At 69.6% G+C, this 226,291-nt stretch carries 217 protein-coding genes, 5 tRNA genes, 1 other RNA gene and 2 riboswitches (2 of these 225 cut by a window edge); of the genes, 83 read left to right on the forward strand and 140 right to left on the reverse strand.

Annotation, left to right across the window (positions count from 1 at the left end; all coding sequences use genetic code 11):
- Nucleotides 1-38: the final stretch of an AI-2E family transporter gene (locus tag FBY40_RS11215; protein ID WP_141938729.1), read on the forward strand. It extends 1,036 nt beyond the left edge of the window; only the last 38 of its 1,074 coding nucleotides appear in the window; its start codon lies beyond the left edge, outside the window; its stop codon occupies nt 36-38.
- Between the two features lie 12 nt (nt 39-50).
- Here the strand turns inward: FBY40_RS11215 and FBY40_RS11220 are convergent, their stop codons facing one another.
- The 9 genes from FBY40_RS11220 to rpsB all read right to left on the reverse strand — a co-directional run bounded on the left by FBY40_RS11220 (nt 51) and on the right by rpsB (nt 6,890).
- Nucleotides 51-779 (reverse strand): alpha/beta hydrolase, encoded by a 729-nt coding sequence (locus FBY40_RS11220; RefSeq protein ID WP_141938731.1) that lies wholly within the window; start codon nt 777-779, stop codon nt 51-53.
- A complete protein-coding gene (locus tag FBY40_RS11225; protein WP_141938733.1) occupies nt 779-1,063 on the reverse strand; it encodes a hypothetical protein in 285 nt (94 codons plus the stop codon). Before FBY40_RS11225 ends, FBY40_RS11220 begins: the two co-directional genes overlap by 1 nt.
- A gap of 4 nt (nt 1,064-1,067) precedes the next feature.
- Nucleotides 1,068-1,880 (reverse strand): lytic transglycosylase domain-containing protein, encoded by an 813-nt coding sequence (locus tag FBY40_RS11230; protein WP_442922864.1) that lies wholly within the window; start codon nt 1,878-1,880, stop codon nt 1,068-1,070.
- Nucleotides 1,881-1,937: 57 nt separating this feature from the next.
- Complete coding sequence (locus FBY40_RS11235; RefSeq protein ID WP_141938735.1) at nt 1,938-2,531, reverse strand: DivIVA domain-containing protein; 594 nt, start codon at nt 2,529-2,531, stop codon at nt 1,938-1,940.
- Nucleotides 2,528-3,577 (reverse strand): phosphatidate cytidylyltransferase, encoded by a 1,050-nt coding sequence (locus FBY40_RS11240; RefSeq protein WP_141938737.1) that lies wholly within the window; start codon nt 3,575-3,577, stop codon nt 2,528-2,530. Before FBY40_RS11240 ends, FBY40_RS11235 begins: the two co-directional genes overlap by 4 nt.
- A gap of 7 nt (nt 3,578-3,584) precedes the next feature.
- On the reverse strand, nt 3,585-4,139 hold the full coding sequence (frr, locus tag FBY40_RS11245) for a ribosome recycling factor (protein ID WP_141940146.1): 555 nt from the start codon (nt 4,137-4,139) through the stop codon (nt 3,585-3,587).
- A 91-nt stretch (nt 4,140-4,230) separates the two neighbouring features.
- The gene (pyrH, locus tag FBY40_RS11250) at nt 4,231-4,950 is read right to left on the reverse strand and encodes a UMP kinase (protein WP_141938739.1); all 720 of its coding nucleotides are present in this window, start codon (nt 4,948-4,950) and stop codon (nt 4,231-4,233) included.
- 86 nt (nt 4,951-5,036) lie between these two features.
- Nucleotides 5,037-5,864 (reverse strand): translation elongation factor Ts, encoded by an 828-nt coding sequence (gene tsf, locus FBY40_RS11255; protein ID WP_141938741.1) that lies wholly within the window; start codon nt 5,862-5,864, stop codon nt 5,037-5,039.
- A 90-nt stretch (nt 5,865-5,954) separates the two neighbouring features.
- Nucleotides 5,955-6,890 (reverse strand): 30S ribosomal protein S2, encoded by a 936-nt coding sequence (rpsB, locus tag FBY40_RS11260; protein WP_141938742.1) that lies wholly within the window; start codon nt 6,888-6,890, stop codon nt 5,955-5,957.
- Between the two features lie 327 nt (nt 6,891-7,217).
- Between rpsB and FBY40_RS11265 the strand changes: the two genes are divergently transcribed.
- Nucleotides 7,218-7,784: a M23 family metallopeptidase gene (locus FBY40_RS11265; protein ID WP_200829979.1), complete on the forward strand. Its 567-nt coding sequence runs from the start codon at nt 7,218-7,220 to the stop codon at nt 7,782-7,784.
- Nucleotides 7,785-7,796: 12 nt separating this feature from the next.
- On the opposite strand, the gene FBY40_RS11270 is transcribed toward FBY40_RS11265, so the two are convergent.
- From FBY40_RS11270 to FBY40_RS11310, 9 genes are all read right to left on the reverse strand, one after another.
- The gene (locus tag FBY40_RS11270) at nt 7,797-8,708 is read right to left on the reverse strand and encodes a tyrosine recombinase XerC (protein ID WP_141938744.1); all 912 of its coding nucleotides are present in this window, start codon (nt 8,706-8,708) and stop codon (nt 7,797-7,799) included.
- A 54-nt stretch (nt 8,709-8,762) separates the two neighbouring features.
- Nucleotides 8,763-9,947 (reverse strand): DNA-processing protein DprA, encoded by a 1,185-nt coding sequence (dprA, locus tag FBY40_RS11275; RefSeq protein ID WP_141940148.1) that lies wholly within the window; start codon nt 9,945-9,947, stop codon nt 8,763-8,765.
- A gap of 2 nt (nt 9,948-9,949) precedes the next feature.
- Nucleotides 9,950-11,476 carry a YifB family Mg chelatase-like AAA ATPase gene (locus tag FBY40_RS11280; RefSeq protein ID WP_141938747.1) on the reverse strand — a complete coding sequence of 509 codons (1,527 nt, stop codon included), beginning with the start codon at nt 11,474-11,476 and terminating at the stop codon, nt 9,950-9,952.
- Nucleotides 11,473-11,835, reverse strand: a complete 363-nt coding sequence (locus FBY40_RS11285; protein WP_141938749.1) for a YraN family protein — start codon at nt 11,833-11,835, stop codon at nt 11,473-11,475. The genes FBY40_RS11280 and FBY40_RS11285 overlap by 4 nt, the downstream gene beginning before the upstream one ends.
- A 102-nt stretch (nt 11,836-11,937) precedes the next feature.
- Entirely contained in the window at nt 11,938-12,261 is a 324-nt protein-coding gene (locus FBY40_RS11290) for a DUF2469 family protein (protein WP_124293411.1), read from the reverse strand.
- A 61-nt stretch (nt 12,262-12,322) separates the two neighbouring features.
- Nucleotides 12,323-12,982: a ribonuclease HII gene (locus FBY40_RS11295; RefSeq protein ID WP_141938752.1), complete on the reverse strand. Its 660-nt coding sequence runs from the start codon at nt 12,980-12,982 to the stop codon at nt 12,323-12,325.
- Nucleotides 12,979-13,740 carry a signal peptidase I gene (lepB, locus tag FBY40_RS11300; RefSeq protein WP_141938754.1) on the reverse strand — a complete coding sequence of 254 codons (762 nt, stop codon included), beginning with the start codon at nt 13,738-13,740 and terminating at the stop codon, nt 12,979-12,981. The genes FBY40_RS11295 and lepB overlap by 4 nt, the downstream gene beginning before the upstream one ends.
- A 150-nt stretch (nt 13,741-13,890) precedes the next feature.
- A complete protein-coding gene (gene rplS / locus FBY40_RS11305) occupies nt 13,891-14,238 on the reverse strand; it encodes a 50S ribosomal protein L19 (RefSeq protein WP_124293414.1) in 348 nt (115 codons plus the stop codon).
- A 176-nt stretch (nt 14,239-14,414) separates the two neighbouring features.
- On the reverse strand, nt 14,415-14,903 hold the full coding sequence (locus tag FBY40_RS11310) for an MFS transporter permease (RefSeq protein ID WP_141938756.1): 489 nt from the start codon (nt 14,901-14,903) through the stop codon (nt 14,415-14,417).
- A gap of 108 nt (nt 14,904-15,011) precedes the next feature.
- Here FBY40_RS11310 and map point away from each other — a divergent pair, with 108 nt between their 5' ends.
- Nucleotides 15,012-15,794, forward strand: a complete 783-nt coding sequence (gene map, locus FBY40_RS11315) for a type I methionyl aminopeptidase (RefSeq protein WP_141938758.1) — start codon at nt 15,012-15,014, stop codon at nt 15,792-15,794.
- Nucleotides 15,795-15,800: 6 nt separating this feature from the next.
- Here map and treZ read toward each other — a convergent pair whose 3' ends face one another.
- The 7 genes from treZ to rpsP all read right to left on the reverse strand — a co-directional run bounded on the left by treZ (nt 15,801) and on the right by rpsP (nt 24,304).
- Nucleotides 15,801-17,528, reverse strand: coding sequence for a malto-oligosyltrehalose trehalohydrolase (gene treZ / locus FBY40_RS11320; RefSeq protein ID WP_141938760.1), 1,728 nt, complete (start codon nt 17,526-17,528; stop codon nt 15,801-15,803).
- Nucleotides 17,525-19,963: a malto-oligosyltrehalose synthase gene (gene treY, locus FBY40_RS11325; protein ID WP_141938763.1), complete on the reverse strand. Its 2,439-nt coding sequence runs from the start codon at nt 19,961-19,963 to the stop codon at nt 17,525-17,527. Before treY ends, treZ begins: the two co-directional genes overlap by 4 nt.
- Complete coding sequence (gene glgX / locus FBY40_RS11330) at nt 19,960-22,164, reverse strand: glycogen debranching protein GlgX (protein ID WP_141940149.1); 2,205 nt, start codon at nt 22,162-22,164, stop codon at nt 19,960-19,962. The genes treY and glgX overlap by 4 nt, the downstream gene beginning before the upstream one ends.
- A 140-nt stretch (nt 22,165-22,304) precedes the next feature.
- Complete coding sequence (gene trmD / locus FBY40_RS11335) at nt 22,305-22,982, reverse strand: tRNA (guanosine(37)-N1)-methyltransferase TrmD (protein WP_141938765.1); 678 nt, start codon at nt 22,980-22,982, stop codon at nt 22,305-22,307.
- Between the two features lies 1 nt (nt 22,983).
- Nucleotides 22,984-23,637, reverse strand: coding sequence for a ribosome maturation factor RimM (gene rimM / locus FBY40_RS11340; protein WP_141938767.1), 654 nt, complete (start codon nt 23,635-23,637; stop codon nt 22,984-22,986).
- A gap of 1 nt (nt 23,638) precedes the next feature.
- A complete protein-coding gene (locus tag FBY40_RS11345) occupies nt 23,639-23,869 on the reverse strand; it encodes an RNA-binding protein (protein WP_124293421.1) in 231 nt (76 codons plus the stop codon).
- Between the two features lie 12 nt (nt 23,870-23,881).
- Entirely contained in the window at nt 23,882-24,304 is a 423-nt protein-coding gene (gene rpsP / locus FBY40_RS11350; protein WP_124293422.1) for a 30S ribosomal protein S16, read from the reverse strand.
- Between the two features lie 189 nt (nt 24,305-24,493).
- On the opposite strand from rpsP, the gene FBY40_RS11355 reads away from it, so the two are divergent.
- Nucleotides 24,494-25,663 (forward strand): glutamate--cysteine ligase, encoded by a 1,170-nt coding sequence (locus FBY40_RS11355; RefSeq protein ID WP_141938769.1) that lies wholly within the window; start codon nt 24,494-24,496, stop codon nt 25,661-25,663.
- A 28-nt stretch (nt 25,664-25,691) separates the two neighbouring features.
- Here FBY40_RS11355 and ffh read toward each other — a convergent pair whose 3' ends face one another.
- Nucleotides 25,692-27,269, reverse strand: a complete 1,578-nt coding sequence (gene ffh, locus FBY40_RS11360) for a signal recognition particle protein (RefSeq protein ID WP_141938771.1) — start codon at nt 27,267-27,269, stop codon at nt 25,692-25,694.
- A 61-nt stretch (nt 27,270-27,330) separates the two neighbouring features.
- Nucleotides 27,331-28,302 carry a TetR family transcriptional regulator gene (locus FBY40_RS11365; RefSeq protein WP_141938773.1) on the reverse strand — a complete coding sequence of 324 codons (972 nt, stop codon included), beginning with the start codon at nt 28,300-28,302 and terminating at the stop codon, nt 27,331-27,333.
- A gap of 89 nt (nt 28,303-28,391) precedes the next feature.
- Here FBY40_RS11365 and lipB point away from each other — a divergent pair, with 89 nt between their 5' ends.
- Nucleotides 28,392-29,018 (forward strand): lipoyl(octanoyl) transferase LipB, encoded by a 627-nt coding sequence (gene lipB, locus FBY40_RS11370; protein WP_235014823.1) that lies wholly within the window; start codon nt 28,392-28,394, stop codon nt 29,016-29,018.
- The gene (gene lipA / locus FBY40_RS11375) at nt 29,015-30,016 is read left to right on the forward strand and encodes a lipoyl synthase (RefSeq protein ID WP_141938777.1); all 1,002 of its coding nucleotides are present in this window, start codon (nt 29,015-29,017) and stop codon (nt 30,014-30,016) included. The genes lipB and lipA overlap by 4 nt, the downstream gene beginning before the upstream one ends.
- A gap of 18 nt (nt 30,017-30,034) precedes the next feature.
- On the opposite strand, the gene FBY40_RS11380 is transcribed toward lipA, so the two are convergent.
- From FBY40_RS11380 to smc, 3 genes are all read right to left on the reverse strand, one after another.
- Nucleotides 30,035-30,535 (reverse strand): DUF2004 domain-containing protein, encoded by a 501-nt coding sequence (locus FBY40_RS11380; protein WP_141938779.1) that lies wholly within the window; start codon nt 30,533-30,535, stop codon nt 30,035-30,037.
- Between the two features lie 76 nt (nt 30,536-30,611).
- Nucleotides 30,612-31,484, reverse strand: coding sequence for a signal recognition particle-docking protein FtsY (gene ftsY, locus FBY40_RS11385; RefSeq protein ID WP_141938781.1), 873 nt, complete (start codon nt 31,482-31,484; stop codon nt 30,612-30,614).
- Nucleotides 31,485-31,521: 37 nt separating this feature from the next.
- Nucleotides 31,522-35,049, reverse strand: coding sequence for a chromosome segregation protein SMC (gene smc / locus FBY40_RS11390; protein ID WP_141938783.1), 3,528 nt, complete (start codon nt 35,047-35,049; stop codon nt 31,522-31,524).
- Nucleotides 35,050-35,536: 487 nt separating this feature from the next.
- Here smc and FBY40_RS11395 point away from each other — a divergent pair, with 487 nt between their 5' ends.
- A complete protein-coding gene (locus FBY40_RS11395) occupies nt 35,537-35,809 on the forward strand; it encodes a hypothetical protein (protein ID WP_141938785.1) in 273 nt (90 codons plus the stop codon).
- Between the two features lie 56 nt (nt 35,810-35,865).
- Nucleotides 35,866-36,960, forward strand: a complete 1,095-nt coding sequence (locus FBY40_RS11400; protein WP_141938787.1) for a GNAT family N-acetyltransferase — start codon at nt 35,866-35,868, stop codon at nt 36,958-36,960.
- Here the strand turns inward: FBY40_RS11400 and mutM are convergent.
- The 7 genes from mutM to FBY40_RS11435 all read right to left on the reverse strand — a co-directional run bounded on the left by mutM (nt 36,918) and on the right by FBY40_RS11435 (nt 42,830).
- The gene (gene mutM, locus FBY40_RS11405) at nt 36,918-37,838 is read right to left on the reverse strand and encodes a bifunctional DNA-formamidopyrimidine glycosylase/DNA-(apurinic or apyrimidinic site) lyase (protein ID WP_141938789.1); all 921 of its coding nucleotides are present in this window, start codon (nt 37,836-37,838) and stop codon (nt 36,918-36,920) included. The genes FBY40_RS11400 and mutM overlap by 43 nt on opposite strands.
- Nucleotides 37,831-38,562, reverse strand: a complete 732-nt coding sequence (gene rnc / locus FBY40_RS11410; protein WP_141938791.1) for a ribonuclease III — start codon at nt 38,560-38,562, stop codon at nt 37,831-37,833. Before rnc ends, mutM begins: the two co-directional genes overlap by 8 nt.
- A gap of 19 nt (nt 38,563-38,581) precedes the next feature.
- Nucleotides 38,582-38,791, reverse strand: a complete 210-nt coding sequence (gene rpmF / locus FBY40_RS11415; RefSeq protein ID WP_127818873.1) for a 50S ribosomal protein L32 — start codon at nt 38,789-38,791, stop codon at nt 38,582-38,584.
- Between the two features lie 2 nt (nt 38,792-38,793).
- A complete protein-coding gene (locus FBY40_RS11420) occupies nt 38,794-39,372 on the reverse strand; it encodes a YceD family protein (RefSeq protein WP_141940150.1) in 579 nt (192 codons plus the stop codon).
- 47 nt (nt 39,373-39,419) lie between these two features.
- Nucleotides 39,420-39,917 carry a pantetheine-phosphate adenylyltransferase gene (gene coaD, locus FBY40_RS11425; protein ID WP_141938793.1) on the reverse strand — a complete coding sequence of 166 codons (498 nt, stop codon included), beginning with the start codon at nt 39,915-39,917 and terminating at the stop codon, nt 39,420-39,422.
- A 76-nt stretch (nt 39,918-39,993) separates the two neighbouring features.
- Nucleotides 39,994-42,192, reverse strand: coding sequence for an ATP-dependent DNA helicase RecG (locus FBY40_RS11430; RefSeq protein ID WP_141938796.1), 2,199 nt, complete (start codon nt 42,190-42,192; stop codon nt 39,994-39,996).
- A gap of 50 nt (nt 42,193-42,242) precedes the next feature.
- Nucleotides 42,243-42,830, reverse strand: coding sequence for a hypothetical protein (locus tag FBY40_RS11435; protein ID WP_141938798.1), 588 nt, complete (start codon nt 42,828-42,830; stop codon nt 42,243-42,245).
- Between the two features lie 124 nt (nt 42,831-42,954).
- Between FBY40_RS11435 and rsmD the strand changes: the two genes are divergently transcribed.
- Nucleotides 42,955-43,557: a 16S rRNA (guanine(966)-N(2))-methyltransferase RsmD gene (rsmD, locus tag FBY40_RS11440; RefSeq protein WP_141938800.1), complete on the forward strand. Its 603-nt coding sequence runs from the start codon at nt 42,955-42,957 to the stop codon at nt 43,555-43,557.
- Here the strand turns inward: rsmD and thiL are convergent.
- Nucleotides 43,527-44,507, reverse strand: a complete 981-nt coding sequence (gene thiL / locus FBY40_RS11445) for a thiamine-phosphate kinase (protein ID WP_141938802.1) — start codon at nt 44,505-44,507, stop codon at nt 43,527-43,529. The genes rsmD and thiL overlap by 31 nt on opposite strands.
- A gap of 41 nt (nt 44,508-44,548) precedes the next feature.
- Between thiL and FBY40_RS11450 the strand changes: the two genes are divergently transcribed.
- Entirely contained in the window at nt 44,549-45,025 is a 477-nt protein-coding gene (locus FBY40_RS11450; RefSeq protein ID WP_235014824.1) for a DUF3515 family protein, read from the forward strand.
- A gap of 40 nt (nt 45,026-45,065) precedes the next feature.
- On the opposite strand, the gene FBY40_RS11455 is transcribed toward FBY40_RS11450, so the two are convergent.
- The 7 genes from FBY40_RS11455 to FBY40_RS11485 all read right to left on the reverse strand — a co-directional run bounded on the left by FBY40_RS11455 (nt 45,066) and on the right by FBY40_RS11485 (nt 52,834).
- Nucleotides 45,066-46,154 carry a D-alanine--D-alanine ligase family protein gene (locus tag FBY40_RS11455; RefSeq protein WP_141938805.1) on the reverse strand — a complete coding sequence of 363 codons (1,089 nt, stop codon included), beginning with the start codon at nt 46,152-46,154 and terminating at the stop codon, nt 45,066-45,068.
- Nucleotides 46,054-47,193 (reverse strand): NAD(P)H-dependent glycerol-3-phosphate dehydrogenase, encoded by a 1,140-nt coding sequence (locus FBY40_RS11460; protein ID WP_141938807.1) that lies wholly within the window; start codon nt 47,191-47,193, stop codon nt 46,054-46,056. The genes FBY40_RS11455 and FBY40_RS11460 overlap by 101 nt, the downstream gene beginning before the upstream one ends.
- Nucleotides 47,183-47,959: a lysophospholipid acyltransferase family protein gene (locus tag FBY40_RS11465; protein WP_235014826.1), complete on the reverse strand. Its 777-nt coding sequence runs from the start codon at nt 47,957-47,959 to the stop codon at nt 47,183-47,185. Before FBY40_RS11465 ends, FBY40_RS11460 begins: the two co-directional genes overlap by 11 nt.
- Nucleotides 47,960-47,963: 4 nt before the next feature.
- Nucleotides 47,964-49,346 (reverse strand): UDP-N-acetylglucosamine 1-carboxyvinyltransferase, encoded by a 1,383-nt coding sequence (gene murA, locus FBY40_RS11470; protein ID WP_141938810.1) that lies wholly within the window; start codon nt 49,344-49,346, stop codon nt 47,964-47,966.
- A 72-nt stretch (nt 49,347-49,418) separates the two neighbouring features.
- Nucleotides 49,419-50,039 carry a 3-isopropylmalate dehydratase small subunit gene (leuD, locus tag FBY40_RS11475; RefSeq protein WP_141938812.1) on the reverse strand — a complete coding sequence of 207 codons (621 nt, stop codon included), beginning with the start codon at nt 50,037-50,039 and terminating at the stop codon, nt 49,419-49,421.
- 1 nt (nt 50,040) lies between these two features.
- Nucleotides 50,041-51,555, reverse strand: coding sequence for a 3-isopropylmalate dehydratase large subunit (leuC, locus tag FBY40_RS11480; RefSeq protein WP_141938814.1), 1,515 nt, complete (start codon nt 51,553-51,555; stop codon nt 50,041-50,043).
- 142 nt (nt 51,556-51,697) lie between these two features.
- A complete protein-coding gene (locus FBY40_RS11485; RefSeq protein WP_141938817.1) occupies nt 51,698-52,834 on the reverse strand; it encodes a TerC/Alx family metal homeostasis membrane protein in 1,137 nt (378 codons plus the stop codon).
- Nucleotides 52,835-52,968: 134 nt separating this feature from the next.
- Between FBY40_RS11485 and FBY40_RS11490 the strand changes: the two genes are divergently transcribed.
- Nucleotides 52,969-53,520 (forward strand): RNA polymerase sigma factor, encoded by a 552-nt coding sequence (locus FBY40_RS11490; protein ID WP_141938818.1) that lies wholly within the window; start codon nt 52,969-52,971, stop codon nt 53,518-53,520.
- Nucleotides 53,517-54,626, forward strand: a complete 1,110-nt coding sequence (locus FBY40_RS11495; protein WP_141938820.1) for a DUF4349 domain-containing protein — start codon at nt 53,517-53,519, stop codon at nt 54,624-54,626. The genes FBY40_RS11490 and FBY40_RS11495 overlap by 4 nt, the downstream gene beginning before the upstream one ends.
- Nucleotides 54,627-54,707: 81 nt before the next feature.
- Here the strand turns inward: FBY40_RS11495 and FBY40_RS11500 are convergent, their stop codons facing one another.
- The 3 genes from FBY40_RS11500 to FBY40_RS11510 are packed head-to-tail and all read right to left on the reverse strand — an operon-like array spanning nt 54,708 to nt 58,539.
- The gene (locus FBY40_RS11500; protein WP_141940153.1) at nt 54,708-56,741 is read right to left on the reverse strand and encodes a PTS fructose transporter subunit IIABC; all 2,034 of its coding nucleotides are present in this window, start codon (nt 56,739-56,741) and stop codon (nt 54,708-54,710) included.
- A gap of 23 nt (nt 56,742-56,764) precedes the next feature.
- On the reverse strand, nt 56,765-57,757 hold the full coding sequence (locus FBY40_RS11505) for a 1-phosphofructokinase family hexose kinase (protein ID WP_141938822.1): 993 nt from the start codon (nt 57,755-57,757) through the stop codon (nt 56,765-56,767).
- Nucleotides 57,754-58,539: a DeoR/GlpR family DNA-binding transcription regulator gene (locus FBY40_RS11510; RefSeq protein WP_141938824.1), complete on the reverse strand. Its 786-nt coding sequence runs from the start codon at nt 58,537-58,539 to the stop codon at nt 57,754-57,756. Before FBY40_RS11510 ends, FBY40_RS11505 begins: the two co-directional genes overlap by 4 nt.
- Nucleotides 58,540-58,709: 170 nt before the next feature.
- On the opposite strand from FBY40_RS11510, the gene FBY40_RS11515 reads away from it, so the two are divergent.
- Complete coding sequence (locus tag FBY40_RS11515) at nt 58,710-60,011, forward strand: serine/threonine-protein kinase (protein ID WP_235014828.1); 1,302 nt, start codon at nt 58,710-58,712, stop codon at nt 60,009-60,011.
- Between the two features lie 54 nt (nt 60,012-60,065).
- On the opposite strand, the gene FBY40_RS11520 is transcribed toward FBY40_RS11515, so the two are convergent.
- Nucleotides 60,066-60,141, reverse strand: a tRNA-Glu gene (locus FBY40_RS11520).
- Between the two features lie 107 nt (nt 60,142-60,248).
- Between FBY40_RS11520 and FBY40_RS11525 the strand changes: the two genes are divergently transcribed.
- The gene (locus FBY40_RS11525) at nt 60,249-60,887 is read left to right on the forward strand and encodes an MBL fold metallo-hydrolase (RefSeq protein ID WP_141938826.1); all 639 of its coding nucleotides are present in this window, start codon (nt 60,249-60,251) and stop codon (nt 60,885-60,887) included.
- A gap of 53 nt (nt 60,888-60,940) precedes the next feature.
- Here the strand turns inward: FBY40_RS11525 and FBY40_RS11530 are convergent.
- The 7 genes from FBY40_RS11530 to FBY40_RS11560 all read right to left on the reverse strand — a co-directional run bounded on the left by FBY40_RS11530 (nt 60,941) and on the right by FBY40_RS11560 (nt 68,503).
- Nucleotides 60,941-61,012: transfer RNA gene (locus tag FBY40_RS11530), tRNA-Gln, on the reverse strand.
- An 81-nt stretch (nt 61,013-61,093) separates the two neighbouring features.
- Nucleotides 61,094-62,608, reverse strand: coding sequence for a glutamate--tRNA ligase (gltX, locus tag FBY40_RS11535; protein ID WP_141938828.1), 1,515 nt, complete (start codon nt 62,606-62,608; stop codon nt 61,094-61,096).
- 10 nt (nt 62,609-62,618) lie between these two features.
- On the reverse strand, nt 62,619-63,911 hold the full coding sequence (locus tag FBY40_RS11540) for an MFS transporter (protein WP_141938830.1): 1,293 nt from the start codon (nt 63,909-63,911) through the stop codon (nt 62,619-62,621).
- On the reverse strand, nt 63,911-64,687 hold the full coding sequence (locus tag FBY40_RS11545; RefSeq protein WP_141938833.1) for a fumarylacetoacetate hydrolase family protein: 777 nt from the start codon (nt 64,685-64,687) through the stop codon (nt 63,911-63,913). The genes FBY40_RS11540 and FBY40_RS11545 overlap by 1 nt, the downstream gene beginning before the upstream one ends.
- 36 nt (nt 64,688-64,723) lie before the next feature.
- A complete protein-coding gene (locus FBY40_RS11550) occupies nt 64,724-65,830 on the reverse strand; it encodes a branched-chain amino acid aminotransferase (RefSeq protein WP_141938835.1) in 1,107 nt (368 codons plus the stop codon).
- 38 nt (nt 65,831-65,868) lie between these two features.
- Nucleotides 65,869-66,921, reverse strand: a complete 1,053-nt coding sequence (locus tag FBY40_RS11555) for a 3-isopropylmalate dehydrogenase (RefSeq protein ID WP_141940155.1) — start codon at nt 66,919-66,921, stop codon at nt 65,869-65,871.
- A gap of 43 nt (nt 66,922-66,964) precedes the next feature.
- A complete protein-coding gene (locus FBY40_RS11560; RefSeq protein WP_200829980.1) occupies nt 66,965-68,503 on the reverse strand; it encodes an MFS transporter in 1,539 nt (512 codons plus the stop codon).
- Nucleotides 68,504-68,566: 63 nt separating this feature from the next.
- Here FBY40_RS11560 and FBY40_RS11565 point away from each other — a divergent pair, with 63 nt between their 5' ends.
- Nucleotides 68,567-69,112 (forward strand): TetR/AcrR family transcriptional regulator, encoded by a 546-nt coding sequence (locus FBY40_RS11565; protein WP_141938837.1) that lies wholly within the window; start codon nt 68,567-68,569, stop codon nt 69,110-69,112.
- 10 nt (nt 69,113-69,122) lie between these two features.
- Here the strand turns inward: FBY40_RS11565 and serA are convergent, their stop codons facing one another.
- The 9 genes from serA to FBY40_RS11610 all read right to left on the reverse strand — a co-directional run bounded on the left by serA (nt 69,123) and on the right by FBY40_RS11610 (nt 79,319).
- Nucleotides 69,123-70,727, reverse strand: coding sequence for a phosphoglycerate dehydrogenase (gene serA / locus FBY40_RS11570; RefSeq protein ID WP_141938839.1), 1,605 nt, complete (start codon nt 70,725-70,727; stop codon nt 69,123-69,125).
- Nucleotides 70,728-70,857: 130 nt separating this feature from the next.
- Nucleotides 70,858-71,205, reverse strand: a complete 348-nt coding sequence (locus FBY40_RS11575) for a bacitracin resistance protein (RefSeq protein ID WP_141938841.1) — start codon at nt 71,203-71,205, stop codon at nt 70,858-70,860.
- Nucleotides 71,202-71,792 (reverse strand): DNA polymerase III subunit gamma/tau, encoded by a 591-nt coding sequence (locus tag FBY40_RS11580; RefSeq protein WP_141938843.1) that lies wholly within the window; start codon nt 71,790-71,792, stop codon nt 71,202-71,204. The genes FBY40_RS11575 and FBY40_RS11580 overlap by 4 nt, the downstream gene beginning before the upstream one ends.
- A gap of 108 nt (nt 71,793-71,900) precedes the next feature.
- A complete protein-coding gene (gene ilvC, locus FBY40_RS11585; RefSeq protein WP_124293463.1) occupies nt 71,901-72,929 on the reverse strand; it encodes a ketol-acid reductoisomerase in 1,029 nt (342 codons plus the stop codon).
- Between the two features lie 90 nt (nt 72,930-73,019).
- The gene (ilvN, locus tag FBY40_RS11590; RefSeq protein ID WP_124293464.1) at nt 73,020-73,529 is read right to left on the reverse strand and encodes an acetolactate synthase small subunit; all 510 of its coding nucleotides are present in this window, start codon (nt 73,527-73,529) and stop codon (nt 73,020-73,022) included.
- A 1-nt stretch (nt 73,530) separates the two neighbouring features.
- A complete protein-coding gene (locus FBY40_RS11595) occupies nt 73,531-75,339 on the reverse strand; it encodes an acetolactate synthase large subunit (protein WP_141938845.1) in 1,809 nt (602 codons plus the stop codon).
- Nucleotides 75,340-75,384: 45 nt separating this feature from the next.
- Nucleotides 75,385-77,103: a dihydroxy-acid dehydratase gene (ilvD, locus tag FBY40_RS11600; protein WP_200829981.1), complete on the reverse strand. Its 1,719-nt coding sequence runs from the start codon at nt 77,101-77,103 to the stop codon at nt 75,385-75,387.
- A gap of 9 nt (nt 77,104-77,112) precedes the next feature.
- Nucleotides 77,113-77,913, reverse strand: coding sequence for a trehalose-phosphatase (gene otsB / locus FBY40_RS11605; RefSeq protein WP_141938847.1), 801 nt, complete (start codon nt 77,911-77,913; stop codon nt 77,113-77,115).
- Nucleotides 77,910-79,319, reverse strand: coding sequence for an alpha,alpha-trehalose-phosphate synthase (UDP-forming) (locus FBY40_RS11610; RefSeq protein WP_141938849.1), 1,410 nt, complete (start codon nt 79,317-79,319; stop codon nt 77,910-77,912). Before FBY40_RS11610 ends, otsB begins: the two co-directional genes overlap by 4 nt.
- 125 nt (nt 79,320-79,444) lie before the next feature.
- On the opposite strand from FBY40_RS11610, the gene FBY40_RS11615 reads away from it, so the two are divergent.
- Nucleotides 79,445-79,705: a hypothetical protein gene (locus tag FBY40_RS11615; RefSeq protein WP_141938851.1), complete on the forward strand. Its 261-nt coding sequence runs from the start codon at nt 79,445-79,447 to the stop codon at nt 79,703-79,705.
- Nucleotides 79,706-79,727: 22 nt separating this feature from the next.
- On the opposite strand, the gene FBY40_RS11620 is transcribed toward FBY40_RS11615, so the two are convergent.
- Genes FBY40_RS11620 through FBY40_RS11630 form a run of 3 tightly spaced genes read right to left on the reverse strand, consistent with a single transcriptional unit; the run spans nt 79,728 to nt 82,349 of the window.
- Nucleotides 79,728-80,912, reverse strand: a complete 1,185-nt coding sequence (locus tag FBY40_RS11620; protein WP_141938853.1) for an acetyl-CoA C-acetyltransferase — start codon at nt 80,910-80,912, stop codon at nt 79,728-79,730.
- A complete protein-coding gene (locus tag FBY40_RS11625) occupies nt 80,909-81,562 on the reverse strand; it encodes a CoA transferase subunit B (protein ID WP_200829982.1) in 654 nt (217 codons plus the stop codon). The genes FBY40_RS11620 and FBY40_RS11625 overlap by 4 nt, the downstream gene beginning before the upstream one ends.
- A gap of 1 nt (nt 81,563) precedes the next feature.
- Nucleotides 81,564-82,349 (reverse strand): CoA transferase subunit A, encoded by a 786-nt coding sequence (locus FBY40_RS11630; RefSeq protein ID WP_141938855.1) that lies wholly within the window; start codon nt 82,347-82,349, stop codon nt 81,564-81,566.
- Nucleotides 82,350-82,458: 109 nt separating this feature from the next.
- Here FBY40_RS11630 and FBY40_RS11635 point away from each other — a divergent pair, with 109 nt between their 5' ends.
- Both FBY40_RS11635 and aroQ read left to right on the forward strand, forming a co-directional pair.
- On the forward strand, nt 82,459-83,250 hold the full coding sequence (locus FBY40_RS11635) for an IclR family transcriptional regulator (protein ID WP_141938857.1): 792 nt from the start codon (nt 82,459-82,461) through the stop codon (nt 83,248-83,250).
- 43 nt (nt 83,251-83,293) lie between these two features.
- Nucleotides 83,294-83,920: a gamma subclass chorismate mutase AroQ gene (gene aroQ, locus FBY40_RS11640; protein ID WP_141938859.1), complete on the forward strand. Its 627-nt coding sequence runs from the start codon at nt 83,294-83,296 to the stop codon at nt 83,918-83,920.
- Between the two features lie 14 nt (nt 83,921-83,934).
- On the opposite strand, the gene FBY40_RS11645 is transcribed toward aroQ, so the two are convergent.
- From FBY40_RS11645 to FBY40_RS11655, 3 genes are all read right to left on the reverse strand, one after another.
- The gene (locus FBY40_RS11645) at nt 83,935-84,837 is read right to left on the reverse strand and encodes an alpha/beta hydrolase (RefSeq protein WP_141938861.1); all 903 of its coding nucleotides are present in this window, start codon (nt 84,835-84,837) and stop codon (nt 83,935-83,937) included.
- Complete coding sequence (locus FBY40_RS11650) at nt 84,834-85,586, reverse strand: 3-hydroxybutyrate dehydrogenase (protein ID WP_141938864.1); 753 nt, start codon at nt 85,584-85,586, stop codon at nt 84,834-84,836. Before FBY40_RS11650 ends, FBY40_RS11645 begins: the two co-directional genes overlap by 4 nt.
- Before the next feature lie 111 nt (nt 85,587-85,697).
- Nucleotides 85,698-85,773: transfer RNA gene (locus FBY40_RS11655), tRNA-Lys, on the reverse strand.
- A 104-nt stretch (nt 85,774-85,877) separates the two neighbouring features.
- On the opposite strand from FBY40_RS11655, the gene FBY40_RS11660 reads away from it, so the two are divergent.
- The 3 genes from FBY40_RS11660 to budA are packed head-to-tail and all read left to right on the forward strand — an operon-like array spanning nt 85,878 to nt 88,044.
- Nucleotides 85,878-86,723 (forward strand): inositol monophosphatase family protein, encoded by an 846-nt coding sequence (locus tag FBY40_RS11660; protein ID WP_141938866.1) that lies wholly within the window; start codon nt 85,878-85,880, stop codon nt 86,721-86,723.
- Nucleotides 86,720-87,295 (forward strand): hypothetical protein, encoded by a 576-nt coding sequence (locus FBY40_RS11665; RefSeq protein ID WP_141938868.1) that lies wholly within the window; start codon nt 86,720-86,722, stop codon nt 87,293-87,295. Before FBY40_RS11660 ends, FBY40_RS11665 begins: the two co-directional genes overlap by 4 nt.
- The gene (budA, locus tag FBY40_RS11670; protein WP_141938870.1) at nt 87,292-88,044 is read left to right on the forward strand and encodes an acetolactate decarboxylase; all 753 of its coding nucleotides are present in this window, start codon (nt 87,292-87,294) and stop codon (nt 88,042-88,044) included. The genes FBY40_RS11665 and budA overlap by 4 nt, the downstream gene beginning before the upstream one ends.
- Here budA and FBY40_RS11675 read toward each other — a convergent pair.
- Together FBY40_RS11675 and FBY40_RS11680 are read right to left on the reverse strand one after the other, a co-directional pair.
- Nucleotides 88,035-88,316 carry a hypothetical protein gene (locus tag FBY40_RS11675; RefSeq protein ID WP_141938872.1) on the reverse strand — a complete coding sequence of 94 codons (282 nt, stop codon included), beginning with the start codon at nt 88,314-88,316 and terminating at the stop codon, nt 88,035-88,037. The genes budA and FBY40_RS11675 overlap by 10 nt on opposite strands.
- Before the next feature lie 48 nt (nt 88,317-88,364).
- Entirely contained in the window at nt 88,365-89,126 is a 762-nt protein-coding gene (locus FBY40_RS11680) for a DUF429 domain-containing protein (protein ID WP_141938874.1), read from the reverse strand.
- Between the two features lie 107 nt (nt 89,127-89,233).
- Here FBY40_RS11680 and FBY40_RS11685 point away from each other — a divergent pair, with 107 nt between their 5' ends.
- Together FBY40_RS11685 and FBY40_RS11690 are read left to right on the forward strand one after the other, a co-directional pair.
- Complete coding sequence (locus FBY40_RS11685) at nt 89,234-90,604, forward strand: FAD-dependent oxidoreductase (RefSeq protein ID WP_160141391.1); 1,371 nt, start codon at nt 89,234-89,236, stop codon at nt 90,602-90,604.
- A gap of 41 nt (nt 90,605-90,645) precedes the next feature.
- Entirely contained in the window at nt 90,646-91,974 is a 1,329-nt protein-coding gene (locus tag FBY40_RS11690) for a flavin monoamine oxidase family protein (RefSeq protein ID WP_124293480.1), read from the forward strand.
- Between the two features lie 18 nt (nt 91,975-91,992).
- On the opposite strand, the gene FBY40_RS11695 is transcribed toward FBY40_RS11690, so the two are convergent.
- Complete coding sequence (locus FBY40_RS11695; RefSeq protein ID WP_235014831.1) at nt 91,993-93,153, reverse strand: ROK family protein; 1,161 nt, start codon at nt 93,151-93,153, stop codon at nt 91,993-91,995.
- A 165-nt stretch (nt 93,154-93,318) separates the two neighbouring features.
- Here FBY40_RS11695 and FBY40_RS11700 point away from each other — a divergent pair, with 165 nt between their 5' ends.
- The 4 genes from FBY40_RS11700 to FBY40_RS11715 are packed head-to-tail and all read left to right on the forward strand — an operon-like array spanning nt 93,319 to nt 98,219.
- Nucleotides 93,319-94,629, forward strand: coding sequence for an ABC transporter substrate-binding protein (locus tag FBY40_RS11700; protein WP_141938880.1), 1,311 nt, complete (start codon nt 93,319-93,321; stop codon nt 94,627-94,629).
- A complete protein-coding gene (locus FBY40_RS11705) occupies nt 94,626-95,537 on the forward strand; it encodes a carbohydrate ABC transporter permease (protein WP_124293483.1) in 912 nt (303 codons plus the stop codon). Before FBY40_RS11700 ends, FBY40_RS11705 begins: the two co-directional genes overlap by 4 nt.
- Complete coding sequence (locus FBY40_RS11710) at nt 95,534-96,478, forward strand: carbohydrate ABC transporter permease (RefSeq protein ID WP_124293484.1); 945 nt, start codon at nt 95,534-95,536, stop codon at nt 96,476-96,478. Before FBY40_RS11705 ends, FBY40_RS11710 begins: the two co-directional genes overlap by 4 nt.
- Before the next feature lie 46 nt (nt 96,479-96,524).
- The gene (locus FBY40_RS11715) at nt 96,525-98,219 is read left to right on the forward strand and encodes a glycoside hydrolase family 13 protein (protein ID WP_141938883.1); all 1,695 of its coding nucleotides are present in this window, start codon (nt 96,525-96,527) and stop codon (nt 98,217-98,219) included.
- A gap of 22 nt (nt 98,220-98,241) precedes the next feature.
- On the opposite strand, the gene FBY40_RS11720 is transcribed toward FBY40_RS11715, so the two are convergent.
- Nucleotides 98,242-100,752 carry a glycoside hydrolase family 65 protein gene (locus FBY40_RS11720; protein ID WP_141938885.1) on the reverse strand — a complete coding sequence of 837 codons (2,511 nt, stop codon included), beginning with the start codon at nt 100,750-100,752 and terminating at the stop codon, nt 98,242-98,244.
- Nucleotides 100,753-100,861: 109 nt separating this feature from the next.
- Between FBY40_RS11720 and FBY40_RS11725 the strand changes: the two genes are divergently transcribed.
- Nucleotides 100,862-101,077 carry a dodecin family protein gene (locus FBY40_RS11725; protein WP_141938888.1) on the forward strand — a complete coding sequence of 72 codons (216 nt, stop codon included), beginning with the start codon at nt 100,862-100,864 and terminating at the stop codon, nt 101,075-101,077.
- A gap of 23 nt (nt 101,078-101,100) precedes the next feature.
- Here the strand turns inward: FBY40_RS11725 and FBY40_RS11730 are convergent, their stop codons facing one another.
- Together FBY40_RS11730 and FBY40_RS11735 are read right to left on the reverse strand one after the other, a co-directional pair.
- The gene (locus FBY40_RS11730) at nt 101,101-102,228 is read right to left on the reverse strand and encodes an AI-2E family transporter (RefSeq protein WP_141938891.1); all 1,128 of its coding nucleotides are present in this window, start codon (nt 102,226-102,228) and stop codon (nt 101,101-101,103) included.
- 34 nt (nt 102,229-102,262) lie between these two features.
- Entirely contained in the window at nt 102,263-104,857 is a 2,595-nt protein-coding gene (locus FBY40_RS11735; RefSeq protein ID WP_141938893.1) for a LuxR C-terminal-related transcriptional regulator, read from the reverse strand.
- Between the two features lie 150 nt (nt 104,858-105,007).
- Here FBY40_RS11735 and FBY40_RS11740 point away from each other — a divergent pair, with 150 nt between their 5' ends.
- From FBY40_RS11740 to FBY40_RS11750, 3 genes are all read left to right on the forward strand, one after another.
- Nucleotides 105,008-105,247 (forward strand): hypothetical protein, encoded by a 240-nt coding sequence (locus FBY40_RS11740; RefSeq protein ID WP_141938895.1) that lies wholly within the window; start codon nt 105,008-105,010, stop codon nt 105,245-105,247.
- A gap of 66 nt (nt 105,248-105,313) precedes the next feature.
- The gene (locus FBY40_RS11745) at nt 105,314-105,712 is read left to right on the forward strand and encodes an SHOCT domain-containing protein (RefSeq protein WP_141938898.1); all 399 of its coding nucleotides are present in this window, start codon (nt 105,314-105,316) and stop codon (nt 105,710-105,712) included.
- Nucleotides 105,713-105,819: 107 nt separating this feature from the next.
- Nucleotides 105,820-107,172 (forward strand): hypothetical protein, encoded by a 1,353-nt coding sequence (locus FBY40_RS11750; RefSeq protein ID WP_141938900.1) that lies wholly within the window; start codon nt 105,820-105,822, stop codon nt 107,170-107,172.
- 110 nt (nt 107,173-107,282) lie between these two features.
- Here FBY40_RS11750 and ssrA read toward each other — a convergent pair.
- From ssrA to FBY40_RS11775, 5 genes are all read right to left on the reverse strand, one after another.
- Nucleotides 107,283-107,651: a transfer-messenger RNA gene (gene ssrA / locus FBY40_RS11755) on the reverse strand.
- Nucleotides 107,652-107,807: 156 nt separating this feature from the next.
- Nucleotides 107,808-108,614, reverse strand: a complete 807-nt coding sequence (locus tag FBY40_RS11760) for an anti-sigma factor (protein ID WP_141938902.1) — start codon at nt 108,612-108,614, stop codon at nt 107,808-107,810.
- On the reverse strand, nt 108,601-109,179 hold the full coding sequence (locus FBY40_RS11765; RefSeq protein ID WP_141938905.1) for an RNA polymerase sigma factor: 579 nt from the start codon (nt 109,177-109,179) through the stop codon (nt 108,601-108,603). Before FBY40_RS11765 ends, FBY40_RS11760 begins: the two co-directional genes overlap by 14 nt.
- 8 nt (nt 109,180-109,187) lie before the next feature.
- Nucleotides 109,188-109,799 carry a sortase domain-containing protein gene (locus tag FBY40_RS11770; RefSeq protein WP_235014833.1) on the reverse strand — a complete coding sequence of 204 codons (612 nt, stop codon included), beginning with the start codon at nt 109,797-109,799 and terminating at the stop codon, nt 109,188-109,190.
- A 47-nt stretch (nt 109,800-109,846) separates the two neighbouring features.
- Nucleotides 109,847-110,671, reverse strand: coding sequence for a DUF4397 domain-containing protein (locus tag FBY40_RS11775; protein ID WP_141938907.1), 825 nt, complete (start codon nt 110,669-110,671; stop codon nt 109,847-109,849).
- A 123-nt stretch (nt 110,672-110,794) separates the two neighbouring features.
- On the opposite strand from FBY40_RS11775, the gene FBY40_RS11780 reads away from it, so the two are divergent.
- On the forward strand, nt 110,795-111,463 hold the full coding sequence (locus tag FBY40_RS11780) for an SIMPL domain-containing protein (RefSeq protein WP_141938910.1): 669 nt from the start codon (nt 110,795-110,797) through the stop codon (nt 111,461-111,463).
- Between the two features lie 25 nt (nt 111,464-111,488).
- On the opposite strand, the gene smpB is transcribed toward FBY40_RS11780, so the two are convergent.
- The 4 genes from smpB to prfB all read right to left on the reverse strand — a co-directional run bounded on the left by smpB (nt 111,489) and on the right by prfB (nt 115,190).
- On the reverse strand, nt 111,489-111,965 hold the full coding sequence (smpB, locus tag FBY40_RS11785; protein ID WP_141938912.1) for an SsrA-binding protein SmpB: 477 nt from the start codon (nt 111,963-111,965) through the stop codon (nt 111,489-111,491).
- An 80-nt stretch (nt 111,966-112,045) separates the two neighbouring features.
- A complete protein-coding gene (gene ftsX, locus FBY40_RS11790; protein ID WP_141938914.1) occupies nt 112,046-112,960 on the reverse strand; it encodes a permease-like cell division protein FtsX in 915 nt (304 codons plus the stop codon).
- Nucleotides 112,957-114,012: a cell division ATP-binding protein FtsE gene (gene ftsE, locus FBY40_RS11795; protein ID WP_141938916.1), complete on the reverse strand. Its 1,056-nt coding sequence runs from the start codon at nt 114,010-114,012 to the stop codon at nt 112,957-112,959. The genes ftsX and ftsE overlap by 4 nt, the downstream gene beginning before the upstream one ends.
- 65 nt (nt 114,013-114,077) lie before the next feature.
- Entirely contained in the window at nt 114,078-115,190 is a 1,113-nt protein-coding gene (prfB, locus tag FBY40_RS11800) for a peptide chain release factor 2 (RefSeq protein WP_141938918.1), read from the reverse strand.
- Nucleotides 115,191-115,210: 20 nt separating this feature from the next.
- On the opposite strand from prfB, the gene FBY40_RS11805 reads away from it, so the two are divergent.
- Together FBY40_RS11805 and FBY40_RS11810 are read left to right on the forward strand one after the other, a co-directional pair.
- Complete coding sequence (locus FBY40_RS11805) at nt 115,211-116,542, forward strand: MFS transporter (protein WP_235014835.1); 1,332 nt, start codon at nt 115,211-115,213, stop codon at nt 116,540-116,542.
- Nucleotides 116,543-116,572: 30 nt separating this feature from the next.
- Nucleotides 116,573-116,962, forward strand: coding sequence for a DUF1304 domain-containing protein (locus FBY40_RS11810; protein ID WP_141938921.1), 390 nt, complete (start codon nt 116,573-116,575; stop codon nt 116,960-116,962).
- 19 nt (nt 116,963-116,981) lie between these two features.
- Here the strand turns inward: FBY40_RS11810 and FBY40_RS11815 are convergent, their stop codons facing one another.
- The 7 genes from FBY40_RS11815 to FBY40_RS11845 all read right to left on the reverse strand — a co-directional run bounded on the left by FBY40_RS11815 (nt 116,982) and on the right by FBY40_RS11845 (nt 121,521).
- Nucleotides 116,982-117,416, reverse strand: a complete 435-nt coding sequence (locus FBY40_RS11815) for a pilus assembly protein TadG-related protein (RefSeq protein ID WP_141938923.1) — start codon at nt 117,414-117,416, stop codon at nt 116,982-116,984.
- Complete coding sequence (locus FBY40_RS11820; RefSeq protein ID WP_141938925.1) at nt 117,413-117,901, reverse strand: TadE family protein; 489 nt, start codon at nt 117,899-117,901, stop codon at nt 117,413-117,415. The genes FBY40_RS11815 and FBY40_RS11820 overlap by 4 nt, the downstream gene beginning before the upstream one ends.
- Nucleotides 117,876-118,307, reverse strand: coding sequence for a TadE/TadG family type IV pilus assembly protein (locus FBY40_RS11825; protein WP_235014838.1), 432 nt, complete (start codon nt 118,305-118,307; stop codon nt 117,876-117,878). Before FBY40_RS11825 ends, FBY40_RS11820 begins: the two co-directional genes overlap by 26 nt.
- Nucleotide 118,308: 1 nt before the next feature.
- The gene (locus tag FBY40_RS11830) at nt 118,309-118,509 is read right to left on the reverse strand and encodes a hypothetical protein (protein ID WP_141938927.1); all 201 of its coding nucleotides are present in this window, start codon (nt 118,507-118,509) and stop codon (nt 118,309-118,311) included.
- 62 nt (nt 118,510-118,571) lie between these two features.
- A complete protein-coding gene (locus tag FBY40_RS11835; RefSeq protein WP_141938930.1) occupies nt 118,572-119,504 on the reverse strand; it encodes a type II secretion system F family protein in 933 nt (310 codons plus the stop codon).
- Nucleotides 119,501-120,367 carry a type II secretion system F family protein gene (locus FBY40_RS11840; RefSeq protein WP_141938932.1) on the reverse strand — a complete coding sequence of 289 codons (867 nt, stop codon included), beginning with the start codon at nt 120,365-120,367 and terminating at the stop codon, nt 119,501-119,503. The genes FBY40_RS11835 and FBY40_RS11840 overlap by 4 nt, the downstream gene beginning before the upstream one ends.
- Nucleotides 120,364-121,521: a CpaF family protein gene (locus FBY40_RS11845; RefSeq protein ID WP_235014840.1), complete on the reverse strand. Its 1,158-nt coding sequence runs from the start codon at nt 121,519-121,521 to the stop codon at nt 120,364-120,366. Before FBY40_RS11845 ends, FBY40_RS11840 begins: the two co-directional genes overlap by 4 nt.
- A 117-nt stretch (nt 121,522-121,638) precedes the next feature.
- Here FBY40_RS11845 and FBY40_RS11850 point away from each other — a divergent pair, with 117 nt between their 5' ends.
- The 5 genes from FBY40_RS11850 (at nt 121,639) to FBY40_RS11870 (ending at nt 124,050) form a co-directional block, all read left to right on the forward strand.
- A complete protein-coding gene (locus tag FBY40_RS11850) occupies nt 121,639-122,121 on the forward strand; it encodes a universal stress protein (protein ID WP_141938934.1) in 483 nt (160 codons plus the stop codon).
- A gap of 43 nt (nt 122,122-122,164) precedes the next feature.
- Nucleotides 122,165-122,767 (forward strand): pyridoxamine 5'-phosphate oxidase family protein, encoded by a 603-nt coding sequence (locus tag FBY40_RS11855; protein ID WP_141938935.1) that lies wholly within the window; start codon nt 122,165-122,167, stop codon nt 122,765-122,767.
- A gap of 48 nt (nt 122,768-122,815) precedes the next feature.
- Nucleotides 122,816-123,049: a PLDc N-terminal domain-containing protein gene (locus FBY40_RS11860; protein ID WP_235014842.1), complete on the forward strand. Its 234-nt coding sequence runs from the start codon at nt 122,816-122,818 to the stop codon at nt 123,047-123,049.
- Nucleotides 123,050-123,119: 70 nt separating this feature from the next.
- A tRNA-Leu gene (locus FBY40_RS11865) sits at nt 123,120-123,201 on the forward strand.
- Between the two features lie 63 nt (nt 123,202-123,264).
- Nucleotides 123,265-124,050 carry a DedA family protein gene (locus FBY40_RS11870; RefSeq protein ID WP_235014844.1) on the forward strand — a complete coding sequence of 262 codons (786 nt, stop codon included), beginning with the start codon at nt 123,265-123,267 and terminating at the stop codon, nt 124,048-124,050.
- A gap of 20 nt (nt 124,051-124,070) precedes the next feature.
- On the opposite strand, the gene FBY40_RS17335 is transcribed toward FBY40_RS11870, so the two are convergent.
- Both FBY40_RS17335 and ku read right to left on the reverse strand, forming a co-directional pair.
- Nucleotides 124,071-124,676 carry a hypothetical protein gene (locus tag FBY40_RS17335; protein ID WP_160141392.1) on the reverse strand — a complete coding sequence of 202 codons (606 nt, stop codon included), beginning with the start codon at nt 124,674-124,676 and terminating at the stop codon, nt 124,071-124,073.
- Nucleotides 124,677-124,701: 25 nt separating this feature from the next.
- A complete protein-coding gene (gene ku, locus FBY40_RS11880) occupies nt 124,702-125,601 on the reverse strand; it encodes a non-homologous end joining protein Ku (protein WP_141938938.1) in 900 nt (299 codons plus the stop codon).
- Between the two features lie 46 nt (nt 125,602-125,647).
- Between ku and FBY40_RS11885 the strand changes: the two genes are divergently transcribed.
- Nucleotides 125,648-128,176: an ATP-dependent DNA ligase gene (locus tag FBY40_RS11885; protein ID WP_141938940.1), complete on the forward strand. Its 2,529-nt coding sequence runs from the start codon at nt 125,648-125,650 to the stop codon at nt 128,174-128,176.
- On the opposite strand, the gene FBY40_RS11890 is transcribed toward FBY40_RS11885, so the two are convergent.
- The 4 genes from FBY40_RS11890 to murI form a co-directional block, all read right to left on the reverse strand.
- Nucleotides 128,177-129,094, reverse strand: coding sequence for a cation diffusion facilitator family transporter (locus FBY40_RS11890; protein ID WP_141938941.1), 918 nt, complete (start codon nt 129,092-129,094; stop codon nt 128,177-128,179).
- Between the two features lie 98 nt (nt 129,095-129,192).
- Nucleotides 129,193-129,792, reverse strand: a complete 600-nt coding sequence (gene rdgB / locus FBY40_RS11895) for an RdgB/HAM1 family non-canonical purine NTP pyrophosphatase (protein WP_141938943.1) — start codon at nt 129,790-129,792, stop codon at nt 129,193-129,195.
- A gap of 2 nt (nt 129,793-129,794) precedes the next feature.
- Nucleotides 129,795-130,538, reverse strand: coding sequence for a ribonuclease PH (gene rph, locus FBY40_RS11900; RefSeq protein WP_141938944.1), 744 nt, complete (start codon nt 130,536-130,538; stop codon nt 129,795-129,797).
- A 9-nt stretch (nt 130,539-130,547) separates the two neighbouring features.
- Nucleotides 130,548-131,375, reverse strand: coding sequence for a glutamate racemase (gene murI, locus FBY40_RS11905; protein WP_141938946.1), 828 nt, complete (start codon nt 131,373-131,375; stop codon nt 130,548-130,550).
- A 58-nt stretch (nt 131,376-131,433) separates the two neighbouring features.
- On the opposite strand from murI, the gene FBY40_RS11910 reads away from it, so the two are divergent.
- On the forward strand, nt 131,434-132,771 hold the full coding sequence (locus tag FBY40_RS11910) for a nicotinate phosphoribosyltransferase (protein WP_141938948.1): 1,338 nt from the start codon (nt 131,434-131,436) through the stop codon (nt 132,769-132,771).
- Nucleotides 132,772-132,775: 4 nt separating this feature from the next.
- Here FBY40_RS11910 and FBY40_RS11915 read toward each other — a convergent pair whose 3' ends face one another.
- Genes FBY40_RS11915 through FBY40_RS17670 form a run of 3 tightly spaced genes read right to left on the reverse strand, consistent with a single transcriptional unit; the run spans nt 132,776 to nt 136,131 of the window.
- A complete protein-coding gene (locus tag FBY40_RS11915; RefSeq protein ID WP_124293512.1) occupies nt 132,776-133,039 on the reverse strand; it encodes a DUF3039 domain-containing protein in 264 nt (87 codons plus the stop codon).
- 48 nt (nt 133,040-133,087) lie between these two features.
- On the reverse strand, nt 133,088-134,656 hold the full coding sequence (locus tag FBY40_RS11920) for a hypothetical protein (RefSeq protein WP_141938949.1): 1,569 nt from the start codon (nt 134,654-134,656) through the stop codon (nt 133,088-133,090).
- Entirely contained in the window at nt 134,632-136,131 is a 1,500-nt protein-coding gene (locus FBY40_RS17670) for an ATP-binding cassette domain-containing protein (RefSeq protein WP_327437041.1), read from the reverse strand. Before FBY40_RS17670 ends, FBY40_RS11920 begins: the two co-directional genes overlap by 25 nt.
- A gap of 193 nt (nt 136,132-136,324) precedes the next feature.
- Between FBY40_RS17670 and FBY40_RS11935 the strand changes: the two genes are divergently transcribed.
- The 3 genes from FBY40_RS11935 (at nt 136,325) to FBY40_RS11945 (ending at nt 139,552) form a co-directional block, all read left to right on the forward strand.
- Entirely contained in the window at nt 136,325-137,017 is a 693-nt protein-coding gene (locus FBY40_RS11935; protein WP_141938954.1) for a phosphocholine cytidylyltransferase family protein, read from the forward strand.
- A 77-nt stretch (nt 137,018-137,094) separates the two neighbouring features.
- A complete protein-coding gene (locus FBY40_RS11940; RefSeq protein WP_141938955.1) occupies nt 137,095-138,027 on the forward strand; it encodes a hypothetical protein in 933 nt (310 codons plus the stop codon).
- 130 nt (nt 138,028-138,157) lie between these two features.
- A complete protein-coding gene (locus FBY40_RS11945; protein WP_141938957.1) occupies nt 138,158-139,552 on the forward strand; it encodes a DUF222 domain-containing protein in 1,395 nt (464 codons plus the stop codon).
- Nucleotides 139,553-139,580: 28 nt separating this feature from the next.
- Here the strand turns inward: FBY40_RS11945 and FBY40_RS11950 are convergent, their stop codons facing one another.
- Nucleotides 139,581-140,873, reverse strand: coding sequence for a hypothetical protein (locus FBY40_RS11950; protein WP_141938958.1), 1,293 nt, complete (start codon nt 140,871-140,873; stop codon nt 139,581-139,583).
- 109 nt (nt 140,874-140,982) lie between these two features.
- Here FBY40_RS11950 and FBY40_RS11955 point away from each other — a divergent pair, with 109 nt between their 5' ends.
- A complete protein-coding gene (locus FBY40_RS11955) occupies nt 140,983-142,008 on the forward strand; it encodes a glycosyltransferase (RefSeq protein ID WP_141938960.1) in 1,026 nt (341 codons plus the stop codon).
- A gap of 21 nt (nt 142,009-142,029) precedes the next feature.
- Here the strand turns inward: FBY40_RS11955 and FBY40_RS11960 are convergent, their stop codons facing one another.
- From FBY40_RS11960 to FBY40_RS11970, 3 genes are read right to left on the reverse strand one after another with little or no spacing between them, the layout of a single operon-like run.
- Entirely contained in the window at nt 142,030-143,478 is a 1,449-nt protein-coding gene (locus FBY40_RS11960) for a CDP-glycerol glycerophosphotransferase family protein (RefSeq protein ID WP_141938962.1), read from the reverse strand.
- Nucleotides 143,475-144,746 (reverse strand): CDP-glycerol glycerophosphotransferase family protein, encoded by a 1,272-nt coding sequence (locus tag FBY40_RS11965; RefSeq protein ID WP_141938964.1) that lies wholly within the window; start codon nt 144,744-144,746, stop codon nt 143,475-143,477. The genes FBY40_RS11960 and FBY40_RS11965 overlap by 4 nt, the downstream gene beginning before the upstream one ends.
- 42 nt (nt 144,747-144,788) lie before the next feature.
- Nucleotides 144,789-146,264, reverse strand: coding sequence for a S1C family serine protease (locus tag FBY40_RS11970; RefSeq protein WP_141938966.1), 1,476 nt, complete (start codon nt 146,262-146,264; stop codon nt 144,789-144,791).
- A gap of 156 nt (nt 146,265-146,420) precedes the next feature.
- On the opposite strand from FBY40_RS11970, the gene FBY40_RS11975 reads away from it, so the two are divergent.
- A complete protein-coding gene (locus FBY40_RS11975; RefSeq protein WP_141938968.1) occupies nt 146,421-147,653 on the forward strand; it encodes an aminotransferase class I/II-fold pyridoxal phosphate-dependent enzyme in 1,233 nt (410 codons plus the stop codon).
- Here FBY40_RS11975 and FBY40_RS11980 read toward each other — a convergent pair.
- Entirely contained in the window at nt 147,650-148,459 is an 810-nt protein-coding gene (locus tag FBY40_RS11980; RefSeq protein ID WP_141938970.1) for a carbon-nitrogen hydrolase family protein, read from the reverse strand. The two genes, FBY40_RS11975 and FBY40_RS11980, sit on opposite strands and share 4 nt — an antisense overlap.
- Nucleotides 148,456-148,989 carry a DUF6328 family protein gene (locus FBY40_RS11985; protein WP_141938972.1) on the reverse strand — a complete coding sequence of 178 codons (534 nt, stop codon included), beginning with the start codon at nt 148,987-148,989 and terminating at the stop codon, nt 148,456-148,458. The genes FBY40_RS11980 and FBY40_RS11985 overlap by 4 nt, the downstream gene beginning before the upstream one ends.
- Before the next feature lie 94 nt (nt 148,990-149,083).
- On the opposite strand from FBY40_RS11985, the gene FBY40_RS11990 reads away from it, so the two are divergent.
- From FBY40_RS11990 to FBY40_RS12025, 8 genes are all read left to right on the forward strand, one after another.
- Nucleotides 149,084-149,157: transfer RNA gene (locus FBY40_RS11990), tRNA-Met, on the forward strand.
- 200 nt (nt 149,158-149,357) lie between these two features.
- Nucleotides 149,358-149,909: an isopentenyl-diphosphate Delta-isomerase gene (gene idi, locus FBY40_RS11995; protein ID WP_124293524.1), complete on the forward strand. Its 552-nt coding sequence runs from the start codon at nt 149,358-149,360 to the stop codon at nt 149,907-149,909.
- On the forward strand, nt 149,906-150,961 hold the full coding sequence (locus tag FBY40_RS12000) for a polyprenyl synthetase family protein (protein WP_141938973.1): 1,056 nt from the start codon (nt 149,906-149,908) through the stop codon (nt 150,959-150,961). Before idi ends, FBY40_RS12000 begins: the two co-directional genes overlap by 4 nt.
- Nucleotides 150,958-151,839: a phytoene/squalene synthase family protein gene (locus FBY40_RS12005; RefSeq protein ID WP_124293526.1), complete on the forward strand. Its 882-nt coding sequence runs from the start codon at nt 150,958-150,960 to the stop codon at nt 151,837-151,839. Before FBY40_RS12000 ends, FBY40_RS12005 begins: the two co-directional genes overlap by 4 nt.
- Complete coding sequence (crtI, locus tag FBY40_RS12010) at nt 151,836-153,410, forward strand: phytoene desaturase family protein (protein WP_141938975.1); 1,575 nt, start codon at nt 151,836-151,838, stop codon at nt 153,408-153,410. The genes FBY40_RS12005 and crtI overlap by 4 nt, the downstream gene beginning before the upstream one ends.
- A gap of 1 nt (nt 153,411) precedes the next feature.
- Nucleotides 153,412-153,765 (forward strand): lycopene cyclase domain-containing protein, encoded by a 354-nt coding sequence (locus FBY40_RS12015; RefSeq protein WP_141938976.1) that lies wholly within the window; start codon nt 153,412-153,414, stop codon nt 153,763-153,765.
- Entirely contained in the window at nt 153,762-154,082 is a 321-nt protein-coding gene (locus tag FBY40_RS12020) for a lycopene cyclase domain-containing protein (protein ID WP_141938978.1), read from the forward strand. Before FBY40_RS12015 ends, FBY40_RS12020 begins: the two co-directional genes overlap by 4 nt.
- Nucleotides 154,079-154,978, forward strand: coding sequence for a prenyltransferase (locus FBY40_RS12025; protein WP_141938980.1), 900 nt, complete (start codon nt 154,079-154,081; stop codon nt 154,976-154,978). The genes FBY40_RS12020 and FBY40_RS12025 overlap by 4 nt, the downstream gene beginning before the upstream one ends.
- Nucleotides 154,979-155,083: 105 nt before the next feature.
- Here the strand turns inward: FBY40_RS12025 and FBY40_RS12030 are convergent, their stop codons facing one another.
- Both FBY40_RS12030 and FBY40_RS12035 read right to left on the reverse strand, forming a co-directional pair.
- Entirely contained in the window at nt 155,084-158,008 is a 2,925-nt protein-coding gene (locus FBY40_RS12030) for a UPF0182 family membrane protein (protein WP_141938982.1), read from the reverse strand.
- Nucleotides 158,009-158,087: 79 nt separating this feature from the next.
- Nucleotides 158,088-159,230, reverse strand: coding sequence for a YlbL family protein (locus FBY40_RS12035; protein WP_200829983.1), 1,143 nt, complete (start codon nt 159,228-159,230; stop codon nt 158,088-158,090).
- Between the two features lie 197 nt (nt 159,231-159,427).
- On the opposite strand from FBY40_RS12035, the gene FBY40_RS12040 reads away from it, so the two are divergent.
- Complete coding sequence (locus tag FBY40_RS12040) at nt 159,428-160,741, forward strand: zinc-dependent metalloprotease (protein ID WP_141940164.1); 1,314 nt, start codon at nt 159,428-159,430, stop codon at nt 160,739-160,741.
- 764 nt (nt 160,742-161,505) lie between these two features.
- On the opposite strand, the gene FBY40_RS12045 is transcribed toward FBY40_RS12040, so the two are convergent.
- Both FBY40_RS12045 and nudC read right to left on the reverse strand, forming a co-directional pair.
- Nucleotides 161,506-163,293: an ATP-dependent helicase gene (locus FBY40_RS12045; RefSeq protein WP_141938984.1), complete on the reverse strand. Its 1,788-nt coding sequence runs from the start codon at nt 163,291-163,293 to the stop codon at nt 161,506-161,508.
- Nucleotides 163,290-164,210 carry an NAD(+) diphosphatase gene (gene nudC / locus FBY40_RS12050; RefSeq protein WP_141938986.1) on the reverse strand — a complete coding sequence of 307 codons (921 nt, stop codon included), beginning with the start codon at nt 164,208-164,210 and terminating at the stop codon, nt 163,290-163,292. The genes FBY40_RS12045 and nudC overlap by 4 nt, the downstream gene beginning before the upstream one ends.
- A 77-nt stretch (nt 164,211-164,287) precedes the next feature.
- Here nudC and FBY40_RS12055 point away from each other — a divergent pair, with 77 nt between their 5' ends.
- Nucleotides 164,288-165,520 (forward strand): phosphotransferase, encoded by a 1,233-nt coding sequence (locus FBY40_RS12055; protein WP_141938988.1) that lies wholly within the window; start codon nt 164,288-164,290, stop codon nt 165,518-165,520.
- A gap of 12 nt (nt 165,521-165,532) precedes the next feature.
- On the opposite strand, the gene FBY40_RS12060 is transcribed toward FBY40_RS12055, so the two are convergent.
- Entirely contained in the window at nt 165,533-168,853 is a 3,321-nt protein-coding gene (locus tag FBY40_RS12060; protein ID WP_235014846.1) for an ATP-dependent DNA helicase, read from the reverse strand.
- Nucleotides 168,850-172,089: an ATP-dependent helicase gene (locus FBY40_RS12065; RefSeq protein ID WP_235014847.1), complete on the reverse strand. Its 3,240-nt coding sequence runs from the start codon at nt 172,087-172,089 to the stop codon at nt 168,850-168,852. The genes FBY40_RS12060 and FBY40_RS12065 overlap by 4 nt, the downstream gene beginning before the upstream one ends.
- 152 nt (nt 172,090-172,241) lie before the next feature.
- Here FBY40_RS12065 and FBY40_RS12070 point away from each other — a divergent pair, with 152 nt between their 5' ends.
- Nucleotides 172,242-172,466 (forward strand): DUF3107 domain-containing protein, encoded by a 225-nt coding sequence (locus FBY40_RS12070; RefSeq protein ID WP_124293535.1) that lies wholly within the window; start codon nt 172,242-172,244, stop codon nt 172,464-172,466.
- Nucleotides 172,467-172,476: 10 nt separating this feature from the next.
- Nucleotides 172,477-172,767 (forward strand): hypothetical protein, encoded by a 291-nt coding sequence (locus tag FBY40_RS12075; RefSeq protein WP_141938989.1) that lies wholly within the window; start codon nt 172,477-172,479, stop codon nt 172,765-172,767.
- A 36-nt stretch (nt 172,768-172,803) separates the two neighbouring features.
- On the opposite strand, the gene FBY40_RS12080 is transcribed toward FBY40_RS12075, so the two are convergent.
- Nucleotides 172,804-173,520, reverse strand: a complete 717-nt coding sequence (locus tag FBY40_RS12080) for a ferritin-like fold-containing protein (protein WP_141938991.1) — start codon at nt 173,518-173,520, stop codon at nt 172,804-172,806.
- A gap of 189 nt (nt 173,521-173,709) precedes the next feature.
- Here FBY40_RS12080 and FBY40_RS12085 point away from each other — a divergent pair, with 189 nt between their 5' ends.
- Together FBY40_RS12085 and FBY40_RS12090 are read left to right on the forward strand one after the other, a co-directional pair.
- Complete coding sequence (locus tag FBY40_RS12085; RefSeq protein ID WP_141938993.1) at nt 173,710-175,173, forward strand: DEAD/DEAH box helicase; 1,464 nt, start codon at nt 173,710-173,712, stop codon at nt 175,171-175,173.
- Nucleotides 175,174-175,280: 107 nt separating this feature from the next.
- A complete protein-coding gene (locus tag FBY40_RS12090; RefSeq protein ID WP_235015102.1) occupies nt 175,281-175,688 on the forward strand; it encodes an SHOCT domain-containing protein in 408 nt (135 codons plus the stop codon).
- Nucleotides 175,689-175,715: 27 nt separating this feature from the next.
- On the opposite strand, the gene FBY40_RS12095 is transcribed toward FBY40_RS12090, so the two are convergent.
- Nucleotides 175,716-176,576, reverse strand: coding sequence for a PHP domain-containing protein (locus tag FBY40_RS12095; protein ID WP_141938997.1), 861 nt, complete (start codon nt 176,574-176,576; stop codon nt 175,716-175,718).
- 96 nt (nt 176,577-176,672) lie between these two features.
- Here FBY40_RS12095 and FBY40_RS12100 point away from each other — a divergent pair, with 96 nt between their 5' ends.
- The 3 genes from FBY40_RS12100 to FBY40_RS12110 are packed head-to-tail and all read left to right on the forward strand — an operon-like array spanning nt 176,673 to nt 180,981.
- Nucleotides 176,673-177,695, forward strand: a complete 1,023-nt coding sequence (locus tag FBY40_RS12100) for an endonuclease/exonuclease/phosphatase family protein (RefSeq protein ID WP_141938999.1) — start codon at nt 176,673-176,675, stop codon at nt 177,693-177,695.
- A 56-nt stretch (nt 177,696-177,751) separates the two neighbouring features.
- Complete coding sequence (locus FBY40_RS12105; RefSeq protein WP_141939001.1) at nt 177,752-179,164, forward strand: aminopeptidase P family protein; 1,413 nt, start codon at nt 177,752-177,754, stop codon at nt 179,162-179,164.
- A complete protein-coding gene (locus tag FBY40_RS12110) occupies nt 179,161-180,981 on the forward strand; it encodes a gamma-glutamyltransferase family protein (RefSeq protein ID WP_141940167.1) in 1,821 nt (606 codons plus the stop codon). The genes FBY40_RS12105 and FBY40_RS12110 overlap by 4 nt, the downstream gene beginning before the upstream one ends.
- On the opposite strand, the gene FBY40_RS12115 is transcribed toward FBY40_RS12110, so the two are convergent.
- A complete protein-coding gene (locus tag FBY40_RS12115) occupies nt 180,963-181,658 on the reverse strand; it encodes an alpha/beta hydrolase family protein (RefSeq protein WP_200829984.1) in 696 nt (231 codons plus the stop codon). The genes FBY40_RS12110 and FBY40_RS12115 overlap by 19 nt on opposite strands.
- The gene (locus FBY40_RS12120; protein ID WP_141939002.1) at nt 181,655-182,347 is read right to left on the reverse strand and encodes a general stress protein; all 693 of its coding nucleotides are present in this window, start codon (nt 182,345-182,347) and stop codon (nt 181,655-181,657) included. Before FBY40_RS12120 ends, FBY40_RS12115 begins: the two co-directional genes overlap by 4 nt.
- Nucleotides 182,348-182,382: 35 nt before the next feature.
- Between FBY40_RS12120 and FBY40_RS12125 the strand changes: the two genes are divergently transcribed.
- Genes FBY40_RS12125 through FBY40_RS12135 form a run of 3 tightly spaced genes read left to right on the forward strand, consistent with a single transcriptional unit; the run spans nt 182,383 to nt 185,356 of the window.
- Nucleotides 182,383-183,675, forward strand: a complete 1,293-nt coding sequence (locus tag FBY40_RS12125; protein WP_141939004.1) for a magnesium transporter MgtE N-terminal domain-containing protein — start codon at nt 182,383-182,385, stop codon at nt 183,673-183,675.
- Nucleotides 183,675-184,202 (forward strand): DUF1003 domain-containing protein, encoded by a 528-nt coding sequence (locus FBY40_RS12130; protein WP_141939006.1) that lies wholly within the window; start codon nt 183,675-183,677, stop codon nt 184,200-184,202. The genes FBY40_RS12125 and FBY40_RS12130 overlap by 1 nt, the downstream gene beginning before the upstream one ends.
- Nucleotides 184,199-185,356: an Mrp/NBP35 family ATP-binding protein gene (locus FBY40_RS12135; protein WP_235014849.1), complete on the forward strand. Its 1,158-nt coding sequence runs from the start codon at nt 184,199-184,201 to the stop codon at nt 185,354-185,356. Before FBY40_RS12130 ends, FBY40_RS12135 begins: the two co-directional genes overlap by 4 nt.
- A gap of 33 nt (nt 185,357-185,389) precedes the next feature.
- Here the strand turns inward: FBY40_RS12135 and FBY40_RS12140 are convergent, their stop codons facing one another.
- Nucleotides 185,390-185,770: a Sec-independent protein translocase TatB gene (locus tag FBY40_RS12140; RefSeq protein ID WP_141939008.1), complete on the reverse strand. Its 381-nt coding sequence runs from the start codon at nt 185,768-185,770 to the stop codon at nt 185,390-185,392.
- Nucleotides 185,771-185,855: 85 nt separating this feature from the next.
- On the opposite strand from FBY40_RS12140, the gene FBY40_RS12145 reads away from it, so the two are divergent.
- Nucleotides 185,856-186,494: an O-methyltransferase gene (locus tag FBY40_RS12145; RefSeq protein WP_141939010.1), complete on the forward strand. Its 639-nt coding sequence runs from the start codon at nt 185,856-185,858 to the stop codon at nt 186,492-186,494.
- An 80-nt stretch (nt 186,495-186,574) separates the two neighbouring features.
- Here FBY40_RS12145 and FBY40_RS12150 read toward each other — a convergent pair whose 3' ends face one another.
- From FBY40_RS12150 to dapE, 3 genes are all read right to left on the reverse strand, one after another.
- On the reverse strand, nt 186,575-186,745 hold the full coding sequence (locus FBY40_RS12150; RefSeq protein ID WP_124293549.1) for a DUF3117 domain-containing protein: 171 nt from the start codon (nt 186,743-186,745) through the stop codon (nt 186,575-186,577).
- 90 nt (nt 186,746-186,835) lie between these two features.
- On the reverse strand, nt 186,836-188,065 hold the full coding sequence (locus FBY40_RS12155) for a hypothetical protein (RefSeq protein ID WP_235014851.1): 1,230 nt from the start codon (nt 188,063-188,065) through the stop codon (nt 186,836-186,838).
- Nucleotides 188,050-189,123 carry a succinyl-diaminopimelate desuccinylase gene (gene dapE / locus FBY40_RS12160; protein ID WP_141939012.1) on the reverse strand — a complete coding sequence of 358 codons (1,074 nt, stop codon included), beginning with the start codon at nt 189,121-189,123 and terminating at the stop codon, nt 188,050-188,052. The genes FBY40_RS12155 and dapE overlap by 16 nt, the downstream gene beginning before the upstream one ends.
- Before the next feature lie 71 nt (nt 189,124-189,194).
- Here dapE and dapD point away from each other — a divergent pair, with 71 nt between their 5' ends.
- Both dapD and ppk2 read left to right on the forward strand, forming a co-directional pair.
- Nucleotides 189,195-190,151: a 2,3,4,5-tetrahydropyridine-2,6-dicarboxylate N-succinyltransferase gene (gene dapD, locus FBY40_RS12165; RefSeq protein WP_141939014.1), complete on the forward strand. Its 957-nt coding sequence runs from the start codon at nt 189,195-189,197 to the stop codon at nt 190,149-190,151.
- Nucleotides 190,152-190,161: 10 nt separating this feature from the next.
- Nucleotides 190,162-191,004, forward strand: a complete 843-nt coding sequence (ppk2, locus tag FBY40_RS12170) for a polyphosphate kinase 2 (RefSeq protein WP_141939016.1) — start codon at nt 190,162-190,164, stop codon at nt 191,002-191,004.
- A gap of 25 nt (nt 191,005-191,029) precedes the next feature.
- On the opposite strand, the gene FBY40_RS12175 is transcribed toward ppk2, so the two are convergent.
- The 6 genes from FBY40_RS12175 to FBY40_RS12200 form a co-directional block, all read right to left on the reverse strand.
- Nucleotides 191,030-192,325, reverse strand: a complete 1,296-nt coding sequence (locus FBY40_RS12175) for a citrate synthase (RefSeq protein ID WP_141939018.1) — start codon at nt 192,323-192,325, stop codon at nt 191,030-191,032.
- 172 nt (nt 192,326-192,497) lie between these two features.
- Nucleotides 192,498-193,613, reverse strand: coding sequence for a succinyldiaminopimelate transaminase (gene dapC, locus FBY40_RS12180; RefSeq protein WP_141939020.1), 1,116 nt, complete (start codon nt 193,611-193,613; stop codon nt 192,498-192,500).
- A gap of 2 nt (nt 193,614-193,615) precedes the next feature.
- Nucleotides 193,616-193,936 (reverse strand): ferredoxin, encoded by a 321-nt coding sequence (fdxA, locus tag FBY40_RS12185; protein WP_141939021.1) that lies wholly within the window; start codon nt 193,934-193,936, stop codon nt 193,616-193,618.
- Nucleotides 193,937-193,940: 4 nt separating this feature from the next.
- Nucleotides 193,941-194,333: a histidinol dehydrogenase gene (locus FBY40_RS12190; RefSeq protein WP_141939023.1), complete on the reverse strand. Its 393-nt coding sequence runs from the start codon at nt 194,331-194,333 to the stop codon at nt 193,941-193,943.
- Nucleotides 194,334-194,371: 38 nt separating this feature from the next.
- Entirely contained in the window at nt 194,372-194,686 is a 315-nt protein-coding gene (locus FBY40_RS12195; protein ID WP_141939031.1) for an AzlD domain-containing protein, read from the reverse strand.
- Entirely contained in the window at nt 194,683-195,399 is a 717-nt protein-coding gene (locus tag FBY40_RS12200; protein WP_141939037.1) for an AzlC family ABC transporter permease, read from the reverse strand. The genes FBY40_RS12195 and FBY40_RS12200 overlap by 4 nt, the downstream gene beginning before the upstream one ends.
- Before the next feature lie 105 nt (nt 195,400-195,504).
- On the opposite strand from FBY40_RS12200, the gene FBY40_RS12205 reads away from it, so the two are divergent.
- The gene (locus FBY40_RS12205; RefSeq protein ID WP_141939039.1) at nt 195,505-196,053 is read left to right on the forward strand and encodes a helix-turn-helix domain-containing protein; all 549 of its coding nucleotides are present in this window, start codon (nt 195,505-195,507) and stop codon (nt 196,051-196,053) included.
- 27 nt (nt 196,054-196,080) lie between these two features.
- Here the strand turns inward: FBY40_RS12205 and typA are convergent, their stop codons facing one another.
- Nucleotides 196,081-197,994 (reverse strand): translational GTPase TypA, encoded by a 1,914-nt coding sequence (gene typA / locus FBY40_RS12210; RefSeq protein ID WP_124293560.1) that lies wholly within the window; start codon nt 197,992-197,994, stop codon nt 196,081-196,083.
- A gap of 127 nt (nt 197,995-198,121) precedes the next feature.
- Complete coding sequence (locus FBY40_RS12215; RefSeq protein WP_141939041.1) at nt 198,122-199,891, reverse strand: dipeptide ABC transporter ATP-binding protein; 1,770 nt, start codon at nt 199,889-199,891, stop codon at nt 198,122-198,124.
- 32 nt (nt 199,892-199,923) lie between these two features.
- Here FBY40_RS12215 and FBY40_RS12220 point away from each other — a divergent pair, with 32 nt between their 5' ends.
- The gene (locus FBY40_RS12220) at nt 199,924-200,532 is read left to right on the forward strand and encodes a PH domain-containing protein (RefSeq protein WP_141939043.1); all 609 of its coding nucleotides are present in this window, start codon (nt 199,924-199,926) and stop codon (nt 200,530-200,532) included.
- A 10-nt stretch (nt 200,533-200,542) separates the two neighbouring features.
- Here FBY40_RS12220 and FBY40_RS12225 read toward each other — a convergent pair whose 3' ends face one another.
- From FBY40_RS12225 to FBY40_RS12235, 3 genes are all read right to left on the reverse strand, one after another.
- Entirely contained in the window at nt 200,543-201,745 is a 1,203-nt protein-coding gene (locus FBY40_RS12225) for an ABC transporter permease (protein WP_141939044.1), read from the reverse strand.
- Nucleotides 201,745-203,262, reverse strand: coding sequence for an ABC transporter permease (locus FBY40_RS12230; protein ID WP_141939047.1), 1,518 nt, complete (start codon nt 203,260-203,262; stop codon nt 201,745-201,747). Before FBY40_RS12230 ends, FBY40_RS12225 begins: the two co-directional genes overlap by 1 nt.
- Before the next feature lie 186 nt (nt 203,263-203,448).
- A complete protein-coding gene (locus FBY40_RS12235; protein ID WP_141939049.1) occupies nt 203,449-205,284 on the reverse strand; it encodes an ABC transporter family substrate-binding protein in 1,836 nt (611 codons plus the stop codon).
- A gap of 177 nt (nt 205,285-205,461) precedes the next feature.
- Between FBY40_RS12235 and FBY40_RS12240 the strand changes: the two genes are divergently transcribed.
- Together FBY40_RS12240 and FBY40_RS12245 are read left to right on the forward strand one after the other, a co-directional pair.
- Nucleotides 205,462-206,319, forward strand: a complete 858-nt coding sequence (locus tag FBY40_RS12240) for a CPBP family intramembrane glutamic endopeptidase (protein WP_141940171.1) — start codon at nt 205,462-205,464, stop codon at nt 206,317-206,319.
- Nucleotides 206,320-206,529: 210 nt separating this feature from the next.
- Complete coding sequence (locus FBY40_RS12245; protein WP_141939051.1) at nt 206,530-207,522, forward strand: type IV toxin-antitoxin system AbiEi family antitoxin domain-containing protein; 993 nt, start codon at nt 206,530-206,532, stop codon at nt 207,520-207,522.
- 61 nt (nt 207,523-207,583) lie between these two features.
- On the opposite strand, the gene gcvP is transcribed toward FBY40_RS12245, so the two are convergent.
- The 4 genes from gcvP to FBY40_RS12265 form a co-directional block, all read right to left on the reverse strand.
- Nucleotides 207,584-210,463, reverse strand: a complete 2,880-nt coding sequence (gene gcvP, locus FBY40_RS12250) for an aminomethyl-transferring glycine dehydrogenase (RefSeq protein ID WP_141939053.1) — start codon at nt 210,461-210,463, stop codon at nt 207,584-207,586.
- Complete coding sequence (gene gcvH / locus FBY40_RS12255; protein ID WP_141939055.1) at nt 210,463-210,843, reverse strand: glycine cleavage system protein GcvH; 381 nt, start codon at nt 210,841-210,843, stop codon at nt 210,463-210,465. The genes gcvP and gcvH overlap by 1 nt, the downstream gene beginning before the upstream one ends.
- Nucleotides 210,840-212,006 (reverse strand): glycine cleavage system aminomethyltransferase GcvT, encoded by a 1,167-nt coding sequence (locus tag FBY40_RS12260; protein ID WP_141939057.1) that lies wholly within the window; start codon nt 212,004-212,006, stop codon nt 210,840-210,842. Before FBY40_RS12260 ends, gcvH begins: the two co-directional genes overlap by 4 nt.
- A gap of 50 nt (nt 212,007-212,056) precedes the next feature.
- Nucleotides 212,057-212,156, reverse strand: a riboswitch (glycine riboswitch).
- Between the two features lies 1 nt (nt 212,157).
- Nucleotides 212,158-212,255: riboswitch (glycine riboswitch) on the reverse strand.
- Nucleotides 212,256-212,344: 89 nt separating this feature from the next.
- Complete coding sequence (locus tag FBY40_RS12265; RefSeq protein WP_327437067.1) at nt 212,345-213,526, reverse strand: MarP family serine protease; 1,182 nt, start codon at nt 213,524-213,526, stop codon at nt 212,345-212,347.
- Between the two features lie 135 nt (nt 213,527-213,661).
- Here FBY40_RS12265 and FBY40_RS12270 point away from each other — a divergent pair, with 135 nt between their 5' ends.
- Genes FBY40_RS12270 through FBY40_RS12295 form a run of 6 tightly spaced genes read left to right on the forward strand, consistent with a single transcriptional unit; the run spans nt 213,662 to nt 220,246 of the window.
- Nucleotides 213,662-214,354, forward strand: coding sequence for an NUDIX hydrolase (locus tag FBY40_RS12270; protein ID WP_141939061.1), 693 nt, complete (start codon nt 213,662-213,664; stop codon nt 214,352-214,354).
- The gene (nadA, locus tag FBY40_RS12275) at nt 214,351-215,697 is read left to right on the forward strand and encodes a quinolinate synthase NadA (RefSeq protein WP_141939064.1); all 1,347 of its coding nucleotides are present in this window, start codon (nt 214,351-214,353) and stop codon (nt 215,695-215,697) included. The genes FBY40_RS12270 and nadA overlap by 4 nt, the downstream gene beginning before the upstream one ends.
- Nucleotides 215,694-217,292 (forward strand): L-aspartate oxidase, encoded by a 1,599-nt coding sequence (gene nadB / locus FBY40_RS12280; RefSeq protein WP_141939066.1) that lies wholly within the window; start codon nt 215,694-215,696, stop codon nt 217,290-217,292. Before nadA ends, nadB begins: the two co-directional genes overlap by 4 nt.
- On the forward strand, nt 217,286-218,152 hold the full coding sequence (gene nadC, locus FBY40_RS12285; protein ID WP_141939068.1) for a carboxylating nicotinate-nucleotide diphosphorylase: 867 nt from the start codon (nt 217,286-217,288) through the stop codon (nt 218,150-218,152). Before nadB ends, nadC begins: the two co-directional genes overlap by 7 nt.
- A gap of 16 nt (nt 218,153-218,168) precedes the next feature.
- Nucleotides 218,169-219,308: a cysteine desulfurase family protein gene (locus tag FBY40_RS12290; protein WP_141940172.1), complete on the forward strand. Its 1,140-nt coding sequence runs from the start codon at nt 218,169-218,171 to the stop codon at nt 219,306-219,308.
- Complete coding sequence (locus tag FBY40_RS12295; RefSeq protein WP_141939071.1) at nt 219,305-220,246, forward strand: glycosyltransferase family 2 protein; 942 nt, start codon at nt 219,305-219,307, stop codon at nt 220,244-220,246. Before FBY40_RS12290 ends, FBY40_RS12295 begins: the two co-directional genes overlap by 4 nt.
- A gap of 21 nt (nt 220,247-220,267) precedes the next feature.
- Here FBY40_RS12295 and FBY40_RS12300 read toward each other — a convergent pair whose 3' ends face one another.
- Entirely contained in the window at nt 220,268-222,310 is a 2,043-nt protein-coding gene (locus FBY40_RS12300; RefSeq protein ID WP_141940173.1) for an ABC transporter ATP-binding protein, read from the reverse strand.
- Between the two features lie 57 nt (nt 222,311-222,367).
- Here FBY40_RS12300 and FBY40_RS12305 point away from each other — a divergent pair, with 57 nt between their 5' ends.
- From FBY40_RS12305 to FBY40_RS12315, 3 genes are all read left to right on the forward strand, one after another.
- Nucleotides 222,368-222,577: a hypothetical protein gene (locus FBY40_RS12305; protein WP_141939073.1), complete on the forward strand. Its 210-nt coding sequence runs from the start codon at nt 222,368-222,370 to the stop codon at nt 222,575-222,577.
- A 141-nt stretch (nt 222,578-222,718) separates the two neighbouring features.
- Entirely contained in the window at nt 222,719-224,236 is a 1,518-nt protein-coding gene (locus FBY40_RS12310; protein WP_442922865.1) for a DHA2 family efflux MFS transporter permease subunit, read from the forward strand.
- Nucleotides 224,237-224,324: 88 nt separating this feature from the next.
- On the forward strand, nt 224,325-224,873 hold the full coding sequence (locus FBY40_RS12315) for a type 1 glutamine amidotransferase domain-containing protein (RefSeq protein WP_141939075.1): 549 nt from the start codon (nt 224,325-224,327) through the stop codon (nt 224,871-224,873).
- A gap of 37 nt (nt 224,874-224,910) precedes the next feature.
- Here the strand turns inward: FBY40_RS12315 and FBY40_RS17340 are convergent, their stop codons facing one another.
- Entirely contained in the window at nt 224,911-225,054 is a 144-nt protein-coding gene (locus FBY40_RS17340; RefSeq protein WP_160141393.1) for a hypothetical protein, read from the reverse strand.
- Between the two features lie 42 nt (nt 225,055-225,096).
- A complete protein-coding gene (locus FBY40_RS12320) occupies nt 225,097-225,945 on the reverse strand; it encodes an Fpg/Nei family DNA glycosylase (RefSeq protein ID WP_141939077.1) in 849 nt (282 codons plus the stop codon).
- Nucleotides 225,946-226,002: 57 nt separating this feature from the next.
- On the opposite strand from FBY40_RS12320, the gene FBY40_RS12325 reads away from it, so the two are divergent.
- A protein-coding gene (locus FBY40_RS12325; protein ID WP_235014853.1) for a hypothetical protein crosses the window boundary here: on the forward strand, nt 226,003-226,291 show its 5' portion. Its footprint extends 74 nt past the window's final position; the window shows 289 of its 363 coding nt (coding positions 1-289); it begins with the start codon at nt 226,003-226,005; its stop codon lies off the right edge, out of view.

Raw genomic sequence — 226,291 nt, forward strand, 5'->3', positions numbered from 1 at the left:
ATCGACAGGTCATCATCCCCCGACAGAACGAGCTGTGACCGGCGTGCGGATCACTCGGGGTCTGCGAGAGGTCCGTCCCATTCCACGGGCAGCGGCAGCGCGTCGGGGTTGACCACGGCGACGATCTCGGTGAGCACGCGACGCGTCTGATTCTCACCGACCCACAGGTGCTTCCCCCCCTCCACGGCGATCAGAGTCGCGTGCGGAATCGCGGCGAACCGCTCCTGAGCGGCATCCGGACGCAGATAGTCGTCGAGCTCGGGGATGAGCGCGATGACCGGCCGGAGATCTCCGGCCCAGCCCGCGAGGTCTTCCTCGGTCGCGCGATGCAGGGGCGGCGAGAGAAGGATGATGCCCTCGATGTCGTGGTCGCGTCCGTATTTCAGAGCAAGTTCGGTGCCGAAGGACCAGCCCACCAGCCACGGCCGGGGCAGCCCGCGCTCCCAGACGAAGTCCATCGCTGCGGCGACGTCGAAAGCCTCGTTGCGACCGCCGTCGAAGCTCCCTTCGCTCGTACCCCGAGCCGAGGTGGTCCCCCGGGTGTTGAATCTCAGCACCGCCAGGTCGGCCAGCGCGGGCAGGCGGCCGGCAGCCTTCCGAAGGATATGCGAATCCATGAACCCACCCGCGGTCGGAAGCGGATGAAGCGTCACCAGAGTGGCCACCGGCGCCGCGTCGCGCGGAGCCGCGAGCTCACCCACCAGGGTCAGGCCGTCGACGGTGTGAAGCTCGATGTCCTCCCGGCGGGCCGGGAGAAGGACGGGCCCGCGAATCTCCATCATCCGATCCTCCAGCAGTGCGTGTGCCAATGGCGACGGTCGGCCAAGGCTGCCGCGTCACCGAGGATCCCGTCGGCGCGCCACACCACCACGTGAGCCGTCGCCGGGGGGATGTCCTGCGTGCACCCGGGGCACACATACGACTTCACAGCCTGTCCCGCGGACACCGGCTGGACCGTCCAGATCGTGCCGCGACGCTCCTCGGTGCGCTTCCAGCCGGCGAGCAGCCGTTCGAAGGAGTCGTCGCGCGCGGGATCCGGGCGACGACGGTGCGATCGCGGCATCAGGTCAATACCACCCGGTGCGGGTCGAGTGGTCCCACGCTCCGCACGGCGTGCCGTAGCGCCCGGCGATGTAGCCCAGACCCCAGGTGATCTGCGTTGCGGGGTTGGTCTCCCAGTCGGCGCCGGCCGAGGCCATCTTGTTGCCTGGGAGGGACTGGGGGATGCCGTACGCACCGCTGGATGCGTTGTACGCGTTCACCCGCCATCCGGATTCCTTATTCCACAGGGCCACCAGGCAGCTGAACTGGTCGTCGCCCCACCCACGCGCCATCACCATGTCGTAGGCGATCGCCTGCGCGCTTCCAGGATCGGGTGTGACGAAGGGCGGCACCCACCCTCCGGACCCCGAGGAGGACGACGACGCCGACCGCGTCGTCGTGGGCGTCGGTGTCGGGGTGGGTGTGGGCGTGGGAGTGACGTAGACGGTGTAGCCGCTGCGATCGAGCGACGGCGACGCGGTGGCGGTATCGGCGTCGGTTCCCACGGTCACCGCCTGCACGTCGCCGAGGGTGCTGGCGTACAGCGAGATCGGCGGCACCTCCTCGGCGTTCGCGCTGGACAGCGCCGCACCGGTGGGACCGATCCAGGCCGCCGCGAACGCAACCGCGGCGAACGCCGCGAATGTCGCCGAGGTGCTCCGCCGCCGAGACCAGCGAGCGGCGGGACGCCGCTCGATCCGTCGAGCCGTCGCGCGCCGGGTGATCGCCTGACCGCGAGCGGCGAGGTCACGCCTCCGGGTCGGAACGGCAGCGCGCGGCGCAGCGGCATCGTCATTCGGTGCCGGCAGATCGTGCGCAACGGGGCCGTCGGGAGTCACAGTGCCGCCGAGTCTACCGACCCGGTTCCCGTCCCGCCACGAGCGTCGGGCGAGGCGTCACGACACCGCGAGCATGACCTCGACGACGGCGTCGAGCACCGCGTCGACCTGCTGCTCACGGTATCCGCCGCGCTGCATGCGGAAGGCGACCGCGCGGACCTGTTCGACCGTTACGGTCTGACCGGACTCCAGGTAACGGCAGATGCGGTCGGCCACCAGGTCCACCTCATCCACGCGGTAGCCGAAACCGAGCACGCCGACACGGTCGAAGCGCCGGCCCTCCGGGCGCGACAGCCGATCCAGCACCTCCTGCGCAAGGTCGCGTGTCCGCCCCACCCATCCCGCGGCGCCGAGCCGTGCCACCTCGGCTTCGCGCTCACGCGCGGCGAAGGCGTCCTCGATCCGGCCGAGCGCCGAATCCACGGCGTCGATGACGTAACCGCCCCGAACCAGTGCGAACGCAGCGTGGCGGACGTCCCACGAGGTGACGGGGTCGGCCGTTCGTCCTTCGAAGGACTCACGGGCGCGCAGGAGGAAATCGTCGACAGCGCTACGGTCGTAGCCCTTCTCACGGCCGCGGGTGATCGGGAACGCCGCTCGGGCGTGCGCCTGGCCCGCGACGCCGGTGTCTGATGGTCGAAGGTCGGTCATGCGACTCCGAGGGGCGAGAGCAGGTAGTACAGAGCAAGCGCTGCGGTCGTGGAGGGCAGGATGGAGTCCAGGCGGTCGAGAACTCCTCCGTGGCCGGGCAGCCAGGAGCTCATGTCCTTGATCCCGAGATCGCGTTTGATCATCGATTCGCCGAGATCGCCGGCCGTGGCTGTGCCGAGGATCACCAACCCGATGATGACGCCCGTCCAGACCGGCAGACCGAGCATCAACGGCGCCAACAGGAGCCCTGCGATGACCGCGGCGACCGCGGCCCCCGCGAACCCCTCCCACGTCTTCTTCGGACTGATGCGCGGCGCCATCGGGTGACGGCCGCCTCGTCCGAGGGTGAGTCCTGATACGTAGGCGCCGGTGTCGGAGACCACGGCCACGATGATGAAGGCGAGCACCCACCATTGGCCGCCGTCCTGTGCGAGGAGGGCGACGCAGAGACTGGCGAGGAAGGGGACGTAGAGCTGAACGAGGGCGGCGATCAGGACGTCGCCGAGCACGAGTGCGTGCGGTCTGCCGTCGTCGGCGAAGAGCTGTGCGACCAGCCGCCACACCACCACCAGGGAGACCGCGGCGAACGCGCCGATCCAGTGCAACCAGGGCTGGAGGAAGAACCCGGCGAGGACCAGGAGTGTTCCGGCGATGAGCTGCGCGACGATGTCGACCCGGCGACCCGACGCGCGGAGAGCGCGGCTGAACTCGAATGTGCCGAGGGTGCTGGCGGCCAGCGCGAACAGCACGAAGAGCTGCTTGAAGAAGATCAGGGACGCCAGGACCACGACGCCGATCGCCAGGCCGATGAGGATCGCCAGGATGAGGTTGCGCCCGGTGCGCTGGGTGATCCTGGCGTTGGCCTCCTCGAACTCTGCGCGCGCATGCGCGAGTTGCGTCTCCAGTTCGCTCCGGGCAGCGCGCACGTGCGTCTGGAAACCGGGTTCTCCGGCGACGGGCGCCCGTCGGGCAGCGGCGGCCTCCCGACGGGTCGCGGGAACCGCAGGGGCGTCGCTGCCCCGCTCTCCACCCGCGGTGTCTGTCATGACCGGCTCACACTTCGAGCAGCTCAGCCTCTTTGCGCTTGAGCGCGTCATCGATGGCGTCGACGTGCGTGCGCGTCAGAGCGTCGAGCTCCTTCTCACCGCGGGAGATCTCATCCTCGCCGACCTCGCTCTTGAGCGAGTCGAGGTCGTCCTTGGCCTTGCGGCGGATCCCGCGGACGTGGACCTTGGCGTCCTCACCCTTGGCACGGACGATCTTGACGAATTCCTTGCGCCGCTCCTGAGTCAGCTCGGGCAGCGTGACACGCACGAGGTTGCCGTCGTTGGTGGGATTGGCGCCGAGGTTAGGCGTGTCGCGGATCGCCTGCTCGATGGCTTTCAGCGCCGACTTGTCGTAGGGCGTGACCACGAGGGTGCGAGCCTCAGGGTTGTTCAACGAGGCGAGCTGGGCAAGCGGCGTGGGCGAACCGTAATAGTCGACCATGATCTTCTGGAACAGCTGCGGGTTGGCGCGGCCGGTGCGCACGGTCGCGAAGTCCTCCTTCGCGGCCTCGACCGCACGGTCCATGCGGGAAGCGGCATCTGCCAGTACGTCGGCGATCACAGGAACTCCATTCTCCGAACTCATCAGAAGTCTAGTGCGCGACCCCGGGCAGCCCGGGGCAGCACACCGTGGTGGCGGGGAGGGGGCGTCGTCAGACGGTCACCAGGGTGCCGATGGACTCGCCCAGAAGGGCCCGGGTGACGTTGCCCTCCGGCTCCATGCCGAACACCCGCATGTCCATCCCGTTGTCCATGCACAGGCTGAAGGCGGTCGAGTCCACGACCTTCAGTCCGCGCTGCAGCGCATCGATGTAGGTGATGCGATCGATGCGTGTCGCGGTGGCGTCCTTCCGCGGGTCGGCGGTGTAGACGCCGTCGACGCCGTTCTTCGCGACCAGGACCTCCACCGCCCCGATCTCGAGGGCGCGCTGGGCTGCGACGGTGTCGGTAGAGAAGTAGGGCAGTCCCGCTCCGGCGCCGAAGATGACGACGCGGCCCTTCTCCATGTGACGCTCGGCACGGCGAGGGATGTACGGCTCGGCGACCTGCGTCATCGAGATCGCCGATTGGACACGCGTGGCGGCACCCGCCTGCTCCAGGAAATCCTGCAGGGCGAGAGCGTTCATCACGGTGCCGAGCATGCCCATGTAGTCAGCTCGACCCCGGTCCATCCCCCGCTGGCTCAATTCGGCCCCTCGGAAGAAGTTTCCGCCGCCGACCACGACGGCGATCTCCACGCGGTCGACCGCAGCGGCGATCTCGCGGGCGATCTGGCTGACGATGTCGGGATTGACCCCGAGCGCTCCTCCGCCGAACGCCTCCCCGGACAGCTTCAGCAGAACACGACGGCGGTGGCTCGTCTCATCGATCACGGATCATCCTCTCGTCCAACGCAGACTATCGAAGCGTGAGAAAGGGCCCGCACCGACGAGGGGTCGATGCGGGCCCTGCAGCGATCTCAGGCGCCGACCTTGAACCGAGCGAACCCGGTCAGGGTCAGACCTGCATCCTTGGCGACCTGGGCCACCGACAGCTTGTTGTCGCGGGCGTAGTCCTGGTCGAGGAGCGACACCTGCTTGAAGAAGGCGTTCACGCGTCCCTCGACGATCTTGGGCAGAGCCGCCTCCGGCTTTCCCTCGTTGCGCGAGATCTCCGTGACGATCTGGCGCTCCTTCTCCACGTCCTCCTCGGGAACCTCGTCACGGGAGAGGTACGAGGGGTTGGCGAAGGAGATGTGCTGCGCCAGGCTGCGGGCGGTCTCGGCGTCGTCACCCGAGTAGGCCAGGACGACTCCGACCTGCGGGGGCAGGTCCTTGTTGGTCTTGTGCAGGTAGACCTCGAAGTTGTCACCGGCGAGTGTCCGCACGCGACGCAGCTCGACCTTCTCGCCGATGATCGCGGCCTCGTCCGAGATGAGCTCGGCGACCGTCTGCGCGCCGGCGGGCGCCGCCAGCGCGGCGTCGACGGAGTCGGCGCCGGCGGTCGCGGCTGCCTCGACGACCTTCTCGGCCAGAGCGACGAAGCGGTCGTTCTTGGCGACGAAGTCGGTCTCGCAGGCGAGCTCGATCATGGTGACCTTGCCGTCCTGCTCACGGGCCGCGATGAGGCCCTCGCTCGTGGATCGGTCGGCACGCTTGGCGTTACCCTTCGCGCCCTTCAGGCGCAGGATCTCGACGGCCTTCTCGACATCGCCGTCGGCCTCCTCGAGGGCCTTCTTGGTGTCGACCATTCCGGTGCCGAGCTGCTCGCGGAGAGCCTTGATGTCAGCGATGGTGAAGTTTGCCATGGGTGGCGGCTCCTTATGTGACGGGTGCTGTCGTGTGCATGCGCATTCCTCGGGGCGGGGCATTACCACCCCGCCCCGAGGAGCAACGGCTTACTTCTCGGCGGCCTCTTCGGCGGTGGCCTCGGCGGCGTCGGACGCTTCCTGGGCGGCCTCGGGGGTCTCCGCTGTCTCGACGGCGGCGGCCTCCTCGGCTGCGGCGGCACCGGCCTCGTCGGCAGCGGTCTCGGTCGCGGCGACCGACACGTCGGCAGCGCCCGAGACCGTGGTGCCCTGCTCCAGGAGTTCACGCTCCCACTCGGCGAGCGGCTCGGCGGCCTCGTCGGCGTCTGCGGGCTGGTGACGCTGGATCAGGCCTTCGGCAGCGGCGTCGGCGATGATGCGCGTCAACAGCGACACCGAGCGGATGGCGTCGTCGTTGCCGGGGATCGGGTACTGGAACTCGTCCGGGTCGGCGTTGGTGTCGAGGATGCCGATGATCGGGATGCCGAGCTTGGTGGCCTCATCGACGGCGAGGTGCTCACGCTTGGCGTCCACGACCCAGATCGCGGAAGGCGTCTTGGACATGTTGCGGATGCCGCCGAGGGACTTGTGCAGCTTGTCGAGCTCGCGCTTCTTCAGCAGGAGCTCCTTCTTGGTGAAGCCGCTCTCCGCCGGGTTGTCGTAGTCGAGCTCCTCGAGCTCCTTCATGCGAGCCAGGCGCTTGGACACCGTCTGGAAGTTGGTGAGGAGTCCGCCCAGCCAGCGCTGGTTGACGTACGGCTGACCGACGCGGGTCGCCTGCTCGGCGATGACCTCCTGGGCCTGCTTCTTCGTTCCGACGAACAGGACGGTCCCGCCGTGTGCGACGGTCTCCTTGACGAACTCGTAGGCCTTGTCGATGTACGACAGCGACTGCTGCAGGTCGATGATGTGGATGCCGCTGCGCTCGGTGAGGATGAAGCGCTTGACCTTCGGATTCCACCGACGGGTCTGGTGTCCGAAGTGCACGCCGCTGTCGAGCAGCTGGCGAATGGTGACGACGGCCATGGCCGTTCTCCTTCTCTGGCGCGTTCACGCCGTTTCGGTTTTCCTCCCGGCCGATCGACCGGTGCTGCCTGGTACCCCACCGCCTTCCGCTCGCACGCGACGATGTCGGGTGGGAGACCGTGGGAAGGATGCCGCGCACCGCGAGACCGAAGTCGTCGCAGCGCGCTCTGGGCACGCGTAGTCACCCCGATGTCGGGGTGCGAAGAGAAGTCTATCAGCGTCATGGCTGCGACGTCCTCTCCTCCCCACCCGACGAGACGGGTCAGGACTCCACAGATCCAGACGGGCCCGACGCGACGCAGGCGCGAGTCGGCGAGCCTTGCGCTCATGTCCTCGCGTTCGCCGTCGCATCGGCCCCCGCAGGCGAGGCGGCAGGCGGCGTTCCTGCTGGCCGTCGTGCTCGGCTTCGCGTTCGCGATCGCAGGTCTCCCTCCCGTCGGCGCGACCACTCCGCACGACGATGTCTCCCTTCCGCTCGCAGGAACCTGGGGATGGCCCCTGGATCCGTTCCGGCTCGTCCGCCCGTACATCGCGCCCGCGCACGAGTACGCGCCAGGCCATCGGGGCATCGACATCGCCCCGGTCGGGTCATCGTCATCGGTGGAAGTCGTCGCGCCGGCGGACGGGGTGATCGCCTTCAGCGGGCAGGTGGCAGGGCGTCCGGTGGTCACGATCGACCACGGGGCGGGATTCGTCTCGACGCTGGAGCCCGCCGCCGGCGTTCTCCCACCGGGCACCGCGGTCGATCGCGGGGACGTCGTCGCCATGCTATCCGAGGGCGGACACAGCGCGCCCGGCACGCTCCACTTCGGCGTGCGTCGGAACGGCGCTTACATCAACCCGATGCTGCTTCTCGGAGGCGTGCCGCGCGCAGTCCTCCTCCCGTGCTGCTGAGCCGTTCGCGGCTCACGCTCGAGGATGCGCCAGACGGTAGGACGCGGTGAGGCGCTCGTGCGAGACGTGCGTGTAGATCTGCGTCGTGCCCAGGCTCTCGTGACCGAGGATCTCTTGAACACTGCGGAGGTCGGCCCCGCCGTCGAGGAGGTGGGTGGCGGCGCTGTGCCGCAAGGCATGCGGACCGACGGGTCGCCCGACGAGGGGGCCGACCGTGCGCGCCACGAGGTCGTACACGGTCCGCGGACCGAGCCGTGCCCCACGCGCGCCGAGGAAGAGCGCAGCATGCCCGCGGTCTCGATCAGCCTGCCGCGCGAGCAGCACGGGGCGCGCCCGAACGAACCATGCATCCAGCGCCGCGGATGCGGGCCCACCGAAGGGCACGACGCGCTCCTTGGCCCCTTTTCCCCAGACGCGCACGGTGCGCCGTTCGCGATCCACGTCATCGGTGTCGAGCCCGCACAGCTCCGAGACGCGGATGCCTGCCCCGTACAGCAGCTCAAGGATCGCGTGGTCGCGCAATGCGAGAGCATCGCCGGTCTCCGACGCTGCAGCCCCCAGATCGGCGAGCATCTCGGCGAGAGCCTCGGCGGGAGCCACGGTCGGCAGAGTTCGGCCGCGCTTCGGAGTGAGAAGGCGGGCAGCGGGGTCGGTCGACACGTCGCCGGCGGCCACCGCCCACGCGAAGAGTCCCCGCGCCGATGCCGCCCGTCGTGCGAGGGTCGCCCGGGAGGCCCCGCTCTGCTGAACGCGCCAGAGCCACTCGCGCAGATCCTCGCGGGTGATCTCGCCGATGTCGGGATCGTCGAGCGTGTCGGCGAGGTCACCCAGATCGGCGCGGTACGCGCGGACCGTCGCCGGCGACAGCCGCCGGACGTCGCGCAGGTGCGCCAGGTGGCGTTCGATGACCGCCGAGAGCCGCATCACCCCAGAATGCCCGATACGTCTGCGTCAGTGCGCCGCCGCGCGGCGGAGCGCTCATCTCGTCCAGGACGGCACCCGGCGCCAGCCGACCATGCCGCGCTCCACGCCTCCGGAGAGTGCGAGGATCCCGAGCTCCGCCTCGACCTCGGCAGGCGCGAGGCCGGCGGAACGCGCGATCTGGGCGAGATCCTTCTCCGTTCGCACGCTGAGCGCGTCGATGACGCGAGTGGTCCGATCGGTGCGGTCCCCGCTCACCGCCGCAAGCAGCGTCCCGTCCTCCCAGCCGAGGAGCTCGCGGACATCATCCGCGGAGGTGATGCAGCGCGCGTCGTACTCCCGCATGAGCCGATGACACCCCGCCGAGGCGGTGCTCGTGATCGGCCCGGGTACCGCGCCGAGCGGCCTTCCCAAGGATGCGGCATGACCGGCCGTGTTGAGCGAGCCGCTTCGCCATCCTGCCTCGACGACGACGGTCGCATCGGACATCGCCGCGATCAGCCGGTTTCTCTGGAGGAACCGCCACTTCGTCGGCGCCGCCCCGCATGGGGCTTCGCTGATGATCGCGCCCGAGCCGGCGATCCGATCGATCAGATGACTGTGCCCTGTCGGGTACGCGCGATCCGCGCCGCCGGCGAGGAATGCCACGGTGGCGCCGCCGACCGTGAGCGCGGCGCGGTGAGCGGCGCCGTCGATACCGTAGGCCGCCCCCGAGACCACCGTCGCCCCCGAAGCGGCGAGGTCGGCGGCGAGCTCTCCTGCGACATGCTCGCCGTACGCGGTCGCCGCCCGCGCGCCGACCAGCGCGACGGCGGCGCCCGCCGGCCGCAACAGCGCGACGCTTCCACGCACCCAGAGACACACGGGCCGGTGCGACCCGAGGTCGTCCACCGCCGTGGGCCAGGACGGATCGCCGGGGACGAGGAGTTGCACACCGGCGCGCGCCGCGGCCGCACACGCCTCGGCGATACCCTCCGGCCGCCACCGCGGCATCCAGCGCTCCCGGCCACGCTCCACATGCGCGGCGAGATGCGCGGGAGCGGGGCCTGCGCTCACGACCATTTCGAGCGCCCGGAGGGCGCCGTACTCCGCGATGAGGTGGCCGGCGGCGCCGTCACCGGGTTCGGTGAGAAGGTTCCAGGCCACCCGCGCCCAGACGTCGGCTTCGTCGGAGTCGGACCACGCCGCACCGCGGACATTCTGCAGCTCGCGCCTCGCGCTGTCGGAGGGCTCCGGCCGCATGCTCACGCGATCACCCCCTTCTTCAGGAACAGGGCACGCCCGATGTCTTCGACGCTCAGTTGCGGGCGACCGCCGAGATCTGCCAGTGTCCAGGCGACCCGGAGGACCCGGTCGTACCCGCGCAGAGTGAGCGCTCCGCGGTGGAGCGCGGCATCCAGGGGCCGGCGGATGATCGGCGACGGTGCCGCCGGCCCCCGACGGAGCCAGCTCCCCGACACGTCGGCATTCGTACGCCACGGGGTATCGCTGAGGCGGTGCGCGGCTCGTGCCCGCGCCTCGCGCACCTGCGCGTGCGCGTCGGCGGTGGTGGTGCCGCCGGCGTCGCCCTGTCCGGGCGCGACCGCCACGCGACGCATGGACAGCTCGATGTCGATGCGGTCGAGCAGAGGGCCCGACAGTCGGCCGAGGTAGCGGCGGATGGCGATCGGCGGACAGACGCACGCTCCGCCCGGCACGGCGAACTGTCCGCACGGGCAGGGGTTGGTGGCAGCCACGAGCTGGAATCGCGCCGGGAACTCGGCGACCGCCCCGGCCCGGTGAATGGTGATCCGGCCGCTCTCCAAGGGCTGGCGCAGCGCGTCCAAGGCGTGCGCAGGAAACTCCCCCGCCTCGTCGAGGAACAGGATGCCGGTCGCCGCGCGCGCGATCGCTCCCGGCCGGATGATCCGCGATCCTCCGCCGACGAGCGCAGCCACGCTCGCGCTGTGGTGAGGGGCTTCGAAGGGCGGAGTCCGATGAAGAGCCGAGACGGCCTGACCGCCGAGCGACCGGACGGAGGCCGCCAGGAGGGCAGCCTCCTCGTCGAGCGGGGGCAGGATGCCGGGGAGACGCCGCGCCAGCATCGTCTTGCCCGCCCCCGGAGGCCCGCTCATCAGGATGTGGTGGCCACCCGCGGCCGCGACGATGAGGGCTGTCACCGCTTCGGGCTGACCCACCACGTCCGCAAGCTCCAGCGCCTCCCCCGTCATCTCCTCAGGCCGCGCCGCCGGAACGGCAGACTGCTCGGGCACTTCGACGGATCCGCCGTGGAAGGCCACCACCTCGGCGATGTTGACGGCGCCGAGCACCTCCACGCCGGTCACCAGCTGAGCCTCCTCGCGGTTGGCATGCGGCACCACCGCGCGACGAATGCCCTTTCGGGCCGCGGCGAGCACGGCGGGAAGGACTCCGGGCACCGGGCGGAGCCGTCCGTCCAGACCGAGTTCGCCGATGTGGACCGTGGCGTCGAGCGACTCCCGCGCGAGAGGGAGCTCGGTGGCGATGGCTGCGACCGCGATCGCGACATCGAACCCGGATCCGTTCTTGGGCAGGCTCGCGGGCGACAGATTGACGGTGAGCCTGCGTCGCGGAAGCGTCAGCCCGTTGTTGGCGCAGGCGTTGTGGACCCGCTGGACGGCCTCTCCGAGCGCCTTGTCGGGCAAGCCGATGATCCGGAAATCGGGAGTCTGCTGCGAGAGGTCGGCTTCGACCTCGACGAGTGCTCCGTCCAAGCCCGTCAAGGCGACGGCCCGGGTGCGGACGACGGTCACCGCAGATCCCGCAGATGCTCGATCGACGCGGTCCGAGGATCGGGACCCAGGACCGACACCGCATCGAGCCTCAGTCGGCGCCCCTGGGCGGATTCCGGGTGAGCCGCGATCCACGCCATCGCCAGGCGCCACAGCCGCATGCGCTTGCGGGTGTCCACCGCTTCGAGGGGATGGCCGAAGTCCTCGCCGCGCCGGGTCTTGACCTCGACGACGACGAGGTCACTCCCGTCCTCGGCGACGAGGTCGATCTCGCCGCCGGTGCACCGCCAGTTGCGGGCGATCACCCGCCATCCCTGCTCCTGGAGATACGCCGCTGCGCGCTCTTCGCCGGCTCTGCCGACCTCGTCCTTGACTGCCATGGTCCGATCGTGATCGGTCGCGGCATCCCATGGCGGCCGCTTCCCCGCATCCGTGCACACAGCACGAAGTGGACCCGCTGTGCAGGAGAGGACGCGGGCGCGTCAGCTGTCGAGCGAGAGTTCCTCAGGAAGCTGGAAGTCGCGTCGGGAGAGCTCCTCGACGTTGACGTCCTTGAAGGTCAGCACCCGCACGGCCTTGACGAACCGATCGGCGCGGTAGATGTCCCACACCCAGACGTCGTTCATCGTGATCTCGAAGTAGAAGTCGTGCTCGGTGTCGCGGCGCACGACGTTGACCTCATTGGCGAGGTAGAACCGCCGTTCCGTCTCGATCACGTACGCGAACTGACCCACGACATCGCGGTACTCGCGGTACAGTGCCAGCTCGAGCTCGCGGTCGTAGTCTTCGAATACCTCGTCGTCCATGGTGAGTCCACTCTAGATCGCCCACGGCGCATCCACGCCCCGACGGTCGGCCGCGACGGCGTCAGAACAGCGTCGGTGCGTCGGCGATCGACCACGACGACCGGTGGTGCCTGCTCAGACCATGGGAGCGGATCGCCGCCCGATGCTCGGGACTGGCGTATCCCTTGTTGCGAGACCACTGATACGCGGGCGACTCGTCGTGCAACCCCGTCATCAGGGTGTCGCGCGCGACTTTCGCGATGACGGACGCCGCCGCGGCGCTGGCGCAGTCGCGATCGGCCTTGATCACCGGCCGTATCCGCAGATCCCTGGCACCGGCCGGGGTGATGTAGTCGTAGTTCCCGTCGAGGATCACGATCGCCTCCGAGGCGTCCACGCCGTGAGCGCGCAGATCCGCCAGCGCGCGGATCGTGGCAAGGCCCAGAGCGCGCATGATGCCGATCTCGTCGATCTCATCGGCCGAGGCCCATCCGACGGCGCTGGCGGCCACCCAGGAGGCCGCTCTCGCCGCAACGGCCGGTCGATGGTGCTCGGGCACGAGTTTGGAATCACGCAGGCCCTGCGGCACGCGCTTGCGCGATCGCGGCGCGTCGACGGCGACCGCTCCCACGGCCACCGGCCCCGCCAGAGCCCCGCGTCCGACCTCATCGCAGGCGATGACGACGGGATGCTCGCGGAGCAGTCGTCGTTCGAGGGTGAGGCGCGGTTCGATCACGGTCACGGCTGGTCGGCAGGCTCCGGAACCCCCGCGAAGACCTCGTGGTGGAAGTCCAGCAGCCCGAACCGGGACAACGGCCACGTGGTGAGGAACGCGCGGCCCACGACGTTCTCGAGCGGAACGAAGCCCTCGCCCGGCTGGTCTTGGTTGAAGCGGGAGTCCCGCGAGCTGTTGCGGTTGTCTCCGAGCACCCAGAGACGGTCCTCGGGCACGGTGACATCGAAGTCCTCGGCCGACGCCCTGCTGACCCCGCCGGGGAGCTTGAGGTAGTCCGTCTCATCGATGGGGACGTCGTTGATCGTGATCTGCCCGAGGGTGTTGCAGCACACCACGTGATCTCCCGGAAGTCCGATGATCCGCTTGACGAGGTGGTCGTCGCTGTCCGGTGCAGCGAGACCGATGAGGGACAACACCCACTCCACACCGTCGACGAACGGGCCACGGCTCGGTGTCTCCGAGGGAGGCAGCCACCCACCCGGATCGCGGAACACCACGATGTCGCCTCGTTCGTATCCCCCGAACCGCGGCGTCAGCTCGTCGACGAGGATGCGGTCATTGACGTTGAGGGTGTTCTCCATCGACCCCGACGGGATGTAGAACGACCGGACGACGAAGGTCTTGACGAGGAAGGACACCACGAGCGCGATCAGGACGATGATCAGGACGTCCCGGAGGAAGGTGCCCCACCCCCGCTTGCGACCCTCGGGCTGTGACCTGCGGGAGGGGAAGCGGTCGGCCGTCGCGTGTTGCTCGGTGGTCATCGGATCCTTCTCGGGGCCTCCCGCCCCGGTCGGTGCGGCGTCCTACCAGGGTGACATACTCGCGCGGAGTCGACGGTCTGCCGTCGCGGGGAATTCCCCCGGAACGACGAACGCCCCGGTGATCACCGGGGCGTTCGGGGTTCAGCGCGCTCAGCTGTCGCGCTTCTCCTTGATCTTGGCCTTCTTGCCACGGAGGGCGCGAAGGTAGTACAGCTTCGCGCGGCGCACGTCACCGCGGGTGACGACCTCGATGTGGTCGATCACCGGGCTGTGGACCGGGAACGTACGCTCCACACCGACCTGGAAGCTGATCTTCCGCACGGTGAAGGTCTCGCGGATGCCGTCGCCGGAGCGGCCGATGACGACGCCCTGGAAGATCTGGATGCGCGAGCGGTTGCCCTCGGTGATGTTGACGTGCACCTTGACGGTGTCACCGGGGCCGAAATCGGGGATGTCGGAGCGCAGCGATGCTGCGTCGACGGAATCGAGGATCTGCATGAGGGATCACTTCCTGCGGCCGCCACAGGTCGACCGCGTCACGATGACGGGATGGTGTGCCCGAACCGTCCGCGAACTGGAGCAGACGGCGTGCTCCCCTGAGGCAGAGCCGTGCAGGGCACAAACAGCCATTCTGCCATGGATCGCGACCCCGACAAAAACGGTGCTGGCCAGGGTCAACGCAGGTCGCTGCGCTCCTCGATGACGACGACGTCGGACGGTCGTGGCCGCGTCGACCTCGATCCTTCGCCGAGGTAGGCGGAGGACGACGTCCGGAATGCCACGAGCCCGGCGGGCCGGGCTTCGCGCCACAATTGCCACAGCTGCGCCCAGAACAACGCCAGAGCGACGGCGATGGTCACGCCGAACGCCCCACCCCACCACCAGGTGCCGAAGAACCCGAGCGACACCGTCAGCGCGTGCAGGATTGCGAAGCCTCCGACATCCAGCCACGACACCGCGCGTTCCGCGCGCACCGTGCCCCGGGCTCGGACGAGCAGCGTCAACACGATCTGCCCGATGAAGACCGACGGGATGCCCAGGAGCAGCACCCAGAGGAAGGCCCACCCTCCTGCGTTGAACACGCCCCAGCCGACGAGCAGCCAGAGCGGCAGGATGAACGCCGCCGGGAACAGCCACCGGTAGACCGCGCGTCGGAGAACCATGAACCGATGCTACGCCCGTCCCGAAGCGACGGGCAGGGTGTCCCGCACGCCGGACGGCCATCTCTCAGCGCGCACTCCGCGAGAATGGAGGATGACGGAAGGAAATGAATGATCGAGCTGCGCACCCCGGCCGAGATCGAGACGATGAGGCCTGCCGGCCGATTCGTGGCGGAGGTCCTTGCGACCCTCCGCGACGATGCGAGGGTGGGAACGAATCTCCTCGCGCTCGATCAGCGGGCGCACGAGATGATCCGTCGGGCGGGAGCGGAGTCCTGCTACATCGACTACCACCCGTCTTTCGGCGCCTCGCCCTTCGGGAAGGTGCTGTGCACCTCGATCAACGATGCCGTGCTCCACGGACTGCCTTTCGATTACGCGCTTCGTGACGGCGACCTGGTGTCGCTGGACTTCGCGGTCGCCGTGGACGGGTGGGTGGCCGACTCCGCGGTCTCGTTCGTCGTCGGCACGCCCCGCGACGAAGACCTCGCGCTCATCGACACGACCCAGCGCGCCCTGTCCGCCGCCATCGACGCGGCACAGACCGGCCAGCGCATCGGCGACATCTCCGCCGCGATCGCCGCGGTGGCTCGTGCGGACGGCTACCTCATCAACACCGATTTCGGTGGGCACGGAGTCGGCCGGACGATGCACGGCGACCCGCACGTGCCCAACGACGGCAAGGCGGGCCGCGGCTACCCGCTTCGTGCCGGCCTCGTCCTCGCCCTGGAACCCTGGTTCCTCGCCTCCACGGACAAGCTGATCACCGATCCCGACGGCTGGACCCTCCGCAGCGCCGACGGCTCACGTGGCGCGCACTCCGAGCACACCGTCGCCATCACCGAGGGCGGTCCGGTCGTCCTCACCGACCGGAGCTTCCTCGGGGTTGACTGAACGCCCTCAGAGCGTCGTCACCGCGGCACTTCGCCCGGGCAGGGTGATCCGCCCGTCATCCGCCGACACCGCGTCATCCGTCGTCAGCAGCACCCGCGACGCATCTCTCATCCGAAGCGTCGCCGCGTCGGTGCCGAAATTGACCAGCACGTCGACGTCACCGCGACGCAGCACGAACGTGCGGGCATCCTCATCGGCCTCGGCGGACAGTGCCGCGAAGTCGGGGTCGGTGAGGTCGGGAAGCTCTCGACGCAGCTGCGCGAGCCGCCGGTAGAGCTCCAAGGTGCGCCGGTGACGGGGATCGGCGGCGTCGGATGTCGCCTCGGACCAGTCGAGGTGCGACCTCTCGAAGGTGGCCGGATCCTGCGGATCGGGGACGACGGATTCGTCCCACCCCATGGCGGCGAACTCCGCCAGTCGACCGTCGGCAGTCGCCTTGGCCAGCTCGGGCTCGGGATGCGACGTGAAGAATTGCCACGGGGTGCTCGCCGCCCACTCCTCACCCATGAAGAGCATGGGGGTGAAGGGCGCGAGCAGCGTGAGCACCGCGCCGATGCGCAGGCCCCCGTCGTCCAGCGTCTGGGAGAGCCGGTCGCCGGCAGCGCGGTTGCCGATCTGATCGTGGTCCTGGCTGTAGGTCACCAGACGCCACGTCGGGATGCGCGGATCGATGGGCCGGCCGTGTTCCCGCCCGCGGAACGACGACCACGTCCCATCGTGGAAGAAGCCCCGGGTCGCGGCCTTCACCAGGGCGGAGAGAGGGGCGAAATCGGCGTAATACCCCACGGTCTCGCCGGTGAGGGCGACGTGCAGGGCATGGTGGTAGTCGTCGCTCCACTGCGCGGTGAGGCCATAGCCCCCGGCCTCGCGAGCGGAGATGAGAGTCGCATCATTCATGTCGGATTCGGCGATCAGGGTCAGGGGACGCCCCACGTGGGCGCTGAGCCGATCGGTCTCCTCGGCGATCTCCTGCAGGATGTGCCGATCGGTGCGGTCGAGCAGCGCGTGGACGGCGTCCAGACGCAGACCGTCGACGTGATAGTCCCGCATCCACATCAGCGCGTTCTCCACGATGAAGGCGCGCACGGCCGGCTCGTCGAGGTTCACCGACGAACCCCATGTGTTGCGTTCGGCGTCGCGGAGGTACGGGCCATATTCCGGCAGATAGTTCCCACTCGGGCCCAGATGGTTGTAGACGACATCCTGGATGACGGCGAGACCGCGTCCATGGCAGGCATCGACGAACCGCTGGTAGGCCGCGGGGCCGCCGTAGGCCTCGTGCACGGTGTACCACAGCACGCCGTCGTAGCCCCAGTTCCAGACGCCGTTGAACCCGTTCACCGGGAGGAGCTCGACGTGCGTGACGCCGAGATCGACCAGATGGTCGAGGCGCGAGGTGGCCGCCTCCAGACTCCCCTCGGGAGTGAAGGTTCCCACATGCAGTTCGTAGACGATGCCGCCTGCGAGCTGGCGTCCCGTCCACGCGTGGTCGCTCCACTCGTAGCCGTCGGCATCGAACCAGCAGGAGGTCTCATGCACGCCGTCGGGCTGTCGGCGTGAGCGGGGATCAGGACGCACGGTGTCGCCGTCATCGAGGACGAAGCCGTACCGGTCACCGTCGGCCAGGGTCACCTCGCCGCGCCACCAGCCGTCTGCCTCTTCCCGCATCTCGAGGTCTCCCCCGGCATGCCGCAGCCGGACACGGGTGGCCCGCGGGGCCCACAGTTCCATCATCGGAGTGTTCCTTCCTCGATCCGGTCGGCGTCGATCAGGAGCGCAACCGGATAGGTCTGCAGAATTCGTGACAGCGGAATCTCTCCGCCGCCGAACCGTCGTCCCGTCAGCGCGTCGACGACGTCCCGCGACGGAAGCAGGATGGCCGTCCCGCCCCAGCCGCCCCGACGGGCGAGCCCGGCCGGCAGCCGCGTGACGACGGTCGTCGCCCCGCCGCGGTCGAACGCGACGGCGTGTTCGGACGCCTCACCGATCACGGTGACCGGGCGATGGACGGTGAACAGGTCGGGTCGGTCGCGGCGGAGGCGCAGTGCGCGTGAGGTCACCAGCATCTTGGCCCGGGCCGTCGCGTCGACCGGCGGCAGATCCCCACGGGCGAACGCGGCGTCGAGATCCCTCAGCATCTGTCGGCGCAGGGCGAAGTCCACCGGGCGACGGTTGTCGGGATCGACCAGCGAGGTCTCCCACAGCTCGGACCCCTGGTAGACGTCGGGCGAACCCGGCGCGGTGAGCTGCACCAGCTTCGCACCGAGGGAATTGCTCCACCCGAACGCCGAGATCTCGGCGACGAAGTCCTCGATCAGCGGGCGCGCCTCTGCCGACGCGGCTTCGACGAGCGCATGCATCCCTTCCTCGAAATCCTCGTCGGGGTCCCACCACCCCGTCGACTCCGCCGCCTCACGGGCGGCCTTCTCGGCGTACGCGTGCAGACGATCCGGGGAGGCGGGCCACGCTCCGATGACCGCCTGCCAGAGAAGGGCATCGAACGGTCCGTGACCCGTGGTCGCCACCGCGCGAAGGCGCTCCAGCACCTCAGCCCAGCGCGCGGGGATCTCGGCGAGCACGTTCAGCCGGGCGCGGACGTCCTCGCCGCGCTTGGTGTCGTGGGTCGACAGCGCCGTCATCGCATGCGGCCAGGCAGCGAGACGTCGTTGCTGCGCCCGGTGGAACTCCGTCGGCGTCATCGAGAAGACCGCGGGGTCCCCGCCCACCTCGGTGAGGGAGCCCAGGCGTGTGAACCGGTAGAAGGCTGTGTCCTCGACGCCTTTCGCCATCACGGGGCCGGTCGTCTGCTGGAAACGACGGGAGACCTCCAGCGTCGGATCGCGCAGGATCACGCGCAGCGCCTCGAGGCTGGGTGAGAGGTCCGGGCGGCGCCGCGTGGCCTCAGCCGTCGCGCGGGTGAGGTGCTCCTCACCCGCCGGAAGGTACGACCGGTAGACGGGGAAGCAGGCGAGGAGTTCGGCGAACGCATCGGCGGCCTCCTCGACCGGCGCAGGCAGGCACCGTACCAGTCGCGCGATCTCGGCGCGCTGTATCGTGTCGCCGATCATCCGCTTGGTGGTGTGGATGAGATCGGTCCAGCCGCCTCCCGCCACGCCGGTCTCGGCCCGGAGCTCCGCGTCGAGGTCGTCGAGGGGGCCCTCGCCGTCGGGGTCGACGAAGAGCCGGTCGATCTCGCCCAGGGCGTCGTATCCCGTCGTGCCGGCGGTGCGCCACCACGGGGGAAGATCCTCGCCGTGCTCGAGGATCTTCTCCACGAGCACGTGCGTCGGCGCGCCGCGCGCTGCACGAGCCGCCTCGGCCAGCTGCTCCAGGTACGCCCCGGGGTCGAGCAGCCCATCCGGATGGTCGACGCGCAGACCGTCGGCGAGCCCCTCGCGCAGCCAGCGCAGGATCTCGGCGTGCGTGGCTTCGAAGATCTCCGGCACTTCGACGCGGACACCGGCGAGGGTGGTCACGGCGAAGAACCGGCGGTAGTTCAGATCATCCGCCTCCGTGCGCCAGAACGCCAAGCGGTAGTGCTGGCGGGACAGCACCTGGCGGACCACCGTCGGGTCCGACGACTCGGCATCGGGCGCCGAACCCTGCGCGAGGGGGAAGGCGTGCTCGAAGTACCGCAGCGCGCCGAAGGGGAACAGAGCCGGGTCGTCGCTCCCGGGAGACACGGTGATCTCGCCTTTCTCGACGACCTCGTCGACGTCGCCGCCGAGGATGGGGACGAGGACCCGGCCGCCACCGAAGTCCCAGTCGATGTCGAACGCGTCGGCGTGGACCGAGTCGCGGCCCCGCAGGAGCACGTCCCACCACCACCCGTTCTCGGCTGGCGCGGAGATCCCCATGTGGTTGGGGACGATGTCGACCAGGATGCCGAGGTCGGCATCCCGCGCGGCGGACGCGAACCTCGACAGCGCCTCCGGGCCGCCGCGCTCGGGGTCGACCCGGGACACATCGACCACGTCGTATCCGTGGTCCGACCCCGAGGTGGCCGCGAGAAGCGGCGACAGATAGGCCCACGACACCCCGAGGTCGCGCAGGTAGTCCACTACGCCTGCGGCGTCATCGAGATCGAAGGAACGCCGGATCTGCAGGCGATAGGTCGATTCGGGGTGCCGACGGTCCGGCGCAGCAGGAGGAACCGCCGCCGAGCTCACCGCCCCGCCTCGGCCTTCGGCGGCGTCTGCGGCACGTCGGAATCGGCCAGAAGGACCAGCGACGCCGCCACCGAGTGGTCGACCTCGGGCTCGGGGACCTCGTGTTCGCACAGCACCATCAGTGATTTCGCGGCAAGGGGCACCGACTCGCCCGGGACGAGAGGCGCGGAGTCGGCACGCTGTCCGGCTGTGTCGACCACGGTGTCCCACTTCGGGCTGAACTCGACAGCGGGCAGGTGGAAGTCCACCTCTTCGTCGCCGGCGTTGAACAGGATGATGAAGTGCTTGTCCGAGATGGGCTCTCCCCGCCGATCGCGCTCGCGGATCCCGTTGCCGTTGAGGAAGACGCCGATGGCGCGACCGAAACCGGAGTCCCAGTCCTCGGGCTGCATCTCCGAGCCGTCGGGGCGGAGCCACACGATGTCGGGGATGCGATTGCGCTCCTCGCGCCGCACCGGACGGCCGTTGAAGAACCGGCTCCGTCGGAACGTCGGGTGATCGCGCCGCAGTCGCGCGAGCGCCGCGGTGAACTCCAGCAGCGGCTGGTCGACCGTGTCCCAGTGCATCCAGGTCAGCTCGTTGTCCTGCGCGTATCCGTTGTTGTTCCCCTGCTGGGTCCGTCCGAGCTCGTCACCGTGCAGAAGCATCGGCACGCCCTGGCTGAGCATCAGCGTGGCGATGAAATTCCGCTGCTGGCGCGCCCGCAGCGTCAGAACCTCCGGGTCGTCGGTGGGACCCTCGACGCCGTGGTTGTACGAGCGGTTGTGCGATTCGCCGTCGTTGTTGTCCTCGCCGTTGGCGTCGTTGTGCTTCTCGTTGTACGACACCAGGTCGCGCAGCGTGAAGCCATCGTGAGCGGTGACGAAGTTGATCGAGGCGACCGGGCGCCGGCCTGAGTGCTCGTAGAGATCGGCGGAGCCGGTCAGGCGCGAGGCGAACTCCCCGAGCGCCTGCGGCTCGCCACGCCAGAAGTCCCGGACGGTGTCGCGATACTTCCCGTTCCACTCCGTCCACTGCGGCGGGAAGTTGCCCACCTGGTAGCCCCCGGGGCCGACGTCCCACGGCTCGGCGATGAGCTTGACCTGCGAGACCACCGGATCCTGCTGCACGAGCTCGAAGAAGGTCGCCAGGCGGTCGACGTCGTAGAACTCCCTCGCGAGGGTCGAGGCCAGATCGAACCGGAAGCCGTCCACATGCATGTCGAGGACCCAGTACCGCAGGGAGTCCATGATCAGCTGGAGCGCGTGGGGATTCCCCACGTTCAGGCTGTTCCCCGTGCCGGTGTAGTCGGTGTAGTAGCGCTTGTCGTCCTGCTCGAGGCGGTAGTACGCCTCATTGTCGATGCCGCGCATCGACAGGGTCGGGCCCATGTGATTGCCCTCGGCGGTGTGGTTGTACACCACGTCGAGGATCACCTCGATGCCCGCGGTGTGGAGGGCGCGCACCATGCCCTTGAACTCCTGCACCTGCTGACCCCGCTGACCTGTGGATGCGTAGGTGTTCTGCGGGGCGAGGAAGGCGATGGTGTTGTAGCCCCAGTAGTTCGCCAAGCCCTTGTCCTGGAGGGTCGAGTCGTTGACGAACTGATGCACCGGCATGAGTTCGAGCGCGGTGACACCCAGCTTGAGCAGGTGGTCGATGACCGCCGGGTGGGCGATGCCGCTGTAGGTGCCGCGCAGCTCCTCCGGGATCAGCTCGTTGAGCTTGGTCAGACCCTTGACGTGGGCCTCGTAGATGAGGGTCTCGGCGTACGGGGTCTTGGGCTGCCGGTCTCCGGTCCAGTCGAAGAACGGGTTGACCACGACCCCCTTCATCATCGCGTCGGCGGAGTCGTCGTCGTTGAAGGAGTCGGGGTCGCCGAAGGTGTACGAGAACACCGACTGACCCCAGGTGATCTCGCCGTCGACCGCCTTGGCGTACGGGTCCAGGAGGAGCTTGCTCGGATTGAACCGCTGACCGTTCGCCGGGTCGTAGGGGCCGTGGACGCGATACCCGTATCGCTGCCCCGGTCCGACGTTGGGAAGGTACACGTGCCACACGAACGCGTCCACGTCGCGCAGCTCCACCCTGGTCTCCGAGCCGTCGTCGTCGAAGAGGCAGAGTTCGACACGTTCCGCTCCCTCACTGAAGACGGCGAAATTGGTGCCGTTCCCGTCGAAGGTGGCGCCGAGGGGGTACGCCGACCCCGGCCAAGCCTGCAGCGTCATCGTGTCCTTTCACGGTCGCGCGCACGCCGCACGACCAGTTACGAAGGTCCTGAGCATATCGAGGCCGGATGACACGCCGGTGCCTCTTGACGCCGAGGCACCCCGAGGGGGTCTGCCGCGGCATCCGGTGCGGATCAGTCCAGCAGGTCGGGTCGGTGGGCGCGGGTGCGGGCCAGGCTCTGCTCGTGACGCCACTGCGCGATCGCACCGTGGTTGCCGCTCAGCAGCACCGGAGGAACCTCCCGCCCGCGCCACGAGGCGGGTTTGGTGTAGCTCGGGTACTCCAGAAGCCCGGCCTCGTGGGATTCCTCGACGAGACTCTCGGGGTTGCCGACGACGCCGGGAACCAGGCGCGACACGGCCTCTACGATCGCCATGGCGGCGACCTCGCCGCCGTTGAGCACGTAGTCGCCGAGGCTGATCAGCCGCACCCGGTGATTGGTCGAGTAGTGATCGACGACGCGCTGATCGATCCCCTCGTAACGGCCGCACGCGAAGACGATGTGGTCCTCATCGGCGAGAGCGCGTGCCAAGGGCTGGGTGAACCGCTCCCCTGCCGGCGAGGGGACGATGAGCAGGGCATCGGGCGTGAGCACCTCGTCGAGGGCCTCGCCCCACGGCTCGGGCTTCATCACCATGCCCGCGCCCCCGCCGTAGGGGGTGTCGTCGACGGTGCGGTGTCGATCGTGCGTCCACGCGCGCAGGTCATGGACGCCGATGTCGAGCAGGCCACGATCACGTGCCTTGCCGATCAGCGAGACGTCGAGCACGTCGAAGAACGCCGGGAAGATCGTGACGATGTCGACGCGCATCTCAGGACGCGTCCGGTCGGCCGTCCTCGGCTCCCGTGTCGGATGCTTCCGCGTCCTCCGGATCGCCGGGCAGGTCCTCGAACAGACCCGGAGGCGGGGTCACCGTGACGCGCCCCGCGGCGATGTCGACGTCGGGCACGATGGCCGAAACGAACGGGACGAGCAGTTCTCGGTCGCCCTCGCCGGTGGGGCGGACGATCAGCAGGTCCTGCGCGGGAAGATGATCGATGCGGATCACCCGCCCGACGATGTCTCCGTCGCGGACCACGTCGAGGCCGACGAGCTGGTGATCGTACCAGGCATCGGGTTCGCTCGTGGGGGCGGTCGCGTCCTCATCGATCCAGAGGATGGCGCGCACGAGGCCCTCCGCCGCGGTGCGGTCATCCACCCCCTCGAAGAAGGCGACCGGGTGGGAGTTCATCCATCGGAACTCGCGGACGGTGAGGGGCTTGCCGTGCCACGGAGAGGTCTCGGGCACCTGCAGGGTGAAGGTCGCACCCGGGACGAACCGGCCGTCCGGGTCGTCGGTGTACAGCTCGATCTTCAGCGCACCCTTCAGGCCGTGGGCCTTGACCAGGCGGCCGACGCGCAGCTGCGTCCGCTCGCCCGCCCGCGCGCGCGGAGCGGATGTCGCCGAGGAGTCTTCGGTCGGCACGTCAGTCGTCCGCGACGTCGACGCGCACACGGCGTCCGTCTGCGAGAGCGGCGACGAGGGTGCGAAGGGCTTTGGCCGTGCGACCGCCGCGCCCGATCACACGTCCGCGGTCCTCGGGATGCACGTGCACCTCGAGCAGGTCGCCGCGAGGCGACGTGGACGACTGGATGCGGACGTCGTCAGGGTGATCGACGATCCCCTTGACGATGTGTTCGAGCGCGGCGGCGAGCATGGTGCGGGACGCTTACTCGGCGGCGGCGTCGGCGGAAGCCTCGGCCTCGTCGGCGGGGGCCTCGGCGGGCTCCGCAGCCTTCTTCTCGGCCTTGGGCTTGACGACGGAGGACTTCGACGAGTCCAGCTCGAAAGCCGGCTTGTCCTCGCGCGTCTTCACCGTGGAGGTCGCGTCCTTGTCACCCTTGAAGGTGCCCCAGTCGCCGGTCAGCTTGAGGATGGCGCGCACCTGCTCGGTCGGCTGGGCGCCGACGCCGAGCCAGTACTGCGCACGCTCGGAGTCGACCTCGATGAACGAGGGCTCCTCGGTGGGGTGGTACTTGCCGATCTCCTCGATCACACGACCATCGCGCTTGGTGCGCGAGTCGGCGACGACGATGCGGTAGTAAGGCGCGCGGATCTTGCCCAGGCGCTTCAGACGGATCTTGACAGCCACGATTCTCCTGAATGTGTGGAAGGGATGAACTGGTCGACCGGGAGGTGGGGTGCAACACCCGGTGGAAGCTCTACGGAGGACGGCGGGCTGGATAGAGGGTCGAGTCCGGCGTCCGACCCTCTATTCTGCCAGACGACACGAACGGTAGCGAACCGTCGAGCAGCTGTGTTCGCGTGCCACACTGGGCGGATGACGGAGCCCTTCGCCCGGTCGGCACGCTCCACCGTGGGAATCGAATGGGAGCTGATGCTCGCCGACGGCGAGACCGGCGATCTGGTGCCGCGGGCACCCGAGGTGCTGGATGCGCTGGGCGAGGACGCCGCACTCGAGCGTTACACCATCACGCAAGAGCTCCTGACGAACACGATCGAGCTGACCAGCGGGATCGGCGACACCGTCGCCGCCGCCGTCGACGACATCGGCGACGCGATCGCCGCGGTGCGCACTGCCACCGAGCCACGCGGCATCGAGCTGCTGTGCGCAGGCAGTCACCCGTTCGCTCAGTGGTACGACCAGGAGGTCACGGACAAGACGCGCTATCACAGCCTCATCGAGCGCACCCAGTGGTGGGGCCGGAACATGATGATCTGGGGCATCCACGTGCATGTCGGCGTGGAGGACGTGACCAAGGTCTTCCCGATCATCAACGCACTGACGGTCTACCTTCCCCACCTGCAGGCGCTGTCGGCGTCCTCCCCCTTCTGGGCCGGAGAGCGCACCGGCTACGCCTCGAACCGGGCGCTGGTGTTCCAGCAGCTGCCGACGGCGGGGCTCCCCTGGCCTCTCCCCGACTGGGCTGCTTTCGAGCGCTACCTGGACGACATGATCGCCACCGGAGTGATGGAGGATGCCACGGAGGTGCGGTGGGACATCCGTCCCGCGCCGCGGTGGGGGACGATCGAGGTGCGGGCCTGCGACGGGATGTCGACGCTCCCCGAGCTCGCCGCGGTCGCCGCGTTCGTACAGGTCATGGTCGAGCACTTCTCCCGTCTGCTCGACGACGGCGTCGAACTCAGCGGCATCCAGCCGTGGTTCGTCCGCGAGAACAAGTGGCGCGCCGCGCGTTACGGATTGGACGCGCGGGTCATCGTCGATCGCGACGGCACCCAGGTGCCCGTCCGCGATCACCTGGCGGCCACGCTGGACGAGGTGGCCGGGATCGCCGTGGAGCTGAAGTGCGCACGAGAGTTTGCGGGGCTCGAGCGCATCCTCGCCGGCGGCGCCAGCTACGCGCGCCAACTCCTGGTCGCCGAAGCAGCCGACGGCGACCTGCGCGCCGTCGTGCACCACCTCATCCGGGAGTTCCGCGCGGGTCCGACGCTGCGCGACCACCTGGCCGCGGTGAGCGGCGGCGGTTGACCGGACGACGGACGGCGACCCGCGACGCTCAGCCGCGCCCGAGGAGCTTCTGGAGTTCGGCGAGATCCTCCGCGCTCGGCGCAGCCGGTGCGCCTCCCGCGCCGGCCGCGCCGCCGAGACCGAACCCGGTTCCCGCGGGCGCAGCGGGTGCCGACGCGGCGATCCCTGCGTTCTCGGCCGCGCGCTTCGCCGGGTTCCCCGACCGCGATCCCTTCTGCTTCTGCTGCTTGCCGCGTTTGGTCGATGCGCCGGGGCGACCCGCTCCCGGCACCGGTCCCATTCCCGGGATGTTTGGCACGCCGCCGCGGGCGACGGTCTTCATCATCTTCGCGGCCTGGTCGAACCGCTGGACCAGCTGATTGACGTCTGTCACCGTCATACCCGACCCTCGGGCGATGCGCAGGCGCCTGGATCCGTTCAGGATCTTCGGATTGCGTCGCTCCCCCGGTGTCATGGAACGGATGATGGCCTCGGTGCGGTCGATCTCGCGCTCGTCGAAGTCGTCGAGCTGCTGCTTCATACCGCCCATGCCCGGGAGCATCCCGAGCATCTTCTTCATCGAGCCCATCTTCTTCAGCTGCTGCATCTGCTGCAGGAAGTCCTCGAGGGTGAACTGCTCGGTCGCGATCTTCTCCGCGACCTTCCGCGCCTCCTCCTCGTCGAAGGCCTGCTGGGCCTGCTCGATGAGGGTGAGGATGTCGCCGAGGTCGAGGATGCGCGAGGCCATCCGATCGGGGTGGAACGCCTCGACGTCATCGAGCCCCTCGCCGGTGGAGGCGAAGATGATCGGCCGCCCCGTGACCGACGCCACGGACAGGGCCGCGCCGCCGCGGGCGTCGCCGTCGAGTTTGGACAGGACCACGCCGGTGAAGTCCACGCCGTCCTGGAAGGCCTTGGCGGTGTTCACCGCGTCCTGTCCGATCATTGCGTCGATGACGAACAGGACCTCGTCGGGGTCGGTGGCGCGACGGATGTTCGCCGCCTGCTTCATGAGCTCGGCGTCCACGCCGAGGCGGCCGGCGGTGTCGATGATGACGACGTCGTGCTGCTGGCGCCTGGCGACCTCGACCCCGTCCATCGCGACCCGCACGGGATCACCGACGCCATTGCCCGGCTCGGGGGCGTAGACCGCGGCGCCGGCCTGGCGGCCGACGACCTGGAGCTGGTTCACGGCGTTCGGTCGCTGCAGGTCGGCGGCGACGAGCAACGGCGTGTGCCCGTCCTTTTCGAGCATCTTCGCCAGCTTGCCGGCGAAAGTCGTCTTCCCCGAGCCCTGCAGACCCGCCAGCATGATGACCGTCGGCGGGTTCTTCGCGAACTGCAGTCGACGCTGCTGGCCGCCCAGGATGCCGACGAGCTCCTCGTTGACGATCTGCACCACCTGCTGGGCGGGGTTCAGCGCACGATTGACCTCGTCGCCCAGGGCGCGCTCGCGAATCTTGGCGGTGAACTCCTTGACCACCGGCAGCGCGACGTCGGCGTCCAGCAGCGCCCGGCGGATCTCTCGCACCGTCCCGTCGACGTCAGCGGGGGTGAGCTTCCCCTTCGTGCGCAGATTGCGGAAGGTCTCAGTGAGCCGGTCGGAGAGCGTGCCGAAGGTAGCCATGGTCCGGCAATTCTACGCCGTGGGGTCAGTGGCACCCTCGCGGCCCAGCGCTACGGCGGCGTCACTCGGGGTCGAGCTCCTGGAACACCGTGAGCTGCACGCCGTCGGGGCCCCGCAGCCGTGCGTTCCGCGAGCGCCACGGGGTCGGGGTGGGCGGGGCCTCCAGGCCCGCGCCGGCGTGCACCAGCACCTCCGACGCCGCCTCGACGTCGGTCACTTCGAGTGCCACCCGGATCCCGTCGCTCTCTCCGCCGTCGGTCTCGACCTCGTCGATGAAGCGCACCTGTGCGGCATTGGCCAGCTCCAAGGTCGCCCGCCCCGCCTCGAGGATCGCCACGCGCGCGCCGTCCGGGCCCTCGAACGCGTGCGCCTCGGTCATACCCAGGGTGTCGCGGTAGAACGCCAGCGCCTCGTCGAGGTCGGCGGAGCGGACGACCAGCCGCAGCTGACGCACGCGTCCCTGCGGTACGAGCAGAGGCGCGACGATCTCGATCGCGTCATCGAGGGTCCTCGAGAGCGAGGTCCGCCCGGGGCCCGCCGCCGCCCACGCCCGCACCGCGGCGAGCACCGCTCCTCCGACAGCGCTTCCGACGACGTCTGCGGCCAGCGGCTCGGCTCCGGTCCGCAGGGCAGCGGCGACCGATCGGCCGATACGCGTCGTGCGAACCGCGGATTCGCGATCGAGCTCCTCCTTCAGACCCATCGCCGCCGCGTTGGCCATCGCCAGCGCCAGGGTGCCGGGAGCGAATCCCGCCGCGAACGCGCGCAACGCCGTCCGCACATCCCGAGGGCCCGCCTTCCCGGCATCCAGGTGGGTGAGAAGTGTCGCCACCCGGGCATCGAAGCTCGACCAGAGGATGTCGGATTTGGACGAGAAGTAGTTGAAGAAGCTCGACCGTGAGACACCGGCACGCAGGGCGATGTCGGCAATGGATGTCGCGTCGTAGCCGCGCTCGAGAAACAGCTCGCACGCGGCCTCGGCGATGGTCTCGGGAGACGAGAGCTTCGGACGCCCGGCACGCTGCTCTGTCATGACTTCACCCTAGGACGCGCGAAGCCGCCGCATGGAGAGCGTATTGTTGGACGCGGTCCAAGAAGGAAGGCGCTTCTGTGCTCGAAACGATGACAGTGGGACTCGACCCCGACTTCGTCCCCTACGCCGACGCGTGGGACCTGCAGCGACGTGTCCATTCGGAGGTGGTGCACGGCGAGCGGGTCGACACTCTGCTGCTGCTCGAGCACGAGCCGGTCTTCACCGCCGGTAAGCGCACCGAGCCGCAGGAGCGCCCCACCGACGGCACGCCGGTCATCGACGTCGACCGCGGCGGGAAGATCACGTGGCACGGCCCCGGTCAGCTCGTCGGCTACCCCATCGTCCGCCTCCAGGAGCCCGTCGATGTCGTCGCGCATGTCCGACGCCTCGAGCGCCTTCTCATCGTGGCTCTCGCTCGCCTCGGCGTGGAGGGACTCCAGGTGGAAGGGCGAAGCGGAGTGTGGGTCCGACGACCCCTGTCGACCGACAAGGTCGCCGCCATCGGCGTGCGTGTCGAGCGGGGAGTGACCATGCACGGGTTCGCCGTCAACTGCGACAACTCCCTGGCACCCTTCCGTCAGATCATCCCCTGCGGCATCGCCGACGCCGGGGTCACGACCGTCAGCGAGGTCACGGGCAGGGAGATCTCACCCCGCGACATCGTTCCGACCATCGCCGAGGTCTTCCTCGCCGCCGAACAGGCGGTGGCGGCATGAGTGCGGCGGCCCCCGACGGCCGGCGCCTCCTGCGACTGGAGGTGCGGAACGCCCAGACGCCGATCGAACGCAAGCCCGAGTGGATTCGCACGAAGGCGAAGATGGGTCCGGAATACACCGCCCTGCAGGGCCTGGTGAAAGAAGAAGGCCTGCACACCGTCTGCCAGGAGGCGGGCTGCCCGAACATCTACGAGTGCTGGGAGGACCGCGAGGCGACCTTCCTCATCGGCGGTTCCCAGTGCACGCGCCGGTGCGACTTCTGCCAGATCGACACGGGGAAGCCCGCCGACTACGACACCGACGAGCCCCGGCGCGTCGCGGAGAGTGTGCAGCGGATGCAGCTGCGCTACGCCACGGTGACCGGGGTCGCCCGAGACGACCTCCCCGACGGCGGCGCCTGGCTCCACGCCGAGACCGTGCGCCGCATCCATGCCGACAACCCTGGAACGGGCGTCGAGATCCTCGCCACGGACTTCAACGGCGTGCCGAGCCTGCTCCAGGAGGTGTTCGACTCCCGCCCGGAGGTCTTCGCGCACAACGTCGAGACCGTGCCCCGCATCTTCAAGCGCATCCGCCCGGCGTTCCGTTACGACCGTTCCCTCGGCGTCCTGACCATGGCTCGTGAAGCAGGGCTGATCACGAAGTCGAACCTCATCCTGGGAATGGGCGAGAGCCCCGACGAGGTCATCGCGGCACTGCAGGATCTTCACGACGCCGGCACCGACATCATCACGATCACGCAGTATCTGCGCCCTTCGCCGCGACACCTGCCGGTGGACCGCTGGGTCAAGCCTGACGAGTTCGTCGCCTTCAAAGAGGCGGCGGAAGAGATCGGCTTCCTCGGCGTGCTGGCGGGACCCCTCGTGCGATCGTCCTACCGGGCGGGTCGTCTGTGGGCGCAGTCGATGGTCTCGAAGGGCCGCGAGATCCCCGCCGACCTCGCCCACCTCGCGCGCGATCTCGCCTCCGAGGGCACGTCGTTCGCACAGGCCGTGTGATCGGCTCCGACGCGGAGGTCAGTCTGCGCTGGTGACCGACAGGACGTCTCCGGCGGAGTCGAGGTTCACCAGCAGCACGTCGTCGGTGGCATCGGGATCGAGCGCGTACTCGAGCACGGCGAAGGGGTCGGAGCCGCCGTGCTCGTCGGCGAGGATCGTCATGCTCATCAGCTGCAGCGAGCGGATCACGTCGATCCGGATGTCGCCGGAGATGTCGACCAGCAGGTTCTCGATGTCCTCCCCCAGCGTCTCCTGCTGCTGGAGGATGTACTCCGTCACTTCGCTGGTGCGATCGTCGAGCTCGGAGACCATGCCGTTGCGCGCAGTCCGGTCGATCGCCTCGAGGGACGACACCAGGCTCGCCGCGATGTCGAGGGCGGCCTGGGAGACGTCGTCCTGATCCGGCGCCGTCAGATCCACGGTGACGGACTGGTCGCCGAGTTCGACGTTCTCCGACCAGAAGATCGAACCATCCGGACCCGACTCGAGGAGTCCGAAGAAGTCGTGCTCGATCGCCATACGCCCATGAAACCAGCCTCCCGGCCGGTGCGATAGACCTGGCCCGCGCGTCGGCCCGATCGGGTGCTCGCCGAGCTCAGTCGACGAGGGCGGCGGCGAAGACGTGGGGGGTGAAACCGGTGAGATCGCCGATTCCCTCGCCCTGGCCGAGAAGCTTCACCGGGATGCCGGTGCGCTCCTGCACCGCGAGCACGAAGCCGCCCTTGGCCGAACCGTCGAGCTTGGTCAGCACGAGTCCCGTCACGCCCGCATGCTGGAGGAACGCCTCGGCCTGCATGAGACCGTTCTGACCCGTCGTCGCATCCAGGACGAGCAGCACCTCGCTGATGGGCGCCTGCTTCTCGATGACGCGACGGATCTTGCCGAGCTCGTCCATCAGACCGCCCTTGGTGTGCAGCCGGCCCGCGGTGTCGACCAGCACGATCTCCGTCCCGGTGCGCTTGGCGTAGTCGATCGTCTGGAAGGCCACCGAGGCGGGGTCCTGTCCCTCCTGCTGTGGTCGCACGATCGCGGCTCCGCCGCGCTCGGCCCACGTCGCGAGCTGGTCGACCGCAGCGGCGCGGAACGTGTCGGCGGCGCCGACGACGACGGAACGTCCGTAGCGCTGAAGGAACTTCGCGAACTTGCCGATCGTCGTGGTCTTGCCGACGCCGTTGACCCCGACGACGAGGACGACCGCAGGGCGCTCGGTCAGTCGCAGGGTCGTGTCGAACCGGGCGAAGTGCTCCTCGAGGGTCTCCTTGAGCATCCGCTGCAGATCGCGCGGGTCGGTCGTGCGGTACCGCTCGACCTTCTCGCGGAGCTCGTCCACGATGCGCTCGGTGATGTCGGGGCCGAAGTCCGCCGTGAGCAGGGCCGTCTCGAGATCGTCCCACGTCTGCTCGTCGATCGTGGGCTTGACGAACATGCCGCGCAATGCGCGGCCCAACGACCAGGAGCTCTCCGCCATGACACCAGCCTACGGGCGCGGGCGTCCCGGCCCGGGCTCAGCTCGCCGCCCGCTCACCGTCCTCGACGGCCGCCGTCCGACCCAGTCGCTGCCCGACGACGGCCGACACGCCGTCCTGCCTCATCGAGACGCCGTACAGGGCGTCGGCGATCTCCATCGTCCGCTTCTGGTGGGTGATGACGATGAGCTGACTGCTTTCGCGCAACTGCTCGAACACCCCGAGGAGCCGTCCGAGATTGGCGTCGTCCAGGGCCGCCTCCACCTCGTCGAGGATGTAGAACGGGCTCGGGCGCGCTTTGAAGATCGCCACCAGGAGAGCCACGGCAGCCAACGAACGCTCGCCGCCCGACAGCAGCGACAGCCGCTCGATCTTCTTCCCGACGGGCCGCACCGTCACCTCGATGCCGGTCGTGAGGGCGTCATCGGGCTTCGTCAACTCGATGCTGCCCGAACCGCCCGGGAAGAGGACGGGGAAGACCTCGTCGAAGGCGCGCTGGGTGTCGGCGAACGCATCGAGGAAGATCGTCCGCATCCGATCGTCCAGCTCCTCGATGATCGTCAGGAGATCCTTTCGGGTCCGACTCAGGTCATCGAGCTGCTCCGTGAGGAAGGCGTGCCGCTGTTCCAGCGCGGAGAACTCCTCCAGCGCGAGCGGATTCACACGCCCCAGCTGGGCCAGCTTGCGTTCCGCGTCGGCGAGCCTCCGCTGCTGCGCGGCGCGGTCGAACGCCGTCCCCGCCGCCTCGGAGTCATGGGGATCGGGTATCGGCTGATCGGGTCCATATTCCGCGATGAGAATATCCTCGTCGAGCCCGAGTTCCGACACCGCGCGGTCGCGAAGCGAACCGGCCTGCAGCCGACGCTCGTGGATGCGCAGCTCCAGGCCATGCACGTCCTCGGTCACCGCAGACAGCCGTTCGCGCACTCGGGCGTCCTCCCGGCGCAGCTCCCCGAGCTCAGCGGTGACGGCCGTTCGCGCGGTCTCAGCGGCGACGAGTTCATTCCGGGCCGCGGCCAGGGATCGGTCGACGGCGTCGAGGACGGGCGGTATCCTCCCCGCCACGTCGGCGGCGGCGTCGCGCTGACTCTTCCGGATCACGGCCCGCCGGGCCGCCTCTACGGCGGCCGCCTGCTCGCGCTCCCGCTGCTTCTCGAGCTGCACGACACGCGACTCCTGAGCGCGGATGCGCTCCTTCAGCGTCTCCACGTCCAGACGAGCGCGCATCTCGCTCTCGCGCGCGGCGTCGAGGGCGGCGAGCAGCCCCTCGCGCGCCGAGGCGTCGAGAATGGGACGCGGCGACTCCAGAGCGGCCGTGAGCTGCTCCTCGGCGACGCGCGACGCATCGGACGCGTCATCGACGCCGGCTCGAGCCTGCGCCAGCGCCGACGCCAGGCGTTCGCACTCCGCAACCGCCGCCTCGTAGCGCACGGTCGCGCGGTTGACCCGCTCCGCTCGAGCCGACACGGCCGCGTCGTGGGCGCGCATCGCCTCCAGCGCCGATCGCACCCGGCGCCGCTTGTCGTCGAGGTCGGCGGCAGCATCCGATCGCGCCTCGCGCAGAGAATCGACGATCACGGTGAGTTCATCGCGCCGCGCCGCGGCGTCATCGCGCTCGGCCACGAGTTCGAGGCGGGAACGGGACGAACCGGATCCCGCCCGCAGACGGTTCACCCGGCAGACCTCCCCGGCCCGCGTGACGATCGTCGCGTCCGCGAGCGCCGGGTCGGCGAGAAGCCGCTCCGCCTCGTCAAGGTCGGCGGCGATGAGCACCCCCGACAGCAGTGCACGCACACCGTCGGGCGCCGTCACCACCGCGGCGGCGGTCTGTGCCGTTCCACCGTCCTTCGCGGACCCCGCCCCCCAGGGCGGATCGGCCACGACGATGTCCACCGCTCCGGCGTCGTCAGCGCGAACCGTCGAGGCCAGCTCGAATCCGGCCCCGAGGTCCTCGACGAGCACCGCTTCGGCGAGCGGACCGAGCGCGGCGGCGATCGCCGTCTCGTACCCCGCCTCCACACGGACGGCGTCGCCCACCAGCCCGCGGATTCCCGTGCCGCCACGTGCGACGATGTCCGCGGCAGTGGAGCGGATGTCGAGGGCCCGATCGATCGCGGTGGTCTGGGCCGTCAGGGCGTCGAGCTCGCGTTCGGCTGAATGCAGGCGGTCTCGAAGGCCGGCCAGCTCCTCGTCCGCGGCGCTCGCATCCCGCTGCGCCCGCTCGTACTCCGCCGCATGGTCGGCGACCGGCCCGTCCTCCTCCGGTTGCACGGAGGCCAGAGCCTGTTCGGCCTCGTCTCGTCGGCTGAGAGCCGCCTGCCAGGCGCGCTCTTGTCGATCAACAGCCGTGCGGACTGCCGCCAGGGTCGACGCGGCCGCTTCCGCGGCCCCTCGGAGCGCCGTGAGACGCATGTCGTGCTGCGAGACCAGCGCGCTCTGCTCGGCGATGTCGACGTCGAGAGCGTCGAGCTCGGCACGGGCACGGGTCACCTTCCGCGCCGCCGCGGCAGCGTCATCCTGCGCGCCGACCAGTCCCGCCGCGATCGCGTCGATCTCCTCGCGTGCGTGCGCGATCGCCTCGGGGGTGACCGTCACACCGCCCCGGTCGTCGTCGTGTTCAGCCGAGTCGGCCAGAAGCGACATGCGCTGCCCGGCGAGGGCATAGAGGGACCGGAGCCTCTCCTGCACGCGCTCCAGCCCGTGCACCACGCGGCGGGCTTCGTCGACCGCTTCAGAGCGCTGGTCGCTCTCGAGTCGTTCGATCCGGGCGCGGACGCTCTGCGCCTGATCCTGGAGCACCATCCGCTCGGCCAGACGCTCCTGCTCGGTGCGCGCATGTCCGGCCAGCTCCTGACGCAGACGGAGCAACTCGTCGGCGAGGAGGCGGGCTCGGGCGTCGCGCACGACCGCCGCGATCGTCGCGGCCTCGCGCGCCACCTCGGCCTGACGACCGAGCGGCTTGAGCTGGCGCCGCAACTCTCCGGCGAGGTCGCTCAGGCGGGTGAGATTGGCCTCCATCGCCTCGAGCTTGCGGAGAGTCTTCTCCTTGCGACGGCGGTGTTTCAAAATGCCCGCGGCCTCCTCGATGAAGCCCCGACGGTCCTCAGGCGTGGCCTGCAGAACGGTGTCGAGCCGCCCCTGACCGATGATGACGTGCATCTCACGACCGAGACCGGAGTCGCTCAAGAGCTCTTGGACGTCCAGCAACCGACAGGTCTCGCCGTTGATGGCGTACTCGCTGGCTCCGTTCCGGAAGAGCGTGCGGCTGATCGACACCTCGGCGTACTCGATCGGAAGGGCGCCGTCGCTGTTGTCGATGGTCAGCCGCACTTCGGCGCGTCCGAGGGGGCCACGGGTCGTCGTCCCCGCGAAGATGACGTCTTCCATCTTGCCGCCGCGGAGGGTCTTTGCGCCCTGCTCCCCCATCACCCACGCCAGAGCGTCGACGACGTTGGACTTCCCCGAGCCGTTAGGACCGACGATGCATGTCACCCCGGGTTCGAAGGCGAACGTGGTGGGCTGCGCGAAGGACTTGAACCCTTTGAGCGTCACGCTCTTCAGGTGCATCGTCTACCTCCGGCCCTGCGCGCCCGCGGCTCGGAGCGGCGCCGCTCAGGCTACCGAACTGCACCGCCGATACCGCTGAGGCGGGCGGGATCGGGGCCGATCTCACCGGCGACACGCCCGGATTCCGGGTATTTCTGATAATTCGCTTGACGCCCCCCGCGGAATCGCGCTAATGTCACTGCTCGCGTCCGATGTCGAAAGGAGGTCACCGATGATGCACATGATTGATCCGCGCCTCACCGCGCGTCGATTCTCACCGCTCACCCCGTCGGTGACCGGATTCGCCGGCGCCCTCACCCCCACCGCCGCCTGATCGGCGAAGGGGACAGGTGTGCCCATCGGGCACCCGTCCACTTCTGCTGACCGGATCGACGCTCCCTCGAGCGACTCGGCAGCGTGCGTCCCTCCGACGCCTCCCTTCGCGACGTCCACGTCCGCGACATCCCGCACTCTCGTGCCCACCGCCTGACGAAAGCGACCACCCACCATGTCCGTTCCCCTTGCCTCCGTCTTCGACCTCGATCATGACGAACGCCATCGGCTCCTCGCCGATGTCGCTCTCGCCCCGACCTCCCGAGCCCCCTCGCGCCTCCAGCGCTGGGAGCTGCGACTGGGTCTCTGGCTGCTGCTGCGCGCTGCGCGGCGCCAGTCGGCGGCCCGCGGTCGGTCGCCTCGGCGCACCTTCGCAGCCGAACTCGCCCGTACCCACCGTGAACACGCTGCCTGGCGCGCGCTCGCCCTCAGCACCGTTCGCCTCTGATCCACCTACGGTCCGGAGCCGTCCCGAACGGCTCCGGACCTTCCGAAAGGACCACCATGCACTCGCACGCACCGGCCGGAATCGACATACGGCCACTCACCATCCCGTCGCGGATCGACGCGGACGACGCCGAGGACTTCATCGAGATGACCCGGGTGAGGAATCAGGTGTACCGGGAGATCTCCGGCCATGACGATGAACGCATCAGCGCCGCGGAACTGCTCCCCCACTACCAGCCCGACGACTACGAGACCCGATTGATCTGGACCGTCCGCGACGGCGGGCGCATCGTGGGCCGCTGCGGCGTCGACCTCCCCCATGAGGAGGGGTCGACACTGGCCTTCTGGCAGGTCGAACTGCTCCGCGAGGTGTGGGATCGCGGGATCGGCTCAGCCGCCTACGACCTCGTCGAGGAGACAGCTCGGGCGCACGGCCGCACCGTACTGCAGTCTTGGGCGGAGCACCCCGAGGCTCCGGGGCCGCGCCTGGCGGCGCCGACCGGCTTCGGCGACATACCGGAAGACCACGCGGCGAGGTTCTACCTGCGGCACGGGTATGCGCTGCAGCAGGTCGAACGGGCCAGCGCCCTCGATCTGCGCGGTCCGTTCGATCGGATCGAGGAGCTCAACCGCGACGCGCAGCGCGCCGCGTCGGACTACCGTGTCGTGCAGTGGTTCGCGCCCACCCCTCCGGAGTGGGTGGACGGCTACGCGTGGATGAAGTCGCGCATGTCGACCGATGCTCCGGCTGCCGATCTCCAGTTCGACGAGGAGACGTGGGACGCGGCGCGGATCGCTCTGCACGACGCGCGATACACCGACAGCGGACGTCTTCTCCAGGTGACGGCAGCGCAGCACGTGGCCACCGGAGAGCTGTGCGCGTTCAACGAGTTGGTCATCGGCGCCGACCGCGCAGAGGCCTCGCACCAGGAGGACACGTTGGTTCTGAAGGCGCACCGGGGACACCGTCTGGGGATGCTCGTCAAGTGCGCCGGTCTTCTGTCGTGGCGCGAGGTCGCGCCGCAGTCGCCGCGCGTACTGACCTACAACGCCGAGGAGAACCGCCCGATGCTCGACATCAACGAGGCACTCGGGTTCCGCCCGATCGCCTACTCCGGCGCGTGGAAGAAGGTTCTCGACCTCGCCGGCTGACATCTCGGGCAGAAATGGCTCGACCGGTTGGTGAACGACACGCGCACGATCGGACGGCCGCATCGAGGGCAGGGCTCCCCGGTGCGGCCGTACGCGTTGAGAGAGTGCGCGAAGTAGCCCGCCTGACCGTTGACGTTGACGTACTGCGCGTCGAAGCTCGTGCCCCCCTCGGCCAGCGCCTTCTCCAGAACCGCTCGCACTTCGGCGAGCAACCGGTTCACGCGCCGCGTGGGCAGCGTGTCGGCCGGCACCTCGGGATGCAGGCGCGCCGCCCACAGCGCCTCGTCGGCGTAGATGTTGCCGATGCCGCTGACGACGGTCTGGTCGAGCATCACGCGCTTGATCGCGGACTTCTTCCGGCCCAGGATGTCGCGGAACCGCGCGTCCCGGAATGCGGGGTCGAGCGGGTCGCGCGCGATGTGCGCCACCTGCCGCGGGACGCTGGCGAGCTCGGAGCCCGCGCCCCCGGGAGCGCCGTCAGCGGTGGGAAGAAGGGGGTCGACCGCCAGCGAGCCGAATGTGCGCTGATCGGCGAAGACGACGGCGAGTTCACCGTGAACGGGGTGACGGAGTTCGAACCGCACCCGTTCGTGACGTTCGATCGGCGACCCCGGCGAACGCAGCAGCATCTGTCCGCTCATGCCCAGATGTCCGACGACCGCCCGGTCGCTGCCTTCGAGGGGGAACCAGAGGAACTTCCCGCGGCGCACGGTCGCCTCGACGCGCCGACCGGTGAGCTCGGCTTCGAAGTCGGCGGCGTCCCCGCCATGACGGGTCAGCGCGCGGACGTCCTGCACGATGACGCCGTCGATGAGCGATCCGCGCATGGCGGGGTCCAGCCCACGGCGGACGACCTCGACCTCGGGAAGCTCAGGCATCGACGCCGCGGGCGTCGATCGGGTCGGACAGCTCGCGCCACGCCAGGAGGGCGGCTGCCATCTCGGCGTGCTTCTTGCTCGTGCCCGTGCCCCGGGTCTCGGTCTGCCCGACCCGCACCCGCGCGGTGAAGACGCGATCGTGATCGGGGCCAGTTGCGGAGATCTCGTAGGCAGGCGGACCGAATCCGCGACGAGCGGCGAGCTCCTGCAGGCTCGTCTTCGGGTCGACGGCGGCGCCGTAGCGCTCGGGGTCGGCCAACAGCGGGTCGACGAGCCGCAGCACCAGGGCCGTGGCCGCATCGGGTCCGGCGGACAGGTAGGCGGCGCCGATGACCGCCTCCGTCGCGTCGGCGAGGATGGAGTCCTTCTTCCGTCCGCCGGTGAGTTCCTCACCGCGACCGAGCAGCACGTGCTCGCCCAGCCCGATGCGGCGTGCGACCTCGGCAAGGGCGACGGTCGAGACGACGCTCGCACGCCGCTTGGCCAGCTGCCCCTCTTCGAGGTCGGGATGCCGCGTGTACAGACGTACGGTCACCGCTTGCCCGAGGATGGCATCCCCGAGGAACTCGAGTCGCTCGTTATGGGGAACCCCGCCATGCTCGTAGGCCCAAGAACGATGGGTCAGTGCCAGCAGCAGAAGCTCGGGGTCGATCTCGACCCCGAGCTTCTGTGTGAGTGCGTCCAGCGGCGGGTGCGCCGGCGTGGCGTCGGTACGGTGGGTCACCGAGTGCGCAACGGGCCGATCAGACGTCGGCGACCTTGCGGCCCTTGTACTCCAGGAACAGCTCGGTGCCCTGCGAGTCGGTGACGACCTTCGCCTGGTGCGGACGGCTGTAGACGACCTTGCCGTTCTCGACGGTCTTGACCAGCGTGGGGGCCTCGGCCTTCCACTGCGCGCGGCGCGAACGGGTGTTCGAGCGGGAGACCTTCCGCTTCGGGGGGTTACCTGCCATGGCTAGCTCTTCTCTGTGTTCTCAGCGCGGGGCGCTGGGTTCTCGTCACGGTCCTGCGGCCCGGGGGCCGCGACCGCGTCGTGGTCGATGTAGTCCTGGAGCGCTGCCCACCGGGGATCGATCGGCTCAGCGTTCGGTTCGGCGTCTGATGCCCGCCGGACACCCGTGACCGGATCGAGGCCGGGGCAATCCGGCTCACACACCGGTTGGAAGGGAAGCGACAGGACGACCGCATCCCTGACCAGAGTTTCAAGATCCACGTGGTCGTCTTGAACCTCGAAGTCAGTTTCCTCCGACCCAGAATACGCGAAAAGCTCCTGGAACTCGACTTCGACGCCCTCGGCGATGTCTCGGAGGCATCGTCCGCACACCCCGGAGAAGGTCGTGTGCGCCTCGCCCGACACGAGGATGCCCTCGTGGACGGACTCGAGCCGCACATCCAGCTCCAGCGGCTCTGACGCCGGGACCGCGACGAGACCCTCGCCCCACTTCTCCGGGACGGTCAGATCGAGGCGGAACTCGCGCATCTCGCCCGGTCGGCGGACGATGTCGCGCACCGGAATGACGAAGGGTCCGTTCAGCCGTCTGGTCACGGGCGACCATGTTACCCGCCCAGCGAGCGTGCGGCTCAGCCCGACAGGTCGTGCGCGACCAGGAATCGCGCGACGGCGGGCGGAACGAAGGGCGACACGTCACCGCCGAGGGCGGCCACCTGGCGCACGAGCGAGCTCGAAACCATGGCGTGCGCCGGATCGGGAAGCAGGAAGACGGTTTCAACGTGGGCGAGGTGGCGGTTCACGATCGCCATCGGGGTCTCGTAGGCCACGTCGACCTGGGAGCGGATGCCCTTCACGAGCACACCGGCGTCGACGTCGGCGGCGTAGTCCACGAGCAGCCCCATGCTCCACGAGGCGATGATCACCTCGCTGTCGATGTCGCTCTCGGCGACCGACTGCTCGAGGAGCGACAGCCGCTGCGCGATCGGCAGCATCGCCTCCTTGTCGGGGTTGTGCACCACGAGGACGTGCAGCTGGTCGTACAGGCGCGCCGCGCGGCGGATGACATCGAGGTGACCGAGCGTCGGCGGGTCGAACGATCCGGGGACGACGGCGATCCTGCTGTTCATTGGACCACCCTATCGACGGGCCGCGCTGCCTCCCCGACACGGCGCATTCCGTCCGCGCGGCTGGCGAGGTCCGCGTTCAGGTCCGCGCGAGCGCGGCGCGCTCGACATTGCCGATCCGCCTTTCGATCGCCGCGGACACCGCCGGATGCCGCAGCAGCGCAGGATCGTCCGAGATCACCGTCTCCGCCGCGCGCCGAGCCGCCGAGATGAGGTCGGCGTCACGGGCCACCCGCAGCAGGCGGAGCGAGGAGCGCGCACCCGACTGGAGGTCGCCGAGCACGTCGCCTTCACCGCGGAGGTCGAGATCGACTTCGGCGAGCTCGAAGCCGTCGAGGGTGGCGGCGACCGCCTCGACGCGTTGACGTGCGAGCGAGCCATGCTCGGCCTCGGTGACCAGCAGACACAGCCCCGGGACGCCCCCACGCCCCACGCGTCCCCGCAGCTGGTGCAGCTGAGACACCCCGAAGCGATCGGCTTCGAGGATCACCATGGTCGACGCGTTCGCGACGTCGACTCCCACCTCGACGACCGTCGTGGCCACCAGGACATCGATCTCCCCGCGCGCGAACGACTGCATGATGTCGTCCTTCTGCTCCGACGGGAGCTTGCCGTGCACCATCGCCACCCGGATGTCGGCGAAGGCGGGATGGCGCGAGAGCAGCTCGACGACCTGCACGACACCCCAGTGGGTACGACCGGCGTCCGCGGTGCGGGGCGCACCCTTCTCCTGCACGGGAGGGACGTCTTCCGCTGCATCGGGGATCGGCGCCTCATCGTCGACGACGTCTGCGTCGGCGTCGATCGCGGCGGTCACCACGAACGCCTGCCGACCCTGGGCGACCTCTTCGGCGACGCGTTCCCAGACCCGTCCGAACCATGCGGGACGCTCGGCGAGCGGTGCGACGTGCGTGGTGATGCCCGCGCGGCCGGCCGGCATCGAGCGGATCGTCGACACATCCAGATCGCCGAACACCGTCATCGCCACGGTGCGCGGAATCGGTGTGGCGGTGAGGACCAGCACGTGAGGCGCGGTGCCCTTGGCGCGCAGCGCCTCGCGCTGCTCGACTCCGAAGCGATGCTGCTCGTCGATCACGACCAGTCCCAGGTCGGCGAACGTGGTCGAGTCGCTGAGCAGAGCATGCGTGCCGACGACGATGCGGGCTTGCCCCGACGCGGCGCGCAGGGCTGCCTTGCGCCGATCCGCGGCGGGAAGCTGTCCGGTCAGCAGAGTGGGCATGAGTTCGGGGGCGAGAACCGGTCCGAGCATGCGTGCGATCGACCGCACGTGCTGGGCGGCCAGGACTTCGGTCGGCGCGATGAGGGCCGACTGACCACCCGATTGCGCGACCTGCAGCATCGCCCGCAGTGCGACGAGGGTCTTACCCGAACCGACCTCGCCCTGGACGAGGCGATTCATCGGCCATCCGCCCACGAGGTCGCGCGCGATCTGCTCGCCCGCCGCCTCCTGATCACTGGTCAGGGCGAACGGCAGTCCCGCGTCGAAACGCTCGAGCAGGTCGCCGGGCACCCGCGCGGTCGCCGACATCGCGCGCACGAACTGCCGCTGCTGAAACAGCGCCGCCTGGAGAACGAACGCCTCCTGCATGCGGAGGGTCTCGCGCGCGGCGTCGACCTGTTCGAGGAAATCGGGCCGGTGGATGCGCTCCAGCGCGGTTCGTGCGTCCAGGAGCCCGTGTGCTCGTCGCAGCGGCTCGGGCACGGGGTCGTCGAAGGGGCCCAGCACGTCCAGAACGACACCGACGGTCTTCGCCACGAGGAAGCTCGGCACGGTCGCAGTGGCGGGATAGATCGGAATCGGGAGGTTCGCCGTCGCCTCTGCGGTCATCCGTGCGGTCTCCTCGTCGTCGAAGAGCTCGTACACCGGATGGGCGAGCTGGAAGTGGCCCCGGTACTCGCTGACCTTTCCGGCGAAGATGCCGCGACGGCCGGGCGTGAGGTCGCCGAGACGCCATTTCTGATTGAAGAAGGTCAGTGTCAGCGTGCCGTTCCCGTCGCTGATCTTGGCCTCGACCAGGGACCCGCGACGATTGCGCATCGGACGATCGGTGACGCTCTGGACCTCGGCGACGATCGTCACCGGTTCACCCAGGGGCAGGGAGGCGATCGGCGTCAGCTCGCCCCGCAGCGCGTATCGACGCGGATAGTGCGAGAGGAGATGCTCGATCGTACGCATTCCGAACGCGCGCTCGAACAGCTTGGCGGTCTTGCCGCCCACGACCGCGTCCAGACGCGACTCGAGTGCGATGGACGGCATATCTCGAGTGTAGGGAGCGCCGCCGACAACGACCCCTCGCGATCTCCGGCTCAGCTGAAGATCTGCGACGCGATGTCCGAGAGGAATGCGCGACCGTTGCGGTTGGCCGGCGCGTAGTAAATCCAGACGTCGTCACGTGCGACGACGAACTCCTCCGTATCCGGGCCCGCGCCGGGAAGCTCGCAGAACTGGGCGCCGAAGTCATCGGCGACCTGGCAGCTGTATCCCTCATCGGGAAGCGTCGCGACGGCGGCGGCGACCGCATCCGGGGTCGCGGTGCTGATCAGCACGAGCAGACCCGTGGCGTCACCGACGATCCAGTCGCAGCCGAGCACCAGCGTCGCTCCGTCCGGCGCCGGGCGGACGAAGCCCTGTCCGTCGCTCTGGAGCGTCATGTCGCCGACCATCTCCTGACGCGACGTCTCGCTGCCCAGCTCGTTGCAGTCCGTGGGGATCGTCACCGTCGCCGTCGGGGACTCGCTCGGCGACTCGCTCGGCGATTCGGTCGGCGACGCGCTGGGCTCGCTGGTCGGGGTGGACGTCGGCGTCGGGGCAGGCTCCGGCGCACATCCGGCCAGGAGAGCGAGAGCGAGAGCCGCTCCGGCGATCGCGGTGAGGGAACGGTGGCGCTGAGACATCGACGGCTCCTGCAGGCGTGGACGGGGTGCGGACGAATCCCGCCCGGCACGCGTCATCCTAGGGACAGCCGGGACGCCGCCGCCGCAGGCGGCGTGTCGTGTCGCGATCGGTATCGTGGAGCCCGTGACCCGCATCATCTCCGGACGGGCCGGCTCGCTCACCCTCGACGTCCCCGATGCCGGGACGCGGCCGACGAGCGATCGGGTCCGGGAGTCGCTCTTCAACGCCCTGAGCGCGTCAGACCTCCTCCGCGGCACTCGGGTGCTGGATCTCTACGCGGGTTCGGGCGCGCTCGGGCTCGAGGCCGCCAGTCGCGGGGCGAAGACGGTCGACCTCGTCGAGAAGGCCCCGCGCGCGGTGACGGTGATCCGCAGGAACGTCGCGCGCATACATACCGCGCTGCGCGGAGGGCCTGAAGCCGCCCGGATCGCCGTCCACCGCACCGCGGTCGACACGTACCTGCGCTCGGCGCCCGTCGGCGTCTTCGATCTGGTCTTCCTCGACCCTCCGTACGACCTCTCCGACGCCGAGCTGAGCACCGCCCTGGAACTCCTCGTCCCCGCCCTCTCGCCGGGGGCGACGGTGATCGTCGAACGCGCCGCGAGGTCGGCGCCCCCTGCCTGGCCCGCGGGCCTCGTGCCCGATCGCGATCGCCGCTACGGCGACACCGCGCTGTGGTGGGCCGTGCGCGGCGCTCAGCCCGCGACCGCGTCCCAGTCGCGGTAGGGGTCCCAGCCGCCCCGTCCGTCGTAGGGCGTGCCATCGACGAGGAGCGGATGGTCTCCGGCGACGCCGACGCGACCGATGACCCGGAATCCGGGCGCGGGCCCGAGCGCGGCGGGAAAGGTCGCCAGCAGCGCGTGGTCCTCCCCGCCGGCCAGCGCGACCCCCGGGTCGGGTCCAATCGCGTCGGTGTGCAGCTCGAGGGTGACGTCGGAAGCGCGGGCGAGGCGGCCGGCATCCAGGGCCAGTCCGTCCGAGACGTCCATCATCGCCGTCGCACCGTGCGACGCCGCGGCGACGCCTGCCGCGATCGGCGGACGCGGACGCAGCTGGGCGTCCACGAGCGCGGCGTCGGCCTCGGTCAGCGAGGTGATCGCGACCGGCCGTCCGTCCACGCGGAACCGGTCGAAGAGGATGGCCAGACCCCGCGCAGCCTTCCCCAGTTCCCCGCAGACGGCCACCACGTCGCCGGGGCGCGCACCGCGACGCGTGACCGGTGCGGATCCATCGAGCACCCCGAGGGCGGTCACCGCGATCGTCAAGGTGTCCGAGACGGTGAGGTCCCCTCCCTCGACCGCGGCGCCGGGCGCCAGTTGGTCGCACCCGGCGCGCAGACCGTCGGCGATCCCCTCCACGAAGGAGGCGGGCGTGTGATCGGGCATCGCCAGGGCGACGAGCAGCGCGGTGGGTCGCGCACCCATCGCCGCGATGTCGGCGAGGTTCACCGCGGCGGCCTTCCACCCGAGGTCCTCCGCCGACGACCACGCGAGGCGGAAGTCGGGGCCGTGGACGAGGGTGTCGACACTGGCGACGATGCGGCCGCCCGGTGCGGCGAGCACGGCCGCGTCGTCCCCCGGGCCGAGGAGCGCGCGCGAGGGAGCGAGACGACCCAGGATGCGGGTGAGGATCTCGCCCTCGGTCAGGTCGCCGACGACAGGGTCCGGAACACTCACCGTCTCACCGTACCCACCGAGGACGGGGTTAGCCTGGTCGGGTGCCCTTCCCCCGTCATCGTCTGCCGTTCGTCGCGCTCGCGATCGGCGCGGCCCTGATGCTGTCGTCGTGCGCGGGGACGGTGTCCGTTCCCGCTGCCGACGGCGCCGATGACCCGCTCTGCGCGGAGGTGACCGTCCGCCTGCCCGCCGAGGTCGACGGACAGGAGCGCCGGTGGACCGACGCGCAGGCGACCGGCGCGTGGGGCACGCCGACCTCCGTCATCCTCACCTGCGGCGTGGAACCCCCGGGACCGACCGAGGCGCGGTGCATCACGATCGGCGGAGTGGACTGGATCGTCGACGAGAGCGATCCGCCCCGCTATCTCATCCGCAGCTATGGACGCACACCCGCGGTCGAGGTCTACGCCGACAACAGCGTCGTCTCCCCCAACGAGGTGCTGTCCACCCTCGGACCGATCGTGTCGCAGCTCCCCCGCGAATCCGAGTGCACCTCGACCGAGACGCTGCTGGACTGACGCCGCTCGACGGCGATCGCCGAACGGGCGCGGATGCCGCTCAGCGGCGTTCCCGCGCGGTGTCGACGAGCTCGCCGATGAGCTCGGGGTAGCTCATTCCCGAGGCGATCCAGCACTTGGGGAACATCGAGATCGGGGTGAACCCCGGCATGGTGTTCAGCTCGTTGACATAGAGACCGTCGGCAGCGAGGAAGAAGTCCACGCGCGCGAGCCCGCGTCCGCCGACCGCCTCGAAGGCCCGCACCCCGAGTTCCTGGACGGCACGGATCTCGTCGTCCTCCAGCGCGGCGGGGCACACGACCTCGGCTCCGTCGCCGCCGAGGTACTTGCCCTCGAAGTCGTAGAACTCCCTCGTGGTCAAGACGATCTCGCCAGGCAGCGACGCCCGCGGCGCCGCGCCGCGACGCCCCTCGAGGATCGCCACCTCGATCTCCCGCCCCACGATGGCCACCTCGATGAGCACCTTGTCGTCCTCGGCGAAGGCCTTCTGCAGCGCGGACGCCAGCTCGGCGTCATCCGCGACCTTCGACACCCCGACGCTCGACCCCGCCCGTGCGGGCTTGACGAAGACGGGATAGCCCAGCGTCGCGGCCTCGGCGCGCACCGTCTGCTCCTCGCGTTCCCACCGTGCCGGGGTCACGGTCGCCCACGGCGCCACCGGGATGCCCGCGGCCTGCAGCACGATCTTCATGAAGTGCTTGTCCATGCACAGCGCCGAATCCAGCACCCCGCCGCCCGCGTAGGGGAGGTCGAGCGTGTCGAGGAAGCCCTGCACCGTGCCGTCCTCGCCGTGGACGCCGTGGAGGATCGGCAGGACGACGTCGACGCCACCGAGATCGTCGACGGTGTCGTCGGAGCGACGGACCCGAAGACGCCGCTCGCCGCCTGCCTCAGGCCACAGGACGCGCGTGCCGTTGTCGACGACCTCGGGAAGACGCTCGGCGTCCAGGGCGAAACGATCGGGATCATCCGTCTCGAGGACGAACGCCCCCGACCGGGTGATCCCGACGGGAATCACCCGGTAGCGGTCACGGTCGATCGCCCGCAGCACTCCCCCCGCCGTGGCGGAGCTGATCGAGTGCTCGCTGGATCGACCGCCAAACAGCACCACCACCGCGGGCTTGTCCATTCCTGGTCCTCTCCCCTTGGGGTTCGTCATCGTCATCGGTCGTCAGGTGCGGTGCGATCTCGCGGGGATCCATCGTGCCGTCCAGCACCCGCTTGACCTGTTCCACGATCGGCATGTCCACATCCGCCTCGCGGGCGAGCTGGAGGATCGGCGCGACCGAGGCCAGACCCTCCGCGGTCTGCTCCATCTGCTTCACCACGTCCTGGAAGCTGTACCCCTGACCCAGCAGCCGTCCGGCGGTGTTGTTCCGGCTGAGCGGCGACTGGCAGGTGGCGATGAGGTCGCCCAGGCCTGCCAGTCCCTGCAGCGTCTCGGGGTGCGCGCCCTGGGCAACGGCGAAGTCGGTCATCTCCACCAGGCCGCGCGTGATGATCGACGCCTTGGTGTTCTCGCCGTATCCGACGCCGTCCACGATCCCGATCGCGACGGCGATGAGGTTCTTCAGCACCCCGCCGAACTCCGTGCCGATGACGTCGGTGTTCACGAACGACCGGAAGTAGCCGTTGCGTGCCCGCCGGGCGACGGCGTCGGCGGTCTCCTGGCTGAGTGAGGAGATCACGGCGGCCGTCGGCTGCTCGCGGGCGATCTCGAGGGCCAGATTGGGTCCGGATGCCACGGCGATGCGGGCCGGGTCGCAGTGCAGCTCCTGCTGGATCACCTGGCTCATCCGCAGCCCGGTCCGCCGCTCGACGCCCTTCATGAGCGAGACCACGGGCGCGTCGCTGGACGAGACCAGCGGGCGCACCGCCTTGAGGTTCTCGCGCAGCGCCTGGCTCGGCACCGAGAGGAAGATCTGCTCGGCACCGTCCAGCGCCTCGGAGAGGTGCGGAGTGGCCATCATGGCGCGCGGCAGATTGATGCCGGGGAGGTACTGGCTGTTGCGCTTGGCCTCGTTGATCTCGTGGGCCAGCTCGGGTCGCCGGGCCCACATCATGACGTTCGCACCGCCGTCGGCGAGGATCTTCCCGAACGTGGTGCCCCAGCTCCCGGCACCCACGACCGCGACCCGCGGACGATCGGCGTCGTGCCTACGGCTCAAGACGCCCCGTCTCCTTCTGCCCGTGCGCGGACGGGTTCCATCTCTCCGCAGGCGCGGGCGCGCCCCGCAGGCCCGAGAGCAGTTCGGCGATCCGCCCCATCAGCACGTCGGTCGCCGCGACGAGGGTCGACGGCTGCATCTGGGTGGCGGAGGAGGCCGAGAGGTCCACCGGCGGGCCGAAGACGACGCGCACACGGCGCCGGAGCGGCCAGAGGCGGAGCTTGCCGTACCGCGGGAGGATCTCCTGCGCTCCCCAATGAGCCACCGGGATGAGCGGGATGCCGCCGGCCAGAGCCAGGCGCACAGCACCGGTCTTCCCCCGCATCGGCCACATGTCGGGGTCGCGGGTGAGGGAGCCCTCGGGGTAGACGATCACGCCTCGACCGTGCTCGACGAGCATGCGGGAGCTCTCGATGGTCTGACGCGCACCGCCGGCCGACGAGGAGCGGGCGACGGGGACCATTCCGGTCGCCCGGAGGACGGCACCGAACACCGGAACCCGGAACAGGCTCTCCTTCGCCATGAACCGGGGGGCCCGCCCCATCCGCCACACCGCGACCGCGACGACCAGCGGATCGATCTCGCTGCAGTGATTGGGGGCGAGCACGTACGCGCCCTCACGCGGAAGGTTCTCGCCGCCCTCGACCTCGATGCGGGCGAGCAGTCCCATCGCGGGGACGATGAGGGCGGCGAGCGGCCAGAAGACGCTCGGACGTCGCTTCTCGTCGGCGCCGGAGCCCGGGGCCTTCGGGTTCGGAGTGCTCACCGGGTCACCCGATGACGCGGAAGTCGGCGCCGAGGGCGTCGAGCTTGGCGAAGAACTTCTCGTAGCCCCGTCGGATGATTCCGACGTTGCGCACCGTCGATTCGCCCTCCGCCGCCAGGGCCGCGATCACGTAGCTGTATCCGCCGCGAAGGTCGGGCACCACGACGTCGGCGCCGTGCAGCGGAGTGGGACCGTTGATGACGGCGGCCTGCTCGAGGGCGCGACGCGGGACGCGTCGTCCCGGCATGTCCAGCCCCTGCGCGTGCACCTGGATGTCGGCGCCCATCTTGTTCAGCGCCGCGGTGAACCCCAGCCGGTTCTCGTACACCGTCTCGTGGACGACGGACTGCCCTTCGGCCTGCGTCAGGGCGACGATGAGGGGCTGCTGCCAATCCGTCATGAACCCCGGGTGGACATCCGTCTCGACCATGACCGGCCGGAGGGCTTCGCCACGGCGGAACCGGATGCCGTCCTCGCGGACGTCGAAGGATCCGCCCGCCTTGCGGAAGACGTTCAGGAACGTGAGCATCTCCTGCTGCCGGGCGCCGGAGACGAAGATGTCACCGTCCGTGGCCAGAGCCGCGCACGCCCACGACGCGGCCTCGTTGCGGTCGAAGATGCACCGGTGGTCGTAGCCGCTGAGGTTCGGGACCCCCTCGATGAGGATGACGCGGTTGGGCTCGTAGGAGATGATCGCGCCCATCTTCTGCAGCACGGCGATCAGATCCATGATCTCCGGCTCGATCGCGGCATTGCGCAACTCGGTGACGCCGCGAGCGCGGACCGCCGTGAGGAGCACCTGCTCCGTCGCTCCCACACTCGGATAGGGCAGCTCGATGTTGGCCCCGTGCAGTCCGTCGGGGGCTGACAGACGGATTCCGCTGGGCAGCTTCTCCACGACGGCGCCGAAATTGCGGAGCGCGTCGAGGTGGAAGTTGATAGGTCGATCTCCGATGCGGCAGCCGCCGAGGTCGGGGATGAACGCCTGTCCGAGCAGGTGCAGAAGCGGACCGCAGAAGAGGATCGGGATGCGGGACGCGCCGGCGTGGGCGTCGATCTCCTCCATGTGGGCGGACACCGCTTCACGGGGGTCGAAATGCAGGGTGCCGGGCTCCTCGCCGTCATCCACGCGCACGCCGTGCGCTTCGAGGAGGGACCGGACGACCTTCACGTCGCTGATGTCGGGCACATCGCGAAGGACGCTCACACTGTCACCGAGGAGAGCTGCGACCATCGCCTTGGTGGCGAGGTTCTTGGCCCCCTTCACGTCGACCCGTCCGCGCAGCGGCCGTCCGCCGCGGATGCTGAGGATCTCTCCGGTCGCTTCGGTCACGGCGATCTCCTGCTCCCCCGTGGGGGATCCCGCATCGCTGAGAAGGGTCTTCATCCGGTCGTCCTCACTTAGGTGTCATCGAGGGTGTGGCGAGGGCTGAACGGCGTCGTGAGCCGTCATCCCGGCTTACCGGACGGGAAGTGTCCGTGGGCGCCACGCCTCCCGGCGGGCCTCGAACTGCGCGATCTGATCTGCGCTGCGCAGCGTGAGCCCGATGTCATCGAGCCCCTCGAGAAGCCGCCACCTAGTGTAATCGTCGATCTCGAAAGGCACCTGGAGGGGCGCGGCGCCGCCCTCGGCGGGGTCGACGAGGATCGCGACGCGCTCGACGAGGTCGACGGTCATCGTCAGCCCCGGCCGCGCGTCGACGGCCTCCCAGATGCGGTGCAGGTCGTCCTCGGAGATCGCCGCCGTCAGCAGACCCTGCTTCCCCGCGTTGCCGCGGAAGATGTCGGCGAACTTCGGGCTGAGGATCACGGAGAACCCGAAGTCGCGCAGCGCCCAGACGGCGTGCTCACGGCTGGAGCCGGTGCCGAAGTCGGGTCCGGCCACCAGGATCGAGGCCCCCTGGAACGCCGGCTGATTCAGCACGAAGTCGGGGTCCTGCCGCCAGCTGGCGAAGAGCGCGTCTTCGAAGCCGGTCTTGGTGACGCGCTTGAGGTACACCGCGGGGATGATCTGGTCGGTGTCGACCGCAGAGCGCTTCAGCGGCGCGACGATGCCGGTGTGGGTCGTGAACTTCTCCATGTCAGGCCTCCGCCCCGGTCAGGGTGTCGAGGCTCGGCGAGTCGAGCCCGCCGTCCGCGTCGTCCAGGTCGCTCGGGCTGGAGAGGGTTCCGCGTACCGCGGTGGCGGCGGCCACCAGCGGTGAGACGAGGTGGGTTCGTCCCCCCTTCCCCTGCCGGCCCTCGAAATTGCGGTTCGAGGTCGAGGCGCAGCGTTCGCCGGGAGCGAGCTGGTCGGGGTTCATCCCGAGGCACATCGAACATCCCGCGAAGCGCCATTCCGCGCCGAACGCGGTGAAGATCTCGTGAAGCCCCTCGGCTTCGGCCTCCAGCCGCACGCGCGCCGAGCCCGGGACCACCATCACCCGGACCCCGTCGGCCTTCTTCCGACCCTTCACGATCGACGCGAAGGCGCGCAGGTCCTCGATGCGGCTGTTCGTGCACGATCCCATGAAGACCGCATCGACCGGCACGTCCTTGAGACGCGTGCCGGGCTCGAGCGCCATGTACTCCAGCGCGCGCTCGGCCGCGGCGCGCTCATTCGGATCGACGAAATCGTCGGGTGAGGGCACGACGTCCGACAGCGATACTCCCTGGCCGGGATTGGTGCCCCAGGTCACGAAGGGCTCGAGGGCATCCGCGTCGAGGAACACCTCGGCGTCGTAGACCGCGCCCTCGTCGCTGGGGAGCGTCCTCCAGTAGGCGACCGCGTCCTCCCAGTCACGGCCCTGCGGCGCGTGGGGCTTGTCTTTGACGTACGCGAAGGTCGTCTCGTCGGGCGCGACCATCCCCGCGCGAGCCCCCGCTTCGATGGACATGTTGCAGATCGTCATCCGCCCCTCCATCGACAGCGACCGGATCGCCGACCCGCGATACTCCAGCACGTATCCCTGGCCGCCGTTGGTGCCGATCTTGGCGATGACCGCGAGGATGATGTCCTTCGCGGTCACCCCGGGCTTGAGCTCGCCCTCGACGGTGATCGCCATCGTCTTGAAGGGCTTCAGCGGCAGGGTCTGCGTGGCCAGGACGTGCTCGACCTCGCTCGTGCCGATCCCGAAGGCCATCGCACCGAAGGCGCCGTGGGTGGAGGTGTGCGAATCTCCGCAGACGACCGTGATCCCGGGCATGGTGAGACCCAGCTGCGGACCCACGACGTGGACGATCCCCTGCTCCTTGTCGCCGAGGGAGTGGAGCCTGACCCCGAACTCCTCGGCGTTGCGACGCAGCGTGTCGATCTGGGTGCGGCTGGTGAGGTCGGCGATCGGCTTGTCGATGTCGAGGGTCGGGGTGTTGTGGTCCTCGGTGGCGATCGTGAGATCCCGTCGGCGGACGGGGCGCCCCTCGGCGCGGAGACCGTCGAACGCCTGCGGGCTGGTGACCTCGTGAACCAGGTGCAGATCGATGTAGATCAGATCCGGCTCGCCGTTCTGTCCCTTGACCACGACGTGGTCCTCCCACACCTTCTCGGCGAGGGTACGGGGGCGATCGGGGATCGTGACGCCATCGGCGGGCGACGTGTCGATATCGGACGTGCTCATTGCGTTCTCCTCGGGAAGGGGATCAAGCCCGCGACGAACTCCGCGACGAGAGAGGCCTGGTTACGAGGTCTCGCCGCGGCCGCTAAGGAGAAGGCGAGCGATCCGCACCGGGTCAGAGTACCACCGGGTGCCGCGCACGCGGTCAACGTCCGTCATCGCCCGTGGCTGAGCCGTCCCCTCCGGCGTGCGGTCCCCTCTCCTCGGCCACCGCCGCCGCCGCGGCTTCCGCCGGCGTCCGCCCCGAACCATCGGGGAGGTCGGCGGCGGGCCGGTCCGCGGCATCGGCGGTGGTGACCGGTACGCCCTCGCGACGGGCGGCGATGAGGCTCGCCACGGTCGCCACCGTCATCGCTGCGACGATCACGCCCAGCGACACCCACGTCGAGATGTCCGGTGCCCACTCGACGTGCTCGCCGCCGTTGATGAAAGGCAGCTCGTTCTCGTGCAGGGCGTGGAGGAAGAGCTTCACGCCGATGAAGGCGAGGATGAAGGCGATGCCGTAGTGCAGGTACTTCAGGCGGTCCAGAAGACCGCCGAGAAGGAAGTAGAGCTGGCGCAGCCCCATCAGCGCGAACAGGTTCGCGGTGAACACGATGAACGGGCTCTGGGTGATGCCGAAGATCGCCGGGATCGAGTCGATCGCGAACACCAGATCGGTGAAGCCGATCGCGACGAAGACGAGGATCATCGGGGTGAAGATCTTCTTGCCGTCGACGACGGTGCGCAGCTTCGAGCCGTCGTACCCGTCGCTGATGTCGATGAAGCGGCGCAGGAAGCGCACGATGCCCGTTTCGGCCTGCGCATCGTCGTCGTGCTTGCCCGGGAAGGCCTGCCGCCACGCGGTGTAGACCAGGAAGAGGCCGAAGACGTAGAAGATCCAGCTCAGATTCTCGATCAGCACGGCGCCGAGCATGATGAAGATCGCACGCAGGATCAGCGCGATGATGATGCCCACCATCAGGACCTCCTGCTGATATCGGCGGGGCACCGAGAATTGGCTCATCAGCAGGACGAAGACGAAGAGATTGTCGACCGAGAGGCTGTACTCCGTCAGCCACCCCGCGACGAACTCGCCCATCGCGTCCCCCGAGCCGGTGACCAGCAGCAGCACGACGGCGAACACCAGGGCGAGGGCGACATAGAACACCACCCACAGCGTCGCTTCCCTCATCGAGGGGATGTGAGGGCGCTTGAGGATGATGAGCAGATCCGCGAGGAGAATCAGCGACAGCACGATCAGCGCGGTGATCGCGAACCACGTCGGAATCTCATAGGTCATGGGCCTCCACGATACTCGCCGGGCCGGGGGCCTCCGAGCGGGTCGCGAGATCGCCGGTGAGACGATCGGGGCGGGCACGACACTCATCAGGTGAGAGACAATGCGGATGCCGCGCAGCGGCGGAATGGGGAACGGTGACCGAGCAGACGGATGCGGCGCTCGTCGCACGGGCCGCGGGCGGGAGTGAGCTCGCCTTCCGGTCGCTTTACCGCGCGTACGTGCGGCCGGTGTACTGGGTCGCCCACGGACTGCTCCACGACGTCTCGGATGCCGAGGACGTCACCCAGGAGACCTTCCTCGTGGCGTGGCGGAAGCTCCCGTCGCTGCAGCTCGCAGGCGAGTCCCTGCTCCCGTGGCTGGTGACCGTCTGCCGACTGCAGGCGGCGAACCGGATGCGGCGGCAGCGCCGTGACCGGACCCGAGAGGTGCACGGCGACCTGGACGAGACCCTGCCTTCGACGGTCGACGTCGAGCAGCAGATCGTCGATGCCGATCTGGTGGAGCGCATCCTCGCCGAGGTCGACACCTTGAGCGAGCTCGACCGGGAGATCTTCCGGCTGTGCGCGGCGGAGGGATACGGCTACCAGGCGGCCGCCGACCAGCTCGGCGTCGGCCACGGCGTCGTCCGCAATCGTCTCTCCCGCATCCGCACCCGCGTGCGGACCGCCCTGAAGGAGAGCACATGAACACCGTCCAGCGCACCCCGCTCCCCGACCTCGGCGAGGAACGGATCAACCGTATCGAGCGGGATCTGTTCACCGGGATCGACGCCGAGCGATCAGTCCGCCGGCGTCGCCGGCGCACCGGCTGGATCACCGCCGGCGCGGCGGCCGCCGTGATCGTCGTGGCCGCGGCGATCGCCCCGACTGTCGGAGGGCTCGTCTCCCCCACGGTGTCGAACGAATCCGCCGTCGCGCCCGCCGGCGGCGATGCGGCCACGCTGCCGCTCGACCAGGGCGCGCTCCAGGAGGAGAGCGGCGCAGCCGACGACCTCGGAGCCGCCGGAGGCGAGGCGGCGGCGCAGGCGCCGGCGGAACGCGACATCGTCACGACCGCTTCGGCGAGCATCGTCGTCGACGATGTCCCGGCGGCCGCGGAGGACATCGGAGCGGCAGCCATCGCGCTCGGCGGGTACGTGCAGTCGCAGTCGATCGGTCAGAGCGGCGCGCCGATCCCCATCGAACCGGGGATCGGCGGACCGGACGTGTCGTATCCGACCCCCTTCGATGTCCGGTCCGGGTGGGTCACCGTGCGCATCCCGGCCGACGATCTGTCGCCCTTCGTCTCGGGGCTCGCCGAGATCGGCGAGGTGACCCAGTCCTCGATCGACCGGCAGGACGTCACGGAGCAGACCGTCGATCTCCGTGCCCGCGTCGAGGCGACGCAGGCATCGGTCGACCGACTGGAAGAGCTCCTCGCACAGGCGGGCGACCTCGGTGACCTCATCGCGGCGGAAAGCGCGCTCGCCGAACGCCAGGCGACCCTGGAGTCGTATCAGCAGCAGCTGGAGTCGCTCGAGGGCCAGGTGGAGCTCTCGACGGTCTCGGTGTCGCTGTCGCCGCGCGTGGAGCAGGTCACCGCCGACCCGGCGGGTTTCACCGACGGTCTCCTCGCCGGGTGGAACGGTCTCATCGCCACGCTGAACGGCATCGTCATCGCGTTCGGGTTCCTCCTGCCCTGGCTCGCCGTGCTCGGCGCGGTGGCCTTCATCGTCTGGGTGATCGTGCGCGTGCGCCGGGCGCGCCGCACCGCCGCACCGGCACCGGACGGAGACGCTGACAGCGCCCGATAGCGCCTCGGCACCGCGAACAAGCCCTGGTGATGGGGGTCACCAGGGCTTGTTCGCGCCGACAGCGGTGGCGGCCGGAGCGTGTCAGGCTGCGACGGGGACCGCCGTGCTCACGGGAGCCACGACCGTCGTCTCCCGCTTGTGAACCCACTTCTTCAGCGCGATGACGGCGAAGGCCGACACCAGGACACCGGCGAGGATCGAGACGAGGAAGCCCCAGACGGGCTGGATCGCGAAGAAGACGAAGATGCCGCCGTGCGGGGCGAGCGAGGACACCCCGATCGCCATGCTCAGGCCGCCGGTCACCGCACCGCCCAGCATCGACGCCGGGATGACGCGGAAGAGGTCCGCTGCGGCGAAGGGGATCGCACCCTCGGAGATGAACGCGGCACCCAGCAGCCAGGCCGCCTTGCCGTTCTCCCGCTCGACGGGGGTGAAGAGGTTGCGCGCCAGCACCGTCGACGCGAGCGCCATCGCCAGCGGCGGCACCATCCCGGCCGCCATCACGGCCGCCATGATGAGGTAGGGCGAGGAGAACGGCTGCGACGCCGTGGCGGCTGCGAGGCCGGTGGTGGCGAAGGTGTAGGCGACCTTGTTGACGGGCCCTCCGAGGTCGAAGCACATCATCAGACCGAGGATGACCCCGAGGATGACCGCTGATGCGCCGTTGAGGCTGTTGAGCCAGTCGGTCAGCCAGGTCATCAGCTGCGCGATGGGCCGGCCGAGGAAGAGGATCATGAGTCCGGAGGCGACGACCGATCCGACGAGCGGGATGATGACCACCGGCATGAGCCCGCGCAGCCAGCGAGGGGCGGGCAGACGCCCGAGCCACCAGGCGATGAATCCGGCCAGCAGGCCGCCGATGAGCCCGCCGATGAACCCCGCGCTCATCAGGACGGCGACCGCGCCCGCCACGAAGCCGGGAGCGATGCCCGGCCGGTCGGCGATGGCGAAGGCGATGAACCCGGCCAGCACCGGGACGAGGAAGCCCATCGAGGTCGCTCCGATCATGAAGGCGACCGAGCCGAGGTACTGTCCGAGACCGCCGGCGGGCAGATCCCACAGGGAGTTCTGCACGATGACGTTCGCGGCATCGTCGGTCACCTGGTACCCGCCCAGGAGGAACCCCAGCGCGATCAGCAGACCGCCGCCCGCGACGAAGGGGATCATGTAGCTCACACCGGTGAGGAGCCAGCGCTTGATGCGGGCGCCGACCGATTCCTGGACAGCGGTGGAGTTCACCGCTGCTGCCGTTGCCGAGCCGCCGACCCTGTCGGCGCGCGGATCGGATGCCGCGGCGACCGCTTCGGCGATGAGCTTCTCCGGCTGCTCGATGCCGCGCTTGACGCTGGTGCGCACGACGGGCTTGCCTGCGAAACGCTGGGGCTCGCGGACGTCGACGTCGACGGCGAAGATGACGGCGTCGGCATCGCGGATGATCTCGGCGGCGAGCGCCCGATAGCCGCTCGAGCCCTGGGGTTCGACGACGAGGTCGACCCCCGCCTTCTCCCCCGCCGCCGTCAGGGCGTCTGCGGCCATGAAGGTGTGGGCGATCCCCGTCGCGCAGGCCGTCACGGCGACGATGCGGGGCCGGGTGCCGTCGGTCGCGGCGACCGGCGCAGGTGCCACGGCCGCGGACATCGAGGTCGCGCGCGTTTCGCCGATCGCCTCTCGGACGATCGCGACGACCTCGTCGTCGCTGCCGGCCGCGCGCAGTCCCGCAGTGAAGTCGTCGTCCATGAGGCTGCGGGCGAGCTTGGACAGCACGGCGAGGTGGTCCTCGGCGGCCTCGGCGGGCGCGGCGATGAGGAACACCAGATCGGCGGGTCCGTCATCGGCACCGAAGTCGACGCCGGGCCGCAGCCGGGCGAAGGCCAGCGATGGGCGGGTGACGGCGGCGCTCTTGGCATGCGGGATCGCGATGCCGCCGGGCAGGCCCGTCTCGTCCTTCTGCTCGCGAGCCCAGGCGTCCGAGAACAGCGCTTCCGCGTCGGTGGCCCGGCCCTCTGCGACGACACGGTCGGCGAGGGCACGGATGACCGCGGACTTGTCGGGTCCGAGCCCGACATCCAGGCTCACAAGGCCGGGGGTGATGGTGTGCGACGCCGGTGTAGACATCTTCGAGACCTCCTCTGGTCTGCTCACGGGGCGATGCCCGCAGGGATGGTGCGCTCGGCGACGAGCGCGACGGCTCGAACCTCCCCGGTGGGGAGGTCGGCGGGAGTGGGGATCTGGGTGCCGGGGAGTGACGCCGCGGCAGCGCCGTAGCGGACCGCGCGCTCGAGGCGTTCGGCGGGGCCGGCGCCGGCGACCGCCGCGATCACGTATCCGGCGAGGGAGCTGTCCCCCGCACCGACGGTGCTCACCGCCCGGATCGACGGGGGTGCGGCGTACCACGCGCCACCCTCGGTCAGAAGCACCGCGCCGAGGGATCCCAGCGTCACCAGCGCCGAGCCCACCGAGCCGGCAACGAGGCCGGCCCCGACGCGGACGACCTCGGCGACGAGCTCGGCGGCGTCGGGGGGCGAACCTCCGAGTGCGCCGCCGAGACCGGCCAGCTGCGCGAGTTCCTCGTCGTTGGGCTTGATGAGATCGGGGCGACTCCGCTCGACGACGACGGCGAGGGCTGCACCTGAGGTGTCGACCGCGATGCGCGGCGCGTCGGGAGCCTCGCGCACGGCGTCGATGACATCGGCGTAGAAGTCGTCGCCGACACCCGGTGGCACGGAGCCTGCCAACACCAGCCAGCGGGCACCTCGGCTGGCCGCGACGGTGTCGGCGATCACCGCGCGGCGGTCGGCGATGGTCAGACGAGCCCCCGGCAGATTGATCTTGGTCGTCGTCCCCGCGGGATCCGTCAGTGCGATGTTGGCGCGGACGCGACCGGCCACGGCGGTCGAGCGGGTGGGCACACCCGTCTCACGGAGCAGATCGGCGTACGGGTCGTGCGGATTCAAAGGCACGAGCGCCACGGTGGGCACTCCCGCGGCGACGATCGCGCGCGAGACGTTGACCCCCTTCCCCCCGGCGTCCTCGCGGACGGACACGGCCTGCTGCACCTCACCGGGCCGCAGGGTGGAGTCCAGCGCGACGGTGCGATCCAGCGACGGGTGCGCGGTGAGCGTGACGATCATGCGGTCCACACCTCCACGTCGGCGCTCTCGAGCGCATCGCCGAGATCTGCGGGTGGCCTGGTCTCGGTGACGAGGACGTCGATGTCCTCGAGCCCCGCGAACCGCACCAGGTACTCCGCGCCGACCTTGCTGGTGTCGGCGAGGACGATGACCCGCCGCGCAGCGGTCACGACGGCCCGCTTGACCGCCGCCTCCTCGGGGTCGGGCGTGCTGAGTCCGAAGGCGGCCGAGATCCCGTTCGTGCCGATGACCGCGACGTCGGGGCGAAGCTGAGCGATGGCCTCGACCGCTGCCGAGCCGACGGCGGCCGCCGTCAGACCCCGCACCCTCCCGCCGATGAGGGTGAGGGGCAGATCCGCGCGGGCTCCGAGCTCGAAGGCGATGGGAACGGCGTGGGTGACCAGCTCGAGCCGTGCGGCACCGTCGACGGGGGTGCGGACGGCGAGCTCCCGAGCGAACGCCGCCGTCGTCGTTCCCGCGTCGATGAAGATAGATCCGCCGAGGCCGGCCAGCGCTTCGGCTGCGCGAACGGCGATGCGCGCTTTCTCGTCGCCGTGCACCGCGCCTCGGTCGGCGACAGCGGTCTCGCTGGTTCCGCCGCGTGATGCGGCGACCGCGCCGCCGTGAACCCGACGCAGCGCGCCCGCGCGCTCCAGCGCGTCGAGGTCGCGTCGCACGGTTTCCGTGGTCACCCCGAAGTCACGCGCGAGGTCGACGACGGATACACGACCCGCCGTCAGCAGCTGCCGCTCGATCGCGTCCTGTCGCTCCGTCGCGTACATACATCCTCTTCCTCAAGGTTTCCCACAGATTACAACATGAAGCAACACGCAACAACAGCAATCGGGCAATATCCCACATCATCGACCTCCAGCCCCGGCAGGGTCGACGAGGACGCCCGAGTAGGGTCGTGAAGACCAACCGTCGGCAGACCCGCCACGAAGGAACCGCCGTGCCCTCCATCCCCTCCCCACCCGAGCCGCTCCTCGACGGTCGCTACCGCCTGGGAGACCTCGTCGGCGAGGGCGGGATGGCGCGGGTGTATCGCGCAGAGGACGTCCTCCTCGGGCGCACGGTGGCCGTCAAGGTCCTGCGCCCGGGGGTGGAGGGATCGGCTTCGCCCGAGCGCGCACGGGCCGAAGTCGCGGCTCTGGCCGCCCTGAACCATCCGGCCCTGGTGATGCTTCTGGACGCGAGCCTGGAACCGGGCAAGCCCGAATACCTCGTCATGGAGTTCGTGGAGGGGCAGACGCTCGCCCGGACGCTGTCGGCCGGCCCACTCCCCCCGACCGAAGTGGCGGCACTCGCCGCCGAACTCGCCGAGGCCCTGCACGTGGTCCACGGAGGCGGTGTCGTGCACCGCGATCTCAAACCCGCCAACATCCTGGTCACACCCTCTCCCCTGCCCCATCGCCGGTTCCGTGCCAAGCTGGCGGACTTCGGCATCGCCTACCTGCTCGACAGCGCGCGGATCACCACACCCGGCACCGTGATCGGCACCGCGTCCTACCTGGCCCCTGAGCAGGTGCGTGGTGCCGCCCCCGCCCCACCAGCCGACATCTACGCGCTGGGATTGGTGCTGCTCGAGGCGCTGACCGGCACGCGGGCATTCCCTGCCGCGTCCGCAGCCGAGGCGGCACTGGCACGCTTGGGGGCACCGCCTCTCATCCCTGCGGACGTGGGGCCGGGATGGCGGGCGCTCCTGGAGCGCATGACGGATCTCGATCCCGCCCGCAGGCCCGCAGCGCTGGAGGTCGCCGTGGCGACGGCGGGACTCACCGGCAGCACGCCGGTCGAGATGGCGACCGCCGTTCTCCCGGCAACCGGGCGCGGTGAGGAGCCGACGGCGGTCCTCGCTCCTGCTCCTCCCGCCGGCGCGGCCTCCTCCACCCGACGTCGCCGCGCCCCGGTCGTCTGGGGAGCCGTCGCGGCGGGCGCGGCACTGATCCTGGGACTGGGGACGTGGGCCGCCGTCAGCGCCAGCACCGCGGAGCCCGGACCGGCGGCGCCGGTGCCGGCGACGACCGACCCGAGTGAGAGCCCTGCCCCTGCGACGACGACCTCCGACCCCGGGGTGGACCCGGCGGTGGAGCAGCCCGCCGATCCCGCCCCGCCGGCCGACGAGCAGACACAGCGCGACGCGGAGAAGGCCCAGCGAGAGGCCGAGAAGGAAGCAGAGAAAGCACGCAGGGAGGCCGAGAAGGAAGCAGAACGCGCACGCGAGGATGCCGAGGAGGGCGACGGCGACGGCTGACGCGTGGCCCGGAACGCACGAAAGCCCCCGGCGAACCGGAGGCTTTCGTGCTGTTGGTGACCCCAGCGGGATTCGAACCCGCGTTACCGCCGTGAGAGGGCGGCGTACTAGGCCGCTATACGATGGGGCCGTCAGGCAACCGTTCGATTATGCCATGGCCTCGCGGTCGCGAACAAATCGGCCCGTGCTCGGCGAACGCCGCTTGCCGACGCCGCCGCGCACAGGTTGACTCGGGTCATGCGAGTCACCAAGCACGAACACGCCGCGCTCACCCTCGAAGACTCCGGCTCGACGCTGGTGATCGATCCCGGCGCCTTCACCGACCCCCTCTACGACCTGCGCGATGTCGCAGGGATCGTGCTGACGCACGAGCACCCTGACCACTGGACGGCCGATCATCTCGACCGCATCCTGAAGATGTCGCCGGGCACCCCCATCTACGGTCCGCCGGGCGTCGCCGCGGCGGCCGCGGGCTTCGACGTGATCGCGGTGAATCCCGGCGACAGACTGGAGCTCGGTCCGTTCCGCCTCCGGTTCTTCGGCGGCCAGCACGCGGTCATCCACTCCTCCCTCCCGGTCGTCGACAACGTCGGGGTCCTCGTCAACGACGTCTTCTACTACCCCGGCGACTCGTACACCGTTCCCGGGGGCGTGGACGTGCAGGTGCTGGCCGCACCCTTGGGTGCCCCCTGGCTGAAGATCGGCGAGGCGATCGACTTCGTGCTCGCGGTGAAACCTCGGCAGGCCTTCGGGACCCATGACATGACCCTGTCGATCCTCGGGCGGGACATGCACCGTGGGCGACTGCGCTGGGCGACCGAGCAGAACGGCGGCGAGTTCCTCGATCTCGACCCCGGGGAGTCGATCGAGGTCTGATCCGTTCGACCGGAAACGACGAAACCCCCGATTGATCGGGGGTTTTCGTCTTGCTGGGGTACCTGGACTCGAACCAAGAACAACTGAACCAGAATCAGCCGTGTTGCCAATTACACCATACCCCAATGGCCTCAGCCGAAGCCGTGCCGAGGGTCGAGTCTAGTAGACCTCGGACTGCTCGCCAAACCGAGAGTGGATGCCGCGGCTCATCGGCCGAGGTGGGCGACGAGCCGGCCCAGCCGACGCACCGATTCGGCCTTCCCGAGGAGCTCCATCGATTCGAACAGCGGCGGGGAGACGCGACGCCCGGTGATGGCGACGCGGGGCGGACCGTACGCCACTCGGGGCTTCAGCCCGAGCTCTTCGACGAGGGCGCGCGCGAGGGCGTCCTGCACGGCCGCCGCGGTCCACTCCCCCGCCGGCACGAGCTCGAGGGCACCGACGCTGGCGACGAGCACCTCGGTGGCATTCGCCGGGAGACCCGCCACCGCGTCGGCGTCGTAGTCCGGCTCGTCGACGAAAAGGAAGCCGAGCATGCCCGGGACATCGCCGAGCAGCTGCAGCCGCTCCTGCACCAGAGGAGCGGCCTCCCACAGCAGCGCCGCCTGATCGTCCGAGGGCGGGTCTGCGATGACGCCCGCAGCGGCGAGGTAGGGCACGATGCGACCGGCGAAGTCGCCGGGTTCCAGCATCCTGATGTGATCGCCGTTGATCGACTCCGCCTTCCTCTGATCGAAGCGCGCGGGGTTGGGATTGACGTCGGCGATGTCGAAGGCCGCGACCAGCTCGTCCAGACTGAACACGTCACGGTCGGGGGCGATCGACCAGCCGAGCAGGGCGAGGTAGTTCAGAAGCCCCTCGGGGATGAAGCCCTTCTCCCGCTGGAGGAAGAGATCGGCGCGAGGATCGCGCTTGGAGAGCTTCTTGGTCCCGTCGCCCAGCACGAGCGGCATGTGGCCGAAGCGCGGGATGAAGGTCGTCACCCCCGCATCCATGAGCGCGCGGTACAGAGCGAGCTGGCGGGCAGTGGACGGCATGAGGTCTTCGCCGCGGAGCACATGGGTGATCCCCATCAGCGCATCGTCGACGGGGTTGACGAAGGTGTAGAGCGGAACGCCGCCGGCACGCACGATGACGAAGTCGGGGAACGACCCCGCGGGGAAGGTCACCTCACCGCGGATGAGATCGATGTAGGTGAGGTCCTCGTCCGGCACTCGCAGGCGCCAGGCCGGCTCGCGGCCTTCGGCGCGGTAGGCGGCCTTCTGCTCCTCGGTGAGGTCACGGTCGAAATTGTCGTAACCGAGCTGCTTGGCGCGGCCTGACGCTTCGTTGCGGGCGTCGATCTCCTCGGCGGTGGAGAAGCTCTCGTACACCGCGCCGGACGCGATGAGCTTCTCCAGGACGCCGCGGTAGATCTCGTGCCGCTGCGACTGACGGTAGGGCGCGTGGGGGCCGCCCACCTCGACGCCCTCGTCCCAGTCGATCCGCAGCCACTGGAGCGCCTCGAGGAGCTGCAGATAGCTCTCCTCGCTGTCGCGCGCCGCGTCGGTGTCCTCGATGCGGAACACCATGGTGCCGCCGTGGTGTCGTGCGTAGGCCCAGTTGAACAGGGCGGTGCGCACGAGTCCGACGTGCGGCAGACCTGTCGGCGAGGGGCAGAACCGGACGCGGACGTCGGAACCGGTGGCGGTCGTGGTGCGGGGATCGGGCGTGGCAGGCATCCTTGCCAGTTTAGGCGCCCGCCCGCGCCCGTCCGCGAAGCGCGAGGGGGGCCAGCGCCGAGGTCGCGATCACAGCGATCGATACCGCCACCGCCAGCCCGCCGTACCCGATCCATCCGAGCACCACGCCCGCGAGGATGGCTCCCGCGGCCCCCACGAGACTCATCAGGAAATCGCTCGCGCCCTGGCGCCTCGTGCGGTGCGCCTCCGACGACGCCTCGGTGAGGAGCGCCGACCCCGCGACCGTCGACGCGCTCCATCCGAGGCCGAGGAGGATGAGCCCGACCGTGACCCAGAGGGTCGAATCCTGTCCGAAGGAGGCCGTGACGAGCGCTGCGGCGAGGATCGCCTGACCGACGAGGATGGTCGGGATGCGACCGACACGGTCGGCGAGCAGGCCGAACACCGGTGCGACGGCGTACATGCCGGCGATGTGGAGACTGATGGTGAAGCCGATGACCGTCAACGTCGCGCCCTGGTGCAGCAGGTGCACCGGCGTCATCGCCATGACGGACACCATCACCCCGTGCGCCGCGGCGATGGCGAAGATGGCGTACCGCGCGGGCCAGGGCCGGTCGGCTCGCGGCGCGATGGGCGACCCGCCCGCCGCCTCTCGGCTGATCACCAGCTGCTGCGCCGTGAGGAGCGGGTCGGGCCGGAGCGCCGTCAGGTACAGGATGATCGCAAGCGACTGTCCGAGGACGGTGAAGACGTACGGACCGGTCAGGGCGGGCAGGCCGAGGAGATCGCCGACGACCTCGCCGGGGCCGGTGAGATTCGGGCCGAGGACCGCGCCGATCGTCGTCGCCCAGACCACGATCGACAGATCGCGCCCTCGAGTGGCGTCGGTGGCGAGGTCGGCGGCCGCGAAGCGGGACTGCAGGTTCGCCGCCTGCCCCGCACCGACCAGCAGGAAGGCGACGAGCAGGAGCGGGAACGATGCCGTGGCCACGGCGGTGATCACGCCCGCGACGCCGACGAGCGCGATCGCCATCCCGGAGGCCAGTGACAGCCGCCGCCCGCGTCGTCTCGCCAGCGCGGCGAGAGGGACGGCGGTGACGGCCGTGCCCAGGGTGACGGCTGCGGCGGCGAGCCCTGACAGCGACTCGTCGCCCGAGACCTCGCCGGCGAGGATCGCACCGAGCGAGATCGTCGCACCGAAGGCGATGCCGCCGAGGACCTGCCCGGCCGAGAGCACCCGCACGGTCCGGCGCTGGATGAGCGCCGCCGCGGCGAGATCGTCGTCGAACCCGGTCACCGGTCGTGAGCGCGATGAGCCCGCGGCATCCGGACTCCCGGCCATCACCCCTCGCCGGCGGCGCGCGCGGTGTTGCGGAGGGTACCGAGCCCCTCGATCTCGACGTCGACCGTGTCGCCGGCGACGATCGGTCCTACTCCGGCCGGGGTCCCCGTGAGCACCACATCGCCGGGAAGCAGCGTGAACGCCGCCGAGGCGTAGGCGATGATGTCGGCGACGGAGAAGATCATGTCGGTCAGCGGTGCGCTCTGCACGGTCTCGCCGTTTCGCCGGGTCGTCAGACGCGCAGGCGCCGTGGGGTCGAATTCGGTCTCGATCGCCGGCCCGAGCGGGCAGAAGGTGTCGAACCCCTTCGCGCGCGACCACTGCCCGTCGCTGCGCTGCAGATCGCGGGCCGTGACATCGTTGCCGATCGTGTAGCCGAACACGTGATCCAGGGCGCGCTCGGCGGGGACGTTCTTGGTCACCCGGCCGATCACGGCGGCGAGCTCTCCTTCGAAGTCGACCCGCTCCGACTGCGGCGGAAGAACGATCGCATCGCCGGGGCCGATGACGGCGGTGTTGGGTTTGAAGAACAGCAGCGGCTCGGCCGGCACGTCGTTGCCGAGCTCGGCGGCGTGATCCTGATAGTTGCGACCGACGCAGACGATCTTCGAGCGCGGGATGACCGGCGCCAGCAGTGTCACCGCGCCGAGCGGCACCCGCTCCCCGGTCGGGTCGAAGCCGGCGAACATCGGGTCGCCGGCGAGGACGACGAGTTCGCCGTCGTCGACGATTCCGTAGCTGATCGTGTCGTTGTGGCTGAAGCGGGCGACTCTCACCCGCTCAGCCTAGCGATCACCTCCGCTGCAGGACGGTCAGCCGTCGAGCCGCAGCAGCCACCCGTGGCGGTCCTCGCGGCGTCCGTACTGGATGTCGGTGAGCTCTTCGCGCAGAGACAGCGCCAGCTCGCCCACCGGCTGCTCGTCGAGGAAGCCCTTGCCCTTCAGCACCCCGATCGGGGTGACCACGGCCGCGGTGCCGCAGGCGAACACCTCGACGATGTCACCGGAGGCGACACCCTCGCGCCATTCGTCGATCGAGACCGCCCGGCCCTCGACGTGGTGGCCGCGGTCGATGGCGAGCTGCAGAATCGAGTCGCGCGTGATCCCTTCGAGGATCGACTCCGACTGCGGGGTGACGATCCGCCCGTCCTTGAAGACGAAGATGATGTTCATCCCGCCGAGTTCCTCGACGTTGCGGTGCTCATCGAGGAACACCACCTGGTCGCACTCGTTCTCGTAGGCCTCGGATTGCGGCAGCAGACTCGCGGCATAGTTGCCCCCGGTCTTGGCCGCACCGGTGCCGCCCTTGCCCGCGCGCGAGTAGTCCTCGCTCAACCAGATCGACACCGGCTGCACGCCGCCCTTGAAGTAGGCACCGGCGGGGCTTGCGATGACGTAGTAGTTGACCTTGTGGGCGGGCCGCACGCCGAGGAAGGCCTCCTTGGCGAACATGAAGGGCCGCAGATACAGACTCTGGTCCGCGCCGCTGGGCACCCATGCGCCGTCCACGGCGATGATCTCGCGCAGCGATTGAATGAAGTAGCTCACCGGGAGCTCGGGGAGGGCGAGTCGCCGCGCCGAGCGCTGCAGGCGCCGGCCGTTCTGGTCGGGACGGAAGGTGTGGATGGAACCGTCGGCGTGCCGATAGGCCTTGATCCCCTCGAAGATCTCCTGGCCGTAGTGGAGGACGGCGGCGGCGGGGTCCATCGCGATCGGACCGTACGGCTGCACCCGCGGGCGGTGCCATCCGCCACCCACCGACCAGCAGATGTCGACCATGTGATCGGTGAAATGGGTGCCGAAGCCGGGGTTGGCGAGGATCGCGTCGCGCTCGGCCGGCGTCTTCGCCGCGAGATTCTTGGTGACGGCGAACTGCAGCGGCGCGAGGCCGGTGTCGGGATCTGAGTCGATGAGCGTCATGCGGGCATCCTGGGGTGTGTGGCGCGGAGGTGTCCAGGTTACGCCTGGAGGCGTGCGACGATGTCGTCGCCGATCTGCGAGGTCGTGCGCGGGGCGCCGCTGCGGGCGGCGATATCCTCCTCGACCGCGAGGGTCACGCGATCGGCTTGGGCGCCGAGACCCAGATGGTCCAGCATCAGTGCGACCGAGAGGATCGCCGCGGTCGGATCGGCCTTCTGCTGCCCGGCGATGTCGGGAGCCGAGCCGTGGACGGGTTCGAACATCGACGGGAACGCCCCCGCGGGGTTGATGTTCCCGGAGGCGGCGAGGCCGATGCCACCGGTGACGGCGCCGGCCAGGTCGGTCAGGATGTCGCCGAAGAGGTTGTCGGTGACGATGACGTCGAAACGACGGGGGTTCGTGACCAGGAAGATGGTGGCCGCGTCGACGTGGAGATAGTCTACGGCGACATCCGGATGCTCCGCCGCAACCTCGCGCACGATGCGCTGCCAGATCGCCCCGGCGTGGACGAGCACATTGGTCTTGTGCACCCAGGTCAGCCGACGCGAGCGGCGCTCGGCGAGATCGAAGGCATATCGGACGACGCGCTCGACACCGAAGGCGGTGTTGACGGATGTCTCGTTGGCGACCTCCTGCGGCGTTCCTCGGCGGATCGCACCGCCGTTGCCGACGTACGGGCCCTCGGTGCCCTCGCGCACCACGACGAAGTCGATGTCGCCGGGGTCCGCCAGCGGTGTGACCGAGCCGGGATACGTCTTCGACGGCCGGAGGTTCACATAGTGGTCGAGCTCGAAGCGGAGCCTCAGCAGCAGGCCGCGCTCGATGTTGGCGTCCTTCAGCCGCGGGTCGCCCGGCACGCCGCCGACGGCGCCGAGAAGGATGGCGTCGTGCCCCGCGATCGCGGCGAGATCGTCACCGGTGAGGGTGTCCCCGGTGTCGAGGTAGCGCCCGGCGCCGAGCGAGAACCGGGTCTTGTCGAAGGTGACACCACCGTCCGCCGTGACGGCATCCAGCACCTTCTCAGCCTCGGCCACGACCTCCGGGCCGATTCCGTCTCCGGGGATGACGGCCAGCTTCACCACACGCGACATCGCACTCCTGTTCATCGGACGCCTCGTCCGACGAACACGGCGGTCACGAGGCGCGGGATCCCTTCAGAGTAGTGGCCGCGACGGCCGCGGCGAGGACCACCAGTCCCGCCCCGATGAGCGCGGTGACGCTCACCCCGGCGGAGAACGCCTGCGCCGCCGCCGCCTGCACGGCCTGCCCCGCGACGCCTCCGAGATCCGCCGCCGCCTGCACGGCCCCGGCGAGGGTCTCCTGCGCCTCCGCGGCCACCGCGGCCGGGACATCCTCCGGGAGCACCAGGTTCGTCCGATACAGCGCGGTCAGAAGACCCCCGAGCACCGTCGTCCCGAGCACCGCACCGAGCTCGTACGCCGTCTCGGACACCGCACTTGCCGCGCCGGCCTTGGCGGGCGGCGCGCTGGCGAGGATCAGCTCGTTGGAGACGGTCTCCGCAGCGCCGATTCCCATCCCGAGCGCGACGAACGCGCCGATGAGGAGCCCCGGACCGGTGTCATCGCCCGCCGCCGCGATGAGGAGGTACCCGAGCACCGAGAACGCCAACGCCACCGGCACGACGATGCGGGGAGCGATGCGCTTGGCGATCGGCACGACCGTCAGACCCGCCGCGATCATCGCGGCCAGGCCCGGGACGAGCGCCAGGCCCGATTCCAGCGGCGTGAGCCCGAGGACGAGCTGGAGGTGCTGCGCGACGAAGAAGAGGAAGCCGACGAGCCCCACCACGCTGAGGAGGTTCACCACGAGCGCGCCGCTGAAGGTTCCCACGCGGAACAGGCGCATATCCAGCATCGGGTTCTGCACCCGCAACTGCCGGCGCACGAACAGGACGCCGAATCCCAGCCCCGCCAGGATCAGCAACGGGGCGGGCCCGGCCACCCCGTAGACCGCGAGTTCCTTGATGCCGTAGACGACGGGGACCATCGTCGCCAGGGAGAGCGCGATGCTCACGGGATCGAAGCGTCCCGGGTGCGGATCGCGGCTCTCGGGGACCAGGAGCGGGGCGAGGATCAGGAGGGGGATGAGGACGGGCACGGCCATGAGGAACACCGATCCCCAGGAGAAGTGCTCGAGGAGGATGCCGCCGACGATCGGTCCCAGCGCAGAACCCGCCGAGAACATCGAAGCCCACACCGCGATCGCGAAGCGACGCTGATCGCGATTGGTGAAGATGCTGCGCAGCAGCGACAGGGTCGACGGCATCAGCATCGCCCCGAAGACGCCCATCCCGGCGCGGGCGGCGATCAGCCACTCGGCGCTCGGGGCGAAGGCGGCCAGGGCCGAGACCGTCGCGAAGCCGGTCGCGCCCAGCAGCAGCATCCGTCTCCGACCGAACCGGTCGCCGAGCGTCCCCATCGTGACCAGCAGACCTGCGAGGACCAGCGGGTATGCGTCGATGATCCACAGCTGCTGCGTGCTGGAGGGGGCGAGATCGGCGGAGATCGCGGGCAACGCGAAGCTCAGCACCGTGTTGTCGACCGAGACCAACAGCACGGGGAGCATGAGGACGACGAGGGCCGCCCAGCCACGCCATCCCACCCGCCTGCCTGCGGCGTCGGCGAGTTCGATCTCCTGTGTCAGTGTCATCATTTCTATACCGTCCGGTCGGTATAGTATCAGAACGCCGTCCGTCACGTCGATACGATCGAGGCCATGAGCAGACCGCCCCTCGCCCGCGAGAAGGTCCTCGATGCATTCGAGGCGCTGCTCATCGACGAGGGCGAACGAGGGTCGACCCTCGACGCGACCGCGCGGGCCGCAGGGGTCTCCAAGGGCGGATTGCTCTACCACTACGCCTCGAAGGAGACGCTCGAGCAGGCACTGCTCGAGCGTCTGCACGCGCTCGTCGATGCGGACGTGGCCGCGACCGCTGCAGCGCCGGAGGGTCCGATCGCCTACTTCCTGCGCACGTCGGTGATGAACGACGACGCCCTGGATCGGGCACTGCTCGCGGTGGCGCGCCTGGCTCAGGGCGGCAACGCCGCGGCCAGCGAGGCGCTGCGCGACGTGCGGGCGAAGTGGGCCGACGTGCTGCGCCCGCACACCCGTGACGCCGCGGCGCTGGACCTGGTCATGCTCGTCAGCGACGGTCTCTACTTCAACAACGCCCTGGGCGGCGGGAACGTCCCCGGACCGACGCCGCGCGGAAGCGCGCTGGACGCGCTCGTGGGACTCGTGGAGCGCGCGGCGGGCACCTGAACCGCTCCGGTCAGGATTCGGTGATGTCGATCTGGCGGAAGAGGTCGGCTCCGGTCGCGCGTCTCATCTCGTCGAGGATCTCGTCGGGCACCGGCGAATCGACGGTGAGCACGCTCAGCGCACGCCCCGTGCTGTCGGGCTGCGCGACCTGCAGGGCCTCGATGTTGATGTCGGCGTCGCCGAGGTACTTGCCGTAGATCGCCACGATGCCGGGGCGGTCGGCGTAGCGCATGACGACGTGGTGTCGCGCGATGGCGACCTCGATGTCGTACCCGTTGATGCCCACGACCTTCGGAACCATCCGCGTGCCCGCCAGCGTCCCGGCCACCGTGAGCACCGTGCCGTCGGAGAGGGTGCCACGAAGGACCGTGATGTTCCGGTACAGGGGGCTCTCGGCCTCGACGATCAGGCGGGCCTCGATGCCGCGCTGTTCGGCGAACAGCGGCGCGTTGACGTACGAGACGTTCTCGCTGACGATGTTGGTGAAGATGCCCTTCAACGCAGCAAGGCGATACACGCTGACGTCGTAGGCGGCCAGCTCGCCGCGCACCTCGATGTCGAGGCTGGTCAGAGCGCCGTGCGCGAGGGCGGTGAAGAACTGGCCGAGCTGCTCGACGAGCGCGATCCCGGGCCGGACGAACGGGTCGATGACTCCCCCGGCCACGTTGACCGCGTCGGGGACGAGGTCGCCCTCGAGAGCGAGCTTGACCGAGCGCGCCACCGAGACGCCGGCCTTCTCTTGCGCCTCCTCGGTGCTCGCCCCGAGGTGCGGGGTGCCGACGACGTTGGGGAGAGACACCAGGCGCGCGGCCACCGAGTCGGCCGCGGGCGGCTCGGTGGTGAAGACATCCAGGCCTGCGCCCGCGATCACCCCGGTCGTCAGGGCGGTGTACAGGGCGTCTTCGTCGATGAGACCGCCGCGGGCGACGTTCACCACGTACGCGGCGGGCTTCATCAGCGCCAGCTGGTCGGCACCGATCATCCCCGTGGTCTCCGGGGTCTTGGGCATATGGACGGTGATCGCGTCGCTCTGGCGCAGCACGTCGTCGAACGGGAGCAGTTCGACCCCGAGCTGCTGTGCACGCGCGGGGGTGACATAGGGGTCGTAACCGACGACGCGGACACCGAAAGCACGCAGGCGTTCGGCGACGAGCGCGCCGATACGGCCCAGACCGAAGATGCCGACGGTCTTCTCGAACAGCTCCACGCCGGTGAAGGCGCTGCGCTTCCACTGTCCGCCGGCGAGGGACGCATGGGCGGCGGGGATGTGACGGGCCAGACTCAGGATGTGCCCCACGGTCAACTCGGCGGCCGAGATCACATTGGAGGTCGGCGCGTTCACGACCATGACGCCCCGCGCGGTCGCCGCCTTGATATCGACGTTGTCGAGGCCGACACCGGCGCGGGCGACCACCTTGAGGTCGGGGGCGGCGGCCAGCGCCTCGGCGTCGATGCGCGTGGCCGATCGGACGAGCACGGCGCGCGCGTCGGCGAGTGCGGCCAGGAGCGCGGGACGATCGGTGCCGTCGACGTGGCGGACGTCGAAATCGGGCCCGAGGGCGTCGATCGTGGCGGGCGAGAGCTGTTCGGCGATCAGGACGACGGGCTTCGACACAGGGGCAGACCTTCGGTGCGGGCGCGAGCGGCGACGAGCGGCTGAGGGATGTCCCGCCGCACAGGGGGCGGGCAGCTGTCAGCCTATCGCGCGGTCCCGGGGGCCTCGGACCGTGTGACGTCGGAGGACGTCACCCCAGAAGCTGGGCCCCGTAGGTGTAGGCGTAGGCCAGGACGTTCACCCACAGCACGGCGACGACGGCCAGGCCGACCAGCAGCACGAGGGCGAACTCGCCGAGCGGTCGGCGGTGGCCGACCGCGAACGCCACGCCGAAGGCGACGAGCGGGAAGACGATGGTGAACCCGAGGACCGCCCAGCCGAGCGCGTTCAGACCGAGCGGACCCGATGCCTGCGCGACGAGGAGGGTCACGGCGTTCCACACCACGTATGCGTAGAACAGCCCGAACGCACCGCTGACGGCGACGGTGGCCCAGACGGGTCGCCGACGGGTGGGCGCGGACATGGAGGGCGAGGTCATGATCCGAATGCTCCTACGACGATGAACGGCCACGGCACGAGCAGCACGACGCCTGCAGCCAGGAGCACCCAGCGAAGCCACGCGGCCGACCGACGGGTGAGCGTGTAGACCGCGGTGAACCACAGCGCAGGAGCCGCCACCGCGAGCCCGACAGCTGCGGCGTTGCCGGTGGTCCACACCGGCGGCGCGATGCCGTCGCCCGAAACGAGGAACGAGGCGATCCCGTGGACGCGGAGTCCGCCGATCAGCCACCCGATGGAGAACAGCAGGTAGATGCCGCCGAGGATCCCCAGGGCGATCAGGGAGGCGTTGCCCATCCCCGTGGATGCGTCGCGCTCGGGCGCCACGCTCGCCGACGCCCCACCGGCGTCTCCGTCGGAGTCGGAGTCTGAGTCGGACTCCCGCGTCGGCGCAGCCGCCGTGCGCGCCTCATCCGTCGTTCCCGGAAGCTCTTCACTGCCCCTCCCCACCGCGCGGTAGCCCGGCGGCAGCGTAGGGGGTGAACCCCGCCCCGCGGGCGGCGGGTCGACCGGAGCGGGGTCGTCGTCGCCTTCCCAGCGGAAGGCATCCTCGTCGCGCGACGTCACCGTTTCAGGCTACCGGGCCGGAGGTCTCGGCCACGCGGCCGCGCCGAACGAGACGACACCGGCGGGTCGCGATGTGCGCGCCCCGCCGGTGTCGTGGTCGTCCCGGCGTCAGCGCGCCGCGCTGCCCTCGGTGTAGTCGGCGTCGGTCTGCTTCCACGCGAAGAGCGAGCGCAGTCCCCGGCCGACCTCCTCGATCGGGTGCTGTGCCGCCTTCTCGCGGAGGGCGAGGAACTCCTGGCCGCCGTTGTCCTGGTCGTCGATGAAGCGCTTCGCGAAGGCTCCGGACTGGATGTCGGCGAGGACGCCCTGCATGTTCTCCTTCACGTGCGGGTCGATCACGCGGGGGCCCGAGACGTAGTCGCCGTACTCGGCGGTGTCCGAGACCGACCAGCGCTGCTTGGCGATGCCGCCCTCCCACATCAGATCGACGATCAGCTTCAGCTCGTGAAGCACCTCGAAGTACGCGATCTCGGGCTGGTATCCGGCCTCGCTGAGGGTCTCGAAACCGTACTGGATCAGCTGCGACACCCCGCCGCAGAGCACCGCCTGCTCACCGAAAAGATCGGTCTCGGTCTCTTCGGTGAAGGTGGTCTTGATGACACCCGCGCGGGTGCCGCCGATCGCCTTGGCGTACGACTTCGCCACGTCCCACGCCTGGCCGGAGGCGTCGTTCTCGACAGCGATGATGTCGGGGATGCCGCGACCGGCGACGAACTCACGGCGCACCGTGTGTCCGGGCGCCTTGGGCGCGACGAGGATCACGTCGACGCCCTCGGGGGCCTGGATGTAGCCGAAGCGGATGTTGAACCCGTGGGCGAAGGCGAGCGTCTTGCCGGGGGTCAGCTTGTCCTTGATGTGGTCGGTGAAGATCCCGCGCTGGTGCTGGTCGGGCGCGAGGATCATGATGAGGTCGGCCCATTCGGCCGCGTCCGCGACGTTCTTGACCTCGAAACCCTCCTCCTGAGCCTTCTCGGTCGACTTCGACCCGTCCTTCAGCGCGATGACCACCTCGACGCCCGAGTCGCGGAGATTCAGCGCGTGGGCGTGCCCCTGCGAGCCGTAGCCGACGATCGCGACCTTCTTGCCCTGGATGAGCGAGAGGTCGGCGTCGTCGTCGTAGAAGATCTCAGCTGTCATGACGGTCTTTCTCCTTGATGTGATTCCGGTCGTTGCGTTTCGTCTCGCTGGGCTCGCTCAACGACCGGGAGCGGCTTGCGAAGAAGGGGATCAGCCGCGCAGGACGCGCTCGGTGATGCTCTTGCCGCCGCGGCCGATGGCGAGCAGTCCCGATTGCGCGAGCTCCTTGATGCCGAACGGCTCGACCGCGCGCAGGAACGCCTCGATCTTGCCCTTGTCGCCGGTGATCTCGACCACGACGGCATCGGGGGCGTAGTCGACCACCGAGGCACGGAAGAGGTTCACCACCTCCAGCACGTTGGAGCGGTTGGCGTTGTCGGCACGGACCTTGACGAGCATGTGCTCCCGCTGGACGGATGCCGTGGCATCCAGTTCGACGATCTTGATGACGTTCACCAGCTTGTTCAGCTGCTTCGTCACCTGCTCGAGCGGGAGTTCGTCGACATCGACCACGACGGTGATGCGGGAGAGGCCGGGGACCTCGGTCACACCGACGGCGAGGGATTCGATGTTGAACCCGCGACGGGCGAACAGCCCCGCGACGCGGGTGAGGAGTCCGGGTTTGTCCTCCACCAGGAGGCTCAGCACGTGGCTCGACATGTCACATCTCCCGCTCGAAGGCCGGCGAGTGGTCGCGGGCGTACTGGATGTAGCTGTTGCTGACGCCCTGCGGCACCATCGGCCACACCATTGCGTCCGCGCTCACGACGAAGTCGATGACGACGGGACGGTCGTTGGTCTCGAGCGCCGTCTGGATCGCCGCGTCGACGTCCTCTGCCCGCTCCACCCGGATCGCCAGACACCCGTAGGCCTCGGCGAGCTTGACGAAATCGGGGATGCGGATGGTGTCGTGCCCGGTGTTCAGGTCGGTGTGCGAGTAGCGGCCGTCGTAGAACAGCGTCTGCCACTGGCGGACCATGCCGAGGGAGGAGTTGTTGATGATCGCGACCTTGATCGGGATCTTGTTGATGGCGCAGGTGGCGAGCTCCTGATTGGTCATCTGGAAGCACCCGTCACCGTCGATCGCCCACACCACGCGCTCGGGCTCGGCCACCTTCGCACCCATCGCCGCCGGCACCGAGTAGCCCATCGTGCCCGCCCCGCCGGAGTTCAGCCAGGCGTTCGGACGCTCGTACTTGATGAACTGCGCCGCCCACATCTGGTGCTGGCCCACGCCCGCGGCATAGATGCCCTCGGGTCCGGTCAGCTCTCCGATGCGCTGGATGACGTACTGCGGGGCCAGCAGCCCGTCGGTCGTCGGAGCGTACCCGAGCGGGAACTCGTCGCGCAGCCCGTCGAGGAACGACCACCACTGCGCGATATCCGGGGCCGCATCGGCGCTCGCCGCGCGGAAAGCCGCCTCAAGATCGGGCAGAACCTCCTTCAGGTCGCCCACGATCGGCACGTCGGCTGCCCGGATCTTGCCGATCTCGGCGGGGTCGATGTCGACGTGCACCACCTGGGCGTCGGGCGCGAAGAGCGCGGCTTTGCCCGTGACGCGGTCATCGAAACGCGAGCCCAGGGCGATGAGCAGGTCGGAGTCCTGCAGGGCCAGTACCGCCGGCACCGTCCCGTGCATACCCGGCATACCGAGGTGCTGGGGGTGGGAGTCGGGGAAGGCGCCGCGGGCCATCAGCGTCGTCACGACCGGCGCGCCGGTCGCCTCGGCCAGCGACCGCAGCTCTTCCGCGGCGCGAGCGCGGATCACGCCGCCACCGACGTAGAGAACGGGCTTCTTGGCCTGCGCGATCAGCTGCGCGGCGGCCTGGATCTGCTTTCCGTGAGCCCTGGTGACCGGTCGGTAGCCCGGGAGGTCGATCTTCGGCGGCCACTGGAACGGAGCTTCGGCCTGCTGGGCGTCCTTGGTGATGTCGACCAGCACCGGACCCGGTCGACCCGTCGCGGCGATCTCGAACGCAGCGGCGATGGCGCCCGGGATGTCCTCGGCGCGCTTGACCAGGAAGGAGTGCTTGGTGATCGGCATCGTGATGCCGACGATGTCGGCCTCCTGGAACGCGTCGGTCCCCATCAGATTGGAGAAGACCTGCCCGGTGATGGCGACCACGGGCACCGAATCCATGTAGGCGTCGGCGATGGCGGTGACGAGGTTCGTCGCGCCGGGACCCGATGTCGCGATGGCGACGCCGACCCGTCCGGATGCCGAGGCGTAGCCTTCGGCCGCGTGGCCGGCCCCCTGTTCGTGACGGACGAGGATGTGACGGATCTCGGAGGTGTCCATCAGCGGGTCGTAGACGGGGAGGATGGCGCCCCCGGGAAGACCGAAGACATCGGTGACGCCGAGCAGTTCGAGGGAGCGGACGACCGCCTGCGCGCCCGTGAGCACGGGCGCGGACGGGGCCGCGGTGCGAGCGGGAGGCCGGGGAATGGCCGTGGCGGATTCGGCGGGCATGGTGAGGGTCCTCACAGATGGGTGGAACGGATGCGGGAAGCGGGCCTAACCGGTGACCGCGCCCTCCGCTGCGGAGTGCACGAGTCGCGAGTACTTGGCCAGAACGCCACGGGTATAGCGCGGGGGAAGGGGCTCCCAGCCCTCACGGCGGGAGCTCAGCTCTGCGTCATCGACGAGTAGGTCGAGAGTGCGAGCCGCGATATCGACCCGTATCAGATCACCATCGCGCACGAAGGCGATGGGACCTGCGTCCACCGCTTCGGGTGCTATGTGGCCGATGCACAGGCCGGTTGTGCCGCCGGAGAATCGACCGTCCGTCAAGAGTAATACATCTTTCCCGAGGCCTGCGCCCTTGATGGCGGCGGTGATGGCGAGCATCTCCCGCATGCCCGGGCCCCCCTTGGGGCCCTCGTAGCGGATGACGACGACGTCGCCGGCGGAGATCTGCCCGGCCTCGAGGGCGTCCATCGCGGCGCGCTCGCGTTCGAAGACCCGCGCAGGCCCCTCGAACACGGCGGCGTCGAAACCGGCGGTCTTGACCACGGCGCCCTGCGGGGCGAAGGAGCCGTGGAGGATCGTGATGCCGCCGGTGGCGTGGATCGGGTCATCGAAGCGGTGGATGACATCGCCGTCGACGGGGTCGGGATCGAGGTCGCGGAGATTCTCGGCGAGGGTCTTCCCGGTCACGGTCAGGGCGTCGCCGTGAAGAAGGCCCTCATCGAGCATCGCCTTCATGACCACCGGGATGCCGCCGTGGCGGTCGACGTCGTTCATCACGTACTTCCCGAACGGCTTCATGTCCGCCACGTGAGGGACCTTGTCGCCGATGCGGTTGAAGTCGTGCAGACTCAGCTCGATCTCGGCCTCGTTGGCGATGGCGAGGAGGTGCAGCACGACGTTCGTGGATCCGCCGAGCGCCATGGCGAGGGCGATCGCGTTCTCGAAGGCCTCCTTGGTGAGGATGTCGCGCGTGGTGATTCCCTGCTTCAGAAGGTTCACCACGGCCTCGCCCGAGCGACGCGCGAAGTAGTCGCGTCGACGATCCGCCGAGGGCGGCGCGGCCGAGCCCGGCAGGCTGAGCCCCAGCGCCTCGGCCACCGAGGCCATGGTGTTGGCGGTGTACATCCCGCCACACGCTCCCTCGCCCGGGGCGAAGGCGCACTCGATGCGCTTGAGGTCGGCCTCCGACATCCGCCCCGCCAGGCACGCACCCACGCCCTCGAACGAGTCGATGATGGTGATCTCCTTCTCGGTGCCGTCCGAGAGTTTGACCCATCCGGGTGCGATCGAGCCGGCGTAGAGGAAGACGCTGGAGAGGTCGAGGCGGGCGGAGGCCATCAGCATGCCGGGGATGGACTTGTCGCACCCGGCGAGCAGCACCGAGCCGTCGAGGCGCTCGGCCATCATGACCGTCTCCACCGAGTCGGCGATCACCTCGCGCGAGACCAGGGAGAAGTGCATGCCCTCGTGACCCATCGAGATCCCGTCGGAGACGGAGATGGTTCCGAACTGCAACGGGTATCCGCCGCCGGCGTGGACGCCTTCCTTCGCACCCTGCGCCAGCCGGTCGAGGCTCAGGTTGCAGGGGGTGATCTCGTTCCAGCTCGACGCGATGCCGATCTGGGGCTTGTCCCAGTCCTCATCGCCCATTCCGACACCGCGGAGCATGCCGCGCGACGTGGTGGCCTCGATCCCGTCGGTGACGACGCGGCTGCGGGGCTTGATGTCGACGGCGGACGGATCGGGGATGTCGGAGCGCACCATGTTCGCAGTCTATTCCCGTCGCGTGACCCGCCGTTCCGCGAGACCGCGCAGGAGCCGGGCCAACGCGGCGATGTCGGGCACGCTGATCGTCGCGGCCGTCTCGCCGGTGCCGACGTGGACCCCGAGATCGTCCTCCCCGAGGCTCCGCAGCGCGTCTTCGTCGGTGACGTCGTCGCCCGCGAAGAGCACGGCGGTCGCCTCGACCCGGTCGCGGAGAGCGGCGACGGCGGTGTCCTTCCCCTCATGCCGGAAGGCGTACTCGACGATGTTGTGCCCGGTGCGGCGACGCCAGTGCGGGGCCTCTCGGACGACCATGTCGTCGATGGCGTCGCGCGCGCGGTCGGCGTCGTCGGGCGCCGCGAGTCGGCTGTGGACAGCGAAACCGAAGGTCTTGGGCTCGATCCACACGCCGTCGAAGACGGCGGTGGTCGCCTCGGCCTCGGCACGAAGTCGATCGCGGAGCGCCTTGTCGTCGGCGTCGTCGGGGGTCGGCGCGGCGCCGCCGTCCGGGATCCAGAACTCGGCGCCGTGGGACCCCGCGAGAAGGATCGGCGAGTCGTCCTCGTGCTCGCCGATGACCCGCAGATCGTGCAGGCTCCGGCCGGACACGAACGCGACGACCGTCTCGGGGGCGGCGACGAGCGCGAGGACGGCGACGCGCGCCTCGTCCGTCATCCGCGCGTCCATGGGCTCGTCCAGCAGAGGCGCCAGAGTGCCGTCGAAGTCGAGGGCCACGAGGAGCCGGGGCGTGGCTGCGAGACGGTCGAGCTCGTCGCCGATCCGGGCGTGGTCGACGTGCGGTGCCGTCATCGGTCGGCCCGCCGACGCGAGACGTCCGCGAGGGCGTCGAGGAACTCGCGAGACCAATCCTCGACATCGTGCTCCAGGACGCGCTTGCGCAGTGCCCGCATCCGTCGGCCCTGGTCGGCCCCGGGCATCTCGATCGCGCGGACGATGGCGTCCTTGAGCCCGTCGATGTCGTGAGGATTGATCCGGATGGCGCTGCCGAGCTCGTCGGCCGCGCCGGCGAACTCGCTGAGCACGAGTACGCCGCGGTTGTCGACGCGACTGGCGACGTACTCCTTGGCCACGAGGTTCATCCCGTCACGGAGGGCGGTCACGAGCATCACGTCGGATGCGAGATAGAGCGCGACCATCTCTTCGCGGGGATAGGACTGGTGCAGGTACCGGATCGCGGTGTGGTGCATGGTGTCGTGATCCCCGTTGATCCGCCCCACGGTGAGCTCGATCTCGTCGCGCAGCTGAACGTAGGCTTCCACCCTCTCGCGACTGGGGCTGGCGACCTGGACGAGCGTCACATCCTCGACGCTCACCCGTCCGTCCTCGAGCAGCTCGCCGAACGCCTTCAGCCGGTGACGGATGCCTTTGGTGTAGTCGAGCCGATCCACGCCGAGGAGGATCTTCTTCGGATTGCCCAGGCTCTCGCGGATCTCCGCGGCTCGCGCCTGGATGTCAGGGCGACGGGCCATCTCGATGTAGGAGTCCGCGTCGATCGAGATGGGGAACGCTCGCGCCAGCGCGATGCGCTCTCCCCCGTCGGGGAGCGGAACCGTGATTCCGCTCGCCTTGGTGTCCAAACGCAGCTGGCGGCGCACCGCGCGGGCGAAGTTGCCGGCATCCTGCACTCGCTGGAAGCCGATGACATCGGCGCCGAGAAGTCCCTCGAGCACCTGGCGACGCCACGGGAGCTGCGCGAACAACCCGTAGGCGGGAAAGGGGATGTGGTGGAAGTAGCCGATCGTGAGATCGGGGCGCTTCTGACGAAGAAGCTGCGGAACGAGCTGGAGTTGGTAGTCCTGCACCCAGACGGTCGCGTTCTGGGCAGCCACCTCCGCCGCGGCGTCGGCGAACCGCTCGTTCACCGAGACGTACGCATCCCACCACACCCGCCGATATCGCGGAGCGCTGATGACGTCGTGGTAGAGCGGCCAGATCGTGTCGTTCGAGAACCCTTCGTAGTAGTTCTCGACCTCGTCGGCGTCCAGGCGGACCGGGTGGAGGTGCGTGCCGTCGAAGTCGAACGGCTCGACGTCGAGTCCGGGCTTGCCGGCCCATCCGACCCACGCGCCGTGAGTGCGGCGCATGACCGGCTCGAGGGCGGTGACGAGGCCGCCGGGCGACCGGCGCCACCCCCCGTCGGGGTCTCGATCGACCGGAAGTCTGTTCGCGACGACGACGAGCGGGGCTTCAGACACACGGACTCCTCACGAGGCGGACGGCTTGTCCCCAGGCTATCGGTCGGCGTCTTCGGGCGCCGTGGGAGCGGTGGGGGTTGTGTCAAGGCCGGGACTGTGGCTAGCGGTCGCGATAGCGTGGCGCCATGCGCTCCTACCTCTTCGGTTCCGGCATCATCAGCGCCATCACCGGCGGCCTGGCACTCCTCCGCGGGCTCCGCAACGGTGAGTCCTTCACGTGGCGCATGGCCCTCGCATGGCTCAGCTGGGGCATCAGTCTCGCGCTGGCGATCGGAACGATCGTCGACACGCGGCGCGCGGCGCGCGGGAAGAACATCGATCTGGACTCCCCGGTGAGCGGGCGCGAGGACAAGCTCTTGAAGAAGCGCGCGCGTCGCGGACGCTGATCACCGGAAAGTCGCCGGGATCTCAGCGCGTGAGGATCAGGGCATCCCCCTGGCCACCGCCACCGCACAGCCCGACAGCGGCGGTGCCGCTCCCCCGGCGGACCAGCTCGTGCACCGCGTGGACGACGAGCCGGTTGCCCGAGGCGCCGATCGGGTGACCGATGGCGATGCCGCCGCCATGGGGGTTGATCACCTCATCGTCCAGGCCCAGCTCCTGCTGCGACCGCACCACGACGGCAGCAAACGCCTCGTTGATCTCGACCAGGTCGAGCTCGGCGGGCTCGATCCCCTGCCGGCGGCACGCCTGCGCGATCGCACGCGACGGCTGCGAGTGGAGAGAGTTGTCGGGGCCGGCGACCTGTCCTGCCGCGCCGACCACCGCCAGCACGGGCCATCCGTTCTCGTCGGCGTGCGATCGCGAGGTGAGGACGACCGCGGAGGCGCCGTCGGAGATCTGCGAGGAATTGCCCGCGGTGATCGTGCCGTCCTTCGCGAAAGCGGGACGCAGGCCGGCGAGGGTCTCGACGGTGGTGTCCGGTCTGATCCCCTCGTCCGTCGCCACCACGAGGGGCGCGCCCCGGCGCTGCGGCACCTCGACGGGCACGATCTCCGCGTCGAAGATCCCCTCGCGCTGGGCGGCCGCCGCGCGCTGATGAGAGCGGGCCGCGACGGCGTCCTGCGCCTCGCGCGTGATCCCCAGCGCTCCGTTGTGGCGCTCGGTGGAGGCGCCCATGCTCTCGGCGTCGTACGCGTCGGTCAGTCCGTCGAAGGCCATATGGTCGAGCACCTCGATCGACCCGTAGCTGTAGCCGTCGCGGGAGTTCATCAGCAGATGCGGAGCTCGTGTCATCGACTCCATTCCCGCGGCGACCACGACGCGCGCGTCGCCCAGGCGGATCATGCGCGCGGCATCGATCACGGCCGTCAGACCCGACAGGCAGACCTTGTTGACGCTCCCGGCGTGGACCCGCCAGGGAATCCCCGCCCCGACGGCCGCCTGCCGCGCGGGATTCTGGCCCGCTCCTGCGGCGAGCACCTGGCCCATCAGGACCGCGTCGACGGCATCGGGGGCGATCCCTCCCCGCGCGAGCGCACCGGCGATCGCCGCACTGCCGAGCTGCACCGCGGAGAGCGGTGAGAACTGGCCCTTGAGCCGTCCCTGCGCGGTGCGGGCTGCGGCGACGATGACGACGTCTTCGTGGTTCATGCGTGCTCCTCGAGATTCTTCGAAACGATGAGCGGCGGCTCGGTCTTGGAACGCACCTCGTCCACGCTCACCCCCGGTGCGAGCTCGGTCAGGACGAGCCCCTGGGACGTGACATCGATCACCGCGAGATCCGTGATGATGCGATCCACGACTGCGCGCCCGGTCAACGGCAGAGTGCATTCGAGCACGATCTTGGGTGAGCCGTCCTTGGCCACGTGCTCCATGAGGACGATCACCTTCGCGGCCCCATGGACGAGGTCCATGGCGCCTCCCGGGCCCTTCACCATCTTGCCGGGAATCATCCAGTTCGCCAGATCGCCCTGTCGCGAGACCTGCATCGCACCCAGGATCGCGGCATCGATCTTGCCGCCGCGGATCATCCCGAAACTGGTCGCGGAATCGAAGAACGCCGATCCGGGGAGAACCGTGACCGTCTCCTTGCCGGCATTGATCAGGTCGGGATCGACGTCCGCGTCGGCCGGATAGGGTCCCACGCCCAGAATCCCGTTCTCGGACTGCAGGACGACCTTCACCCCCGCCGGCAGGTGATTGGGAACAAGGGTCGGCAGGCCGATTCCGAGATTGACGTACGCGCCGTCCCGGAGCTCCTGCGCCGCGCGCGTCGCCATCTGGACCCTCGTCAGTGCCATGTCAGCGCCCTTCCTTCACGTCGGATGCCGCGACCGTGCGCTTCTCGATGCGCTTCTCGACGTCGGTGCCGACCTCGATGATGCGATGAACGAAGATCCCGGGGAGATGGATCTGATCGGGGTCGAGCTCCCCGGGCTCGACGAGCTCTTCGACCTGAGCGATGCAGACCCGGCCGGCCATCGCGGCGAGAGGATTGAAGTTGCGCGCGGACTTGTTGAACACGAGGTTGCCCGCGCGGTCGCCACGACGCGCGTGCACCAGGGCGAAGTCGGTGACGATGGCCTCTTCCAGCACGAACTCGCGAGGAGAGCCGTGGACGTCGAAGACCCGGACATCCTTCGGCGGCGAGGCCACCGCGATCGATCCGTCCGGGTGATAGCGGCGGGGCAGACCGCCCTCGGCCACCTGTGTCCCCACCCCGGTCTGGGTGAAGTTCGCCGCGATTCCCGAACCGCCCGCTCGCAGCTTCTCGGCGAGCGTCCCCTGCGGGGTGAGCTCGAGCTCGAGCTCACCGGAGAGGAACTGACGCTCGAACTCCTTGTTCTCCCCCACGTACGACGAGGTCATCTTGCGGATGCGGCGGGCCTGAAGGAGCACCCCGAGCCCCCAGTCGTCGACACCGCAGTTGTTGCTCACGACGCTGAGATCCGTCGTTCCCTGCGCGAGGATCGCTTCGATCAGGGCGATGGGGTTGCCCGAGAGGCCGAACCCGCCCACGGCGAGGCTCGCGCCATCGGGGATGTCGGCTACCGCAGCAGCTGCAGAAGCGAAGGTCTTGTCGATCACGCGCACTCCCCGGGGTTCGTCGGTCGGCTCCTTCCATCCTCGCCGCGAGAAGATCGCAGGACCACCCGGTGCTTGCGATGTGGATGATCCGGCGCGTACCGTCCACATCATGGACAGCGCCGAACGCCAGAGCGTTCCTGGCACGCAGGCGATCGGGCGCGCAGCCCGCCTGCTCCGGATCGTCACCGCCGCCGGGGGCGGGGGGGCCTCGATGAGAGACCTCGCCGCGGACGCCGGCCTGACCCGGCCGACCGCCCATCGCATCCTCCAGGCGCTGCGGCACGAGGGACTGGTGGACTTCGACGAGCGCCTCGGCAGATGGCTTCCCGGTCCGGAGCTCTATCTGATGGGAACGGTGGCCGCCGCTCGTTACGACATCACCGATCTCGCGAGGGACATCGTGCGCTCCCTGGCTGTCCGCACCGAGGAGAGTGCCTTCCTGTCCGTGCGACGCGGGGACGAGACGGTGTGTCTGCTCCGCGAGGAGGGGAGCTTCCCCATCCGTTCCTTCGTGCTGTCCGAGGGGGTACGCTTCCCGCTGGGAGTCGCATCGGCGGGCCTGGCCATCCTGTCGTTCCTTCCCAACCACGATGTGGACGCCTACCTCGAGCGTCATCCGGATCTCGCCGATCGCTGGGGGGCGTCCCACGCACCGGCGCGGCTTCGCACCCGTATCCGCGAGACGCAGGAGCGCGGCTACGCGGTCAATCCGGGCCTCATCGTGGAAGGAAGCTGGGGACTCGGCGCCGCCGTCTTCGCCCGCGACGGTCATCCGCAGTGGGCACTGAGCCTGACCGGGGTGCAGTTCCGCTTCTCGGCCGACCGGCTCGCCGATCTCGGCAAGACCCTCCTCGCCCACGCCCACCAACTGACCGCGCGCATCGCCGCGACCGGTCGATGAGCCGACCACCCCGATAGCATCCCCCGCGCCCTACCCTGTGCTCATGCCCTCCTCCCCTGTCGGCGCCCCGTGGCGCCGGTCCCTCGCTCTGGTCTGCGTCACCGCGGTGCTGTGGTGCGCCGGCTGCGCATCGCCGACACCCGAGGCCGCGACCAGCACGACGGCGTCGCCTGTCACAGACGAGGTCATCGCGGGCGAACTGCGAGAGGTCCTCTCTCTGATCGCAGAGCGACTCGCCACCGCACCGGCTGTGGCAGCCGCGAAGGAAGTCGGCGGCCAGCTCGTCACGGACAGGGATCGAGAGCAGAGCGTTCTCGAGGCTGCGCAGACCGAGGCCGAACGGCAGGACGTCGATACGTCTTGGGTCCGCGAGGTGTTCGCCGATCAGATCACGGCGAACAAGGACGTCCAGTTCGCGCTTCTCGACGACTGGCGCGTCGGCGTATCCCCCGCCCCGACCCAGGGACCCGACCTCGCCGCCGAGGTGCGACCGATCCTCGATCGCCTCACACCCGCGCTGATCGGCGCCCTCGCCGGGCTCGAGCCGTATCGAGGCGCACCCGGGTGCGCCTCCGTGCTCGCCGAGGTACGGGACGAACTCGACGGGCAGGTGGAGCCGGCCGTCGAGACCGCCCTCGTCCGCGCGACGGAGAACCTCTGCATGGCGTGATCGGCGCCTGCCCGTCACGGGGCCTGCAGAGCGCCGACGACCTCGTCCGCCACGACGGCACCACCCTCGGGGGTCAGCAGGATCGAGTAGTGGTTGAAGCCCGCGACACGCCGGTGGGAGATGGCGGGTCGTTCGCGAAGGAGCGCCGAGAGATGGTCGGGCGGGTAGAGCCCCGGCTCCTCGTCTCGAAGGCCTCGCGGGACGGTGAGCAGCCTGGTGGGGTGACCGAGCGCGTCCACCGCGACGCGCAGAGCCGATCCCGTCGTGAGATCGACGGTGTCCTCGATCGTGACGGCCTCGCTCGTGGCCGGTCGCAGCGCACCGTTATCGGCGTCGAGGAGGTCGTAGCGGAAGTAGTCCTCGAGCTCCGGCGTCCACGGCGGCGGAAAGGCCGGGTGCGCGCGCCAGAATCGCAGATAATCGGCCTCGTCGTCGAACCTCATGCGAAGCCGGGCGGCCGTGGGCCCGAGGATCGCGGCGACCGTCTCCTCCGGCGAGAGCCCCTCCGGCGCCCGCAGGGGCAGGCCGCCGTCGACGAGCAGCAGCCGATCGAGGAGATCCGGATGCCGGTGGGCCAGCACCACAGAGACGAACCCGCCCATCGAGTGACCGACGACGACGGACGCCCGTCCCGAGGTCTCGGCGAGGACGAGGGCGAGATCGTCGGCGTGGCGCGCCATGCCGGCGGGGCGGTTCGCGGTGCTGCGGCCGCGGCCGCGCAGGTCGGGGGCGATCACCCGGATCCCCGGCAGCCTCTCGACGGTGTGCGCCCACACACGGTGGGACGAGGTCACACCATGGACCGCCAGAATCTCTCCGCGCACAGGTCCGGTCGGTTCCCACACCCCGACACGGAGGGCACCCCCGGGAACGGGGATGTCGCGGGTGCGATAGCGGTGGAAGCGGTGCCCGCTCATCGCGCGGTCCAGCCGCCGTCCATCGTGTAGGTGGCCCCCGTGACCATGCCCGCGCTGTCGCCGACCAGCCACCCCACGAGGGAGGCGACCTCCTCGGGCTCGATGAGGCGCTTGACCGCCGTTTCGGTGAGCATGATCTTCTCGATCACCTCGTCTTCGCCGATGCCGTGCAGCCGAGCCTGGTCGGCGATCTGCCGCTCGACCAGGGGCGTTCGGACGTAGGCGGGACTGACGCAGTTGCTCGTCACGCCGGAGCGGGCGCCCTCGAGCGCCGTGACCTTCGACAGGCCCTCGAGTCCGTGCTTGGCCGTGACGTAGGCCGACTTGAATGCGCTCGCTCGCAGGCCGTGGACGCTGGAGATGTTGATGATGCGTCCCCATCCTCGCCGGGACATGCCGGGCAGTGCCGCCCGGATGAGCAGGAAGGGACACTCGACCATGAGCCGCTGAATGTGCCGGAAGTCCTCCGGCAGGAAATCGACGATCGGGTTGACCCGCTGCATCCCGACGTTGTTGACCAGGATGTCGACATCCAGCCGGACGTCCTCCAGGGCGGCGGTGTCGGCCAGGTCGACCACCCATGGCTCGGCACCCAGCTCCTCGGCCACCGCCTCGGTCTGGTAGACGTGGTGATCGGCGACGATGACGTGTGCACCGCGGCGACGGAACTCCTTCACGCAGGCCAGCCCGATGCCGCTTGCGCCGCCCGTGACGACGGCGCGCTTTCCGTGCAAGTCGCTGTCTGTCATCCCGGCTCCTTCGCTCGCTGGCGCCGGCACGAGCGGCACCCGACCTCAGCGTAGGACGTCGACGGGGACGGACACACGAAACGCCCCGGCGAACCAGGGCGTTTGGTGAGGTGGTGCGCCCCCAGGGACTTGAACCCTGAACCCACTGATTAAGAGTCAGTTGCTCTGCCGATTGAGCTAGAGGCGCGAACCCGGTCGCGTCGATACAGACCCGCGAACCGAGGGTCAACATTACCATCACGATGTCGCCACGGTGAAATCCGACCCCGCGCGCCACCTATCCTTGACCGTGTGACCCTGCCCCCTGCGGATAGCGTTTTCGACACCCCTCACGACGGGGACCTCGCCGAGGATCTCGCCCTCGCCCTGCGCCTGGCCGACGTCGCCGATGCGGTGTCGATGGCCCGGTTCGACGCCTCTGATCTGGACGTGCGCACGAAGGCTGATGCCAGTCACGTCACCGAAGCCGACCTCGCCACCGAACAGGCGATCCGCGGGGTCCTCGCGGCGGAGCGACCGGAAGACGACGTGTTCGGCGAAGAGTTCGGCTCCTCGGGAGCAGGCGTCCGACGCTGGGTCATCGACCCGATCGACGGCACGGCGAACTACCTCCGGGGCATACCCATGTGGTCGACGCTCATCGCGCTGACGGTCGACGGTGTGCCGCGCGTCGGCGTCGTCAGTCAGCCCGCGATCGCCCGACGCTGGTGGGCGGCGAGCGGTCTCGGCGCCTGGACGAACGCCGCAGACGGCGGCCCGCGGCGTCTCGCCGTGTCATCCGTCGACTCCCTCACCGAAGCGAGCGTGAGCTTCCAGAGCATCGGGCAGTGGCGCGAGGCCGGTCAGCTGGCGGCGCTCGAGAGGCTGACCGCAGCGGTGTGGCGCGATCGCGGCTACGGCGATGCCTGGCCGTACATGCTCCTCGCGGAAGGGCGCTTGGAGTTCGTCGCCGAGTTCGGCGTGCAGGAGTACGACATCGCCGCGCTCGTGCCCATCGTCCACGAAGCCGGCGGGCGGTTCACCGATTTCACCGGCACGGATACGCTGACCGCCGGGTCATCGCTGGCCACGAACGGCTCACTCCACCGGACGTTCCTCGACCTGCTCCACCCCCCCACCCCGGAGATCGATCGATGACCTCTGCCCTTCGTCGCCTCTCCGCCGGCGGCGCGCTCACCGTCGCGCTAGTCGCACTCACTGCGTGTGCCGCGGAGACCGGCGACGCCCAGCCCTCCCCGCCCCCGTCGCCGGTCGCTTCCTCGCCCACGGCTGAACCCTCGGCCCCGCCCACCGAAGAACCCGCGCCCGCCACCGACCCGACGTGCGAGACAATCATCCCCGAGACCACGGTCGCCGATTACGACAGCGTCGGCTGGAGCGCCCAGGCCTCGCCGTTCACCATCACCGGTGAGGAGATCCCGGGCGGCATCGAATGCGTCTGGGCGAACTTCGACGGTCCGGCCAGCGACCAGCTCCACATCTACGGCTGGGCTCCGATCGATGAGGCGACGGCCGACGAGGCGCGCGCGCGCCTTCAGGCGGAGGGGTGGACGGTCGAGGACGATCCGGAGGGCGTGTACGTCACCGAGCCGGCCGAAACGGCGGTGACCACCGATGAGAACGGGTACGGCATCACCTACTTCTTCCAGGCGGGAACGGTGAAGATCGCCGACACCAAGCAGAGCATCCTCCTGATCGAGTGGGGATGAACACGCCCGAGCGGGTCTCCGCGGGCGCCGTGACGCAGTTCGCGGTGCTCGACGCGCTTCTGGCCGGCGCGTACGAGTCCGGGATGCCGGTCGAGGATGCGCTTCGGCACGGCGACTTCGGCATCGGATGCTGCGATCGCCTGGGAGGCGAGGTGGTCATCGTCGACGGGATGGCGTACGCGTGCACGGTGGACGGACCACCCCATCGGATGACCGGCGAGGATGTCCTTCCCTTCGCCGACGTCTGCGCCGAGCCGTCCGTGAGCCCTGTGGCCACCGGCCCTGCGGACCTCGCGATCCTCACATCGCTTGTGGAGGCCATGACGGTCAGCCGCAACCTGTTCCACTCCGTCCGCGTCGACGGCGAGTTCCGGATGATCCGCGTCCGGGCCACGCGGCGGGAGCACTTCCCGCTCCGCCCCCTCGCGGAGGTCGCAGACGATCAGGTCGAAACCGTGCTGAGGGAGGTCGAGGGGACCCTGGTGGGCTTCTGGGCACCGTCGATCTATCAGGGCATCGCGGTCGCGGGGCTGCACGTGCACTTCCTCGCCGCCGATCGCCACGCCGGAGGCCATGTTCTGGATCTCGCGCTGAACGTGGGAGCGCTTTCGGTCGGCGCCTTCGCGCGGTTCAACCTCGTCCTGCCCACGGATGCGGGCTTTCTCGCATCGGAACTCACCCACGACGACGACCATCGGATCGTCGCGGTCGAGGGAGGCGCGGCGCGCTCTTCGGGTCGTCAGCGGTAGGGATTGGCCCAGCCGGACTCGGCATTCCCGTCCGCGGTCGTGGCCCGACCAGCGGCGAAGCCGCGATCCCAGGCGTCGCCGCGCTCCTCGAGATCGCGCGAGAGGGCGTCCAGCCTGAGCACACGCTGCGCGAAGCGCACCCACTCCCCCCATGTCGCCTCGCACGGCGCGCCCTCCGCGGGCATCATCGTCAGCCGCCAACGCTCCGGCGCCTCCGCCGGAGCGAACTGCAGCGGGCCGACGCGCGTGGGCTCTCGGCGGGGGTCGGGCACGGCATCCTCCTCGGCTGGGAACTCTTCGAGCATGCCGCACGGGCCGACTCAATCGCCGTGTGCCCGGCGCGCGTCGACCAGGTCCGCCAGCGCCGTCTCGGGAAGGGCGATCCATCCTTCGACCCGAGCGAGGTGCGCCGCGTCGGCGGGGACGGGGGTCGTGGCGCCGATCGCATGCGCACGGGCGTTGAGCGCTGCCACGACGGCGTCGAATGCGTCAGCCGACCTCAGCATCTCCGCCTTCATCGCGGTCGGGATGTGCAGCCACGGCGCGGCGGCGGTCAGCGTCGCGACCGCCACACCCCGCGCGGCGGGGTCGACCTTGTACGCCGGGACGGAGATCCCCCACAGGCGCAGCGCGGCAGCCGGGTAGACCTCGACCAGGACGCCCGCTCCCGATCGATCGACGGACACACCAGCCGCGCCGAACAGCGCGGTGAGCTCGGCGCAGCGCATCGCGGTCAGCCCGAGCCGATCGGTGGCGACGCTGAGCGGCCACCGCCCGGTTCGCTCGCGCACGACGCGGTCGGTGTGCCGATAGGCGAGACGGCGTCGCCATTCCAGACCCGAGTCGGTGCCGGAGGGCGGCTTCCCTTTCGCGTGCTGCGAGACGAACTCGACGAAGTCGACAGGCCATCCCAGAGCGCAGTCGATGCCGACCGACGCCGCCCCGCGCGCAGCGGAGACGATGTCGCGGTCGCCGATCCCGACGATGAGTGCGGTGACCTCGGCGGCCCGGTCACGCCAGTCGATCACGGCCACCGCGGTGCCCTGAGCGGAAGCTGCGAGGTCGACTCCGACGGTCTGCACACGCCCACGCTACCGACCGACTTCGTCCCCTTCGCGCCGAAGGGGTACGAAGCCGCGCTACGGTTTCCTCACACGCCCGGCTCGGCGATTCGGGAGGCATGAAACGAATGGGTTTCGACCACGCCATCGTCATCGGCGCAGGCATCGGCGGTCTTCTCTCCGCTGCGGCGCTGTCGCGTCGGTACGGCAGCGTCACCGTCATCGAGCGCGACAGGCTGCCCGACGTGCCCCTCCATCGCCGGGGCGTTCCCCAGGATGAGCAGATGCATGCCATCCTCGCGATCGGGCAGGAGTCGTTCGAAGACCTCGTTCCCGGTGTGGCTGGCGAATTCCTCCGAGCCGGAGCGGCCTGGTACGACTCTCCTCGGGGAATCGCGAGCCTGAGCTCGCAGGGGTGGGCCGCCCGCGGTCCCAGTGAAGCGTGGATCTACGGCATCCGCCGCGTGGTCCTCGAAGACGCCCTCCGCCGCAAGGTCACCGAGATCCCGCAGGTGCGCATCGTGGAGGGCCAGGTCGTGGGACTGCACCCAGGAGGCGAGGACGCTGTGAGAGGCATCGTCCTCAAGGGAATCGGCAGACCACATCTCCACGCCGACCTCGTCGTGGACGCGTCAGGCCGTACCTCGCACGCGTCGGACTGGCTGGCGGAGCTCGGATTCGTCCCGCCGCCCGAGCAGGAGATCGTGAACACGGTGAGCTACGCCACCGCCGTCGTCCGACTCGCCCCGGGGACCCTCCGCGACGACATCCAGGGCTACCTCATCCCGCCATTGCCCGAGAGCCCTCACGGGGCGGTCCTGCTGCCATGCGACAACGGTCTCCACCAGATCGTCGCGCTGTCGCAGTCCGACAGTCCGCCGCCGGCGACGCGCGAGCGCCTCATCGCCCACCTCGAGGCGGTGAGATCACCCGTAGTCGCCGAGGCTGCGCGCCGAGCGGACTTTCTGGGCGATCCCAAACCGTTCCGCATCCGTGGGTCGCGTCGGCGCCGGTTCGAAGACATGCCCGTGCACCCCGATGGATTTGTGGCCATCGGCGATGCGGTGCTCGCCCTGAACCCCATCTACGGTCAGGGGATGTCGGTTGCTGCGGTCGAGGCGCGGACGATGCGCGACATCCTGCTCGAGACGCCGGATGCCACGGGGGCCGCGGGACGCATCCAGGAGGCTTTCCGCCCGACTCTCGACTTCGTCTTCGATTCCGTCGTCCGAAGCGACGGTGTCTTTCCGGGCGCGATGCTGCACGGGCTGGAGCGGCCCGCCGCACCGAAGTCCCGCGTGCTCGGCGCCCTGGCGACGGAGGACTGGAAGACGGCGGTGGCGCTGCGATACGCCGGTCACTACTTCAGTGCCGAGCCGCTGCATGCCCCCGAGATCCGCAGCCGCGCTCGCGCCTGGGCCGCCAGCGGCCGAAAGCCCCGCAGACACGATCCGCGAGACATCCCGCGGGCCTTCGACGGGGCACCGCTGCCGCGATAGCGTCGAAGGCACGCGGCGTCGATCGCGGACAGGAGGCGGCGATGGAGCACGTGGACACGATCGTGGTGGGGGCTGGGGTCGCCGGGCTGACCGCCGCGAGACTGCTGCGGGCAGCCGGCCAGCGGGTCATCGTGCTCGAGGCCCGTGAGCGCGTCGGCGGCAGGGTTCACACTGCCCGCGCCGGTGGGCGGGTGACCGATCTCGGAGCATCCTGGATCCATGGGATCACCGACTCCCCGGTCGCCGACGCCGCCCGCGCGTTCGGCATGCGGATGACGGAGTTCACCGTCGGCAGCTTCCAACCCGATGGCCGCCCGATCGCGTATCACTCTCCGGATGGCACACGGATGCCGGAAGAAGCGGCGGCCGCCTTCGCCGCCGACGTCCGCACCGTGGACCAGCGCCTTCTGGAGGTTATCGCCCGATCGGGGCCCGGGGACTCGTACCGCGACGTGACCGAACGCGCCATCGCCGATCAGGGGTGGGATTCCGAGCGCGCCCTCCGAGTGAGGGAATTCGTCGAGCATCGCACGGAGGAGCAGTACGGAGCGTGGATCGAAGACCTCGCCGCCCACGGCCTGGACGACGATCAGGTCGAGGGCGATGAGGTGGTGTTCCCCGACGGATACGACCGCCTCCCCGCTCACCTCGCCGAAGGTCTCGACGTGCGCCTCGGTCACGTCGTGACCCGAGTCGCCTGGCACGCGTCGGGCGTCGACGTGACGAGCGACCGGGGCACGGTGACGGCCGCGGCGGCGGTGGTCACCGTCCCCGTGGGGGTGCTGCAGTCCGCGTCGTTCACCTTCGACCCGCCCCTTCCGCCCGCCGTCGCGGAGCCACTGGCGCGGCTGCGGATGAACGCCTTCGAGAAGGTGTTCCTGCGTTTTCCGACACGGTTCTGGGGCGACGGTGTCTACGCCGTGAGACAGCAGGGACCCGAGGGACGGCGCTGGCACTCGTGGTACGACCTCACGCCGCTGCACGATGAACCGACGCTCCTGACGTTCGCCGCCGGGCCCGCGGCGAGGGAGATCCGCGCCTGGAGTCACGATGAGATCGTCGCATCGGTCATGGAGCAGCTTCGGAGACTCTTCCCCGGAGCGCCCGACCCGGTGGACGTGGAGATCACCGACTGGCAGGGCGACCCCTTCAGCCACGGGTCCTACGCGTACATGACGGTGGGGTCTGTCACGAGCGACCACGACGACCTCGCCGCGCCCGTCGGCGGCGTGCTCCACCTCGCAGGCGAGGCGACGTGGACGGATGATCCCGCCACTGTCACCGCGGCGATGTGCTCCGGGCATCGTGCGGCTGAGCGCGTCCTCGGACGGCACGTCGCGATGGAGAGCGTCTGGAACACCGCGTTCTGACGACGGCCGGCGGCGTGATCACGCCGGCTGGGCGAACCGGGGAAGATCCAGAATTCCGCGTCGCGCCTCCTGCACCGCCGCGCACACGGCCCCGAGCGAGACGATGTCGGCTCCGAGCTCAGAGGCGACGATCCGCGGGGCGGGGAGGTGGAGTGTGTCGGCCACTGACCTTCGGGCCGCCTCAATGAGCGGCGCCGCCCCGTCGGCGACGGCGCCCGAGACGATCAGCAGCCGGGTGTCGAACAGACTCCCGAAGACACCGGCGATCACGGCGAGCGATCCGCCGATCTCGTCGGTGATCCGGCGGGCGCCGGCGTCGCCCTGGGCCGCCGCGGCGAAGACGTCCTTGCCCTCGATGTCGGCAGGCGCCATCCGGCGCAGGATGCTCGAGGTCGGGAGCGCGCCCGTCGCCATCGCCGTGCGGGCGAGCTCGACTGCCCGGTGACCGAACCCCCACGCGCTGTCGACGCCCCGGACATGATCGAAGGCGACCATCTCGCCGGCGCCGCCGTGCGCGCCCGTGAGCAGACGCCCGTCCACCCAGACACCGGCACCCAGACGCTCTCCGGCGAGGAGGACCACGAAATCGTTGCACCCGCGTGCAGCGCCCAGCGTGCGCTCGGCGACCGAGGCCAGAGACGCGTCGTTCGCGACCTTCACGATGGGCACCCATTCTCCGAACATCCGCGCGAACCCCGGGTTCATCCGCGTCCAGAATTCCGCCCGGTCGGTCGGAGATTCGCCGTGCGCGTCGACGGGCGCCGGGAGACCCACGCCCATCGCCGCGACCTCCGATCGGCCGACTCCGGCGATCTCGAGCGCGCGGTCCACAGCGCGCACTGCTGCGCGTCGCCTGATCTCGGGCGCATCGTCATCGGCATCCACGACGAGGTGTTCGACCGCTCGGGTGTTCCCCCGGAGATCCGACACCGTCGCGGTGAGATGGCCCCGGCCCGCGTCGAGGCCCACGACGAAGGCGGCATCCTGACGGAATGCGAACCGACGTGCGGGACGACCCTTGCGGTAATCGCCGACGGCGCGGGCGTTGGGGAGTTCGACGATCAGTCCGCGGGCGACGAGCTCGTCGACGACATCGATCGCCGTCGACCGCGTCACCGCGACGCTCTCCATCACGTCTGTCGCGGTGAAGACCTCCGCGTCCCAGGCGTACCCGATCACGCCCAGAAGGCTCGCTCGCCGCGGCGAGAGGGGGACGATACCCGGGTATGACAAGGGGTTGACCTTTCTCGTGTTCCTTTGCATTCTGGATGCCAGGAACTTGATTCGCGGCATAAATTTAATGCGGCGAGCAAGTGAGTGACAACTCTGACGAAGGACGATGACGTGCCTCCTGGAACCCCTGCCCGTCGCGCTGCCGCGACGATCTCCCTCCTCGCCCTCGCCGGCGCCCTCCTCGCGGGGTGCTCCGCCGACGGCCGCGAGACCATCCGCTTCACCTTCAGCAAGAGGGAAGCCCTGGACTTCATGAACCAGCTCGTGTCGGACTACAACTCCTCCCAGGACCGTGTCCGGGTGGAGATGGACACGTCGGGCGTCGACGTGGTGTCCGCCAGCTTCGTCCGCGGCAATCCCCCCGACATCATGCTGGCCAACTACAACTACGAGGTGGCCCGCTTCGTCGACCGGTGCGCGCTCTCGGACCTCTCCGACACGCAGGCGGCATCGACGGTGCGCGACGACCTCGACGTGCTGATGGCGCAGTACGGCTCGTGCGAAGGCCGGACCAGCGCCCTCCCCTACTCGGTGATGGCGTCGTCGGTCATCTACAACCGGGCGATCTTCGAAGAGAACGGCCTGGAGGTCCCGCAGACATGGGACGAGCTCATCGCCGTCTGCGACGCGCTCGAAGCGTCGGGCGTGACACCGTTCTACGCCACCTTCAAGGACGACTGGACGGTCGCCCAGGGCTGGTACGACTACGCCATCGGCGGTTCCATCGACGTGGTCGACTTCTTCGACCAGCTCGCGGCGGAGGGTGCCGATGTCGGCGAGGAGTCGGCGGTGTCCTTCCAAGACCAGTTCGCCGAGCCTCTGGACAGAATGGCCGAACTCACGGTCTACACCAATGCCGACGCCGACTCGCGTGCCTACAACGACGGAAACCTCGCGTTCGCGCGCGGTGAGGCGGCGATGTATCTGCAGGGGCCCTGGGCGCTCGCCGAGATCGCCAAGACCGATCCCGACCTGGATCTGGGAACCTTCCCGCTGCCGATGACCGATGACCCTGCTGATCTGAAGGTGCGCGTGAACACCGACCTCGCCGCGATGATCCCCGAGGAGTCGCGCCACCAGGATGCCGCTCGCGACTTCCTGGAGTTCCTCTATCAGCCCGAGAACATCGAGGCCTACAACGAATCCCAGCTCGGATTCGCTCCGACCGAGGGGGCACCCCCGCCGAGCGATCCGCGCGTCGAAGGGATGACGGACTACTACGACGAAGGAAGGTTCTACCAGGGCCCCTCCGTCCTCGTGCCCAAGACCATCCCGGTCTTCAGCTACGCGCAGGCCTTGGCCCTGGGCGCCGACACCGAGTCGACCCTGCGGACGATGGACACCGATTGGGCTCGACTGGCATTCCGCTCGCCTCTTCCCTCGAGCGAGACCGACGCGCAGGGCGAGGAGGCCACGCAATGACCGCCACCGAGACGATCGTCGCAGGATCGGCGGCGACACGCCGTTCCCGGCGGCGAGTGGAACCCATCTACTACCTGTTCCTCCTCCCGAGCCTGGTGCTGTTCACCCTCGCGATCACGGTGCCGGGGATCGTCGGGATCTTCTTCAGCTTCACCGACTCCATCGGCATCGGCTCATGGAACTTCATCGGCCTGACCAACTACATCGCCCTCTTCAGCGACCCCGCCATTCTGCAGAGCTACCTCTTCACCTTCGGGTTCGCCACGGCGACGGTCATCGTCGTCAACATCGTGGCGTTCCTCTTGGCCGTGGGGCTCACATCCCGCATCCGGTTCCGCACCGGGCTCCGGACGATCTTCGTCATCCCGATGGTGATCTCGGGGATCATCATCGCGTACGTCTTCAACTTCCTGTTCTCCAACTCCGTACCCTCTCTCGGTCAGGCCACCGGGATCGGATGGCTGCAGGAGAGCCTGCTCGCCAATCCCGACCTCGCCTGGGTGGCGATCGTGATCGTGACCGCCTGGCAGGCGATCCCCGGCACGCTCCTCATCTACATCGCCGGTCTGCTGTCGGTTCCCGGAGACGTCTACGAGGCCGCGGACATCGACGGGGCCAACAAGCGCCAGCAGCTGTGGCGCATCACCATCCCCCTCGTCGCGGGATACGTCGTCATCAACGTGATCCTCGGATTCAAGAACTTCCTCAACGCCTACGACGTCATCGTCGGCCTCACCAACGGCGGGCCGGGAACAGCGACCCGAAGCATCGCGATGAGCATCATCTTCGGTTTCAACAGCGGCGACTACGCCTACCAGATGGCCAACGCGACCATCTTCTTCATCGTCGCCGTGCTCATCTCCATCCTCCAACTCTCCCTCACGCGCGGAAGGAAGGTCTTCCGATGACCACGCAACCCGCTCTGTCCGCCGAAACCGCCGAGGGCGAGCTCATCGCCGACCGCGAGAACCGGAAGTCCCGTTCCGCCGACGAACGGCCGAGGCCGAAAGCACGAGGCCGCGTCGGCCAGGAACGCGTCAACTGGTCGACGACGGTGATCCTGATCCTCTGCGCCGTGACCGTCCTGCTGCCGCTGTACGTCACCATCTCGATGTCGCTGAAGACGTCCGCGCAGGCCGTCGACGGCAACGCGTTCTCGCTGCCGGCGCCCTTCAGCTTCGACGGCTTCGTCGAGGCGTGGACCCTCACCCGCTTTCCTGTCGGCGCGGCGGTGTCGCTCTTCGTCACCGCCGGCACAGTGATCCTGACGATCATCCTGGCCGCCTTCGCCTCGTACGCGATCGTCCGAAACTGGGATCGACGGCTGTTCCGCTACTCGTTCTTCTATCTGCTCGCGGCGATGTTCATCCCGTTCCCGGTGGTGGCACTTCCCCAGATCCAGCTGACCGGACGCGTCGGCCTGGACAACCCGGTCGGGGTGATCCTGCTTGCCACGATGTTCCAGCTGAGCTTCAGCGTGCTGCTGTTCACCGCCTTCCTGCGCTCGATCCCCTACGAGCTCGAGGAGAGCGCCCGCATCGACGGTGCGAGCACCTGGCAGACGTTCTGGAAGCTCATCTTCCCGCTTCTGGCGCCGATGAGCGCCACGGTCGGCATCTTCGCGTTCCTCTACGCGTGGAACGACTTCATGATGCCGTCGCTGATCATCTCCGACCCGAACCTGCAGACCCTGCCGGTGCGCCAGAACCTCTTCCAGAGCCAGTTCAGCAACAACTACAACGTCGCCTTCGCGTCGTACCTCATGGCCATGGCGCCGGCGATCATCGCCTACCTGTTCACGCAGCGCTGGGTGATGGCGGGCGTCACGCAGGGCGCCGTCAAGGGCTGACCCGCACACCCTCCCGAACCGATCACCTGAAAGGAAACCCGTCCCCGTGACATCCGCCGGCACCTCCGCCCTCCAGACCGCCGACCCGCACGAGATCGAGCTGCCCGAGTGGTGGCGCCAGGCCGTGGTGTACCAGGTCTATCCCCGCAGCTTCGCCGATGCCGACGGCGACGGCATCGGCGATCTGCGCGGCATCCTCTCGCGTGTCGACCACCTGCGCGAGCTCGGCGTCGACGCGATCTGGCTGAGCCCGTTCTACCCGTCGGAACTCGCCGACGGCGGATACGACGTCGCCGACTATCGCGATGTCGACCCGCGCCTGGGAACCCTCGACGACTTCGATCGTCTCGTCGACGCGCTCCACGCTGCAGGCATCCGCATCGTCGTCGACATCGTGCCGAACCACACCTCCGACCAGCATGCCTGGTTCCAGGAGGCCCTTGCCGCCGGGCGCGGTTCGCTGGCACGGGATCGCTACATCTTCCGCGACGGCACGGGGCCTGACGGCTCTGAACCGCCCACCGACTGGGTCTCGGTCTTCGGGGGGCCCGCCTGGGAGCGCGTCGCAGACGGCCAGTGGTACTTCCACAACTTCGCCGTGCAACAGCCCGACCTCAACTGGGACAACCCCGACGTCCGTGCCGATTTCGTACGCACGCTGCGCTTCTGGGCCGACCGGGGCGTCGACGGGTTCCGCATCGACGTCGCGCACATGCTGACGAAGGATCTCACCGAGCCGCTTCCCTCGCGGACGGAGTTGGACGCACTCCCCCGGGACGGCCGGCACCCCCTGATCGACCGCGATGACGTGCATGAGGTCTACGCCGAGTGGCGCGCGGTCTTCGACTCGTACGATCCGCCCCGCACAGCCGTCGCCGAAGCCTGGGTCGACCCGGCACGCATCCCGCTCTACGCTCGCGCGGAGAGCCTCGGTCAGGCGTTCAACTTCGATCTGCTCGAGGCCGACTTCGACGCGGGGCAGTTCCGTCGGATCGTCGGCTCCAACCTGCTGCTGGCGGCGGAGTCGGGCTCGTCGACCACCTGGGTGCTCTCCAATCACGACGTCGTCCGACACGCGACGCGCTACGGCCTCCCCGACGCCGAACGCGGAGGTGACGGCCGACCGGTGCGCAAGCACGGCAACGAGTGGCTGCTCTCCGGCGGCCGCACGCCCGAACTCGACCGGGACCGGGGACTCCGCCGGGCACGCGCGGCGATCCTCTTCGTCCTCGGGCTCCCCGGCTCGGCCTACATCTATCAGGGCGAGGAGCTGGGTCTGCACGAGGTGGCCGAGATCCCCGATTCGCACAGGCAGGACCCCACCTTCTTCCGCAGCCCCGGCGAGGACATCGGCCGGGACGGATGCCGCGTCCCCCTCCCCTGGTCGGCAGACGAGCCGGCCTTCGGGTTCGGCGGCAGGTCTCCGCATCTCCCGCAGCCCGCCTGGTTCGCGCAGTCGGCCGCGTCGGTGCAGACGGATGACCCGGCGTCGACGCTCCGTCTGTACCGCGACGCCCTCGCCGCGCGGCGACGCCTGCAGACAGCCGAGAGCCTGGAGTGGGTCGAAACCGGGCGCGATGATGTGCTCCATTACCGACGACCCAACGGCTGGACCGTGATCACCAATTTCGGCACCGAACCCTTCTCCCTGCCCGAGGACATCGGGCCGGTCCTCTCCTCCGGGCCGGTCGCGCAGGGCCTGCTCCCGGGAGAGACCACGGTCTGGTTCGACGCGCTCTGACGACGCGAGCCGCCGTGGTGGGCTAGGCGTGAGGGGTGGCGGTGTCCCCGCGAACGCCCGGCCGGGGGCGCCGCACCGTGATGCTCTCTCCGGGGACGAGGGTGTGACGTGCGTCGTCGATGAGGATCGTCACCGGCTCGGGCGAGCCGCCGTGCGCTCGCAGTTCCAGCGCTGTGTGGGTCGCGGCAAGCTCGAGCCGATGGCCGCGGTAGCGCAGGCGAGTGGACAGCCGTGAGATCGCGTCGGGCAGCTGCGGATGAAGGATGAGGACGTCGTCACGCACCTGCACGCCGAAATAGCACCGCTGCAGGATGTCCACCGTCGCCGCCATCGCTCCCAGGTGGATGCCCTCGCGGGTGGTCCCGGGGTGGATGTCGCGGATGTCGGCCCCCAGCGCGTCGCGCAGGAGATGCCAGGATGCGTGTCGATCTCCTCGCACCTGCACCCACGCGTGCACGACACGGCTGAGCGAAGACCCATGGGTGGTGCGAGCGAGGTAGTGCGCGATCGTGGCGGGGATCGAGCGGGGGTCGAAGGCGTAGCCGAGGCGATGCAGGATCTCGGTCAACTCCTCGGCGCTCAGTACGTAGAAGAGCATGAGGACATCAGCCTGCTTGGACACCCGGTAGCGATGGGCCGAGTCCCCCTCGGCCTCGAGAAGAAGATCCAGCCGGCTGATATCGCCATACGTGCGGCGATACTCGTCGAGATCGAGGTCGGGGAGCGCTCCATAGCCGTCGAATTGGGCCAGCATCCCGTCGTCGAGGAACGGCACGAACAGGTGACGACTGACCGTGTCCCATCGCTGGAGTTCATGTTCGGTGACGCCCAGATGCTCCCACTGGTCGTCATCGCGTGCGCCGAGCACGGCATGCGCGCGCAGGACGGCGCGCAGCAGCCACGAGGTCATGATCGCCACGTAGGCGTTGTCGTCGATCCCCTCCCCGGGACGGTCGGGATACCCGTCGTGGAATTCGTCGGGTCCCATCATCCGGCGAAGATGAAACCGTCCCGACCGGGGATCCTCCTCGACCCGTGACACCCAGAATCGGGCGATGTCCACCAGCATCTCCGCCCCGTAGGAGGCGAGGAAGTTCCTGTCCCCCGACACCTGGTAGTACTGCCACACGTTGTAGCCGACGGCGAGGGTGACGTGGTGCTGTCGCCAGGAGTGATCAGGCACCCACCGGCCCGAGTGCGGGTTGAAGTTGGCCGGCGCCGTCTCCTCCCTTCCGTCGCTTCCGCTCTGCCAGGGGAAGAGCGCTCCCTCGAAGCCCAGTTCTCGGGCCCGGCGACGCGCCTCGGGAAGTCGTCGGTATCGGTACATGAGCAGAGCGCGCGTGAGCTCCGGCATGCGCAGGTTCAAGACCGGGAAGACGAACAGCTCGTCCCAGAAGACATGTCCCCGGTAGGCCTCACCATGCAGCCCTCGAGCGGGCACACCCACGTCGGCGTCGGCCGTGTGCCTCGACAGAGTCTGGGCGACGTGGAACAGGTGCAGACGGATCTCTCGGCGTGTGGCTTCCTGCTCCCCCGCGTGCGCGGCGTTCAGGGTCACGCGCAGGCGCAGCTGACGCCAGACGTGGCGCCATTCGCCTCGATGCTCCTGGGCGTCGCGCTGCGCGGAAGCCATCGCCTCCACTTCCCGACGGGCGGCGGTCAGCGGTTCGGAGATCGCGTGGTCGCGCGAGGTGAACACCGCGACGGACTTGTCGATCCGGATCACCTGCCCGGCGGTTCCGACCACGTCGATCGCCAGGGCTGCCCCCGCTCGGTCGCTCCTGCCCCACCTCACGGCGTCGACATCGACGGAGGTCCTCGTGGCGAGTGCGACGTCGATCCGGGACTGTCTCGTGCGGACCATGACCCAGGCATCGCTCCCTTCGGTTCCGGTGAGCGGCACCTCGAGGTGCCGGTTCTCCAGGCCGGTGAAAGAGGCGACTCCGTCGTTGGTCACCGCGGCAGAGATCTCCGAATCGATCCGCAGCATGCCACTCCACGCGTGCGGTGTGACACGGGTGACAAGCCGCGCGCGGTGGGGGTGACGCAGCGAGACCCAGCGTTCCTGATGGATCGAGGCGGCGAAACCGTCCGGTCCGCGCACCCTGGCTTCGCGGATGAGGACCCCGCGGCGCATGTCGAGAAGGCGATGGTCGTGCTCCACCGTCGGCGCACGCGTCGCGGCGTCCGGAGAGATGGTCAGCGAAAGCCAATCGGGAAGCCGGACGATGCTCTCATCGACGCGGATGCGCCCGGCGGTGACCGTGGTGGCCCGGTCGAACACGCCGGCGACGTAGGTGCCGGGATAGCACCATGGCTCGAACCGGCGGTCGGGAGCCGCGCCGCGGGTGGCGAGGTAGCCGTTCGCGAGCGTCGTCAGTACCTCGCGCGTCCCCTCGAGCGCCGGATCCACCTCGGGCAGGTCGAGCTCCCACGCACTTCGGCGCCGGCGACACAGCGGACACGGAGCGACAACTCCTTCGTCGGTTCTCTTCGCTCCGGCGGCGGCGTCTTCCGCGGGAGCTGGGCACATGTCCACACCATCCGTCGCCGTGCGATCCGCCGACGGGACGAACGTCCCCTCGCCGGCGACGCAGCCGCCTAGGTTGGGCTCTCAACCGATCAGAACCCAGGAGGCGGACATGTCCCAGGTCGCGAAGATCACCACGCTGAGCTCCCGGTCGGAGCTGAGCTTCGAAGACGCCGTGCGGGGAGGTGTCGAGCGGGCTGCGGCGACGTTGCGTCACGTCAGCGGCGCGTGGGTCAAAGAGCAGACCGTCGAGGTACGCGAAGGATCCATCGTGGCTTTCCAGGTGGTCCTGGAGGTGACGTTCGTCCTCGAGGATTCGGACGACTGATCCACCGGGTCTGCTGGTCCACCTCACACCTTCGCATTCTGGCGGGGCACCACGATCTCGCGGATGATGAGCAGGATCGACGCCATGATCGGAAGGGCGACCAGCACGCCGATCACGCCCATGAGCGTCCCCCCGACGAGCGCACCGATCAGAACGAGCGCCGCGGGAACGGAAATGGCCCGATTCATCACCCTCGGGCTGATGACATACGACTCGAGCTGGATGTAGATCAGATAGGCGATGGCGAAGATGAGCGCCTGGGTCGGGCTGCTGAAGAGGGCGACCGCCGAACCGACGATCCAGAAGATGATGGAGCCGAAGAGCGGGATCAGCGTGAGGACGAAGGCCACCACCGTCATCAGGGCGGCGAAGGGGAGTCCGATGACGACATGCAGGATGAAGACGGCGGCGGCATTGAACGACGACAGGATCACCGAGCCGATCAGAGCGTGACCGACGGAGGATGTGATCCGCTCGGTCATGTCCCTGAGTCGAGGTCTGCTGCGGGCCGGGGCGAGGGAGAAGAAGGCCTCCTTGATGTCATCGAGTGCCGCGAGGAAGTAGAGCGTCAGTGCGACGACGATGAAGGTCGACGTGATCGTCGTCACGATCCCGACGCCGACGGCCCACGCCCCGCCGCCGATGGCACCGATGGTCGCGGGGTCGGAAAGCCAGTCGGCCCATGCGTTCAGCAGTGCCGTCACCGTGGCCTGCGCGTCCTCGCCGAGTTGCGCGAACCACGCCGACGTGGAGATCTCTGAGACCGCTCGCGACGCGCTTCGCACGAGTTGGCCGACTTGACCGACGATCGGCGGAAGCACGAAGACCACGAAAGCAGCCGTCAGGAGGAGGAAGCCGCCGAAGACGATGGCGATCGCGGCGCCGCGGTGGACCCGACGGCGTTCGAAGACGCGCACGATCGGATCCAGTCCCAGCGCCAGGAACATGGCGAGGACGATCGAGACGACGATCGTGGAGATGGAGCCGAGCGCCGCACCGAGAACCAGGGCTCCGAGCACGCCGAGGGTGACGAGGAAGCCGGTCAGGAGGGGCCTGTCGAGCAGGGCTACGGTGCGACGCATGCCGCCGGACCGGCCTCCCCCGGAATCACCGACATGCGCCGCATTGCCTCCCGCGCGATCGCCGCCCATGCCGCCAGGATGGCGCGATGCGCTCGCGGGGGGATCATCCGATGCGGGCGATCTCCCCCACCTCGATGAGCCCCAGATCGGCCGCGCGTTCGATCGCCTCGTCGCGGCCCGTCACCCCGAGTTTCCGATAGATGTGACCGACGTGCGTCTTGACGGTGTTGACCGATACGTAACTGTGGGCGGCGATGTCGGCGAACGTCATGCGTGTCGGCAGGTAGGCGAGAAGCTCTCGCTCTCGATGGGTCAGGTGTTCCACCAGCTGTCCCCGAGCCGGCGCGGCACCGGCCGCGCGCGCCGCATGGACGGCAAGACGACGGAACTCATCGGCGGGGCCGGGCAACGCCTCCAGCAGCCGAGCGACCTCCGGTCCCGCGGCAGCGAACGGGAAGAGCAGCCGTCCGGATGCCGCCAGCGCCAAGGCGGCCTGGAGGTGGCTCCGGGCCTGCGCGGGCTGTCCGGCAAGGGCATGGGCCCAGCCGAGCAGAAGATCTCGCTCGACGGCCACCGCGGGCGACGATTCGCCAGGTGGCTCGAACTGCGCCAGTCTGCGTGCCGCCACGGGCGCGTCACCCGTCGTCAGGAGGCCGGCGATCTCCTCGAAGGCGATGACAGACCACGTCGACGCCGTCCAGGTCGGCCTCGAGGGCATTCCTCGCAGTCGCGCCCGTCGGTGCGCGAGCGCCGTGAGGGCGTGGCGGACGAAGGGCGGAGGCGGTGCGGCCAGAGGGGACGTCGGGAGTGACGACTCTTCCGCCCCGAGCATCACCGATGCCAGATGAGCCAGCCACAGCAGCTGGGTGCGTTGATCGGATGCCGCTCGCACGCGGCCCTCGGCGAGCGCGGCGGCTCCGGTCTCCCCGTCACCGCGACCGAGACTGGCCACCGCACGGGCGAGGAATGCGTCGCCGGCAGCGGGATGGTCCAGCAGTCGGAACTCCTTCGCCAACGAGAGGGCGCTGTCTGCGAGTTCTTCGGCCAACGCCATCCGCTCCGAGAACGCCTCGGTCAGAGCGAGTGAACCCAGCGCGTGCAGCCGAAAAGGGCGATAGGCCGCCCCCTCGCCCTCGAGCGCGAGCCGGAGCTGCTGTCTCGCAGCGTCGAGGTCGCCGAGGAGGAGAAGCGCGCGGCCGTAGGACGCGCGCGCCACCAGGTTGAGAAGCGGTCGGCTGGTGACGCCCAGGAGCGAGGGCGGCTCGATATCCGGGGGCTCCTGCGCCAACGCGCTCAGGGCGTTCTCGGCCGCCTGCGCGAAGAACTCGGGCGGCGGCGCGAGCTGGACGCAGGCGCCCAGGTAGGTCTGGGCGACCAGCCGCTCCCCCGCACTCAGGTTCCCCTCCTCCAGCAGCCCGCGGAACGCATCCATCGCTGCGACGCCGTGCCCGCTCATCCCTCGAGCCATGGCGAGCAGGAGTTCGGCCTGCGGCCGTCGGGCTCGCTCTTTCTCCGGTACCGCTTCGAGCCACCCGACCACCTTGGCCACGTGGAAGTCCTCGTAGACCTCTCGGCGCAGGGTGAGGACGAGGTCCAGGGCGGCGACCCACGACCGAGCCCGCAGGTGGTAGCGGATGGCGTCGTCGACGAAGTCCTGCTCCTCGCTCCACCGCGCTGCGGCGCGAAGGACCTGCCGTTCCACATCCGGCCCCCGTGCCCGCAGTCGCAACAGGAGGAGATCGCGGAACAGTCGATGGAATCGGTACCACCCCGGACGCCCGCTCAGGGGGAAGAGGAACATCGAGTCCTGCTCGAGGTCCGCGATGAGCTGCGCCCCGTCGGCGCCGAGAATCGCGTCGACGAGTGGCGCGCAGAACTCGTCCACGGCGGCGATTCTCATGATCGCCGAGCGTCGGGGCGGATCCTGGGCATCGAGGACTTCTTCGCTCAAGTAGTCCGCGACGAGGCGATCGGTCTCGGTCAGCGCAGAGACCGATCGCTCCGGATCGGCGGAGAAACGCAGGCTGAGGGCGGTGAGCTGCACGCCCACGGCCCACCCCTCCGTCCGCGTTCGCACCCGTTCGGCGGTCTTCTCGGTGACGGGTCGTCCGGTGATCTTCTGCAGCACCTCCGCGGTCGTCGCACCGTCGAACGCCAGATCGCGCTGACGGATCTCCACAAGGTTGTGCTGCAGACGGTGCCGGCTCCACCCCAGCTTCAGATCGACGCGCGACGCGAAGACCACGTGCACGTTCGGCGGCAGCTGATCGACCAGACGCCACAGATCGGTCAGAACCTCGCTGCCGCTCATCCGGTCAAGGTCGTCGAAGACGATGATGATCCTCCCGGCAGATGCCAACACCGTCGAGAGGTCCTCCAACAGCGCCTCCCCCAGGCGTCGATCCGAGGTGTCCACGGGTGCGAGGGGGCCCTGCAGGTGCGGCGCGACCGAGGTCAGAGCGTCGACGAGATGGCGGGAGAAAGCGATGGGGTCGGCGTCGGCCTCCGTGACGTCGACCCACGCGACGGCGTGATCGGCGCGCGACCGCACCCACTGCGAGAGCAGCACGGTCTTTCCTGCGCCGGCCGGTGCGACCACCAGCGAAAGCGGTGAGTCCAATCCCGCATCCAGCTGCGCCCGCAGCCGACGGCGGTCGACGGCGTGAGGGGGAAGGGTGTGTCGATGGCCGATCGGCATGCGGACCTCCTCGCGCTTCGCGGGGGTGGATCAAATCATCCCACCCGGGTGACGCCGGCGCGAGACCCTCGGCGAACACTCTCTCCCAGAGACCGGCGGCGAGGGAAAGCCGTCGACGGCCCGACGACGAGCAACCCGGGAGGACCTCACGTGAACGGACAGGTCCTCGAGGTGGTCGTCGACGGACGCTTCGGACCCGATCTCACGGCAGCCCTGTCCGAATTCGACGTCGAACCGGTCGGGGGAGGTCGCACGCGCATCGTGGGCCGGGTCCCCGATCAGGCCAAGCTGTTCGGCCTGCTCGAGCTCTTGGACGAACTTCACATCGAAGTGATCTCCGTCAACCGCCTCCCTCCGGAGGAGATCTCACCCCTGCGGGGTGACGCGTGAGCCCGCTTCGCCCTGCAATCCTCGGCTCGTCGGCCGCCCGGCCGGACTTCACAGATTGGCAGACACATGGATTTCTGGGGACTCATCGCCTGGTTCTTTTGGATCTTCGTTTTCGCCGCGTACCTCATGGTCCTGTTCTCGATCATCGCGGACCTCTTCCGGGATGATTCGGTCAGCGGATGGCTGAAGGCGGTCTGGATCATCTTCCTGGTGTTCGTGCCCTTCCTGACGGCGCTGGTGTACCTGATCGCCCGCGGGGCCGGGATGCAGAAGCGGACCTACGACGCTGCGATGCAGCAGCGAGAGGCGCAGGACGCCTACATCCGGGCCGCAGCCGGCACATCCTCCGCCACCGATGAGATCGCGAGGGCGAAATCGCTGCTGGACTCGGGGGCGCTGACGGCGTCAGAATTCGAAGCGATCAAGGCTCGAGCTCTGGCCGAGCCTGCGGTGCAGCGACGCTGACCACGTTCGTCGAAGCACCGGTCGCGATCGCCGAACTCCTCCGAACGACGCAGCGCCCTCCCGGGCTCGACGACCAGCCGTTCCGGCCCACTGAGGGATGGACTCTTATGACAACACCGCAGCCGTCACCGCAGCCCGACCTCCTCTCGCTTCAGCAGCGGATCCTCGAGCTCGAGAAGGCCAACGATCAGCTGCGTGCGCGCGCCGGCGGTGCGGTCGACGACGACCGCCCGGCGCGACCACGCGCACATCTGTGGCGCCCCATCCTCTCGGCGATCTGCATCGTTCTCGCCTCGGTCATCCTGCCGTTGTCCATCGCCGGCGCGTGGGTGCGCGCGACGCTCGTCGACGAAGAGCAGTTCGTGGCGACCATGGCTCCGCTCATCGATGATCCGGCCGTGCAGTCGCTCATCATCGACGAAGTCTCGGCGGCGGTGTCCGACAGGGTCGATGTCACCGCACTCACCGACGACGTCTTCGACGGCCTGGCCACACTCGATCTCCCCCCTCGCGCCGCTGCAGCGATCGATCTGCTGCGAGGTCCCGCAGCTGAGGGACTGCAGAACATCATCGACCAGACCATCACTCGCGTCGTCGCCTCCGAGGCCTTCGCCGACATCTGGAGCGGCGTCCTCCGCGCAGGCCACCGTGCCCTCGTCACCGCGGGCACGGGAGAGGGCGCGGGTGGAGCGATCACGATCGATCAGGCCGGAACCGTCGGCATCCAGCTCCAGCCGATCATCGCGGCCGTCAAGGAACGTCTGCTCGAACGCGGCATCGGTCTGGCCTCGGCGATCCCGGAGGTGAATCGAACGATCGTCGTCGCCGAGAACGAGGCCCTCGCCTCCGTCCGGGTCGTCTATGCGACGGCGACAGCGCTGGGGTGGATCCTTCCCGTGGTGACGCTCGGGCTCCTGATCATCGGAGTCCTCGTTGCTCGACGACGGACGACGGCGTTGTTGGGCGCGGGTGTCGGCATCGCGGCCGGCAGCGCCGCGATGCTGATCGGGATGACGGTCGGTCGCACCGTTCTGAGCATCCAACCGCCGGGCGATCTCCCACCCGGCGCTATCGTCGCCATCTACGACCAGGTCGGCGAAGACATCCGCCAGACGGCCATCGTGGGAATGACGCTCGGTGTCGTGATCGCGCTTTTCGCCTGGTTCCAGGGTCGCTGGCGTGGCGCGGTGGCAACGCGGAACATCGTCACCCGGGGCAACACCTGGATCCGCACTCGGGGCGCGGAACAGGGTCTGCGGTGGGAGGCGCTGACCGGGTGGATGGACCGGCAACGGGTGCTCGTCCGGGTCGTCATCGCCCTGTCGGCGATCGCCTGGCTCTGGGCGCTGCGTCCGCTCGACACCGGCGAGATCATCCTCGTCGTCGTCGTCGCGCTGCTCGCGTGGTGGATCGCTGAAGTGCTTCGCACCAGAGCCGATGAGCCAGTGCCCCAGGGCTAGGTGCGGAACGGCGCGGCCTCGAGGAGGCTGGCCAGGCTCGCAGTCATGTGCGCGAAAGGCCCGAGCCCCGCGGAGGTGCGGGACTCGGGCCTTTCGTGTGACAGCGGCAGTGGTGGAGATGGGGGGAATCGAACCCCCGTCCATCGCTGGGATACTGCGTCTTCTCCGGGCGCAGTCTGTGCAGACGTTCTGCTCGGCCCCGACCTTTGTCACAGACACCTAAGTCGACAGGCCCAGCCTGGGAAGAGTCCCGCGTGACGTCCAGGCGCCGTCACGCAGCAAGTCCCCTAGATGACGCCAGAATCCGTAGCGGGAACACCTACGGTCTGACGGAGTTCAGGCTCGCTTAGGCAGCGAGGGCGAACTCAGTGCGCTTAGGTTCGGCACTTATTGGTTCGCAGAGATCGTTAACGAGATAACTCTGCATCCTCGGCCCGCTTCCCGCAGATTCACAGGCGATGTCGAAACCGATCATCCCCATGCACCCTCGAGAGGGAGCCGCTGTCACACTGTGGAATTGCCATCCTCGGCCGAGGATCGACCGAGCACATCAGAATACAACGGATGCCGACGCCACGCCATTCCGCGAGGATGGCGACGCACCGGGTGCCTCTTCCCGGCGCGTCGCCACCACGTCAGGCGAAGTCCAGCGCTCCGCGCACGATCGAGTCGCCGGAGTGGGTCGGATCGCCGTCGACCGGCTCGTCGGAGACATCCACGAGCACGTACTCGCGAAGGTCGATGTTGTCGGGAACCACGAACTCACCGGTCTGCCCTTCGAGCATGCCGAGACTGATGATCTCGGTCGCATCCTCGGTGATCAGCCACACTTCGCGATTGCTGTCGGGATCGACATCAGCGTCCAGGGTCACTTCGATGACCGTCTCGTCTCCGCGTTCGACCACCACCGCGGAGCCCTCGGCGCCGGGGTGATCAGGGAAGGCGGCGAGCTCGGCAGAGGCCAGCTCCACAACCGTCGCCTGCCGTGTCAGAGCCCATCCCCCCACCGCGACGCCCAGGACCGCCACGCTGGCGGCCAGCACGAAAAGCCCGCGGATGAGCCCGCTGCGCCGACGACGCGGTGCGGATGCCCCGCTGGCTCCGCCACGTGGGGGTACCGCTTCCGAAGCCCCGGGGTCCATGAGGACGGTTTCGACACGGGGGTCGATCTCGGAAGTGGCTGCCGCGTCGGAGATCGCCGCCGGAGCCGAGAACCCCAGTTCCTCTGAGATCCGTGACCAGACGCGCTCGGGCGGGGCTTCGAGGTCTTCGAGCAGGACGGTGGAGCGCCCGGCCACCACCGTGCGCGTCAGAGCGGACAGCTCCACCGCGCAGCGAGGGCAGGTGCTGAGGTGATCCTGTTCTGCGGGGGTCGCCACCGGTTCCCCGATCGCAAGGAGCGTCAGGACTTCGGGATCGAGATGCGACTCAAGATGCGGCATGGCTCACCTCCAATCGGGATCGCAGACGGGTAAGGCTTCGGCGGATATGGCTTTTGACGGTGCCCAGCGGCATGTCCAGGCGGGAGGCGATCTGCTGATGCGTCAGGTCGTCGTAGAAGGCCAGCTTGACCACCTCTTGGGCGTCGGGCTCCAAGCGGCTGATCTCGTCGGCGAGAAGAATGGTATCGCCGATGTCGACCTCCGGGGCGTCACGACCCATGGGTTCGGCGTACCTCTCCAACTCTCGTTGCAGAGCGCCGATGCGTGCACGCGCTTCGTGGGTGTCGGCGATCCGGCGGCGGGCGATGGCGATCAGCCAGGTCGACACACGAGCTTTCGCGGGGTCGAAGCTCGCCCGGGAACCCCACGCCGAGACGAACGTCTTCTGGGTGACGTCTTCGGCGTCGCTGCGATCTCCGAGGGAACGCAGGGCCAGGGTGAAGACGACCGGCGACCACCGCCGGTAGATCTCCTCCAGGGCCCGTTCGTCTCCGTCTCGAAACCGCTCACCGACCCCTTCGTCAGCCGCTCCCGGCGGTGATACCGCCGAATTGTCGATGCTCATGGTGGCGCTCACTCCTGTACGGGGGTGGCGAGGGCCACCACGTTGTCCTCGTAGCGGCCGATCGATGCATCGAACGCGCCACCGCAGGTGATGAGCACCAGCATGGGGGAACCGGACCGGGCGAACAAGTCATCGACAGGAAGGTCAGCCTTCTTGTAGTAGGTGACCGAGTCCAGACGGTAGCGGGTGAGGTTCCCGGTGTCATCGGTCACCTCGATGAGCGTTCCCTGCGCCAGATCCCGGATGCGGCTGAAGGGGCCGATTCCGTATCCCGGCATGTCCACGTGGGCGGAGATGACCGCGCGACCCTCCGGGGACTGAGGACCCGGACCGAAGCGATACCACCCCGCCACCGCCGGGTCTTCCGGCAGTTCCATCGCCTGGTTGGCGTCGACGCCGACCGGGATCACCGGAACATCGATCCCCGCATCGGCCACCGACACCCGAACCGGTGCAGGTACGACCGCGGCCGGCGCCGGCGTGGCCGGTGCGACGGGGATCTCGACCGACGGAGCCGGCGGTTGCGCTGAGATCTGAGGAGCGGGAAGCGTGGTGGCCGGCTGCGGCGCCGATTCGGCCGGGGTGCCGCAGCCGGTGAGGGCGAGGACGAGCAGTGCCACCAGGGGAACTGCCCGCCTCGCCCTCATCATCCTTCTATCCTCGCCGATCAGCGTCCGCTGCGGGCGCGGACGGCGACGACGGTACCACCGGCGACGCCGAAGGCGACCAGCAGGCCGGCGGCAAGCCACGCACCCTGCACGAGCGTGTCCTGCGCAGCCAGCTGTCCACCGGCACCCGACGGGACGCCGCCCGAGGGGCCGCCGTGCAGACCGTCGATGGTCTGCACCGCGAGAGCGAGGTTGCCGGCCTCAGCCGAACCCCACGCGTAGACGATGGTCAGCGTACCCTCGGCGACGTTGACGTCTGCCGGGCCGATGACCGGATCGGTGGTACCCGCCAGCGCGACCGCAGCCGACACGGTGCCAGCCGGGAGGTTGAGAGTGGCCTCGTTCGGGTTCGTCAGGTCCTCGACGACGGGGGAGCCACCGGCGAGGATGTCGACGGCGGGTGCCGCGGCGACGTGGCGGACCGTCAGACGGCCCTCTCCCGCAGCGGTCTGCGCGGTGTCGTTGACGAACGCGTTGAGGGCGGGCTCGCCGGCCTCGTTGAGGTTGGCGGTGGCGGTGTAGTTCACGCCGGCGTCCAGCGTCACGGAGGCCTCGAGGATCGCGGCGCTCGCGTCCGCCGCGTCGGTCGCCGTCAGGGCGATGTCGTACGCGCCGGCGGGCAGGGCCAGCGGGCCGGCGAGGTCACCGGGCTGGAAGTCGTCGAGGGTCAGATCGCCGTTGACGTAGACGTCGACGGGGGTGTCGGGGATGCCGTGCAGCACCGAAAGCTGAGCCTCGCCGCTCGTGCTTGCGTTCGCGGGAAGGGCGAGGCCCAGTGCCGCGACAACGCCGACCGTGAGGCCGGCAACCATGGTCTTGCGCATGAAGATCCTCCTGGATGTGTGGCAGTGAGGTTCACCGCCTTTCATGAAGTACTTCCCGGCGCCACCGTCATTTGGATGCAGCAGCATGAGATTTTTCTGGATCGGCGTCGTAGAGTCGCCCTCATGAGTGAGGTCGTTGTGACGGTGCACGGGGAACACGTGGCTCGGGTGGCCCCTGAGGAGGCCGTGGCAACCCTCGTGGTCCGCGCCGAGGGCGCGGCCCGTGACGGGGTGGTGGCCGACGTCTCCGCCTGGAGCGCGCCGCTGCGCGACGAGCTCGAGTCCGCGCACGCCGAGGGGCGTGTCGCGCAGTGGTCCAGCGACAGTGTGTCGGTGTGGTCGGAGCGACCGTGGAATGCCGAGGGCAAGCGGCTGGCACCCATCTTCCACGCCACGGTGAACCTGTCGGCGACCTTCACCGATTTCGACGCCCTGTCCGCGTGGGCGAGCGAGGTCATCGAACGCGACGGTGTGCAGTTCACCGGGGTCGACTGGCGGCTGTCCCCTCTGACGCGGGCCGCTCTGGAGCGCTCGGTCGCCGCTGAGGCGGTGACCGTCGCCGTGGAGCGCGCGACGGCCTATGCCCGCGCGCTCGGACTGTCGGATGTCACCGCCGTCGAGATCGCGGATGCCGGGATGCTGACCGATGATCGTGGCGCGCGCGGTGAGTCGATGCGTCCTCTGATGGCGCGCGCGGCGTTCGCCGGTGATGCGGGTGCTGCCGAGATCCGGCTTCAGCCCGCCGATGTCGTCGTCAGCGCCACTGTCGACGCCCGCTTCGTCGCCCGTTGACTGCGGGCGTCAGCCTGGTGGCTTCTCAGTCACCGAGACGATTGCGCGTGCGCATCGCCCGCTCCGCCTCGCGGCGGTCCTGACGCTCGCGCAGGGTCTGCCGCTTGTCGAATTCGCGCTTGCCCTTTGCCACGGCGATCTCGACCTTGGCGCGACCGTCAGAGAAGTACAGGCGCAGAGGGACGAGCGTGTACCCGCCTGCCGAGACGGCGTGCGAGAGCTTGACGATCTCGTCCTTGTGCAGCAGGAGCTTCCGCGTGCGCTTGGCGGCGTGATTGGTCCAGTGACCCTGCGAGTACTCGGGGATGTGGACGGCGTCGAGGAAGGCCTCCCCGCCGTCGATGTAGGCGTAACCGTCGGTGAGGTTCGCGCGTCCCTGACGCAGCGACTTCACCTCGGTGCCGGTGAGGACCAGTCCTGCCTCGTACGTCTTGTCGATGAGGTAGTCGTGGCGCGCGCGACGATTCGTCGCGATGACCTTCTCACCGCGTTCGCGTGCCATGCCTGCATCCTCCTTCTGGGCCGCGCAGACGCATCCGGTCGTTCGGATCGCGCACGGCAGCCCGCCAGTCTAGCAAGCGGTCAGGTCCGCAGCCACCGGCGGATGGCGAAGCTCGCCGAGAGCGCGGCGAGGACCACGCCGATGGCGACGATCACGGGGATCACGACGGCGACGTCGCCGCCGTCGACCCACGTGGTGACGAACTGCACGCGTCCGCGGAGCTCTTCGACGCCGAAATGCAATCCCAGCACGACTGTGACGCTCGCCAGGATCGAGCCGATGAGGGCGGCGAAGACACCCTCCAGGACGAACGGGGTCTGGATGAAGCGGTTGGATGCACCGACCATGCGCATGATGCCGAGCTCGCGCCGCCGGGCGAAGGCCGACAGCCGGATCGTGGTGGCGATGAGGAGGACCGCGGCGATGAGCATCAGCCCCGCGATCCCCACCGCGATGTAGGTCGCGACGGTCAACGCCGAGAAGAGCGGATCGAGGTACTGCAGCTGATCCTCCACGACCTCGACGCCCTCCATGCCCTGGAACGCCTCGATGATGACGTCGGAGCGGCGATGGTCGACGAGGTTGATCCGGAAGGTTTCGTTCAGCTGATCGGGGGTGATGACGCTCGCGTAGTCCTCGCCGAGCAGGTCGATGACGTTCGCGTAGGCCTCGTCGCGATTCTCGAAGCGCACCGCATCGATGAGGGGAGCGATCGCCGGACTGTCCAGTTGCGTCTGAACCGCGGCGATCTGCTCGGGCGTCGCGACACCGCCCGCACAGGTGCCCTCCTGCGTCGAGACCGAGGTGCACATGCTGATCGCGACCTGCGCCCGGTCGGCCCAGAAGTTCTCCATCTTGCCGATCTGCATCTGCATGAGAATCGCCGCGCCGACGAAGGTGAGCGAGACGAACGTGACGAGCACCACCGAGATGACCATCGACGCGTTCCGGCGAAGACCCGTGAAGGCCTCGGCCAAGACCAGACCGACCCTCACGAGGTCGGTCCGACTTCGTCGTCCCGGTCGCGTCGACCGAGTCCGAGGCGATCGGCGACGCCGAGCTCGGCGACCTCGACTTCGGGGATGTCCTGCACCGGCACCGGCTGCGTCTGCGGCCGCGTGATGCCGTGTGGCGATGGCGCCGGGGCGTGGTCCGGCTTCTCTGCCTGCGCGCGGGCCGCAACCGTCTCGGGCTCAGGAGCCGGCGCCCGCGTTTCGCCTGCCCATGGTGGTGCCTCGGCCTCGGTCGGGAGGCTCGTGCCGGCCATCGCTGCGGCCTCGCGCTGGAGTTCGAGCACAGCCGTGAGGGCGGCGACGGCGGCGGCGCCCCGCTCGGGCTCGGGAGCGAGACTCGGAATCGCCGAGGTGTCGCCGTACCCGCCGTGACGTTCGTCGCGCACCATCTCGCCGTTCTTCAGTTCGATCACCCGTCGCTTCATCTGGTCGACGAACCCCGCCTCGTGGGTGGCCATGACCACGGTGGTGCCGTTGGCGTTGATGCGGGCGAGCAGCTGCATGATGTCCACGGAGGTGGCGGGGTCGAGGTTTCCGGTGGGCTCGTCGGCGAGGAGGACCTGCGGGCGATTGGCCAGTGCCCGCGCGATCGCCACCCGCTGCTGCTCACCGCCGGAGAGTTCGTGCGGGAACCGCTTCTCTTTGCCGGCGAGCCCGACGAGCGCGAGCACCTCGGGAACCGCCTGCTGGATGAAGGCGCGGGACGACCCGATCACCTGGAGGGTGAACGCCACGTTCTGGAACACCGTCTTGGACGGCAGCAGCCGGAAGTCCTGGAACACCGCTCCGATGTGGCGACGGAAGTAGGGGACCTTGCGGTTGGAGAGCGTGCGCACATCGCGGCCGAGCACGACCACCCGACCATCGCTCGGCACGTCTTCGCGCAGGATGAGCCGGAGGCACGAGGACTTGCCCGAGCCGGATGCGCCGACGAGGAAGACGAACTCACCGCGGAGCACCTCGAAGTCGACCTTGTTCAGGGCAGGGCGGGAGGTGCCGCGATAGTGCTTCGTGACGTTCTCGAACCGGATCATGGCGTGACGAGCCTAAGCGGCGGCACGCCGGAGGCGCCGAGCGACACCCGGCGCGGCGTCATCCGTCAGTCGTCGTCATCCTTGCGCTTGCGCCAGCGGATACCGGCGGCGATGAACCCGTCGATGTCACCGTCGAACACCGGCGCGGGGTTGCCGACCTCGTGGCCGGTGCGAAGGTCCTTCACCAGCTGCTGGCCGTACAGGAAGTACGAGCGCATCTGGTCGCCCCAGCTGGCGGTGATGGTTCCCGCGAGCTCCTTCTTCTTCGCCGCCTCCTCCTCGCGCTTGAGCAGCAGCAGGCGCGTCTGGAGCACGCGCATCGCCGCCGCGCGGTTCTGGATCTGCGACTTCTCGTTCTGCATCGACACGACGATGCCGGTGGGAAGGTGGGTGATGCGCACCGCCGAATCGGTGGTGTTCACCGACTGACCGCCCGGCCCCGAAGAGCGGAAGACGTCGACCCGGATGTCGCCCTCGGGGATGTCGACCTCGACGGCCTCCTCCATCACGGGGATCACCTCGACGGCGGCGAAGGAGGTCTGTCGCTTGTCGGCGGCACCGAACGGACTGATCCGCGCGAGGCGGTGGGTGCCGGCCTCGACCGACAGCGTGCCGTAGGCGTACGGCGCATCGATCTCGAAGGTGGCGGACTTGATCCCGGCGCCCTCCGCGTAGGAGGTGTCCATGACCTTGACGGGATACTTGTGCCGCTCAGCCCACCGCAGGTACATGCGCATCAGCATCTCGGCGAAGTCCGTGGCGTCGTCGCCGCCCGCGCCGGAGCGGATCGTCACCACGGCGGAACGGTCGTCGTACTCACCGTCGAGGAGCGTCTGCACTTCGAGCTGTCCGATCACGTCTTCCAGCTCGGCGATCTCGTGACGGGCCTCTTCGGCGGAGTCTTCGTCTTCCATCTCGTTGGCGAGTTCGACGAGCACTTCGAGGTCGTCCAGCCGCTGCTCGATGTCGGTGATGCGCTTGAGCTCGCTCTGGCGGTGGCTGAGGGCGCTGGTGACCTTCTGCGCTTTGTCCACGTCGTCCCAGAGGTCGGGGGCGCCGGCTTCCTCGCTGAGGCGCGCGATCTCGGACTCCAGGGCGTCGACGTCCACGACGGCCTTGATGTCGGAGAACGTGGACCGGAGGGCCTTGATGTCGTCGGACGGATCGAATTCGAGCATGACAGTCCAGACTAACGTGGATGACCGTGCCAGATCTGCCGCCTCGCTCCCCCGGCGCGGCGGCGGTGCTCGGCCGCTTCGCGCCGATGATCTACGGCCCGACCCTCCTCTTCGCCGTCGGGGAGGGGGCGATCCTCCCCCTCATCCCCGTGATCGCGGCACGGCTGGGCGCCGACATCGCCTCGGCAGCACTGGTGGCCTCGGCCCTCGTCGTCGGCCAGCTGTGCGGCAACATCCCCGCGGGCTACGCCGTCGCGCGCATCGGCGAACGGTTCACCATGGCGATCGCCGGTGTGCTCTCCCTCCTCGGCGTGGTGGGCATGGTGTTCGCACCGGGGCTCGGGGTCTTCGCCGCATCGGTCTTCCTCATCGGCTTCTGCGCGGCAGCGTTCGGACTCGCCCGCCACTCCTTCATGACCACACGCGTGCCGCTGTCCTTCCGCGCGCGGGCGCTGTCGCTTCTGGGGGGCACCTTCCGACTCGGGATGTTCCTCGGCCCCTTCCTGTCGGCGGGTCTTCTCGCACTCTTCGGGGACGAGACGGCGAGCATCTGGTTCTTCGGCGCCTGCCTCGCCGCGGTCATCGCGCTCGTCCTCTTCGGCCCCGATCCCGAGCAGGCCTTGATCGCCGAGCCGCATCGCAGCGGAGCCGCGCGTTCCGCGTCCGGTGAGCGGGACACCGGGGATGGGGAAAGCGACACCGGCGAGCCTGTCACCACGGGATCGGTTCCCGTCCTCGGTCGACATCGGCCACGCGAGGGCGTCTTCCGCACGATATGGCGCTACCGCGCGGTGCTCTCTCGGCTGGGCGTCGCCGCGGCATCCCTCTCCGCCGTCCGGTCCGCCCGGCAGGTCGTGCTGCCGCTCTGGGGCGTGTCCATCGGTCTCGACGCGCAGACGATCGCGCTCGTGGTGGGGGTGTCGGGTGCGATCGATTTCGCACTCTTCTACGCCAGCGGCCAGGTGATGGACCGGTTCGGCCGGCTCTGGGCGGCCCTGCCGGCCATGATCCTCATGGGGGCGGGCTTCCTGGCACTGGCGTTCACGCACGACCTCGCCTCGGCCGATATGTGGTTCGCGATGTTCGGCGCCGTGCTGGGGGTCGGCAACGGACTCTCCAGCGGCATCCTCCTGACGCTCGGCGCCGACGCCGCACCCCCGGACGATCCCGCACCCTTCCTCGGCTCCTGGCGCACGCTGACCGATGCCGGGGGTGCACTCGCACCCCTCGCCGTGTCCGCGATCGCGGCGGCGGCATCGCTGTCGGTCGCGGCGGCGGTGATCGGTGTCGTGGGATTCGTCGGCGCCGGAGCCTTCGCCCGGTGGGTGCCGCGGTTCGTGCCGCGCCCCTGACCGAGATCGGGTCGGGCGTACGCTCGAAGGATGGTCGTCGTCGGGCTCGTCTTCGCAGCGATCGCTGCCCTCATCCACGTCTACATCTTCGTGTTGGAGTCGCTGACATGGACGAGCACCCGCACCCGGAAGACCTTCGGCATCCGCAGCCTCGAGGAGGCGGAGGCGATGAGGGCGATGGCCTTCAACCAGGGGTTCTACAACCTCTTCCTGGCCGTTTCGGCTCTTCTCGGAATCGTGCTCGTCGCCGCCGGCGTCATCGCCGTGGGTGCAACCCTGGTGTTCGTGGCGACCGGATCGATGGTCGCCGCGGGCCTCGTGCTCGTCCTGTCGAATCGCCGGATGCTGCGACCCGCCGCCATCCAGGCTGTGCCGCCGCTGATCGCGGTCGTCGCGCTCGCCGTCGGACTCGCCGTCTGACCGCTCGGGTGCGCGGCGATCATCGCAGCGCGGTACGGCTGGTCGCCGTGGCCTCCAACGCCACGCCATCGGGGACGAAGAGCGTAGCGATCGGAGGCCGCCACGTGCCCGCGACCGTCACCCGGGCGGATGTTCCGTCGGGCGTGCCCGCGGCGGTGACCCGCAGATCGTCGCCCCACTGCTCCACGAGAGCGACGGCGAGTTCCCCGACGTCGTCGTCGGTCAGGAGGGCGCGCGGTTCACCGGCGTCGACCACCAGCTCGAAACCGTCCGCGCCCGCGAGTGCCGCGGCGTCGGCCGCCGCATCGACCCGCTTCTGTGCGAGGTAGAGACTCGTGGCGTCGACACACACGAGGACGACCACGAGCGCGAGCACGGCGTAGCCGAGGGTGAGGAGCAGGACGCTGCCGGTGTCGTCCGACGCGTCGGCGGCTTTCCGGCATCGACGCGTCATCCGCTCTCCCAGAATCGTGACACGCGCTGCGCGGCTGTCGCCTCCACCGGAATGACGGCGACGCGGTCCAGGCCGAATACCGGCGGCACCAGCGGGAGGGCGACGGTGGTGCGCACCCCCACGAGCAGAGTCGCACCCGCCCGCGGGCAGGCGCCGCCCGACGGAGCGCACGCGAGCGAAAGGTCGAGGCGATCGGGGTCGATGCCGTACTCCCCCGCGACCGAGGCGATGACGTGCTCGGCGCGCCGGTCGGCATCGGCGGCGTCGCTCGCACCGGCCACAGCCCGCGCGACGTGTCGGGCGCCGGCCTCCACCCCGAGCGCCTGTCCTTGGATGAGCCCGAGGGACACGACGACGTAGACGAGGGGAACGAGCAGGAGCAGACCCACGACGATGAACTCCAGTGCGGCCGAGCCGCGGTCGTCGGGGTCATCGGCGAGACCCGCGAGGTCCGTCGCCTCAGTCGAACGATTCGACGGGCGCATGGGCCTTCACCTCCATCAGACCGGGAAGACCGATCAGGCCGATCGCGGGAAGGGGCGCCCGCACGGTCACCTCCACGGCCGGGTAGCCGAAGGAGGCGGTCTCGGTGACGACGACACCGTCGGCGTACGCCGCGCCGACGGTGCGCGTGACGATCTGCGACGTACGCTCTGCACCGTCGAGGAGGGAGGTGTCGGCGAGGGCGGCGTGATACGCGCCTTCGACGGCTGCGTCATGGATGACGTTGCGGATGTAGATGCCGAGTCCGAGTTGCAGGACGCCCAGCGTGAGCGCGGTCAGCATCACGCCGACCAGGACGAACTCCACGGGTGCGGAGCCGCGCTCGTCAGCGGCATCCGCTTCCCACGGCCGGATCGGACGACCCGTGGCGCGCGCTCCCGCGGGCACCTCAGAAGCCCGAGACGCGCTCGATGGCCTGCTCGAACAGCCCCGCCAGCGCCGGACCGGCGAGGGCCCAGATCACCACGACCAGTCCGGCGGTCATCAGGGTGATCAGCACCCAGCCGGGCACGTCGCCGCGGTCGTCGGCGATCACGTCGCCGAACGCGGTCCGCGCGCGGGTCCAGTTTCGGCTCACGGACTGGCGCATGCAGTTCTCCTTTCGTCGGGGCCTCCGGGCCCTGTCATTCCGGGTGCTGAGGCGGGTGCGGATCATCCGATCCCCAACCGCAGCAGGAAGATGCCGGGGAACACAGCGAAGAGCACGCTCAGCGGCAGGATCAGGAAGACCAAGGGCACGAGCATGGCGATCTCGTTGCGCCCCGCGCGTTCGATGAGGGCTCGTTTGGCGTCTTCGCGGGCGTCCAGCGCCTGCGCGTGCAGCACCTGGGCCAGCGGCGCACCGCGGTCGATCGCAGCCGCGAGGTGATCGACCGCGCGTGAGACCGCAGGGGAATCCACCCGAGCCGCCAGATCGGTGAGGGCGTCCGCGAGCGACGATCCGGTTCCCACCGCGACGACCGCGCCGCGCAGCTCGACGGTCATCTCACCGCCCGACAGGTCGCCCACACGACGCAACGCATCGAGGATGCCTTCACCGGCAGACAGACACAGCGCGAGGAACTCGAGCACCGTAGGGAGTTCCTCCTCGATGCGGGCGCGTCGCTGCCGAGCGGCGCGTGAGAGCTGCAGATCGCAGGCGATGGCGCCCGCCGTCGCGAGCAGCGGCGGGAGAAGCACCGCCGCGGGCGATCCGCGGCCGGTCAGCATGAGCACGACGACGACCACGGCGCCGACGGTGAGGCCGGCGAGCGCGAAGCCGAGCTGGCGTCCGCGAAAGGCGGCGATGTCGCTCGTCCACGCCGCCTGGCGGAGGCGCCGCTCCACCGAGGCGGAACCGGCCAGACGCGCGGCGATCGTGTTCTGCATCCGCTGCCAGATCGCCGCCAGATCATCACCGAAGCCCCCGGTGAGGGGCGTGGCGCCGATCGGATCGGTGATGTCGCGGATGTAGGGGGCGATCCGCTGGCTGAGCGTGGCCGATCGCCAGCGCGGAGCGCGGGAGACAAGGAGCAGGATGCCGGCCCCCAGGGCGACGCCGAGCAACACCGCCAGGGACACGTCGGTCAGCGCGAGAGCGGTCATCGCGCCCACCTTCGGGCCTCGGGGAGGCGGCCGATGCGCAGCATGATGCGGAACGCGACCACCGACACCACCGCACCGCCGACGATCAGGACCATCCCCTCCGCGGTCGCATAGGCGGCAGCCCCCTCCGGACGCAGCGCCAGGAGGGCCAGGATCACCCAGGGAGCGGCGGCACCGAGGACCGCAGCGCCGCGGATCCATGACTGACGCGCGTCCACCTCTGCGCGAATCGCCGCGTCGGAACGAACTGACGCCGAAAGTGCGCGAAGCACCGTGCTCAGCTCGGTGCCGCCGACCTGACGGGCCATCCGGAGGGTCTCGACGACCCGATCGGCCACCGGGTCGGCGAGGCTGTTCTTGAGGGCGAGGATCGCCGAGTCGAAGTGCCCGGATGCCGCCAGATCGCGGGCGAAGCCGCGGAAGTTCGGACGGAGGGCGAGCGGAGCCGACTCCGCCAGACTGGCCACCGCGTCGGGAAGCGACATGCCCGCGCGCACCGAAGCGACGAGGAGGTCGCACACATCGGGCCAGAGCGATCGCCTGTTCTTCCTCATCCGGTCGCGCCGGGCCCGCACCCACCAGTAGGGGGCGACCGCCGCCCCTGCCAGGGCCACCAGCGCGAGCGGCAGCACGGCGGTGATCAGGAAGACCGACGCGGCGACGACGACGGCGAGCAGCACCGCGATGACGACGAGGGCGAGGGGAGTGACACGGGCCAGCCCGGCCTCCCGCAGGAGCTGGGTCATCCGGCCGCCCTCTGCCGCGGAGACGGCCGGTCGCTTCTCCCCGGTGGCGGGCCAGAGCCAGGGCGACAGTGCGAGCAGGATCCCAGCGGCCAGCACACCGCCCCAGAGGAGCGTCATCGCTCCCCCGCCCGATAGAGGACGCGTGACGCGATGACACCGTCGCGGACACCCGTGGGCTCGACGATCTCGCCGACGCGACGGCGCCCGTCCACCGCTCGCTCGCAGTGCACGACGAGGTCCACGCCCTGGGCGACCGCGGGGACCACGAAGGCGGCGTCGATGTTGCGGCCGGCGAGAAGCGGGAGGGTCGAGAGCTTCACCAAGGCCTCGGGCGCGGAGTTCGCGTGGATGGTCGCCGCACCCGGCACCCCGGTGTTGAGGGCGAGGAGCAGGTCCAGCGCCTCGGCGTCGCGCACCTCACCGACGACGATGCGGTCGGGGCGCATCCGCAGAGCCTCCTTGACGAGTCTGCGAAGCGTCACCTCGCCCGTTCCCTCCAGACTCGGCTGTCGCCCCTGCATGGCCACGAGATCGGGAGCCGACACCGCCAGCTCGAACGTCTCCTCCACCGTCACGATCCGGTGCGCCCGGGGGCTGGCGGCGACCAGCGCGCCGAGCAGCGTCGTCTTGCCTGCGTGGGTGGCCCCAGACACCAGGACGCTCCGCCCCTCGCCCATCGCCCGACGAAGCAGATCCGCCGCGCAAGGCTCGAGGGAACCGACCGCGACCAGCGCGTTCAGATCGCGATAGGCCGGGAGGAACTTCCGGATGTTGACGGCCCAGTGTCGCCGCGTGATGTCGGGGATGACCACGTGCAGGCGACTGCCGTCGGGAAGAGACGCGTCAACGAACGGCTGGCTGAGGTCGACCCTGCGGCCCGTCGCGTGCAGCATCCGTTCCACCAGGTCTCGGACCGCTGTGTCGGTGAGGTGCAGGGGAACCCGCTCGGGCACCCCACCTCGTGCCACATACACGCGATCAGGCGCGTTGATCCACAGCTCCTCGACCCCGGGGTCGTCGAGATAGGCCTGCAGGGGGCCGTAGCCGGTGACCTGCGCGACGACCTCGCGGACGGCGCCTGATTCGTCATCGATGGTGGCCAGACCCCGGGCCAGGGCGTAGTCGTTGTGACGCCGAACCTCGTCGGCGGCGATCCGCGCCGCCGCATCCGGGTCCTTCGTCGGATCCGCGCTCTGCGCGCGCAGCCGATCACGAACGCGAGCCACGACGACCGTGGTCGAAGCGTCGTCGAGACGGGCGGTGGAAGTCACCGGAGCATCCTTGCAAAATCGCGCCGATCGTCCCCGGATGTTATCCACAGCCCGCTTCGACGAGGCGGTGTGACGTTGGTCCCGCCCACCGTCGCGCCCGACCATCAGGCTGGCGGGATGACGACAGACCGCGGACACGACCTGATCATTGCGGCGGTCGACGGCTCACCGTCGTCGACCGAAGCGCTCCGTTACGCGTCTCGCCTGGCAGATGCCCTTCACGCGCCCCTCGACGCCGTCATCACCTGGAGCTATCCGCCCTACAGCGACCCGGCGTTCATCTCCGCGTGGTCGCCGAAGGACGATGCCACGACGATCCTCGACGACGCCATCCGACAGGCCTTCGGCGAGAACCCTCCGGCGGAGATCGGGAGGCGGGTCCTCGCCGGGGCAGCCGCCCCTACGCTCATCGAGCTCAGTGGGTCGGCCGCGATGCTCGTCGTGGGCAGTCGAGGCCTCGGCGGGTTCGCCGGTCTTCTCCTCGGCTCGGTCAGCGCCGCCTGCGCCGAGCACGCCCACTGTCCGGTCCTCGTCGTCCACCCCCGCGTCGCGCCCGCCTCCGTCGACGCGGCCGCCGTGCAGCAGAGTGCTCATCGGTGATGCTGTCACGGCGCGCCTGAGGCGACGTGTGGAGGGCAGGAGCATGACCGCGGTGGAAGGGGCGCCCAATCCCTACCTGCGCCGACCGGCGCCTGACCCGCCGACGCCGGGGGCGCTCGGTGTGCGGGAGCTCTCCGCGGACGAATGCTGGCTGCTCGTCCGTCGTCAGTCTCTCGGGAGGTTCGCTTTCCCTCAGCGGGAGCGGGCTCCGCTGGTGTTCCCGATGAACTACCTCGTCTTCGAGGACACGCTCATCGTCCGCTCGGCACCGGGGACGAAACTGGAGAACCTGCTGCACACCTCCCTCGTCACCTTCGAGCTCGATGGTACGGACCGGGCGCAGTGGTGGAGTGTCGTCATGGAGGGGTGTGTCCGGCGGATGGACGCCGACGATGAGATCGAACAGACCGGGGCTGTCGACCTGGTGTCGTGGAATCCGGTGCCGAAGTTCGATTTCCTTCGCATTACTCCCACGCTCATCACCGGCAGGAGATTCCCGAACCCGACTCGTCATCCGTCGACGGACGGACATCGCGTGCTGTGGAAGGCCCCCATCGACAACGGGCGACTCAAGCCCTCCCCCATCCCGCATCTGCCTCCCCCGCGGCAGCGCGGGACGGGTATGGACCCTGCTACGTCGAGATGAGAGAGTGCTCCTGTGATCACACCGAGTGAACCTTCCAACCGTTCGACCGTGCTGAAGAGTGCAGCCGAAGGCGCTGCGGCGGCCACCACCGTGGCCCCCGTCGTCCGCGTGGCCCTGGGGCTCCTCGGCATCGTGCAGGCCGCATTCGCGTTCCTGGCGTTCTGGGACCTCGCCCATCGAGACAGCCGGCAGGTCACCGGACCGAAGCCCGTGTGGATACCCGTCATCCTCGTCAACTGGATCGGGCCGGCGGCCTACTTCCTCTTCGGCATCAAACGCTGATCCGACGGTCGGAGCTCTCGGGTTATCCCCATGCTCCCGCGGGAACCGCTCGCCTAGACTGATCCCACCCGCGGGAGTGGTGAAACTGGCAGACACGCAGGATTTAGGTTCCTGTGCCTCCGGGCGTGTGGGTTCAAGTCCCACCTTCCGCACGCGCATTCCGTTCGTTCCACGGCGAGATGCCGCCCCTGCCGCCGCGACCCGACGGGACTCACGTGTACACCGTTCCCACCGCTCTCATCCCCTGGCTCGATCCCGCCGCGATCATCGCCGCGGCCGGCCCCTGGGCCCTTGCCGTGGTCTGCTTCATCGTGTTCGCCGAGACCGGCCTCCTGGTGGGGTTCCTCCTCCCCGGTGACACTCTGCTGATCATGGCGGGCCTGCTCTCGCACCCCTCCGAGGTGGCGCCCAACGGTGTCTTCGGCATCAGCGCATGGTGGGTGGCACTCCTGATCGGACTCGCCGCGTTCGTCGGCGGTGAAGTCGGATACCTCATCGGGCACAAGGGCGGTCCCGCGGTGTTCGAACGAAAGGAATCCGGCGTCTTCAGCCGGCGCAACGTCGAGCGCACCAATGCCTTCTTCGAGCGGTGGGGCGGACTGACGATCATCCTCGCCCGCTTCGTGCCGATCGTCCGCACCTTCGCGCCCGTGGCGGCCGGCGTCGGCCACATGCCGTGGCACCGCTACACCCTGTACAACTTCATCGGCGCGGTCATCTGGGGCTTCGGTCTGACGATGATCGGCTACGGCATCGGATTCATCCCCGGCGTCGGACAGTTCGTGACCGACTACATCGACGTGATCCTGCTCGTCGCGGTCGGCGGCACGGTGATCTTCATCGTCTGGCACTACCTCGCCGAGCGCCGGAAGGCCAAGAAGGCCGCGGCGGCGGGCGAGGACGTCGACACCGACGCCGTCGAGGCGCGCCAGCTCGTGCTCGACCCCGACGTGTTCCAGCGCGGGCCCGAGCACCGCCCGGGAACGACCCCCGAGGGCTGAGCGCCGTCCGGCCCGCCCTTCTAGGAGCGGGGCGCCGGGCGTACCCTCGGCGCATGTCCGTCATCCGCATGCCCGCCGAGGGCGAGGTCGAAGACGCTGCCGCCAGGCTGTACGCCGACGATCGCGAAACTCTCGGCTATGTGACGACCCACACCAGGGTCACCGCTCTGAACCCCGAAGCCGTCGCCGCATTCGAGCAGCTCATCCGCGCCGTCGTTCCCAGCCTCGGGATGCGACGGTACGAGCTGGTCACGCTGGCGGCGGCCGGTGCACTGGGCTCGACCTCGTGCCGCGCCCACCACGGCGTGAAGGCGCTCGGTCACATCGATGCCGACGAGCTCGAACGCATCGCCCGCGATTACCGCACGGCGGGACTCGCCCCCGACGAGGTCGCGATGATGGCCTTCGCCGAGCGACTGAGCGGGGACTCGGCGTCCATGACGTCCGAGGATGCCGCTGAGCTGCAGCGGCTCGGGTTCAGCGATCGCGAGATCGTCGACATCGCCTTCGCCGCCGCGGCGAGGAACTTCTACAGCCGGTCGCTGCACGCCCTCGGCGTCGAGCCAGACATCCCGCCCGCCCTTCCCGCGTCGCTGCGCGAGGCGCTGCTCAAGGGGAATGCGCACGCGCGAAGCGTGACGGGGCGCGGCGCTAAGACGCCTTCGCGGTCTTCTTGCGGGGCGCCTTCTTCTTCGCCGGGCCCCCCGATGCGTCCGAACCGCTCGCCTTGCCGGACGCGCCGTCATCCTTCTTCCCCGACCGTGCCGCGCGCGATCGCTCCACGCTCGCGCGCAGCGCCTCCATCAGGTCGATGACCTCACCGCCGCCCTCACCTTCGTCCTCGGTGCCGAACGTCTCGGCGGTGTCGATCGCGTCGCCCTGCTCGATCTTGGCCTTGATGAGGGTGCGCAGCTCCTCCTGGTAGTCGTCGGTGAACTCGGTCGGGTCGAAGTCGCTTGCGAAGCTGTCCACGAGGGCGGCCGACAGCTCGAGCTCTTTGCCCGAGATCTTCACGTCCTCCTCCAGCGACGGGAACGCCGCCTCGCGCACCTCGTCCGACCACAGCAGCGTCTGCAGCACAAGCACGTCTCCGCGCACGCGCAGCGCGGCGAGCCGGGTCTTCTGCCGCAGCGAGAATCGCACGATCGCGGTGCGCTCGGTCTGCTCCAGCGTGCGACGCAGCAGCACGTACGCCTTCGGCGATGCGGAGTCCGGCTCGAGGTAATACGCCTTGTCGAACAGCAGCGGGTCGACCTGGTCGCTCGGCACGAACTCGACGACGTCGATCTCGCGGCTCTTCTCGGCGGGCAGCGCGTCGAAGTCGTCCTTGGTCAGGATGACGGTCTGTTGGCCGTCGTCGTAGGCACGGTCGATATCGCTGTAGGGCACGACCTCGCCGTCGATCTCGCACACGCGCTGGTAGCGGATGCGCCCGCCGTCCTTGTTGTGCACCTGATGGAGGGACACGTCGTGATCCTCCGTGGCCGAATACACCTTGACCGGCACGTTGACCAGCCCGAACGTCAGCGCGCCCTTCCAGATCGACCTCATCACACCAGTGAACACCTGTCACACCGCTCCCGGCTACCCTTGCCCCATGCCCGGCGATGAGCAACTGGTCCGCATCGGCGGCCGCCGGCTGCGCTTGACGAACCTCGACAAGGTGCTCTATCCCGAGACGGGGACCACCAAGGGCGAGGTCATCGCCTACTACACCCGCATCGCACCCGTCCTGCTTCCCCACGTGGCCGGGAGGCCGGTGACCCGGAAGCGCTGGCCGGAGGGCGTGGGAACCGACGCACATCCGGAGATGTCGTTCTTCGCGAAAGACCTCGAGCCCGGCGCCCCCGACTGGGTGCCCCGGATGCCCATTCCCCACTCCGGCGGCACCAAGGAGTACCCGCTGGTCGAGGACCTTCCCACCCTGGTCTACCTCGCGCAGGTCGCCAGCCTCGAGCTGCACGTGCCGCAGTGGCGCTTCACGGCCGACGGCGAGCGCGGCGACGCAGACCGTCTGGTTCTCGACCTCGACCCCGGTCCCGGTGCCGGCCTCGCCGAGTGCGCGCAGGTGGCGCGATGGGCCCGCGACATCCTCGCTCCGATGGGGCTCGAACCCTATCCGGTGACGAGCGGCAGCAAGGGGTTGCAGCTCTACTGCGCGCTCCCGCCCGGCCAGACGAGCAACGGCGCCTCGCGCCTCGCGCGCGAACTCGCCCGATCGATCGAAGCCGATCACCCCGACCTCGTGGTCAGCAGCATGAAGAAGGCCGTCCGCGAGGGGCGGGTGCTGATCGACTGGAGTCAGAACAACGGTTCGAAGACGACCATCGCCCCGTATTCCCTGCGCGGTCGGCCCCAGCCGACGATCGCGACGCCGCGCACGTGGGCCGAGCTGGATGATCCGCAGCTGCGTCATCTCCGATTCGACGAGGTCCTCGACCGCGTCGAAGAGATCGGCGACCCGCTGGCGGCGCTCGATCGCGACGCCGCGCCGGATGTCCGCGTCGGCGGCGACGCACCGCTGACCGCCTACATCGCCAAGCGCACCGCCGGCGCCACGCCTGAGCCCGTTCCCTCGGCTCCCGTTGCGCATCCGACGCCTCCCGACGGGCTGCCCAGATTCGTGATCCAGGAGCATCACGCCTCTCGCCTGCACTGGGATCTGCGCCTCGAACGCGACGGTGTGCTGGTGAGCTGGGCGGTGCCCCGCGGCATCCCGCATTCGACCGCCCGCAACACGCTCGCCGTCATGACCGAAGACCACCCCATGGAGTACGCGACCTTCGAGGGCACCATCCCCGCCGGCCAGTACGGGGCCGGCACCATGACAATCTGGGACTCCGGCCACTACGAGCCCGAGAAATGGCGCGATGACGAGATCATCTTCACCGCCGAAGGCCGCCCCGGCGGTCCGCTCGGTCGGGTCCGGCTCGCCCTGATCCGCACGGAAGGTCAGGGCGAGAAGTCCTCCTGGCTCCTGCATCGCATGAAGACGGATGCCGCGGGCAGGCCGCAAGCCGATGCGCAGCCGGTCACGGCATCGCCCCCCACGCCCTCCTCGCGGCCCTCCGACCCGGAGCGGGAGCCCGATCAGAGCGAACCCGACCTCGACGCCCTCCTCGCCGCTGCGCCCGACGCATCGTGGCCGCCCCGCGGGCGCGACCTCGCCCCCATGCTCTCGACGTCGGCCACCCCGGTCCGCGCACGCTCCGACGCCCGGCGCTGGGGCTCTCCGGCGTGGGCGGAGGCGAAGTGGGACGGCATTCGTGCCATCGGGGTCTGGGACGGTCGGCGCCTACGACTCTGGGCCCGTAGCGGCAACGAGCTGACGACCCGCTATCCCGAGATCAGCGGTGTGGACGTCGCCCTCGGCGACAGTCCGGCGATCGTCGACGGCGAGCTCGTCGCCCTCGATCACGGCCGCCCGAGCTTCCCCCTCCTCCAGACTCGGATGAACCTCGTCCGCGAGGGGGACATCGCGCGCGAGGCGGCCCGCACCCCCGTGCACTACTACCTGTTCGACGTGCTCGTCGTCGAGGGGAAGGATGTCACCGGGCTGCGTCTGCGGCACCGGCGAGCGATGCTGGAGCGTCTGGCCGCGTCATCCGTTCCGGCCGTCGTGACGCCGCCGGTGTTCGAGGATGTCGACATCGCGCTCGAGACGAGCCGACAACTCCGGCTCGAGGGCGTGGTGGTCAAGGACCCGGCATCGCCGTACCGGCGGGGGGCACGGTCGGAGTCGTGGCTGAAGGTCAAGCTGACGCGCACCCAGGAGGTCGTCATCGCAGGGATCCGGCCGGGTCAGGGCGGCCGGGCCCGCACCTTCGGCTCTCTCCTGCTCGGCATACCGGGCGAGGAGGGTCTGCGCTATGCGGGGCGTGTCGGAACGGGTTTCACCGACCGGGACCTCCGAGCGCTTCAGGAGCGTCTGACCCCCCTCACCACGGATCGGAACCCTCTCGTGGGCGTACCCGCCGTCGACACCCGAGGAGTGCAGTGGGTTCGTCCCGAACTGGTGGGCGAGGTCGAGTTCGGCGAATTCACCCCGACGGGCATCCTGCGTCACTCGCGCTGGCGAGGGCTTCGTCCCGACAAGCATGCCGATGAGGTCGTCCGCGAGGACTGATCAGGCGTGGGCGTCATGCTCGACGTGCCCGGCGCCTTCGACCTGGAAAGTCGAGTGGGCCACGTCGAAATGCTCGGAGAGGCAGCCCTGCAGATCGCGCAGCACGGCGTCGGACCGGCCCGTCATGATGACGTCCGGCGACACGACCACGTGCGCGCTGAAGACCGGCGCACCGCGGGTGAGCTGCCACACGTGGACGTCGTGCACGTCGACGACGCCTGGGGTGCCGAGGATGTGCGCGCGGATGTCGCGGACCTCCATGCCCCGCGGCGCGGCTTCACTGAGAACAGAGGCGACTTCTCGAAGGAGCGTGACCGCCCGCGGAACGATCATCGCCGCGATCGCGAGCGACGCGACCGCATCGGCGGGTGCCCAGCCGGTCATGAGGATCACGACCGCGGCGATGATCACCGCGATCGAGCCGAGGAGGTCGCCGAGCACTTCGAGATAGGCGCCGCGGACGTTGAGGTTGGTCTTCTGTGCAGCACTGAGAAGCCACAGGGCGGCGCCGTTGGCGACGAGACCGATCACCGCGACGACGAGCATCACGCCACCGGCGACCTCCACCTCGGCGGGGTCGATCAGGCGCGAGACGGCCTCGATGCCGATCCACACCGCGAGGATGATCAGGATGACGCCGTTGGCGAGTGCTCCGAAGACCTCCGCTCGCTGGTAGCCGTAGGTGCGACGGTCGGTGGCAGGGCGCGCCGCCACGACGGCGGCGAGGAGGGCGATGACCAGGCCCGCCGCATCGGTGAACATGTGCGCGGCATCGGCGATGAGGGCGAGCGATCCGGAGAGGATCGCCCCGACCACCTGGACCACCATGACGGCGGCGGTGATCCCGAGCGAGACCGCCAGGAGCCGGCGGCTAGAGGCGCTTCGCCAGCCGCCGGCGGGCTCGGGATGGTTGTGCACCCCTCCAGGCTAGATCTGGGGGGAGGTTCCGGGTGAGCCGGGCGCGCCTGTCGGGAATGAGACTCCTTTTCAGCCGCCGCCGGCCCGCAAGCACAGACTCACAGGGCTGACAGCAGCGGCGCGAGGCGCTCGAAAGCGCGGGCCCGATGGGACTGGGCGTTCTTCTCCCCCGCTTCCCACTCGCCGACCGTTCGCTCCGACGCGCTCGGCTGGGCGTCGGGGATGAAGATCGGGTCGTAGCCGAAGCCGCCCGTCCCCCGCTCGGCGGTGGCCAGCCGGCCCGGCCAGATGCCCTCCACCGTCTGTTCCTGCCCGCCGGGTACGACCAGGGCGATCACCGAGACGAACTGCGCCGCCCGATGGGGGTCGCGGACATCGGACAGCTGATCCAGCAGCAGGCTCCTGTTGGCGGCATCGTCCTTGCGATGCCCCGCCCAGTACGCCGAAAACACCCCCGGCGCTCCGCCGAGCACATCGACCCGGATGCCGGAGTCGTCGGCGAGAGCGGGAAGACCGGTGTGCTGGGCGGCCGCCCGCGCCTTGATCAGCGCATTCGCGGCGAAGGTCACTCCGTCTTCGACGGGCTCCGGACCGTCGTATCCCGAGACCTCGAGGTCGGGACGCACCCGCGCGACGATCGCCTGGAACTCGGCGACCTTGTGGGCGTTGTGGGTGGCGAGGACGATCCGCTGCGGCATCCTCACTCCTCACCGGCCCCCAGCGATGCCGCCTGGATCTCGCGGAGATCGGCGCAGCCGGTCAGGGCCAGTTCGAGCAGGGCGTCGAGCTCGCGCTTGTCGAAGGGCGCCCCCTCGGCCGTGCCCTGCACCTCGACGAAGAGCCCTCGGCCGGTGACCACGACGTTCATGTCGGTCTCGGCGCGCACGTCTTCGACGTAGGCGAGGTCGAGGAGCGGCTCGCCGTCGACGATTCCGACCGAGACCGCCGAGACGGAGTCGTGGAGCACCTGAGCGCGCTGACCGATGAACTTGCGCTCCCGACCCCAGGCGATGGCGTCGGCGAGGGCGACGTAGGCGCCGGTGATCGCGGCCGTGCGCGTGCCGCCGTCGGCCTGGAGCACGTCGCAGTCGATCACGATGGTGTTCTCGCCGAGCGCCTTGGTGTCCACGACCGCACGCAGCGCGCGACCGATGAGGCGGGAGATCTCGTGGGTGCGGCCTCCGATCCGGCCCTTCACGCTCTCACGGTCGTTGCGATCATTGGTGGCGCGCGGGAGCATCGCGTACTCGGCGGTGACCCAGCCCCTTCCCTTGCCGGTGAGCCAGCGGGGCACGCCGTTGGTGAAGGAGGCGGTGCACAGCACCCGGGTTCCGCCGAACGAGATCAGCGCGGATCCCTCCGCCTGCGTGCTCCACCCCCGCTCGATCGTGATGGGGCGGAGATCGTCGGGGCGGCGACCGTCGGCACGGGTGATCTCGGACATGTGTCTCCTTCAGGCCCGGGACGCGGGCAGGTCGATGGCGCCGGTGTGGACGAGACGCACGTCGCGCACCTCGCGTCCCATCAGGCGGTGGGCAAGGCGAACGAAGTCGTCGGCCGAGGCGCCGGTGGCCTCGTACACGTGGCGCGCGACGGCGTCGGGTCCGGCGAGCAGGTCGCGGCTGACGAGCTGGCGGTAGACGTCCTTGGCGGTCTCGGTGTCGCTGGAGACGAGGCTCACACCCTGTCCCATGACATAGCTGATCGCTCCCTCGAGGAAGGGGTAGTGCGTACAGCCGAGGACGAGGGTGTCGACGCCGGCATGGCGGAGTGGGGCGAGATACTCCTCGGCGGTCGCGAGGACCCGCGGCGTGTCGGTCTCCCCCGCTTCGACGAAGTCGACGAAGGCGGGGCAGGCCTGGGCGAACACCTCCAGCCGGGCGTTGACCTCGAGCATGTCCTGGTAGGCGCCCGAACCGATCGTCCCGTCCGTGCCGATGACACCGATCCGACCGTTGCGCGTCGTCGACATCGCGGTGCGGACGGCGGGACCGATGACTTCGACGACCGGCACGTCGTAGCGCTCGCGCGCGTCACGCAGCATCGCAGCCGACGCCGTGTTGCACGCGATGACGAGCATCTTCACGCCCTCCTCGACGAGGGTGTCGAGGACCTCCAGGGCGTAGCGACGCACGTCGGCGATGGGTTTGGGCCCGTACGGCGAGCGGGCGGTGTCGCCGATGTAGAGGATCGACTCGCGCGGCAGCTGCGCCGAGACGGCACGGGCGACGGTCAGACCGCCGACCCCCGAGTCGAAGATTCCGATCGGCGCATCGTTCACGATCAACCAGCCTACGCCGCGGCGCCCCCGCGTCCCGCCCGTCGATAGAGTGACCGCCATGAGCCCTTCCGCCGCGCCGTCCAGCGCGCTCCTGACCGATCGGTACGAGCTGACCATGCTCGACGCGGCCCTCCGGGACGGGACGGCCGCGCGCCGCTGCGTGTTCGAGCTCTTCGGCCGGCGCCTTCCCGGCGCGCGCCGTTTCGGCGTTGTCGCCGGGACCGGCCGGTTCCTGCAGCAGTTGGCCGACTACCGTTTCGGTGACGACGAGCTGCGGTTTCTCCGCGACCACCGCGTGGTGGATGCGGAGACCCTCCGCTTCCTCGAGCAGTACCGCTTCACGGGCACGATCCACGGCTACCGCGAGGGTGAGGCCTATTTCCCCGGCTCGCCGATCCTCGTCGTCGAGAGCACCTTCGCCGAGGCCGTCGTCCTGGAGACCCTGGCGCTGAGCGTCATGAACCACGACTCCGCGGTGGCGACCGCGGCCGCCCGAATGAGCGTCGCCGCCGGCGACCGCCCGCTCGCCGAGATGGGGTCGCGGCGAGCGCAGGAGCGCTCGGCCGTCGCTGCGGCGCGTGCGGCCTACATCGCCGGTTTCTCCGCGACCAGCAACCTGGAGGCCGGCAGGGCGTGGGGCGTTCCGACGATGGGGACGGCCGCGCACGCCTGGACCCTCCTGCACGACACCGAGGAGGACGCCTTCCGCTCGCAGATCGACGCGCTCGGGGTGGAGACCACGTTGCTCGTGGACACCTACGACATCGACACGGGTGTGGAGACTGCGGTGCGGGTCGCCGGGTCCGAGCTCGGCGGGGTGCGGATCGACTCGGGCGACCTCCCCACCGTCGCTGCGGCGGTGCGCGCGCAGCTCGACCGTCTCGGTGCCACGCGAACGAAGATCACGGTGACTAGCGACCTCGACGAATTCGCGATCGCCGCCCTTGCGGCCTCACCCGTGGACTCGTACGGGGTCGGAACCTCCGTGGTGACCGGGTCGGGATCACCGACCGCCGGCATGGTCTACAAGCTGGTCGCAAGACAGAATGCCGCGGGCGGCTGGGTGCCCGTGGCGAAGGCCTCGACCGACAAGGCCTCCCGCGGTGGCCGGAAGACCGCCTTCCGTACTCTGGAGGCGGGTACCGCGACATCCGAACTCATCGCGGTCTCCGACGGATTCGAACGGATGGCGACCGCCGTCGACCATCCCGATGCTCGGCCGCTCCAGGTGGCGCTGGTGGAGGCCGGGGACACCGATGCGGCCGCGCTCGGATCGGACGGAGTCGCCCGGGCCCGCGTGCATCACGCCCGTGTTCGCGAGGAACTCCCCGTCAAGGCGCTCGCGCTCAGCCGCTCCGATCCGGCGCTGCCGACGGTCTTCGTCGACGTCGCGTGAGCGCTCAGACCATCGATTCGTAGATCTCTTTGCAGGTCGGGCAGACCGGGAACTTCTCGGGGTCGCGGCCAGGCGTCCACTTCTTGCCGCACAGCGCCCGCACAGGCTTGCCCGTCATCGCCGACTCGAGGATCTTGTCCTTCTTGACGTAATGCGAGAACCGCTCGTGGTCTCCCGGCTCGAGGCTCTCTTCCCGAATGAGCTCTTCGAGTTCGCGGTCGAGGGTGGCGAGGCCGCCCTGGTCAGGGCTGTCGAGGGGCGTGCTCATGAGGGAAAAGTGTACCCGCGCTGTCGGACGCCCGGCAGGACCGACGGCTCACGACGACTCGGCGAACTCCATGATGCGGCTCCCCCGCCGCTCGAAGACGGCGGAGCCGACCGCGATGCCGGCGATCGCCGTGAAGCCCCCGATCGCAAGGCCGCCCCAGAGAGCGAGGGTCGTCGCCTCCTCGTCTCCGCCGAGAGACAGCCATCCCCACCACGCCACGGGGGCGCTCAACACCATCGCACCGATCATGACGAACGCCTGAGCGAGCGCTCCGCCCGAACCCGTGCGCTGCGGCTGCTGGAAGGGACTGTCTCCGGGACGGGTCACGGGGTAGGGCCAGGTCGCCGACGTGATGCTCGAGAGCCCGAGCCCGCACAGGAACAGCGCGGCGCAGAGCCCGGTCATCGTCGGCAGCGCCGACCACCGGCCGTGGAGCGAGATGCTGATCGGAACCGCCACCGCCAGCAGGACGACGCCGATGAGGATGATCGGGACGAGTCGCCCGATGCGATCCGAGGCGCCGCGAACACCGCTGCCGATGTGCATCCACACCGCGGTGGAGTCGTACGCGAGATCGTTGTGGGGCAGCCATCCGAAGAAGAGCGCGGCGACCGGCACGGGGACGAGCACCGCGATCTCCAGCGGCACACCCGCCACTAGGAGCGGCACGACGGTGAGCGCGGCGGCGACCGGGATCACCAGTACGTTGACCAGATACCGCCTGTCGGTCAACCAGTACAGCAGGCTTCGCGCGGCGATCGCGCCGCCCGGAGTGCCCGGGGCGACAGCGAACCAGCCGAGACCACCGCGCTCACGACCGGTGAGCGGACGCTCGGATGTGGTGAGGAGGACCCGGACCAGCCAGAACCACAAGCCGGTGAGCGCGGCGACGGTGAGGAAGGCCACGAGGAACGACAGCGGGGCGGCCTCGGCCCCGGTCACCACCAGTCCAGGGAAGGCCCACGCCGCACCGAGCGGTGTGAGGGCGAGGATCTCGACCGCCTCCGACAGCTGAGACGGAACGGTTCCGCGCCACTCCAGCGACGCGAGGAACACGCCGACCGGCACGACGACGACGAGGACGGCGAGGATGAACAGTCCGGTGAGTTCGCGAGAGCGGCGCTCGCGCAGGAACAGGGACGTGACCGCCATCCCGACGCGCGCGAGCAGGCCGCAGGTGACGACAGCGAGGATGATGCCGAGCGCGCTCGCCCACCACGGCGTGCCGAGCTCGCCCCAGGTGACGCCGGCCGCCACGGCGACGGCCGTCAGCGCAGCGATCGGTACGCTCACCAGCCCGACGGCCGCGATCGTCGCGGCGAGCGGGGCCGGGGCGAGCCCCAGAACGGCGAACCGGCGGGGATCGAGCGGGTCCGAGACCGAGGCCACGACCGGCGCGAGCGCGAACCCGAGGGTGACCCCCGAACCGCCGAGCACCGTCACGGCGAGCACGACGCCCGCGCGCGCGTCGGCCAGCGTCAGCAATGCCCAGCAGCCGGCCACGACTGCCGCGATGAGCACGATCGATCCGAGGATCATCCGGGTGAGGTGGCGTCGATCGCCGCGCAGGGCACCGATGACGAGAGCGATCCTCAGTCGGAGAACGTGTGCAACCACTCCAGGCCTTCCACATCGCTCAGGCCTCCGGCCAGCTCGATGAAGCGCTGCTCGAGCGTCAATTCGCCGCGCACCTCGTCGATGGTGCCCTCTGCCAGGACTTGCCCCGCCACGATGACCGCGACCCGGGAGCAGACCCGCTCCACGAATTCCATCCCGTGACTGGACAGGATGACCGTCCCGCCGTGCGAGACGTAGGCCGACAGGATGTCGAGGATCACCGCGCTCGAGACCGGGTCGACCGACTCGAACGGTTCATCCAAGACCAGGAGCCGCGGCGAGTGGATCAGCGCACCGGCCAGCATGATCTTCTTCACCATCCCGGCGGAGTAGTCCGAGACCACGCGGTGGAGCGCGTCGGTGAGGTCGAACGCGCGGGCGAGGTCTGCGCTGCGCGCCTCGACCACCGACGAGGGGAGCCCCCGGAGCACGCCGTAGTAGTAGAGGAGCTGACGTCCGGTGAGACGGTCGAAGGTGCGCAGCCGGTCGGGCAGCACACCCATGAGCTTCTTGGCCTGCAAGGGCTTCGCGCCGGCGTCGACGTCGCCGACCCGGATGGTGCCCCGGTCGGGTCGCAGCAGCCCGGCGATCATCGACAGGGTGGTCGTCTTGCCCGCACCGTTCGGGCCCACCAGCCCATAGAAGGTGCCGGCGGGGATGGTGAGGTCGATTCCGTCGACCGCCCGCGTTCCACCGAATGATTTCGACACCCCGCGCACCGTGAGGGCCGCGTGGTCGATGTCGGGCTCGGGGAGGTCGAGGCTGTCGGCGAGTGACAGCGGGGGGCTGTCGTGGAGACGGGAGGCTTCCGTCTCCCCGGGTGTCTCGACGGAACCGGAAGGAGGCTCGTCGAGAGTCGTCTCCGGGCTCGGGGGCTCCTCGACCGGGGGCTCCTGCACCGGGGGCTCCTGCACCGGGGACTCCTCGACCGGGGACTCCTCGACCGGGGACTCCTCGACCGGGGGTTCCTGCACCGGGACCGCTGCGGACGGCACGGGCAGGGGCGGGCGGGGAGGGATGACGATCGCGTCGTCGCGCACCGAGGGCAGCGGCGGCACGGGCGGCACGATGACGGCGTCGGTGTCGGGGAAAGCAGGTCTCGGCGTCGACACCGGCTCGCCGACGACGCCCGGGACATCGGTGCTCGGGCTCGAGGGGGGCGCGTCGCGCGGCGGGGCGGTGGTCTTCTGCGCCGGAGTCTTCCGTGCGGGGGTCTTCCGTGCGGGACTCTTCCGCGCCGGGCTCTTCCGCGGCGCCCGAGGTGCGCGCGGCGGAGCCCCCGCGCTCTGCGCCTTCGCCTCCGCCGCTGATTCGGTCGCCTCCGGGGCGGCGGCCGACTTCGCATCATCCTCTGAGTCGGATGCCGCCAGGGGCGGAACGAGCTTGATCTCGACCTCACGCGCCACAACGCCGTGGTCGTCGCTGTCGGCGCGAGCCGTGTCAGCGTCGTCGGGCATCGGGAGTGAGGGAGTCACTTCATCACGCTATCAAGCGCATCCGATTCGGCGAACGGGTTGTGAGGGAACCGTCATCGTTCGATATATCACAAACCTGCAACGACGGGAAGGTATTATGCCTCCTCACAGGGGACATGGCTACCATCAGATGGGCACAACGGAGTGTCCAGTCGGTTAACCGACAGTGAATCACACACTCCAGGAGCAGATCTTGACCGTTCAGACCGTAATTCTCGCCGCGGGCATGGGCTCGCGGCTCGGCCGCAGCCTGCCCAAGCCGCTCACGGAGCTGAACGACGGCCGCAGCATCATGCGGCAGCAGCACGACAACATCCGGGCCGCATTCGGCGACGATGCCCGCATCACCACGGTCGTCGGCTACCGCGCCGAGGCCATCGTCGATGCTTTCCCCCAGGCGGATTACGTCTACAACGACCGGTACGACCAGACGAACACCTCCAAGTCGTTGCTGCGCGCCCTGGGCGCGACCGGCAAGGGCGGCGTGTTGTGGATGAACGGCGACGTCGTGTTCGACCCGCGGGTTCTCGGCCGGGCCATCGACCTCATCGAGAACGACCGCTCCTTCGTCACCGTCAACACCGCCAAGGTCTCGGAAGAGGAGGTCAAGTACACCCTCGACGAAGACGGTTTCGTCAAGGAGCTCTCCAAGACCGTGGTGGGCGGGATCGGCGAGGCTGTCGGCATCAACTACATCTCCAGCCGCGACAAGCGCGCCTTCATCCGCCAGCTGAACCGCGTAGCCGATCAGGACTACTTCGAGCGCGCGCTCGAGCTGGCGATCATCGAGGACGGCCTGCAGCTGCGCGTGATGGACATCTCCGACCTCTACGCGGTCGAAGTGGACTTCGCCGAGGATCTCGAGCGGGCGAACCTCTTCGTCTGATTCTTCCGGCGCGTCGCTCGCCGGCCGACCGAAGTCAACACCCAGGGCGCAGACGCCCCTCTCGTAGGATCGCCGGCATGGCTGAGAAGGTGCACCGCATCCATTCGATGACCGACGACGCGCCATGGCACGGCGGCCTTCCGCCTGCCGGGTCCGACGAGCACCCGCACGTCGTCCGTCTCTTGGATCGGGTACTGGCCATCCAGCGTCCCGTGGTGCTCGCGCATCTGCGGAGCATCCGGCTTCGACACCCCGACGCGACACCGGCTCAGATCATCCGCATCCTCGAACGCCGCTACCTCACCGCCGTCACCACAGGCGGGGCGGCCGTCGGTGCGACTGCCGTCGTGCCCGGCGTCGGCACCGGGGTCACCCTCGCCCTCAGCGGCGTGGAGACCATCGGCTTCCTCGAAGCGACGACGCTCTTCGCTCAATCGATCGCCGAAGTGCACGGGATCGCGGTCTCCGACCCCGATCGGGCACGCGCGCTGGTCCTCACCATGATGCTCGGCACCGAAGGCGTGGACCTGCTGCGTCAGCTCGCCCAGCAAGCGAGCGGCAAAGGTCCGGGGCGCGACTCGTACTGGGGCGAGATCATCACCACTTCCCTCCCCCGCGCGGCGGTCGGGCCTCTGGTCGACCGCTTGAAGTCGACCTTCATCCGGCAGTTCGCCGCCCGAGGAGGCGCGAGCTGGCTGGGTAAGGCGCTCCCCTTCGGCATCGGGGCGGCGGTCGGAGGCGCGGGCAACCACATCCTCGGTCGACGCGTGCTCGTCGGATCGCGGCGCGCCTTCGGGCTTCCGCCGGAGATCCTTCCGGCCGATGTGGAGCCGCGGCCCGGAGCACAGCGAATGGAGTCGGCAGCCGTGGGAGGCCTGCGACGCGCCGGGGCGATGGTCGCTGGCGCGACCGGCACGGTGGTGCGCGCGGTCGGTCCTGGACGACGGAGAAGCAGAGCGCAGCGCACCGTAGGCGCGACCGCTCCAGACGGTGGCGAACCGACGGGGTGACGCGGGATCCGACGAACGACGAGACCTCCGACGGCAATCAGCGCCCCGGCGGGCGGACACAGATATCCGGTTCAACCTGGGGTTGAGGGTTTCGGGTCTCGATGTCGGCGGCTGGTGCGATCATTCATACATGCGTTCGAACCCGCGGCTCACTCTCCTCAGCGACGAGGACCGGTCTGAGCTGACCGGGGTGCTCACGCGGGTGGAGGCCGCGCAGGCGGCGTTGGCTGCGGCGGAAGCGGAGCAGACGCGAGCGTTGGCTGACGCGGGGGCGTTCGCGGCGCGGTTGGCGGAGGGGTCGACGGCGGTGGTGCGGGACCGGGACATGGCGCTGCGGGGTGTGGCAGCGGAGATCGCGGCGGCGGTGCGACTGTCGGACCGGGCGGTGCAACGCCAGATCGATTCTGCGTTCGCGTTGGTGAACGACTACCCGGCGACGGTGCACTGCCTGGAGAAGGGGCTGATCACCCGGGCGCATGTGGCCGTGGTGGAGGATGTCGGGCGTCGCGTGCCCCTCGAGCTCAAGGGTGAGTTCGATCAGCTCGCGGCGGAGATCTGTCTCGACGAGACCCCGGGTCGTGCCCGCGCGGATCTGGAGATCCTCGCCCAGCGGATGAACCCGCGGACACTGACCGAGCGGCATGCGGGGGCGTTTCGTGAGCGGAAGATCGTCCGCTACCCGATCGGGGACGGGATGTCGGAGCTGCGGGCCGTGCAGTCCACGGTGCTGATCGAGGGGATCTTCCAACGCATCACCGACGAAGCCCACGCGGTCATCACCGCCCGAGAACCCGGGGCGGATACGGACGTTATGCCGGACACCCGGTCCCTGGACGAGGTCCGGGCTGACCTGTTCGCCGACCTGCTCCTCACCTCCACCCCGAGCCTGGACCCGACCGGTGACCTGCCGGGCGGGCTGGGAGCGATCAAGGCGAAGGTGCAGGTCGTCATCCCCGTGATGGCGCTGATGGGTCAGAGCGATGTCCCGTGCGATCTCGCCGGGGTCGGACCCATCGACGCCGACACGGCGCGGCTGTTGGCGGGGAACAGTGACGGCACCTGGGAGCGGCTCCTCACCCACCCGGTCACGGGGTTGACGATGGCGGTAGACCAGTACCGGCCGACTGCAGCGATGGACCGGTTCCTCAAGGGTCGCGACAAGCACTGCCGGTGGCCGGGATGCCGGATGCCCGCCCGAAAATGCGAGGTCGACCACAACCACGACGCCGCCCTGCGCGGGAAGACCGAGATCTGCAACCTCTGCTGCCTCTGCTGCCTCTGCCAACGGCACCACAGCATGAAACAGTTCACCGCCTGGAAAGTCCGACAACTCCCCGGCGGGGTCATCGAATGGACCTCCCCGACCGGGCGGGTGTACGTCGACAACCCACCGGGCCACGGAGTCCACTTCTCCCCGGAAGAGGACGTCCCCGACGACCTCTGGGTGAAATGGACCACCTTCGCCGGAGAATTCCGGATCACCGACCACCCCGTCGACAACCCCCACGAACCCGCGCCCTTCTAGTCTCCGGCTGGATGCTCCCGTCCCGGCCTCAGTCGAGCTCCTCTTCCCCCTCGCGGTCTGTGGAGTCCTGGACATCGTCCTCGCCGTCGTCCGACCCCGCGCTGCGCAGGTGCCAGTCCTCCCACGAGGCCATGAGATCCGCCACAGCGGAATGGAACCGCTCCGTGGCGGCCCCGGGGGTGGTGTCCCCGAAATAGTGGCGCACCCAGTGCTGCAGCCGCGAGACGGCCTCGGGATCCTGCAGCACACGATCGGTCTCGGCGACCACGTCCGACGCACGGTCGGCGTCCAGCCACTCGCAGGCCGATAGGTACCCGTGAGCGTCGACAGCGGCCGCAGGGTCGGCGGGACGTGTGATGAGGAGAGGCTTGCCCGCGGCGAGGCGGTCGTAGACCATGGCGGAGATGTCGGCGATGGCGATGTCGGCCGCGGCGAGCTGCCACCCGAGTTCGGGTTTGTCGTCGAAGACGTGGTGGGCCGACGGGTCTGCGGCGTTGGCCTCGGCGAGAGCCGCGATGATGCGCCGGTTGGCTGAGCCGTACTCGGGATCCACCACACCGGACCGAGGATGGGGACGGTACACGACGCGATGTCGACCGGTGGCGAGGAGCGCCGTCATCAGGGCCTCGCCGTGGGTCCGGATGGAGCCGTAGTGCGCCGAGGGACGATCCCCCTCCCAGGTGGGGGCATAGAGCACCACGGTCCGCTCATCGATCGGATAGGGCACCGATCCGGAGTAGTGATCGGCCTGGGGCCGGCCGATCTGCCTGGTCCGCCGATCGAGATCGTAGTCCCACAGCACGCGGGACAAGCGGTCCCGCGCGGCCTCGCCCGCGATGAAGGCGACGTCGTAGGCCTTGTACTGATTGGTGGTCATGTACATCTTGTCGGACTCGCCGTGGTTGATGAACACATGCCAACGCCGCCCGTAGCGGAACATCTGGAAGTTCCGCGTGTTCTGGTTCACGTAGAAGACGACACGGATGTCCTCGGCGATGAGAAACTGCTCGAGGTCGCGCACCGTCGGCACGAATGCAACCGGGAGGGCACCGTCTTCCATCAGGGCGCGGGCGCCCGTGACGGCGCGGCTGAGCACGACGACCGGCCAGGTGCGCGCCAGCTCCTGCAGGGGGCGGTACCACTGCCGCATCTGGTACATGTTGACCGCGCCGTCGGCGAAGTACACCGCGATCCGGTAGTGATCCTTGGGAAGGGGCGGCGCGCCCGCCTGCCGTCGACGGACATCGGCGACGGCAGCCCGATTGTCCAGAGCCCGCCGCACCAGGGCGAGGGCCTTCCCCGCGTCGGACACCCATCTCACCCGTCCAGACTAGCCAGCGGTCGCGTGACATGATCGACGGGTGGAGGCAGACGACAGGAAACGACGGGTTGCGCCCGCCGTCCCTGCCGATGCAGGAGTGTCCTTCATCATGCCCGTGCTCAACGAGCGCGACTATCTGGCCCGTGCGGTCGAAACCGTGCTGATGCAGGACCTCGACGCCCCGATCGAGCTGATCCTGGCTCTCGCACCTTCCAGCGACGGCACCACCGCGCTCGCATCCGCACTCGCGGCCGGCGACTCTCGTATCGTCCTCGTCGACAACCCCGCCGCCGACATCCCCGTCGGGTTGAACATCGCGATCCGCGCGAGCAGGTACCCCACGATCGTGCGAGTCGATGCGCACTCCGAGCTCGAGCCCGGGTACACCCGCCGCGCCCTGAAGACCCTCTCGCGCGTCAGAGCCGCCAACGTCGGCGGCGTGATGCGGGCAGACGGACGCACACCCTTCCAGCGCGCGGTGGCGCGGGCCTACAACTCCCGGATCGGCCTGGGCGGGGGCGCGTATCACGGAGGGGGCGTCGAAGGCGACGCGGAGTCGGCGTATCTCGGCGTCATGCGACGGGCGGTCCTCGACGAAGTGGGCCTGTTCGACGAGTCGATACGCCGCGGCGAGGACTGGGAACTGAATCTCCGCATCCGCCGGGCAGGCTACCGCGTATGGTTCGACCCGACACTGTCGGTGACGTACTGGCCGAGGGAGAGCTGGACCCGCCTCGCGCGGCAGTTCTTCGCCACGGGAAGGTGGCGCGGCGAACTGGTACGCCGCTATGGCCTCGTCAACTCGCTGCGCTTCTTCGCGCCGCCCGCCCTCGTCGTCGTCGCCGCGGCATCCGTCATCGTGGCCGTCCTTCAGATCACCGGTGTCCTCAGCGGCATCCCGTCGCTCCTCGCCTCCGTCGTGCACGTGCCGGTGCTCGCATATCTCATGCTCCTCCTGGTCGTCGCCGCGGGTCCCGGCGGCGGCAGAGGATGGCGCGACAAGACGTGGACCCTCGCGGTGCTGCCGACGATGCACCTCTCGTGGGGCACGGGGTTTCTCATCGGCCTCGTCCGCGGGGCCGACGACACCGTCGACACCTCGCGCATCGGGGATCGCAACACACCCCTGCCGTGACCGCGCGACGGCGCTGCGCTCTCACTCGCGTTCGATGAGACCCTGATCCAGGATGCGGCTGACCACGCGTTCGGCCGCCCGACCGTCGTCGCGGGCGTTGAACGCCCGCCGCCACGCATCGTACTTCTCGGCGAACGGCGCGGTCTCCTCCGCTGTCAGCGCGGCGACGAGCTCAGGCTGCGTGCGAACCACCGGTCCCGGGGCGCGAGCGGCGAGATCGAAGTAGAAGCCCCGCAGCGTACCCCGGTAATGATCCATGTCCGGCACCAGGAAATACATCGGTTTGCCCGTCACACTGAAGTCGAACATCACCGACGAATAGTCCGTGACCAGTGCGTCCGCCGCCAGGAGCAGCGCCGACGTATCGGGGTAGCCCGTGACATCGATGACGCGGGGACCGGCGAGGTCATGACCGGGCTGAAGCGTGCGGGAGTGACCGCGCACGAGCACGACCGACCCGGTGACGGCGGCCAGGCTCGTCGGATCGATGAAGTCGACGATCTCGTCACGGTCGTCTCGCCAGGTGGGGGCGTAGAGGATGACCCGCTCCTCGATCCCGATCCCCAGCGCCGCGCGCGTGGTCGCACCGTCACCGGTCACCAGCACGTCGTTACGCGGGTATCCCTCGACCCACAGCGGCCGACGCAGAAAGGCGTAGGCCTTCCGCAGCACCGACGCGGCGTAGGGGTTCTGCGCCAGCAGGATGTCCCAGCGGAACGACTCGCGGATGACCGCCGCCGCCCGTCGCGGGTCGAAGCCCGGACGGTGGAGAGCCAACCGCTTCAACGGCGTGCCGTGCCACGTCTGGAGGACGACCTGCCCGCCGCGGCGGGAGAAGCGGCGGCGAAGCCAGTCGTTGACGACGAGGAGCCGTGCGACGCCTCGGGCCCGCCACCACTCCGGGCTCCCCTCGACCACGGCCACCGCACCCTCCGGTACGACCACGGAAAGGTCCGCGACACTCCAGTAACGGGTCACCCCGGGGGCCCGCCGCGCGAGCTCGCGATCGATGGCGAGAGGGTTGCAGCTGGCGTTGCGTCCGTAGAAGCTCTCGAAGAACACGGCGTTCTCGAGCTCCCCCGGCCTCGTGGCATATCGACGTTCGAGCGCGGCCTGGCCCTCACCGGAGTCGTACACGGGATCGATCGGCGGGCCGATCTCGACCGCACCGCCCCGGAGCTCGGCGCGGAGGGAGCCCAGCACGCGGAGTGCGACATCCGGCAGCTCGACCTCACCGATCCCTGCCCCGCTCACGCGCAGGGCGTACGAGCCCCGGGGAAGCGGGAGATCCGGTCCGCCCCACCGCGCGACATGGAGCGGCAGATCCACCCACCAGCCGTCGTCATCGGCCACGACCTCCGCGGACACACGTGCCCGCGGTCCCTCGAGGCTCACACGCTGAGGCGCGGGGCCGGTGCCCGACAGCAGAAGGGCGGGCGCGGGGTCGGCGTGGAAGCGGGCGTCTGTCATCTGCGTCCTCTCGTGCGGCCGTCGGCGGTGGCGGCGCCCGTGGCGTTCAGGATGGCACGGTGGACCCGTGCGGTGTTGCCTCCGTCGTGGAAGGCGTGGACATCTGCGCTGCGCGCCGCGGAGCGATCGGCCATGCGCGCGCGCTCCGGGCCGTCGGTGATCGCAGAGCGGAGCCGCCGCACGATCTCCGTCCAGTCCGACGCGAGGTCGCCCGCCGCGATCTCCTCGAAGGAGCCGTAGAAGCCGCGCCGGGCCGAGTACTCCTCGACGTCGGGCGCGAGGAAGAGAACGGGCGTGCGATTGAGCCCCGCATCGAACACCAGCGACGAGTAGTCGGTGATGAGGAGATCGATGCCGGGGAGGACGGGCGTGACATCGCGAAGAAGGTCGCTGCCGAGCATCCGGATCCGCGCCGTCGGAACGGGCGGTGTGTACTCCCCCGCGCCCAGCGGGTGCGATCGAACGAGCAGGATGGCGTCCTGCGCCTCGAGGGCGTCGACCAGCGCCGACCAATCCGCCGGTGACGGCACGGCCGGATCGGGTGCGCCGTCCCGCCACGTCGGCGCGTAGAGGATGACCCGCGCCGCGGCCCCGATCGTCCCCACCGTCCGGGACAGCAGGTCGCGTGCCCGGCGACGACGCTCCGCAGCCGAGCCACGCGACAGCACGTCGACACGCGGCTCGCCGGTCACGGGGACGCGTGCGTCGGTGAGCGAGAAGGCGGACTCCAGACGGCCCCGCACCAGATGCGACGCGGCGGGGATGAGCCCGATGCGTCGGGTGGCACCGCGGTACATGGCGCGGATGAGCGCGCGCATCGCGCGCGACCGGGGCAGGATGCTGCTGCGCAGCGTCTCCGGGGAATCGAGACCGATGCGCTTGAGCGGGATACCGTGCCACAGCTGCACCACGAAGGCGCCCCCGGTGGCGTATCGGTTGACGTCGCCGAACCCATGGGTGATCACGAGCACGCGTGCCCGGGCGGTGAGCCGGAAACCACGGAGTGAGGATTTCCTCGCCGTCGGGATGCCGCGGGCCGCGGCATCCCGCTCCTCGTCCGGGGACCCGGTCAACCACACCGCGCGCCGCCCGTGCGCCTCCGCTTCCTCCCAGAGAGCGAGAGCCCCGTCGGCGATGCCCACCGCGCAACCGAACACCCACAGGTCGGGCCGGCGCGGGACGAAGAGCGTCACGACACGACCGAGCGCGTACAGCGGAATGCTCGCCACTTTGCGTGCATTTCCCGCGCCGAACGAGAAGGACGCCATCCCGCGAGCCTATCGCGGGATGGCGTCCGAACCGGGAGGACCCTACTGCTCGAGCTCTCCGAGGGTCACATCCGCCGTGGCGTCACGACCGTCGCGGACGTAGGTCAGCGAGACCTCGCTACCGGCGGCGAGTGCCCGGACCTGCGCGGTGAGGTCGACGGAATCGGTGATCGGAACGCCGTTGAATTCGGTGACGATGTCGCCCGCGCGAAGTCCCGCGGCCTCCGCCGCACCCCCGGCGGTGACCTCGGCGATGTAGGCGCCGGTGATGTCGGCGTCGTCGACGTACGCCGACGACTGCACGTTGGCACCGAGCAGACCATGGGTCGCCGAGCCGTTCTCGATCAGCTCGTCGGTCACGCGCTGGACGATGTCGGACGGGATCGCGAACCCGACGCCGATGTTCCCCTGCGTGGACGAGGTTCCCCCCGCGGAGGCGATGGCGACGTTGACGCCGATGAGGCGGCCCTGCGAGTCGACCAGCGCGCCACCGGAGTTCCCCGGGTTGATCGCGGCGTCGGTCTGGATGACGGCGATCTTGATGGACTCCGCCGGCTGACCCGACTGCTGGCCCTGGCCGAAGTCGAAGGAGAACGGCGGGGCCTCGCCCTGGTTCTCATCGGCATCGCCCTCGTCAGGCGCGGCGGAAGACGCGATCTCGATCGACCTGTTGAGCGCGCTGACGATTCCCGTCGTGACGGTGTTCGACAGCCCCAGGGGTGCTCCGACGGCGGTCGTCTCGTCTCCGACGTTGAGGTCCGACGAGTCGGCGAACTCGATCGGGGTGAGTCCGTCGGCATCCTGGAGTCTGATCACTGCGAGGTCGTAGAGCGGGTCGGTGCCGACGATCTCGGCGTCGAACACCCGCCCGTCCGAGGTGGTCACCCGGATCGCGGCATCTCCGGTCGCCCCGTCGAGGGTCACCACGTGCGTGTTCGTCACGACGTATCCGTCGCTGGAGAGGATGACGCCCGACCCGGTGCCGCTTCCTGCACCGCCCGCAGCCTCGATCGTCACGACGCTCGGCACGACCTTGGCGGCGATCGCCGTGGTCTGGTTGACGTCGTCGGTGTCGTTGACCGTCACGCTGGTCGGGCCGGTCGCCGTCGTCGCGGTCGAGGCCGGCTGGAAGAGGGAGACGCCGGCATAGGCGCCGCCGAGCCCTGCGGCACCGCCGACGACGGCGGCGGCCACGAGGAGACCGGCGACGCGGACGGCGCCGGACTTGCGCTTGATCGACGCTGCCGTCCCCTGCGCCGCGGCGGGCGTCTCGCCGTACCCGCGCCCGCCATCACCAAGGGGAAGGGTGGGCTGGGTCGGGTGGCCCGTCGAGCCGAACGAGGCCCCGGCGCCGACCGGATACGGCGCACCGGAGGCGGGGGTCGGCGGTGCCGGGCGCGGGGGAACGTGCCAACCGGCGGGCGGAGTGTGCTGGGCGGCCGCGGCCGCCGGCGTCTCAGGGACGGGGGGCGTGGCGGGGACGTCCTCCGGCTGACGGTCGCTGGTGTTCTCGCTCATCTTCGTTCCTCCTCGGGCCGAAGGCCCATCGAAACCTTCGATCGCGTGTTGTTCGATCTGCTGACCAGCGTGGTCATCCATCCTGTGGGTTTCTTATGATCCGCCCGCGATGCGCCTATGCAATGCTGAGGAACCCGTGCAGGAGGGATGCCCACGATGCCGCGAACCATTCCCGGAGCCTGGCGGCGCACGGCCGACGGTGCCGGGCTGCTGTCCTCGGACGGAAGCACCCGCCCCACCATCTTCGCCGACATGTCGGCACTCGCGGCCCGAACCGGCGCCATCAACCTCGGTCAGGGGTTCCCCGACGAGGATGGGCCGGAGGTCGTTCTGGAGACGGCCCGCGCAGCCATCGCCCACGGCGTCAACCAGTACCCGCCCGGACGAGGCGTCGCCGAGCTGCGGGAGGCGATCGCTGCTCACCAGCAGCGGTTCTACGGGATGCACCTCGACCCCGAGCGTCACGTTCTTGTCACCGCAGGCGCGACCGAGGCGCTCGCGGCCGCCCTCCTGGCGCTCGTGGACGGTGCCGACGACGAGGTCGTCGTCTTCGAGCCCTTCTACGACGCGTACGCGGCACTGGTCGCGCTGTCGGGCGCGCGCCTGGTCACCGTCCCGCTGCGCTTCCCGCACTTCCAACCCGATCCGGACGACCTCCGGGCCGCCGTGGGCGAGCGGACCCGCGTCATCATCGTCAATGATCCGCACAACCCCACCGGAACGGTGTTCTCGGAAGAGCTCCGCGCCGAGGTGGTGCGGCTCGCCCACGAGCACGATGCCTGGATCGTCACGGACGAGGTCTACGAGCACCTGGTCTTCGACGGCCGGCACGCGCCGATCGCCGCGATGCCGGGAGCGTGGGAGCGGACCGTGTCGATCTCCTCCGGGGGGAAGACCTTCTCTACGACCGGCTGGAAGATCGGATGGGCCACCGGACCTGCGGATCTGATCGACGCACTCGTCGCCGTGAAACAGTACCTCACCTACTCCGGGGGCGCGCCCTTCCAACCCGCGATCGCCGCGGGGCTGCGGCTTCCCGACGACTGGTTCGCCGAGGTTGCCGATTCGCTCCGGCACAAACGGGATCTGCTCGGCCAGGGGTTGCGCGCAGCGGGTTTCGACGTGTCGGTCCCCGCGGCCTCCTACTTCACCGTCGTGGATGCCCGAGCCCTCGACGTGGAAGATGCCGACGCGTTCTGCAGAGAGATGGCCGAGCGGATCGGGGTCGTCGGCGTACCTCTGACCGCCTTCGTCCGGCCCGAGGAGCGTCCCGCGGTGTCGAGTCTCATCCGATTCGCCGCCTGCAAACAGGCGTCCGTCCTGGATGAGGCCGTCCGTCGTCTGTCGAGACTGCAGGACGGGCGAGCCGACGGCGGCGGGTCGGGCTAGGAGTCCGCGACCACTCGGAATCGGCGGAGCCGCAGCGCGGGGTTCTGTCGACGGACGCGGTCGACCAGCGCGGGATCCAGGTGTGCAATTGCGACATTGGTCTCCGACCCGACCCCCGCGACGACGACCCCCCGGGGGTCGACCACGCTCGACAGCCCGACTCCGAGAGGCGGCGGGTGGTCGGCGGCGACCACGTACACGGTGTTCTCGATCGCGCGGGCCTGTAGGAGGGTCTGCCAGTGATGCTCCTTGAGCGGGCCCCGCACCCACTCCGCGGGTACGAGGAAGGCGGTGGCACCGGCGTCGACGAGCACCCGTCCCATCTCGGGGAAGCGCAGGTCGTAACAGGTCATCAAGCCGAATCGGATGCCGTCGACGCTGAAGGTCTCCGGCGCCGAGGTCTCGCCCGGCTGGATCCAGTCCGACTCGCGCTGCCCGAAGGCGTCGTAGAGGTGGATCTTGCGGTAGACCGCGACCACGCCGCGATCGGCGACGGCGACGACGGTGTTGCGGACGCGACCTTCCTCGCCGCGCTCCAGCAACCCCGCGACGATGTGGGTCCGCGTCTCGCGGGCGAGCTGTCGCAGTGCGGCGACGAAGGCCCCGTCGAGGGTCTCGGCGTGCGCGGAGAGTGATTGGTCGAAGGGATCGATGAAGTAGTTCGAGTATTCGGGGAGGACGATGACGCGCGCGCCCCGGTCGGCGGCTGTGTGCACGAGCTCGCCGACCGTGCGGCGATTGGCTGCGATGTCGGGCGCGGGCGCGAATTGCACGACCGCCGTGGCGACCGTGCTCGTGGGCGTCATCGCGTCTTTCCTTCCGGGGTCGCGTGGATGGACGCGCGATGGCGGACCCGGACGACCGCCGGGACGACGACCCAGAGCACGATGACCAACAGCACGAGCCCCGCTGCCGCGATCGCAGCCCACGCGGTGCCGAGGACCACGTCGAACACGAACGCGACGACACCGGAGAGCAGGAGCGCGACGATGGTGAGAGCGGTCAGGAGCGCCCCGTGACCGAACCGTACGACCGTGGCCTTCAGACCCTGGCCGAACAGCACGCGATGCAGCGCCACCGGAGCGAGCGCGATGATGGCGCTCAGGGCGGAGAGGACGACGAGCAGGAGGTAGAACCCCCGCTGAGCGCCACTCAGGTCGGAGAAGGCCGGCTGGAACGCCAGGGCGAGCAGGAAGCCGGTGAGGATCTGGGTGCCGGTCTGGAGCACGCGAAGTTCCTGCAGCACCTCGTTCCAGTTCCGATCGGCGCGCTCCGCCGGCGATTCGTCGCGCCCGTCGAGCCTGTCGTCGACGACGTTCTCGGGCACAGCGGGCATGCAGCTACCCTGCCCGTCGGCGAGGGCGTTCGGCAACCGCCGCAGGAGCCGGTTCGACGACGCCGGTCTCGCGTGCTAGGCTTTTCTCTTGTGCCGCGGGGTGGAGCAGTTCGGTAGCTCGCTGGGCTCATAACCCAGAGGTCGTAGGTTCAAATCCTGCCCCCGCAACAAAAGGAAGGCGTCCCGGAAGGGGCGCCTTCCGCATTTTCCAGGGCATCATGGAACTGCAGGCGCCTGGGGCGCCCGCCATCGCCGCGCGCGCGGGGGTGCGGAGCAGCAGGGGCGCCGTGTAGACACCCCTACAGCCTCCTTGTATCATCGACCAACCGATATCGCTAGGAAAACTAGCGAAATGATCAGGAGGTGCCATGACGGAGATCGACCACGTCGTCCTTCTCGACGAGGCCGGCCGCGCCATCGGCACCGCGCCCAAATCGAGCGTGCACGGCAGTGACACTGCTCTTCACCTGGCCTTCTCGTGCCACGTCGTCAATGACGCCGGCGAGGTTCTGGTCACTCGCCGTGCCCTGTCGAAGAAGACGTGGCCGGGCGTGTGGACCAACTCGTTCTGCGGCCACCCCCGACCGGCTGAGCCCGTGCTCTCGGCCGTGCGACGCCACGCTGATTCCGAGCTGGGACTCGTCCTCAGCGACATCCAGCTCGCCCTCCCCCTCTTCCGCTATCGCGCCACCGATGCCAGCGGCGTCGTCGAGTACGAGGTGTGCCCGGTCTACACCGCTCGCGCCGAGCACGAACCCGTGCTCAACCCCGCGGAAGTGATGGATGCCCGCTGGGTCGACCCCGCCGATCTCGCGGCGTCGCTGGTGACCACCCCGTGGGCGTTCAGCCCGTGGCTCGTCCTCCAGGCGCAGCAGCTGCACCTGTTCGACGCCTCAGAACCCCAACGACGGGCCTCATGATCCCCGCTGCCACCAGTGCCGAGATCGACCTCGCCATCGACTCGGCGGTGCAGCGCATCAGCGACCGCGCCGCGCGCCTGGGTGACGGCTTCTGCGTGCTCGGCGAGGCCATCGCCCGCGCGGCGTCCGGGGGCAAGCGTCTTCGGCCCGCTCTCGTCGTGGCATCCTTCCACGCCTTCGGCGGCGACGAGGCGCAGTTGCCGACCGTCTACCGGGTAGCGGCGGCGTTCGAGCTGCTGCACACCGCCTTCGTCGTCCACGACGATGTGATCGACCACGATCTCATCCGCCGTGGGATCCCCAATGTGGGCGGCGAGTTCCGCCTGCGTGCGCTGACCGCGGGCGCGAGCCCGGGCGGCGCGGCCACCCTCGGCGACGCGGCCGGGATCCTGGCAGGCGATCTCCTGCTGCACGAGGCCGGCCGGCTCATCGCGACCTCCGACGCCACCTCGCACGCACGTGAAGCGCTCTTCGGACTTCTCGACGACGCGGTCTTCGTCTCCGCGGCCGGCGAGCTTGCCGACGTCGAGAACGCCGTCGTGCCCGACCTCGCCGAAGACGCCGCACTCATCGCGGCGGCGCGGGACAAGACGGCCGTGTACTCCTTCAGCGCGCCTCTGCAGGCAGGTGCCGTCCTCGCCGATGCCGACGAGGCCTCGATCGCGGCGCTGGGCGACGCCGGCGCGCGCATCGGCCTGGCCTTCCAGCTCGTCGACGATCTCATCGGCGCGTTCGGAACCGCCGACCAGGCCGGCAAAGAGGAGGGTGGCGACCTGCGCGAAGCCAAGCGCACGCCGCTCATCGCCTTCGCCCGCCAGACGGCGGCGTGGTCGCGCGTCAACGATGCGCTCGCCGTCGCACACACCGGTCCGATCGCCATCCGCGAAGCACAGGAGGCCCTCGAGGCCAGCGGCGCCCGAACCCGGCTGCGCGAACTCATCGACGACACGCTCGCCGGAGCGGGAAAGCACTCCGCCGCCCCGGAGCTTCCCGTCGCTGCGAGAATGCTGTTGCAGGACCTCTGCGTCCGCATTCAGGAGAGGATTCCGTGACCGCATCCGGCGATCGTCCCACCGGGCTCGCACAGTACGACCGCACGGCTGAGGACGCGTCCGCTGCGGTCATCGCCGCGTACTCGACCTCCTTCGGTCTCGCGACCCGGCTCCTGGGCACGCGGCCCCGACCGCACGTGCGCAACGTCTACGCGCTGGTACGCGTGGCCGACGAGATCGTCGACGGCCCCGCGCACGAGGCGGGCCTCGATCCCGCCGCCGAGCGGGCGGTTCTGGACGATCTCGAGAGCGAGACGATGGCCGCGATCGAGCGCGGCTTCAGCTCCAATCTGGTCGTCCACGCCTTCGCCCGCACCGCGCGCGAGTGCCTCATCGGCGCCGACCTCATCGCCCCCTTCTTCCAGTCCATGCGCACCGACCTCACCGTTGCGAACCACGACGACGCATCGCATGACTCGTACGTGTACGGGTCGGCGGAGGTGGTGGGGCTGATGTGCCTCCACGTCTTCGTCAACGCCGACAACCCCCGACCCGCCCTTCCCGACCCGGCGCTCGTCGAGGGCGCGCGGCGTCTCGGAGCTGCGTTCCAGGACGTCAATTTCCTTCGAGACCTCTTCCACGACGAGGGGGCTCTCGGCCGGGACTACCTCGGTGTCACCACCGGGCGTCGCAGCCGCACCGAGGTCCTCGACCGCATCGACTCCGACCTCGCCGCCGCCGCCGCGACGATCCCCTCCCTGCCCGCGGACTGCCGACGAGCCGTGACGGTCGCCCACGACCTTTTCGCCGAACTCTCTCGACGGCTTCGCCGCGAGGGCGACGACAGCCGCACCCGGGTCCGCGTACCCGACACCGTCAAGGCCGCTCTCGCCGCGCGCGCGATGCTGGGCCTGCACCCGAGAGGAGCCCGCGCATGACCGCCGAACGAACCGTGGTGATCGGCGGCGGGATCGCCGGGCTCGCCACCGCTGCCCTGCTTGCCGCCGAAGGCCACGACGTGACCATCCTGGAGGCGCGCGACGACGTCGGCGGGCGTGCCGGCTCGTGGGAGAGCGATGGCTTCCGCTTCGACACCGGCCCGAGCTGGTACCTCATGCCCGAGGTGTTCGACCACTTCTTCCGCCTCGTGGGCACCACGGCCGACGCCGAGCTCGATCTGGTCAAGCTCGACCCCGCGTACCGGGTCTACCGCGAGCCCCAGACCTCCGGCACGGCAGGCGAATCCGTAGACGTCCGGTCCGGCCGCGAAGAGGCGACCGCGCTGTTCGAGTCGATCGAGCCGGGCGCGGGGAAGACCCTGGCGACCTACCTCGACTCAGCGGGGAACGCCTACGATCTCGCGGTCTCGCGGTTCCTCTACGACACGTACGAGACCACGGCGGGCCTGCGCGACCCCGCGCTTCTCAAGCGCCTGCCGCAGCTTCTGCCGCTGTTGACCACGACGCTGGCGCGTTTCGTCGATCAGCGATTCCGCGAGCCGATGCTCCGTCAGATCCTCGAGTACCCCGCGGTCTTCCTCGGTGGTTCCCCCTACGCTGTGCCGAGCCTGTACCACCTCATGAGCCACCTCGATCTCGATGATCGGGTGCTCTACCCCCGCGGAGGGTTCACCGAGGTCATCCGCGCGGTCGAACGCGTCGCGCGCCGGCAGGGCGTCACGATCCGCACCGATGCCGAGGTCGGCGCGATCCTCACCTCCGCCGATGCCGGACCGGCACGGGCGACGGGCGTCCGGTTGCGCAGCGGCGAGGTGATCGACGCCGACCTCGTGGTCTCGGCCGCCGACCTCCACCACACCGAGACCGCCCTGCTCCCCCGCGAGCTCCAGACCTATCCCGAAGAGTGGTGGACCCGCAAGCAGCCGAGCCCCGGGGCGCTGCTGCTCCTTCTCGGAGTCGAAGGCGAACTCCCCGAGCTCGCTCACCACACGCTGATGTTCGTCGACCAGTGGAAGGCGAACTTCGAGGCGATCTTCGGCGCCGATGCGCACATCCCGGACCCCGCGTCGATCTACATCTGTCGGCCGAGCGCCACCGACGAGACCGTGGCGCCCGCGGGACACGAGAATCTCTTCGTCCTGGTGCCCATTCCTGCCGACCCCTCGCTCGGGCGAGGCGGAGTCGACGGAGACGGAGATCCGCGCATCGAGGCGGCCGCCGACCACGTGATCGCGCAGATCGCGCAGTGGGCGGGCATTCCCGACCTCGCGGATCGCATCGTCGTGCGCCGCACGATCACGCCCGGCGATTTCCTCCACGATCTGCACGCGTGGCGGGGCAACTCGCTCGGGCTCGCCCACACGTTGAACCAGAGCGCGGTCTTCCGGCCGCGCAACGCGTCGAAGAAGGTGCGGGGTCTGGTCTATGCCGGATCGTCGACCCTTCCGGGGATCGGTCTGCCGATGTGCCTCATCTCGGCCGAGCTCGTGCTGAAGCGGCTGCGGGGCGACCGGAGCCCGGGGCCGCTCCCCGAGCCTGCGAGGGTGTGAGGTGCCGGGACTCTACCTTCTTGCGATCGTCTTTTCGGGCGCGGGGATGGCGGTGATCGACGCGCGCTACCGCCTGGCGCTGTGGCGGACGCCGCTGGCCACGATCGTCTCGGTCGCCGTCGGCGTGCTGTTCTTCCTCGCGTGGGATGTCGTCGGCATCCTCACCGGGGTGTTCTTCCAGGGGGACAGCCCCCTCTACATCGGGATCTCGATCGCGCCTGAGCTGCCGATCGAGGAAGTCTTCTTCCTCACCTTCCTCTGCTACCTCGCGGTGCTCTTCTACAGCGCCGCGCTGCGTCTGGGAGAGCACCGCGCCCGCCGCCGTGGGGCCGCGGAAGACGGGGGACGATCATGACCTACGTGCTGATCAACATCCCGTTCCTCCTCCTCGCCGCCGCCGTCACGCTGGCCACCGTGCGATTGCCGCGATTCCGCGAGAGGATGGTGGCATCCCTCGCCGGTGCGGTGGTGCTCGTCATCCTCACCGCCATCTTCGACAACGTGATCATCGGAACAGGACTCGTGGCCTACGACGAAGAACACCGCAGCGGCATCCTCATCGGGCTCGCGCCCATCGAGGACTTCGCCTACGCGATCGCCGCGGCTTTCCTCGTCCCGGCCGTCCACACCCTGTTGACCGCCCGACGTCCTCGCCGGGAGCAGACCTCATGACGACCCCGACTCCCCTGCGGCCGGGCCCCGTCGTCCGTCAGCTCTTCGTCTCCTCACGCCCCGTCAGCTGGATCAACACCGCCTATCCGTTCGCTGCGGCCTACCTGCTGGCCACCCGATCGGTCGACCTGACGCTCATCCTGGGCGCCCTGTTCTTCCTCATCCCCTACAACGTCGCGATGTACGGCATCAACGACGTCTTCGACTACGAGTCCGACCTGCGCAACCCCCGGAAGGGCGGGGCGCACGGTGCAGTGCTCGATCGACGGCTGCATGCGCTCACACTGTGGGTCTCGGGCCTGCTGTGCCTTCCCTTCGTGGCCTACCTGGTATGGGTCGGCTCACCCGCGTCCTGGCTGGTCCTGGCGGCGAGTCTGTTCTTCGTGGTGTTCTACAGCGCGCCGCCGCTGCGGCTGAAAGAGCGGCCCTTCGCAGACTCGATCACCAGCAGCATCCACTTCTTCTCCCCCGCCGTCTACGCCCTCGTCCTCGCCGGTGTCGCGTGGACCTGGCAACTCGTCGCGGTCATCGTCGCGTTCGCCCTCTGGGGCATCGCCTCCCACGCCTTCGGGGCCGTGCAGGACGTGCTCGCCGACCGAGCGGCGGGCATCAGCTCCATCGCGACGGCGCGCGGTGCGCGATGGACCGTTCGGTTCGCCCTCGCCTGCTACTTCGCCGCCGGGCTGGTGATCCTCGCGACGGCGTGGCCCGGTCCGCTGGCCGTCATCGCGGTCCTCCCCTACATCGCGATCGTGTGGCCGTACCGTTCCGTCACGGACGAGACCGCCGAGAAGGCGACGACCGGCTGGCGCCGCTTCCTCTGGATCAACCAGATCGCGGGCTTCATCGTCACCGTGCTGTTGATCTCCTACGGTCTGCTCACCGCCGACGCCTGATCCGCCTGCTGCCACAGCAGGAAACAGCGGATGCCCCGGTCCGGCGCCCCCGTGGGGGACGCGGTGCCGGGGCATCCGCTCTGCTGTCTCTCGCGTCGAGGTCTCCTACTGGTCGCCGAGCTCGATGAGCCGCTCCACGGCCGCCGTCAGACGCGCGTCGGCTTCGCCGTAGGCCGCCCAGTCGGCCGCCTGCAGTGCCTCCTGGCGATCCATCATCGCGTCCTGAGCCTCCTGCAGCGCCGCCTCGTACTCACCGGCGGGCGGGACCGTTGGCGCCGGGGCCTCCCCGGCGTCACCGGTCTCGGAGGGCGACGGAGTCGGCGTCGGCGTCGGCGTCGGGTTGGCGTCCGGTGGCACGTCCGTGTCACCGGCCGTGGCCCCCGAGTCCCCGCCGAAGAGGGTGTCCAGCGCCTCGTTCAGCGTGTTCTCGAACGCGATCCGGTCACCGAAGGCGACGAGCACGCGCTGCAGCGTCGGCAGCTGCGTGCCGCCCGAGGACTGTACGAACACCGGCTGGACGTACAGCAGTCCGCCGCCGACGGGGAGCGTCAGGAGGTTGCCGTTGAGGACGTCGGACTGACCCTGCGACAGGATGTTGATCTGCGCCGACACCGTCGGATCGGCGTCGAAGGTGTTCTGCACCTGGCCGGGCCCGGGCACGGGGGTCTCCGCATCGATCTCCAGCATCCGGAGTTTGCCGTAGTCCTCGCTCTTCACGCCCGCCTCGGATCCGGCATTGGAATCGACCGCGAGATACCCCATCAGCACGTTCCGGCTCGCCCCGCCCTCGGAGGAGGGGATGAAGGTCGTGAACATCGAGTAGCTCGGCGCCTCCTGACCCGGCATCTGAATCGTGGAGTAGTACGGCGGCTGGAAGCTGCCGGGATCCTGCGGGTCCTCCGGGGTGGCCCAGGCGTTGTCGCGCTGGTAGAAGGCCCGGGCGTCATCGACGTGGTAGACGCCGAGCATCGCGCGCTGGATCTTGAACAGATCGGTCGGGTAGCGCACGTGGCTCATGAGGTCGGCCGACATCTCGCTGATCGGCTCGACCGTCGACGGGTAGACCTTCTGCCAGGCCTGGAGGATCGGGTCCTCCTCGTCCCACGCGTACAGGGTCACCGACCCGTCGTAGGCATCCACGGTGGCCTTGACGGAGTTGCGCACGTAGTTGATGTCATCGATCGCGAACCGCGGCTGGACGTTGTTGGCGTCGGCGATCGCCTGCTGCAGACTGACCGTCGTCGAATAGGGGTAGTTCGCACTCAGGGTGTAGCCGTCGACGATCCAGACGATCCGGCCGTCCACCACACTCGGGTAGGGGTCGCTGTCGAGCGTCAGGTAGGGGGCGACCTTCTCCACGCGCGTCAGAGGATCGCGATCGTAGAGGATCTGCGATTCCTCATTGACGAAGTCCGAGAAGAGGATCTGCTCCGACTGGAACTTCAGCGCGTAGATGAGGCGGTTGAAGACGTTGCCGACGCTCGGTCCCCCGTCACCGGTGAAGGTGTACCGGGTCTCGCTCTCCCCGTCCCCGCCGGAGGGGTAGTCGAGCTCGAACGGCTCCGTTCCCGCCGGAGCGCCGACGATCGAGTAGGGAGGTGAATTCTCGCCGAAGTAGACGCGCGGCTGGTACTCCTCCTCCTCGGTGAGGACGCCGGAGACCGGGATCCCCCGCTCGATGAACTCGGGGAAGCCCTCGACGGTCCGCGCGTTGCCGCGCGCTGCGACCATGCCGTAGCCGTGGGTGTACACCACGGTGGTGTTCTGCCAGGTCGAAGCCTGCCCGAGTCGCTCCACGTCCAACTCGCGCACCGAGACGATGGTGTCCTGCGACTGCCCATCGATCTCGTACCGGTCCACGTCCAGAGTCTCGGGGAACTGATAGAACGCGCGGTACTGCTCCTGCTGCCGCACGGTCGGGCTGATGATGGCCGGGTCCATGATGCGGATGGATGCCGTCGTCTCGGCGTCCTCGCGCAACTGTCCGGGCTCGACGTCGGTGACGGCGGAGAAGTCCGTCTTCTCCAGCCCGTCGATGCCGTAGGCCATCTTCGTCATGTCGATGTTGCGCTGGTAGTACTCGCTCTCAAGCGTGAGCTGATTCGGCCGCACCTGGAAGGTGTTCAGCACCCACGGGTAGCCGACACCGACCACGATGGCGGAGATGACCAGGAGCGCCGTGGCGATGAGGGGGTAGCGCCACCGACCGATGACGGCGGTGATGAAGAACAGGATCGCGACGATCGCGGCGACGATCGCGAGGATCGTCTGGCCGGGGATGACGGCATTGACGCCGGTGTAGCCGGGGCCGGTGATGCGGTCGTAGGGCTCGACGAGGGTGCGGTACCGGTCGAGCCAGAGGCTTCCGGCCTGGACGAGGAGGTACAGGCCGGCGATGATCGCGAGCTGGATGCGCGCCGCCTTGGAGATGCGCAGTTCGCGCTGGCCGACGCGGACCGAGCCGTAGAGGTACGCCACGAGGCCCGACACCAGCAGGCACACCAGCAGCACGGCCGACGCGAACCCCAGGACGGCGCCGTAGAACGGCATCGCGAACATGTAGAAGCCGGTGTCCAGCCCGAACTCGGGGTCGGTGACAGTGGTCTGGACCCCGTTGAACCACAGCCAGGTGACCTCCCACTGCGTCGAGGCGGCGAAGCCCGCGAAGAAGCCGAAGAAGACCGGGATTCCCCACATGGCCAGCCGGCGCAGCGGCTCGACGACCTCCTGGTACCGATCGAGCTGCGAGCTCAGGCGTGCATAGACCGGCCGGAGCCGATAGGCCAGCTGGATGGCCAGCCAGACCGGGATCCCCATGGCGAGGAAGCCGACGGCGAACATCACCACGCGCGCGACCCACTGGGTCACGAGCACGGAGGTGAACTCCAGCTGGTCGTACCAGAGCCAGTCGGCGTAGAGGTTGGCGAAGATGAAGAAGGCCGCCACGAGTGCCGCGATCACGGCAAGGGTGATGGCGATCGCCCGTCGGGATCGGGAGGGTGCGGCCTGCGGCGCGGGGGTCGTGGTCACAGAGTCAATCCTAAGAGGGCGTTTCCCGGCCCACGCGCGGGCCGGGTGTGGTCAGGGCGAACGCTCAGCCCGTTGTCGGTCAGCCGGCCGCGGACGTGGTCGCGGTGCAGGTGGGAAGCGCGTCGAGGTCGCCGCCCTCGGCCACGGCCTCGACGGCGGTGAGGGCATCATCGAGATCCTCCACGGCGAAGACGCGCAGCCCGTCGGGGACGTGCCCGACGACCTCGTCGCAGTTGGCCTGCGGGGCGAGGAACCACTCCGCGCCGGCGCCGACCGCGCCCCACATCTTCTGGCGGATGCCGCCGATGGGGCCGACGGCGCCGTCGGCGGTGATGGTGCCGGTGCCGGCGACATCCTCGCCGCCGGTCAGGTCACCGGGAGAAAGAAGGTCGACGATGCCGAGGGCGAACATCATCCCGGCGCTCGGGCCGCCGACGTTGTTCAACTGGATCTGCACGTCGATGGGGAAATCGAACTCGGTGGCGAGCACGACGCCGATGACCCACGAGGTGGTGCCGTTCGCGTCCGTCTGCTCGGTCGGCGTGACCGTCACGGTCTGCTCCGCGCCGTCTCGCAGGATCGTCAGTTCGACGTCGTCGCCGTCGCCGTCGTTGATGACCTCACGCAGATCCACGACACCGTCGATGGGAATGCCGTTGGCCGCCAGAATGATGTCATCGACCTCCAGGACGGCTTGCGAGGCGGCGCCCTCGGAGAAGTCGTAGACCACGATGTCCGACGGCACATCGTATCCCGCCTCTGTGAGCGCCGCCGCCGTGGCGTCCTGCTGGGAGTTGACCATCATCATGGTGCTCTGATTCCGACGCTGCTCGGTGGTCTGCCCCGCGGGGAAGACCGACTCGAGGGGAAGGACCGCGCGGGTGCGGTCGAACCATGCGCCGGCGAGCTCCAGCCACGAGGGCGTCCGCTGCGGGTTGCCGACGACCTGCACGGTGAGAAGGTCCAGCGAACCGTCGGTGGGGTAGGTCTCCGCCCCGTCGACGGTGATGAGCGGAACGTCCTCACCGTCGGCGTTCTGCGCGGTGCCCAGAGTGTTGTACACCGGTCCGGGCTGCTGGATCACATAGGCGGTGGGGAGGAAGGTGAGGACCAGCAGCACGACCAGCGCGACCACCAGCGCCCAGATGCCCGCCAGCGTGGCTCGGCTCATCGGCCGCCGTGGCGGCGGCGTGACCGTCACCTTCTCGTCGAACAGCACCACCGGTGTCCCTGCTTCCTGCCGTGAGCCTCGTGCCGATGTCGCTGATCGTTCGCGACCGGCGTAAGGGTTCGTCCGGTCTGTTCGGAGAGTGCGATCATCCGTGCGACTAGCGTAGACACCACGTCTTTGACCCGGCTGAGAGGGCGATACACGTGCCAGACGACGACCGCAGCCCCGAGGATGAGTTCCAGGAGCTCATGCGCCAACTGTTCGGCGGAGGTGGCGGCGCTCCCGACCCGGAGGCGCTCGCCCGACTGTCGGGGATGAACATCGATCCCGCCATGATGCAGACGATCATGTCGCAGCTCCAGGGGGCGTTCGCCGCCGGCAGCGACGGCATCCCGTGGGACATGACCAAGCGCGGCGCCCTCCACATCGCCAACCAGGACGGATTGAGCGTCACGGGCGGCCAGCGGACCGACCTCGACCAGGCGTTCTCGCTGGCGAACCTGTGGCTCGGCGAGGCGACTTCGGTGTCGGATCTGTCGACGACGCCGAAGGTCATCACGCGGGGCGCCTGGGTCGAGGCGACGCTTCCCGTCTGGCAGGAACTGGCCGAGCCGGTGGCCACGAGCATCACCGATGCTCTCACCCGCGCGCTCAGCGAGCAGGCTCCGGAGGAGATGCGGGCGCTGGTCGAAGGTGCCGGCCGGCTCATGCGCACCGTCGGCGGCTCGCTGTTCGCCTCACAGCTGGGCCAGGTCGTCGGAAACCTGTCCAAGGAGGTCGTCAGCGGCGGAGACGTGGGCATTCCGCTCATGCCCGATGGCGAAGCGGCCATCCTGCCGCAGAACTTCACCGACTTCGGGCGCGACCTGGAGATCCCGGACGATCAGCTGGCGCTCTACGTCGCCGCCCGCGAGCTCGCACACGCGCGCCTGTTCCGCCACGCGCGCTGGCTGCGCCTGCACGTCATCTCTCAGGTCACCGAGTTCGCTCGTGCGATCCACGTCGACACCGATGCGCTGGAGGACCTCGCGACGCGATTCGATCCGTCCGAGCCCGACGAGCTGCGCCGGGCCCTGGAGAGCGGCGCTCTTCTTCCCCCGCGCACCGACGCGCAGAACGCCGCCCTCTCCCGCCTGGAGAACCTGCTCGCGACCATCGAGGGGTGGGTGGACGTGGTCACCGAGGACGCCACCTCCCGCCTTCCCTCCGCCGCGCGGATCGCCGAAGCGGTCCGCCGCCGCCGCGCGGTCGGGGGGCCCGCCGAACGCGCACTGGGCTCGCTGGTGGGCCTCGAGCTCCGGCCGCGGCGTATGCGGGAGGCTGCCGCGATGTGGCGGACGGTGACGGATGCGGTCGGCATCGCCGGTCGGGACAGCCTGTGGGACTACCCCGACCTCATGCCCGGAGCCGATGACATCGACGACCCGTCGGCGCTGGTCGCGCGACTGCAGGCACGCGCGCGGGGCGAAGCGCCGGCGCGTGACGAGATGGACGATGCGCTCGAACGCCTTCTATCGGGTGAGGCCGACCCGGACGGACCGGAGGATCCCCGACCGGTGTGAGGCCCGACCTCTCCTGCACAGGTGTGCGATGCGGGTGGAAGCACCCCGGACCTGTGGACAGTCGCGCCGCGGCGATTACAGCGACGAGGATCGGGGCATGCTCCGATTGGACCCGGCCTTCCCCCCGCTGTGGCGCTCCCCCTGGGCGGTGCAGTTCGGGCTGGATGCGGTGGCGACACTGACCACTCCGACCGTGTGGCAGGAGCGTCTGCTCCACGAGCTGGGCAATGGTCTTCCCGCCGCGGCCCTGCCGCTGGTGGCGGCCTCGCTGGGGGCCCCCGCGGGAGCCGCAGAGGACTTCCTCGCCGAGATCTCACCGGCACTGGAACGACCACGCTCGGCGTCTCCGACCCGAGCGGTCATCCAGGTCGGAGACGATGTCGCCCCGGCGGTGATCGAGACGCTCCAGGATGCGATGGCGTGCTGCGGTCTCGCGTGGGAACGCGCCGTCTGGCCCGGCGATCCGCCATCGGATCCCGCCGTGCCGGTGATCGCCCTCGCGGCTCACCTCGTCCACCCCGCTCGGGCCGCCGCTCTGATGGCCGCAGACGTGACGCATCTGCCGTTCATCGTGGCCGGGAGCCGCGTGCGCGTCGGTCCCCTCGTCGTGCCGGGTGTCACGGCCTGCCTCAGCTGCGTGGCTCTCACGGCCACCGATGCGGACGGCGGATGGCCGCTGCTGGCGGCCCAGCTTTGCGGGCGGCCGATCTCCGACGTCTCGGCGACCCTTCTGGTCGAGGCCGCAGCGCGAGCGGTGCGGCTCCTCAGCGGCGAGGGGACGACGCCGTCGACGACGACCGAGCTTGTCTTGACGACCGCGTCGGCCCTCCGATCCCGCCGGCACCGCCCGCACGAACAGTGCGGGTGCCGATCTCCTGCAGGAAGCGCGACGGGCGTCGATCACGCACTCCGCGCGACCAGCTCAGATCCAAGGTCCGCACGGCCCGCGTGATGCCCACGTACGCCAGTCGTCGCTCCTCGTCGATCGTCTCGAACGACTGCGCGTAGGAGATCGGCAGCACCCCCTCCGCGAGGCCGACGAGATGCACGTGATCCCACTCCAAGCCTTTCGCCGCGTGGAGGGTGGCGAGCGTCACGGTCCGGAGCGTGGGCTCCTCCTGCACCTTCGCGCGCCGGAGCAGGTCGTCGGCGAACTCCCGCAGGGTGGTCCCCTCCGGCGCTTCCTCCGCCAGACGGAGCAGAGCGGCCCGCGCCTCCCACGCATCGCGCACGGCGCCGCCGGCCGGCGGCGGGTCGTCCGTCAGTCCGAGCGAGCGCAGCACATCGCGGACCGCCTGCACGAACGTCCCTGTCAGGGGTGCCACGGCGGCGGCGCGCAACGCCATGACCGCTTGGCGCACCTCGGGGACATCGAAGAACCGGCGACCGCCGAGCACGCTCGCCGCGATCCCGACGTCGGCAAGCGCCCGCAGCAGCTCGGCCGACTGCGCGTGGGCCCGGTAGAGCACCGCGATCCCGGCGGGATCGACGCCCGCCGCGATGCGTGCGCGGATGCGGGCAGCCACCGCGCGAGCCTCGTCGCGCTCATCGTCGAATGCGGTGACCGTCGGCAGCGGCGCGTCGCTCGCGCCATCCGTCCGGTCCTCGGGATGCTCTCCCCCCTCCCGTCCGGCAGCGACCAGGCGCAGCGCACCGGGACGGTCCTTCATCAGCGCGTTGGCGACCCCGAGGATCGCCTGCGTGGAGCGGTAGTTGCGTTCCAGACGGATGACGCGGGCGTCGGCGTGGCGCCGCTCGAAGTCCAACAGGAACGTCGGGTCCGCTCCTGCGAACGAGTAGATGGTCTGGCTGGCGTCGCCGACCACGCACAGGTCGCGTCGATCGCCGAGCCACAGCTCGAGCAGGCGGGCCTGCAGGGGCGAGACGTCCTGATACTCGTCGACGGTGAAGTGACGGTACTGCTCGTGGATGGTCGCGGCCACGCGCGGCTCGGCCTCGATCATCCCCGCGCACGCCAGCAGGACGTCTTCGAAGTCGATCTGCCGACGCTGGTCTTTCAGATCCTCGTACGCCCGCTGCAGACGCGCCACCCGCTCGACGTCGAGACCCCCCGCCCCCTGGGGTCGATCGCGGGCGTACTCCTCGATCGAGCGCATCGTGACCTTCCGCCACTCGATCTCGCTGGCGACGTCCCGCAGAGTCGCGGTGTCGGGCTCGAGTCCGATTCCATCGGCAGCGTGTGCCAGAAGTCGCACCTTGTTGTCGACGATCGACGGCATGGAGTCCCCGGCGAGCGTCGGCCAGAAGTAGTTCAACTGCGCCAGCGCCGTCGCATGGAAAGTCCGTGCGGAAACCCCTTCGACCCCGAGGGCCCGAAGACGCGCGCGCATTTCTCCGGCGGCTTTCGTGGTGAAGGTCACCGCCATCACGCGACCCGGCGAGTAGGCGCCGGTATCGACTCCGTGCGCGATGCGGTGGGTGATGACGCGGGTCTTGCCGGTTCCGGCCCCCGCGAGCACCACGACGGGTCCGCGCAGCGCGGTCACCGCCTCGAGCTGTTGCTCGTCGAGGTGTTCGAGCGGACCGTTCACAGCGATCCCGCCGCATGCCACTCGCGGATGAGCCGATGCGCGATCGACGCCGGCCCGGGCAGCAGAAGATCCCCGCGTCCATCGAGGGCGTCGCCGATCTCCTGGCGATGAAACCACCGCACGCTCACGATCTCCTCACCGTCCGGCCGGGCAGAGCCGGCGTCGACGGCCTCGGCGTTGAACCCCACCATGAGCGAACGCGGGTACGGCCACGCCTGCGAGGCCCGGTAGCGCACCTCTCCGACCTCCACTCCGGCCTCCTCCCGAACCTCCCGACGGACCGCGCCCTCGAGCGACTCGCCCGCCTCGACGAACCCCGCGAAGCAGGAGTACCGCTGATCGGGCCACGCGGCATTCGACCCGAGCAGCAGACGATCAGGGTCATCGCGGTTCGTGATCGCGACGATCACGGCCGGGTCGGTGCGGGGAAAGTGCTCCCGTCCGCAGGACGGGCAACGGCGCGACCACCCCGCCTGGAGGACCTCGGTGCGAGCGCCGCAGGCCGGACAGAACGGCGCGTCGAGCAGCCACCGTGCGAGACTCACCCCGGTGACGGCAAGCGCCGCCTCGGTGCGATCCAGGTCAGGGGCGGCAACCCGCAGCGACTCGGTCGTGACCGACGCGTCATCGTCCCCCGGCGCGCCGGTGTCGGCGGCGAGCACGGCCATCACCAGGGCCGCGCCATGCTCGTCTCGACCCAGGAACGCCCACTCGTCGACCTGACCGGCAGCCGCGGGGCCGGCCCACCGGCTCACCGTGTCCCACGCGAGACCACCGTCGCGCAGGCGCACCCGCTCCCCCGAGACCGCGAGGACGCGCGTCGCGGGATCGCCGAGGACCATCGGGATGAGCTCCGCGATGTTGCGTTCATCCGCGGCACGGTCCCACCGCGTTCGGGCGCTGTCGGAGGATGTCATCGAGACCTTCCCGCGTTGGTCGATGAGCCAGGGCGTGGCGCGAAGGCCCGGCGGCATGCCCGACCTACCCTGGGCTCATGGCACGCTCACCCCTCACTCTAGCCGCGTCGGTGACCTCGGCTCTGCCCGGCGCAGGCGTCGTCGGCGTCGCTGCGCTGACGGAGAACAGCGCCGGACGATACGACTCCGCGCTGGTCGATCTCGATGACGGACGCCGCGTTGTCGTGCGCGCCCCGGTCGATGACGGCGCGGCGACGGAGACGGCTGCCGAGGTGCGCGCACTGACCGTGCTCACGTCCGGTGTGCGCGGGCTTCTCCCCTTCCGCGTGCCGACCGTGCTGGGCCAGACATCCCTCGTCGGCGGTCGTGCCGTCGTGGCCGACTTCCTGCCGGGCTATCGCGTCGATCCGCCGCACCTGCCCGCGGGCCGCGGGGCGGCCACGTCTCTCGGAGAGGCGATCGCGGCCATCCACGCCCTCCCCGTCTCGGTCGTCCGCGACGAAGGACTCCCCGCCCGAACGACCCGCCAGCTGCGCGACGACATCGAGCGGACCGTCGAGCGCGCCGTGGCGACCCGACGTCTTCCCCCGAGCCTCGACGTGCGCTGGAGCCAGGCTCTGAACGCCGAGGAGCTGTGGCGGTTCGAGACCACCGTCGTGCTCGGCGGTGCCGGCGCGTCATCGTTCCTCTTCGAGGACTTCGCCGGCGAACCCCGTGTCACCGGCGTCTTGGACTGGCATGGGCTGAGTGTGGGCGATCCGGCGGGCGACTTCATGTGGCTGGCCTCTGCCCCCGACGCCGCTGACGACGTCTTCGCCTCCTACCTCGCCCGCAGCGTTCACGCCCCGGACGGTCTGCTTCGCGAGCGGGCTCGGCTGTACGCGGAGCTGGAGTTCGCCAAATGGCTCGTGCACGGGCAGGAGACGGGGCGGTCCGACGTCGTCGACGACGCCGTGGAGCTCCTGGAGTCGCTGGCCGCCGGCGTGGCCGGCGACGACATCGTGCCCCAGGATCGCGGCGACGTCGACGATGCGATCGCATTGCTCGACCGCGTGCCGGGACCTGCCGCGACGGTCGTGGACACCTCGATGCAGACCGACGCCTACGACCCCGCCGAGGTATCGGCATGGTTCGGTGACGATGCAGACGAACAGGACCCCGCCGAGGACGCGCCCGCACAAGGGCGGTCGGCGGCGCCGGCCGACACCGCACCGCTGGACCTCGGTCCGGTTCGCGAACGACTGGACGACGTCGGCGAAGCGGAGCGGGCGTCGCAGGCGGCGCTGCGGCGCTGGGCCGTGTCGGAGTAGCGCCGGCGCCGCTCACCCTCGCAGGACGAGGTCGTCCGCGACGTAGTAGAGCGCCACGTCGATCTGCGACACCGGGATGCCGTGCTTGGCGTGATAGGCCCGACGGTAGAGCTCGAGCTGCACCATGCGCTCCTTGCGCTCCCGCGCGTTCTTCGGCGGCGCGCCGGTCTTCCAGTCGACGATCTCCACGCGCTCGCCGCGACGGTACACCGCGTCGAGCTTGCAAATTATGACGTGGGGGCGACCGTCGGGACCGTCCATGGTGAAGTCGATCTCGCTCTCCACCTCGATCGGCTGGAGATCCGCCCACTCGGAGGCCAGGAAGCGCTCCTGCAGCCGAGCCAGCTCATCGACTCCTCGCGTCCCGGGGACAGCGGCGTCGACGCCGATCGGTCCGGTGTCCCCCTCATCGAGGTCGTCCCAGAGCGCGTCGTCCAGTGACGCCGCGCGCCCGGCGATCCCCGATCGCCGTTCCACCCACTCGTGGAAGAGCGTCCCGATACGCGTCTGGCGGTAGGGGCGCTCAGGTAGCGGACGCGAGCTCGTCTCGGCGGGTGCGCCGTCCAGGGGAACGACGTCCTTGTACCGCGAGGCCGGGATACGGGTGGGGAGGGGCCCGGAACGGTGTCGTGCACGCGCACGACGTTCAGCCAGCAGCATCCGCACCTCGTCGTCCGGGGTGACCGGAGGCGCATCCAGCGCCTCCCGCACCAGGCGCGCCGCCCCCTCGACGCGCTCTCGACGGGCCCCGAGCGGATCGATGGGCCACGGGAGGATCCTTCGGTCGCCGTCGAACGGATTGGACTCGAGATCGGGCTCGTCGATGTCGATGCCGAGTGCATCGGCGATCTCGCGAAGGAACACCCCCGTGGTCCTCGGCCGTTTCGTCCCCGACCAGGGCGAGGCGGTCAACAACAGGTGCTCACGCGCGCGTGTGACGGCGACATAGGCCAGCCGTCGGTCCTCGTCGAGCTGCCGGGCGCGATGGGCGGCGACGAAAGCGTCGATCTCGCGCTTGAGATCCTGCTGGGTGGGAGCGACCTCCGCCCGCCACGGCAGGGGCGGAAGCCATGCCGCATCTCCCCGGAACTCGTAGGGCAGAACCCCGAAGCCCAGCCACCCCTTCGTGTCCTTCGCGGCGGAGGGCAGTTCGTCGGTGACCATGCGGACCACGGCGACGGCATCCCATTCCAGACCCTTCGATCCGTGGATCGTCAGCAACTGGACGACATCGTCTTCGGGAGGCTCCGTCCGGGGAGCGAACTCATCGACCTTCTCAGCGTGATCGAGCCATGCCAGGAGGCTCGCCAACGACCCCGTGTCGTCGGCGGCGAGGAAGGCGTGCACCTCATCGAGGAACGCCCGCAGCTGTGCCGAGGCGATCCGCATGGGCCCGCGCGCCTCGTTCGAGGCGAGTTCGATGTCCAGCAGCAGTTCCGACTCGATCAGGCGGATGAGCTCGGGCAGGGGCGCGCCGGCGGCATGGCGGAGCCCCGCGAACACGGCCCCCGCCTCCTTCAGACGCGCGCGCGCCTCGGGCGTGAAGGCCGCGAGCCAGCCGTGATCGGGCGCGGAGCGCACCACGAAATCCAGGGCGTCGACCAGCGATGCGCGGTCCTCCCCCGCACCGGCGCGGACCCGCTCCGCGACGATGTCGTCGAGAGGTTTCAGTGCGGAGTCGTGGCTCGCGAGGCGCCGGGCGAGTTCGGCGAGCGCGCGGAGGTCGGCCAGCCCGATACCCCACCGCGGACCCGCGAGGAGGCGGATGAGGGACGAACCTGCGGTGGGGTCGCTGATGACGCGGAGAGCGCTGACGACATCGACCACCTCAGGCGTGGAGAGCAATCCGCCCAGGCCCAGGATGCGATGCGCGATACCTCGTCGCCCCAGGGCGTCCCCGAAACGCACCATGTGCTTCTTGCTGCGGAAGAGGATGGCGCCGGTGGTGGGGAGACCGGCACGACGCCGCTCGGAGCGCACCCGCCCGAACCAGTCGGCCACCCGCTCCGTCTCGGCGTCGATATCGGCTTCGACGGCGATCTCGATCGCACCCTCCGGCGCGTCCGGCCGCGGGCGGAGCTCGGCCACGGCGACCGGCGAGCGCGGAGCGAGGGGCGCGAGGACGGCGCCCGCGGCGCGCAGGACGTCACGGCTGTTGCGCCAGCTGGTCATCAGGGCGTATTCGCCACAGCCCGCCTCGCCCGAGAAGGCGGCGGAGAATCCGCCCAGGTTGCCCGCGCTCGCTCCGCGCCAGCCGTAGATCGCCTGATGGGGGTCGCCCACCGCCATCACCCCGGTACCGGCGAACAGCTCGGCCAACAGGTCGGACTGGATCACCGAGGTGTCCTGATACTCGTCGAGGAGGACGACCCGGAAACGCTCGCGCAGCTCGGCGGCCACGCTGGCGTGCTGACGAACCACCTCCAGCGCCCCGGCCACCTGGTCGGAGAAGTCGATGACGCCGCGTCGGCGTTTCGCGTCGAGATACTCCCGAGCGAGGTCCGACAGCAGGGCGAGAGCCGACACCCGGCCCTCCGCGTCAGCGACGTCTTTGTAGACGGTGACGGACGCCTTGCTGGAGGGACGATCCAGGACTCCGGCGAACCTCTCGGGGAAGCGTCGCAGCTCAGCGAAGTCGACGAGGTTGTCGGCGCCGTCGCGGGCGATGCGCAGCGCGGCGTCGATGATGGTGCGCAGCGCCTCGGGACGATCCTCGAGGCGGGGATCGTCGGAATCGAGGACCACTCGCCTCATCAGCAGCCACGCGGCCGACTCCGACAGGACGGCGGTGTCGGTGTCACGACCGATACGGACCGCGTGCTCGCGGACGATCTGATCGGCGAAGCTGTTGTAGGTCGCGACGACCGGCCGCTCGAGGAGATCATCGCCGGCCCCGCCGCCTCCGCTCACGCCGGCACGATCGGCGAGCGAGCGCAGATATCCCCGTCGGGTCGCCTCGTGTTGCGCACTCTCGGTGGAGAAGAACTGCAGCGCGCCGGCGGCGTGCAGCTCGGGCAGAAGGGGGAGCAACCCGGCAGCCTCGAATTCGCCGAGCCGGCGCAGACGACGCTGTATGCGCTCGGCCAGCTCGCCGGCCGCCTTTCGGGTGAAGGTCAGTCCGAGGACGGCGTCACGGCGCACGAAGCCGTTCGCGATGAGCCACACGACCCGACCGGCCATGGTCTCGGTCTTCCCGCTGCCGGCTCCTGCGACCACGAGCGCGGGACGCAGCGGCGACTCGATCACCGCCGCCTGCTCGGCCGTGGGCGGGAACTGTCCGAGCGCGGCGGCGATGACCGCGGCCGTCAGGCGCGCCGGTTGTGCGACGGTCACGACGCGCTCACCGCCCCGATGGTGTGGATCCGGCAGAGCCCATGACTGTGCTCGTCCCGGCAGTGCTCCTCGTACGGGGCGCGAAAGGACTCGCCGGTCATCACCGTGATCGCGGCGTGGATGCGGGAGAGGAAGGCGGCCCGACGTCCCTCGTCGAAAGGCGGCTGCGTCGGAGTCACGAATTCCCGCTGAGAGGTCGGCCGGAGCACGAGCAGGCGGGCCCCTCCGGAAGGCAGCCCTGCCGTCCCGGCGATGGAGCCTGCCTCGAAGGCCAGCTGATAGGCCGCGAGCTGAGGGTGATCGACGACCTTCGCGTCCGTCTGCGGCTCGCTCTTGCCGGTCTTCAGATCCACGATGACCACGGTGCCGTCCCCGGTGAGCTCGACGCGGTCGATGTATCCCGACAGCACCGCCGGAGCCCTCGTCGCACGCTCCCCGCCGTCGCTGTCCGTCGACCCGCCAACGGTGAGCCCGCCCGGTCGCTCGGGGTCGAAGATCAGCGGGACCTCGAAGTGGGGTTCGGCGTCCAGGAGCCGGCCCCCGTCGGCATCGAACCGGTGGAGGTAGCGCGCCAGTCGCCGCACGAGTTCGCGTGCCCGGGCCCGCTCGGCACGACCCTGCCACGCCGCGTCGAACACCAGCTCGTGCCAGCGCCGCTCGACCACCTCCCAGAGGGTGTCTTCGTCCGTCCCCACGGTGGCGACCTCGAGGGCGGCGTGGATGATCGTCCCGACGCCCGCGGTCGTGCTCCCGGGATCGCCCCCGAGCTCGCCGATGAGCCAGTTCAGTTCGCACTCCTCGAGGGTGTGCAACCGGGACGGTGACACCCGCACCCGCTCATGTGCGAGATCGCGCAGCGGTCCGCTCGATGTCGGCGGGCGCACCCCGTACCACTCCTCCGGTGACGCGCCGGGCACCCCCGCGGCCGCCAGCAGAGCCAGCTGCCCTGCCGCGGCGCGGACGCCGGGCAGGTCGGACTGAGCGTCGGGCTCCGTCAGCGTGCGACGGTGGACCGCGACGACGCCTCGCAGGCTCAGAGGGTGCTCCGACGCTGCGGCGGGGGCCTCGGGATCGGGAAGAAGGTCGAAGAAGACGCTCGGCCCCCGATCGTCGTCGTCGACGGCGGTGATCACGGTCTGCGACCGCGAGCGTGACAGCGCCCGGGCGAAGAGACGAAGTTCATCGTGGAGGGCCGCGCGACGCCGGTCCGGGCCCGAGACGCCGGGGCCGGCTCCACCGGGATGATGCGCGGCATCGGCGAGCCGCCACGTCTCGAGAAGACTTCCGCGGTGACGCGTGTTCGGCCAGACCCCGTCCTGGACGCCGGCCACGATCACCGTGTCCACATCCAGGCCGAGTGCCGCTGCCGGCGTCAGCACCGCGACGACGTCGTGCGCAAGCGCGGCATCCAATCGGTCGTCGGCCACAGCGCTGTCGAGGATGCTCCGGATGAACGCGCGCGCATCCCCGTCGACGGGACGTTCGACGAAGCGCTTCGCCGCCTGGAAGAGCGCGACCATCGCATCGAGGTCACGACCGGCCTGATCGGCGAGGGGGCCGTGGCCCTTCGCCTGCTCCACCCACGCACGCTCCAGGCGACTGCGCTCCCACGCCGTCCACAGCAGCTCGTGAACGGTGGCGTCCTGAGCCACCTGTTCCCGAAGGCGCGCAAGGGTGTCGGCCACCACGGCAGCGCGTCGGGCTTCCCGGGTGTCGACCAGCTCCCACTCGAGCGGATGGATCATCGCCGACAGCAGCAGGTCGCGCCCCGAGCGGTCGCCGCCCTCGGCGATCTCCCGATGCCGCAGCCCTGTGCGCAATCTGCGCAGCTCGATGGCATCGAGGCGGCCGCACACACCCTCGAGGGCGGCGGAGACATCGTCGGCCGACCACTCCTCGACGGGCCGGTGAGCAAGTTCCACGAGGCGGAGGATGTCGCGGACGGCGCGCACCTCCCCCAGCGCACGACCCGCGCCCTGGGAACGCGCCGGGACCTCTCGCGCCGCGAGTTCGGTCTCGAGCGCCGCCACCTGGCGACTGTCATGGGCGATCACCGCCAATTCCCGCCACGGCACGCCGTCGAGCAGGTGACGTTCGCGAAGGATCCGCGCGACGGTGTCGAACTCCTCCGCGGCAGACCTCAGCAGAAGCGCCCGTACGGAGGAATCCCCTGCGCCGGGGTCGGGCGCGCGGCGGTGCGCCACGACCCCGGCGGCACCGATCCGCTCGACCACTCGGCGTACCGTCTCACGCTGAGCGCGTGTGCCGCGGTGTCCCTGCCCGAGCACATGCACCGTCTGCAGTGAGGCGGCCAACCGTGCGAAGTTTTCCGGCGACGCACCCCGGAACGCGCCCGCCCCGACGTCCGGGTCGCCGAAGGCCAGCACGGCGACGCCCCGGGCGGCGCAGGCCTCGAGCAGTTCGATCGCACCAAGCGTGAGCTCCTGTGCGTCGTCGACGAGCAGAACGCGCACCCCTCCGGCGGCCGCGCGCGCGGCTTCGGCGTCGCGCGCTCCGCGGATCATCCCGACAGCTTCGCGGACGAGCCCCGCGGCATCGCGATGCGCTCCGCGCATCGCCGCCCGCACGTCGAGGTACTCCCGGAAGAACGTCGCCAGCGGATGCCACACCTCCACCCCGTGCCGCCGGCCCAGGCGCTCGAGTGCGGTCGGTTCGACTCCCAGGGTGGTGCATTCGGCGAGGAAGGTGCGCACCTCCGTGCGGAACCCCGCCGTCGCCCGGATCTCGGGCCCGAGCCATTCCGGCCAGCCGCGGGGTCGACCGGCTGCCTCGTCCTCTGCGTCACCGTCGAGCAGGTCGCGCAGCAGCTGGTCTTCGTCGCCGCCCGTCAGCAGCTGCGGCGCTTCCCCGCCGGAGGCCACCTCGGCGGCGCGCACGATCTGGAACGCGAACGAGGGCACCGAACGGGCGGGAGCACCGGAGGTCGCCCGACCCGCGGCCAGCGACAGCCGGTCGCGCAGGGCCGTGGCGGTCTGCCGGGTGGGCGTGAGGACGAGGATCTCGTCCGGGTCGGCGCCCTCCACGACGAGGCGTCGGAACCTTTCGACGACGGTGAGGGTCTTGCCCGACCCCGGGGCGCCCACCACCACGCCTGAGGCGTCGACAGGGAGCCTGACCACCGCCGACTGATCCTCGTCCAGAACCGGGGTGGCGCCGTCGTCGGCCCCCGCGTCCGGCGGTGCGGGCACCAGCGCGAGAAGGTCGGTCGATGTCACGCTTCGACGCTAACCCGAGGCTCCGACAACCCCCGTGTCACCACACCGACGGGGCGTTCGCCCAGAGCGTGCCCGACCGCCCTCTCCCCCTCAGCCGGTGTCGTAGAGTTGCCATGCGCATCGAGGTCCGAGCGCGAGAGGAAGGCAGACACGTGGAGATCCGTATCGGTATCGCGAACACCGGCCGCGAGCTCAACTTCGAAACGAGCGAGTCGGCGGCGGACGTGAAGGCGTCGGTGGCAGCCGCGCTCGATGCCGGCGCGACCCACGTGAGCTTCGCCGACAACAAGGGCAACACCTACATCGTCCCCACCGCCGCACTGGCCTACATCGAGGTCGGGACCGAGGAGTCCCGCCGCGTCGGTTTCGTCGCCTGAGGACTCGCACGTGCAGATCCTCCTGGCCTTCATCGCCGGCGCCGCGATCGGGATCTCGATCCACTTCCTGCTGCAGGGTCGCGACAGCCGCGGAGTGGTGCTCGCGCCGGTGATCGGCGCCGCAGCGTCCGGGATCGTCTGGTCGGCGCTGACCTGGTCGGGCGTGGGCATCGACAACCCGTGGATCTGGCTGAGCGCCCTCGTCGCCCCGGCGGTCGTGACCGCTCCGGTCGTGGCCCTGCTCGCCCGCGCTCGCGTCGCCGCCGACCGGCGCGAGCGCGAGCGGCTCGGCATCGCCTGAGCGGCGTCCGGACGCCGGCGCCCGTCCCGCGCTCGCTCAGGCGGCGAGGCCCGTGTCCTCCATGCGCCGTGAGTGGGCCGCCATCAGCGCCGTGAACACCGGTTCGACCCGCTTCTCGTCGGAGGCGGCGAGTGTCGGCGGACGCAGGGCGGCGCGCGCGATCAAGAGGGTGTCGCCCACCAGACGCCGGCCCCACATCGCCAGCAGAGAGCGCCATTCGGGGTCGCTCTGGATCGTCTGCACGACCAGATCGACGATCGCCTGCCGGTCGTCGTCGGCGCGGAGGATGCGCGCGACCCGCCGACCGGTCTCTCCGTAGCTTGCGGAGAGCGCGAGATAGAAGTCGTCGAGCATGCCGGCGGTGATGTGGACCGAGAGCATCGTCTCCTCGGGCCTGACCCCGTGCGTGGCCCGGCGGAACGCGTCCAACGGCTCCCGGAACGGCAGCATGAGCGAGGTGGGGTCTTCGCCGCGCTCGCGGATCAGCGCCACGAGCTCCTCGTGCTTGGTCAGCGCCGCGCCCGCCGCTCGCGAGAGCGATTCCTTCTCCGCCAGCGAGGGGGTCATGGCGATCAGCTCGGAGAGGGTCTCGAAGAAGCCGAGCTGCAGATAGGCCGCCTGCCCGAGGAAGGTGTTGACGTCGGGAGCCAGCTCGGCGAAATCCACGCGCCGCGCGTCGCCGAAATCTCCGCGCGACCGCAACGACAGGGTCCGAGCGGTGCCACGCTGCCTGCGCCAGAACCAGTTCACCACGCAGGTCACCTTACCGTCGCGGCTCGCCGCGGAAAGGCCCTCGGCGGCCTCCGGGTCGTCGCCGGGTATCCTGGGACGCGTTCCGGCATCGGATCGGAACCCCCGCGCCTGCGGTCGACGAAGGGCGTGGATCCATCACACGGCCCGCCTGCCTCCATCCGGGCCCCTTCGACAGACAGGCATGACATCGTGACGACTTTCGCCGAACTCGGCGTGGATCAGGACATCGTCGATGCGCTCTCCGCGCGCGGCATCATCGATTCCTTCCCCATCCAGGAGCAGACCATCCCCCTCGGCCTCCCCGGCCAGGACATCATCGGGCAGGCCAAGACCGGCACCGGGAAGACCTTCGGCTTCGGCATCCCGGTCGTCCAGCGTCTGGGACTCGACCCCGCACCGGGCGTGAAGGCACTGATCGTGGTCCCGACCCGCGAGCTCGCGGTGCAGGTCTACGAAGACATCGACATGCTCACCCGGAACCGCTCGACCTCGGTCGTGGCGATCTACGGCGGCAAGGCCTACGAGGGCCAGATCGAGCAGCTCCAGGCGGGCGCGCAGATCGTCGTGGGGACTCCGGGCCGCCTGATCGACCTCGCCGGCCAGCGCCTCCTCGATCTCTCCGGCGCGACCGAGGTCGTCCTCGACGAAGCCGACAAGATGCTCGATCTCGGCTTCCTCCCCGACATCGAGAAGATCTTCCAGAAGCTCCCCGCCGTGCGTCACACCCAGCTGTTCTCGGCCACCATGCCCGGGCCGATCGTGACCCTCGCGCGTCGATTCATGTCGAACCCGATCCACATCCGGGCCAACGACCCCGACGAGGGCCTGACGCAGGCGAACATCAACCACCTCGTGTATCGCGCGCACTCGCTCGACAAGGACGAGGTCATCGCCCGCATCCTGCAGGCGGAGGGGCGCGGCAAGACCGTGATCTTCACGCGCACCAAGCGCGCCGCGCAGCGGCTCGTCGACGAGCTCGGCGACCGGGGCTTCTCGGTGGTGGCGGTGCACGGCGACATGAGCCAGGAGGCCCGAGAGAGGTCGATGGCGGCGTTCAAGGCGGGCAAGAAGGAGATCCTCATCGCCACGGACGTGGCTGCCCGCGGCATCGACGTCGACGACGTCACCCACGTCATCAACCACACGATCCCCGACGACGAGAAGACCTACCTGCACCGTGCGGGGCGCACCGGCCGCGCCGGCAAGACCGGCATCGCCGTCACCTTCGTGGACTGGGAAGACCTGCACAAGTGGGCGCTGATCAACCGCGCGCTGGAGTTCGGTCAGCCCGAGCCCCTCGAGACCTACTCCTCCAGCCCCCATCTGTTCGAGGATCTCGGCATCCCCGCCGGGGTGCGCGGTCGGCTCACCAGCGCCCCGCGCGCCGAGACGACGAAGACCTCCGGCGCCGCGTCCGATCGGTCCGGGCGCTCCGATGCGCCCCGCCGCCGTCGTCGGCGGGGTGACGCGACGGCATCGCCCGACGCCGCGAGCGTCCCGGCCGAGCACGGCGCGGAAAGCGCCGCCGAGCCCGCCGGTCAGGGCACGCACGACGGCGGCGGAAAGGAACACCACGACGGCAACGCCGCCCCGGCACGCCGCCGGCGGCGCCGCCGGGCTCCCCGCACCGGCGGCGCACCCACGGTCGGCTGACACCGTCCCGACGGTCAGTCCGCTCGAGCGATATGGTGAGCGTGACGGCGCAGGACGCGGCGTCTCACCTCGCTAAGAAAGGCACGACCGTGCGCTTCACCGACGTCATCGAGTACCAGGGCTTCTGGGGATCGTTCTGGGACCTGATCTGGTGGTTCCTCTGGGCCTTCGCCTTCATCGCCTACCTCTTCGCGCTGTTCGCGATCATCGGCGACCTCTTCCGCGACCACAAGATGAAGGGGTGGGCCAAGGCGATCTGGATCTTCTTCCTCATCTTCGTGCCCTTCCTGACGGCCCTCGTCTATCTGATCGCATGCGGTGGCGGCATGGCCGAGCGCAGCGCGGCTCAGGTTCGCGCCATGCAGAAGGCGCAGGACGAGTACATCAAGTCCGTGGCCGGCACCTCCGCTCACCCGAGCCCGGCCGATGAGATCGCCAAGGCGAAGGCCCTGCTGGATGCCGGGACCATCACGCCCGAGGAGTACGAGCGCCTGAAGGCCCGCGTCATCTCCTGACCGCAGAGGAGCACCGCGCCGTCCTGGTCAGCCCAGGACGGGGCTGCTCCCTCTCCCGAGCGCGATGATCCTCTCGATCATCACCGTCTCGGTGCTGTTCTCGCCCGGGACGTTCGGCTTGCCCTGCCCGTGGTAGTCGCTGGAGCCGGTCACGATGAGATCGCGTTCATCCACGATGCGGCGCAGCTGGCGGACCTGATCGGCGATGTTCTCCCGATGCCGCAGCTCCAGGCCCGCCAGGCCCGCGTCGAGCATCCGCTGCATCACTCCGTGCGGCAGCATGCCGCGCCCGGCCGGGTGTGCCACCACGGCCACGCCGCCCGCCCCGGTGATCCGCTCGACGGCGGTGACCGGATCGGGCGCGTAGAGCGCGACGTAGTAATCGCCTCCGGGGTGCAGGATGCGCGAGAAGGCCTCGGTGCGGTCGCGCACGTAGCCGCGGGCGATGAGGGCGTCGGCGATGTGCGGCCGCCCCACCGTGGCCCCGTCTGCGGTCTGGGCGAGGATGTCGCTCCAGTCCAGATCGAAGTCGGCGCTGATGCGCTCGGCCATCTCCTGCGCGCGGTCCATGCGCGAGGAGCGGATGCGATCGGTGAGGACACGCAGCTGCGCGTCCTCCGGATCGAAGAGGTAGGCCAGGATGTGGACGCTCCGCCACTGATACTTCGCCGACAGTTCCATCCCGGGCAAGAACGTCAGCCCCAGCGCCGATGCGGCGTCGGCGGCCTCGCTCCAGCCCGCCGTGGTGTCGTGGTCTGTCAGCGCCGCCGTCTGCATGCCGTGCCGGTGAGCGGCGGCCATCACGTGAGCGGGCGTCTCGGTGCCGTCGGAGTAGACGGAGTGCAGGTGCAGATCCCCCGGGCCCTGGGGTCCGCGTGAGGGGTGCATCCTCCCACGCTACCGCCGGCCGCACGCCACCGGCCGCCTCGGCGCCACCGGCGCCGGGCAGACGGATCTTTCAGACTCGTCGCATAGTGTCGCGATGTGCTTCGCCTGGTCGGGATCCTGCTTGCCGCGGTGGCGGCGATCGTGGCCGCCGTCCTGACGTGGCCGTCGTTCTTCCGCCTCGAACGCACCTTCCCCGTAGCCCAGATCGTCTCCTTCCGCCCCCTCCTCGTCGCGGTGTTCGCCGCTGCGGCGATCCTCTTCCTCCTCGTCGCGATCATCCGGCCGATGCGCGCCCTCGCGCTGAGCCTCGCCCTCATCTGCGTCGCGGCATCGGCGGTGAGTCTCACCACCGTGCTCGGCCGCGGCATCGGCACCCAGACCCTCCCGGAGAAGGGAGAGGGCAGCATCCGGGTCATGACGTGGAACACCGCCGGCGAGGCGACGACGGCGGAGAGCATCGCGCGGGTCGCCGTGGCGATGGATGCCGACGTCGTCACCCTTCCCGAGACGACCATCGAGACCGGCGAGCAGGTCGCGATCGCGATGCGGGAGCTCGGGCATCCGATGTGGGCGCACCACACCGAGTACTTCCCCGGCGAGGGGTGGGACGCGCACTCCACCACCCTCCTCATCACTCCCGAGCTCGGCGACTACAGCGTGATCGAATCGTCGGTCAACGGCACGACGAACACTTCCACGCTGCCGAGCGCGGTGGCGATGCCTGTCGACGGCGAGGGGCCCATCGTCGTCGCCGCGCACGCCGTGGCGCCCCGCCAGGAGTACATGGACCAGTGGCGCACCGACCTGCAGTGGTTGGCCGATCAATGCGCGGATCAGAACGTCATCATGGCGGGCGATTTCAACGCCACCCTCGATCACATGGGCGGGCTGGGCGTGGACGGGGGTGACATGGGGCGGTGCCGTGACGTCGCCAGTCGCACCGGCAACGGCTCGGTGGGAACGTGGTCCACCTCGGTGCCGGCGCTGCTGGGAACGAGCATCGACCACGTCATGGTCTCCCCGCAGTGGACGCCGACGGCATCCGTGGTGCTTCGCACCATGGACGACTCCGGCAGCGACCACCGTCCCCTGATCGTGCAGCTCGACCCCGCAGGCTGAATCGCGGACCGGATGATTCCCGATCGGATGCCGCGGCGGAGTGCGACACTGGAGTGATGAGCACCTCCGGCGACACCTCCCCGAACACGACCACCAATCGCCGTCAGCCCTTCCCCCAGGGCTTCCTCGACAGCATCTCCTCGGGGTGGGCCGAGCGGCCCGACTCCCTCCCGCCGCAGCGCCCTCAGGCGCAGTACGCCGCGGCGCGGCGCGAGCGACTGTCGGCAGCCTTCCCCGGCCGTCGCCTGGTGATCCCCGCGGGGGAGATGAAGCAGCGCAGCAACGACACCGATTTCCCCTTCCGCGCCCACTCGGCGTTCTCCCACCTGACCGGTTGGGGCTCGGACTCCGAGCCGGGTGCGGTGCTGGTGATGGATCCGCTTCCCGAGGGCGGCCACAGCGCCACTCTGTACTTCCGCGAACGTGCCGACCGCACGACACCGGAGTTCTACGCCGACGCGTCGATCGGCGAGTTCTGGATCGGACCGCGGCCCGCTCTGGCCGGCGTCGCCGCGGATCTGGGCCTCGAGACCCGCCACGTGGACGACTTCGTGACGGCCGACGAAGACCTGCTGCTCGATGTCGACGCCGAGCTGACCCGTGCGGTCTCGGAGCTCCGCCTGGTCAAGGATGCCTTCGAGGTCGAGCAGATGCGGCTGGCGGTGGCGGCGACCGCCCGCGGTTTCGACGACATCGTGGCCGAGCTCCCCCGCGTCCTCGCGCATCCGCGCGGAGAGCGCGTGGTCGAGGGGGTCTTCCACCTGCGAGCACGCACGGACGGGAACGGCGAGGGCTACGACACGATCGCGGCGTCGGGTCCTCACGCCTGCTACCTGCACTGGACCCGCAACGACGGAACGGTCGCCCCGGGAGACCTCATCCTCATCGACGCCGGGGTCGAGGTCGACAGCCTCTACACCGCCGACATCACCCGCACGATCCCGGTCAGCGGACGATTCACCGATGTTCAGCGGCGGGTGTACGAGACCGTCCGGGAAGCCGCCGACGCCGCGTTCGCGGCGGCACGCCCCGGGGTGACGTTCCGCTCCGTCCACGAAGCGGCGATGAAAGTGATCGCGCAGCGCACGGCCGAGTGGGGCCTTCTCCCGGTGACCGCCGAGGAGGCTCTCGACGCCGATCGCGGCGGGCAGCACCGCCGGTACATGGTGCACGGCACCAGCCACCACCTCGGGATCGACGTGCACGATTGCGCCCAGGCGCGCCGGGAGATGTACTACGACGGCATCCTCGAACCGGGGATGGTCTTCACGATCGAGCCGGGTCTGTACTTCCAGATCGACGACCTCACCGTTCCGGAGGAGTACCGAGGCATCGGCGTCCGCATCGAGGACGACGTCCTCATGACCGCCGACGGCCCCGAGAACCTGTCGGCCTCGATCCCGCGGACCGCGGACGAGGTCGAGGAGTGGATCGCCCGACACGCCTCGACCGCTCCGACCGCGCTGTGACCTTCACTCCTCCCGCCCCGTTCACCACCCGGCCGACGCTTGCAGGAACCTTCGGGATGGCGGCCTCCACGCACTGGATCGCCACGGCATCGGCACAGTCCGTTCTCGAGCGCGGCGGCAACGCGTTCGACGCGGCGGTGGCCGGCGCGTTCGTGCTGCACGTGGTCGAACCGCACCTGAACGGACCCGGCGGTGATCTGGTCGGCGTCTTCGCCACCGCCGAAGATCCGACGCCCGTCGTGCTGATGGGACAGGGTCCGGCGCCGGCGCGCGCCAGCATCGCCCACTACACCGCGGAAGGACTCGATCTCGTGCCCGGGGCGGGTGGCCTGGCCGCCGCGGTCCCGGGAGCGGTCGACGCCTGGCTCGTCCTGCTGCGCGACCAGGGCACATGGGAGCTGTCCGAGGTGCTCTCCTATGCGATCGGCTACGCCCGCGACGGACACCCGCTGATCGCCCAGGCCGCCGCCACGATCGCTCGGGTCGCCGACCTCTTCCGTGACGACTGGACGAGTTCGGCCGACCTGTGGATGCCGGGAGGCGAGCCCCCGCGCGCGGGAGTGGTCGTGCGCAATCCGGCCTACGCGTCGGTGCTCGAGGGTCTCGTGCGCGCCGCGGGCCCCGAGCGCGACGAGGGTGCGGTCGGTCGGTCGGCGCGTATCGACGCCGCGCGCCGCGAATGGCGCGAAGGGTTCGTCGCCGACGAGGCCGCGACCTTCCTGCGCACGCCCCACCGGCATTCCGGCGGGGGGATGCACGCCGCCGTCATCGAGGCATCCGACTTCGCAGCCTTCGAGGCGGGATACGAGCCGGCCCTCACCCGTGACTTCCGCGGTGTGACGATCGCCAAGGCGGGTGCGTGGACGCAGGGTCCGGCGCTCGTGCAGACGCTGGCGCTCCTCGAGCCTTTCGCCGACGACCGGCTCGACCCCTCCGCCGAGCGCGGTGCGCACACTATCTTGGAGGCCCAGAAGCTCGCCTTCGCCGACCGCGAAGCGTGGTTCGGAGACGCGTCCGACGCCGACGCGATCACCGGTCTTTTCGACGAGGATTATCTCGCCGCGCGTCGGGATCTCATCGGCGAGGAGGCGGCCACGACCTTCCGGCCCGGGCGTCTGGGCGGGGCCGAACCGTGGACACCGCCACTGCGGACCGCCTACAACCGCGCCGGCGGCGCAGGGACCGGTGAGCCCACTGTCGACCGTCGTGGTCAGACCCGGGGCGACACCTGTCACATCGACGTCGCCGACCGCTGGGGCAACATCATCTCGGTGACGCCCTCGGGCGGATGGCTGCAGTCCTCCCCCACGATCCCCGCACTCGGCTTCTGCCTGGGCACGCGGCTGCAGATGACCTGGCTCGAACCGGGCCACCCCTCCTCGCTCGAGCCGGGTCGGCGTCCCCGGACCACTCTGACACCCACACTGACACTCCGCGACGGGCGACCGTGGTTCGCCATGGGCTCACCGGGCGGCGACCAGCAGGACCAGTGGCAGCTGCTCGCCCTGCTGCGCATGATCGTCGGCGGCTATCGCGCACAGGAGGCCATCGACGCCCCCGCGCTGCACTCCACCGCGCTGCCCGAATCGTTCTGGCCCCGCACGTGGACGCCCGCCGGGGCGGTGGTGGAGGATCGACTCGGCGACGCGGTGATCGGCGGTCTCGAGCGGCGCGGTCACGTCGTCACCCGCGCCGGGGACTGGTCGCTCGGTCGTGTCTCGGCCGTCGGCCGCGAGACGTCGGACACCTCGGACGCGACTCTGCTGTGGGCCGCCGCCAACCCCCGGGGCATGCAGGGTTACGCCGCCGGGCGCTGAGGCGACCGCTGTCGCAGCCACGTCGCGATCGCGTCTCCGAGCTCGCCGCCGATCGCCTGCGCGGGACGCCGACGCCCGGCGATCTCGAAGGAGTGATCACCCCCGGGAACCCAGGCCAGGGTCGCATCGCGGCATCCGGCGACGACCCGCTCCAACGCATCGGCGGGTTGGACGAAGGGGTCGCGGGTGCCCGCCAGGAACAGCTGAGGCGATGAGATGTCGGGAAGGTGGCCGGCGCGCTCCTTCTCCGGTTCCCCGGGCGGGTGGAGCGGGTAGCCCAGGTAGACCAGGGCGGCGGGTCGGATCGTCCCGGCCGCGGCAGCCAGCGACGCCATCCGGCCGCCGTACGACTTCCCCGCGGCGACGACCGGGACCGCCGGGCACCAGGTCGTGAGAGCCGCCATCGCCGCGGACCAGGTCGCCGTCGCATGCGCGACCGGACCCGGCAGGCGACGCCCGGCTTCACGGTAGGGGAAGGCGAAGCGCACCACGCCCAGGCCCTGACGCGCCAGAGCGTCGGCGACGCCGACGAGGAAGGGATGATCGGGCCCCGCCCCCGCTCCATGAGCCAGCGCGACTCCGCCCCAGGCCGCCTCGGGGAACGTCACGAAGGCCGACACGTCGACGGCGCCGCGCGGAAGCTCGACCTCGATGCGTTCGGCGCGCGTGGGCGTCATCTCGGCTCGTACGCTGAGCCCTCGTCCGCGTCGCGTCCCGACGACACGGGAGGCGCCACCCGTTCGCCGTAACGGGGCGGCTCGGCATCAGCGGGCGTCGCGGGGCCCGACCCGGCATCCGCCGTCTCGCCGTCCCCCGGCCGGGTCGGAGCCGCGGAGGTTGCCGGGGGCGCGTCGACCGGGACGACCGGTTCGGCAGCCGGCGCGGGCGCGTGGGCACGAGGACCCAGCACACCGCGCGCCTTCGCGACGTCGGACGCGCTGACGGTGACGTCGTAGCGTTCGGCGACCACCTGCATCACCGAGGCGAAATCCCGCCGGCGGCGAACCAGCGAATAGGTGATGAGGCTCAGGAGCATGCCGATGGCGATGCCGACGAAGAGCACGCCGACGAAAGCCTGGATCGGGACGGAGGGAGACCCGAGGACGAGGATGGCGGAGAACAGCATGCCCAGCAGCAGACCGTTGATGGCGCCCGACCGCGCCGCCTCGGCGTATCCCAGCCGCCCGGTGACGCGTTCGACCGAGCGCAGGTCGTGGCCGACGATCGCGATGTCGCGCGCGGGGATCTCCGCCGCGATCAGGGTCGAGACGGCCTTCTGAGCGGCTTCGTACGTCGGGAAGCTCGCGATGGCCTGACCCGGTTCCCCCAAACCCTGCGGCAGACGCCCTCCACCCATCATGCTCATCTCATCATCCTCCCACGCGCGACTACGCTTGACCCGTGAGCACGCAGAGGGTTTTCGTCGCGCGGCTGGCGGGGTGCTCCGTCTTCGACCCCACCGGCGATCGTCTCGGTAAGGTACGCGATGTCGTGGTGATCTACCGAAAAGACGACCCGCCCCGCGTCATCGGCCTCGTGGTGGAGATCCCGGGGCGGCGGAACGTGTTCCTCTCGATCAACCGGGTCACCTCCATCGCCACCGGGCAGGTGATCACGACCGGACTGATCAACGTCCGCAAGTTCCAGCAGCGCGGCGGTGAGGTGCGTGTCATGTCGGAGATGCTGGGCCGGAAGGTGTACTTCCGCGACGGCTCGGGCCACGCCGTGATCGAGGATGTCGCGATCGAACGCAATCGGCTCGGCGAATGGGATGTCGGACAGCTGTTCCTCCGCAAGCCCAAGACGAGCGCCTCGCCATTCGCCAAGGGGCCGACCACGTTCGCCTCGTGGGCCGAGGTCCGCGAGGATCACACTCCCGGCGCGCAGTCTGCCGAACAGCTCGTGGCGACCTATTCCGAGCTGAAGCCCGCCGATCTGGCCAACACCCTCCTCGACCTTCCTGACGACCGGCTGCTCGAGGTCGCCGAGGAGCTCTCGGATGAGCGCCTCGCCGACGCGCTGGAGGAGATGCCCGAGGACGATCAGGTCCACATCCTCGAGCAGCTCGGCGACGAGCGCGCCGCGCACATCCTCGACAACATGGAGCCCGACGACGCCGCCGACCTCCTGGGGCAACTGCCCGAGGAGCGTCTGGAGGAGCTCCTCGAGCTGATGGAACCCGAGGAGGCCGAGGACGTCCGCGAACTGCTGAAGTACCTCCCCGACTCCGCGGGCGGACTCATGACCAGTGAGCCCATCGTGCTTTCCGCCGACGCGACCGTCGCCGAGGCCCTCGCCCTCATCCGGCGTCACGAGCTGCATCCGGCCCTCGCCGCGGCGGTCTTCGTCACCCTGCCGCCCTATGAGACGCCGACGGGCCGCCTGCTGGGAACCGTGCATTTCCAACGGATGCTGCGCTATCCGCCCCACGAACGACTCGGCACCATCATCGACGACACCCTCGATCCCGTCCCGGTGACCGCATCGGCCGCCGAGGTCGCGCGTATGCTGGCCAGCTACAACCTCGTCTCGCTGCCGGTCGTGGATCGGGCGCACCGGCTCGTCGGCGCCGTCAGCGTCGACGACGTGCTGGACTACCTCCTCCCGGAGGACTGGCGCTCGCACGACGGCGATGACAGCGCCCGACCTCCGTTCACCGCCGCCCCGGCGGCGCGCCCGACGGGGCGGCGCTGATGGCGCGCGGCAACCGCGGCGCCGTGTCGCTGGACGCCCCGCGGGGACGGTCCGGGGTCCTCAGCCGCACGCCTCAGCCCTCCCGCGACCGATTCGGGCGCTTCACCGAGTGGATCGCCCGCAACATGGGCACGCCGGTGTTCCTGCTCGGCCTGACGCTCTTCTGCGTCAGCTGGATCGCCTGGAACACGCTGATGCCGATCTGGCTGCGCTTCGACTCCGCGGAGTTCGGGTTCACCGCCCTGACCCTCGTCCTCTCGCTGCAGGCGTCGTACGCCGCGCCTCTGATCCTGCTCGCGCAGAACCGACAGGACGACCGCGACCGGGTGCAGATCGAGCAGGATCGTCAGCGCGCCGAGCGCAACCTCGCCGACACCGAGTACCTCGCCCGCGAGATCGTCGCGCTGCGGATGACGCTGCGCGATTTCTCCGACGAGGTGGTCACGAAGGACACCCTCCGCAGCGAGCTGCGGGCGCTGCTGGAGGATCTGGACCAGCGACGCGACACCCCCGGCGAGCGGCCGTGAGCGACGCCGCGTTGACCTCGGCCGTCGCCGCCGCCGTCGGCGCGGTGACCGATCCCGAACTCCGACGCCCGCTCTCCGAACTCCAGATGGTCAAGGACGTCCGCACCGATCACGGCACCGCCCACATCGCCATCGCCCTGACGATCGTCGGGTGCCCCGCCTCGGACCGCATCGAAGCCGACGTGCGCCGCGCCGCGGCATCCGTCCCCGGTATCCGCGACGTCGACGTCACCCTCGGCGTCATGACCGCCGATGAGCGGGCAGCGCTCACCGAGCGCCTCCGGGGAGGGCGCGCGCGTCGTGAGATGCCGTTCGGGCCCGGCTCCCTCACCCGGGTCATCGCGGTCACGAGCGGCAAGGGGGGCGTCGGCAAGTCGACGCTCACCGCCAACCTCGCCGTCGCCCTTGCGGCATCCGGTCTGTCGGTGGGCCTCGTCGACGCCGACGTCCACGGCTTCTCGATCCCGGGACTGCTGGGCTTGGTCTCGGAAGACGGATCGGTCCCCCAGCCCACCCGGATCGACGACCTCATGATCCCCCCGATCGCGCACGGCGTGAAGGTCGTCTCGATCGGGATGTTCCTGCGTCGCGGGCCCGAGGACTCCCCGCTCGGCGCGGTCGCGTGGCGCGGGCCGATGCTTCATCGCACGGTGCAGCAGTTCCTCACCGACGTGTGGTTCGGCGACATCGACATCCTGCTGCTGGACATGCCGCCGGGGACCGGTGACATCGCCATCTCGGTCGGCCAGCTCCTCCCCGACGCGGAGGTCCTAGTGACCACCACCCCGCAGTCGGCAGCCGCCGATGTCGCCGTACGCAGCGGATTGGTCGCCCGGCAGACCGGTCAGCGCGTCGTGGGCGTGGTCGAGACCATGGCGCCGATGACGCTTCCCGACGGAACGACGCTCGACATCTTCGGGGCCGGAGGGGGAGAAGCGGTCGCCCGTGCCCTGTCGACGCCTGACGAGAAGGTCGACCTCCTCGCCTCGATCCCGCTGAGTCCTGCTCTCCGCGCAGACGGTGACGCCGGGACGCCCGTCGTCCTCGCTCATCCGGACGACCCGGCCGCGCAAGCGGTGCGCGCCCTCGCCGCGCGGCTGGCCCGCTCCCCGCGAGGGTTGTCGGGCCGCGCACTGCCCCTCCGCACCCGCTGAGCCCGATCGGGCTCGCAGCCACGCGGGCGTTCGTCAGGTGGCTTCGCTGTCGAAGGGAGGCTGCTCACCCGCGGCGAGCGACGTCTTGCGCGCGGGCGCGGCTTCCATCGCCGTCACGACCGACGCAGCCTGCGCCGCGCGGACGGTGGCCACGGGCGCGTCGTCGAGAAGTGCCTCCCGGATGATGCGACGGGGATCGTACTGGCGGGGGTCCAGCGACCGCCAGTCGACGTCGTCGAAGTCCGACCCCATCTCGTCGCGCATCCGGGTCTTCGCCCCCTGGAGGAAGTCGCGGGTACGGCGGGTGAAGCGGGCCAGCGACTCGGCGTAGCGGGGCAGACGTTCGGGACCGATGAGCAGGGCGGCGATCACACCGATCAGCAGAAGCTTCTCGATCGTGATCCCGAAGAACATGCGTCCAGATTACCGCCGCGCCTGAGGAGTCAGCCCGCAGGATCACCGTAGGCTGAGGCGGCAGGCCGGCAGGAAGGACGAGCGCATGGGCGAACACGACGCGAACCACCGTTTCGCCGACGAAGCGACTCCCGAACCCGACCACATCGCCCGCGCGAGAGCCCACGCCCTCGAGCTCGGCGCCGCGCCGATCAGCGCCGCTGTGGGCGCGCAGTGCGCGCTCATCGCCGCATCCTCTCGCGCGCTGAACATCGTCGAGATCGGTACCGGGGGCGGTGTCTCTGGCCTGTGGCTCCTCCACGGGTCGCCGCGAGCGACCCTCACGACGATCGACAACGAGCCCGAGCACCTGGGCGCTGCCCGACAGGCCTTCGCCGAGGCACGCATCCCCGCGGCCCGCGCACGCTTCATCACCGGTCGAGCCTCCGAGGTGCTCCCCCGCATGAACGAGGCGTCCTACGACATCGTCCTCATCGACGCCGACCCCGACGGCGTTCTGGAGTACGTCGAACACGGGCTGCGCCTGGCCCGTATCGGCGGCACCGTGCTGGTGCCCCGGGTCCTTCGCGGCGGCGCCGTCGCCGATCCCGTGCGGCGCGACGCCGTGACCACCGCCTACCGATCGCTCATTCAGGAGACATTGGCCTCCTCCGCCGTGATCGGCGCGCTCTCCATCGTGGGTGAGAGCCTGCTGCAGCTGACCACCGTCGGCTCGGACGCCTGACGAGACGCCGAGGGACCGAGGCACAACGGAAACGACCGGTCCGAGGACCGGTCGTTTCTCTCAGAATCTGTGGCGAGGGCTCAGGCGCCGACGACCTCACCGAGGACGTCGTAGAGCTCCTTCGCTTCCGCGTCGTTGACGGAGACCACCAGACGGCCACCGCCTTCCAGCGGGACACGCACGATGATGAGGCGTCCTTCCTTCACGGCCTCCATCGGCCCATCCCCGGTTCGCGGCTTCATGGCTGCCATCGCGGCTCCCTTTCGTCGTCGGTATATCAGTCGAGTTTATCGGGTGCACCGGGTGCCGCGGCATCACCCCGTGCCCGTGCCGTGGATCGCTCAGGGGATCTGCCAGAACGAGGTGCCGAGTCCGTACATGTTCCAGATCCACCACCACTGACCGAGCACGCACAGCACCAGGACCGATCCCCGCCAGACCGGATGTCGAGGCGCCGCGAAGGCTCCCCACAGCGGTGAGAGGGGGAACAGCAGCCGGAACACGCTGGACTGAGGGAAGAAGACCGCCAGCAGGTACACCAGGTAGCTGACCGCCCAGAGCCGCACTTCGATGCCGAGACGCGCGACGTGCGGTTCGAAGAGCAGAAGGCCGCCGACGAGGACGACCCCGAGCCCCAGGGCGACGAATCCGAGCCACGCGGGTAGGCCCCACACTCCGAACCAGAACTGCGCCGCCTGCGCCCATCCTTCGAACGGAAGGAAGCCGCCGGTGTCCCCCACCCACACCCTCCGCCAGGCCAGCTCGGTGTCCAGATACGCCGTGGGATCGGCGGTGACGGCGCCGGCGATGAACGTCCATGAGAACCCGGTGGCGGTGGCCAGCGCCCCGAGAGCGAGGATGTGCACGACCTCCGCCGTGCGCAGCGGCTCCCTCCGCCGGGCGACGAGACGCCAGATCCCGTAGAGACCGAACAGAAGCGCCACAGCCAGGACACCGGGGCGGGTGTACGCCATCAGCACCACCGCCGGGTAGATCCAGCCGTATCGACGGGTCTGCAGGCAGCGCAGGATCCACAGCAGGAGCAGGAGGAACAGCGTCTCGGCGTAGGCGACCTGGAACATCGCCGCGAGCGGCGCGCTTGCGAAGAAGGTCACCGCCCACATCGCGGCGATCCGACCGATGCGCTCGCGCAGCAGCATCCACAGCAGGAGGCAACAGCCGTAGCCGGCGGCGAGGGCGATCAAGACCCCGCCTGCACCCCAGGCCCCCAGGGGCACGCCCACCACCCGTGCCAGCAGGGCGAACACGGGCATGAAGGCCCAGGCGTTCTCTCCGACCGTGCCTTCGTCGTCGCGGGGCAGCTCCGCGGGGTACCCTTCGACGGCGATCAGCCAGTACCACTGTGCGTCCCACCCGACGATGTAGTCGGCCAGACCCGCACCCGGCCCGAAGCGGCTGCCTGCCGGAGCCCACGCCGAGGTGAGGAGGAAGAGCCCGGTGGTCACTCCCCTCGCAACCACGTAGAGGAGGAGGATGAAGAGCGCCGGATGACGGAACAGCACCGCGCCGGCGCGACGCCCGGTGAGCGAGGCGGTCAGTCCGCCAGCCACGCCCGGAGCCCGCGCTCGACGTCCTCGATCTGCGCGAGCGCAACCCGCTCCTCGTCGTGGTGCGCCAGGTGCGGATCACCGGGACCGTAGTTGACGGCGGGCACTCCGAGGGCCGAGAACCGCGCGACGTCGGTCCAGCCGTACTTGGGGCGGGGCTCGCCACCGACGGCGTCGACGAACTCCTGCGCGAGCGGTGCGTCCAGCCCCGGCCGGGCCCCTTCGGCGAGATCGACGACCTCGACATCGAATCCCGCGAAGACGTCGCGGACGTGCCGCTCGGCCTCCTGACCGCTGCGGCTGGGAGCGAAGCGGTAGTTCACTTCGATCTCGCAGGCATCGGGAATGACATTGCCGGCGATGCCGCCGTGGATGCGGACGGCGTTCAACCCCTCGCGATAGACCAGGCCGTCGACGCTGACATCACGCGGACGGTACTCGGCGAGCCGCGCCAGTGCAGGCGCTGCGGCGTGGATGGCGTTGACCCCCACCCAGGCCCGCGCGCTGTGGGCGCGGACGCCCGAGGTGCGCACGATCGCGCGCAGATTGCCGTTGCAGCCACCCTCGACGGTTCCGTTGGAGGGTTCGCCGAGGATGGCGAAGTCGCCGGCGAACAGATCGGGGCGCGTCCGGGCGAGGCGGGTCAGGCCGTTGAGGTCGGCGTCGACCTCCTCGTGGTCGTACCACATCCACGTGAGGTCCACGCGGGGCGCGGTCAACTCGGCGGCGAGTTTGAGCTGCACGGCGACGCCCGCCTTCATGTCGACCGTCCCCCGGCCCCAGAGGAAGGCCTCACCGTCGACATCGACGTCGCGGGTGGGGACGTTGGCGTTGATCGGCACGGTATCGATGTGCCCGGCGATCACGACCCGCTGAGCCCTTCCGAGGTTCGTCCGCGCCACGATGGTGTCGCCGTCGCGGTAGATCTCCAGGTGGGGAAGACCCTCGATCGCCGTGAAGATCGCATCGGCCAGCGGGGTCTCCTCACCGGAGACGCTGGGGATGTCGCAGATGGTCCGGGTGAGATTCACGGATGACGCGGACAGATCGATCGCGGGCACGCCCTGGAGTCTACCCAGCGCGCACGGGCCCGACCGTCTGGTGGCCGGCTCCGGTTCGCTACCGTGGAGGTATGAGTGAAGACCGCTGGGTGTGGGGAATAGGGCTGTCGACGATCGCCGAGAACGGCACCGCTCTGGATGCCTGGTTTCCCGAGCCGCGCGTGGGGCGGCTCCCCACCGGCTTCGATCCGGCGCTGGCGCCCTCCGACATCGAGCGTCACGCCGTCCCCGACCCCCGTCGGGCCGTCGACATCGACGTCGTCGCGCTCGAGATCGATCTCGACCACCCTCCCACTTCCACGGCGGACGCGTATCTCCGCCTTCACGCGCTGTCGCACCGTCTCGTCGCCCCCAACGATCTGAACCTCGACGGCATCTTCGGCCAGCTTCCGAACGTCGCCTGGACGACGGCCGGGCCCATGCATCCCGACGATCTCACGCGTCTTCGTCCGTTCCTGAGCCGCGACGGAATCCAGGTTCAGGGACTCGACAAGTTCCCGCGACTGCTCGACTACGTCACGCCGACCGGGGTGCGCATCGCCGATGCGTCCAGAGTGCGTCTGGGCGCCTACCTCTCCCCCGGCACCACGGTCATGCACGAGGGCTTCGTCAATTTCAACGCCGGGACGCTCGGCGCATCGATGGTCGAGGGCAGGATCTCGCAGGGCGTGATCGTGGGCGACGGGAGCGACATCGGCGGCGGCGCCTCGATCATGGGGACGCTGTCGGGCGGCGGATCGCATCGCATCTCCATCGGCCGACGAACGCTCCTGGGGGCCAATGCCGGAATCGGCATCTCCCTCGGTGACGACTGCGTCGTCGAGGCGGGCCTCTACGTCACCGCCGGCACCAAGATCGTGCTCGCCGACGAGCCTGCCCGCGCCGACGGAACGCAGCCCCTCGCGAAGGGCGCCGAGCTGTCGGGCCGCGGCGGCCTGCTCTTCCGCCGCAACTCGCTCACCGGCGCCGTCGAAGCGGTGCGCCGGGCCGGGGTGGGCGTCACCCTCAACGAGTCGCTGCACGCCTAAGGAAGCCGCCATGGCACGCCGGATCCCACGGGAACTCTATGAGAACGAGCTCGCCCGGCTGCAGGCGCGGCTGGTCGAGATGCAGGCATGGGTGCAGGCCACCGGCGCCCGCATCGTGGTGATCTTCGAGGGCCGGGATGCGGCGGGCAAAGGCTCCACGATCAAGCGGGTGTCGGAATACCTCAACCCCCGCGTCACGCGGATCGTCGCCCTGCCCGCGCCCACCGACCGCGAGAGGACCCAGTGGTACTTCCAGCGGTACATCGCCCACCTGCCCGCGGCCGGTGAGATCGTCCTGATGGACCGCTCCTGGTACAACCGGGCCGGTGTCGAGCACGTGATGGGCTACTGCACCAATGCCGAGTACCACCGGTTCCTGCATCAGGCGCCGATCTTCGAGCGGATGCTGGCGGAAGACGGCATCCTGCTGCTGAAGTACTGGTTCAGCGTCTCGGACGTGGAGCAGGAGCGTCGCTTCCGCTCGCGGGCGAAGGATCCGATGCGGCGCTGGAAGCTCAGCCCCAACGATGTTCTGTCGATCACCAGATGGGAGGACTACTCCCGCGCCAAGGACACGATGTTCGTGCACACCGACATCCCCGAGGCGCCGTGGTTCGAGGTGGACAACGAGGACAAGCGCCGCGGCCGGCTCAACATGATCGCGCACCTGCTGTCGCAGGTCCCGTACCGCGATATCGAGCGTCCCGTCATCGAGATCCCCGAGCGACCGGCCTCGGGCGGATACGAGCGCCCACCGCGCAACCTCGAGAACGACGTGCCCGACCACGCGGGCGAGATGCTGCGACGCCTCCACGCCGGGGAGAAGCTCCCGCCGCTGCCCCTGCTGGAATGATGCGGAGTGGAGTGACGCAGGCGGGTCAGGCCTCGCCCGGATAGTTCCGTTCCACGGCCCCGGTGTACAGCTGCTGCGGACGGCCGATCTTGGTCTGCGGATCCTGCTGCATCTCGCGCCAATGCGCCAGCCAGCCGGGAAGGCGGCCGATCGCGAACAGCACGGTGAACATGCGGGTGGGGAAGCCCATCGCCTTGTAGATCACGCCCGTGTAGAAGTCCACGTTCGGATAGAGGCGACGCTCCTTGAAGTAGTCGTCCTCGAGCGCGATCGTCTCGAGTTCCTTTGCGAGGTCCAGCAGCGGATCGCTGACGCCCAGCGCCTCGAGGACCTCGTCGGCCGATTCCTTGACCAGCTTGGCGCGCGGGTCGTAGTTCTTGTAGACGCGGTGCCCGAAGCCCATGAGCTTCACACCGTCTTCCTTGTTCTTCACGCGCTCGACGAAGCGACGCACGCCCTCACCCGAGTCGCGGATGCGTCCGAGCATCTCCAGCACCGCCTCGTTCGCGCCGCCGTGCAGCGGACCGTACAGCGCGTTGATGCCCGCCGAGATCGAGGAGAACTGGTTCGCGCCGGTCGAGCCGACGAGCCGCACGGTCGAGGTGGAGGCGTTCTGCTCGTGGTCCTCGTGGAGGATCAGCAGCCGCTCGAGTGCCCGGGTCATCACGGGGTTGACGTCGTAGATCTCCGAAAGAACGCCGAAGTTGAGCTTCAGGAAATTGTCGACGAAGCTCAGCGAGTTGTCGGGGTAGAGGAAGGCCTGCCCGACGCTCTTCTTGTGCGCATAGGCGGCGATCACGGGGAGCTTGGCGAGCATCCGGATGGTGTTCAGCTCGACGTGCTCGGGATTGTTCGGATCGGACTCGCGCTCATAGTAGGTCGACAGCGCCGCCGTCGCTGCGGAGAGCACCGACATCGGGTGGGCCGTGTGGGGAAGAGCGGAGAAGAAGCGCTTGAGATCCTCGTGCAGCAGAGTGTGGCGACGGATGCGGTTGTCGAACTCCGCGAGCTGGTCGGCCGTGGGCAGCTCACCGTAGATGAGCAGCCAGGCGACCTCGAGATAGGTGCTGTTCTTCGCCAGCTGCTCGATGGGGTAGCCGCGATACCGCAGGATCCCCTTGTCGCCGTCGATGAAGGTGATGGCCGACTTCGTCGCCGACGTGTTCACGAACCCGTAGTCGAGGGTGGTGTGCCCGGTCTGGCGCATGAAGGTGGAGATGTCGACACTGGGGATGCCGTCGGTCCCCGCCAGCACCGGGAATTCGGCGGTGCGTTCCCCGATCGTGAAGGTTGCCTTCTCCTGCTGGGTTCCGTCGCTCACGGCGCCTCCTCGCGATTCCTGGTCGTGCCGGGGGTGTCGTCCAGCCCGAGCGTCACGATTTCCTGCCCGAGCGATGCGGCCCACGACGCGTGTCGCGACGCCGCCTACAGCCTATCGGGCCGTGACGCCTACTGTTGTCATCGCCAAAGCCCCACCGGATCGACTGGAGGAGTCAGACGATTCCCCGCGCGTGCAACCGTGCCGCCGCGGTTTCGATCCGCTCGTCCGACGCCGTGAGCGAGAGCCGGATGTGCTGCGGATGGTGGGGTCCGTAGAACGTGCCGGGGCCGACGAGGATGCCCAGATCGGCGAGGTCCGACAGGCTCTCCCACGCATCGCGTCCTTCCGTCGCCCACAGATACAGGCCGCCTTCGCTGCGGTCGATGCGGAACCCGGCGTCGATCAGGGCGGGTCGGAGGATGTCGCGGCGTCGGCGATAGCGCTCGCGCTGTTCGTCCACGTGGCGGTCGTCGCCGAGTGCGGCGACCATCGCGGCTTGCACGGGCGCCGGGGGGATGAGACCGAGGTGCTTGCGGGCGGTGTGGATCCCGGCGAGAAGAGCGGCGTCTCCGGCGACGAAGGCCGCGCGATAGCCGGCGAGGTTGGACTGCTTGCTCAGCGAGTAGACCGACAGCACGCCGCGGCGGTCACCATCCGTGACGCGCGGGTCGAGCACCGAGGGGATCGGGGTCGCATTCCACGGGGCGTCCCAGCCGAGCTCGGCGTAGCACTCATCCGAGGCGAGGATCGCGCCGAGCTCGCGCGCGCGTTCTCGGCCCCGGCGCAGCGCCGCGACATCCCACACCGCCCCGTCGGGGTTCCCCGGCGAGTTCAGCCAGACCAGCCGCGTCTCATCGGGCCAGTCGGACGGATCGTCCGAGGCGATCGGCGTGGCGCCCACGAGCCTCGCGCCCACCTGGTACGTCGGATACGCCGCGCGCGGATGCACGACGACATCACCCGGCCCCACACCCAGCAGGAGCGGAAGCAGGGCGACGAACTCCTTCGACCCGACCGTCGGCAGCACCTCATCGGCCTCGAGGCCCGCGACGCCACGTCTCCGGTCGTACCAGGCGGCGATCGCCTCGCGCAGCGCCGGTGTGCCCGCGGTCTGCGGGTAGGCGTGGGCGTCCGTTGCGTCACGCACAGCTGCGGCGACGACGTCGGGGGTGGGATCGACGGGCGAGCCGACGGAGAGGTCGACGATGCCGTCAGGATGCTGCTGCGCCCGGACCGCGAACGGTCGGACGGCATCCCAGGGGTAGTCGGCGAGGTCGGCGACCCCCACGATCAGTGTTCCTGGGGAGGAAGGGCCGCGATGATGGGATGGTCCTTCGCGATGACGCCGACCTTCGCAGCGCCTCCGGGGGAACCCACGTCGGTGAAGAACTCGACGTTCGCGGTGTAGTAGTCCTGCCACTCCTCGGGCAGGTCGTCCTCGTAGTAGATCGCCTCGACGGGGCAGACGGGCTCGCACGCCCCGCAGTCCACGCACTCGTCGGGGTGGATGTACAGAGAGCGTTCACCCTCGTAGATGCAGTCGACCGGGCACTCGTCGATGCAGGCGCGATCCTTGACATCGACGCACGGGAGGGCGATCACATACGTCACGTGATCAGTCTATGGTCTCCGAACGGGCAGGCCTCGCCGGTACGGATATCCGGTCGGGCCACGCCACGACCACCGCGACCACGAGGGGCACGGAGAACGTCCACACGATTCCGAAGCTCGTCTGCGGGACGATGACGCTCCCTCCCGGGCCTTCGCCGGAGAAGATCACCGTGGCAGCGAGCATCCCGAGTCCGGCGGCGAGCGTCGTCCACCGATCTGCGCTGAGGAGGCGGATGGCGATCAGCAGCGCCGTCGACCCGATGATCGCGAGCACCAGGCCGACGGGAAGGACCCACAGCGTGAAAGGGTGGGCGATGGTCCCCGCCAGTCCGTACGCTCCGCCGATCACGACCGCGACGATCCAGGTGAGGATGCGGGCGAGGGTGGACGTGCGCATCAGACCAGCGTAGGCGCTGCGCGTCACCCCGACGGCGATCAGGCCGCCCAGCCGAGCCACCGCAGAAGGGCAGCGGTGAGGGCGGCGGCGGCCACCACCACGAGGAAGGGAGCACGCAGCAGGAGCAGGCCTGCCGCGACGAGCACGGCGGGCACCCGCGCGTCGACGACGATCGCCTGGCCGGCGCCGAGGGTCTGCACGGCCACGAGCGCGGCAAGCAGCGCGACGGTGAGCAGATCGGCGATCCGGGCGGGGCGGGGTGCCTCCAGAACCTTCGGCGGGATCAGGTATCCGACCGCCTTCAGCGCCACGCAGATGATCGAGGCGATGAGGACCGCTGTCCAGAGAGTCATGAGACCTCCCGCTTCGGCACCGCGCTGGTCGGGGCCCGGCCGAGGAGGTTGCCCCAGCCGACGATCACCGCCACGAATGCCGCCACCAGCACCGGGACCCCGGGCAGGAGCACCGGGGTGAGAACCGTGGCGACCACGGCTGCGGCGATGCCGGTCGCGATGGCCTGCCGTTCCCGCAGGCGCGGCCACAGGAGCGCCAGGAACGCCGCTGCGGCCGCGGCGTCGAGTCCCCACGTGCGCGGGTCGCCGAGGACGTCGCCGAGGAGAGCCCCGGCGAGCGTGGACAGATTCCACCCGACGTAGATGCCCACGCCCGTCACCCAGAAGCCGACCGCCCGCCCTCTCGGCGTACCTCGCGCCAGCGAGACGGCTGTGGACTCGTCGATGGTGACGTGGGCGGCTGCCAGCCGCTTCATCGCCCCGGGTCCCACGATCGCCGACATCCGCATGCCGTAGGCGATGTTGCGAACTCCGAGAAGCGCAGCAGAGGCGATCGCGGCGGGAGCAGCCGCCACTCCCCCTGCGCCGATGATGCCGACGAAGGCGAATTGCGACCCTCCCGTGAACATCAGCAGGCTGAGCACGCACGTCTGCCAGACATCCAGCCCCGCCGCCACCGACAGCGCCCCGAAGGACACCCCGTACGCGCTCGTGGCCAGCGCGACGCCGAGGGCATCCCGCCAGGCCTGACGGGCGTCGGCGTGCTCGTTCATGGCGGGGACTCCTGTTCGGGGGAATGCTCCGGGAGGAGATCCGGAATCATCCTGGACGACGACAATCTTTCAGTCAAGCGAACGATTGTTTGACATACTGAACGCATGGAGTCGCTCGGCACTCGCATCGCCACATCGCTGCGTCGTGAACGCGAAGCGGCCGGCCTGTCGGTCTCGGAGCTCGCGCGGCGCGCAGGGGTGTCCAAGGCGACGGTCTCTCAGCTGGAGGGCGGAGCGGGAAACCCCAGCGTCGAGACGCTCTGGGCGATTGCGACGGCGCTCGGAATCCCCTTCTCCGTCTTTGTGGACGATCCGGCCCCGGTCACCCGCCTCGTCCGAGCGAGCCAGATGCCGGCGGTCCCCTCTGCTCTCGCGCCCTACGCCGCCGCCCTGCTGTCCGCGTGCCCCCCGGGAGCCCGTCGCGACCTGTATGTGATCCGCGCCGATCCCGGCGGAGCACGCCGATCGGCACCCCACCCCAGAGGAACGGTCGAGTACGTCGTCCTCGTCTCGGGCCGAGCACTGGTCGGCCCCGAAGAGGACCCCGTGACCCTCGAGCCTGGAGACTTCCTCACCTACGCCGGCGACGCGCCTCACGTGTTCGAGGCACTCGCGCCCGCGACATCCGCCGTCCTGCTCTCGGAAGCGCGCTGAACCGGCCCGCGACGGGCACGGTCCCGATCAGACGTTGGCGTCCTGGCGCTTCAGGCGCGAGGCTGCGCGACCGCGCTCGGTCGCATCCAGGATCACCTTGCGGATGCGCACCTTCTCGGGCGTCACCTCGACGCACTCGTCCTCGCGCGCGAATTCGAGGCTCTCCTCCAGCGACAGCTGGCGCGGCGGGGTCAGACGCTCGAGCTCGTCGGCGGTGGACGAGCGCATGTTGGTGAGCTTCTTCTCCTTGGTGATGTTGACGTCCATGTCGTCGGCGCGGGTGTTCTCGCCGACGACCATGCCCTCGTACACCTCTTCGGTGGGCTGGACGAAGAAGCTCATGCGCTCCTGCAGCGCCATCATCGCGAACGGGGTCACGACCCCCGCGCGGTCGGCCACGATCGACCCGTTCTGGCGCGACTGGATGTGTCCCGCCCAGTCGTCGTATCCGTGGGAGATCGCATTGGCGATGCCGGTGCCGCGGGTGACCGAGAGGAACTCGGTGCGGAAGCCGATGAGGCCGCGCGACGGCACGACGAACTCCATGCGCACCCATCCGGTGCCGTGGTTGACCATCGTCTCCATCCGGCCCTTGCGCGAGGCGAGGAGCTGGGTGATGGCGCCGAGATACTCCTCGGGGGCGTCGATCGTGAGGTGCTCGAAGGGCTCCTTGACCTTGCCGTCCTCACCCTTGCGGGTGACGACCTGGGGCTTGCCGACGGTCAGCTCGAAACCCTCGCGTCGCATGTTCTCCACCAGGATGGCGAGGGCGAGCTCGCCGCGGCCCTGCACCTCCCAGGCGTCGGGCCGGCCGATGTCGACCACCTTCAGCGACACGTTGCCGATGAGCTCACGGTCGAGGCGGTCCTTCACCATGCGGGCGGTGACCTTGTGCCCCTTGACCTTTCCGACCAGGGGCGAGGTGTTCGTCCCGATGGTCATCGAGATCGCGGGGTCGTCCACGGTGATCGCCGGCAGCGGCCGAACATCCTCGGGATCGGCGATGGTTTCGCCGATGGTGATGTCCTCGAAACCGGCGATGGCGACGATGTCTCCGGGGCCGGCCTCCTCGGCGGGGTAGCGCTCGAGCGCACGGGTCTTCAGCAGCTCCGTGATCCGCGCGGTGGAGTGCGAGCCGTCATGGCGAACCCACGCGACGGTCTGACCCTTCTTCAGCGTGCCGTTGAACACGCGCAGGAGCGCGAGGCGCCCGAGGAAGGGGCTGGAGTCGAGGTTGGTGACCCAGGCCTGGAGCGGAGCCTCGTCGTCGTAGGACGGCGCGGGCACGTGCTGGAGGATGGCCTCGAACAGCGGCTCGAGATCGTCGTTGTCGGGGAGCTCGCCATTGGCCGGGCGGGTGCGCGAGGCAGCCCCTGCGCGCCCCGATGCGTACACGACGGGCACGTCGAGGAGCGCGTCGACGTCGAGGTCGGGCACGTCGTCCTGCAGGTCGGAGGCGAGACCGAGCAGCAGGTCGTGCGCCTCCTCCTCGACCTCGGCGATGCGCGCGTCGGGCCGGTCGGTCTTGTTCACCAGCAGGATGACGGGGAGCTTGGCCTCCAGGGCCTTGCGAAGCACGAACCGCGTCTGGGGAAGAGGGCCCTCGCTGGCGTCGACCAGCAGCACCACGCCGTCGACCATCGACAGACCTCGCTCCACCTCGCCGCCGAAGTCGGCGTGACCGGGCGTGTCGATGACATTGATCGTCACCGGCACATCGGTGTGAGCGCCGTTGTAGGTGATCGCGGTGTTCTTGGCGAGGATCGTGATCCCCTTCTCGCGCTCCAGGTCGTTGGAGTCCATCGCCCGCTCTTCGACGTGGGCGTGGTCGCCGAACGACCCGGTCTGCCGCAGCATCGCGTCCACGAGGGTGGTCTTGCCGTGGTCGACGTGCGCGACGATCGCGACGTTGCGGAGGTCCGGACGGAGGGCGCGCGCCATGAGGGAATCCTTGAAGCTGTGGGAAGAGCCCGGAATCGGGCGGACCCCATCCTACCGTCCACGCCTGCGCGACCCGTTCAGGAGCCTCGCAGGCGCGGAGCGGAGTCCTCCGGCGGCGCCGTCGGCGTCAGCTCGCCGAACGTCCCAGGAGTGCCGCACGTGCCTCCCGGCGCTCCCGCTGCGCCTCGGGGTCGGGCACCGGGACCGCGGCGATCAGTCGCTGGGTGTAGGGATCCTTCGCGCCGCGGAGGATCTCATCACGCGTTCCGGTCTCCACGAGCTTCCCGAGGTGCATCACGCTGATGCGGTGGGCGAGGATGTCGACCACAGCCAGGTCGTGGCTGATGAACAGGCACGCGAACTGCAGCTCCTGCTGCAGCTCCTGGAGGAGATCGAGGAAGCGCGCCTGCACCGAGACGTCCAGCGCCGAGGTCGGCTCGTCGGCGACGAGCAGCTCGGGGGCGAGGGCCAGGGCACGGGCGATGCCCACACGTTGGCGCTGACCGCCCGACAGCTCGTGCGGGAAGCGGTTCCGGTACGAACGCGGCAGCTCGACCTGGTCGAGAAGGTCCTCGACCTTGCGATCGAGGTCCTTGCCCTTGGCCTCGCCGGCGAGGAGGATCGGCTCACCGATCGACTGACCGATCGGCATCCGGGGGTTCAGCGACGACGCCGGGTCCTGGAAGACGATCCCGGTCCGGCGGCGGATGGCGAAGAGATCCTTCTGCGTGGCGTGGGAGATGTCGGTGCCGACGGTGGTGAGCTTCCCCTCCGCGATCGGGATGAGGCCGATCGCGGCACGACCGATCGTGGTCTTGCCCGACCCGGACTCCCCCACGAGCCCCATGATCTCGCCGGGATAGATCTGCAGATCGATGTGCTCGGCCGCGCGGAATGCGGGGATCCGTCCCCGCTTGGGGTACTCGATCGCGACATCCTCGAACGACAGCACCGGCTCCCGCGTCTCGACGACGCGCTGGGTGTTGGCGTGCTCGCGGATCGAGGCGATGGTGGGAACGGCCGAGGTCTCGCTGACCACCTCGTCGGCGGCGGACTCGTCGATCGGCTCGAGCACCCCGAGGCCGAGGTGCGGCACCGAAGCCAGCAGCTGCTGGGTGTAAGGGTGCGTCGGGTGATGGAAGATCTCGTCCACCGAACCGGCCTCCACCACGATGCCGTTCTTCATCACCATGATGCGGTCGGCGAGGTCGGCGACGACCCCCATGTCGTGGGTGATCAGGATGATGGCCGAGTCCAGGCGCTTGTGGAGGTTTCGGAGCAGGTCGAGGATCTCGGCCTGCACCGTGACATCCAGCGCCGTGGTCGGCTCGTCGGCGATGAGCAGCAGGGGGTCGCACGAGATCGACTGGGCGATCATGGCGCGCTGCCGCTGACCGCCGGAGAGCTGGTGCGGGTACTTGTGGAAGGACTGCTCGGGGTTGGGCATCTCCACCAGGCTCAGCAGCTCGATGGCGCGCTCCTTCGCCGCCGAGGGTGCGAGCGAACGGTCGTGCGAGCGGAGGGCCTCGACGATCTGGAAGCCGATCGTGTAGACCGGGTTCAGGGCCGTCATCGGCTCCTGGAAGATCACCGCGATCTCGTTTCCGCGCAGCGACCGGATGGTGGCCTGGTCGACGCCGCGGAGCTCACGGCCGAGGAGCTTGATCGACCCGGTGACCCGGGCGTTCTCGGGCAGCAGGCCCAGCAGCGACATCGAACTGGTGGACTTACCCGAACCCGACTCACCCACGATGGCGAGGACTTCGCCGCGGCGGACGGTGTAGTTCATGTCGACCGCGGCCGGGTAGAACTCCCCGTCCACCCAGAAGTCGACGTTGAGGCCGTCGACCTCGAGGATCGTCTCGGGGGCGCCGGTGTTGGCGGTGGTGTCAGTCATGCGGTGGCATCCCATCTGAGAAGCTTGGGGTCATGGCGTTCCAGGAGGTCGACTACAGGCCGATGTTCGGCCGCATCCTCGCTGTCGTGACCGTGGTGTTGTGCGCGGGGGGAATCATCGCGCTGTGGGTGGATGACCCGGGATCGGGGCTGCGCTACTCGTGGCCCCTGGTGTTCATCGCGGTGCTGGCGTGGACCTTCTTCTGGCGACCTCGCCTGAAGGTCGAACCGCACGGGGTGACGGTCGTCAACGTGCTGCGCACGCACTTCGTGCCGTGGCCGGCGATCCGCGACATCGATACCCGCTTCGCGCTGACGCTGCGGACCGGTCGCGGCAAGGTGCCGGTGTGGGCGGCGCCCGCGCCGGGCCGGCACCGCGCACTCGGACTCGCCGAGAAGGACTTCGACGGGGTGGGTGAGAGCGCCCGCGGTGAATTCGGCTCGCTCCGCCCGAGCGACGCCGTCTCGACGCCGACCGGCAACCTCGCCCAGCTCATCCGCGGCCAGTGGGAGGCGCTTCGCGCGCAGGGCCTCCTCGCCCCCGGGGAGGACCCCGAGGCCGAGAAGATCACCTGGCACGTGGGCACGATCGCCGCGCTCGCGATCAGCGGCGCGGCGACCATCCTCGGGCTCGCGCTGTAGAAGCGCCATCTCAGCGCTCCGGATCGAACCGGCCGTGACCGGCATCGCCGGGCTCTTCGGGGCGGGGGTCGTGATAGTTCTCGACGTCGCCCGTGTAGACGGCTTCTCCGGCGACCGTGACCGACGCCGGCTCGCGGGGGTCGACACGGTCGAGGATCGGCGCCGCCGGTCCCTTCGCGCGACCGGCGCGGGCCATGGCCCGCTCGCTCGGCATCTTCTTCTGGCGAGGGTCGAACGCGTCGCGCAGCCCGTCGCCGATGAAGTTCACGCACAGCGCGATCGCGATGATGAAGATACCCGGCCACCAGAACAGCCACGGGCGCGTGGAGAACGCCGCCTGGTTGTCGGAGACGATCTTCCCGAGTGAGGTGTCGGGTGACTGCACGCCGAAGCCGAGGAAGCTCAGCGCGGACTCCAGCAGAATCGCACCGGCCATGAGGAGCGTCGCGTTCACGACGATCACGCCGACGGCGTTGGGGAGGATGTGGCGGAAGATGATGCGTCGATCACGCGCACCCGACACCCGGGCGGCATCGACGAACTCGCGCTCGCGCAGCGTCAGGAACTCCCCGCGCACGAGACGCGCCAGGGTCGTCCACGCGAATAGGCCGATGACGACGCCGAGGACGGCGGCTCCGAGGTTGCCGAGCGCGTTTCCGAGCACCGCGCCGATGACGATGAGCGGGATCGTGATGATGATGTCGGTGAAGCGCATCAGCACCGAGTCGGCCCACTTGCGGTAGTACCCGGCGACGGCGCCGATCACGACGCCGATGATCGTTGCCACGACACCGGCGATGACCATGACCATCAGCGACTGCTGTGCGCCGCGCATGACGACCGCGAAGGTATCGCGACCGACCTCGTCCTGACCGAACGGGTGATTCCCGAAGGCCAGGCCCGCACCGCCGAGGAACTCGGGGATGAGGCTCAGTGTCGGGGCACCGCGGTTCTCGACCGTCGGGATCTCCCGCCAGTCGTACTGCCACCATCCCGGGATGCGGAGACTTCCGATCTCGATCCCCACCGAGGTGAAGGACAGCACCACGATGAAGGCCAGCACGATCATCGAGGTGACGGCCGCACGGTGCCGGAAGAACCGGCGGCGGACGATCTGGCCCTGACTCAGGCCCTCGGTCTCGCGCTGCTCGATGGAGATCTCCGCGGTGGCCTCGGCCTCGCGGTTGTCGGGTCCTTGTGTGACGGTGCTCATCAGCCCACCTTGATTCTCGGGTCGAGCGCGGCGTAGACGAGGTCCGCGATGAGGTTGAACAAGACGGCGAGCGTCCCGGTGACGACGAAGAACGCCATGATCGGGTTCGGATCGGAGACGCGGAGCGCGTCGACGAACAAGCGCCCCATCCCGGTCCAGCCGAAGATCGTCTCCGTGACCACCGCACCGCCGACCAGGGCGCCGACATCGAACGCGATGATCGTCGTGATCGGGATGAGTGCGTTGCGGAAGGCGTGGCGGACGACCACCGTGCGCTCGGTCAGGCCCTTCGAACGCGCCGTGCGGATGTAGTCCTGGTTCATCACCTCGAGGAGGCTGGCGCGCGAGTAGCGCGTGTACGACGCGAACGAGATCAGGACGATCGCGATCGTCGGGAGCAGCAGGTGGGTGTAGAGGTCGATGCCCTGCACCCAGAAGTTGCCTCCGAGACCGGGAGTCGATGCACCCACGGTCGCGATCGGCCGGCCGCGGATCCGGCTGGAGTTGGCGTAGGCCTCCCAGTACGACATGTACTTGTCGAGGGCGATGAGACCGGCGGCGAAGACTCCGACGAGGATGGCGGTGCGGATGACCGGGCCGCGGTCGGGAGCTCCGAAGAACCACCCGATCGCACCGGTCACCACGATGGTCAGCACGGCCAGCAGGACGAAGAAGCCCAGCGTCATCCCGTTGAGGATGTAGTTCATCATCGGGAAGTACAGCGCGATGCCGAGTACCGCGACGGCCAATGCCGCGTACAGCGCCTTGCGGTTGCGCAGTCCCGTGGAGATGGCGGTGATCCCGAAGGCGATGCCGATGACGAGCGCCGCGTAGACCACGATCCCGATGCTCGGATCGGCGAACCACTGCGTCGCCGACAGGTAGGCGAGCACTCCCGCGGTGGCGAGGGTCGCGGCACCGAACACGATCAGACGGCGCTTCCAGTGGCCGCCGATCAGCGACATCCACAGGACACCGGCGATCAGAGATATCACCACGATCGCCGGTATCGCGATCGTCGGATCGGCCAGCCACGAGTTCAGCTGGATCGCACCGTACTGCTTCAGCAGCACCGCGACCCAGAAGATCGGGAGGGAGAAGAAGAGGAACGCGATGAGGGTGACCGCGTAGTCGAAGCCGGTGTACTGACGAAGCGCCGAGATGATGCCGACCGTGATGCCCAGGACGATCGCCACGACCGTCGCCGTCGTCACCAGCGTCAGCGTCGACGTCAGTGCGTTGGAAAGGAGGGCGTTGACCGACTGGTTCTGGATGCTGATGCCGAGGTCGCCGCGGAAGAGTCCGCCGAGCCACAGGAAGTAGCGAAGCGGTGCGGGGACATCCAGGTTCAGAAGCCGCGTGCGAGCTTCCATGAGCTCCGCTTTGTTCGGAGCGTTGGACTGCCGGAGTTCCTCGAGGGGGTCACCCGAGAGCGAGACCAGCATGTACATCAAGAACGTGGCGGCGAAGAGCACGAAGATCGATGCGATCAACCGCCGGATGATGAATGAAGCCATGGTGAGGCTGCCTGCCTATCGATGAGTCGGCACGGCGCGCGCGGGAGCGGGGGATGCAGCTCGAGCGCGCGGCTGCCGCGGGGAGAAGTCTAACAAGCGGGAGGGGTGCAGATTCCCGAGGGAATCTGCACCCCCCGACCTTGGTGCGGGTCTCGGGCCGGTGCCCGAGTCAGACCGTGGTCTCGCTTACTCCTCCGAGCCGGCGTCCGTGACTTCCCAGTCCCACGCGTTCCAGAAGATGGTCGGCGCGAGGATCGACGGGTCGATGTTCGTCACGCGGTCGCTGAAGGCAGTGACCTCGGGGAACTGGTAGATCGTCACGCCGTAGAAGTCCTCCCACAGCAGACGGTCCATCTCGACCTGGAGCTCGATCTGAGTCTCCTCGTCGAAGGTGGTGTTCAGCTCGGTGATGATCTCGTCAACGCGCTCGTTCGAGTAGAAGTTGAGGTTGTTGATACCACCGGTGACGAAGGTCGGCAGCGAGTTGGTGACACCCAGGCTCGTCGACTGCCATCCGAACAGCGAGGCGTCGTAGGCGCCGGGGGTGCCCAGCAGGCCTCCCCAGTCCTCGGAGCCACAGTCGGTGACGTTGAAGCCGGCCTCGTTGGCCGACTGCTGGATGAGCGCGAACTCGTTGACACGACGCGGGTTGTTCGAGGCGTACAGGATGCAGACCTCGGTGTTGGTGACGCCCGACTCCTCCAGGAGCTGGCGGGCACCCTCGATGTCGACCTCGGCGTAGTCCGCCGACGTGTTGGTCGAGGCGGCCTCGTCGTAGCCCGCGGCACCGGGGACGAACAGCTGCGAGTCACGGAGGATCGCGTCGTCGCCGATGATCGGCTTGATGAGGGTGTCGACGATCTCCTGACGCGGGATGGTCTTCATGAAGGCCTCACGCACCTGGGGGTTGGAGAAGATGTTCTCCGGGTTGCGCCCCTGGTCGAACTGCAGGTCGACGTGCTCGTACGTGCCACCGAGGCCGGTGTTCACGGTGATGCCGTCGATGCCCTCGAGCGCCGTGGTGATGTCGGCGGTCGCCTGCGGCTGGATGATGTCCACCTCGCCGTTCTCCAGCGCCTGAACCGCTGCGAGCGGGTCGGGGATGAAGCGGACGGTGATCTCCTCGATGTTCGCGGTGTTGTCACCGGAGTACTCGGGGTTGGCCGTCAGGGTGATGTACTCGTCGGCGACGAAGTCGCTGATCATGTACGGGCCGCTGGCGGTGACCAGCTCGGGGTCGTCGGGCATCGAGGTGAAGTTGAAGCCCGAGTTCCAGAACGAGGCCATCGGCGCGAGCGCGGCGGCGTCGTTGGACTCGATCGCGTCGAGGACGGCCTGCTTGGCCTCCTCGTTGTCCTCGAGACCGAGGGCGTTCTTCGCGATCACGTGCGCCGGAAGCGGCGAGGTGAAGACGAGCTCCCAGTCCACGAAGGGCTGGTCGAAGGTCATGGTGATGGAGCGACCGTCTTCGCCGACCTCGGGGGTCTCGCTGACCAGGCCCATTCCGGACTCGGGCGTGGCGCCGGAGTCGAAGTAGACGACGTCGGTGGGGAATGCGTCGGTGAACTCACCGGTCTCGGGGTCGGTGAACTCGGCCGGGTCGAAGTCCGGGGTGTCCAGCGCGCGCGAGAGGGCGGCCCAGTTGAGCATGAGGTCAGCGGCGTCGATCGGGGTGCCGTCGGACCAGTTGACGCCCTCGTTGACCGTGAAGGTGACCGTCAGCGGGTCTTCGCTGACGAGCTCGTAGGTGCCGAACGAGGTGTTCTCGATGAGCTCGGGCGTGTTGTTGTAGTAGTTGAAGCCGTCCAACACCAGGTAGTTGATGTTGTTGTTGGCGGTGGCGTTTCCGAACGACGTGTTGCCGTTCATCGAGTAGAACGCCTGGTTCCACGCCGCGGTGATGGACGATCCTTCGACCAGACCCGAGTCGTCGCCGGCATCGCCGCCGCCGCCCGGGGCGCAGCCCGAGATCACGAGTGCGCCGACCGCGGTGAGTCCCACCGCGATCGAGAAGCGCTTCATTCTCACTGTTCCTCCTGTGCAGGGTTGTGCGCACACGAAAGGCCTGGACCTGACGCCGCGCGGATACCGAAACCCTAAGCACGCCCTCTGCGGATGGTCAAAAGGGTGGCCCAAAACGTTACAGAGCCTTAACTCAGAGCGACGGCGATGTGACAATCTGACAAGATGGCCGCCGTGATGCCCCCGGAAGATGTGAGGAATCCCACGGGGTTCTCCCGGACCCGGACGTGGTGGGAGATCGGCATCGTGCTGGCCATCACGGTCGGTCAGAGTGCGGTCTACAGCATCCTGTCGTTCGTCCGGTCGATCATCCGCGCCCTCGAAGAGGACCGTCGGATCTCCGACCAGCAGACCCAGTTGAATCCCTCGCGCGACGCCGCCGCCATCTGGGACCTCGTCTATCAGCTGCTCGACATCTTGTTCTCCCTGGCCCTGGTCGCCCTGGTCATCTACCTGCTGTGGGAACCGGGGAAGAGCGCCTTCGCCAAGATCGGCCTCGACTTCCGTCGCTTCGGCGGCGACGTCGGTCGCGCCGTGCTCCTCGGCCTCGTCATCGGCATCCCCGGCCTCGGCCTCTACGTCCTCGGCCGCTCTCTCGGGGTGACGGTCGCCGTGGTGGCCTCGCCGCTGGATGCCGCGTGGTACACGGTGCCGCTTCTGCTCCTCGCCGCCCTCCGGGCCGGCCTCACCGAGGAGGTCATCTTCCTCGGGTACCTCTTCGACCGCCTGCGGCGCGTCGGATGGTCGTGGTGGGCGATCATCCTCGCCACCGCGGGCCTGCGTGCGGCCTATCACGCGTATCAGGGTGTCGGCGCGATCATCGGGAACTTCGTGATGGGGGTCGTCTTCGGCTGGTGCTACCGCCGCTGGGGACGCGTGATGCCGCTGGTGATCACGCACACCCTCATCGATATCGTCGCGTTCGTCGGCTACCCGCTCGCCGTCGCCCTCTTCCCTGGCGTCTTCGCCCCCATCCCCGCCCCGTCTCCCTCCCCCACCTTTGCCCCCACCCCGTCTCCCTCCCCCACCCTCTGACCCGCTCGGCCCCCTCCCCCTCCCCCTCCGGCGAGAGTGCATCTGGGCGCCGAGGGTGCGGGGCGACCCCGCATTCTCGGCGTGCAGACGGATTCTGGTCGCCAGACGGAGGGCTGACGAGGCTCCTCCACAGGACGGCGTCACCGAAAGTCATCCACAATCCGGCGAGACGAGCGCACCGCTACCCGACTTCACCGTGAGGGTGAACGGATGTTCACCTCCTCATCGACGGTCGTGGTCGCTCCCAGTCCGCTGCCGCTCTTGAAGGCGCGGAGCGTTCCGCATCCCGAACGTGCGGTCGCACGCGGCGCTCTGGTCCGAGTGCGAAGGGGTGTGTACACGCCCGCAGAACGGTGGCGCAATCTCGCACCCTGGGACCGCTACCTCGCCCGCGTCCACGCGGTCAAACTCACGCACCCCGACGCGACGTTCAGTCACGAGTCCGCCGCTGCACTCCTGGGCGGGCCGGTCTTCGGTGATCCCGAGGTCGTTCATGTCCTGGTCGGCACGGGAGACACCTCGCGGTTCGGCGGCGGCGTCCGCACGCACCGATCCGGCACGGACCGCGACATCCTCGTGGCCGACGGATTCGCGATCACGAGCCTGGCCGACACGGCGGTCGACCTCGCCCGATATCGCCACTCGTCGCTCGGGCTGGCGATGAGCGACTACGCGCTCCGATCCGACGCCGGCTTGAGCCAGGATGAGCTCCTCGGACGCAACGCTGAGCGGATCAGCGGTCGGGGGCGCGGGGCAGCTCGGTGGGCCCTTTCGCGGGCGACGCCCGTCGCCGAAACCGTGCTCGAGTCGGTCAGTCGCGCCGTGATCGAGTGGCTCGGATTCCCGGAGCCCGACCTCCAGGTCGTCTTCCGCTCCGGTGCGGGTGTGGAAGATCGCGCGGACTTCCACTGGCCCACCCTCAGTGTCATCGGCGAAGCCGACGGCGACGTCAAGTACGACGGTCGGTATGGAAACCCGATGGAGATCCTCCGACGGCAAGGTCGTCGTGATCAGCGCCTGCTGGAGAGCATCGCCGCGGCCGCGCACTGGGGATGGAACGACGTCACTGCTGTCGCGCCACTCCGAGCGACTCTGCGCAGCGTCGGGCTTCGACCGATCGCACCGGAGAACACAGCTGAACTCGTCACCGTCCGTCGCATCCTCTTTCGCGAGAATGCATCGGGGCGCCGAAAGCACGGGTGAACCCCGCATTCTCGGCACCCAGATGCACTCTCGCTGGCCGCGGCGCGCGCGGCAGCGCGGGCTACGCGAAGGCCTCGATGGGCGGGCAGGCGCACGTGAGGTTGCGGTCGCCGAAGGCCTGGTCGACCCGGCGCACCGGCGGCCAGTACTTCGTGCGCACCAGCGCGCGCACCGGATACACCGCTTCCTCACGCGAGTAGGGATGCCCCCACTCGGCGTCGACGATCGACTCGGCCGTGTGCGGGGCGTTCACCAGCGGATTGTCGTCGGCGGGCCATTCGCCGTCGGCGACGCGCGCCGCCTCGGCGCGGATCGCGATCATCGCGTCGATGAAGCGGTCGATCTCGGCGAGATCCTCCGATTCGGTGGGCTCGACCATGAGGGTCCCCGCGACGGGGAACGACATCGTCGGGGCGTGGAAGCCGTAGTCGATGAGGCGCTTGGCCACGTCGTCCACGGTCACACCGGTCGCCTCGCGGAGCGGGCGGAGATCCAGGATGCACTCGTGCGCGACGAGTCCGCCCTCCCCGGTGTAGAGCACCGGGAAGTGATCGCGCAGGCGCGCCGCGATGTAGTTCGCGGCGAGCACCGCCGACGCCGTCGCGCGCGTGAGGCCCCGCTCCCCCATCATCCGGATGTAGGCCCATGAGATCGGCAGGATCCCCGCCGATCCGTGCGGCGCCGCCGACACCGCACCTCCTTCGAACCGGAAGCCGCCGGCGTGATCGGCCCACTGCGAGAACGGGTGCGACGGCAGGTAGGGCGCGAGGTGCGCCTTCGCCGCCACCGGGCCGACGCCCGGGCCGCCCCCACCGTGCGGGATCGCGAACGTCTTGTGCAGGTTCAGATGCGACACATCGCCCCCGAGGTCGCCGAAGCGCGCGTAGCCGAGGAGTGCGTTGAGGTTCGCCCCGTCGATGTACACCTGGCCACCGGCGTCGTGCACGGCCTGGGTGATCTCCAGCACGTCGTGCTCGTACACACCGTGCGTCGACGGGTAGGTGATCATGAGCGCCGCGAGCTCGTCGGCGTGCGCGGCGACCTTGGCGCGCAGGTCGTCGAGGTCGACGTTTCCGGCCTCGTCGCACGCCACGACGACCACCCGCATGCCGGCTAGCACCGCCGAGGCGGCATTCGTGCCGTGCGCGGACGACGGGATGAGGCACACCACGCGCCCTTCATCGCCGTTCGCCCGATGCCATCCCCGGATCGCCAACAGCCCGGCGAGCTCACCCTGCGAGCCCGCGTTCGGCTGCAGCGAGACCGCGTCGTACCCGGTGAGCTCGGCCAGCCAGCTCTCCAGCTGCTCGATGAGCGCCGCATACCCGTGCACATCCTCGGCCGGGGCGAACGGGTGCACACGGGCGAACTCGGGCCACGACACCGCCGCCATCTCGGTGGCGGCGTTGAGCTTCATGGTGCACGAACCGAGCGGGATCATGCCGCGGTCCAGGGCGTAGTCGCGATCGGCGAGCTGGTGCAGGTACCGCATCATCGCCGTCTCGCTCCGGTGCTGCGAGAACACCGGATGCTGCAGATAGGCGTCCTCGCGACGGAGCGCACCCGGCACGCCACGGAGCCCCTCCACCCCGTCGAACGCGACGTCGCGCGCCCCGTCGGGCTCCGCATCCGGCAGCCCGAACGCCCAGGCCACGGCGGCGAGATCGGTAGGGGTGGTGGTCTCGTCCACCGAGACGCCCACGGTGGCGTCATCCGCCCAGAACAGCTGATAGCCCTTCGACCGTGCGCGCTCGATGACCCGCTGCGCAGGCCCCGGCGTCACAACTCGGAGCGTGTCGAAGAACGAGTCCGACACGAGGTTCAGCCCGTACGAGCGCAGCCGTTCGGCGAGCGCCTCGGTCTTCTGCGCCACCTCGGTGGCGATCGCTCGGAGCCCGTCCGCGCCGTGGTACACGGCGTACATCGAGGCCATGACGGCGAGAAGCACCTGGGCGGTGCAGATGTTCGACGTCGCCTTCTCGCGGCGGATGTGCTGCTCGCGGGTCTGCAGCGACAGGCGATAGGCCGGGTGACCGGCGGCATCCTGCGACACACCGACCAGGCGCCCTGGCAGCTGACGCTCGAGACCCTGGCGCACGGCCATGTAGCCCGCGTGCGGGCCGCCGAACCCGAGGGGCACGCCGAAGCGCTGCGTCGTCCCGACGGCGATGTCGGCGCCGAGCGAGCCGGGCGAGGCCAGGAGCGTCAGGGCGAGGAGATCCGCGGCGACGACGGCGAGTCCCCCGCCGACGTGGACCGCGTCGATGACCCCCGACGGGTCCCAGACGCGTCCGGTCGCACCGGGATACTGCAGCAGGACGCCGAAGGCGCCGTCGGGCAGGGTCTCGCCACGGGCGAAGTCGCGCTCGACGATCTCGATCCCCACAGCAGAGGCGCGGGCATGGAGCAGCGCGCGCGTCTGCGGCAGGGCGTCGGCGTCGACGGCGAAGACGTTCGCGGCGTTCTTGGACGCCCGCCGCGCCAGCAGCATCCCCTCGACAACAGAGGTCGACTCATCGAGCATCGACCCGTTCGCGATCGCGAGACCGGTGAGGTCGGAGACCATGGTCTGGAAGTTGATGAGCGCCTCGAGCCGCCCCTGCGAGATCTCGGGCTGGTACGGCGTATACGCGGTGTACCAGGACGGGTTCTCGAGCACATTCCGGGCGATGACCGACGGGGTGACCGTGTCGTAGTAGCCGAGCCCGATCATCGGCCGGGCGACCCTGTTCTGCGACGCCAGCGCGCGCAGCTCGGCGAGCGCCTCGGTCTCACTGGCCGCGGCGGGGATCGACGACGACGTGCGCGCCGTGGCCCGGATGGATGCCGGCACGGCGGCGGTCAGCAGAGCGTCGACGCTGTCGTAGCCGAGCGTGTCGAGCATGACCGCTTCGGCCGCCGCATCGGTGCCGATATGGCGTTCGGCGAAAGTCCGCGCCATCACTCGCCTCCCGTGAGGGCCTCGTAGGCGGCCCGGTCGAGAAGACCCTCGACCGCGGCGGGGTCGACCCGCAGCTTCAGGAGCCACCCGTCTTCGTACGGCGAGGAGTTCACCAGCGAGGGGTCGTCGACGACCGCGTCGTTGACGGCGACGACGTCGCCCGCGACGGGGGCGTAGAGCTCGCCGACCGACTTGGTCGATTCGATCTCGCCGCAGACCTGACCGGCGCTCACGCCGGAGTCGACGACGGGCAGATCGACGAAGACGACGTCGCCGAGCTTGTCGGCGGCGTAGTCGGTGATGCCGATGGTGGCGACATCCCCGTCGAGGGCGATCCACTCGTGCTCGGCGGTGTACTTCAGAGCGCTGGTGTCGGTCATTTCTTCCTCCGGTAGAAGGGCAGGGCGGTCACAGTGGCGGGGATGCGGGTGCCCCGCACATCGATGGTCAGTTCGGTGCCGAGAGCGGATGCCGCGGGCGAGACGTACGCCATGGCGATGGGGTGCCCGAGGGTCGGGCTGAGGGCGCCGCTGGTGATCTCACCGACGCGCGTGTCGCCGGCGAAGACGCCGTAGCCGGCGCGGCCCGCACGACGGCCCTCCGACGCGAGCCCGACGAGCACGGGCGCCTCGTCATCGACCGCCGAGTCCTTCCCCACGAAGTCGGCCTTGTCGGCCGCGACCGCGCGTCCGAGCCCGGCCTGGGCGGGGCGGATGCCTCGACCGAGCTCGTGGCCGTACAGCGGCATGCCCGCCTCCAGGCGCAGCGTGTCACGGGCGGCGAGGCCGGCGGGCACGAGGCCGAACGGCGCCCCGGCCGCCAGGAGCGCGTCCCACAGCTCGCCCGCTGCGGCCACGGGCACCATCAGCTCGAAGCCGTCCTCGCCGGTGTAACCCGTGCGGGCCACGAACAGCGGCGCACCATCGAACTCGCCCTGCCGCCACGCGTAGTAGCCCAGGTCGTCGAGGCCCTCGACATCGACCCCCTGCGCGGCGCGGAGGATCTCTTCGGCGCGAGGCCCCTGGACGGCCACGAGAGCCGTCTGGTCGGTGACGTCCTCGATCCGGGGCACTGAACCACCGACGACGTATCCGAAGTCGCCACCGTCGACCGGGCGCATCCGGGCGTCCTCCCCGGCACGCCAGGCGCCCGCGCGGTCCGCGAGCGCCCCGGCCACCGCGTCCCGGTTCCCGGCGTTCGCCACGACGAGGAAGTGCTGCTCGCCGGTGCGGTAGACGATGACGTCGTCGATGATGCCGCCGTCCTCGGCGAGGACGAGCGAGTACTTGGCCTTCCCGATCGCCATGGTGGAGACCCGGCCGGCGAGCGCGTAGTCGAGGAAGCCCGCTGCGTCGCCGTCCTGCACCCAGATCTCGGCCATGTGCGAGATGTCGAAGAGCCCGGCGGCGGTGCGCACGGCGTGATGTTCGGCGAGGTCGGACGTGTAGCGGACCGGCATCAGCCAGCCGCCGAAGTCGGTGAACGACGCGCCGAGCTGGGCGTGTCGATCGTGCAGCGGGCTCTGCCGCGCTGTGTCGTCCATGGAGTTCTCCCGGTCGGATCGGGTCGACACGGTCATCCGTGCCGAAGAACTCCCCCTCTGTCATGGACCTGAGAGTTTCGCGCCGGGCGGACCCGGGCTTTCACCGTCGGCGGATGACGCAGAAAGCGGCGGCATCCTTTTTCAGAGTCGGCCGGCACGGACGGTACGCGGTACCTGAGAGATTGGCGGGGAGGCTTGCTCCTTCGGTGTTCGGCGCCGTCGGCGCCGAAGCTCTCCCGTCCGTGTCATGGGCCGGTATCAAGTTGTATCCCGGCATGGCCGGTGGGGCCAGCATAGCGGCGCGAGGGGCGTGGGCCCAGACTCCGCCGATCGGCGCGTCAGCCCAGACAGGCGCCGGTCGAGACCCGGTCGCTCAACCCCGAGGCCCCGGCGGCGACGGGTTCGAGTTCGGCGTTGGTCATCGCGAAACCCCTCGTGTCGTCGCCGTCGGCCCGCGCGAAGACGACGCCGGCCACTTCCCCGTCTCCGGTCAGGAGCGGCCCGCCCGAGTTGCCGGGGCGCACCTCGGCGAAGAGCTGATAGATCTCCCTCGGATTGGCGGTGTCGTCGTAGATGTCGGGAACCGGCACCGTGCCCACTGACAGCACCTCGGCCGGTTTGGTATCGAAGGGCCCTCCGATCGGATAGCCCTGCACCTGCGCGGCGCTTCCCGCTGTGAGCGGATCGCTGAGGCCGAGCGGTGCCACCCCGAGTCCGTCGACGGCGATGACGGCGAGGTCGTCGATCGGGTCGAAGTACACCACGCGCCCTTCGACGGCCGTGCCCCCGTTGGGCTGCACGACGGGCGTGTCGACCCCGGCCACCACATGGGCGTTGGTGATCACGCGGTCGGGAGCGACGACGAATCCCGACCCGGTCGAACTCGTGCCGCAGGCGAAGGCGGTGCCCGAGACCCGCAGGACGGATGCCGCGGCGAGCGCGAGTTCGGGATCGTCCAGCTGGATCGGAGTCGCCGTGCCGGGGGTGACCTCCGGCGTGAGAAGGCCCCCGAGGCGCGGCAGACCGTCGTCGGTGACGAAGCTGCGCCACTCGGCCAGTGTCTGGGCAACGGGCGCCGGGATCACTCCGTTGATGATCGTCATGACGCGCGACGACGCCACCGCCGGCCCGAGGACCGGTGCCCCCGTGTTCGCCACGCTCTGGCCGACGAGCGAGAGTGCGAGGGCGGCGACGACGACGCTCACCACGCCGCCGAGGAGCCGGTCGATGACCCGCAGCTTCACCCGATCCACACCGCGGCGAACCATGCCCCCGAGGACCCCGCCGATCGTGCCGCCGGCGACGAGGATCAGGAACGAGGCGACGATCACCACGAGTGGCCGCCATTCCTGCCAGGGCCACGCGTCGTTGATGATCGGAGCCAGCCACCAGGCGGCGACCCCTCCGGCGGCGAGACCCAGCAGCGTTCCGAGGCTCGCGACGAGGCCACGCTGAAGCCCGACGACGAGCGCCACCACCAGCAGGGCGATGAGGAAGAGATCGACGAGCAGCACGGCCATCCTTCGGCAGGGAGCCACCAGCGTACGGTGCGCGCCTGTGACATCACCGAGGCGGGGCCGCACGACGTCGCATTTGCCTTCAGGTCACAATGACAATAAGATGGAGACCCCTCTTAGAGTCAGAATGACAAGAACATGGATCCCCAAGTCGAGGACATCCGCGTAGCGGTGTCGACGGTGATCTTCTCGCTGCGCACGCCCCGTCCCGGTGACGCGCCGGCGGTCGTCCTCCCGCTTGTCAAGCGCACCCGGGACCCCTTCGAAGGCCTGTGGGCGCTGCCGGGCGGGTGGCTCGACGTCTCCGAGGGACTGGATGCCGCGGCATCCCGCACCCTGGGCGAGACCACGGGGCTCGCTCCGAGCTACCTCGAGCAGCTCTACGCCTTCGGCGCGGTGGACCGCTCACCGACCCGTGTCGTGTCGATCGTGTACTGGGCGCTGCTGCGACCCGAGGAGGTCTCCGACGTGGAGAACGTCGGGTGGTTCGACGCCGCCGATCTCCCCCGCCTGGCCTTCGACCACAACGAGATCGTCGACTATGCGCTGTGGCGCCTGCGCAACAAGGTCGGCTACAGCCGGATCGCTCATGGCCTGCTCGCCGACGAGTTCACCCTCGCCGAGCTCCGCGAGGTGTACGAGGCGATCCTCGACCGCAAGCTCGACCCCGCGAACTTCCGCCGCCAGGTGGACACCTCCGCCACCCTCATCCCCACCGACCGGTTCCGCACCGGCAGTCACCGCCCCGCCCGTCTGTACCGCTACAACCGCGATGTGGAGCTCGCCGACCGCGGGCCCCTGTCGCGCTCGCCCGAAATGAGTGATCGATGACCACCCTCGTTCCCACCCCTGCGCTGCGCCCTCCCACCGATCCGTCGGTCGATCACCAGATCCAGGCGATCGTGTCGGGCAGGTCGACGACCGAGACCTGCGCGACCGATCTCGCCGCCGGTCCCTGGAACTTCGACACGCGGCCCGGCTACGGGCCAGGATCGTCGATGGGCGATGTCATCCCCACCGGGGCGCCGCGCCAGGGCGAACTCCCGCTGGCGTACCGCGAGGCCTCCGAGGCGGAGCTCGCCGACCGCATCCGCGCCGCCAAAGCCGTCCTCGGCGACAGGGTCGTCGTGCTCGGCCACTTCTACCAGCGCGAAGAGGTGATCGTCCACGCCGACTACGTCGGCGATTCGTTCCAGCTGGCCAACGCCGCCCTCGAACACCCCGCCGCCGAGGCGATCGTCTTCTGCGGCGTGCACTTCATGGCGGAGACCGCCGACCTCCTCTCCCGCTCCGAGCAGGCGGTGATCCTGCCCAACCTCGCCGCCGGCTGCTCGATGGCCGACATGGCCGACATCGACCAGGTCGAGGAGTGCTGGGAGCAGCTCGCCGACGTTTACGGCGACCTGGACACGCCCGATGCGGACGGCCTGGTCCCCGTCATCCCCGTCACCTACATGAACTCCTCCGCCGCGATCAAGGGGTTCGTCGGGCGCCACGGCGGCATCGTCTGCACCTCCTCGAACGCGCGCACCGTGCTCGAGTGGGCCTTCGCACGAGGGCGCCGGGTGCTCTTCTTCCCCGACCAGCACCTCGGGCGCAACACCGCCAAGGCGATGGGCGTGCCCCTCGAGCAGATGCCGCTGTGGAATCCGCGCAAGCCGCTCGGCGGCAGCACGACCCGCGAGCTCGAAGACGCCCGCGTCCTCCTGTGGCACGGGTTCTGCTCGGTTCACCGCCGTTTCACCGTCGACCAGATCGACCGCGCACGCGCCGAGCACCCGGGGGTGCGCGTCATCGTCCACCCCGAGTGCCCGATGGCGGTCGTCGACGCCGCCGACGAGTCCGGCTCGACCGACTACATCCGAAAGGCCATCCAGGCCGCGACCGAACCGACGACGTTCGCCATCGGCACCGAGATCAACCTGGTGCAGCGGCTCGCCGCCGAGCATCCGCAGCACACCATCTTCTGCCTCGATCCCGTGGTGTGCCCGTGCTCGACGATGTACCGCATCCACCCGGGTTACCTGGCGTGGGTGCTCGAAGGACTCGTCCGCGGCGAGGTGCAGAACCGGATCACGGTGCCCGCCGATGTCGCCGACCCCGCCCGGGTGGCCCTCGAGCGGATGCTTGCGGCCAAGCCTCCCGCGGAATCCGGACGGAGCGCCGCCTCATGACCCTCACCGCACCGGCCGTGCACGCCGTGGTCGTCGGCAGCGGCATCGCGGGCCTCACCGCCGCGCTCCACGCCGTGGAGACCGGATGCCGGGTGACCCTCGTCACCAAGGACGTCCTCGAGCACGCCAACACCCGCTACGCCCAGGGCGGCATCGCCGGGGTGATGTTCGACGACGACCGCGTCGAGGACCACATCCGCGACACGATGACCGCGGGCGCGGGCCTCAGCGACCCCGACGCCGTCCGCGTCCTCGCCGAGGAGGGCCCGGCGCGCATCCGCGACCTCATCGCGCTCGGCGTGGCGTTCGATCGCGGACCCGACGGCACCCTCGTGAAAGGGCTCGAGGCGGCCCACTCCTACCCACGGATCCTCCACGCGGGCGGGGATGCCACCGGCACCGCGGTCGAGAAGGCCCTCGTCGCACGTCTGCGCGAGAGCGGGGTGGCGGTGATCGAGCACGCGTTCCTGATCGACCTCGTGGTCGACGCCGCACGCGTCGTCGGCGTCGAGCTGCTCGTGGGCGAATCCCCCGACGCGCCGGGTGAGCGGCGCCGGCTCTCTGCCGACGCGGTCGTGCTCGCCACGGGAGGCGCCGGCGAACTGTACGCCCACTCCACGAACCCCTCGGTGGCGACGGGCGACGGCATCGCCGCCGCGATTCGCGCCGGCGCCGCCGTCGCCGACCTCGAGTTCTTCCAGTTCCACCCCACCGTCCTTCCCGAGGACGAGCGGGGCGAGGCCTTCCTCGTCTCGGAGGCGGTGCGAGGGGAGGGCGCCACGCTCATCGACGACACCGGCCGCCGGTTCGTCCTCGATGTCCACCCCGACGGAGAACTCGCTCCGCGCGATGTGGTCGCGGCAGCGATCGCCGACCGGATGGTCCGGCAGGGCGGGCGCCCGGTGCGACTGGATGCCACGCACCTGCGGCCGACACTCGCCGAGCGACGCGCGTTCCTGGCACAGCGCTTCCCCACGATCGACGCCGCGGTGCGCCGCCGAGGGTGGGACTGGGCGGCCGAGCCCGTCCCTGTCACGCCCGCGGCGCACTACCTCATGGGGGGCGTCGTGACCGACTTGAACGGGCGCACCTCCCTCCCCGGCCTGTACGCCGTCGGCGAGGTGGCGCGCACCGGCGTCCACGGCGCGAACCGGCTCGCGTCGAACTCACTGCTCGAGGGTGCGGTGTTCGGCGCACGGGCGGGTGACACGATCGCCGTCGACGCCGCGCGCGACTGGCCGTCCACGCCGGGCGTCGTCCAGAACGTCCCGCCGGCCCTTCCGATCGCCGTGATCGCTCCCGGGCCCTTCGATCGCGGGGCGCTCCAGGACCTGCTTTGGACGCACGCCGGGCTCGTGCGCACCGAGCGGGGTCTGGCGGAGGCGGCGAGCGTCCTCCGCGCCTGGAGCATGGCGGCATCCGCTGCGTCCACGGAGAGGGAGTACGAGGACGCGAACCTCCTCCTCGTCGGCGCGCACCTCGTCGCCGCAGCGCGCGCGCGTCGGGAGTCCATCGGCGCGCACGTTCGCGCTGACGCGCCGACGGCGGCCTCCGCGTCGTCGGGTGCGCCGACGGCACAGGCGGCATCATGCTGACCCCGGCGGCGATCGACCGGGTCGTCGCCGCGGCCCTCGCCGAGGACGCACCGTGGGGTGATCTCACCAGCGCCGCCTTCATCCCCGCGACGGCGACCGCGCGCGCGGAGCTCGTCCCGCGCGAAGCAGGTGTCGCAAGCGGTCTGGCCGTCTTCGCCTCGGCTTTCCGCCTCACCGACAGCGCGATCACCGTGACCGTCCTGAGCGAGGACGGCCGTGCGTTCGAGCCCGGCACCGTGCTCGCGATCGTCGAAGGGCCCGCGCGGGGCATCCTGACCGCCGAGCGGGTCGCATTGAATCTGACCCAGCGGATGTCGGGAATCGCCACCCTGACCGCGCGGTATGTCGCCGAGGTGGCGCACACTCCGGCCCGTATCGCGGACACTCGGAAGACCACGCCCGGCCTTCGCGCGCTCGAGCGCCAGGCGGTGCGCGACGGCGGCGGACACAACCACCGCTTCTCGCTGTCGGACGCGGTGATGGTCAAGGACAACCACCTGGCCGTCCTCACCGCCGACGGCGCGTCGGTCACCGACGCCCTCCGCACCGCCATGGCGAGTCTGCCCCACACCACCCACGTCGAGGTCGAAGTCGACCGCCTCGACCAGATCGAACCCGTTCTCGCCGCGAACGTGGACACGATCATGCTCGACAACTTCTCGCCGGACGATCTGCGTCGCGGGGTCGAGATCGTCGGCGGCCGCGCCATCGTCGAGGCCTCGGGCGGGGTGTCGCTGGAGACGGTGGGCGCCATCGCCGAGACCGGCGTCGACGTCATCTCGGTCGGAGCCCTCACGCATTCCGCCCGCGCGTTGGATCTGGGACTGGACATCCGCGTCACCCCGGCGGACGCCGCCTGAAAGACGCGTGATGTCACTGCTCTATCTCGACAACGCCGCCACGACTCCGGTGCGACCGGAGGTCGTCGAGGCCATGGCGCCGTACCTGACCCACTGGTTCGGAAACCCGTCGAGTCACCACACCGTCGGCGAGGCAGCCGCCGGCGCCCTCGAAGACGCCCGCGCGCGTGTGGCGAGGGTCGTGGGGATGCGGCCCGGCGACATCGTCTTCACCTCGGGCGGCACCGAGGCCGACAACCTCGCGGTGAAGGGGATCGCGATCGCGGCCCGGGAGCATCGCGCAGCGCATCACGTGGTGACCTCGCCCATCGAACACGAGGCGATCCTGGAGTCGGTGGACTTCCTCCGGCGCATCCACGGCTTCGCGGTCACCATGCTTCCCGTCGACCACGACGGCCGGATCGACCCCGCCGACGTCGCCCGTGCCCTGCGGGAGGACACCGCCCTCGTCGCCGTCGGCTACGCCAACAACGAAGTGGGCACGGTGCAGGATGTCACGGCGATCGCCGCCGTCACCGGCGCACGACGCATCCCTCTCCATCTCGACGCGGTACAGGCCGCGGGATGGCTCCCCCTCGCGGGCACCGGCGCCGACAGTCTCGCGATCGCCGGCCACAAGATCGGCGCGCCCAAGGGGACGGGCGTCCTCGTCGTTCGGGGCCGCGTTCCCCTCGAACCGCTGTTCCACGGCGGCGGGCAGGAGCGGGGGCGCCGAAGCGGCACCGAGGACGTCGCCGGCGCGGTGGCCCTCGCGACCGCGCTCGAACTGGCCGAAGCCGAACGGGTGGCCGGCAGCGAGCGTGCGCGCGCCACCCGGGACCGCTTCATCGCGGGCGTGCGCACTCGGGTGCCCGAGGCCCGACTCACCGGCCACCCCGCCGAGAGGCTCCCCGGAATCGCGAGCTTCGTCTTCCCCGGCACCTCCGGCGAGGCGATCCTGCTCGAGCTCGAGCGACGGGGTGTTGTCTCCTCCAGCGGATCGGCGTGCGCGGCGGGCAGCGACGAACCCTCGCACGTCCTGCTCGCGATGGGATTCGCGCCCGAGGTCGCGCAGACCGCCGTGCGATTCAGCTTCCCCCACCATCCGGACCTGGATGCCGACGGGTTGGCCGACCAGGTCGCCGCCGCCGTCCGGGCGGTACGATCGGCCCCGTGACACCCGCCCTCACCGTCATCGTCCCGGGGTTCGACGTCGGGCCCTGGGTGGCCGAAGCGCTGGCGTCGCTGCAGACCCAGACGTTCCGCGAGTGGCGCGCCGTGCTCGTCGACGACGGCTCGACCGACGACACCGCGGAGATCTTCGCGGCGGCCGCCGCGGAGGACGAGCGTTTCTCCGTCATCAGCCACGCCGCACGGCGGGGCCTGGCGGCCGCTCGCAACACCGGGCTGGGCGTGGTGGACACCCCCTACCTGGCCTTCCTCGACGGAGACGACCGTTTCACACCCACCGCTCTCGAGCGCCTCGTCGGCGTCCTCGATGACACCGGCAGCGACTTCGTCGCGGGCGCCTACGTGCGGCTCCGAGCCGACGAGAGCGGGGCCTACGCCGCAGGAGCTGTTCAGCCCTGGGTCGCCGCCGCGACCGACCCCGAGCGTCGACGCACCTCCCTTCAGGAGCACCCTGCGGCGTCGGCCAATATCGTCGCCTGGTCCAAGGTCAGCAGGCTCGACTTCTGGCAGCGCGCGGGGCTGCGCTTCCCCGAAGGGCGACTGTACGAGGATCAGATCCTCGCCCAGCGGATGTACGCCGCCGCACGGTCGTTCGATGTCATCCCCGATGTCGTGGTGGAGTGGCGCGAGCGCGCGGACGGGTCGTCGATCACGCAGCACAGGGAGGCCCTGCCGGTGCTGCGCGACTATCTCGACGGACTGCGCGGCGGGCTCGAGATCTTGGATGCCGCGGGGCACCCGGCCGCCGTGCGCGCGCGGATCGAGCTCATCCTGACCCTGGATCTTCCCCCCCTCGTGAGCATCGCCCGCTCCCATCCCGACGACGCCTACCGGCGGGCACTGGGCGTCTTCGTCCGCGACCTGCAGGGGCGCGGATCGGACCGGGTCGTCACGCCGGAAGTGTCGGCCGCGGCCCTCTGGTGAGCTCGGGGCCCGGTGGTGGGATCAGGGAAGAGGGCGGTCGGGGAGGACGACGACCGGCTCGGTGAGCAGCCGCGCGACCTCCTCGCGATCGCGCCGGAGCTCGGCGTCGATCTGTAGCTCGGGCGCCTCGTCCGGCGCGCGGTCCGCCCGACGATCGGGGAGGTCGGCCGGCTCGTCTTCGGCCTCCGCCTCGAGCACCCGCGTCGTGGCGAGCTGCTGCGCGGCGAGCTCGGCGTAGAGCCCCCCCGCGGCCACGAGCTCGCTGTGCGTCCCCGACTCGACGATCCGGCCGGCCTCGATGACGTGGATGACGTCGGCGGCGATGACGGTCGAAAGCCGGTGCGCGATCGAGAGCGTGGTCCGCCCCTTGGCCGCGGCGTCGAGCGCCTCCTGCACGACCCGCTCCGAGACGGTGTCCAGGGCCGAGGTCGCCTCGTCCAGGAGCAGGACAGGCGGGTCTTTCAGCAGCACCCGCGCGATCGCGATGCGCTGCTTCTCACCCCCCGACAGCCGGTATCCTCGCTCGCCGACCACGGTGTCGTACCCGCGCTCGAATCCGGTGATGACGTGGTGGATGTTCGCCGCTCGGCACGCCGACTCGAGCTCGGCGTCGGTCGCATCGGGCTTGGCGTACCGGAGGTTCTGCCGGATCGTGGCGTGGAAGAGATACGTCTCCTGCGAGACGATCCCGATCCGGTCGATGATCGACTCCTGGGTGAGACGGCGCACGTCCTCGCCGGCGAAGAGCACGGCGCCGTCGCCGGCCTCGTAGAGGCGGGGCGTCAGATAGAGGACGGTGGTCTTCCCCGCCCCCGAGGGTCCGACGAAGGCGACGTGCTGCCCGGGCTCGGCGACGAACGAGATGCCGGCGAGGGTGGGCCGCGTCTGGGGTGCCGCATCGGGGTAGCGGAACACCACGTCGCGGAACTCGATCCGCCCCACAGGTCCGGGGGCATCGGCGACGTCGATCGCGTCGGGAGCGTCGCTGATGGCCGGAGTGAGGTCGAGGTACTCGAAGATGCGGGCGAACAGGGCGGCGGATGTCTGCAGATCGAGGGCGACGCGCATGAGACCCATGAGCGGCATGAGCAGTCGCGCCTGCACCGTGGTGAAGGCGACGATCGTCCCCGCCGTGATCGCGTCCGCACCGCCGGTCACCAGAAGCCCCGCGACCAGGTAGATCAGTGCCGGCACGCTGGACATGAGCACCTGCACGACGGCGAAGAAGCCCTGACCGCTCATCGCCCGGCGGACCTGCAGTCGCACCTGGTTGACGTTCTCGTCGGCGTAGCGCGCCGATTCGGTGCGCTGCCGGTTGAAGGACTTCGACAGCAGGATGCCCGAGACGCTGAGCGTCTCCTGGGTGATCGAGGTCAGCTCCGACAGCGACTCCTGTGTCTCTCCGGCGATCCGCGCGCGCACCTGACCGACGCGGCGCTGCACGATGACGAGGAACGGCATCATGACCACGGCGATGATCGTCAGGCGCCAGTCGATGATGATCATCGCGACGAGCGATGCGATCACGGTGACGACGTTGCCGAGGATGCTCGTGACGGTGTTGGTGAGGACTCCGGACACCCCGCCGACGTCGTTCTGCAGTCTCGACTGGATGACGCCCGTCTTGGTCCGGGTGAAGAAGGCCAGCTCCATCGCCTGGAGGTGATCGAAGAGGCGCACTCGAAGATCGCCCGTCACGCGATTGCCCACGGTCGAGGTGAGCCACGTCTGGACCACGCCCAGTACGGCGGAGAGGAGGAACAGGCCGATCATGATCGTGACGAGCCGGGCGAGGAGGGGGATGTCGGGTGATCCCCCGTCGACGGGGAACAGGGCGTCGTCGAAGATCCGCTGCACCAGCAGCGGCGGGATGACCGCGACACCGGCGCCCACGACGACGAGGATGCCCGTCAGCGTGATCCGTCCCAGGTACGGCCGGAAGAGGGCCACGACGCGACGGCCCAGGTTAGGGATCTTCGGTGCCTCGGCGTTCAGCCGCCGCTGCGCCTCGATGTCGACCGGCCGGAAGCCGCCGGGAGCTCCCCCGCCGCCTCCCCCGCGCATACTCACCTTCGCCAGCCTACTGACGCCCACCCCCACCGGCTCGGTAGGGTGTGACCTATGAGCGAGACCACTCCGGAACAGCCCGCCCGCGACGGGGAGGACCTCGCCGAGATCCGTGCAGAGATCGACGAGTTGAAGGCCGTGCCGGAGGAGGAGCTGGTCTCCCCGACGCCCGCGGGGCTCCTGGCTGCCGAGCCCGAGCCCGAGCCCACCGACCCGATCGGGTCGGCGGACGACGACGACACCGAGCCGACCACCGCGCTCTGACGAGCCGGGTCCGACGAATCCGCCTCCGACGGGAATGCCCTGTCGGAGGCGCCGGTTAGCCTCAGACAGTCCTCGCGGATCTCGCGCGCGCGTGCGTCATCCGTGATCCTTCGCCTTGTTCCGCCCGCCCTGAGGAGCCCCGTGGCAGCCACCGACACCGTTCCCACCGCCGGCGCCGTTCGCGACGCCGCGCCGCCCGCGATGCTCAGCCCGATCGAGAGCCGCATCATCTGGCTGCTGCTGGCCGCCGCGTTCGTCGCGATCCTGAACGAGACCACGATGGGCATCGCGATCCCGCGTCTCATCGTCGACCTCGGTATCACCGCCGTCGCCGCCCAATGGCTGACGACCGCCTTCATGCTGACGATGGCCGTCGTGATCCCCATCACGGGCTTCCTCCTGCGCCGATTCACGACCCGGCAGATGTTCATCGCCGCGATGAGCCTGTTCTCGCTCGGTACCCTGATCGCGTTCCTGTCACCCGGCTTCCCGATGCTCCTGGTCGCCCGCGTCGTGCAGGCGTCGGGAACGGCGATCATGATGCCGCTGCTCATGACGACGATCATGAACGTCGTCCCGCCGCAGTCCCGCGGGCGCATGATGGGGCGGGTCAGCATCGTCATCTCCCTCGCTCCGGCCATCGGCCCGTCGCTGTCGGGCTTCCTCATCGACACCGTCGGCTGGCGCTGGAACTTCGGTGTCGTCCTCCCGATCGCCCTGGTCGCCCTCGTCGTCGGCGCGATCTGGATCCGCAACCTCGGCGAGACCACGCGCGCCCCGGTCGACGTGCTCTCGGTGATCCTCTCCGCCCTCGGCTTCGGCGGCCTGGTCTACGGACTGAGCCAGATCGGCGGTGCTGCGGCGGCACACGGCGGCACCGCCGCCGAGGAGGCGTCGGCGTCGGCCACCGCGACCGTCTCCCTCGTCGTGGCGTTCTCCGTCGGTGTGATCGCGCTTGCGCTCTTCGCGTGGCGGCAGATCCGGCTGCAGCGCACCGACGACGCCCTGCTCGACCTGCGGGTGTTCACCTTCCGCAACTTCAGCTTCGCCACCGGACACATGACGCTGCTCTCGGCGGCCTTCTTCGGCATCATCACCGTGCTGCCGCTCTACGCGCAGAACGTGGTCGGGCTCGACCCCTTCATGTCAGGCCTCATCGTCCTCCCGGGCGCTCTGGCGATGGGCCTGGCCGGGCCGATCGTGGGGCGCATCTACGACCGGTACGGCACCCGGGTGCTCCTCGTTCCCGGCACCGTGATCGCCGTCGGCATGCTGTGGGTCTTCACGACCTTCACCGCGACGACGCCGGTCTGGGCCATCGCCGCGGGGCAGACGGCCCTGTCGATCGGGCTCGCGCTGTCCTTCACGCCGCTCTTCACCGCGTCGCTGGCCTCCCTCGACCGCACGTACTACTCCTACGGCTCGGCCGTCGTCGGTACGGTGCAGCAGGTCGCCGGGGCTGCCGGCATCGCGCTGTTCATCACGGTGATGTCCAGCGTCCAGTCCGCCGCCGAGGCGGCCGGGGCCGCCGACGCGGGCGCGCAGGGCGCTCATGCCGCGTTCCTCCTCGCAGCGATCGTGTCGCTGCCGTTGCTGTTCAGCGCGTTCCTCGTCCGCAAGCCCGCCGACGAAGGGCTCCCCCTCCCCGCGGCGCACTGAGGCATAGCCGTCGCGGGGTCCGCGGGCAAGCCCGGGCCCCGGACGGCGGACCGGCCTAGCGTGGGGGCACCCCACGAAAGGAAGTGTCATGGCCGAACTGAACGGCAAGACCGTCGCGTTCCTCCTCACCGACGGTTACGAGGACAGCGAATTGACCAGTCCCTGGAAGGCGGTGACGGATGCCGGCGCCCAGGCGCACCTGGTCTCCCCCGCATCGGGAAGTGTGACCGGCAAGAAGGGGCACGAGCAGGCGGTCGACGTGGCGGTGACCGATGCCGACGCGGCGTCCTACGACGCCCTGGTGCTGCCCGGCGGCGTCGTCAACGCCGACCATCTGCGGATGGACGGGGCCTCGGTGGCCTTCGCCCGCGCCTTCTTCTCCCAGCACAAGCCGGTCGGCGTCATCTGCCACGGCGCCTGGATCCTGATCGAAGCCGGGGCGGTCGACGGCCGCACACTCACGAGCTACCCGAGCTTGAAGACGGATCTGACCAATGCCGGAGCCCGGTGGGTCGACGAGGAGGTCGTCGTCGACCAGGGATTGGTGTCGAGCCGGACGCCGGATGATCTGCCGGCCTTCAACGCCAAGGTGGTCGAGGAGATCGCCGAAGGGGCGCACGCCGGCCAGACGATCTGACCCGCACCGCGGGGGTGGTGAGGCGGAGCCGGAACGATCAGACGCCGCAGGCGCTGCCCCCGCAGCACGAGCCCGCAGCTGCGCCCGGCGCACCCAGGAGGTTCGCGCCCGGGACGAGGGGCTTGGCGTCCTCGTCGATCTGTGCAGCGGGGATCTGGGTGGCGGAGGGCTGAGTCGTCATCCCTCCATGCTAATCCGATCCCCGCAGCGCGGACGAGCCGGCTCAGTCGACGGGGCCCTGGCACACCGGACAGTACTGGGCGGCGCCCTTCGACCCGGGCACGTCCTCGACGACGCCTCCGCAGACCGGGCAGGCCTCGCCCGTGCGTCCGTGCACTCTCATCGACGCGGCCTTGGCCTGTTTCAACCGCGGCAGCGGGATGCTGCGTCGTGCTCGTACCGCCTCGGAGAGCTCGTCGCGGATCGCCTCGAAAAGCACCTCTCTCTCGCCGTCGTCGAGGGCGGCCGCGTGCGTCGTCGGGGCGATCTTCGCGCGATGCAGGATCTCGTCGGAGTAGGCGTTGCCGATACCGGAGATGCTCTCCTGCTCCTGCAGAAGAGCCTTGAGCTGCTTGCGCCGACCGAGGGTGATCCGGTCGAAATCGGCCCGGGTGTAGGTCGGCGACATCGGGTCGGGTCCGAGCTTCTTCACCGCCGGCACGTCCTGGGGGTGATCCACGAGCGACAGGGCCAGCGAGAGCCATTCGCCGGCGTCGGTGAACTCCAGCGCGGTGTCGTCGTCGAGGTCGAGCGTGGCGATCACCGCGGCCGGAGGCGACGAGGCATCGGACGAGTCGACGGTCTCGTCGTCGCCCGTCTCCGCCTCGACGCGGTGACGGACCCACCCGGCGCGACCGAGGGTGACCACGAGATCTCCCCGGTCGGTGTCGATGTCCAGATGCTTGCCGAAGCGCGTGACGCCGGTGATCGTCGCACCGACGAGCCCCTCGGCCGGGCGGTCCCGCGTCTTCCACGCACGGAACTCACCCACGTCCACACCGATGATCCGGCGATGGGTCACGGCGTCGTCGAGGACGTCGGCGAGAACCTGGACTTCGGGCGACTCGGGCATGCGGTCATCCTTTCATCGACGGCCGCGATGCGGCATCCGGCTGTCTACAATCTCGGGATGGCGACCGCGACGATCTGGTGTCGGAGCAGACGCGCCGGCGCGGTGTGCACCCGCCCCGCCGGCCACCCGGGCCTCCACAACCGCGTCGGCACCGGAAAGATGTGGTCCGACACGGAGGCTGGTCCCCCGTGGTGCGAAGGAAGCGGCACGGGGACGTCGGCCGCCCCTTCGCTGCCCGGCGGGTTCCCGAACGGTCGGGCCGTGTGCCCGGTCTGCTGGGGTTTCGTCGCGCTCGAGGGTGGTGGGCTCGGGGGCCACGACGCGTTCACAGGGCCCGCCGACGAAC

Origin of the sequence: Microbacterium sp. SLBN-154 (assembly GCF_006715565.1) — a bacterium.
Taxonomy (GTDB): Bacteria; Actinomycetota; Actinomycetes; order Actinomycetales; family Microbacteriaceae; genus Microbacterium.

Bases quoted from the DNA above. Each gene is read 5' to 3' on its own strand.
- FBY40_RS11970 (WP_141938966.1), bottom strand. From the start codon at position 146,264: ATGAGCGAGAACACCAGCGACCGTCAGCCGGAGGACGTCCCCGCCACG.
- FBY40_RS11615 (WP_141938851.1), top strand. From the start codon at position 79,445: ATGCGCTCCTACCTCTTCGGTTCCGGCATCATCAGCGCCATCACCGGC.
- FBY40_RS12040 (WP_141940164.1), top strand. From the start codon at position 159,428: ATGCGCCAACTGTTCGGCGGAGGTGGCGGCGCTCCCGACCCGGAGGCG.
- rpmF (WP_127818873.1), bottom strand. From the start codon at position 38,791: ATGGCAGGTAACCCCCCGAAGCGGAAGGTCTCCCGCTCGAACACCCGT.
- map (WP_141938758.1), top strand. From the start codon at position 15,012: ATGATCGAGCTGCGCACCCCGGCCGAGATCGAGACGATGAGGCCTGCC.
- FBY40_RS12215 (WP_141939041.1), bottom strand. From the start codon at position 199,891: ATGACTGACACCACCGCCAACACCGGCGCCCCCGAGACGATCCTCGAG.
- FBY40_RS12260 (WP_141939057.1), bottom strand. From the start codon at position 212,006: ATGGACGACACAGCGCGGCAGAGCCCGCTGCACGATCGACACGCCCAG.
- FBY40_RS17340 (WP_160141393.1), bottom strand. From the start codon at position 225,054: ATGACGACTCAGCCCTCCGCCACCCAGATCCCCGCTGCACAGATCGAC.
- FBY40_RS12105 (WP_141939001.1), top strand. From the start codon at position 177,752: ATGAGCACCTCCGGCGACACCTCCCCGAACACGACCACCAATCGCCGT.
- FBY40_RS11810 (WP_141938921.1), top strand. From the start codon at position 116,573: ATGGTCGTCGTCGGGCTCGTCTTCGCAGCGATCGCTGCCCTCATCCAC.
- FBY40_RS11765 (WP_141938905.1), bottom strand. From the start codon at position 109,179: ATGAGCATCGACAATTCGGCGGTATCACCGCCGGGAGCGGCTGACGAA.
- dapD (WP_141939014.1), top strand. From the start codon at position 189,195: ATGAGTGAAGACCGCTGGGTGTGGGGAATAGGGCTGTCGACGATCGCC.
- ilvC (WP_124293463.1), bottom strand. From the start codon at position 72,929: ATGACAGCTGAGATCTTCTACGACGACGACGCCGACCTCTCGCTCATC.
- smpB (WP_141938912.1), bottom strand. From the start codon at position 111,965: ATGGCACGCGAACGCGGTGAGAAGGTCATCGCGACGAATCGTCGCGCG.
- murA (WP_141938810.1), bottom strand. From the start codon at position 49,346: ATGAAGACCCTTCTCAGCGATGCGGGATCCCCCACGGGGGAGCAGGAG.
- FBY40_RS12115 (WP_200829984.1), bottom strand. From the start codon at position 181,658: ATGACGCCCACGCGCGCCGAACGCATCGAGGTCGAGCTTCCGCGCGGC.
- FBY40_RS12225 (WP_141939044.1), bottom strand. From the start codon at position 201,745: ATGAGCACCGTCACACAAGGACCCGACAACCGCGAGGCCGAGGCCACC.
- FBY40_RS11665 (WP_141938868.1), top strand. From the start codon at position 86,720: ATGACCTCTGCCCTTCGTCGCCTCTCCGCCGGCGGCGCGCTCACCGTC.
- FBY40_RS11645 (WP_141938861.1), bottom strand. From the start codon at position 84,837: ATGAGCGGGCACCGCTTCCACCGCTATCGCACCCGCGACATCCCCGTT.
- FBY40_RS11840 (WP_141938932.1), bottom strand. From the start codon at position 120,367: ATGACGCTCCTCTGGGGCGGTGTGCTGGCCGCTGGGATCCTGCTCGCA.
- FBY40_RS11355 (WP_141938769.1), top strand. From the start codon at position 24,494: ATGACGGAGCCCTTCGCCCGGTCGGCACGCTCCACCGTGGGAATCGAA.
- FBY40_RS11975 (WP_141938968.1), top strand. From the start codon at position 146,421: ATGCCGCGAACCATTCCCGGAGCCTGGCGGCGCACGGCCGACGGTGCC.
- FBY40_RS12245 (WP_141939051.1), top strand. From the start codon at position 206,530: ATGTTCACCTCCTCATCGACGGTCGTGGTCGCTCCCAGTCCGCTGCCG.
- FBY40_RS11780 (WP_141938910.1), top strand. From the start codon at position 110,795: ATGAGTGAGGTCGTTGTGACGGTGCACGGGGAACACGTGGCTCGGGTG.
- gcvP (WP_141939053.1), bottom strand. From the start codon at position 210,463: ATGGCGCGGACTTTCGCCGAACGCCATATCGGCACCGATGCGGCGGCC.
- FBY40_RS11500 (WP_141940153.1), bottom strand. From the start codon at position 56,741: ATGTCTACACCGGCGTCGCACACCATCACCCCCGGCCTTGTGAGCCTG.
- FBY40_RS11705 (WP_124293483.1), top strand. From the start codon at position 94,626: ATGACCGCCACCGAGACGATCGTCGCAGGATCGGCGGCGACACGCCGT.
- FBY40_RS12150 (WP_124293549.1), bottom strand. From the start codon at position 186,745: ATGGCAGCCATGAAGCCGCGAACCGGGGATGGGCCGATGGAGGCCGTG.
- nadA (WP_141939064.1), top strand. From the start codon at position 214,351: ATGACCACCCTCGTTCCCACCCCTGCGCTGCGCCCTCCCACCGATCCG.
- ffh (WP_141938771.1), bottom strand. From the start codon at position 27,269: ATGGCTACCTTCGGCACGCTCTCCGACCGGCTCACTGAGACCTTCCGC.
- FBY40_RS12200 (WP_141939037.1), bottom strand. From the start codon at position 195,399: ATGAACGAGCACGCCGACGCCCGTCAGGCCTGGCGGGATGCCCTCGGC.
- FBY40_RS11805 (WP_235014835.1), top strand. From the start codon at position 115,211: ATGACCGTGCCAGATCTGCCGCCTCGCTCCCCCGGCGCGGCGGCGGTG.
- FBY40_RS11565 (WP_141938837.1), top strand. From the start codon at position 68,567: ATGAGCAGACCGCCCCTCGCCCGCGAGAAGGTCCTCGATGCATTCGAG.
- FBY40_RS12235 (WP_141939049.1), bottom strand. From the start codon at position 205,284: ATGAAGCGCTTCTCGATCGCGGTGGGACTCACCGCGGTCGGCGCACTC.
- FBY40_RS11380 (WP_141938779.1), bottom strand. From the start codon at position 30,535: ATGGCGATCGAGCACGACTTCTTCGGACTCCTCGAGTCGGGTCCGGAT.
- ppk2 (WP_141939016.1), top strand. From the start codon at position 190,162: ATGGCACGCCGGATCCCACGGGAACTCTATGAGAACGAGCTCGCCCGG.
- FBY40_RS11730 (WP_141938891.1), bottom strand. From the start codon at position 102,228: ATGGGCGGCGATCGCGCGGGAGGCAATGCGGCGCATGTCGGTGATTCC.
- FBY40_RS11505 (WP_141938822.1), bottom strand. From the start codon at position 57,757: ATGATCGTCACGCTCACCGCGCACCCGTCGCTGGATCGCACCGTCGCG.
- FBY40_RS11910 (WP_141938948.1), top strand. From the start codon at position 131,434: ATGAGCCCTTCCGCCGCGCCGTCCAGCGCGCTCCTGACCGATCGGTAC.
- FBY40_RS11400 (WP_141938787.1), top strand. From the start codon at position 35,866: ATGCACTCGCACGCACCGGCCGGAATCGACATACGGCCACTCACCATC.
- rph (WP_141938944.1), bottom strand. From the start codon at position 130,538: ATGTCCGAGATCACCCGTGCCGACGGTCGCCGCCCCGACGATCTCCGC.
- gltX (WP_141938828.1), bottom strand. From the start codon at position 62,608: ATGCCTGCCACGCCCGATCCCCGCACCACGACCGCCACCGGTTCCGAC.
- FBY40_RS11575 (WP_141938841.1), bottom strand. From the start codon at position 71,205: ATGACCTCGCCCTCCATGTCCGCGCCCACCCGTCGGCGACCCGTCTGG.
- FBY40_RS11495 (WP_141938820.1), top strand. From the start codon at position 53,517: ATGAACACCGTCCAGCGCACCCCGCTCCCCGACCTCGGCGAGGAACGG.
- FBY40_RS11815 (WP_141938923.1), bottom strand. From the start codon at position 117,416: ATGACGCGTCGATGCCGGAAAGCCGCCGACGCGTCGGACGACACCGGC.
- FBY40_RS11735 (WP_141938893.1), bottom strand. From the start codon at position 104,857: ATGCCGATCGGCCATCGACACACCCTTCCCCCTCACGCCGTCGACCGC.
- crtI (WP_141938975.1), top strand. From the start codon at position 151,836: ATGACCGCCGAACGAACCGTGGTGATCGGCGGCGGGATCGCCGGGCTC.
- rplS (WP_124293414.1), bottom strand. From the start codon at position 14,238: ATGCAGATCCTCGATTCCGTCGACGCAGCATCGCTGCGCTCCGACATC.
- FBY40_RS12205 (WP_141939039.1), top strand. From the start codon at position 195,505: ATGGAGTCGCTCGGCACTCGCATCGCCACATCGCTGCGTCGTGAACGC.
- FBY40_RS11625 (WP_200829982.1), bottom strand. From the start codon at position 81,562: ATGGCACTGACGAGGGTCCAGATGGCGACGCGCGCGGCGCAGGAGCTC.
- lipB (WP_235014823.1), top strand. From the start codon at position 28,392: ATGACAGTGGGACTCGACCCCGACTTCGTCCCCTACGCCGACGCGTGG.
- FBY40_RS11710 (WP_124293484.1), top strand. From the start codon at position 95,534: ATGACCACGCAACCCGCTCTGTCCGCCGAAACCGCCGAGGGCGAGCTC.
- FBY40_RS11965 (WP_141938964.1), bottom strand. From the start codon at position 144,746: ATGGCGTCCTTCTCGTTCGGCGCGGGAAATGCACGCAAAGTGGCGAGC.
- ftsY (WP_141938781.1), bottom strand. From the start codon at position 31,484: ATGGCGGAGAGCTCCTGGTCGTTGGGCCGCGCATTGCGCGGCATGTTC.
- FBY40_RS11345 (WP_124293421.1), bottom strand. From the start codon at position 23,869: ATGCTCGCCGCCGCGCTCGAACACATCGTCAAGGGGATCGTCGATCAC.
- mutM (WP_141938789.1), bottom strand. From the start codon at position 37,838: ATGCCTGAGCTTCCCGAGGTCGAGGTCGTCCGCCGTGGGCTGGACCCC.
- FBY40_RS11685 (WP_160141391.1), top strand. From the start codon at position 89,234: ATGGGTTTCGACCACGCCATCGTCATCGGCGCAGGCATCGGCGGTCTT.
- FBY40_RS11650 (WP_141938864.1), bottom strand. From the start codon at position 85,586: ATGACAGACAGCGACTTGCACGGAAAGCGCGCCGTCGTCACGGGCGGC.
- FBY40_RS11820 (WP_141938925.1), bottom strand. From the start codon at position 117,901: ATGCGCCCGTCGAATCGTTCGACTGAGGCGACGGACCTCGCGGGTCTC.
- otsB (WP_141938847.1), bottom strand. From the start codon at position 77,913: ATGACGGCACCGCACGTCGACCACGCCCGGATCGGCGACGAGCTCGAC.
- FBY40_RS11220 (WP_141938731.1), bottom strand. From the start codon at position 779: ATGGAGATTCGCGGGCCCGTCCTTCTCCCGGCCCGCCGGGAGGACATC.
- trmD (WP_141938765.1), bottom strand. From the start codon at position 22,982: ATGCGCGTCGACATCGTCACGATCTTCCCGGCGTTCTTCGACGTGCTC.
- FBY40_RS12025 (WP_141938980.1), top strand. From the start codon at position 154,079: ATGACGACCCCGACTCCCCTGCGGCCGGGCCCCGTCGTCCGTCAGCTC.
- FBY40_RS11830 (WP_141938927.1), bottom strand. From the start codon at position 118,509: ATGCGCCAGTCCGTGAGCCGAAACTGGACCCGCGCGCGGACCGCGTTC.
- ftsE (WP_141938916.1), bottom strand. From the start codon at position 114,012: ATGATCCGGTTCGAGAACGTCACGAAGCACTATCGCGGCACCTCCCGC.
- FBY40_RS11960 (WP_141938962.1), bottom strand. From the start codon at position 143,478: ATGACAGACGCCCGCTTCCACGCCGACCCCGCGCCCGCCCTTCTGCTG.
- FBY40_RS12195 (WP_141939031.1), bottom strand. From the start codon at position 194,686: ATGACTCTCTGGACAGCGGTCCTCATCGCCTCGATCATCTGCGTGGCG.
- FBY40_RS12190 (WP_141939023.1), bottom strand. From the start codon at position 194,333: ATGCGCACGTCCACCCTCGCCCGCATCCTCACCTGGATCGTCGCGGTC.
- FBY40_RS11620 (WP_141938853.1), bottom strand. From the start codon at position 80,912: ATGAACCACGAAGACGTCGTCATCGTCGCCGCAGCCCGCACCGCGCAG.
- ku (WP_141938938.1), bottom strand. From the start codon at position 125,601: ATGAGGTCGATCTGGAAGGGCGCGCTGACGTTCGGGCTGGTCAACGTG.
- FBY40_RS11240 (WP_141938737.1), bottom strand. From the start codon at position 3,577: ATGACAGACACCGCGGGTGGAGAGCGGGGCAGCGACGCCCCTGCGGTT.
- FBY40_RS12130 (WP_141939006.1), top strand. From the start codon at position 183,675: ATGGCGCGCGGCAACCGCGGCGCCGTGTCGCTGGACGCCCCGCGGGGA.
- rpsB (WP_141938742.1), bottom strand. From the start codon at position 6,890: ATGGCCGTCGTCACCATTCGCCAGCTGCTCGACAGCGGCGTGCACTTC.
- FBY40_RS11485 (WP_141938817.1), bottom strand. From the start codon at position 52,834: ATGACCTATGAGATTCCGACGTGGTTCGCGATCACCGCGCTGATCGTG.
- FBY40_RS11595 (WP_141938845.1), bottom strand. From the start codon at position 75,339: ATGCCCGCCGAATCCGCCACGGCCATTCCCCGGCCTCCCGCTCGCACC.
- FBY40_RS11835 (WP_141938930.1), bottom strand. From the start codon at position 119,504: ATGACCGCTCTCGCGCTGACCGACGTGTCCCTGGCGGTGTTGCTCGGC.
- leuD (WP_141938812.1), bottom strand. From the start codon at position 50,039: ATGGAGAAGTTCACGACCCACACCGGCATCGTCGCGCCGCTGAAGCGC.
- FBY40_RS12145 (WP_141939010.1), top strand. From the start codon at position 185,856: ATGGGCGAACACGACGCGAACCACCGTTTCGCCGACGAAGCGACTCCC.
- treZ (WP_141938760.1), bottom strand. From the start codon at position 17,528: ATGATGGAACTGTGGGCCCCGCGGGCCACCCGTGTCCGGCTGCGGCAT.
- FBY40_RS11725 (WP_141938888.1), top strand. From the start codon at position 100,862: ATGTCCCAGGTCGCGAAGATCACCACGCTGAGCTCCCGGTCGGAGCTG.
- typA (WP_124293560.1), bottom strand. From the start codon at position 197,994: ATGGCGCGCGCCCTCCGTCCGGACCTCCGCAACGTCGCGATCGTCGCG.
- FBY40_RS12055 (WP_141938988.1), top strand. From the start codon at position 164,288: ATGGCACGCTCACCCCTCACTCTAGCCGCGTCGGTGACCTCGGCTCTG.
- FBY40_RS11455 (WP_141938805.1), bottom strand. From the start codon at position 46,154: ATGGACAAGCCCGCGGTGGTGGTGCTGTTTGGCGGTCGATCCAGCGAG.
- FBY40_RS12240 (WP_141940171.1), top strand. From the start codon at position 205,462: ATGCCCCCGGAAGATGTGAGGAATCCCACGGGGTTCTCCCGGACCCGG.
- FBY40_RS11235 (WP_141938735.1), bottom strand. From the start codon at position 2,531: ATGACCGACCTTCGACCATCAGACACCGGCGTCGCGGGCCAGGCGCAC.
- FBY40_RS11560 (WP_200829980.1), bottom strand. From the start codon at position 68,503: ATGATGACACTGACACAGGAGATCGAACTCGCCGACGCCGCAGGCAGG.
- smc (WP_141938783.1), bottom strand. From the start codon at position 35,049: ATGCACCTGAAGAGCGTGACGCTCAAAGGGTTCAAGTCCTTCGCGCAG.
- FBY40_RS12320 (WP_141939077.1), bottom strand. From the start codon at position 225,945: ATGCCCGAGTCGCCCGAAGTCCAGGTTCTCGCCGACGTCCTCGACGAC.
- FBY40_RS12305 (WP_141939073.1), top strand. From the start codon at position 222,368: ATGAGCGAGACCACTCCGGAACAGCCCGCCCGCGACGGGGAGGACCTC.
- nadC (WP_141939068.1), top strand. From the start codon at position 217,286: ATGCTGACCCCGGCGGCGATCGACCGGGTCGTCGCCGCGGCCCTCGCC.
- FBY40_RS12270 (WP_141939061.1), top strand. From the start codon at position 213,662: ATGGATCCCCAAGTCGAGGACATCCGCGTAGCGGTGTCGACGGTGATC.
- aroQ (WP_141938859.1), top strand. From the start codon at position 83,294: ATGCCCTCCTCCCCTGTCGGCGCCCCGTGGCGCCGGTCCCTCGCTCTG.
- FBY40_RS11290 (WP_124293411.1), bottom strand. From the start codon at position 12,261: ATGGACGACGAGGTATTCGAAGACTACGACCGCGAGCTCGAGCTGGCA.
- ilvD (WP_200829981.1), bottom strand. From the start codon at position 77,103: ATGGTGCGCTCCGACATCCCCGATCCGTCCGCCGTCGACATCAAGCCC.
- FBY40_RS12265 (WP_327437067.1), bottom strand. From the start codon at position 213,526: ATGGCCGTGCTGCTCGTCGATCTCTTCCTCATCGCCCTGCTGGTGGTG.
- FBY40_RS12020 (WP_141938978.1), top strand. From the start codon at position 153,762: ATGACCTACGTGCTGATCAACATCCCGTTCCTCCTCCTCGCCGCCGCC.
- lipA (WP_141938777.1), top strand. From the start codon at position 29,015: ATGAGTGCGGCGGCCCCCGACGGCCGGCGCCTCCTGCGACTGGAGGTG.
- FBY40_RS11940 (WP_141938955.1), top strand. From the start codon at position 137,095: ATGGCTGAGAAGGTGCACCGCATCCATTCGATGACCGACGACGCGCCA.
- FBY40_RS11265 (WP_200829979.1), top strand. From the start codon at position 7,218: ATGTCCTCGCGTTCGCCGTCGCATCGGCCCCCGCAGGCGAGGCGGCAG.
- budA (WP_141938870.1), top strand. From the start codon at position 87,292: ATGAACACGCCCGAGCGGGTCTCCGCGGGCGCCGTGACGCAGTTCGCG.
- FBY40_RS11690 (WP_124293480.1), top strand. From the start codon at position 90,646: ATGGAGCACGTGGACACGATCGTGGTGGGGGCTGGGGTCGCCGGGCTG.
- prfB (WP_141938918.1), bottom strand. From the start codon at position 115,190: ATGCTCGAATTCGATCCGTCCGACGACATCAAGGCCCTCCGGTCCACG.
- coaD (WP_141938793.1), bottom strand. From the start codon at position 39,917: ATGAACAGCAGGATCGCCGTCGTCCCCGGATCGTTCGACCCGCCGACG.
- FBY40_RS11720 (WP_141938885.1), bottom strand. From the start codon at position 100,752: ATGTGCCCAGCTCCCGCGGAAGACGCCGCCGCCGGAGCGAAGAGAACC.
- dprA (WP_141940148.1), bottom strand. From the start codon at position 9,947: ATGCGGCCGGAGCCCTCCGACAGCGCGAGGCGCGAGCTGCAGAATGTC.
- FBY40_RS11430 (WP_141938796.1), bottom strand. From the start codon at position 42,192: ATGCCGTCCATCGCACTCGAGTCGCGTCTGGACGCGGTCGTGGGCGGC.
- FBY40_RS11885 (WP_141938940.1), top strand. From the start codon at position 125,648: ATGCCCGGCGATGAGCAACTGGTCCGCATCGGCGGCCGCCGGCTGCGC.
- tsf (WP_141938741.1), bottom strand. From the start codon at position 5,864: ATGGCAAACTTCACCATCGCTGACATCAAGGCTCTCCGCGAGCAGCTC.
- FBY40_RS11555 (WP_141940155.1), bottom strand. From the start codon at position 66,921: ATGTCGCGTGTGGTGAAGCTGGCCGTCATCCCCGGAGACGGAATCGGC.
- lepB (WP_141938754.1), bottom strand. From the start codon at position 13,740: ATGACCACCGAGCAACACGCGACGGCCGACCGCTTCCCCTCCCGCAGG.
- gcvH (WP_141939055.1), bottom strand. From the start codon at position 210,843: ATGACCGACACCAGCGCTCTGAAGTACACCGCCGAGCACGAGTGGATC.
- FBY40_RS11270 (WP_141938744.1), bottom strand. From the start codon at position 8,708: ATGCGGCTCTCGGCGGTCATCGAACGCCACCTGGCGCACCTGCGCGAC.
- FBY40_RS12230 (WP_141939047.1), bottom strand. From the start codon at position 203,262: ATGGCTTCATTCATCATCCGGCGGTTGATCGCATCGATCTTCGTGCTC.
- FBY40_RS11745 (WP_141938898.1), top strand. From the start codon at position 105,314: ATGGATTTCTGGGGACTCATCGCCTGGTTCTTTTGGATCTTCGTTTTC.
- nudC (WP_141938986.1), bottom strand. From the start codon at position 164,210: ATGACATCCTCCGACAGCGCCCGAACGCGGTGGGACCGTGCCGCGGAT.
- leuC (WP_141938814.1), bottom strand. From the start codon at position 51,555: ATGAGCACGTCCGATATCGACACGTCGCCCGCCGATGGCGTCACGATC.
- FBY40_RS11540 (WP_141938830.1), bottom strand. From the start codon at position 63,911: ATGGCCGGGAGTCCGGATGCCGCGGGCTCATCGCGCTCACGACCGGTG.
- FBY40_RS11760 (WP_141938902.1), bottom strand. From the start codon at position 108,614: ATGCCGCATCTTGAGTCGCATCTCGATCCCGAAGTCCTGACGCTCCTT.
- FBY40_RS11525 (WP_141938826.1), top strand. From the start codon at position 60,249: ATGCGAGTCACCAAGCACGAACACGCCGCGCTCACCCTCGAAGACTCC.
- FBY40_RS11750 (WP_141938900.1), top strand. From the start codon at position 105,820: ATGACAACACCGCAGCCGTCACCGCAGCCCGACCTCCTCTCGCTTCAG.
- ilvN (WP_124293464.1), bottom strand. From the start codon at position 73,529: ATGTCGAGCCACGTGCTGAGCCTCCTGGTGGAGGACAAACCCGGACTC.
- FBY40_RS12315 (WP_141939075.1), top strand. From the start codon at position 224,325: ATGGCCGAACTGAACGGCAAGACCGTCGCGTTCCTCCTCACCGACGGT.
- FBY40_RS11285 (WP_141938749.1), bottom strand. From the start codon at position 11,835: ATGGCAGTCAAGGACGAGGTCGGCAGAGCCGGCGAAGAGCGCGCAGCG.
- FBY40_RS12140 (WP_141939008.1), bottom strand. From the start codon at position 185,770: ATGTTCTTCGGGATCACGATCGAGAAGCTTCTGCTGATCGGTGTGATC.
- FBY40_RS11980 (WP_141938970.1), bottom strand. From the start codon at position 148,459: ATGACGCCCACGAGCACGGTCGCCACGGCGGTCGTGCAATTCGCGCCC.
- FBY40_RS12095 (WP_141938997.1), bottom strand. From the start codon at position 176,576: ATGCACCCCTCACGCGGACCCCAGGGCCCGGGGGATCTGCACCTGCAC.
- FBY40_RS11310 (WP_141938756.1), bottom strand. From the start codon at position 14,903: ATGGTTCTCCGACGCGCGGTCTACCGGTGGCTGTTCCCGGCGGCGTTC.
- FBY40_RS11395 (WP_141938785.1), top strand. From the start codon at position 35,537: ATGTCCGTTCCCCTTGCCTCCGTCTTCGACCTCGATCATGACGAACGC.
- idi (WP_124293524.1), top strand. From the start codon at position 149,358: ATGACGGAGATCGACCACGTCGTCCTTCTCGACGAGGCCGGCCGCGCC.
- FBY40_RS12220 (WP_141939043.1), top strand. From the start codon at position 199,924: ATGGCGTTCCAGGAGGTCGACTACAGGCCGATGTTCGGCCGCATCCTC.
- FBY40_RS12000 (WP_141938973.1), top strand. From the start codon at position 149,906: ATGATCCCCGCTGCCACCAGTGCCGAGATCGACCTCGCCATCGACTCG.
- FBY40_RS11365 (WP_141938773.1), bottom strand. From the start codon at position 28,302: ATGACAGAGCAGCGTGCCGGGCGTCCGAAGCTCTCGTCTCCCGAGACC.
- FBY40_RS11510 (WP_141938824.1), bottom strand. From the start codon at position 58,539: ATGTACGCGACGGAGCGACAGGACGCGATCGAGCGGCAGCTGCTGACG.
- FBY40_RS11850 (WP_141938934.1), top strand. From the start codon at position 121,639: ATGACGACAGACCGCGGACACGACCTGATCATTGCGGCGGTCGACGGC.
- FBY40_RS11985 (WP_141938972.1), bottom strand. From the start codon at position 148,989: ATGCCCGCTGTGCCCGAGAACGTCGTCGACGACAGGCTCGACGGGCGC.
- FBY40_RS11225 (WP_141938733.1), bottom strand. From the start codon at position 1,063: ATGCCGCGATCGCACCGTCGTCGCCCGGATCCCGCGCGCGACGACTCC.
- FBY40_RS11550 (WP_141938835.1), bottom strand. From the start codon at position 65,830: ATGACGCTCATCGACTCAGATCCCGACACCGGCCTCGCGCCGCTGCAG.
- FBY40_RS12300 (WP_141940173.1), bottom strand. From the start codon at position 222,310: ATGCGCGGGGGAGGCGGCGGGGGAGCTCCCGGCGGCTTCCGGCCGGTC.
- FBY40_RS11945 (WP_141938957.1), top strand. From the start codon at position 138,158: ATGCGTTCGAACCCGCGGCTCACTCTCCTCAGCGACGAGGACCGGTCT.
- rdgB (WP_141938943.1), bottom strand. From the start codon at position 129,792: ATGCCGCAGCGGATCGTCCTCGCCACCCACAACGCCCACAAGGTCGCC.
- FBY40_RS11635 (WP_141938857.1), top strand. From the start codon at position 82,459: ATGGACAGCGCCGAACGCCAGAGCGTTCCTGGCACGCAGGCGATCGGG.
- FBY40_RS11435 (WP_141938798.1), bottom strand. From the start codon at position 42,830: ATGTCTCAGCGCCACCGTTCCCTCACCGCGATCGCCGGAGCGGCTCTC.
- FBY40_RS11955 (WP_141938960.1), top strand. From the start codon at position 140,983: ATGCCCGTGCTCAACGAGCGCGACTATCTGGCCCGTGCGGTCGAAACC.
- FBY40_RS11775 (WP_141938907.1), bottom strand. From the start codon at position 110,671: ATGCGCAAGACCATGGTTGCCGGCCTCACGGTCGGCGTTGTCGCGGCA.
- FBY40_RS11915 (WP_124293512.1), bottom strand. From the start codon at position 133,039: ATGAGCACGCCCCTCGACAGCCCTGACCAGGGCGGCCTCGCCACCCTC.
- nadB (WP_141939066.1), top strand. From the start codon at position 215,694: ATGACCCTCACCGCACCGGCCGTGCACGCCGTGGTCGTCGGCAGCGGC.
- FBY40_RS12120 (WP_141939002.1), bottom strand. From the start codon at position 182,347: ATGAGCATGATGGGTGGAGGGCGTCTGCCGCAGGGTTTGGGGGAACCG.
- FBY40_RS11855 (WP_141938935.1), top strand. From the start codon at position 122,165: ATGACCGCGGTGGAAGGGGCGCCCAATCCCTACCTGCGCCGACCGGCG.